The sequence below is a fragment of the Pseudoalteromonas sp. CNAT2-18.1 genome (genome assembly GCF_022347865.1).
Lineage (GTDB): Bacteria > Pseudomonadota > Gammaproteobacteria > Enterobacterales > Alteromonadaceae > Pseudoalteromonas > Pseudoalteromonas ruthenica.
In genome coordinates, this window is sequence record NZ_JAKRFR010000006.1 from 1 (window position 1) to 230,686 (window position 230,686).

At 47.3% G+C, this 230,686-nt stretch carries 195 protein-coding genes, 16 tRNA genes, 1 rRNA gene, 1 other RNA gene and 1 CRISPR repeat array (1 of these 214 cut by a window edge); of the genes, 60 read left to right on the forward strand and 153 right to left on the reverse strand.

Going from position 1 to position 230,686, the window contains the following annotated elements; all coding sequences use genetic code 11:
* Nucleotides 1–91 (reverse strand): 16S ribosomal RNA (locus tag MHM94_RS13695); the annotation flags it as partial.
* 664 nt (nt 92–755) lie between these two features.
* On the opposite strand from MHM94_RS13695, the gene MHM94_RS13700 reads away from it, so the two are divergent.
* Nucleotides 756–2,168, forward strand: a complete 1,413-nt coding sequence (locus MHM94_RS13700; protein WP_045978058.1) for a sodium:alanine symporter family protein — start codon at nt 756–758, stop codon at nt 2,166–2,168.
* A 45-nt stretch (nt 2,169–2,213) separates the two neighbouring features.
* Here the strand turns inward: MHM94_RS13700 and MHM94_RS13705 are convergent, their stop codons facing one another.
* From MHM94_RS13705 to MHM94_RS13760, 12 genes are all read right to left on the reverse strand, one after another.
* Nucleotides 2,214–2,522 carry a hypothetical protein gene (locus MHM94_RS13705; RefSeq protein ID WP_235419632.1) on the reverse strand — a complete coding sequence of 103 codons (309 nt, stop codon included), beginning with the start codon at nt 2,520–2,522 and terminating at the stop codon, nt 2,214–2,216.
* A 300-nt stretch (nt 2,523–2,822) separates the two neighbouring features.
* Nucleotides 2,823–2,896: transfer RNA gene (locus MHM94_RS13710), tRNA-Cys, on the reverse strand.
* 33 nt (nt 2,897–2,929) lie between these two features.
* A tRNA-Gly gene (locus MHM94_RS13715) sits at nt 2,930–3,005 on the reverse strand.
* A gap of 55 nt (nt 3,006–3,060) precedes the next feature.
* A tRNA-Leu gene (locus MHM94_RS13720) sits at nt 3,061–3,147 on the reverse strand.
* A 38-nt stretch (nt 3,148–3,185) separates the two neighbouring features.
* Nucleotides 3,186–3,261: transfer RNA gene (locus MHM94_RS13725), tRNA-Gly, on the reverse strand.
* A 55-nt stretch (nt 3,262–3,316) separates the two neighbouring features.
* A tRNA-Leu gene (locus MHM94_RS13730) sits at nt 3,317–3,403 on the reverse strand.
* Between the two features lie 35 nt (nt 3,404–3,438).
* A tRNA-Cys gene (locus tag MHM94_RS13735) sits at nt 3,439–3,512 on the reverse strand.
* Nucleotides 3,513–3,521: 9 nt separating this feature from the next.
* Nucleotides 3,522–3,597: transfer RNA gene (locus tag MHM94_RS13740), tRNA-Gly, on the reverse strand.
* A gap of 161 nt (nt 3,598–3,758) precedes the next feature.
* Nucleotides 3,759–4,310, reverse strand: coding sequence for a CDP-diacylglycerol--glycerol-3-phosphate 3-phosphatidyltransferase (pgsA, locus tag MHM94_RS13745; protein ID WP_022944538.1), 552 nt, complete (start codon nt 4,308–4,310; stop codon nt 3,759–3,761).
* Nucleotides 4,311–4,361: 51 nt separating this feature from the next.
* Entirely contained in the window at nt 4,362–6,182 is a 1,821-nt protein-coding gene (uvrC, locus tag MHM94_RS13750) for an excinuclease ABC subunit UvrC (RefSeq protein WP_235419633.1), read from the reverse strand.
* Nucleotides 6,183–6,190: 8 nt separating this feature from the next.
* Nucleotides 6,191–6,841 carry a UvrY/SirA/GacA family response regulator transcription factor gene (uvrY, locus tag MHM94_RS13755; RefSeq protein WP_022944540.1) on the reverse strand — a complete coding sequence of 217 codons (651 nt, stop codon included), beginning with the start codon at nt 6,839–6,841 and terminating at the stop codon, nt 6,191–6,193.
* Between the two features lie 77 nt (nt 6,842–6,918).
* Complete coding sequence (locus MHM94_RS13760; protein WP_022944541.1) at nt 6,919–8,070, reverse strand: dicarboxylate/amino acid:cation symporter; 1,152 nt, start codon at nt 8,068–8,070, stop codon at nt 6,919–6,921.
* Nucleotides 8,071–8,278: 208 nt separating this feature from the next.
* Between MHM94_RS13760 and MHM94_RS13765 the strand changes: the two genes are divergently transcribed.
* The 3 genes from MHM94_RS13765 to MHM94_RS13775 all read left to right on the forward strand — a co-directional run bounded on the left by MHM94_RS13765 (nt 8,279) and on the right by MHM94_RS13775 (nt 12,291).
* Nucleotides 8,279–10,639, forward strand: coding sequence for a DUF5916 domain-containing protein (locus MHM94_RS13765; RefSeq protein WP_235419634.1), 2,361 nt, complete (start codon nt 8,279–8,281; stop codon nt 10,637–10,639).
* Nucleotides 10,640–10,771: 132 nt separating this feature from the next.
* On the forward strand, nt 10,772–11,740 hold the full coding sequence (gene cysK / locus MHM94_RS13770) for a cysteine synthase A (RefSeq protein ID WP_235419635.1): 969 nt from the start codon (nt 10,772–10,774) through the stop codon (nt 11,738–11,740).
* Nucleotides 11,741–11,856: 116 nt separating this feature from the next.
* A complete protein-coding gene (locus MHM94_RS13775; RefSeq protein ID WP_022944544.1) occupies nt 11,857–12,291 on the forward strand; it encodes a hypothetical protein in 435 nt (144 codons plus the stop codon).
* Nucleotides 12,292–12,329: 38 nt separating this feature from the next.
* On the opposite strand, the gene MHM94_RS13780 is transcribed toward MHM94_RS13775, so the two are convergent.
* Nucleotides 12,330–14,603 (reverse strand): acyl-CoA dehydrogenase, encoded by a 2,274-nt coding sequence (locus MHM94_RS13780; protein ID WP_235419795.1) that lies wholly within the window; start codon nt 14,601–14,603, stop codon nt 12,330–12,332.
* Between the two features lie 189 nt (nt 14,604–14,792).
* Here MHM94_RS13780 and MHM94_RS13785 point away from each other — a divergent pair, with 189 nt between their 5' ends.
* A complete protein-coding gene (locus MHM94_RS13785) occupies nt 14,793–16,652 on the forward strand; it encodes a M2 family metallopeptidase (RefSeq protein ID WP_235419636.1) in 1,860 nt (619 codons plus the stop codon).
* A gap of 69 nt (nt 16,653–16,721) precedes the next feature.
* Here the strand turns inward: MHM94_RS13785 and MHM94_RS13790 are convergent, their stop codons facing one another.
* The 10 genes from MHM94_RS13790 to MHM94_RS13835 form a co-directional block, all read right to left on the reverse strand.
* Nucleotides 16,722–17,513: a putative porin gene (locus tag MHM94_RS13790; protein ID WP_022945090.1), complete on the reverse strand. Its 792-nt coding sequence runs from the start codon at nt 17,511–17,513 to the stop codon at nt 16,722–16,724.
* Nucleotides 17,514–17,643: 130 nt separating this feature from the next.
* Entirely contained in the window at nt 17,644–18,018 is a 375-nt protein-coding gene (locus MHM94_RS13795) for a PH domain-containing protein (protein ID WP_022945089.1), read from the reverse strand.
* 2 nt (nt 18,019–18,020) lie between these two features.
* On the reverse strand, nt 18,021–18,932 hold the full coding sequence (locus MHM94_RS13800; protein WP_235419637.1) for an ABC transporter ATP-binding protein: 912 nt from the start codon (nt 18,930–18,932) through the stop codon (nt 18,021–18,023).
* On the reverse strand, nt 18,929–19,738 hold the full coding sequence (locus tag MHM94_RS13805; protein ID WP_022945087.1) for an ABC transporter permease: 810 nt from the start codon (nt 19,736–19,738) through the stop codon (nt 18,929–18,931). Before MHM94_RS13805 ends, MHM94_RS13800 begins: the two co-directional genes overlap by 4 nt.
* 90 nt (nt 19,739–19,828) lie before the next feature.
* The gene (locus MHM94_RS13810) at nt 19,829–21,007 is read right to left on the reverse strand and encodes a cystathionine beta-lyase (protein WP_235419638.1); all 1,179 of its coding nucleotides are present in this window, start codon (nt 21,005–21,007) and stop codon (nt 19,829–19,831) included.
* Nucleotides 21,004–21,924 (reverse strand): NAD(+) diphosphatase, encoded by a 921-nt coding sequence (gene nudC, locus MHM94_RS13815; protein ID WP_151172919.1) that lies wholly within the window; start codon nt 21,922–21,924, stop codon nt 21,004–21,006. Before nudC ends, MHM94_RS13810 begins: the two co-directional genes overlap by 4 nt.
* Before the next feature lie 199 nt (nt 21,925–22,123).
* The gene (gene nagB, locus MHM94_RS13820) at nt 22,124–22,918 is read right to left on the reverse strand and encodes a glucosamine-6-phosphate deaminase (protein ID WP_045978068.1); all 795 of its coding nucleotides are present in this window, start codon (nt 22,916–22,918) and stop codon (nt 22,124–22,126) included.
* Nucleotides 22,919–23,133: 215 nt separating this feature from the next.
* A complete protein-coding gene (locus MHM94_RS13825; protein ID WP_235419639.1) occupies nt 23,134–24,270 on the reverse strand; it encodes a DUF5009 domain-containing protein in 1,137 nt (378 codons plus the stop codon).
* A 93-nt stretch (nt 24,271–24,363) separates the two neighbouring features.
* Nucleotides 24,364–25,494 carry an N-acetylglucosamine-6-phosphate deacetylase gene (nagA, locus tag MHM94_RS13830; RefSeq protein WP_235419640.1) on the reverse strand — a complete coding sequence of 377 codons (1,131 nt, stop codon included), beginning with the start codon at nt 25,492–25,494 and terminating at the stop codon, nt 24,364–24,366.
* Nucleotides 25,491–26,408, reverse strand: a complete 918-nt coding sequence (locus MHM94_RS13835) for a BadF/BadG/BcrA/BcrD ATPase family protein (RefSeq protein WP_045978071.1) — start codon at nt 26,406–26,408, stop codon at nt 25,491–25,493. Before MHM94_RS13835 ends, nagA begins: the two co-directional genes overlap by 4 nt.
* Before the next feature lie 403 nt (nt 26,409–26,811).
* Between MHM94_RS13835 and MHM94_RS13840 the strand changes: the two genes are divergently transcribed.
* Together MHM94_RS13840 and MHM94_RS13845 are read left to right on the forward strand one after the other, a co-directional pair.
* Complete coding sequence (locus tag MHM94_RS13840) at nt 26,812–27,441, forward strand: hypothetical protein (protein ID WP_022945886.1); 630 nt, start codon at nt 26,812–26,814, stop codon at nt 27,439–27,441.
* Nucleotides 27,434–28,189 (forward strand): DUF3307 domain-containing protein, encoded by a 756-nt coding sequence (locus tag MHM94_RS13845; protein WP_045978073.1) that lies wholly within the window; start codon nt 27,434–27,436, stop codon nt 28,187–28,189. Before MHM94_RS13840 ends, MHM94_RS13845 begins: the two co-directional genes overlap by 8 nt.
* 31 nt (nt 28,190–28,220) lie before the next feature.
* On the opposite strand, the gene MHM94_RS13850 is transcribed toward MHM94_RS13845, so the two are convergent.
* The 3 genes from MHM94_RS13850 to metE all read right to left on the reverse strand — a co-directional run bounded on the left by MHM94_RS13850 (nt 28,221) and on the right by metE (nt 32,716).
* The gene (locus MHM94_RS13850; protein ID WP_045978074.1) at nt 28,221–29,060 is read right to left on the reverse strand and encodes a 2OG-Fe(II) oxygenase family protein; all 840 of its coding nucleotides are present in this window, start codon (nt 29,058–29,060) and stop codon (nt 28,221–28,223) included.
* 215 nt (nt 29,061–29,275) lie between these two features.
* Nucleotides 29,276–30,319, reverse strand: a complete 1,044-nt coding sequence (gene pyrC / locus MHM94_RS13855) for a dihydroorotase (protein ID WP_235419641.1) — start codon at nt 30,317–30,319, stop codon at nt 29,276–29,278.
* A gap of 126 nt (nt 30,320–30,445) precedes the next feature.
* A complete protein-coding gene (gene metE, locus MHM94_RS13860) occupies nt 30,446–32,716 on the reverse strand; it encodes a 5-methyltetrahydropteroyltriglutamate--homocysteine S-methyltransferase (RefSeq protein ID WP_235419642.1) in 2,271 nt (756 codons plus the stop codon).
* Nucleotides 32,717–33,015: 299 nt separating this feature from the next.
* Here metE and MHM94_RS13865 point away from each other — a divergent pair, with 299 nt between their 5' ends.
* The 4 genes from MHM94_RS13865 (at nt 33,016) to MHM94_RS13880 (ending at nt 36,085) form a co-directional block, all read left to right on the forward strand.
* A complete protein-coding gene (locus MHM94_RS13865) occupies nt 33,016–33,906 on the forward strand; it encodes a LysR family transcriptional regulator (RefSeq protein WP_045978077.1) in 891 nt (296 codons plus the stop codon).
* A gap of 261 nt (nt 33,907–34,167) precedes the next feature.
* Nucleotides 34,168–34,746 (forward strand): DUF2589 domain-containing protein, encoded by a 579-nt coding sequence (locus tag MHM94_RS13870; protein ID WP_022945880.1) that lies wholly within the window; start codon nt 34,168–34,170, stop codon nt 34,744–34,746.
* A 74-nt stretch (nt 34,747–34,820) separates the two neighbouring features.
* A complete protein-coding gene (locus tag MHM94_RS13875; protein ID WP_235419643.1) occupies nt 34,821–35,516 on the forward strand; it encodes a hypothetical protein in 696 nt (231 codons plus the stop codon).
* Nucleotides 35,517–35,521: 5 nt separating this feature from the next.
* On the forward strand, nt 35,522–36,085 hold the full coding sequence (locus MHM94_RS13880; RefSeq protein ID WP_053911569.1) for a hypothetical protein: 564 nt from the start codon (nt 35,522–35,524) through the stop codon (nt 36,083–36,085).
* Between the two features lie 6 nt (nt 36,086–36,091).
* Here MHM94_RS13880 and MHM94_RS13885 read toward each other — a convergent pair whose 3' ends face one another.
* Nucleotides 36,092–36,844 (reverse strand): Nif3-like dinuclear metal center hexameric protein, encoded by a 753-nt coding sequence (locus MHM94_RS13885; RefSeq protein WP_235419644.1) that lies wholly within the window; start codon nt 36,842–36,844, stop codon nt 36,092–36,094.
* 164 nt (nt 36,845–37,008) lie between these two features.
* On the opposite strand from MHM94_RS13885, the gene MHM94_RS13890 reads away from it, so the two are divergent.
* Nucleotides 37,009–37,398 (forward strand): hypothetical protein, encoded by a 390-nt coding sequence (locus tag MHM94_RS13890; protein WP_022945876.1) that lies wholly within the window; start codon nt 37,009–37,011, stop codon nt 37,396–37,398.
* Between the two features lie 50 nt (nt 37,399–37,448).
* On the opposite strand, the gene MHM94_RS13895 is transcribed toward MHM94_RS13890, so the two are convergent.
* Nucleotides 37,449–38,006, reverse strand: coding sequence for a DUF1287 domain-containing protein (locus tag MHM94_RS13895; RefSeq protein ID WP_235419796.1), 558 nt, complete (start codon nt 38,004–38,006; stop codon nt 37,449–37,451).
* 250 nt (nt 38,007–38,256) lie between these two features.
* On the opposite strand from MHM94_RS13895, the gene MHM94_RS13900 reads away from it, so the two are divergent.
* Together MHM94_RS13900 and MHM94_RS13905 are read left to right on the forward strand one after the other, a co-directional pair.
* Nucleotides 38,257–38,700 (forward strand): host attachment family protein, encoded by a 444-nt coding sequence (locus tag MHM94_RS13900; protein WP_152440550.1) that lies wholly within the window; start codon nt 38,257–38,259, stop codon nt 38,698–38,700.
* A 42-nt stretch (nt 38,701–38,742) separates the two neighbouring features.
* A complete protein-coding gene (locus MHM94_RS13905) occupies nt 38,743–39,012 on the forward strand; it encodes an acylphosphatase (RefSeq protein ID WP_022945873.1) in 270 nt (89 codons plus the stop codon).
* On the opposite strand, the gene MHM94_RS13910 is transcribed toward MHM94_RS13905, so the two are convergent.
* Complete coding sequence (locus tag MHM94_RS13910) at nt 39,009–39,383, reverse strand: septal ring lytic transglycosylase RlpA family protein (protein WP_235419645.1); 375 nt, start codon at nt 39,381–39,383, stop codon at nt 39,009–39,011. The two genes, MHM94_RS13905 and MHM94_RS13910, sit on opposite strands and share 4 nt — an antisense overlap.
* A gap of 285 nt (nt 39,384–39,668) precedes the next feature.
* On the opposite strand from MHM94_RS13910, the gene MHM94_RS13915 reads away from it, so the two are divergent.
* Complete coding sequence (locus MHM94_RS13915; protein ID WP_022945871.1) at nt 39,669–40,382, forward strand: hypothetical protein; 714 nt, start codon at nt 39,669–39,671, stop codon at nt 40,380–40,382.
* A gap of 208 nt (nt 40,383–40,590) precedes the next feature.
* Here the strand turns inward: MHM94_RS13915 and MHM94_RS13920 are convergent, their stop codons facing one another.
* The 4 genes from MHM94_RS13920 to MHM94_RS13935 form a co-directional block, all read right to left on the reverse strand.
* Complete coding sequence (locus MHM94_RS13920) at nt 40,591–41,160, reverse strand: hypothetical protein (RefSeq protein WP_235419646.1); 570 nt, start codon at nt 41,158–41,160, stop codon at nt 40,591–40,593.
* Nucleotides 41,161–41,324: 164 nt separating this feature from the next.
* The gene (locus MHM94_RS13925) at nt 41,325–44,498 is read right to left on the reverse strand and encodes an amidohydrolase family protein (RefSeq protein ID WP_235419647.1); all 3,174 of its coding nucleotides are present in this window, start codon (nt 44,496–44,498) and stop codon (nt 41,325–41,327) included.
* Between the two features lie 248 nt (nt 44,499–44,746).
* Nucleotides 44,747–45,250 carry an outer membrane beta-barrel protein gene (locus tag MHM94_RS13930; protein ID WP_045978085.1) on the reverse strand — a complete coding sequence of 168 codons (504 nt, stop codon included), beginning with the start codon at nt 45,248–45,250 and terminating at the stop codon, nt 44,747–44,749.
* A 306-nt stretch (nt 45,251–45,556) separates the two neighbouring features.
* On the reverse strand, nt 45,557–46,387 hold the full coding sequence (locus MHM94_RS13935) for a M90 family metallopeptidase (protein WP_235419648.1): 831 nt from the start codon (nt 46,385–46,387) through the stop codon (nt 45,557–45,559).
* Between the two features lie 92 nt (nt 46,388–46,479).
* On the opposite strand from MHM94_RS13935, the gene MHM94_RS13940 reads away from it, so the two are divergent.
* Nucleotides 46,480–48,837 carry a helicase-related protein gene (locus tag MHM94_RS13940; protein WP_235419649.1) on the forward strand — a complete coding sequence of 786 codons (2,358 nt, stop codon included), beginning with the start codon at nt 46,480–46,482 and terminating at the stop codon, nt 48,835–48,837.
* Here the strand turns inward: MHM94_RS13940 and MHM94_RS13945 are convergent.
* The 6 genes from MHM94_RS13945 to MHM94_RS13970 all read right to left on the reverse strand — a co-directional run bounded on the left by MHM94_RS13945 (nt 48,834) and on the right by MHM94_RS13970 (nt 59,041).
* The gene (locus MHM94_RS13945; RefSeq protein WP_235419650.1) at nt 48,834–51,734 is read right to left on the reverse strand and encodes a ligand-binding sensor domain-containing diguanylate cyclase; all 2,901 of its coding nucleotides are present in this window, start codon (nt 51,732–51,734) and stop codon (nt 48,834–48,836) included. The two genes, MHM94_RS13940 and MHM94_RS13945, sit on opposite strands and share 4 nt — an antisense overlap.
* Nucleotides 51,735–51,940: 206 nt before the next feature.
* The gene (locus MHM94_RS13950) at nt 51,941–53,146 is read right to left on the reverse strand and encodes a M23 family metallopeptidase (RefSeq protein WP_052698092.1); all 1,206 of its coding nucleotides are present in this window, start codon (nt 53,144–53,146) and stop codon (nt 51,941–51,943) included.
* A 103-nt stretch (nt 53,147–53,249) separates the two neighbouring features.
* On the reverse strand, nt 53,250–53,903 hold the full coding sequence (locus MHM94_RS13955) for a CatA-like O-acetyltransferase (protein WP_235419651.1): 654 nt from the start codon (nt 53,901–53,903) through the stop codon (nt 53,250–53,252).
* An 86-nt stretch (nt 53,904–53,989) separates the two neighbouring features.
* Nucleotides 53,990–55,030: a Glu/Leu/Phe/Val dehydrogenase gene (locus tag MHM94_RS13960; protein ID WP_045978088.1), complete on the reverse strand. Its 1,041-nt coding sequence runs from the start codon at nt 55,028–55,030 to the stop codon at nt 53,990–53,992.
* 365 nt (nt 55,031–55,395) lie between these two features.
* Nucleotides 55,396–57,459 (reverse strand): S9 family peptidase, encoded by a 2,064-nt coding sequence (locus MHM94_RS13965; RefSeq protein ID WP_235419652.1) that lies wholly within the window; start codon nt 57,457–57,459, stop codon nt 55,396–55,398.
* A 55-nt stretch (nt 57,460–57,514) separates the two neighbouring features.
* Nucleotides 57,515–59,041 (reverse strand): fumarate hydratase, encoded by a 1,527-nt coding sequence (locus tag MHM94_RS13970; RefSeq protein WP_022945861.1) that lies wholly within the window; start codon nt 59,039–59,041, stop codon nt 57,515–57,517.
* A 154-nt stretch (nt 59,042–59,195) separates the two neighbouring features.
* Here MHM94_RS13970 and pabB point away from each other — a divergent pair, with 154 nt between their 5' ends.
* From pabB to MHM94_RS13985, 3 genes are all read left to right on the forward strand, one after another.
* Nucleotides 59,196–60,545 carry an aminodeoxychorismate synthase component I gene (pabB, locus tag MHM94_RS13975; RefSeq protein ID WP_235419653.1) on the forward strand — a complete coding sequence of 450 codons (1,350 nt, stop codon included), beginning with the start codon at nt 59,196–59,198 and terminating at the stop codon, nt 60,543–60,545.
* Nucleotides 60,542–61,135, forward strand: coding sequence for a CoA pyrophosphatase (locus MHM94_RS13980; RefSeq protein WP_052698093.1), 594 nt, complete (start codon nt 60,542–60,544; stop codon nt 61,133–61,135). The genes pabB and MHM94_RS13980 overlap by 4 nt, the downstream gene beginning before the upstream one ends.
* Nucleotides 61,136–61,216: 81 nt before the next feature.
* Nucleotides 61,217–62,593 (forward strand): L-serine ammonia-lyase, encoded by a 1,377-nt coding sequence (locus MHM94_RS13985; protein ID WP_022944049.1) that lies wholly within the window; start codon nt 61,217–61,219, stop codon nt 62,591–62,593.
* Nucleotides 62,594–62,648: 55 nt separating this feature from the next.
* Here the strand turns inward: MHM94_RS13985 and cysB are convergent, their stop codons facing one another.
* Nucleotides 62,649–63,626 carry an HTH-type transcriptional regulator CysB gene (gene cysB, locus MHM94_RS13990; RefSeq protein WP_022944048.1) on the reverse strand — a complete coding sequence of 326 codons (978 nt, stop codon included), beginning with the start codon at nt 63,624–63,626 and terminating at the stop codon, nt 62,649–62,651.
* Between the two features lie 331 nt (nt 63,627–63,957).
* Here cysB and MHM94_RS13995 point away from each other — a divergent pair, with 331 nt between their 5' ends.
* On the forward strand, nt 63,958–64,722 hold the full coding sequence (locus MHM94_RS13995) for a hypothetical protein (RefSeq protein ID WP_022944047.1): 765 nt from the start codon (nt 63,958–63,960) through the stop codon (nt 64,720–64,722).
* Between the two features lie 356 nt (nt 64,723–65,078).
* Here MHM94_RS13995 and MHM94_RS14000 read toward each other — a convergent pair whose 3' ends face one another.
* Nucleotides 65,079–66,371 (reverse strand): NCS2 family permease, encoded by a 1,293-nt coding sequence (locus MHM94_RS14000; protein ID WP_138548919.1) that lies wholly within the window; start codon nt 66,369–66,371, stop codon nt 65,079–65,081.
* Nucleotides 66,372–66,628: 257 nt separating this feature from the next.
* Here MHM94_RS14000 and MHM94_RS14005 point away from each other — a divergent pair, with 257 nt between their 5' ends.
* Entirely contained in the window at nt 66,629–67,078 is a 450-nt protein-coding gene (locus MHM94_RS14005; protein ID WP_026110985.1) for a SulA-like leucine-rich domain-containing protein, read from the forward strand.
* Between the two features lie 125 nt (nt 67,079–67,203).
* Nucleotides 67,204–67,572 carry a YchJ family metal-binding protein gene (locus MHM94_RS14010; protein WP_235419654.1) on the forward strand — a complete coding sequence of 123 codons (369 nt, stop codon included), beginning with the start codon at nt 67,204–67,206 and terminating at the stop codon, nt 67,570–67,572.
* A gap of 128 nt (nt 67,573–67,700) precedes the next feature.
* On the opposite strand, the gene MHM94_RS14015 is transcribed toward MHM94_RS14010, so the two are convergent.
* Complete coding sequence (locus MHM94_RS14015) at nt 67,701–68,210, reverse strand: VC2046/SO_2500 family protein (RefSeq protein WP_235419655.1); 510 nt, start codon at nt 68,208–68,210, stop codon at nt 67,701–67,703.
* A 112-nt stretch (nt 68,211–68,322) separates the two neighbouring features.
* On the opposite strand from MHM94_RS14015, the gene MHM94_RS14020 reads away from it, so the two are divergent.
* Nucleotides 68,323–68,407: transfer RNA gene (locus tag MHM94_RS14020), tRNA-Tyr, on the forward strand.
* Nucleotides 68,408–68,431: 24 nt separating this feature from the next.
* A tRNA-Tyr gene (locus tag MHM94_RS14025) sits at nt 68,432–68,516 on the forward strand.
* A gap of 5 nt (nt 68,517–68,521) precedes the next feature.
* On the opposite strand, the gene MHM94_RS14030 is transcribed toward MHM94_RS14025, so the two are convergent.
* The gene (locus MHM94_RS14030) at nt 68,522–69,199 is read right to left on the reverse strand and encodes a YgjP-like metallopeptidase domain-containing protein (protein ID WP_235419656.1); all 678 of its coding nucleotides are present in this window, start codon (nt 69,197–69,199) and stop codon (nt 68,522–68,524) included.
* Between the two features lie 286 nt (nt 69,200–69,485).
* Between MHM94_RS14030 and MHM94_RS14035 the strand changes: the two genes are divergently transcribed.
* Nucleotides 69,486–72,809, forward strand: coding sequence for an MHYT domain-containing protein (locus MHM94_RS14035; RefSeq protein WP_235419657.1), 3,324 nt, complete (start codon nt 69,486–69,488; stop codon nt 72,807–72,809).
* Nucleotides 72,802–73,788 (forward strand): HD domain-containing phosphohydrolase, encoded by a 987-nt coding sequence (locus MHM94_RS14040; protein WP_151172943.1) that lies wholly within the window; start codon nt 72,802–72,804, stop codon nt 73,786–73,788. The genes MHM94_RS14035 and MHM94_RS14040 overlap by 8 nt, the downstream gene beginning before the upstream one ends.
* Here MHM94_RS14040 and MHM94_RS14045 read toward each other — a convergent pair.
* Nucleotides 73,785–74,183, reverse strand: a complete 399-nt coding sequence (locus MHM94_RS14045) for a VOC family protein (protein ID WP_235419658.1) — start codon at nt 74,181–74,183, stop codon at nt 73,785–73,787. The genes MHM94_RS14040 and MHM94_RS14045 overlap by 4 nt on opposite strands.
* Nucleotides 74,176–74,859, reverse strand: coding sequence for an HD domain-containing protein (locus tag MHM94_RS14050; protein WP_053911592.1), 684 nt, complete (start codon nt 74,857–74,859; stop codon nt 74,176–74,178). Before MHM94_RS14050 ends, MHM94_RS14045 begins: the two co-directional genes overlap by 8 nt.
* Before the next feature lie 162 nt (nt 74,860–75,021).
* Between MHM94_RS14050 and MHM94_RS14055 the strand changes: the two genes are divergently transcribed.
* Nucleotides 75,022–76,212, forward strand: coding sequence for a class I SAM-dependent methyltransferase (locus tag MHM94_RS14055; protein WP_235419659.1), 1,191 nt, complete (start codon nt 75,022–75,024; stop codon nt 76,210–76,212).
* A gap of 9 nt (nt 76,213–76,221) precedes the next feature.
* Here MHM94_RS14055 and MHM94_RS14060 read toward each other — a convergent pair whose 3' ends face one another.
* The 24 genes from MHM94_RS14060 to pspA form a co-directional block, all read right to left on the reverse strand.
* Entirely contained in the window at nt 76,222–76,521 is a 300-nt protein-coding gene (locus tag MHM94_RS14060) for a PilZ domain-containing protein (protein WP_022944035.1), read from the reverse strand.
* A gap of 133 nt (nt 76,522–76,654) precedes the next feature.
* Entirely contained in the window at nt 76,655–77,026 is a 372-nt protein-coding gene (locus MHM94_RS14065; RefSeq protein WP_022944034.1) for a response regulator, read from the reverse strand.
* Between the two features lie 78 nt (nt 77,027–77,104).
* Nucleotides 77,105–81,007 carry an ATP-dependent RNA helicase HrpA gene (hrpA, locus tag MHM94_RS14070; protein WP_235419660.1) on the reverse strand — a complete coding sequence of 1,301 codons (3,903 nt, stop codon included), beginning with the start codon at nt 81,005–81,007 and terminating at the stop codon, nt 77,105–77,107.
* 132 nt (nt 81,008–81,139) lie between these two features.
* Nucleotides 81,140–81,568 carry a CBS domain-containing protein gene (locus MHM94_RS14075; RefSeq protein WP_235419661.1) on the reverse strand — a complete coding sequence of 143 codons (429 nt, stop codon included), beginning with the start codon at nt 81,566–81,568 and terminating at the stop codon, nt 81,140–81,142.
* Nucleotides 81,569–81,646: 78 nt separating this feature from the next.
* Complete coding sequence (locus MHM94_RS14080) at nt 81,647–82,675, reverse strand: isoaspartyl peptidase/L-asparaginase (protein ID WP_235419662.1); 1,029 nt, start codon at nt 82,673–82,675, stop codon at nt 81,647–81,649.
* Between the two features lie 142 nt (nt 82,676–82,817).
* On the reverse strand, nt 82,818–83,561 hold the full coding sequence (locus MHM94_RS14085; RefSeq protein WP_022944030.1) for a reprolysin-like metallopeptidase: 744 nt from the start codon (nt 83,559–83,561) through the stop codon (nt 82,818–82,820).
* Nucleotides 83,562–83,577: 16 nt separating this feature from the next.
* On the reverse strand, nt 83,578–84,294 hold the full coding sequence (locus MHM94_RS14090) for a hypothetical protein (protein WP_235419663.1): 717 nt from the start codon (nt 84,292–84,294) through the stop codon (nt 83,578–83,580).
* Nucleotides 84,295–84,706: 412 nt separating this feature from the next.
* On the reverse strand, nt 84,707–85,333 hold the full coding sequence (locus MHM94_RS14095; protein WP_235419664.1) for a LysE family translocator: 627 nt from the start codon (nt 85,331–85,333) through the stop codon (nt 84,707–84,709).
* A gap of 848 nt (nt 85,334–86,181) precedes the next feature.
* Nucleotides 86,182–88,557 carry an Ig-like domain-containing protein gene (locus tag MHM94_RS14100; protein ID WP_235419665.1) on the reverse strand — a complete coding sequence of 792 codons (2,376 nt, stop codon included), beginning with the start codon at nt 88,555–88,557 and terminating at the stop codon, nt 86,182–86,184.
* A 487-nt stretch (nt 88,558–89,044) separates the two neighbouring features.
* Nucleotides 89,045–89,120, reverse strand: a tRNA-Ala gene (locus MHM94_RS14105).
* A 120-nt stretch (nt 89,121–89,240) separates the two neighbouring features.
* Nucleotides 89,241–91,157, reverse strand: a complete 1,917-nt coding sequence (gene htpG / locus MHM94_RS14110; protein WP_138509132.1) for a molecular chaperone HtpG — start codon at nt 91,155–91,157, stop codon at nt 89,241–89,243.
* Nucleotides 91,158–91,303: 146 nt separating this feature from the next.
* The gene (gene recR, locus MHM94_RS14115; RefSeq protein WP_022944025.1) at nt 91,304–91,915 is read right to left on the reverse strand and encodes a recombination mediator RecR; all 612 of its coding nucleotides are present in this window, start codon (nt 91,913–91,915) and stop codon (nt 91,304–91,306) included.
* A gap of 137 nt (nt 91,916–92,052) precedes the next feature.
* Nucleotides 92,053–93,216, reverse strand: coding sequence for a hybrid sensor histidine kinase/response regulator (locus MHM94_RS14120; RefSeq protein ID WP_235419666.1), 1,164 nt, complete (start codon nt 93,214–93,216; stop codon nt 92,053–92,055).
* A gap of 126 nt (nt 93,217–93,342) precedes the next feature.
* Complete coding sequence (locus MHM94_RS14125) at nt 93,343–93,669, reverse strand: YbaB/EbfC family nucleoid-associated protein (RefSeq protein ID WP_022944023.1); 327 nt, start codon at nt 93,667–93,669, stop codon at nt 93,343–93,345.
* Nucleotides 93,670–93,727: 58 nt separating this feature from the next.
* Nucleotides 93,728–96,076, reverse strand: coding sequence for a DNA polymerase III subunit gamma/tau (gene dnaX / locus MHM94_RS14130; RefSeq protein WP_235419667.1), 2,349 nt, complete (start codon nt 96,074–96,076; stop codon nt 93,728–93,730).
* Between the two features lie 2 nt (nt 96,077–96,078).
* Entirely contained in the window at nt 96,079–96,624 is a 546-nt protein-coding gene (gene apt / locus MHM94_RS14135) for an adenine phosphoribosyltransferase (protein WP_045978110.1), read from the reverse strand.
* A gap of 117 nt (nt 96,625–96,741) precedes the next feature.
* The gene (locus MHM94_RS14140; RefSeq protein WP_022944020.1) at nt 96,742–97,086 is read right to left on the reverse strand and encodes a 4a-hydroxytetrahydrobiopterin dehydratase; all 345 of its coding nucleotides are present in this window, start codon (nt 97,084–97,086) and stop codon (nt 96,742–96,744) included.
* Between the two features lie 10 nt (nt 97,087–97,096).
* Complete coding sequence (gene phhA, locus MHM94_RS14145) at nt 97,097–97,894, reverse strand: phenylalanine 4-monooxygenase (RefSeq protein WP_026110982.1); 798 nt, start codon at nt 97,892–97,894, stop codon at nt 97,097–97,099.
* A 245-nt stretch (nt 97,895–98,139) separates the two neighbouring features.
* The gene (megL, locus tag MHM94_RS14150; RefSeq protein ID WP_130145492.1) at nt 98,140–99,324 is read right to left on the reverse strand and encodes a methionine gamma-lyase; all 1,185 of its coding nucleotides are present in this window, start codon (nt 99,322–99,324) and stop codon (nt 98,140–98,142) included.
* 102 nt (nt 99,325–99,426) lie between these two features.
* Complete coding sequence (locus tag MHM94_RS14155; protein ID WP_235419668.1) at nt 99,427–100,488, reverse strand: TIGR01620 family protein; 1,062 nt, start codon at nt 100,486–100,488, stop codon at nt 99,427–99,429.
* On the reverse strand, nt 100,485–101,876 hold the full coding sequence (locus tag MHM94_RS14160) for a YcjX family protein (protein ID WP_022944395.1): 1,392 nt from the start codon (nt 101,874–101,876) through the stop codon (nt 100,485–100,487). Before MHM94_RS14160 ends, MHM94_RS14155 begins: the two co-directional genes overlap by 4 nt.
* Before the next feature lie 85 nt (nt 101,877–101,961).
* The gene (gene pspC, locus MHM94_RS14165) at nt 101,962–102,360 is read right to left on the reverse strand and encodes an envelope stress response membrane protein PspC (protein WP_022944394.1); all 399 of its coding nucleotides are present in this window, start codon (nt 102,358–102,360) and stop codon (nt 101,962–101,964) included.
* Nucleotides 102,357–102,590 (reverse strand): envelope stress response membrane protein PspB, encoded by a 234-nt coding sequence (pspB, locus tag MHM94_RS14170; RefSeq protein WP_022944393.1) that lies wholly within the window; start codon nt 102,588–102,590, stop codon nt 102,357–102,359. Before pspB ends, pspC begins: the two co-directional genes overlap by 4 nt.
* 76 nt (nt 102,591–102,666) lie before the next feature.
* Complete coding sequence (gene pspA / locus MHM94_RS14175; protein ID WP_235419669.1) at nt 102,667–103,338, reverse strand: phage shock protein PspA; 672 nt, start codon at nt 103,336–103,338, stop codon at nt 102,667–102,669.
* 188 nt (nt 103,339–103,526) lie between these two features.
* On the opposite strand from pspA, the gene pspF reads away from it, so the two are divergent.
* The 6 genes from pspF to MHM94_RS14205 are packed head-to-tail and all read left to right on the forward strand — an operon-like array spanning nt 103,527 to nt 109,890.
* On the forward strand, nt 103,527–104,615 hold the full coding sequence (gene pspF, locus MHM94_RS14180; protein ID WP_235419670.1) for a phage shock protein operon transcriptional activator: 1,089 nt from the start codon (nt 103,527–103,529) through the stop codon (nt 104,613–104,615).
* A 30-nt stretch (nt 104,616–104,645) separates the two neighbouring features.
* The gene (locus MHM94_RS14185; protein ID WP_022944390.1) at nt 104,646–106,223 is read left to right on the forward strand and encodes an ABC transporter substrate-binding protein; all 1,578 of its coding nucleotides are present in this window, start codon (nt 104,646–104,648) and stop codon (nt 106,221–106,223) included.
* Nucleotides 106,220–107,254 (forward strand): ABC transporter permease, encoded by a 1,035-nt coding sequence (locus MHM94_RS14190; protein WP_235419671.1) that lies wholly within the window; start codon nt 106,220–106,222, stop codon nt 107,252–107,254. The genes MHM94_RS14185 and MHM94_RS14190 overlap by 4 nt, the downstream gene beginning before the upstream one ends.
* Nucleotides 107,241–108,134 (forward strand): ABC transporter permease subunit, encoded by an 894-nt coding sequence (locus MHM94_RS14195; protein WP_022944388.1) that lies wholly within the window; start codon nt 107,241–107,243, stop codon nt 108,132–108,134. The genes MHM94_RS14190 and MHM94_RS14195 overlap by 14 nt, the downstream gene beginning before the upstream one ends.
* Nucleotides 108,134–109,129, forward strand: a complete 996-nt coding sequence (locus MHM94_RS14200; RefSeq protein ID WP_235419672.1) for an oligopeptide/dipeptide ABC transporter ATP-binding protein — start codon at nt 108,134–108,136, stop codon at nt 109,127–109,129. Before MHM94_RS14195 ends, MHM94_RS14200 begins: the two co-directional genes overlap by 1 nt.
* Entirely contained in the window at nt 109,129–109,890 is a 762-nt protein-coding gene (locus MHM94_RS14205) for an ATP-binding cassette domain-containing protein (protein ID WP_022944386.1), read from the forward strand. The genes MHM94_RS14200 and MHM94_RS14205 overlap by 1 nt, the downstream gene beginning before the upstream one ends.
* A gap of 6 nt (nt 109,891–109,896) precedes the next feature.
* Here the strand turns inward: MHM94_RS14205 and MHM94_RS14210 are convergent, their stop codons facing one another.
* The 12 genes from MHM94_RS14210 to MHM94_RS14265 form a co-directional block, all read right to left on the reverse strand.
* Nucleotides 109,897–110,073: a hypothetical protein gene (locus MHM94_RS14210; protein WP_235419673.1), complete on the reverse strand. Its 177-nt coding sequence runs from the start codon at nt 110,071–110,073 to the stop codon at nt 109,897–109,899.
* A gap of 142 nt (nt 110,074–110,215) precedes the next feature.
* Complete coding sequence (ppiD, locus tag MHM94_RS14215; RefSeq protein ID WP_235419674.1) at nt 110,216–112,117, reverse strand: peptidylprolyl isomerase; 1,902 nt, start codon at nt 112,115–112,117, stop codon at nt 110,216–110,218.
* A gap of 163 nt (nt 112,118–112,280) precedes the next feature.
* Complete coding sequence (gene hupB / locus MHM94_RS14220) at nt 112,281–112,553, reverse strand: nucleoid-associated protein HU-beta (RefSeq protein WP_022944383.1); 273 nt, start codon at nt 112,551–112,553, stop codon at nt 112,281–112,283.
* Nucleotides 112,554–112,780: 227 nt separating this feature from the next.
* A complete protein-coding gene (lon, locus tag MHM94_RS14225; protein WP_138509141.1) occupies nt 112,781–115,141 on the reverse strand; it encodes an endopeptidase La in 2,361 nt (786 codons plus the stop codon).
* Nucleotides 115,142–115,269: 128 nt separating this feature from the next.
* On the reverse strand, nt 115,270–116,553 hold the full coding sequence (gene clpX / locus MHM94_RS14230) for an ATP-dependent protease ATP-binding subunit ClpX (protein WP_022944381.1): 1,284 nt from the start codon (nt 116,551–116,553) through the stop codon (nt 115,270–115,272).
* Between the two features lie 115 nt (nt 116,554–116,668).
* Complete coding sequence (gene clpP / locus MHM94_RS14235; protein WP_022944380.1) at nt 116,669–117,286, reverse strand: ATP-dependent Clp endopeptidase proteolytic subunit ClpP; 618 nt, start codon at nt 117,284–117,286, stop codon at nt 116,669–116,671.
* A 104-nt stretch (nt 117,287–117,390) separates the two neighbouring features.
* Entirely contained in the window at nt 117,391–118,695 is a 1,305-nt protein-coding gene (gene tig / locus MHM94_RS14240) for a trigger factor (RefSeq protein ID WP_022944379.1), read from the reverse strand.
* Nucleotides 118,696–119,711: 1,016 nt separating this feature from the next.
* Nucleotides 119,712–119,788, reverse strand: a tRNA-Pro gene (locus MHM94_RS14245).
* A 28-nt stretch (nt 119,789–119,816) separates the two neighbouring features.
* Nucleotides 119,817–119,893 (reverse strand) — tRNA-Pro (locus MHM94_RS14250).
* Between the two features lie 20 nt (nt 119,894–119,913).
* Nucleotides 119,914–119,989, reverse strand: a tRNA-His gene (locus MHM94_RS14255).
* A gap of 8 nt (nt 119,990–119,997) precedes the next feature.
* Nucleotides 119,998–120,074, reverse strand: a tRNA-Arg gene (locus tag MHM94_RS14260).
* Between the two features lie 50 nt (nt 120,075–120,124).
* A tRNA-Pro gene (locus MHM94_RS14265) sits at nt 120,125–120,201 on the reverse strand.
* A 357-nt stretch (nt 120,202–120,558) separates the two neighbouring features.
* Between MHM94_RS14265 and folD the strand changes: the two genes are divergently transcribed.
* Nucleotides 120,559–121,416 (forward strand): bifunctional methylenetetrahydrofolate dehydrogenase/methenyltetrahydrofolate cyclohydrolase FolD, encoded by an 858-nt coding sequence (gene folD, locus MHM94_RS14270; RefSeq protein ID WP_022945640.1) that lies wholly within the window; start codon nt 120,559–120,561, stop codon nt 121,414–121,416.
* Nucleotides 121,417–121,468: 52 nt separating this feature from the next.
* On the opposite strand, the gene MHM94_RS14275 is transcribed toward folD, so the two are convergent.
* A complete protein-coding gene (locus tag MHM94_RS14275; protein ID WP_235419675.1) occupies nt 121,469–122,380 on the reverse strand; it encodes an EamA family transporter in 912 nt (303 codons plus the stop codon).
* A gap of 195 nt (nt 122,381–122,575) precedes the next feature.
* Nucleotides 122,576–123,955, reverse strand: coding sequence for a cysteine--tRNA ligase (gene cysS, locus MHM94_RS14280; RefSeq protein WP_138549129.1), 1,380 nt, complete (start codon nt 123,953–123,955; stop codon nt 122,576–122,578).
* A 185-nt stretch (nt 123,956–124,140) separates the two neighbouring features.
* On the opposite strand from cysS, the gene ppiB reads away from it, so the two are divergent.
* The 3 genes from ppiB to MHM94_RS14295 all read left to right on the forward strand — a co-directional run bounded on the left by ppiB (nt 124,141) and on the right by MHM94_RS14295 (nt 126,301).
* On the forward strand, nt 124,141–124,632 hold the full coding sequence (gene ppiB / locus MHM94_RS14285) for a peptidylprolyl isomerase B (protein WP_045978120.1): 492 nt from the start codon (nt 124,141–124,143) through the stop codon (nt 124,630–124,632).
* Nucleotides 124,633–124,675: 43 nt separating this feature from the next.
* Nucleotides 124,676–125,428, forward strand: coding sequence for a UDP-2,3-diacylglucosamine diphosphatase (gene lpxH, locus MHM94_RS14290; RefSeq protein WP_130147218.1), 753 nt, complete (start codon nt 124,676–124,678; stop codon nt 125,426–125,428).
* Between the two features lie 72 nt (nt 125,429–125,500).
* Complete coding sequence (locus MHM94_RS14295) at nt 125,501–126,301, forward strand: transporter substrate-binding domain-containing protein (protein ID WP_130147220.1); 801 nt, start codon at nt 125,501–125,503, stop codon at nt 126,299–126,301.
* Here the strand turns inward: MHM94_RS14295 and MHM94_RS14300 are convergent.
* Complete coding sequence (locus MHM94_RS14300) at nt 126,274–127,044, reverse strand: tRNA isopentenyl-2-thiomethyl-A-37 hydroxylase MiaE (protein ID WP_130147222.1); 771 nt, start codon at nt 127,042–127,044, stop codon at nt 126,274–126,276. The genes MHM94_RS14295 and MHM94_RS14300 overlap by 28 nt on opposite strands.
* A 155-nt stretch (nt 127,045–127,199) precedes the next feature.
* On the opposite strand from MHM94_RS14300, the gene MHM94_RS14305 reads away from it, so the two are divergent.
* A complete protein-coding gene (locus MHM94_RS14305) occupies nt 127,200–127,799 on the forward strand; it encodes a Yip1 family protein (RefSeq protein ID WP_022945647.1) in 600 nt (199 codons plus the stop codon).
* Between the two features lie 60 nt (nt 127,800–127,859).
* Here the strand turns inward: MHM94_RS14305 and purF are convergent, their stop codons facing one another.
* The 10 genes from purF to fabB form a co-directional block, all read right to left on the reverse strand.
* A complete protein-coding gene (purF, locus tag MHM94_RS14310; RefSeq protein ID WP_235419676.1) occupies nt 127,860–129,389 on the reverse strand; it encodes an amidophosphoribosyltransferase in 1,530 nt (509 codons plus the stop codon).
* A gap of 17 nt (nt 129,390–129,406) precedes the next feature.
* Complete coding sequence (locus MHM94_RS14315; RefSeq protein WP_022945649.1) at nt 129,407–129,901, reverse strand: CvpA family protein; 495 nt, start codon at nt 129,899–129,901, stop codon at nt 129,407–129,409.
* A gap of 60 nt (nt 129,902–129,961) precedes the next feature.
* Complete coding sequence (locus tag MHM94_RS14320) at nt 129,962–130,585, reverse strand: SPOR domain-containing protein (RefSeq protein WP_130147224.1); 624 nt, start codon at nt 130,583–130,585, stop codon at nt 129,962–129,964.
* A gap of 2 nt (nt 130,586–130,587) precedes the next feature.
* Nucleotides 130,588–131,856 carry a bifunctional tetrahydrofolate synthase/dihydrofolate synthase gene (gene folC, locus MHM94_RS14325; protein WP_235419677.1) on the reverse strand — a complete coding sequence of 423 codons (1,269 nt, stop codon included), beginning with the start codon at nt 131,854–131,856 and terminating at the stop codon, nt 130,588–130,590.
* A 30-nt stretch (nt 131,857–131,886) separates the two neighbouring features.
* Nucleotides 131,887–132,762 carry an acetyl-CoA carboxylase, carboxyltransferase subunit beta gene (gene accD, locus MHM94_RS14330; protein ID WP_022945652.1) on the reverse strand — a complete coding sequence of 292 codons (876 nt, stop codon included), beginning with the start codon at nt 132,760–132,762 and terminating at the stop codon, nt 131,887–131,889.
* Nucleotides 132,763–132,914: 152 nt separating this feature from the next.
* Nucleotides 132,915–133,718: a tRNA pseudouridine(38-40) synthase TruA gene (gene truA, locus MHM94_RS14335; RefSeq protein ID WP_022945653.1), complete on the reverse strand. Its 804-nt coding sequence runs from the start codon at nt 133,716–133,718 to the stop codon at nt 132,915–132,917.
* Between the two features lie 178 nt (nt 133,719–133,896).
* Nucleotides 133,897–138,618 (reverse strand): FimV/HubP family polar landmark protein, encoded by a 4,722-nt coding sequence (locus tag MHM94_RS14340; RefSeq protein WP_235419678.1) that lies wholly within the window; start codon nt 138,616–138,618, stop codon nt 133,897–133,899.
* A gap of 244 nt (nt 138,619–138,862) precedes the next feature.
* Complete coding sequence (locus tag MHM94_RS14345) at nt 138,863–139,879, reverse strand: aspartate-semialdehyde dehydrogenase (RefSeq protein WP_053910370.1); 1,017 nt, start codon at nt 139,877–139,879, stop codon at nt 138,863–138,865.
* A 16-nt stretch (nt 139,880–139,895) separates the two neighbouring features.
* Entirely contained in the window at nt 139,896–141,011 is a 1,116-nt protein-coding gene (locus MHM94_RS14350; protein ID WP_045978127.1) for a 4-phosphoerythronate dehydrogenase, read from the reverse strand.
* Nucleotides 141,012–141,115: 104 nt separating this feature from the next.
* Nucleotides 141,116–142,330 carry a beta-ketoacyl-ACP synthase I gene (gene fabB / locus MHM94_RS14355; RefSeq protein WP_022945657.1) on the reverse strand — a complete coding sequence of 405 codons (1,215 nt, stop codon included), beginning with the start codon at nt 142,328–142,330 and terminating at the stop codon, nt 141,116–141,118.
* Between the two features lie 186 nt (nt 142,331–142,516).
* Here fabB and mnmC point away from each other — a divergent pair, with 186 nt between their 5' ends.
* Nucleotides 142,517–144,493, forward strand: coding sequence for a bifunctional tRNA (5-methylaminomethyl-2-thiouridine)(34)-methyltransferase MnmD/FAD-dependent 5-carboxymethylaminomethyl-2-thiouridine(34) oxidoreductase MnmC (mnmC, locus tag MHM94_RS14360; RefSeq protein ID WP_235419679.1), 1,977 nt, complete (start codon nt 142,517–142,519; stop codon nt 144,491–144,493).
* Nucleotides 144,494–144,556: 63 nt separating this feature from the next.
* Complete coding sequence (locus MHM94_RS14365) at nt 144,557–144,907, forward strand: hypothetical protein (protein ID WP_235419680.1); 351 nt, start codon at nt 144,557–144,559, stop codon at nt 144,905–144,907.
* A 16-nt stretch (nt 144,908–144,923) separates the two neighbouring features.
* Here the strand turns inward: MHM94_RS14365 and MHM94_RS14370 are convergent, their stop codons facing one another.
* A complete protein-coding gene (locus MHM94_RS14370) occupies nt 144,924–145,790 on the reverse strand; it encodes an OmpA family protein (RefSeq protein WP_045978129.1) in 867 nt (288 codons plus the stop codon).
* 180 nt (nt 145,791–145,970) lie between these two features.
* Between MHM94_RS14370 and rnt the strand changes: the two genes are divergently transcribed.
* The gene (gene rnt / locus MHM94_RS14375) at nt 145,971–146,651 is read left to right on the forward strand and encodes a ribonuclease T (RefSeq protein WP_026111206.1); all 681 of its coding nucleotides are present in this window, start codon (nt 145,971–145,973) and stop codon (nt 146,649–146,651) included.
* 13 nt (nt 146,652–146,664) lie between these two features.
* On the opposite strand, the gene MHM94_RS14380 is transcribed toward rnt, so the two are convergent.
* Nucleotides 146,665–148,290 (reverse strand): FapA family protein, encoded by a 1,626-nt coding sequence (locus tag MHM94_RS14380; RefSeq protein ID WP_235419681.1) that lies wholly within the window; start codon nt 148,288–148,290, stop codon nt 146,665–146,667.
* Nucleotides 148,291–148,546: 256 nt separating this feature from the next.
* Between MHM94_RS14380 and ssrA the strand changes: the two genes are divergently transcribed.
* Nucleotides 148,547–148,904: a transfer-messenger RNA gene (gene ssrA, locus MHM94_RS14385) on the forward strand.
* A gap of 266 nt (nt 148,905–149,170) precedes the next feature.
* Nucleotides 149,171–151,719: direct repeats of the CRISPR family, unit length 28 nt; unit sequence TTTCTAAGCTGCCTGTTCGGCAGTGAAG.
* Nucleotides 151,720–151,868: 149 nt separating this feature from the next.
* Here ssrA and cas6f read toward each other — a convergent pair.
* The 8 genes from cas6f to MHM94_RS14425 all read right to left on the reverse strand — a co-directional run bounded on the left by cas6f (nt 151,869) and on the right by MHM94_RS14425 (nt 162,789).
* Entirely contained in the window at nt 151,869–152,507 is a 639-nt protein-coding gene (gene cas6f, locus MHM94_RS14390) for a type I-F CRISPR-associated endoribonuclease Cas6/Csy4 (RefSeq protein WP_235419682.1), read from the reverse strand.
* A gap of 9 nt (nt 152,508–152,516) precedes the next feature.
* Complete coding sequence (gene csy3 / locus MHM94_RS14395) at nt 152,517–153,500, reverse strand: type I-F CRISPR-associated protein Csy3 (protein ID WP_235419683.1); 984 nt, start codon at nt 153,498–153,500, stop codon at nt 152,517–152,519.
* A gap of 18 nt (nt 153,501–153,518) precedes the next feature.
* On the reverse strand, nt 153,519–154,550 hold the full coding sequence (csy2, locus tag MHM94_RS14400; protein ID WP_235419684.1) for a type I-F CRISPR-associated protein Csy2: 1,032 nt from the start codon (nt 154,548–154,550) through the stop codon (nt 153,519–153,521).
* Nucleotide 154,551: 1 nt separating this feature from the next.
* Complete coding sequence (gene csy1, locus MHM94_RS14405) at nt 154,552–155,904, reverse strand: type I-F CRISPR-associated protein Csy1 (protein WP_235419685.1); 1,353 nt, start codon at nt 155,902–155,904, stop codon at nt 154,552–154,554.
* The gene (cas3f, locus tag MHM94_RS14410; protein ID WP_235419686.1) at nt 155,889–159,278 is read right to left on the reverse strand and encodes a type I-F CRISPR-associated helicase Cas3f; all 3,390 of its coding nucleotides are present in this window, start codon (nt 159,276–159,278) and stop codon (nt 155,889–155,891) included. Before cas3f ends, csy1 begins: the two co-directional genes overlap by 16 nt.
* Entirely contained in the window at nt 159,275–160,288 is a 1,014-nt protein-coding gene (gene cas1f, locus MHM94_RS14415) for a type I-F CRISPR-associated endonuclease Cas1f (protein ID WP_235419687.1), read from the reverse strand. Before cas1f ends, cas3f begins: the two co-directional genes overlap by 4 nt.
* A 327-nt stretch (nt 160,289–160,615) precedes the next feature.
* Entirely contained in the window at nt 160,616–161,797 is a 1,182-nt protein-coding gene (locus MHM94_RS14420; RefSeq protein ID WP_235419688.1) for a response regulator, read from the reverse strand.
* Between the two features lie 56 nt (nt 161,798–161,853).
* On the reverse strand, nt 161,854–162,789 hold the full coding sequence (locus MHM94_RS14425; RefSeq protein ID WP_235419689.1) for a general glycosylation pathway protein: 936 nt from the start codon (nt 162,787–162,789) through the stop codon (nt 161,854–161,856).
* A 249-nt stretch (nt 162,790–163,038) separates the two neighbouring features.
* On the opposite strand from MHM94_RS14425, the gene MHM94_RS14430 reads away from it, so the two are divergent.
* The 4 genes from MHM94_RS14430 to MHM94_RS14445 all read left to right on the forward strand — a co-directional run bounded on the left by MHM94_RS14430 (nt 163,039) and on the right by MHM94_RS14445 (nt 166,091).
* Complete coding sequence (locus tag MHM94_RS14430; RefSeq protein ID WP_235419690.1) at nt 163,039–163,464, forward strand: hypothetical protein; 426 nt, start codon at nt 163,039–163,041, stop codon at nt 163,462–163,464.
* Nucleotides 163,465–163,624: 160 nt separating this feature from the next.
* A complete protein-coding gene (locus tag MHM94_RS14435) occupies nt 163,625–164,158 on the forward strand; it encodes a porin family protein (RefSeq protein WP_151172974.1) in 534 nt (177 codons plus the stop codon).
* Between the two features lie 144 nt (nt 164,159–164,302).
* Nucleotides 164,303–164,815: an outer membrane beta-barrel protein gene (locus tag MHM94_RS14440; protein ID WP_045978143.1), complete on the forward strand. Its 513-nt coding sequence runs from the start codon at nt 164,303–164,305 to the stop codon at nt 164,813–164,815.
* 10 nt (nt 164,816–164,825) lie between these two features.
* Nucleotides 164,826–166,091: a hypothetical protein gene (locus MHM94_RS14445; protein ID WP_235419691.1), complete on the forward strand. Its 1,266-nt coding sequence runs from the start codon at nt 164,826–164,828 to the stop codon at nt 166,089–166,091.
* Between the two features lie 50 nt (nt 166,092–166,141).
* On the opposite strand, the gene MHM94_RS14450 is transcribed toward MHM94_RS14445, so the two are convergent.
* Genes MHM94_RS14450 through MHM94_RS14480 form a run of 7 tightly spaced genes read right to left on the reverse strand, consistent with a single transcriptional unit; the run spans nt 166,142 to nt 174,145 of the window.
* On the reverse strand, nt 166,142–166,864 hold the full coding sequence (locus MHM94_RS14450) for a Sir2 family NAD-dependent protein deacetylase (protein ID WP_235419692.1): 723 nt from the start codon (nt 166,862–166,864) through the stop codon (nt 166,142–166,144).
* A gap of 42 nt (nt 166,865–166,906) precedes the next feature.
* Nucleotides 166,907–168,220 carry an ATP-binding protein gene (locus MHM94_RS14455; RefSeq protein ID WP_235419693.1) on the reverse strand — a complete coding sequence of 438 codons (1,314 nt, stop codon included), beginning with the start codon at nt 168,218–168,220 and terminating at the stop codon, nt 166,907–166,909.
* Nucleotides 168,220–169,545, reverse strand: coding sequence for a sigma-54 dependent transcriptional regulator (locus tag MHM94_RS14460; RefSeq protein WP_152441464.1), 1,326 nt, complete (start codon nt 169,543–169,545; stop codon nt 168,220–168,222). Before MHM94_RS14460 ends, MHM94_RS14455 begins: the two co-directional genes overlap by 1 nt.
* Before the next feature lie 49 nt (nt 169,546–169,594).
* Nucleotides 169,595–170,800 (reverse strand): FtsX-like permease family protein, encoded by a 1,206-nt coding sequence (locus MHM94_RS14465; protein ID WP_138547855.1) that lies wholly within the window; start codon nt 170,798–170,800, stop codon nt 169,595–169,597.
* Between the two features lie 10 nt (nt 170,801–170,810).
* Nucleotides 170,811–172,124 carry an ABC transporter permease gene (locus MHM94_RS14470; protein WP_235419797.1) on the reverse strand — a complete coding sequence of 438 codons (1,314 nt, stop codon included), beginning with the start codon at nt 172,122–172,124 and terminating at the stop codon, nt 170,811–170,813.
* A gap of 2 nt (nt 172,125–172,126) precedes the next feature.
* Nucleotides 172,127–172,861 (reverse strand): ABC transporter ATP-binding protein, encoded by a 735-nt coding sequence (locus MHM94_RS14475; RefSeq protein WP_138547854.1) that lies wholly within the window; start codon nt 172,859–172,861, stop codon nt 172,127–172,129.
* A 24-nt stretch (nt 172,862–172,885) separates the two neighbouring features.
* On the reverse strand, nt 172,886–174,145 hold the full coding sequence (locus tag MHM94_RS14480) for an HlyD family efflux transporter periplasmic adaptor subunit (RefSeq protein WP_235419694.1): 1,260 nt from the start codon (nt 174,143–174,145) through the stop codon (nt 172,886–172,888).
* Between the two features lie 388 nt (nt 174,146–174,533).
* Here MHM94_RS14480 and MHM94_RS14485 point away from each other — a divergent pair, with 388 nt between their 5' ends.
* Nucleotides 174,534–175,724, forward strand: coding sequence for a porin (locus MHM94_RS14485; RefSeq protein WP_045978151.1), 1,191 nt, complete (start codon nt 174,534–174,536; stop codon nt 175,722–175,724).
* A gap of 10 nt (nt 175,725–175,734) precedes the next feature.
* On the forward strand, nt 175,735–176,142 hold the full coding sequence (locus MHM94_RS14490; protein ID WP_045978152.1) for a substrate-binding domain-containing protein: 408 nt from the start codon (nt 175,735–175,737) through the stop codon (nt 176,140–176,142).
* A 175-nt stretch (nt 176,143–176,317) separates the two neighbouring features.
* Here MHM94_RS14490 and MHM94_RS14495 read toward each other — a convergent pair whose 3' ends face one another.
* The 6 genes from MHM94_RS14495 to MHM94_RS14520 all read right to left on the reverse strand — a co-directional run bounded on the left by MHM94_RS14495 (nt 176,318) and on the right by MHM94_RS14520 (nt 181,720).
* Entirely contained in the window at nt 176,318–176,743 is a 426-nt protein-coding gene (locus MHM94_RS14495) for a hypothetical protein (protein WP_239348339.1), read from the reverse strand.
* Nucleotides 176,744–176,876: 133 nt separating this feature from the next.
* Entirely contained in the window at nt 176,877–177,242 is a 366-nt protein-coding gene (locus MHM94_RS14500; RefSeq protein WP_235419696.1) for a hypothetical protein, read from the reverse strand.
* Between the two features lie 127 nt (nt 177,243–177,369).
* A complete protein-coding gene (locus MHM94_RS14505) occupies nt 177,370–177,795 on the reverse strand; it encodes a DUF6680 family protein (protein ID WP_053910348.1) in 426 nt (141 codons plus the stop codon).
* Nucleotides 177,796–177,907: 112 nt separating this feature from the next.
* The gene (locus MHM94_RS14510; RefSeq protein ID WP_235419697.1) at nt 177,908–178,429 is read right to left on the reverse strand and encodes a hypothetical protein; all 522 of its coding nucleotides are present in this window, start codon (nt 178,427–178,429) and stop codon (nt 177,908–177,910) included.
* A gap of 479 nt (nt 178,430–178,908) precedes the next feature.
* Nucleotides 178,909–179,802: an alpha/beta hydrolase gene (locus MHM94_RS14515; RefSeq protein ID WP_235419698.1), complete on the reverse strand. Its 894-nt coding sequence runs from the start codon at nt 179,800–179,802 to the stop codon at nt 178,909–178,911.
* Nucleotides 179,803–180,094: 292 nt separating this feature from the next.
* Nucleotides 180,095–181,720: a HAMP domain-containing methyl-accepting chemotaxis protein gene (locus MHM94_RS14520; RefSeq protein ID WP_235419699.1), complete on the reverse strand. Its 1,626-nt coding sequence runs from the start codon at nt 181,718–181,720 to the stop codon at nt 180,095–180,097.
* A 226-nt stretch (nt 181,721–181,946) separates the two neighbouring features.
* Between MHM94_RS14520 and MHM94_RS14525 the strand changes: the two genes are divergently transcribed.
* Both MHM94_RS14525 and MHM94_RS14530 read left to right on the forward strand, forming a co-directional pair.
* A complete protein-coding gene (locus tag MHM94_RS14525) occupies nt 181,947–183,026 on the forward strand; it encodes a porin (RefSeq protein WP_022945684.1) in 1,080 nt (359 codons plus the stop codon).
* Between the two features lie 15 nt (nt 183,027–183,041).
* Nucleotides 183,042–183,446: a phosphate ABC transporter substrate-binding protein gene (locus MHM94_RS14530; RefSeq protein ID WP_022945685.1), complete on the forward strand. Its 405-nt coding sequence runs from the start codon at nt 183,042–183,044 to the stop codon at nt 183,444–183,446.
* A gap of 69 nt (nt 183,447–183,515) precedes the next feature.
* On the opposite strand, the gene MHM94_RS14535 is transcribed toward MHM94_RS14530, so the two are convergent.
* The 22 genes from MHM94_RS14535 to rlmE form a co-directional block, all read right to left on the reverse strand.
* Nucleotides 183,516–183,845 carry a Na+/H+ antiporter subunit G gene (locus MHM94_RS14535; RefSeq protein WP_022945686.1) on the reverse strand — a complete coding sequence of 110 codons (330 nt, stop codon included), beginning with the start codon at nt 183,843–183,845 and terminating at the stop codon, nt 183,516–183,518.
* 8 nt (nt 183,846–183,853) lie between these two features.
* Nucleotides 183,854–184,123 (reverse strand): K+/H+ antiporter subunit F, encoded by a 270-nt coding sequence (locus tag MHM94_RS14540; protein ID WP_022945687.1) that lies wholly within the window; start codon nt 184,121–184,123, stop codon nt 183,854–183,856.
* Nucleotides 184,117–184,653 (reverse strand): Na+/H+ antiporter subunit E, encoded by a 537-nt coding sequence (locus MHM94_RS14545; protein WP_022945688.1) that lies wholly within the window; start codon nt 184,651–184,653, stop codon nt 184,117–184,119. The genes MHM94_RS14540 and MHM94_RS14545 overlap by 7 nt, the downstream gene beginning before the upstream one ends.
* A complete protein-coding gene (locus MHM94_RS14550) occupies nt 184,654–186,180 on the reverse strand; it encodes a monovalent cation/H+ antiporter subunit D (protein ID WP_053910343.1) in 1,527 nt (508 codons plus the stop codon). It lies immediately after the preceding gene.
* The gene (locus tag MHM94_RS14555; protein WP_022945690.1) at nt 186,181–186,519 is read right to left on the reverse strand and encodes a Na+/H+ antiporter subunit C; all 339 of its coding nucleotides are present in this window, start codon (nt 186,517–186,519) and stop codon (nt 186,181–186,183) included.
* Nucleotides 186,519–189,311 carry a monovalent cation/H+ antiporter subunit A gene (locus MHM94_RS14560; RefSeq protein ID WP_235419700.1) on the reverse strand — a complete coding sequence of 931 codons (2,793 nt, stop codon included), beginning with the start codon at nt 189,309–189,311 and terminating at the stop codon, nt 186,519–186,521. The genes MHM94_RS14555 and MHM94_RS14560 overlap by 1 nt, the downstream gene beginning before the upstream one ends.
* Before the next feature lie 234 nt (nt 189,312–189,545).
* Nucleotides 189,546–190,748, reverse strand: coding sequence for a hypothetical protein (locus MHM94_RS14565; protein ID WP_235419701.1), 1,203 nt, complete (start codon nt 190,746–190,748; stop codon nt 189,546–189,548).
* A 1-nt stretch (nt 190,749) separates the two neighbouring features.
* Nucleotides 190,750–191,628 carry a lipoprotein NlpI gene (gene nlpI / locus MHM94_RS14570; RefSeq protein ID WP_235419702.1) on the reverse strand — a complete coding sequence of 293 codons (879 nt, stop codon included), beginning with the start codon at nt 191,626–191,628 and terminating at the stop codon, nt 190,750–190,752.
* 88 nt (nt 191,629–191,716) lie between these two features.
* Entirely contained in the window at nt 191,717–193,846 is a 2,130-nt protein-coding gene (pnp, locus tag MHM94_RS14575) for a polyribonucleotide nucleotidyltransferase (protein WP_022945694.1), read from the reverse strand.
* A gap of 264 nt (nt 193,847–194,110) precedes the next feature.
* Nucleotides 194,111–194,380, reverse strand: coding sequence for a 30S ribosomal protein S15 (rpsO, locus tag MHM94_RS14580; RefSeq protein WP_026111212.1), 270 nt, complete (start codon nt 194,378–194,380; stop codon nt 194,111–194,113).
* 128 nt (nt 194,381–194,508) lie between these two features.
* On the reverse strand, nt 194,509–195,444 hold the full coding sequence (gene truB, locus MHM94_RS14585; protein WP_235419703.1) for a tRNA pseudouridine(55) synthase TruB: 936 nt from the start codon (nt 195,442–195,444) through the stop codon (nt 194,509–194,511).
* 5 nt (nt 195,445–195,449) lie between these two features.
* Complete coding sequence (gene rbfA / locus MHM94_RS14590; RefSeq protein WP_022945696.1) at nt 195,450–195,839, reverse strand: 30S ribosome-binding factor RbfA; 390 nt, start codon at nt 195,837–195,839, stop codon at nt 195,450–195,452.
* Between the two features lie 78 nt (nt 195,840–195,917).
* On the reverse strand, nt 195,918–198,587 hold the full coding sequence (gene infB / locus MHM94_RS14595; RefSeq protein WP_235419704.1) for a translation initiation factor IF-2: 2,670 nt from the start codon (nt 198,585–198,587) through the stop codon (nt 195,918–195,920).
* 25 nt (nt 198,588–198,612) lie between these two features.
* A complete protein-coding gene (gene nusA, locus MHM94_RS14600; RefSeq protein WP_235419705.1) occupies nt 198,613–200,112 on the reverse strand; it encodes a transcription termination factor NusA in 1,500 nt (499 codons plus the stop codon).
* Between the two features lie 39 nt (nt 200,113–200,151).
* On the reverse strand, nt 200,152–200,607 hold the full coding sequence (gene rimP, locus MHM94_RS14605; protein WP_022945699.1) for a ribosome maturation factor RimP: 456 nt from the start codon (nt 200,605–200,607) through the stop codon (nt 200,152–200,154).
* Between the two features lie 442 nt (nt 200,608–201,049).
* Nucleotides 201,050–201,135, reverse strand: a tRNA-Leu gene (locus MHM94_RS14610).
* Nucleotides 201,136–201,143: 8 nt separating this feature from the next.
* Entirely contained in the window at nt 201,144–201,497 is a 354-nt protein-coding gene (secG, locus tag MHM94_RS14615; RefSeq protein WP_022945701.1) for a preprotein translocase subunit SecG, read from the reverse strand.
* Nucleotides 201,498–201,503: 6 nt separating this feature from the next.
* On the reverse strand, nt 201,504–202,247 hold the full coding sequence (gene tpiA, locus MHM94_RS14620; RefSeq protein ID WP_138547843.1) for a triose-phosphate isomerase: 744 nt from the start codon (nt 202,245–202,247) through the stop codon (nt 201,504–201,506).
* A gap of 80 nt (nt 202,248–202,327) precedes the next feature.
* Nucleotides 202,328–203,671 carry a phosphoglucosamine mutase gene (glmM, locus tag MHM94_RS14625; RefSeq protein ID WP_022945703.1) on the reverse strand — a complete coding sequence of 448 codons (1,344 nt, stop codon included), beginning with the start codon at nt 203,669–203,671 and terminating at the stop codon, nt 202,328–202,330.
* Between the two features lie 8 nt (nt 203,672–203,679).
* Nucleotides 203,680–204,528, reverse strand: coding sequence for a dihydropteroate synthase (gene folP / locus MHM94_RS14630; RefSeq protein WP_151172984.1), 849 nt, complete (start codon nt 204,526–204,528; stop codon nt 203,680–203,682).
* Between the two features lie 96 nt (nt 204,529–204,624).
* A complete protein-coding gene (gene ftsH / locus MHM94_RS14635) occupies nt 204,625–206,559 on the reverse strand; it encodes an ATP-dependent zinc metalloprotease FtsH (protein WP_022945705.1) in 1,935 nt (644 codons plus the stop codon).
* Nucleotides 206,560–206,623: 64 nt separating this feature from the next.
* Nucleotides 206,624–207,253 (reverse strand): 23S rRNA (uridine(2552)-2'-O)-methyltransferase RlmE, encoded by a 630-nt coding sequence (rlmE, locus tag MHM94_RS14640; RefSeq protein ID WP_022945706.1) that lies wholly within the window; start codon nt 207,251–207,253, stop codon nt 206,624–206,626.
* Between the two features lie 89 nt (nt 207,254–207,342).
* Between rlmE and yhbY the strand changes: the two genes are divergently transcribed.
* Nucleotides 207,343–207,639 carry a ribosome assembly RNA-binding protein YhbY gene (yhbY, locus tag MHM94_RS14645; protein ID WP_235419706.1) on the forward strand — a complete coding sequence of 99 codons (297 nt, stop codon included), beginning with the start codon at nt 207,343–207,345 and terminating at the stop codon, nt 207,637–207,639.
* 60 nt (nt 207,640–207,699) lie between these two features.
* Here the strand turns inward: yhbY and MHM94_RS14650 are convergent, their stop codons facing one another.
* Nucleotides 207,700–208,854, reverse strand: coding sequence for a serine hydrolase domain-containing protein (locus tag MHM94_RS14650; RefSeq protein WP_235419707.1), 1,155 nt, complete (start codon nt 208,852–208,854; stop codon nt 207,700–207,702).
* 111 nt (nt 208,855–208,965) lie between these two features.
* On the opposite strand from MHM94_RS14650, the gene MHM94_RS14655 reads away from it, so the two are divergent.
* The 6 genes from MHM94_RS14655 (at nt 208,966) to MHM94_RS14680 (ending at nt 214,693) form a co-directional block, all read left to right on the forward strand.
* Nucleotides 208,966–209,820 carry a hypothetical protein gene (locus tag MHM94_RS14655; protein ID WP_052698096.1) on the forward strand — a complete coding sequence of 285 codons (855 nt, stop codon included), beginning with the start codon at nt 208,966–208,968 and terminating at the stop codon, nt 209,818–209,820.
* A gap of 101 nt (nt 209,821–209,921) precedes the next feature.
* Nucleotides 209,922–210,752, forward strand: a complete 831-nt coding sequence (locus MHM94_RS14660; protein ID WP_235419708.1) for a MipA/OmpV family protein — start codon at nt 209,922–209,924, stop codon at nt 210,750–210,752.
* Nucleotides 210,742–211,137 carry a DUF3019 domain-containing protein gene (locus tag MHM94_RS14665; protein WP_045978164.1) on the forward strand — a complete coding sequence of 132 codons (396 nt, stop codon included), beginning with the start codon at nt 210,742–210,744 and terminating at the stop codon, nt 211,135–211,137. The genes MHM94_RS14660 and MHM94_RS14665 overlap by 11 nt, the downstream gene beginning before the upstream one ends.
* Nucleotides 211,138–211,845 (forward strand): response regulator transcription factor, encoded by a 708-nt coding sequence (locus tag MHM94_RS14670; protein WP_235419709.1) that lies wholly within the window; start codon nt 211,138–211,140, stop codon nt 211,843–211,845.
* 19 nt (nt 211,846–211,864) lie between these two features.
* On the forward strand, nt 211,865–213,133 hold the full coding sequence (locus MHM94_RS14675) for an ATP-binding protein (protein ID WP_235419710.1): 1,269 nt from the start codon (nt 211,865–211,867) through the stop codon (nt 213,131–213,133).
* 210 nt (nt 213,134–213,343) lie between these two features.
* Entirely contained in the window at nt 213,344–214,693 is a 1,350-nt protein-coding gene (locus MHM94_RS14680; protein WP_045978167.1) for a sodium-dependent transporter, read from the forward strand.
* Between the two features lie 26 nt (nt 214,694–214,719).
* Here the strand turns inward: MHM94_RS14680 and MHM94_RS14685 are convergent, their stop codons facing one another.
* From MHM94_RS14685 to MHM94_RS14695, 3 genes are all read right to left on the reverse strand, one after another.
* Nucleotides 214,720–215,694 (reverse strand): diguanylate cyclase, encoded by a 975-nt coding sequence (locus tag MHM94_RS14685; protein ID WP_197275948.1) that lies wholly within the window; start codon nt 215,692–215,694, stop codon nt 214,720–214,722.
* A 135-nt stretch (nt 215,695–215,829) separates the two neighbouring features.
* Nucleotides 215,830–216,273 (reverse strand): GNAT family N-acetyltransferase, encoded by a 444-nt coding sequence (locus MHM94_RS14690; RefSeq protein WP_151173720.1) that lies wholly within the window; start codon nt 216,271–216,273, stop codon nt 215,830–215,832.
* Nucleotides 216,274–216,340: 67 nt separating this feature from the next.
* Nucleotides 216,341–217,084 (reverse strand): sporulation protein, encoded by a 744-nt coding sequence (locus tag MHM94_RS14695; RefSeq protein ID WP_022945717.1) that lies wholly within the window; start codon nt 217,082–217,084, stop codon nt 216,341–216,343.
* A gap of 195 nt (nt 217,085–217,279) precedes the next feature.
* On the opposite strand from MHM94_RS14695, the gene MHM94_RS14700 reads away from it, so the two are divergent.
* Nucleotides 217,280–218,854, forward strand: a complete 1,575-nt coding sequence (locus MHM94_RS14700; protein ID WP_235419711.1) for a cation:proton antiporter family protein — start codon at nt 217,280–217,282, stop codon at nt 218,852–218,854.
* A 270-nt stretch (nt 218,855–219,124) separates the two neighbouring features.
* Entirely contained in the window at nt 219,125–219,391 is a 267-nt protein-coding gene (locus MHM94_RS14705) for a hypothetical protein (protein WP_022945719.1), read from the forward strand.
* A 74-nt stretch (nt 219,392–219,465) separates the two neighbouring features.
* On the opposite strand, the gene MHM94_RS14710 is transcribed toward MHM94_RS14705, so the two are convergent.
* From MHM94_RS14710 to MHM94_RS14735, 6 genes are all read right to left on the reverse strand, one after another.
* Nucleotides 219,466–220,446, reverse strand: coding sequence for a sterol desaturase family protein (locus MHM94_RS14710; protein ID WP_138508818.1), 981 nt, complete (start codon nt 220,444–220,446; stop codon nt 219,466–219,468).
* A 12-nt stretch (nt 220,447–220,458) separates the two neighbouring features.
* On the reverse strand, nt 220,459–222,663 hold the full coding sequence (locus MHM94_RS14715) for a TonB-dependent receptor (RefSeq protein WP_235419712.1): 2,205 nt from the start codon (nt 222,661–222,663) through the stop codon (nt 220,459–220,461).
* Between the two features lie 8 nt (nt 222,664–222,671).
* On the reverse strand, nt 222,672–223,952 hold the full coding sequence (locus tag MHM94_RS14720) for an imelysin family protein (protein WP_235419713.1): 1,281 nt from the start codon (nt 223,950–223,952) through the stop codon (nt 222,672–222,674).
* Nucleotides 223,953–224,078: 126 nt separating this feature from the next.
* Complete coding sequence (locus MHM94_RS14725) at nt 224,079–225,836, reverse strand: DUF4856 domain-containing protein (RefSeq protein ID WP_235419714.1); 1,758 nt, start codon at nt 225,834–225,836, stop codon at nt 224,079–224,081.
* A gap of 338 nt (nt 225,837–226,174) precedes the next feature.
* On the reverse strand, nt 226,175–226,789 hold the full coding sequence (locus tag MHM94_RS14730) for a hypothetical protein (protein WP_235419715.1): 615 nt from the start codon (nt 226,787–226,789) through the stop codon (nt 226,175–226,177).
* 16 nt (nt 226,790–226,805) lie between these two features.
* Nucleotides 226,806–227,036 carry a helix-turn-helix transcriptional regulator gene (locus MHM94_RS14735; RefSeq protein WP_045978285.1) on the reverse strand — a complete coding sequence of 77 codons (231 nt, stop codon included), beginning with the start codon at nt 227,034–227,036 and terminating at the stop codon, nt 226,806–226,808.
* 184 nt (nt 227,037–227,220) lie between these two features.
* On the opposite strand from MHM94_RS14735, the gene MHM94_RS14740 reads away from it, so the two are divergent.
* On the forward strand, nt 227,221–228,393 hold the full coding sequence (locus MHM94_RS14740; protein ID WP_235419716.1) for an acyltransferase family protein: 1,173 nt from the start codon (nt 227,221–227,223) through the stop codon (nt 228,391–228,393).
* Between the two features lie 66 nt (nt 228,394–228,459).
* Here MHM94_RS14740 and MHM94_RS14745 read toward each other — a convergent pair whose 3' ends face one another.
* The 3 genes in view from MHM94_RS14745 to MHM94_RS14755 are tightly spaced (at most 15 nt apart) and all read right to left on the reverse strand, a layout consistent with a single transcriptional unit that may run on beyond the window.
* Nucleotides 228,460–229,716 (reverse strand): ATP-binding protein, encoded by a 1,257-nt coding sequence (locus MHM94_RS14745; protein ID WP_045978174.1) that lies wholly within the window; start codon nt 229,714–229,716, stop codon nt 228,460–228,462.
* A 5-nt stretch (nt 229,717–229,721) separates the two neighbouring features.
* Nucleotides 229,722–230,414: a response regulator gene (locus MHM94_RS14750; RefSeq protein ID WP_152440477.1), complete on the reverse strand. Its 693-nt coding sequence runs from the start codon at nt 230,412–230,414 to the stop codon at nt 229,722–229,724.
* A 15-nt stretch (nt 230,415–230,429) separates the two neighbouring features.
* Nucleotides 230,430–230,686, reverse strand: partial view of a DUF3019 domain-containing protein gene (locus MHM94_RS14755; RefSeq protein ID WP_053910318.1) — the 3' portion only. The gene runs 124 nt beyond the window's last position; the window shows 257 of its 381 coding nt (coding positions 125–381); its start codon lies off the right edge, out of view; its stop codon occupies nt 230,430–230,432.

The window sequence follows — 230,686 nt, forward strand, 5'->3', positions numbered from 1 at the left end:
AGGTGCAAGCACCTCTTCGTTTCCGCTCGACTTGCATGTGTTAGGCCTGCCGCCAGCGTTCAATCTGAGCCATGATCAAACTCTTCAATTAAAAGTTTTTTATTCTCTACCTAATGAAAGGCGAAGATTCAGCTCAATGAATACTGATTTTGATATCTGTCGATATCGAATTGACTGTGCTGAATAAATTAAATTTATTCCGTTGGTCACTCAGCTCAATTGAGACTCTAAATTTGTTTGCGTCATTCAGTGAAACTGAAATCGGCTGTTAGAACTCAATCTGTACGAGTGCCCACACAGATGATTGCTTCATATTTTTAAAGAACGTTTTAGGCTTTCGCCTCGGAAGCTTTACTCCCGTTCAGGGCTGCGCATTCTACGCTTTCCTGATTTTGTGTCAACACTTAATTTTAAGTTTTTTAATTCGCTTTAAACTAAGTTTTATTTGACTGCCTAACACCGCGTTTAGCTCGTTATCCGTTGCTGTCTGCCGTGTCAGTGGGAGCGCATTATAGGGAGAAACAAAATCAACGCAACCCCTTTTTTAAATAAAACAGCAAAAAATATTACCTCAAGACACTCCCCACAACTTAACCACCACTTACCCACAAAACTCTGTGGATAACCCTGCTTTTCGAACATAAACTAACCGATTATGTGGCTCTTTTATCTATATACCCTAATTCACTAAAAATCTCGCGACCTATGTGCTAGATTGCCGCGCTATTCTCATACTAACTAAAGGTACACGTGTTATGACCGAAATCGCTAATACTATTAGCGGCCTTATTTGGGGGCATGTGCTGGTATATTTGCTAATCGCTGCTGGCCTATTCTTTACTGTGCGATTGGGCTTTATTCAATTTAGAGACTTTGGCCATACTTTTAAGGTTATGTTTAACAGCCGTCAAGGCGCGCAAGGTGGGATATCCTCATTCCAAGCATTTTGTACGTCACTTGCTGCACGCGTTGGCACCGGCAATATGGCCGGGGTGGGTGTTGCTCTGTATTTAGGTGGTCCCGGTGCGATATTTTGGATGTGGCTTATTGCTTTAATTGGTATGGCCACAAGTTTTGCCGAAAGCACATTAGCCCAAGCGTATAAAGTGAAGGATGAACACGGCAATTTTCGTGGTGGTCCGGCCTACTACATGGAAAAAGGCTTGGGTAAACGCTGGATGGGCGTTGCTTTTTCATTATGCTTAATTCTTGCGTTTGGTCTGGTGTTCAATGCCGTACAAGCAAACTCTATTGCGGCGGCTTTTAATGAGGCCTTTGCTATCCCCAATTACGTTGTCGGCATCGCCTTAGTTATCGGTTCTGGCTTTGTCATATTCGGTGGCTTAAAAACCATTGCTCGCTTTGCAGAATTGGTTGTGCCCTTTATGGCACTGGCTTATTTAGTGCTAGCACTATATGTGTGCGCGGTTAATCTTGAGCAGCTTCCTCAGGTTTTTATGGTCGTTATCAACCATGCGTTTGGTATTGAGCAAGCCGGAGCGGGTGCCATTGGCTATGGAGTCATGCAGGCGATGATCCAAGGCATAAAACGCGGCTTATTCTCTAACGAAGCTGGTATGGGTAGTGCGGCTAATGCAGCGGCAACAGCTACCCCCAACCCACCGCATCCTGCATCCCAAGGTTACGTACAAATGTTAGGGGTGTTTATCGATACTATAGTGATCTGCTCCGCCACCGCCGCGCTTATATTGCTCTCAGGGCAGCTGGCCCCAGGCTCTGGCTTGACTGGGATCGCTCTTACACAAAATGCTTTAGTTACACACGTTGGTGAATGGGGCGCTATTTTTGTAGCCGTTGCCATCTTATTTTTTGCCTTTACTTCCATTGTTGCAAATTACTCTTACGCAGAAACTAACCTGTTATTTTTAGAACATAATCACGAGAAAGGTATGCTGATTTTCCGCGCCTTGGTATTGGCTATGGTGATGTTTGGTTCTTTAGGTGAGATAAAGCTCGTATGGACCCTCGCCGATATCTCAATGGGAATGATGGCCATTATTAATGTCATTGCATTGTTTATGCTTTCGGGCGTCGTGATTTGGCTGAGTAAGGATTACCAACAACAACGAAAACAAGGTGTCGTACCCACCTTTGATAAAAACAAACACCCCAAGTTAGCACAAGAAGTCGACCCCGACTCTTGGTAAAAACGCTTGGTAACAAAAAAGGAGCTTCACGCTCCTTTTTTGTATTTAAGGCAGCTGTGCCCCTAGTTTTGCTAGTGCTATTTTTAGCTCAGCAACTATTTCGTCAGTGCTTTGCATAGAAAGCTCATTCAGCGAGCCGATCAGTGCACTGTTTTGCTCATAGCTGGTTGCTACTATTGCTAAGTTATTGGTATCAACGATGCGCGAAGTGATCTCAACTTGATGGAAAGCTTGAGAGCGATTGGCATGATTGCTAATCACTTCCCCCTCTATCACACCGTCCGCGTTCACCTTTTTAGCCAGTTCAAAAAGCACTTCTCGCGAGTGTTGCTCATATTGCTCTTTGCAAATCATGCTGTTTAAGCAGCATATCGACGTTGTAACTATGGATAACAGTGATCCCAGCGAGCGTGCTCAATTGCTAATCTACACGCTTGTTTACTGTGCGCTCGCTACTGTCTCCGCTAAATGGCGCAACGATCACAGTATGCCACTGCTGCTGCTCATAACGTGGGTTAAATTTAACTGCGGTGCACGAGCACAACAAGACAATACTAGGAAAAAGTAGGAATATCCGTTTCACTTGTATAACGGCCACGACATTAAACTGAATGCCAATATACAAAATAACTGTAAGTAAAAAGGGATTTATTATGGAGGCGGAACCCGGAGTCGAACCGAGGTAGACGGATTTGCAATCCGCTGCATAGCCACTCTGCCATTCCGCCGTAGAGATATGATTTTAGCATGTTATTAAGAATTGGAGCGAGTAACGAGGTTCGAACTCGTGACCTCAACCTTGGCAAGGTTGCGCTCTACCAGCTGAGCTATACTCGCAATTCTAAATATATAAGTGCCACCTTATACTCATTGCCGAAGCAATGCGAGAAAATGGTGCCCGGGGCCGGACTTGAACCGGCACGCTGTTACCAGCGAGGGATTTTAAATCCCTTGTGTCTACCAATTCCACCACCCGGGCGGATGGCTGACATGCTGTCATACACACGTTAAGTAGATTGGAGCGAGTAACGAGGTTCGAACTCGTGACCTCAACCTTGGCAAGGTTGCGCTCTACCAGCTGAGCTATACTCGCAATCCTAACTGTATAAGAGCTAACTTATACTCATTGCCGAAGCAATGTTAGCAAATGGTGCCCGGGGCCGGACTTGAACCGGCACGCTGTTACCAGCGAGGGATTTTAAATCCCTTGTGTCTACCAATTCCACCACCCGGGCTCGGGTTGCTATACGCGTGTGGAAACGTTGAGATATGGAGGCGGAACCCGGAGTCGAACCGAGGTAGACGGATTTGCAATCCGCTGCATGGCCACTCTGCCATTCCGCCATCAATGATTGGAGCGAGTAACGAGGTTCGAACTCGTGACCTCAACCTTGGCAAGGTTGCGCTCTACCAGCTGAGCTATACTCGCATCATTGAACACTGTTTATAACGTTTAGTTAAAGCAGTGCTGGGCTAGCGCCCTCTCAACACCGACGCATTCTACAGAGATTATTAAACGCGTCAATACAAAAAATATGGGTTTTGAATCGTTTGCTTAATTTTTATCTAAAACGGCGTGTTATTATACATTTAGCCTTCTTTAGCGAAGAAGCTATGGCGCGCAGCCATGAGATACTGCACCATAGAGCCAAAGGTCAGAATAGTCGCTATGTATAATAGAATATAACTCAAGGTCACCATCCAAGGCTGAAATTGCCAAATCAGGCCAATAATGGCGAGCATTTGCGCCGCTGTTTTCACCTTACCAAGTTGGGATACCGCTACCTCACCACGCTTACCCTGCTCCGCCATCCACTCTCTTAAAGCCGAGATCACTATTTCGCGGCCGATAATAATCAACGCCGGTACGGTCATCCACGCACTTTGATAGTGGCCAACTAACACCACCAGGGCTGCACTGACCATTACTTTATCGGCAACAGGGTCTAAAAACGCACCGAACGGCGTCGACTGATTTAAACGCCGAGCTAGATAGCCATCAAGGATATCGGTGATCGACGCTAGCCAAAATACAAATGCTGCTGCGAAAAACGCCCATTGACTTGGTAGATAGAAGATAAATAAAAAAATTGGGATTAAACACAACCTAAAGGCTGTTAGGGTATTGGGAATGTTCCACATAACTACTAGGCGTTCTTAGCGTTTTCTTTTCAGTAATATTCGCACGAAGGGCTATGCCTTGTCATGCAAATGGTTAAATATCTTTTCCGCCATCGCGGGACTGATCCCTGGCGCTTGGCTGAGCTGCTCAATTGTCGCGCTTTTCACGCCTTGCATACCACCGAGGTATTTTAGCAGAGCTTGGCGACGCTTTTGCCCTACGCCACCGATTTCCTCAAGCACTGATTGATTACGCTGCTTCTGGCGCTTGTTGCGGTGTCCAGCAATGGCAAAACGGTGTGACTCATCACGAATATGTTGAATAAGATGCAACGCCGGTGAATCACTGCCAAGAGATACGGTTTTTCGCCCGGCATCAATCAATAACGTTTCTAAACCTGGCTTTCGGCTAGTGCCTTTAGCGACGCCGACAAGCAAGGGCATTTTTGCAAACGACCAATCACTAAAAAACGCCACGGCTTGGTTCAATTGTCCCTTACCACCGTCAATAAAAATGACATCCGGGATCTTGCTCTCGTCAGTCAGCTTGCCATACCGTTTATTGAGCGCAAAGGCCATCGCGGCATAATCATCACCAGGGGTAATGCCGGTGACATTAAAACGCCTATATTCACTCTTATTGGGCCCTTGACGGTCAAACACCACGCATGATGCCACCGTGTTTTCACCCATGGTGTGGCTGATATCAAAACACTCCATACGAGCGATATCATCAAGGTGTAGCGCCTCTTTAAGTAGTGCGTAGCGCTTATTGATAGCATCTTGCGTGCTTTGCTGCACCTCTAAGCTAGAGTCGGCATTTTTGTTCGCTAACTGCAGATACTGAGCACGTTCACCACGATGCACTGTATTGAGCTTTACTTGTGCGCTTTTAAGCTCACTCATAGCATTGCTCAACGGTTGCTGCTCATCAATTGCAAAAGGCAGCACCAATTCTTTCGCGATACGTCCAGTCGCTCCTGGCGCACAATAATACTGGGCAATAAAAGACGTTAAAATTTCGTCATCGCTGGAGTCTTTTGGCACTTTGGGGTACAACGTTTTGCTGCCCATCACTTTGTGATCGCGCACCATGAGAATATGCACCGCAACCATGCCATTACGGCGACAATAACCAAGGGCATCTAGCTCAGCGTGCTTTCCGGACACTGACTGCTGCTCTTGTACTTTACGTAACAGCTGGATTTGGTCACGGTACTTGGCGGCTTTTTCAAAGGCGAGTTGCTCACTGGCGTGTTCCATTTTAGCCACCAATGAACTTATTACCTCATGGGATTTGCCACCGAGAAACTTACGTACGTAGTCTACTTGGGCGCTGTACTCTTCATCACTGACTTTGCCAACACAAGGCGCACTGCAGCGTTTAAGTTGGTACTGCAAACAAGGACGACTGCGTGCTTTGTAGTAGCTGTCTTCACATTGACGTACGGGAAACAACTTTTGCATCAAACGCAGACTTTCAGAAACGGCGCCAGCACTTGGAAAGGGACCAAAGTATTCACCTTTGATTTTACGCGCACCGCGATGGAAAGCTAATCTAGGGTGTTGATGCTTAGTCAATAAAATGTACGGATAGGACTTATCATCGCGAAGTAAAATATTGTAGCGAGGTTGATACTTCTTGATCAGATTATTTTCTAGTAGCAAGGCCTCGGTTTCAGTATTGGTCAGCGTTACATTGATATCATCAATATTACGCACCAATACTTGCGTTTTAGCATCGAGGCCCGTTTTACGAAAATAGCTTGAAAGGCGCTTTTTAAGGTTTTTCGCTTTACCTACGTATATCACTTGCTGCTCACTATCTAGCATGCGATATACGCCGGGTTCTTCAGAGACCGTTTTTAAAAACTGGTCGGCAGCAAAACTCATAGCCAGGATCAGTGGTCGCTATCAATATCTATCATTTTATGGCGAATGGCTAAGTGCGTGAGTTCCACGTCGCCGTTCACAGCCAGTTTTTCGAATATACGATAGCGATAGCTGTTGACCGTTTTTGAGCTCAGATTTAATCGGTCGGCGATGCTTTGCACCTTTTCGCCTCGCGTAATCATCAGCATAATTTGCAGTTCGCGATCTGAGAGAGTTTGAAATGGGTTTTCGTCGGTACGACCACTGAACTGCGCCAACGCAATTTGCTGAGCAATTTGTGGCGCAATATAGCGTTGACCGGAGTTCACTGCGCGAATCGCATTAACCACTTCTTCAGGGCCTGCCCCTTTGGTGAGGTAACCGTGAGCGCCAATTTGCATGACTTTACTAGGGAAAGGGTCTTCGCAATGAACAGTGAGCACAATCACTTTAACATCAGGACAGTAACGGCAGATCTTCTTCGTGGCCTCGAGACCGCCAATGCCCGGCATATTCATGTCCATTAGTACGATGTCTGGCTCATTTTGACGGCAGAACTGCACCGCCTCTTCACCAGTTTTTGCTTCACCGATAACCTTAAAACCGCGAACATCATCAAGGATGCGCTTTATCCCGGTACGCACCAGTTCATGGTCATCTACTAGCAGTACATTAATCAACAGGAAAACCCTCTTTATACACGTGTAGTTACAGCTGTTTTGTACAATAACTACACGTATTATTCTTACACCCTAAATCAAGCACTTGTTTTATCAGAAAAACGGTCAACCCACAATGCTATGATACCATCACCGGTCACATTACAGGCCGTGCCAAAGCTATCTTGAGCCAAATATAATGCGATCATTAATGCAATTGCTGCATCAGTGAACCCAAGCATACTGGTTAATAGCCCCAGTGCCGACATAACCGCACCGCCTGGTGCCCCAGGGGCTGCGATCATCACTATACCTAACATTAGTACAAATGGCAGCATTTCCGTCAAGCTTCCTATCGCCATTGTCGGTGATAGTGCCATCACCGCCATGGCACAGGTGACGATGGTAATGGTCGAGCCAGAGAGGTGGATGGTCGCACATAGCGGTACACTGAAATTAGCAATGTGTTCTTTTACGCCATTATCTTTACTGGCTTTGAGCGATACCGGGATGGTCGCGGCACTGGACATCGTACCAAGCGCGGTTAAATAAGCGGGCAGCATATTCTTTAATAACATCCAAGGTGAGCGCCCTAACAATAATCCAGTGCCAATGTACAGCACACTTAGCCATACCCAGTGCATAACCAGAGCGATGGCAAGGACAACGGCAAAAGTTTGTAACGTTGAGGCTACGGTGCCGGCAACGGTCATGTCAGCGAACACCCCGGCAATATAAAATGGTAACGCTGGGATGATGACTTTAGAGAGTAACCCGTCAATCACTTCTTTCCCTTGATCAACCACTTGTTGTAACTGTGTCAGCTGACGCTGACTGATACCTATGCCAAAGGCGAATGCCGCCACTAATGCACTCATCACCCCCATCAACGGCGGTATCTCTATATCAATAAAGCTACTCAGAGCCGATTCTTCACCGCCATGAAAATTGATTGAACCACTTATATAAGGGGCGGCCCAAGTCATAACAATGATTGCCAAGGTCCCTGCTACCACTGTCGAACCATAAGCAAACCCTACTGTGCGGCCAAGTAAATGATTCGCCCCTTTGGGCAGCCCAGCGATGCCTGAACAAATAAAAAATAAAATAATAAGTGGAATGGTAAAGCCTATCAGCTCGCCGATAAGCACTTTGGCAGTATACAAAGCCCGTGCTACAGCCTCCGGTGCAAAGGCGCCGATTAGCATTCCAAGGACAATGCCAGCAACCAATTTAAGTATTAGTTTCATGATGGTTTAGCAGTAATGAATAATGCCACCTGTTTTAACATTTTTTGCCATCAATGTATGGAAAAACCGCTGAGCATAAAGCTAAGTGTCTAATCATTGAGCACCTGTGCGGTTTTTCGCACTGAATCGCAACTGAACGAATATATTTTGTTTACACCCTGCTAACTTGTTACAACAGCGCCATCAATAATCATCACTTGGACATGTTGTGCTTTTGTCTCGTTTTCTCGCAGGTCGCCTTGCTGTTTTAGCCATGGCCGTTACTCCCTTTATTGTATTGGCTAAAACGGCACAGCCGGCACTCAATATCCCCTACCTCGCTGATGCAGCGACTATTGATGGTCGCTTGGATGAGCCGCAATGGCAACAGGCTAAGCGCATCAGTGTAAATAACATCACTTGGCCCTATGAAAATAAACCATCACCGGTGAGTACCACCGCGCTGATTTATGAAAATGACGATACCCTCTATTTAGGGTTTATCGCCGAGGACCCCCACCCAGAGGAAATTCGTGCCTTTTATCGCGATCGTGATAGCGCTTGGGATGATGACTTAGTAGGGATAAAACTGGACACCTATGGCAGTGCCAAGCTGGCCTATCAGTTTTTTGTCAATCCGCTTGGAGTTCAACAAGACTCTATCGAAAATGAGTTGAGTAAAACTGAAAACAGTGCCTGGGATGGCATTTGGGATAGCGCAGGCCATATCACCGCTCAAGGATACCAGGTGGAAATAGCCTTACCTATGCGTATGTTTAACTTCGATGACGCACCACGCAGCCAAGCCATGACCATGGAGTTAGTGCGCTTTTATCCACGAAATGAGCGCCTTCGCCTTTCAAGTATGCAATTGGACCATGGTAATCACTGCTGGATATGCCAAATGCCGCAAGTGAACGGTTTTGCTAATGCCGAACAAAGCAGTAATCTCACCGTTGTCCCCTCCTTGGTGCTTAACCAACAGCAACAACGCGACATCAATGGCGCGGTCCTAAAGCCTTGGCAAAAAGACGATAACATTGAGCCAAGCTTAGACCTGAAATGGGGGATCACCCCAGATTTAACGCTCAATGCCACTGTTAATCCCGACTTCTCACAAGTAGAGGCCGATGTTGCACAGCTCAACGTCAATGAAAGCTTTAGCTTATTCTTCCCAGAAAAGCGCAGCTTCTTTTTAGATAATGCCGACTATTTTGCTTCGAATTTAAACTTAATTTATACCCGAAATATCGCCGCGCCTGGCGCAGGAGCGAAACTAACCGGAAGCAAGAATGGCCACACCGTGGCCGCATTTATCAGTAACGATGAGCAAACCAATGTGCTTATACCGGGTAATTTAGGTTCTCGAGTTGTGAGTTTAGAGCAACATTCACAAGCCGGGGCGCTGCGCTATCGTTACGATATCAGTAGTGCGTTTTCCCTGGGTGCCAGTTCGACGTTCAGACGCAGTGACGATTACCACAACGAAATGCTGAGCATCGATAGTAAATATCGGTTTGACGACTTCACCACCTTGGTGGTGCAAGCTCTGGCATCGCAAAGTGACTATAGTGAGGACTTCATTGAGCAATTATGTGATGCCGATGAACCTTGCCAAGCGCCACCCGCACAACCTTGTGATAGCCGCTATGACTGCAGTTATTCGGAAGCTTTGCTACGTGTGAACGAGCAGCGCTATGATGGCTATGGGTATTATTTAAGCTTGGATAGAGACACCAAATACTACAGCCTGTTTGGTAATTATCATATGCGCAGCCGTGGACTGCGTGCGGATTTAGGCTTTCTTAGTGAAACTGACTTCAACAAGTTTACCACCGGTGGTGAATACCGTTGGTACGCCGAGCAAGACGCATGGTGGAATCGCGCCCGATGGTATGCAAATTGGGATATCACCCACAACCAAGCAGGCGAGTTAATAGAAAAAGAGGCGCAAAGCTTTGTTTCACTTGACGGCCCCTGGCAAAGTTATCTAGAGCTTGGCACCATTAGTCGAGAGCGGCGTGGGTTACGAGCCGATCCATCATCCCTAGCAATCGACGGTAATAGTGCGCGCTTCAACGAAAACGAAATAAACCTCTTTGCGTCCATCAAACCCAGCGCCGGTGTTGTTGCTGATATCGATGTGACGCAAGGTAATAAGGTTGATTTGGCCAATAACCGTTTGGGTGAGTTTGTGCGTATTCGCCCCACTGTGAATTACAATATCAATTCGCATCTAGCGCTGCGCTTGCGCCACACCTACGAGGATTTGCAACGTCGCTCAGGTGAGGACATCTTCAGCGCTAATTTAAGTGACTTGCGCTTAACCTATCAATTTAATTTACGTAGCTTTTTGCGTTTAACCATGATTTATACCGACATCGAGCGCGAGCCCAGTAGCTACGTTAAAGAAGTGGATGTGCGCTATCGAGCATTGAGCACCCAGCTACTCTACTCTTATAAACTCAATCCACAGTCTGTGGTGTTTGTAGGTTACTCAGACAGTGGCTACCAGGACGATGACTTATCACGGCTGGAAAAAGATAATCGTACACTGTTTGCAAAATTCAGTTACGCTTGGATTTTGTGATATAAGAAACTACATTTATATACCTCTTCGTTATAACTGATTGGCTATATCATATAGCCAATCTTTCCTTTAGTTTTCATAAACAGTGAGTAAAGTGAGGGTATACAGCGACAAACCCGTTAGGTATTGAATATGTCAAAGATTTACGAAGATAACTCCCTATCCATTGGTAACACCCCGTTAGTAAAACTTAACCGTGTTACCGGTGGTAATGTTTATGCCAAAGTAGAAGCTCGCAACCCAAGCTTCAGCGTCAAGTGCCGTATTGGTGCTTCAATGATTTGGGAAGCGGAAAAATCAGGACAACTGACTAAAGATAAAGAGCTTATCGAGCCAACATCAGGAAATACCGGAATTGCCCTCGCTTTCGTTGCGGCCTCTCGAGGTTACAAGTTGACGTTGACCATGCCCAACAGCATGAGTTTGGAGCGTCGTAAGCTACTCAAAGCGCTAGGTGCTAATTTAGTGCTCACCGAAGGCCCTAAAGGCATGAAAGGTGCGATTGAGAAAGCCAAAGAAATTCATGACAGCGATCCTGATAAATACATTCTGTTACAGCAGTTTGAAAACCCAGCTAACCCGAAAATTCACTTCGAGACAACGGGTCCAGAGATCTTTGATGCACTCGATGGTGAAGTCGACTTCTTCATTGCTGGTGTCGGCACTGGCGGTACTATCACCGGCGTAAGCCGCTATCTTAAGCAAGAGAAAGGCTTAAATGTGCAATCTATTGCTGTTGAGCCAACGGATTCTCCAGTGATCAGCCAAACAATGGCAGGTCAAGAGGTCAAGCCGGGCCCCCATAAGATTCAAGGTATTGGTGCTGGTTTTATTCCTGGTAACCTAGATTTAGAGTTGTTAGATGGGGTTGAACAAGTCAGTAATGATGACGCCATCGCTATGGCACATGAACTGATGAAAAACGAAGGGATCTTAGCTGGTATTTCATCTGGTGCTGCTGTGGTCGCTGCTAAGCGTCTTGCTGAAAAGCCAGAGAATGCTGATAAAAACTTCGTGGTTATTCTGCCAAGCTCTGCCGAGCGCTACCTTTCAAGTCCGTTGTTTGCTGGTGAGTTCAGTGATCAGGAACTTGAGCAGTAAAGCCAAGAGCCATTCTTTATTCTGAAAAAAAGGCGCTTTAGCGCCTTTTTCTTTACATATTTTCGATTGCCCCTCACACTTTATTCCAGTTTATAGCCTTTATTAAATACAGTGGAATGAAACGTACTTTACTTCTTGCTCTGATACTTTTATTGACTGCCTGCGGCCAAAACGACGATGATATTACAGGCGATCCTAACTCTCCGGGTTACGTGGCAACTCAGTACTTCTATGCGTTGTACAACCACGATAACCTTGAGCGCGCCACACAATATGCGACCCCAAAATTAGCGCGTATTATGCGCTCCTACGGTACGGCATCACAATTCACTCGTAACCTAGTTAATTTACAATATGATCAGGTCACCATTGAGTTAGACCGTACCGAGATGAGTGTTCGCCAACAATACGGTGACCGCGCTACTATCAATTTAGTATTCACCGGGCACTTTCATGGCAACCAAGTCGATGATATGCGCAGTGTGAAGATGATCCGTGAACGCGGTGATTGGCTGGTGAGTGAGATTGTCCCCGACCCTTACGGTCGTTAGTAAAAAAGGCCGCTTTTGCGGCCTTTTATTGTCTCTAATCACTCAAACTCTTGCGCGGCAAAGACATCCACAGCGATGACCTCTTGCCTTAGTGACTCAGCCGCAATCAGTTGCTCGCTCTGCTCAGCACTAAGCTTATTCTTAGCCCGTGCATCTTCAATTAGCTGCATCATCGTCAGCCCTTGAATCTCTCCTTTTTTACGCAACTTATGAACCTCACGATATCCTTGAGCTGCATGTTGTTGCGCTTCTAAAGCTTTATCCAGCACCGCTGTACCATTGCTGTCATCAACCACACATAAATGCGTGAGGCGCTCACGTACGACGCCACTGCGAGTCATATGCTGCGCAACTTGCTTAGCGACCTCATCTTTAGGCATTTTAAAATGATTGCCCAGTGGTAGTACCACGGCACGAACAGCCAACGACAGGGGCCAGCTTCCTAGGTTGTAGATAAATTCATCAAAGGCTTTGGCGCACAGGTAAAGGCTACGCTCAACACTGTATTGTACAAATGGCAAATCGGCGTGTTGATGGCCCTCATCTTGGTAGCGCTTAAGTACTGCAGAGGCGAGGTACAAGTGGCTGAGCACATCACCCAAACGAGCCGACAGCATTTCCCGGCGCTTTAAGTCGCCCCCGAAACGGAGCATGGCAATATCGGCACAAAATGCCAGTGCTCTGGAGAAGCGCCCTAGATAGCGGTAGTATTTGGCTGTCGCTCCACCGACGGGCGCCTTGGCAAAATAACTACCAGTGAGCGCATGCACAAACGACATAACGCCATTGCCAGCACTGTATAACATATGCTGGCAAAGCAGCGGATCAAACTCACGCACCCCTTTCTCTTCATCATCAAGCCCTGCAGCAACCATTTCATCAATCACATAGGGGTGGCAGCGGATCGCGCCTTGCCCAAAAATCATTAGGTTCCGGGTAAGAATATTGGCTCCTTCTACGGTGATCGATACCGGTGTGCCCATATAACAATGGGCGAGATAATTATTGGGGCCCATTTGAATGCCCTTGCCGGCGTGTATATCCAAGGCATCGTTGATCACTTGGCGGCCCATCTCGGTCATATGATACTTAGCGATGGCGGTGATCACCGAGGGGCTTAATTTTTGGTCTATCGCCGTTGCGGTCAAGACCCGCGTAGCTTCTAATTGATAGGTTAATCCGCCGATGCGAGCGAGGGCTTCTTGTATTCCCTCAAACTCGCCAATTGCGACACCAAATTGTTGCCTTAGCGCTGCGTAAGCGCCACTGGTGCGCGCACTCAAGTGCCCGGTTGCCGTGCTCAGCGCTGGCAATGAAATACCACGCCCTGCACTTAAACATTCCACTAGCATGCGCCAACCGTTGCCTGCTTGCACTTCACCACCGATAATCCACTCAAGTGGAATGAAGACATCTTTCCCTTCTGTGGTGCCATTTAAAAAGCCCATATTCATGGGTTTATGCCTGTCGCCAGTGCGTACTCCGGGGTGGTCGGTGGGGATCAATGCACAGGTAATACCGATATTTTTTGTTGTTCCTAATAATCCGTCGGGGTCGAACATTTTAAAGGCCAAGCCCAATACTGTCGCGCGCGGTGCCAAGGTGATATAGCGCTTTGACCAGTTTAGGCGTAAACCCAGCACTTCCTTACCGGCAAATTCGCCTTTGCATACAACCCCAGTATCTGGAATGGCACCGGCATCCGAACCTGCTTCTGGACCGGTTAAGGCAAAACATGGCAGTGCTTCGCCTTTGGCAAGCTTTGGTAACCACTGTTGTTGTTGTGACAAGGTGCCATAATGAAGCAGAAGCTCAGCGGGCCCTAAGCTATTGGGCACCATGACAGTCACCGCAGCACTTAGGCTTTTACTGGCAATTTTGGCAACAATAGTTGAGTTGGCCAATGCCGAGAAGTCATGGCCACCGTGCTCTTTGGGAATAATTAGGGCGAAAAACCCCTCATCCTTTAGGTACTGCCACACGGACTCTGGCATGTCCTGTTGTGCGGTAATGGTTTCATCATCAAGCATGGCGCACAGCTCAACGACTTGGTTATCAATAAACTCACGTTCTTCAGCACTTAACTGTGAGGTTGCATACTGGTGCAATTGGTGCCAATCGGGGTTGCCGCGAAAGAGCTCCCCATCCCACCAGATATCGCCCGCTTCCATGGCATCTCGCTCTGTCGCAGACAGCGGCGGTAATGCTTGTTTAAACCACTTGAAAACTGGTCGAGTAACAATGCTCATGCGAATATCTCGTACTGCGAAAATAACGATCACAGCTACGATGATTAATAAAACTAACCACATCATCTTGTGTTCCTTGATACCGTAAAGGGTGTTTTTCAGTATGGACGAACGGCAAATATTTACAATCCCTTCAATGTACTAGCCGAGTGCTCTGACTATCTATAATAATTTACCCCCTCTGCGTACGCTGCTATATTTAGCCGGCGTTAGCGATGCCCACCATCGCCGATAACAATTAGAGGAAAAATAATGACACGTCTTCCATTTAAACTGAGCCTGAGTGCGGTTTTAGTCTCGGTAACCTTAGGGTTAAGTGGCTGCAATGACACAACCACAACTAAGCCCACTGAGAGCGCTGCAGAAACAAAAATGAGCAGCAACAAACTCACAGCAACTGATGCCAAAGCGTTTTTAGCAAACACTGAACAGCAGTTAGCCAAGCTGTATGAGAAAAGTAGCCGTGCCGCGTGGATTTACGCCAATTTTATTACTCATGATACGGCACAGCTCGCAGCGGCCGCGAACCAAGAAGTGACCGAAACCATCGTACGTTTAGCCAATGAGGCTGCCCGTTTTGATGATCTGGAGTTAGACGCTGATAGCCGTCGCAAACTCGATAAACTGAAACTGGCACTGACGCTACCGGCACCACAAGATGCAGCAAAAACCGAAAAGCTGGCCAATATTGTCGCTGAGCTTGATGGTCTGTATGGCAAAGGCGAGTATTGTAAAGATGATGGCCAATGTCTAAGTCTCGGTGAGATGACCGCAACCATGGCATCGAGTCGCGACTACAATGAGTTATTAGATCTATGGCAAGGGTGGCGACAAATTTCTAAGCCTATGCGCCCTTTATACGAACAGCAAGTCACGTTAACGAATGAAGGCGCGCAAGAGCTTGGCTATGCCGATACAGGCGCAATGTGGCGCAGTAAGTACGACGTGCCTGCCGATGAATTTGCCACTGAACTTGACCGCCTATGGGGCCAAGTTAAGCCTTTATATGACTCCCTGCACTGTCATGTGCGCGCCAAGCTGGGTGAGCAGTATGGCGAAGATAAATTACCTGAAGATGGCACCATTCCAGCGCACTTACTCGGTAATATGTGGGCACAACAATGGGGTAATATCTACGACTTGGTTGCGCCTGAAAATGCCGATCCTGGCTATGATGTAACCGAACTACTAGCGCAGCATGACTATGATGAGCTAGAGATGGTGCGCGGTGCGGAAAAGTTTTTCACCTCCATGGGCTTTGCACCGCTACCTGATACTTTCTATGAGCGCTCTTTATTTACCAAACCTCAGGATCGCGATGTGCAATGTCATGCATCGGCGTGGAACCTCGATAGTAAAGATGATTTACGCATTAAGATGTGTATTCAGCGCACCGGCGAAGAGTTTGCCACCATTCACCATGAATTAGGGCACAACTTCTACCAACGTGCTTACAACCAGCAACCTCTGTACTATCAAGAAAGTGCCAACGATGGATTCCATGAAGCCATTGGCGATACGATTGCGCTGTCGGTCACTCCTGAGTATTTAAAAGAGATTGGCCTATTAGATGAAGTCCCTGATGAATCTAAAGACATTGGCTTACTCATGCGCATGGCACTAGATAAAGTGGCCTTTATCCCATTTGGTTTGTTAGTTGATCAGTGGCGTTGGCAGGTGTTTTCTGGAGAAATTACCCCTGAGCAGTACAACCAAGCTTGGTGGCAGTTGCGCAAGAAGTATCAAGGGATCAGCGCTCCCATCGCTCGTTCTGAGTCAGACTTTGATCCGGGGGCCAAGTACCACGTGCCTGGAAACACGCCTTATACTCGCTATTTCCTAGCCCATATTTTACAGTTCGACTTCCATCGTAGCCTGTGTGAGATTGCCGGCAATGACGCCGCCATTCACCGTTGCTCCATCTATAACTCAAAAGAAGCTGGGCAGCGACTTAACGAGATGTTAGAAATGGGCTCTTCGCAGCCATGGCAACAAGCGCTCGCAAAAGTAACAGGTAAAGAGCAAATGGATGCAACCGCTATTCTTGATTATTTTGCACCATTACAAGCTTACCTAGATGAGCAAAACATGGGTCGTCAATGTGGTTGGTAAGCGTTATTAACCATTAGCGACAAAAAAGCCCAGCATATGCTGGGCTTTTTTAATTAATTAGTTCAACGCTTAGAACTGTGCAGTTGCTTTTAGGAACCACTGATCATAGCTTGACTCATCCCAGTTGCTGCCGTAACCAGCAGATACTGCGAAGTTGGTGTCGATGAAGTATTTCGCACCAAAATTATAGAAGTCTTCATCGTCGAAATTAACGAATACTGACGTCATTTTGTTGAAGTAGTAGTTAGAACCTAGCTGCCAGTAGTTGTCCGCATCGTCACGGTTAATGTACTGTGCTTCAACAGTTAAGTAGTTACCTTGCTTAAGGTCTTTGAAGTACTTACCGTTAAGCTCACGGTGGTCGAACTCGTCATCAATACGCACTTCAAAACCGATGTAATCAGTGCTGTTTAAAGCGTGATCGTAACGGCCAGAGAAGAAGTAAGTTTCATCACCGTGCTCTGGGTCTACGCGCTCAGCTTTCAACAAGAAGTTGTCGCTAACTAGGTAACCAAGGCTTAGTGTGTATTGATCAGCACTGTCGAAGTCATCTGGGTCAACAACGCTGTAAGACGCGCCTACTAGGAATTGATCCGCGAAGTATTCACCGCCTACGTTGTAGCCAGTCGCATAATCATTGTCTGAGATACGACCAAAGATGTTTGACTCTTTGTTAATATACTCAAACTGATCAAGCGGGCCCAACACCTGCTTTGGTGCGAAGTAGTAAATCGAATCTACGGCAACATTGTCCTCACTTTCTACATTGAGGTATTCAAGGTTGCTGATTGATTGATAAGACTGTGCGAAGGCAGCACCGGAGAAAAGTACAGACGCGATGGCGACGGATAGTTTTTTCATAAATAGATTTCCCTATATCTAGTTTTTTAAAACAGCGCCACTCTAGCGCTGTTGAAATGAATTATAACTTAACTAAGCACTTGATTGTTTTAAATAAATGTTAGTTTTTGTTAGATATAGGTACAGTTTTTTACAAAACGTAGCGAGATAGGATCCGATACACTTCGTTAATGTTGTCACCCGCTTTAAAGTTCTTACACAACGGACTCGGATCAGAGCCTATCCAAATTTTTAGTTCAGCATCCATATCAAAGTGGCCAGCACTTTCCTTACTGAACTTAGTGATTTTACTAAATGGAATACTGAGCACCTCCATCTTCGACCCTGTTACACCTTGTTTGTCTACTAAGATCAGACGTTTGTTAGTGAACAAGAATAAGTCGCGGATCACTTTATACGCTTTTTCTAGGTTCTCACCTGGAGCAAGTATCTCTTCAAGTAAAGAGTCTAACTCCCCTTCATCTACTTCACTGGCATTGCCAATTAATCCACTAAGTAATCCCATTACTACGCTCCTGTTGCGAATAATTGATTTTCTAGGGTGTGACCGTTTATCAAGGCGCGATAACGCCACTGTTGTTTATGGCACAGCGTTAGCAAGGCGATATCCATTGCCTCACTGAGACCCTCGCTGCTGTAACCAATAACAAATTCATTACGCTGACTATTATCAACGCTCACTACGTGAGGAAGCGCCTGTAACGCCGCTGCAACATGATCGTTTTGCTCTCGTAGTTGCAGAGTTAGATACGCCAACTGCTCGGTTTGCGAGTCCAATTGATGGGTCGCCAAGCGCCCTTGCTGCAAGTATAAAACACGGTCGCAGAGCCGCTCCAGCTCCGATAAGTCGTGCGAGCTCAATACAAAGGTCGTCTCGGTACTGAGCGCACTGACCAACTCTCGAATAGCCCTGGCATTGGCGGGGTCTAAACCAGCCGTTGCTTCATCAAGCATCACCAACTTCGGCGAACCAAGCAGCGCTTGGGCGATACAAATGCGCTTTTTCATGCCATGAGAAAGCTCTTTAGCGCGACTGTCTGCGGTGTCTTTGAGATTGACCAGTTCCAACACCCGCTGTGTTTCTATTTTTGCTTGGCGCTGGCTAAAACCTTGCAGGCGTGCATATAAAGCCAATTGCTGGGCAACACTAAAGTTGGGGTCCAGTAGCGCGTCTTGTGGTAAGGCACTTAACTGACCGAACAACGCGGCGCTGCCGGGACGATGTCCCAATACCTTAATTTCGCCCTCACTGGGTTGCAAATAGCCGCAGATAAGGCTAAACAGCGTGGTTTTACCTGCGCCATTGGGGCCGACTAACGCAATGGGCTTTCCGGTTTGTAATTCAATATCAACATTATCGAGCGCTTTTTTGCTGCCGAAATAGTGGCTAACGCCGCGTGCTAAAATTAACTGGCTCATAGACTACTCCGCTGCAACTTATAAAAACTTAGCGCTAACAACAGGCCACTTTGCAACAATGGCCAAGCTATGTCGGTGACAGGGCTGGGCCGAACGGTGGCGATATTATCTAGCGGCTCACCGGGAATAAGGTAATCCAACCACATCGGCAGCCCTAACTGGCCTTGTAGAATAGCCAGTACCATTAACCCTATGGTGTACAATAAAATAACGTAAATAAGCGCCATACGTGATGAGCGCGCTATGGTATTCAATAACGTCATCAAGGCAATAAATGGCATCAGATTAACCAACAGGAGGAGTTCAAACTGCAGCGCGCGTGCCAAAGCCGGGACCAGTGCACTGGTATCGCGAAAGGCAATGAGGATCAGCGTGCCGATAATGCTAATCGCCAGCAACGCAGCGGCGCTTAAGCAGTGACCGAAATAGCGCCCTAATAGAATTTCAGCACGAGTAGCGCGTAAAGCGATGAACCGCAGCGTGCCGCGTTCTTTATCGCTAACAAATTGATCACTGGTTAAATAAATAATGAAAAGAGGAAAGGTGACTAAGGCAATCAGCCAATATACGGCCATTTCCGCATCAGGCCAGTGCAATAAACTCTGTAACCCGAGGTTGCCAAAAGCAGCAAGCATAAACTGTTCAAAGTTAGGGTCTGAAAGCACCGATACAGCTTGAGAAATACCGTAGCGATAAATCATCAACCACACTAAGGCAAAAGCAAGCAACGCCAACCACGCCTTTTTGGTAAGAAAGTGTCGCGCCAGTTCAAATTTAACCAGCTCGAAGATACGCCTTGGATCCATCCTGATATCCTGATTTGTAGTTATTTGTAGCTACTATAAATGAAAAAAGCGCTCAAAAGTATGAGCGCTTGTAAAAAGATGTGTCTGACGCTATTTATTGGCTAAAGCATTGGCGTACACATCAAGCCCTTGGCTGAGGTCGGCAATTAAGTCATCGACGTCTTCTAAACCGATATGCAAACGCACTACCGGGCCATACTGCCATGACGTTTCACTGCGCAAAGCCTTCATGCTCAGGTTGGTGGTAATTAGACTCTCAAAGCCACCCCAAGAGAAGCCCATTTTAAAATGGTGTAATGATTCAACCAAGGCATCAAGGGCCTGTTGTGTGCCCTCTTTCATTACAATGGAGAATAACCCATTACTGCCATCAAAATCGCGTTTGAAAAACACATGGCCAGGACAACTTTCCAGCGCAGGGTGACGAACATGATCCACTAATGGGTGCGACTGTAGCCACTTTGCTACTTGCAATGCACTGCGCTCATGTTGCTGTAACCTCACAGCCATGGTGCGTAGCCCTCGCAAAGCCAAATATGCATCGTCGGCACTGCAACATTGCCCCAAAAGGTATGACTGCTCGCGCAGCACCGGCCAATGCTGCTCATTGGCAACACTGACTCCCATCATCACATCACTGTGACCTACTATGTATTTGGTGGCCGCCTGAATACTAATATCAACACCATGCTCTAAGGGTCGAAAATGCATACCATTGCCGTAGGTGTTATCCAGCATGGTCATAATATTGTGAGCCTTAGCCTCGGCCACCATGGCGGGCACATCTTGGACCTCCATGGTGATTGAGCCGGGGGATTCCATAAATAGCACCTTGGTATTTTCCTGGAAAAGCGTACTAATATCGGCGCCAATTTGCGGGTCATAATAGGTGGTTGTCACCCCTAACCCTGCCAGCACTTTGTCGCAAAAATCCCGGGTAGGTTCATAGGCATTATCCATCATCAGAATGTGATCGCCGGCTTTGACAAAAGATAGCAGGCTATTACTGATGGCAGCAGCGCCCGACGGATAAAGGGCACAGCCGGCTCCGCCTTCTAGCTGAGCAATTGCTTGTTGTAGCGCAAAGTGTGTTGTGGTGCCGCGACGACCGTAAAATAATGCATGGTTTCCGCGATTTTTAGCTGCGTCTTTAAACTCAGCAACGGAATCAAAAACCACGGTAGAGGCGCGCTGTACCACAGGGTTAACAACCCCTTGAGTGAACTTTTTATCTCGCCCAGAGCTTATCAACTGTGTTTGTTTTTTCATTTGTTTTCCTCATTCTGTGCAACCCAAGTATCAATAAGATACCGTGAAATAGAATCGCAGCGGGGAAGTTTGTAGTCAGTGCCCGCATCTCCCCAGGTGCCAAAATGCTTTAGCTCGTCTCTAGAGAACCAACGTGCGTCGCTGAGCTCGTCTTGGTCAATAAAGATATCTGTTGAGCTTGCCTGTGCCATATAGCCTAACATCAGCGAGCTTGGAAAAGGCCATGGCTGTGAGGCAATATAGCGTGGCGATTGCACGGCTATTCCCGCCTCTTCCATCACTTCTCTGGCAACAGCAGCTTCGAGTGTTTCCCCTGGGTCGACAAATCCAGCTAAGGTGGAATAGACGCCCTCAGGCCAGCTTGCTTGACGACCTAATAAACAGCGTTCAATACCATCATTGAACTTATGATGCACCAACATAATAACGGCCGGATCGGTACGTGGAAAAGTAAGGTGACGACAGTCGCGGTTGATGCATTTTCGGGCATGACCGGCCTCCGCTTGAATATTTTCATTGCCGCAACGGCCACAAAAGCGGTGGGTCTTATGCCAATGGCACAGCCCTCGCGCAAGTACCAGTATTGCAGCAGCGCCAGGCTCAACTATCGAGCCATAACGGCGGATATCGACAAATTCACCTTCGGCATAAGCACAGTCGTTAGCCAATGTTTCACTCACATCAAGAGCAAAGTAATGCTGGCATTGATGCTCACCTAAATAAATCGCGTTATCGGGGGCGAAGTCTTTTACTTGCTCATAGCTCAAAAACAGTGGGGTTTGATTATCAATACTGAACAGATTTCGATCTGTATTTATTAATACATAACGCCCCAGCGGGCGTTTATTTAACAGCCAGTTAGGGTCTTTACGCTCGCTTGAGTGCCTATCCAATGGCAACTGGGTGTATTGCAGCATGGTTTTGCGGTAATTCAGGACAACATGGTTCTACATTATCACAGTTCAGTAAAATCACAGTAATGCGGGTGATAGTGACATCGCTTCTTTTATCGTTACATTACCCATCAAGGGGTTGTGCCTGTTCTCATTAATAAACGCCGCTAACACAGATACAAAAAAAAGCCCGAGCTGGGCTTTAATGGTATTTAGCGTGATGTTACTTAGCCGCTAGGCGCGCCAATAACTTCTGATTTTCGGCCTCTATATGCTTGTAGAAATCAACGTCGGCAAGCTCACTGGCTGCGGCTTCATCAATAACGATAACGGCATCGCGATGCATCTGCAGTGCCGAAGCTGGGCAAGAGGCAGTTAGCGGCCCTTCTACCGTGGCTTTGATGGCTGCCGCTTTATTTTCACCAGTTGCCAATAACACCACTTTTTTGGCATCAAGTATGGTACCAATGCCCATGGTAATGGATAAGTGCGGCTGATATTCATCCTCGCTGAAAAAGCGAGCATTATCATCGATCGTTGCCTTCGTTAGGGTCTTAACACGGGTTCGCGATGTTAAGCCTGACGAGGGTTCATTAAAGCCTATATGGCCATTGCGCCCTATTCCAAGTAACTGAATATCGATGCCACCGGCTGCGAGAATGCGCGCTTCATATTCCTGACATGCAGCAATAGGATCTTGAGCATCGCCCGGCGGTACATGGGTACGCTCTTTGGCAATATCAATGTGGTCGAACAACTGCTCATTCATAAAGAAGCGGTAGCTCTGCGGATGAGAGCCGTCTAAGCCTAAGTATTCATCTAGATTAAAGCTAGTGACTTGTGAAAAGCTGATATCACCCTGTTGATTTTTTTCGATCAAATTTTGATACAGCGCCACTGGCGTTGAGCCTGTCGCCAGGCCGAGCGTGGAAGCGGGTTGCTTTTTTAGCTGGGCTACAAATAGGTCAGCGCCGTAACGGGCCACCTCTGTAGCATCTTTAAGAATCACGATTTGCATGTTTAGCTCGTTGTTATAGTTGATAAAAATGGGACCTATGACCAAGCGTTCCGTGCAATCTGAACTTGGTCATAGGTCAGAACCTAATCGGGATACTGTAATTAGGTTTACACCATTATGACAACGCTGTCATTATTGGTTATAAAACCTAATTTGTAAAGTAAAAGTGAGCAAAAAATGTCACTTTTTTAGTTATTTATTAAACATCAACAGGGTTAAACACTGACAAAGATTTTACGTTTATACATCCAGTGTAAGACAAGCAGCTGTACTGTTAACAAGGCGACGACAGCAAATAGAGGTTGCCATGGCTCACTGACAGAGCGCACGACCCCACCAAACACACTATTGGCGATGTACCCCCAGTTCACTAAGCTTGAAGCGAGGTAAATAATAATTGAATTAGCGCCGATAATTACAAACGGATAAGCGGCTTTACGTTGGCCAAGAATATCAACCACGCCATAGAACACCGCCAATAAAATTGCACTCCAGCCGACAGTAACGAGTACAAACGAGCTGGTCCACAATTCTTTATTCACTGGAAAGACACTGTCCCATCCCCAACCTAGCGCTAAGCTGACTAACCCCGCAGCAAGCAGCTGCGCCGCTACTCGCCATTGGCCTTGAGTGGCACCGCGAGCAATTAATTGCCCGGCAAAGACACCTAAAATAGCGTTGGCGGCTGCAGGAATATTTGACAGTAAGCCTTCTGGGTCAAGAGGCCGGTTTTGGTAGGTAATACCAGGTAATAGGTGTTGATCAACCCAGGCATTCCAACTTCCCTCAGGGCTCAGCGGCGAGCCGTGGCCGCCGGGTACCGGCAACACCGTCAACCAGAGCCAGTAGCCTAACAAAATTACGACAGCGACAATCGCTTGAGTGCGCAACGAGGTATGCCATACCAGCATCGCCGCGATAAACCAGGCTATAGCTATACGCCCAAGTACACTGGCATAGCGAATTTCGTCTAATGCCATTGGCATTCCTGTGCCCCAGCCGTGATTATAGAGAACTCCTAAGGCACTAAGTAGTAACAGGCGTTTTACTGCTTTGTGATAAAAAGGTTTGCGTTCGGCCAGCGGCAGATGATCAATCCGCTTCGGGGAAAGCCCCATGGCCACACCAGAGAGAAAGATAAATAGCGGGAAAATAAGGTCGTAAAAGGTGAAACCGTGCCATTGCGAATGCACTGTATGCGCTTCAAACGCCTTCCACCCTTGCCAACCTGTTAATACGAACAATGCGGCAAAAATAGATTGCCCGCCTAAAATCCAAAACATGTCCATACCGCGCAGCGCATCTAACGAGGCTAAGCGTTGTTTTTTTTTGCCGGTATCAGGTGTTGTCATAGTTTCTCGCTGTTAGTTTCTGCGCACTGTTACATCACTGTATCCATGCGTACCTCTTCCATGACGGCCTGTTTTATAAGGGGTTCACTGTGCTTAGCGGCTAAGGCGTATGCCGCCTATGTAGGTGGCCTGCACATGTTGGTGCTCATCCAGCGCCACAAAATCAGCATCGAAACCATTTAGGAGACGACCTTTGCACTGTGCTAAGCCCAAGTATTGCGCCGGATAGAGCGATGCCATACGCAGACTCTCAGCTAAGCTGATATCCAATGTATTTACGGTGTTGCGCACAGCACTGGCCATATCCAACACACTGCCAGCTAATTCGCCCGTACTGGAATTCAACCGGTCGCCGGTGCGATAGACTTTACGGCCATCGAAAAAATCAAACTCTTCGGCATCGGTGCCCACTGGAGGCATTGCATCGGTAACAAGCATTATCTTGCCGCGCTGCTTGGTACGAATTGCCAACTTCGCCGAATCCGGGTGTAAGTGATGACCGTCGACAATTAACCCGCACCAACTACTGTCATGCCATAACGCCGCACCGACAACCCCAGGTTCACGTGAGGTAAAGGCAGACATAGCATTAAATAGGTGGGTGAAGCCATCAGCGCCGGCGTCTAGCGCTGACATCGTGGTTTCATAGTCGGCATTGGTGTGGCCCAAAGAGACCTTTACACCCATGGCAACTAAACGCTTAATATCCGCTGCGCTAACATTTTCTGGCGCCAAGGTAACCATTTTAATACCAAGGTCATCGCGCTCGTAAATCGCAAACTCTTCATCGCTAATGGGACGAATAAACTGCTCGCTGTGCGTGCCTTTTTTTGGCAAACTGAGGTGCGGTCCTTCAAAATGGACTCCTAAAATACCTGGAGTATTTTTTGCCACCGCTTCAGCCACTGCGTCAGCGGCACGACGCATAATCGCGATGTCGTCTGTGATTAAGGTCGGCATATTGGCCGTTGAGCCAAATTGACCATGTGCTCTCGCTATTTGCGCTAAGCAGTCAACACTTTGTTCAGCATTAAAAAATGCACCGCCACCACCGTTTACTTGTACATCAATAAAGCCGGGGACTACGAGCCCAGAAAGTGCGGTGACAGGGTCGCTGGTGGGTGCATCAATAAATTGCACTTTACCGTTAACACTTTGAAAATAAACATCGTTATGAAAACGCTGCCCGTCAAATAGGCGTTCAGCATGGAAACTTTGACTCATTTAATTGCGACCTTTTGTTCTTCTTCTAACAGCGCATTTTGGGCAAAATAAACAGCGCCCATCTCGGGTGGCTGACGAGGCACTTCAACACGTTTAGCTATATCAGGATCTAACCATTTTTGCATGGGTTCAGACAAGCCGCCAATCATAGATAAACGTGGAGGGTTAATTTCTAATAATCGTTTAGCCAAATTACTGATGTAGCGCGCACCGTCTTTGACTATGGTGAGCGCGACCATATCACCATCATGAGCCGCCTCTATGACCATACGCGCGAGTTTGGCGTAGCTGCTTGAGGGTTGACCCGCCATTTGCTCTGCAACTCCCATTGCTGAGCTGGCATTAAAATGCAATTTAAACATCTCACTCAGGCGAGTTTGCGGACCTAATCCATCCAAATCTAATAACACCGCCTTGAGTGCTTCAAGACCCAGCCATGCACCGCTGCCTTTGTCGCCTTGAGCAAATCCATGGCCGCCATAATTCACACTATGACCTTTAACACAGGCAAAGCCACAAGAGCCAGTACCAGTAATAATCACTGCCCCGTCACCGCCCTCATGTGCGCCGATACAGGCAGTATGCAGGTCGGTGGTCAAATACATTTTTTGAAATGGGTGTTCCCACTCACTGATTTTCTCAAATAGACTGGGTAGGTTAACCCCTGCCAAGCCTAAACCAGCCACTAATTGATGCACGCTCTCTAGGCGTAGGCCTGCATCACGCATCGCTTGCTGAGTAGACACCATAATCGACTCTAAAGTGCGTTCAAGACCATGTAATGGATTTGCAGGGCCGCCCAAACCGGTACCCAGTACTCCCCGTTGGGCGGAGTAAATGGTCGCCCGGCATTTGGTTCCCCCACCATCTATGCCTATAAATAATTGCTCTTGACTCGCACTCTTCGCCATCATTGTACGACCTCTAACCTTGTTAATGTATTCGCAAATACGCTTTATCGTTTTTGTAGCGCGTATGCTCTTCCTCAACCCATGTTGAAATTATGTTACACAATTAATGACAGCGTTGTCATTAATTTTTTTAAATTTTCCCTAATTAATTCTATTCACTAGGTTACTACTTTGTTTTTATTGGTCTTTTCTTAATTCTAGCAGGATAGCTAAGACATCAGCATATATGAATTCATTAGTTCCATCAATCGAGAATAATAGAATAAATAATTCCTGCCATCTGACTTACCGCTCGACTTGCGTGTGTTTCCTTGCATCAACGGGTTTATGTAACTATATTGAGTTACCTAAGTACATGTAACTTTAATTAGTTACTTAACAGAATGTAACCATTGAGAGTTCCTTTATGCCCCAAACACCTTCTTATTACACTGTGTTAAGCGGTGATCTCGTCGACTCTCGTAAGCTAAGCAGTGACGACTATGACAATGCATTATATAGCCTAGAGCAAGGGCTACGCGCTATCTGTGAACGCTTCGATGGCGACTTTAGCATTTATCGCGGTGATGCCTTCCAATGTATTCTTAGCCAAAGCCCCACCCCTTTGCTAGCCAGCATTATGCTGCGGTTGTTTTTACGTGCCCGAGCTCTGGACGCACGCATTAGTGAGGCATGGGGCCCGATAGATAACTACCGCAAAGACATAAAAACCGCCACCGGTCCAGCGCTACTCCTCTCGGGGACGGGCTTAGATAATATAAAAAATATGCGTCTACGTCTTAGTCTACACCAAATAGACATGAGCCCAAGTTTTGTATTGAATATTCGCTTTATAGATAACCTGATCAGTCACACCAGTGCCAAACAAGCACAAGCCTTGTATTTGTACCATTGGTTACGTAATAATGATCATGCAACCATAGCCAAAGAGCTTGAAACTTCAAGAGAAAACGCCACCAAGCTACTTAACGCTGGCAACTACCACCTCGTTGATGAATTTATAGCCGTAGCCGCAAAGGAACATGCTTATGGATGAGCAAATAGCACTTCTATTGGCGCTATTATTAGCGCACTTTATTGCCGATTTTTATTTGCAACCAATGCACTGGGTGCACAATCGCAACACTTACCACTATAAATCAAGCAAATTAGCACTGCATGTGTTGGTTCACGGCGTGCTATCGGCCACCGTGCTTATTGCGTGGGAGCACATTTACGGCTTGGGTGAGTGGCCGGGGGTGTTGCTGGCTACGTTGAGTATTATGCTCAGCCATTGGCTCATTGATGTAGGAAAGTCCTATACTCGAGGCGGTATTATACCCTTTGTGGTTGATCAGCTCGCACACATAATGGTGATCATTTCGCTGTGCCTGTGGCTCAGTGATGCAGATACCCTCACTCAATGGGCGAGTCAGGGGCTGAGTACACAATCATTATGGGTTACGCTGCTTGCCTATGCCTTGGTTTTAAACCCCTGCTCCGTGGCTATTCGCATGTTATTGGAGCGCTGGCAGCTACCTTGTAGCCATAATGAGCAACAGCTGCCACAGGCGGGTCATAGTATTGGCGTACTTGAGCGCGTGCTGATGCTCACCTTTGTACTGATTGATGAACTCGCTGGTGTCGGTTTTGTGTTAGCGGCTAAATCGGTGTTTCGCTTTGGCGATTTGACCAATAGCAAAGAAAAGCACCTAACCGAATACGTGATGCTGGGCACCTTATTAAGTGTCACCTTAACATTGGCCATCGGCCTCGCTACCCGCGCTTTGTTAAACACCCTATAACGAAAAAGCCCGCTAATGCGGGCTTTTTTCATTACTTTACACCAAGCTCTCGTAAACGCTCTTGTAAGTAGCTATCTGCTGTATAGCGCTCTGAAAGCACCACATCCGGGCGCGGATGCAAAAACAGTGGCAGTGAAATACGTGATTTCGTTGACGCTTTCCCCGTCGGGTTAATAACGCGGTGAATGGTCGACGGGAAGTAATCACCTGATGCTTCTTGCAGCATATCACCAATGTTGATGATCAGATTACCGAAGTCACTTGGCACATCTAACCAACCACCCTCTTTAGTTTGCACCTGTAAGCCAGGCTCGTTCGCTGCAGGTAAAACCGTTAATAGGTTAATATCGCCATGCGCCGCCGCGCGAATAGCACCCGGCTCTTCGTCACCGGTCATTGGCGGATAATGAAGTATACGCAGTAAGGTTTGCTCTGAGTCCTTGATCATGTCTTTAAGATCAATGGAAAAACGTTTTTGTACTTCTTCTGGTGCGTGCGCCTGCACCCAGCTTAGTAGCTCGCTAGCAAACTCATTAGCAAGTCGGTAATACTCACGAATTTGCTCTTCTAGTTGTGCCGGGACGCGACCTTTAGGGTAAACGTGGTAATACTCTTTAATGTCTTTAACATTAAAGCCTTTGGCTACTTCACTTACTTCCGGTGGAAAATATCCGTCTTGTGTAGTCTTATCATATAAAAACTCGTGCTTTTGCTCAGAGTTGAAAAAAGCCTGCCAATTTTCATAAATTGATTCCACTAAAGACTGCGGGATCGGATGGTTCGTCAATACCCCAAAGCCGGTATTGCGAAGAGACTCGACAAATTCAGCAGGAGCGTTGGGCGACTGATAGTCCACTGTAGGTAAGTGCATGGTAAATTTCACCTGTTCGTTGTAGCGCTAAGCACGAAAACATGCTTAATTTTAGCGCCAGAGCTTAGTCAAAGCCACCATAATTCATAAGGACAATTGTCCGCAGAGCCCTCTCAGCGAAGCGGCTATTGACGCAGATCAAAGTAACAGCGCAGCTGACATTGCTTGGCCGGGTAGCCAATAAAAAGCCCGGTATCAAACCGAGCTCTAAACTCTTAGTCCTTAACCTGCCAGTTAAGTGTTTCACCGGCGCAGATAGGGATCACTTTATCATCGGCAAGTGGGTAACTTTCGGGCACTTGCCAGGGTTCACGTACCAACGTAATAGTATCGCTGTTACGCGCAAGGCCGTAAAAGTCAGGACCAAAATGACTGGCAAAGCCTTCTAGTTTTTCCATCGCATCGGCTTGCTCAAACGCTTCTGCATATAGCTCTAATGAAGCATGGGCGGTATAGGCGCCGGCGCAGCCACAGGATGCTTCTTTTTTATCTTTTAAATGCGGTGCCGAATCGGTGCCCATAAAGAATTTCGCGCTGCCACTGGTAGCCGCTTCAATCAAGGCTTGTTGATGGGTATTACGCTTAAGAATCGGTAAACAATAGTAATGCGGGCGAATTCCACCAGCCAACATATGATTGCGGTTATATAGTAGATGGTGAGCCGTAATCGTAGCTGCCACATTGGTTGATGCTGAGCGTACAAACTCCACGGCATCGCGGGTGGTAATGTGCTCGAGCACCACTTTCAACTCAGGGAAATCAGAGACCACTTTTTTCAGTTTGGTTTCGATAAACACTTTTTCACGGTCAAAAATATCGATGCTGGAGTCGGTCACCTCACCATGAACCAAAAGCAGCATGCCGACTTCTTGCATTGCCTCAAGCACAGGATAGATGTTTTCAACATCCGTCACCCCTGAAGCCGAGTTAGTCGTCGCGCCAGCAGGATACAACTTAGCCGCGACAATTTTACCGCTGGCTTTCGCTTTGCGAATTTCTTCAGGCGTGGTGTTATCAGTGAGATAAAGTACCATTAATGGTTCAAATTGCGCGCTAGGACCTGCCGCCATGATCCGTTCACGATAGGCTAATGCCGTCTCGGTACAGGTCGCAGGTGGCACTAGGTTAGGCATAATAATCGCGCGGCCAATATAGCGGCTCGCATCACGCACGGTATCTTTTAGCTGTTCACCATCGCGTAGGTGAATGTGCCAATCGTCAGGACGAGTGAGGGTAATACGTTGCGGGGTACTTGTCATTGCTCTTATCCACTGAAAAATTTGTGTGATCTTAGGGGGGATACAAGGGAAAGTAAAGCAATCTGCGGGGTAATACCTAGGCTGAGCGGGGGGTGCCTGGGCCAACCCCGCTACAGTGAGCTTAATTTAGTTCAGCTCTTGTCGTAACTCCTTTGCGGCCTCTACCATGTTATAAAGCGCGGCTCGGGTTTCTTGCCATTGTCGCGTTTTCAAACCGCAATCAGGGTTAACCCATAATCGCTCAACAGGTATTTTCTGTGCAGCTTTGTGAATTAAGGTCTTTATCGACGCTACATCGGGCACATTAGGAGTGTGAATATCATACACACCCGGCCCTATTTCATTGGGGTAATCAAAGTGTTCAAAGGCATTCAGTAACTCCATATGAGAACGGGACGTTTCAATGGTGATGACATCGGCATCCATATCAGCAATAGCGCCAATAATGTCATTGAATTCGCTGTAACACATGTGGGTATGAATCTGAGTTTTATCCTCGGCACCGCTGGCAGCGACGCGAAATGCATAAGTCGCCCAATCCAAGTAATCTTGCCAATGACTTGTTTTTAACGGCATGCGCTCACGAAAAGCAGGCTCATCTATTTGAATAATGCCAATGCCCGCATTTTGCAAATCTACAACCTCGTCACGCAGCGCTACCGCGATTTGTTTGGCGATAGTGGGGTTGTCTAAGTCATCACGCACAAAAGACCAAGATAGAATCGTCACCGGCCCAGTTAACATGCCCTTCACCGGTTTTTGTGTAAGTGACTGCGCATAGCGGCTCCAATGCACAGTCATTGGTTGCGAACGGGCCACATCACCCCAAATGATCGGTGGCTTCACACAGCGCGAGCCGTAGCTTTGCACCCAGCCAAAGTGAGTAAAGGATACACCCTCGAGCAGTTCACCAAAATACTCGACCATATCGTTACGCTCAGCTTCGCCATGCACCAGCACGTCCAAGCCAAGCGCTTGTTGCTCTTCAATGACGTAGCGAATTTCAGCTTCCATTTGCGTGTGATACGCCTGGGAGTCTAAAGTACCATTTTTAAAATCCCGCCGCGCTTGGCGAATAGCTTGGGTCTGCGGAAAAGAGCCGATAGTGGTGGTCGGTAATAGTGGCAGTTGCAAGGCTTGGCGCTGGGTCTTCGCCCGCTTAGAAAACGCACTTTGTCGCTGTGCGTCTTGCGCACTGAGCGCCGCAACGCTTTGTTGCACCCTCTTGTTATTCACTCGCGTTGAGCTTTGCCTGGCCTTAACCGCAGCACTGTAGCGATCAATAGCAGTGGTGTCGCTGCTATGCAGTGCATGACGTAACAGTTGCAGCTCTTGACACTTTTGTGTTGCAAAAGCCAACCAGCTTTTTAGTTCACTGTCGAGCTGCTGCTCCTGCTCTAAATCTACCGGAGTGTGAAGCAATGAACATGAAGGGGCTATCCACAACATCTCGCCCCGCTGCTCAGCAATAGGATGTAATTGTGCATGCAACGAGGATAAATCCGCACGCCAAACGTTACGTCCATTAACAACCCCTAAGGACAACACTCGCTCATTGCCTACGGCCTTATCTAAAGCCTGTATATCCACCGTGCTCGCCAGCCAATCAAAATGTACTCCGTCGATGGCGTAATCTTGAATATCATCAAGATGATGGCTGACATCATCAAAGTAAGTGGCCAATAGCAGCTTCACCCCGTGGCCAGATAAACTCGTAAAACTGTCTTTCAAGGCTTGGCGATAAGCATCATCCAATTCTAGGGCGAGAATGGGCTCATCAATTTGCACCCACTGAACCTGTTGCGCCGCAAGTTTGTCTAATATCTGCTGATACACCTCAAGTAACTGAGGCAATAGCGCAAGTTTGTCAAAAGGTTCATCGGCGCATTTGGCTAAATATAAATAGGTCATCGGGCCGATAAGCACGGGCTTTGGTGTATGGCCTAGTTGCTGTGCTTCACTGACATGGGTAAATAACTCTGAATCAGTCAGCGAAAAGCGCTGCTCGGCGCTGAGCTCCGGCACAATATAATGATAGTTGGTATCGAACCATTTGGTCATTTCACTGGCGGCACAGGCACACCCTGAGGGCGCTCGCCCACGAGCAATACGAAATAAGGTATCGAGGGGGTTGCTATCTGCGCTGTGATGTCGCGCTGGCACGGCTCCGACCATCACCGTGGTAGCGAGCACATGGTCATACCATGCAAAATCACCAACGGGGAGCAACTCAACACCGGCCTGTGCTTGCAAAGCCCAATTTTGCTTGCGTATCTCAGCCCCTTTTGCTCGCAATGTGGACTGATCGATGGTGCCTGCCCAGTATGCCTCAAGGGCAAATTTAAGCGCCCGCTGCTTGCCGATTCGAGGGAAACCAAGATTATGTATTAATGCCATAACAAAACTCCATTTAGCTATATAGATGGCTAAACATTAGATTCCTCACCCTCACTGTGCAACCGCAGCTTTCTCAGCATTAATGTGAATTTTATTCATAGCTAAAAATTATAAGGAAATGCCAAATTAGATGACACCGCTGTCATTTTTATTGCTATAGTGGAATTTATCTATGGTTAGCTTTGCGTTTACATTTTATACATCAATTATAGACGTCTAGACTTTGAAATGTCTATTACGATGCAGTAAACTGTATTCACGTTGAGCACCGCTCACAATTTTTATGAGATTTACTAAAGATGATAGATATAAAACACCTCAAGACTATTTCCACCTTGAAAGAGACCGGCTCTTTAGTGAATACCGCACGTGAGCTGTTTTTAACTCAATCTGCACTTTCTCATCAAATCAAAGACTTAGAAAACAAACTCGACTGCCAATTGTTTGAGCGGAAAACCCATCCGGTGCGATTTACTCCACAAGGCATGCTGCTATTAGAACTTGCACATGATGTACTACCAAAAGTTGAAGCGGCGAAATGCCGCTTGAAAGAGAGCTTAAATCAGCCAATTTCGCAATTACGCTTGAGCGTCGAGTGCCACGCCTGTTTTCACTGGTTATTACCGACAATTAAAGAATTTAATAACTTTTGGCCCGACATTCACGTGGACTACGAACGTGGTTTTAGTTACGACGCTATCCCTGAGCTGCTTGAGGGCGATTTAGATCTGGTATTAACCTCGGATATACGTGACCCAGAGCGCCTAGAGTACGTGCATTTATTCGATTTTAAGCTCAAGCTGATCGTTGCCCCCGACCATGAGCTGGCTAATAAAGCTTATGTCACGGCGCTGGATTTAAAAGACGAAACCATCATCTCCTACCCTATTCCTCGCGAGCGCCAAGATATTTTCAAACACTTTATCCAAAATGCGCGTTTTGATGGCACCTTGAAAAGCGTGGATCAAGGCTTGCTTATTTTCCAATTAGTGAGCGCCGGCATGGGTGTTGCTGCGCTACCTGATTGGCTTGTTACCCCCTATGAAGCGCAAGGGTTAATAAAATCTATTCCCCTTGGTGCATTAGGTCTCAATCGCCCCATGTACTTGGCCATGAAAAAAGAAATGAAAGATAACCCTGTCTATCGCCACTTCTTGAATACCTGTAAACAAAATAACACGCGTAAATAGCAAAAGCTGGGGCTGATTGATCAATTGGCCCCATTGCACACAGACGCACTGCTCTGACCATTTCAACTGCTCCTTCACTTTAGTCCCTTAAAAAGAACAACTTAGAAATTAACAGGGACAAAGGTAAAAATAAAGTTAACAAACCAACTGTCACTCTTGCCTTTTATACACTATAAATCTTGTGTGTTTTTTATACACACCTATCTCGAGTAGGCAGTGTAACTCGAGCCTCAACCGCGCCGTAAAAAAAGGAGAATTTGTATGGCTATTGGCGACGAACTATCGAGTATTGATTTTAAATCTATGATTGGCGGCCCCCTTGATGCTGTGGTACGCGCTCAAGCGCAATCGGCTCAGACCTCGGTAGATTTTATAAAATCTGTCGGCTTTGACGCTGACAGCAATGAACCCACCATGATCACCTTCAGTTATATGAAGGCCGTAGAAACCCGAGATGGAGATGGTAATGTGACCGGCACAGAGCCGAAGAAATTCGACCTTACCGTACCCATCTTAACCATGTTACCTATTCCATTTATTCGCGTTGAAGAGACCACTATTGCTTTTAACGCAAAGATAAACTCAGTGCAGGAGTCCAGTACTTCCTCCTCTCATGAGCTCAATAGTAAGCTCTCGGTGAAAGCAGGCTGGGGGCCAGTATCAGCTAAACTCAGCGCCAGCTACTCGTACAAGAAGTCGAGCTCAAGCTCATCGAAAATTGAGCGTACCTACAGCCTGTCTGTTAATGTTCGTGCCGTTCAAGACGAGCTTCCAGCGGGAACGGAGAAACTGTTAGGCATTTTAGAAAACTCCATCACTGAAGTGGAATCGGCGGCATAACGCCACATTAACTAACTTATGGGGCAAAGCCTTAGGCTGCGCCCCCTTATCCAACTCACCAAGAGGGAAACGCCATGAGTGAATTAAGTGAGGTGCTAGGATCGCTGATGATAAGCTTAGTGCACGCACGCCGCCTTGCAGACGAAGAAACAGCTGCCGTAGCCGAATATTACAAAGATCACCCCTTACTTGAGGGCATGAGTCTACCCCGGGTGCGCGTCCCTGAGCTGACCATAGATATGCCACTGACCATTAATCAGCACATTCCGGCTAAAAATGCCGAATTAGACAGCCCCGCCAATGTTCACAAAGCCTTGATGAACCACTTTAACCAAGCACTCGATGACGAAGATATTCTCAGTCGTACGAAAAGCTTTCAACACAATTTCGACAGAGAAGCCCGTGCCGCATTGGATAAAGTAACAGAGCGCCAACGTAACGGAGATGTGCGGATCAGCAAAGAGAGTATGGTCAGAGCCGTTGACGAAGCCTTTCAAAAAGCCCTGAAAAAAAGCGGCTCCGATAAAGAAGTACCATTTGAGCGTCTCAGTGCGGTGAATAAGCAGGTGCGTCACAATGTCTCCGCTATCGCCTTAAAATCGCGTTCCACTCCGCCTGCGATAAAAACCAGCGTGGTCAGCTCCGAAGTAAAAGAAACCGCCACACCTCAGAACAGCATTCGTCTTAACATTACCATTCGTGAAGAAGGCTTAGAATGGGCCACAGGCCTTGAGAACGGCCAGACCAAGAACAAACTGATGCCGGAGTAACGGCCATGCAATCCGTTCTCAAAGAAACCATTATCACACAATTAATGTTGTTACCCGCACTCAGTGACAAATACCTGGCGCAGGAGTCCAGCTATGTTGTTGATGCTGCGCAATGGTTGAAAAACACGGAAGTCAAGCTAGCACCTTTGCGCAGCCCTTTAGTCAGTACACTGAGTTCATTACGCGGGCTGATTGAAGCCTGCGACGATGGCTATCAAGATCCATCCGTACAAAGCCATAGTCGCAGTAAACGTAAAGGCAAACGGGCTTTCGTTGCCGCCACCTTGAGTAAAGCAGAGCAGCAACTCAATGAGGAGCTGCAACGCATTGAGCAACACTTTAGTGAGGCCAACGATAAACTCGCGCAGCTGCTTGCCTTGGGGTTTGCTAAGCAGCCGCTGCCCATTCCCGAGACCTTAACAACTCACTATCTTGATAGTATCTGGCAAACATTAGGAGAGCACACAGACACCCAAACCATGTTTTTATATCTGCAGGCACGCTACAGCGCCACCGACCGCCGCTATCTCTTGCAGCAATTGTTGCACAACATGTTGGCGCAGCAATAACCGTGGCTATACTGGATTATCAATATCGATAAAGGTGACATCCAGATGATGCTCACGCGCTAAAAATTCACCTAGGGCTTTGGCGCCATAGCGCTCAGTGGCATGGTGCCCGGCTGCGAAGAAATCCACTCCTTGCTCTCGGGAGCTGTGAATAGTTTGCTCCGAAGCTTCTCCGGTTAAATACGCATCCAGCCCCAAACTCGCAGCCAAATCTATATAGCCTTGCCCGCCGCCGGTGCATAATCCAACAGTTTCAATTACCTCATCGCGTACCACTGAAGCCAGCGGCGTTCGGGATAAGGCCTTGGCAATTTTATCAGCAAAAGCCTGCCCAGACAGCGGCGTGCGCAAACGCCCCCACACCGGCACACTACTTGGGCCACTTTCCATGGGCCCTTGAATCTCAATATCCAACAACTGTGCTAGCTGCGCATTGTTGCCTAGCTGGGGATGGATATCCAAAGGCAAATGATACGCAAACAGATTGATACCGGCGCTGAGCAGCGCCTCAATACGGCGCTTTTTCATACCGGTAATAGCTTGTGATTCACCCTTCCAAAAATAGCCATGATGAACAATTAATGCATCAGCTTCGAGGGCCACGGCTTTATCAACCAGTGCCTGACTCGCAGTCACACCCGTGACCACCTTATTGATGTGCGCACGCCCTTCAACCTGCAGCCCATTGGGGCAAAAATCTTTGATTGGCTGTGCCATTAATGTTTGTTCAAGGATCTGTGCGAGCTCTTTACGGTGCATATTACCCCCTGTTAACCACAAATATTCCCAAATTGTCCCGTGAACACCGGTAAAAATAAAGAAAATTCGGTGTTTAGGCACAAAAAATTGAAAAACTCAGCGCAAATGGGTATAACTATAAACTTGTAATAAAATTAACCTGCGTTAACGACTAGGACCTTTTGATGAGTAAACTAGACAAAACAGAAGTGTTAGCTGCTTTTGAAGCTGCCTATGAAGCAGCCCATGGCAAAAAGCCAGAAATCACCACTAAGCCTGGCTGGTATAGCATTGACGGCGGAAAGAACATGCGCCTTGCCGATGTAGCTGCGCTAACTGAAGAACTCACTTCTGGTAAAACAGAAGAAGTCGCCAAAGCAGAGACCAAAGCACCGGCCAAAGCGAGCAAGAAAACAACGACTAAGAAAGCCGCTCCTAAGGCAAAACCAGCTGAGAAGAAAGCAGCATTCACTGTGGCTAAACCTAATGAAGAAGGTTACACCGCAGAAGAGCTTTGGATTAAGCAACTGGCAGAGAAAGATCACGACTGTCGCCTGCCTCGCGGCGTAGTGTAAGCTTTCAATAATAAAGAAAAGCCGCTTAAAAGCGGCTTTTTTTGTGCTCGTTATTCGCCTAGGCCGTCACCACCATAGCGATAATGACCGGTAATAGGATACTGAAAAAGAATATCTGTCACTTGCGGGCCAGCACCAATATTATGGATAATTAAAGGCTGTCCCAGCTCATTGCGTTGCTCGCTGACAATACCAATATGCGGCAAGTTTCCTGGTAGCATCCATGAAACAATATCACCGGGTTTATAATTGTTACCGTCATCACTCACTCTCAGACTCTCTCCGTGACGAGTAAGAAAAGCACGTAAATTTGGCACGCGACGATGGTCAATATTGCTGTCCGGGCGAGTTAACCCCCAAATTCTCTGGGATGGATAGGCATCAAAGTTACGCTCCATATCCTCATGCACCAACTGCTGCAGATCGATGCCTAAGGCACGATAACTGCGTATCACGACATCCGTACATACACCAATCCCAGCAGGTACATCCCCCCCTGGGTAATCAATAGCAATATAGCGACCATCATAGGTCACGTCCGCTTGAGTCCGCTCGTTAGCGGCACTAACTAATTGCTCACTGAAGCTTGGCTCTGCCGCAACCGGCATAGCTATGATGAGCGCGGCCCCAAAAAGCCAACCCCCTGTACCTCGTTTCCCTGTCATTGTCTCTCCTAAGTGTATGCCATGTATCGGCACCCACATCTCATTAAAGGGCTAAGTTATTCATAAATCAGTTTAAGTTGAACACAGCCGGAGAAAAACAACAATCTTTACTTCTTAGGGTTGAAAAACTCCCCATCCATTCCAAGCTCTATAGTAAGGGCCAAGTTTTTGGCTCGCAAAAAAGGAGATTGATATGATTGGTCGTTCTTATGTGGTGGTTGCCAACCACAGTGAAGCACAAATTTTTGCCTTACGTAATCATTCCACCGAGCTGGAGCTGCAAGCCCATTGGTCAAACCCCTTCGCACGCTCAGACGAGCAAGATATTTATACTGACCGTGCGGGCCGTCAAAGCGCCCCGGCAAAGCAAGTGCAAGGTGTCGATGCCATGAGTCGAAAAGATGCGGTTGATATAGAAGCGCAACGCTTTGCCGCAGATATTGCCAAGTGGCTTGACGACAAACGTAAAAACGACAAAGTGTATCGTATCGAACTGATTGCTGAGTCGGGCTTTTTAGGCAAGCTACGCGGTGAGCTCAATAAACACACCACCGAACTGATAGATAAAACCCTCGCTAAAGATGTGATTGGCGCTAATGAGGGACAAATTCTAGACTACCTTAAGAAAGTTCATTAATGATTCGTTAGGCGGCGTAGCCGCCTTTTTTGAGGAGAGATGATGACATACGCATTTCGAGCTTGGGTAAGTGGCAAAGTTCAGGGCGTGTATTTCCGTGCTAACACTGCCCGCCAAGCACAGGCTCTCAATATTGCTGGTTACGCCAAAAATCTTGATGATGGTCGCGTTGAAGTCCACGCAGAGGGGGATAAGGCAGCATTAACTTCCCTACTTACTTGGTTAGAGCAGGGCCCGCAAACAGCTCACGTTGAGCAGCTCAACCACAAGGAGGTTGATGTACAGGGTTATAGTGAGTTTACCACCGCTTAGGGCTCACTGAGCACTTCTACCTCTACGGCAATCACGCCGGCAGACAAATTGCTGATGTGCTTAAATGCGCGACGGCTCAAGTCTATGATGCGCCCTGAAACAAACGGGCCTCTGTCATTTATCCGTACTACAACTGAGCGCCCATTATTGATATTGGTGACTTTTACTTTGCTACCGAAAGGAAGGTTCCGGCGGGCTGCACTCAGAGCTGTTTGCTCAAAACGCTCGCCGCTAGCGGTAGTGCGCCCATGGTACTTATCATGATAATAAGACGCGAGACCCTGCTGCACAGCTCCTTTTTCAGCAGGCAAGTGATTGGCGCAGCCTGATAAAACAACTAATAACACCACGGCAATAACACTTCTGAACATACTGCTCTCTCCTTGCTACTAAACGCTCAGTGTAATAGTCAAAACGTGAACTAAGCATGTATCGCCAGCAAACTGAGCGCACTGGTGATACTCCTCAGGTACTGTTGTATGAAACTCGATACGCAATGACCCCGACTTACTTAGGCTGACGCAACGCAACGGTCAAATATAGAGACAAGTCCAACTTCATAAAACGAGAATAAAATAGCTAACAATTTAAATATCCACCCCCATAAACTCATGGTAATATTCATCGCGTTTTATATTTTTATAAGGATATATTTTATGGATATTATCGTGGGACAACTGGTGCAAAAGAAAAAAGCCCAGTTAACTAAGCTGGCTGAACGTGCCATAGGCCGTGAATTTAAAGACCAAGCCGCATTAGCGATACAGATGACTCAGTGCAGCGCTGCTGTTTATCGTCGTTTGCAACGCACCTACAAATCCACTATTACACCTAAAGATCAAAAGCGCGTAAAAGCCGGAGGCTTAAGTACGCAATCAGTGACCTTCTCCGCCAGTAATAATAGTCAGAAAGCTTTTAACACCTTATTACCAGCTATGCGCGGCGGCAGCTCGGCACCTGGCAACGCTCCAAAAACCTCCGACGATGTTGCCGTAGCGAGCCACCAACCGCAAGCCACTAACCTGCTCGCGTTATTACACCCTATTCTCAGTGACGACATTACCAAAGCAGGACACGGTGTTGAAAAAGCGGCGACTATTTTGGGTCTAGTGACCACCACCGCAGGCTTTGTTGTGCCAGGTGGAGGCGTTGCTTCATCCATCGTCACTTGGCTTGGCAGCGGTGCGACCTACTCTGCTTACTCGGTATCACGAATTCGCCCTGATGCCCCAGATCGCGCCTACTATCAACTAACCAACTACATTGCTTGTCTCGCCGCATGGAACAAAAAAGCCTGTGAGCTTATTGATATTGCCGACGCTAAAGGACAATGGACGTTCCGTGATATTGAAAGAGGCTTTGCATCATAACAGCCCCAAAAAATCTCAACTTCGACCCATTTATAATAGCTATTACTTGGGTTGTATTGTGGGTTAAATAATTAAAGGATCTAGTATTGTTAATTTAAAAACAAAATCTCATTTTAAATAAATAATACATGTATTTTGTTAGCAAAAGGATAACACCCAAGACCTATACTCTAGGCTGATGTTATCCTTTTCCCTTTATTATGACCGCTTACCTTTGTATCGGCTGCCACTGCATTACAGCATTGAAATCACTGCAATTGTGCACAGCGTCATCGGCATCGGCTATGAAAACTTGCTGCACCGCCGATACGTCATAGCGTAAATACTCAGAGCATTGTGCACTTTGGCCATTGCCCACAACCACTTGTACGCCGGGTTTAAGCTCACAGCGTACTAACTTATCTAGCGGCGACCATTGGTAGCAAATTTCATAGTTGGCGCGGTATTCGCTGACCGTGCCACTGGGTTTTGCCCAAGCCCACCAGCTCCCGAAGCGGCTATTTGGGTTAGTGCTGTTATACGCGCGATACAAAATCACTGTCGCAGGCTGTTTGCTTTCATACACCTGACCTTGGCAGAGCTTTCCTTGTTGTGGCTCACCCAGCGCCGATTGCAGCAGTTCGGGGTTGTCGACCGAGCGAAACTGGCCTTGCCACTGCGCTGGCAGTGCAGTGCTACCAACACACGCCTTGGTGAGTACATTAACATCATCTGAGCGGGGCTGTTGCGCGCAGCCACCAATGAGCAGCAAGATAGCTGTGATAGTGAAGCGTTTCATCTTGGCTTGTCCTTCCCTGTGGGTTCTGTTAGCAGTGTAGTTAATACAGAGACAACTCTCCAGTCACTTTGTAGCCCACAGCACTTAATGCTTATCTGCAGCGACGCGATACCCACAAAAAAGCCCGTCGATGACGGGCTCAAGTAGCATTGCTGCGACAGGGCTTATTCGAAGTGTAGCGGAGCGCGTGCCGGCTCGCCGACTTCGTTCATGGTTGCAGCATCAAACAAACGTCCATTGATCATGGTGTAACGTACCTTATCGCTTTGACGAATATCACTTAAGATGTCGCCATCAATGACGATGAGATCCGCTAACTTGCCTTCCTCTAGTGAGCCCAGGTTATTTTCTAGACCTAAGGTTTTCGCCGGATCTATGGTAGCTGTGCGGATCACCTCTAACGGGCTCATGCCGCCTTGTGCAAACATCCACATTTCCCAATGCGCCGCTAAGCCTTCACGTTGACCATGCGCGCCAACATTGACCAGCACCCCTTGGTCTTGCAACTGTGCTGCAACCCGCGCATTGTTAAAGTGATTGTAGTGGTGATCGGGCGCCTTGGTACGGCGCATCGCTCTCGGGAGCAACTGATTCTTTGGCACAAATTTACTTAACCGTGGATGATTCCACACATCGGTTTTATCGTACCAGTAATTCTCCCCCCAGATACCGCCATACGCCACGCCCAACGTGGGGGTGTAGGCAACATCACTTTGCGACCATAACTGGCGAATATCATCATAAATATTGGCAACCGGAATGGAGTGCTCAATCGTGGTATGGCCATCAACCACCATGGTCAGATTATGCTGCAACAGAGAACCCCCTTCAGGGACAACCATCATACCAAGCTCTCGACCAGCTGCAATCACTTGTTGGCGCTGATCGCGACGCGGTTGGTTGTACGACTTCACACTAAACGCACCGACTTTCTGCAGGCGCTGAAGGTGGAATTTCGCATCATCAAGGGAGTCAACATGGGAGGTATACCCCGGCATGTTTGCTCCGTATAGAATGGTCCCTGTGGAGAAAATACGTGGTGCAACGATTTTACCGGCCTTTTGCATCTCACTGGCAGCGAAAATTTCCGTGGTGTCGTTGCTGGGGTCGTGAATCGTGGTGACTCCCAGGGATAAACCGGCTAGGTTTTTCCAGTTTTGCTCAGGAATAATTTCGTCACTGCCTTGAGCGCCATGCGCGTGCGCATCGATGATCCCCGGCATAATGGTTTTACCACTGACATCAATCACTTCAGCATTTTGTGGAATCTCTACCTGGTCTTGACTGCCAACCGCTTTGATGTGCTTACCATCGGTCAAAACCACGCCATTATCAATGACTTTATCGCCCTGCATGGTGATCACTTTTGCTCCCACCAGCGCTATCATGCCCTGTGGCTCTGCCATGGTTTGTTTAAAACCAATATTATCGCCACTGTCTACTTTAAAGTCGGCGTTCTCATCGCTTTGAATATTAAAAATACCCGCCAGTGAGGCATGATAAAGCTCGGGCCCTAAACTCCAGTAAAGCCTATCACTTGCACCACTCCAACTGATATTTTCACCAGCACGCACAGATAACTGCTCTATTGGGAACTGGCTGTCTTTAGGGCCGATATTAATGGTTTTGCCACGTTCCACAAAAGGCGTCACGAACACTTTAAAACGCTCAGCAAACGCCAAATATTCCCCGTTTGGTGAAATACGAAACTCAGTGGCATGCTCAGATTCATACAGTTTGCGGATTTTTTTACTTTCCAGCTCAACCACACTCAAGGTCGGCTTTGGCCACGGGCTCATCACATAGATACGGTCATTGGCTTTGCCAAACTGTGGCTGATAGCCATGCTCAGTAATAAGCTCTGGCTGCTCATCACCATCGCTATCCACTGCGTAGATGCCTGCTTTCAACGACCACTGCGGGGCAAGTAAACTGCTTCCCGAAGATTTTCTAAATACCACGGTTTCTCCGTCGGGGCTGAACGCCGGCTCGACATATTTACCCGGCTGAGTGGTCAGCGTATCACCACGACCTGAGCGCGCCGAGACCACGCGAACACTGCCCTGTTTTTTGTCATCCCAGGTGACGTAGGCAATCTTTTTACCATCGCGAGAGAAGGTCGGGAAGAATTCAAAATGATCGTCTTGCCGTGTTAGGCGCTGCACTTTACCTGATTCAAGGTCGCGCTTGTAAATATGACCCATGGCTTCAAAAATGGCGGTTTCACCATCGGGTGATACCTGCACATTGCGCAGCATTTTTACGTCAAATTCTGAGGAGTCTAACTGTTGGGTTACACGCACCGCTTTTTGGATGGATTTATTGGTGTTTACTGCAAAAGCGATTTCTGAACTCTCGCCACTTTGCACGTCAAGCTTGTGGATTTTCCCCCCGGCCCAAAACACCAATGACTCGTTGTCAGGTGTCCAAGCCATGCTAGGATACACCCCGTGAATTGCCCAAGTCTCTTGCATATCACGCTCAAGCTTATCGTACAGCTTGGTTTCTTTACCCGACTCTAAATCATATAAATACAGGGTGCTTTGGAAATCATCACGCTTAATGTAGGCCAACGTTTTGCCATCGGGAGAAGGCGTGGGCCGGATTGCACCACCGGGACCACTTAAAATGGTCTCTATATCACCTGTTTCCCGGTCATAGCGCTTAATTTTGTAGATGCCCTGTACCGAGTCTTTGGAGTAGTGAAAGGTTTTACCTGGGGTGGCATCCTGTGAGAAATATACATAGCGGCCATCCGGTGAGAATGCGGGTTCGCCTAAGTCTTTCTGATCATTGGGGCGCTCTGTTAGCTGCACGCCCGAGCCACCGGCTTTGTGATACATCCATACTTCCCCGGCACCCAATGAACGGCTTGCAGTAAAGTGCTTACGGGCAACAATAAAGTCGCCATCGGGGCTCCATGCTGGGCTGTTAAGCAAGCGAAATGACTCCTTGGTCACCTGCGTTTGCTCCGAGCCATCGATGTTCATAATCCAGATATTGTCGCCGCCGCCTTGATCTGAGGTGAACGCAATATGTTTGCCATCTGGGCTAAAGCGAGGCTGCATTTGCCAGCCAATATCTGAGGTCAACTGTGTCGCCTCTCCACCGCTTATCGGCATGGTGTAAATATCACCAAGCAAATCAAATACTAAGGTCTGGCCGTCGGGGCTGACATCGACATTCATCCAGGTACCTTGAGTGACGTTGATATTGGCATCAACAAATTCACCCTGAGGCTTATCTACTTGCCATTGTTGTTTTTCTTCTTGCTCGGCGCTGACCGGTAAAGCCAGCGAAACCGCCAGTGCTAAAGCACTGTATAGTGGAGTCTTCATTTGTGGGTCTCTTATTCTATTTATTTATTATCATTACCTACTAAAACAAAAACCGTATAAAAGTGGAAGTAACATGGGTTTAATAAGCAAAAATGGGGGATGGAATAGCAAGTCTGCGAGTATCGCTGTTAAGTGAGCAAGATTGAAAGCTATGGCAATGTCGTTGACCAACTTGAGGCTAAAGTAAAAGGTAGCGAGCCAACAGCGCAGACCTTCCGATCTGTCGCTGTTAGCATGATTAGCGTGACTTAGAAGTCAAACTTCACAGCAAGGCTAACCACATCCACACCATCAAACTGTTCGTATGACAGCTCAGCTAGCATAGCGTTGCTGAAGTTATAACCAACTCCGCCACCTAAGCCAAATTCCCATTCGTCTTCAGAGGCAGACTCGCCGTAAGCCGATGCTTTAACCTCTAGGTTAGCGTATGAAGGAGCGCCGTAGATATACAGGCCGCTCTCAAGGTCATATTGACCACGAAGTGATAGAGCCGTAAAGCTCTCTACTTCAATTTTAGCTCCGTATAACTCGTCATCACCAACACCTGTACCCAAACGTAACTCAGGTACAAGGTAAAAGTTGTCACCTGTTTTAAATTTGTAGCCTAAAGAACCAACCAAAGCGTTAAGGCTGATGCTGTCACCACCTTCACTGTCAGAAAGATTTACATAGCCTACACCCGCTTGCCAATTAGCCTGAGAAGCGAATGACGTACCGGCTAAAACCAGTGCTAGCAGTGTTTTTTTCATCATGTTATTTCCCTTTATTTAATTATTAGCATTGCCGGGAGAGAACAAATCTTCAGCGTATACCCGCATCTTTAAACTGCTGGCATAACAGCTGTCGGGAGAGCGCAGAGTCAGTGCCATAGAAAGGCTAATCGCATCCCAACGACAAATTCCATCCCTAGAAGTAACCCAGTAGTGATAGCTAGTTAACTAACACCTTTGTCACTTCGATGCGGATGTTAACAAAAAACAACATTAGCTACCTAGAGTTAAGCTTGATCTTTTTTTCTTACCATTTAAGTAATAAGTTGCCTTGGAACGCTTACACTTTTAGTGTCTTTGCCAGTCACTGGGGTCGAATTGGTAATAATCTTTGAGGATATGAAATAGCTCAGCATCAAACTGCCGCATCGCCATGGGTTTTTCGATAAAGGTTTCGGTGGCCACAGCAAAAAACTCAGCCTCATTGGTGGCCCCGTAGCTGTGCATTACATGGGGCATATTGTAAGCAACATGGCTTTTTAACTTGGTAAAAGCGCGCGAGAACACCTCGCCCCAGCGTTGATACGCGGCCTTATTTGCTAGCTGCGGCGTACCATTGGTGCTGCCTGTTACCTGATCTAACTGGTGTGCAAATTCGTGAAACACCAAGTTATGGCCATCTTCCGGGAGGCGATTGCCCTCGAGCACATCGTGCCAGCTGAGCACCAAGGTGCCACCGGGCCACGACTCGCCCTCACGCACCACTTGATGATAGCTCACCAAACCGGCGACATCACGCTGGGTGACATTGGCGTAATAAGCACTCGGATAGAGCAAGATTTCTTTAACATTAGGGTACAAAGGCCAGGGTTTATTGAGCACCAACAGGCAGGCATCGGCGGCCACCACCAGTTTCATCGCCTCATTAACCTCTAAACCATCGCGACCAAGAAACCGTTTTTCGCCCAAGAACCAACAGATATGACGCTCAAGCTTGGCTCTATCGGCATCGGTCATGGCGTTATAAATGGGCATAGCCCGCTGCAAAAAAGTCTGCTGCTCCTGGCTGAGCCCGGCATCATGGTATTGTCGCTGCCAGCGCTTGAGGCGGACATGGTCCCATTGCCAATACGCTACCACAAACACAATTAAAAAAATCAACAGTATCAGGTTTAACATCGGGTAATTCCTTGGCGATATTACATGTTAATATGACCGCTGGCGCTCATTTTCAATTCCTCTACAAGCTTAAACAACATTATTTGTATCCTATGACATTACCAATCGAGGCAATAAAAGATCAGTTTTTATCAATACTTAGGCAGCAAAATGTAATTGTTCATGCGCCAACCGGCAGCGGTAAGTCCACCAACTTACCGCTATGGGCAAGCACACAAGGGCGTGTTTTGGTTGTGCAACCACGGCGTATCGCTGCCACCTCGTTGGCGAACTATTTGGCTGAGCAATGCCAGCAAAAACCAGGACAACGCATCGGCTACGCGATTCGCTTTGAGGCTAAAATGGCGGCCCAAACCCAGGTTGTGTTTGCCACCCCCGGGGTCGCACTCAGGTGGTTTTTCGAGCAACAGCTCGCTGATTTTGACGTGGTCATGCTGGATGAGTTTCACGAGCGCCGCTGGGATACCGATTTACTGTTGGCGCTGTTGAAACACCATGGCGAGCACCGCCTGATACTCACCTCCGCGACCTTAGATGACCGTGCTTTAAGCGCTTATCTCACCACCAAAGCGCTCACAAGCCATGGCCGTACCTACCCTATCAGCAGCTACACCTTCGCCAGCGACGCCAGAGCGATGCCCAGCTCCCAAGATTTAGCGGCGCGTGTGCGCCAAGCCTGTGTCTATGCGCTGGATAACAGTGGCGCTGATATTTTGGTGTTTTTACCTGGTCGCGCCGAGATAGCTGCGTGCGTCAGCGCCTGTCAGGACTTACCCGCTGAATGTATTTCACTACACGGTTCCAGCCCGTTACAAGAGCAACAGCGCGCGCTGCGCCAAGGGCCACAGCGACGCATTATTTTTGCCACTAACGTGGCCGAAACCTCGCTCACCGTGCCTGGGGTCGAATGTGTTATCGATTCCGGGCTTGAGCGCCGCACGCATCTTCGCAAAGGGAAAACCGTACTCGGCCTTGACGCCATAGCCCAAGACTCCATGCGCCAACGTATGGGCCGCTGTGGACGCATCGCGCCTGGGCTGTATATTCGCTTATTTGGTGAGCATGCTCCCTTGCTCAGCACCACGCCGGTAGAGGTCGAACGTGAAGCATTAGACGAACTCGTGCTAGCCAGTGCTTGCGCCGGTATTGCCGTGGATGATTTACCGCTGCTAACCGCGCCGCCGGGCTCGTCTTTGCAACGAGCGATGACAAAATTACAACGCTTAGGGGCCGTAACCGCAGACGGCTTGGCCACGGCGTTGGGTAAAACCATTTACCCACTTCCTGTGGATGCTGATTTAGGTATGCTGATCCACAATATGCCCAGCAATGTATTGCGCCAAGCAATGATTGACTTGGCCGCCGCCATCGCCACCCCAGCAGCGCTATTTTCGCCACCAAGCAGCAGTGAGCGTGAACAACTGCAAGCGCAACTCGGTGAGCAGTATGCCCTGTGCGACCTGGCGCTGCATATCGCCGTGGTCCGTGGCGGCGCTGCACAGCACATACTCACTATCAATAGCGAGGCGCTTAGCGAAGCGCGCACCTATGCCAACTATTTACGCCATGCCTATCAATTACCAGAGCTTGATAAAGCAGTGCGATACCAACATGCCATCCTAGTCGAGGCCATCGCCGAGCTAAACCCACACTGTGTCTATGTAAAACGCGATAATCGCCGTGGCAGCTTTGCCAATGGCGAAGATGAAGTGCGTCCCGCAAAAAGCTCTCTGCTTCAACACAACAGCAATGCGGCGCTGGTACTGGCAACATTTTCCTTAGCCGGGCGCGGTAAAAAGCACGCCGACACCTTAGCGACTATGTGTGCGCCAATGCAATTATCCCAGGTGCGCCAAGCTGTCCCTTACGACACCACCTTAGGCCAGTGTTATTGGTATGTTGACGAGCAGTGCCCGGAGGGAGAAATTCGTGCTGATATTATCCACAGCTATGCGGGAGTCGAGTTAGGGTCAAGCCATCAGCGCGTCGATGGCCAACATCTAAGCGCCAGCGTGGTTGCGCTTATGCGTGACAACCAGTTATTCGCCGGCAGCTATGAGCGGATATCGCAGGCTATTGCTCAGCATAATTTGTATCAGGCTTACCATCTAAAACCAGCCATTGATATGGATGCCGACACCTTTATCGCTGAGCGTTTACATTCTCTGGGTGTACAAAGCCAAGAAGACCTACAGTTAATAGAGGCCGAGGATCTGCACTATCAGGGCATTGACCCCTGGCATGCGAAAGACTTTAATGAGCGCTTTCCCTTGCAAGTCACACTCCCGAGTATGGTACTCAACATCGAATATCACTTTCGCGCTAAGCGGTTAATCGCCCATTACCACAGCGGCGAGCGCAGAGACCCACCCAAGCGCTGGGAGTTACCGGCGTGGAGTGGCCTTAAAATTCAATATAAAAAAGCCAGTAAGCTTGTGGATATCCGCTAGGGCATTGGCTTTTGGTACACCACAACTTGGTTTCTGCCGCTCTGCTTCGCTTGATATAGGGCGTTATCCGCTTGGGCGAGCATTCGGTCATAGTCCTGTGCGCCTTGACTGTCGGCAACGCCGATACTCACGGTAATATGCACACCATCGGCAAGCGCCGAGTAATCATGGCCAGATATCAATACCCGGATACGCTCGGCGCAGACTTGCGCCTCATGTACACTGAACCCAGGCAGTAGCAATGTGAACTCCTCCCCACCCCAGCGAGCAAACATCGCCTCTTGCGGCGCACAATGATGAATGAGGTTGGCCACTTCGGTGATCACTTTATCACCGACCATGTGCGAGTATTTATCATTGATGTTTTTGAAGTGATCAATATCAATGATCGCTAAGCTTAGAGGTTGTTGTTGCTGTTTAGCTTGCTCAAAATGCGCTATCAACCATTTGTCAAAGGCACGACGATTCGCCACCCCGGTGAGTTGATCATGCGTCGCTTGATGTTCAAAGGCTTTAGCCTGCTCCGCTAGGCTGCGAGTTTGCGCCTGCACCCTTAACTTTAACTGAGCTTCGCTGCGCTTAAGGTGTAAAAAGCGCAAACGATATAGGGTAAATAATGCCAGTGCTAACACCACAATCATTGCGACTTTAAAGCTGAGTGTTTGCCAAAACTTAGGGGTAATGGTGAAATGAAAGCTTGCCGCAGATGCGGGCCATTCGCTATAAGGATAACGCGCCCGCACATGAAACTCGTAATTACCGGGCGGTAAATTAGTGTATTCGGTCAGTGTGAGGTTACCGCGATTTATCCAGTTATCATCAAAGCCTTTGAGCTTAGTTTGATACTCAATGCGCTCCGGCATAATAAAGCCTAAACCAGCATAGGCAATAGATAAACGGTCTGTTTCTGAAGGCACCGTTAACGACGTTTTATCAAGGTTAGGTAGGAAGCCTTGTTCATCGTCAAAGCCAATACTCTCGATGCTCACCGGCAGTGAGACACTGGCCATACGAACCAACTTCGCTGGGTCGACCACCGCTGCACCGCGCGCTGTCGCAATCCAAACGCTGTCATCATGGTGGCGCACTGCTGGGTATTGGGAGCCGCCGTTGGCTTGTGAGCTAAGCATGCCATCACCTTCATCAAATAAGGTGAATTCTAATTGTGCATCCTCACTATCAAGGGAAGCCATCACATGAGTTTGACTTATGCGGATCACACCCCGGTTACTGGAAAGCCACAAGTGATCATACTTATCGTTTACAACGGCAAACAGCTTATCAACCGGTAACCCTTGCTCTCGACCGAGCTTGCGCAGACGATGACTTTGATAATCATAATGAAGCAGCCCGCGATCGGTGGCCATCCACAGTGCGTCATCCTGAACTAAAAACCCAAATGCGTAGTCGGCATCGAAATGCTCGCGCAACGGCAAGGTGGTAAACTGTCCTTGGTGATAAAAAGCAACACCGACCCCGGTGCCTATCCACAGTCGCTGTTGTTTATCTTGCGCTAGCGCCATAATAAAGTTACCGGGCAGACCTTGTTTATCGGTCAAGGTTGTTACTTCTTCGGCGTTTTTTATACGCACAAGGCCACCCGCAGTGCCAATCCATAACGTGCCGTCAGCTTGCTCGTGAAGGGCCCTTACTTCGTTGCTCGGCAGACCCGTATCCCGGTTAATCACTGTTGTCAAACGTTGGCCGTCAAAATACATCAACCCGCTGGTATAGGTACCGACATACACACCACCACGTTGGCTACTCGTGAGTGAAAGTACAGAAATGGGCGCATCCAAGGGAGATGAAATTTGCTCCACCTGTCCTTGGGTGTAGCGGTTTAAACCGTTACTGGTACCAATGTAGAGCGCTCCATCAGTGTGCGAGAGCACACTACGCACATAATCTCCTGAGAGCCCGCGTGCGGTATTGACGGTGGTAAAGGGTGCTTGCCGCAAGCGAAAAAGTCCCCCATTGGTGCCAATCCAAATACTGTGTTCATTATCTTCAAGCAGCGATAAAATGCGATTGCTTGGTAGGCCAACATTGGCATCCAACTTTTCCAGCCCATACTCGCTGAAGCGAAATACCCCTTGATTGATGGTGCCAAGCCAAATGTCACCACGAAAATCAACCAAAATACTCGACACAGAATCGTCTGCAAGAGCGTTATGTAGCAACGTAAATTCATTATTCACATAACGCCATACACCCTGCTCGGTGCCAACCAATAACGCCCCATCACGGTCTTCAGCCAACGAATAAATGGCGCCGGTAATAGCGCTGTTATCGCCCTCAACACCATGCATGGCTCCGTCTTCATAGTAATAAAGGCCGTTATTTGTTGCTGCCCAAATTCGCCCTTCTTGTTGCTCGAAGACTTGATAGGCACTGACATTAGGCAGCAAATTTTGCTCGTCGCCCTGTTGCGTTCTGCGCACCAAACCGCCATCTTCTAGCGCCAGCCATAAGGCGCCATCACCACTGCGCACGGCAAAATTCACCATCGTTTGTGCCGGTTTAAGTGCTTGCCAACGCTCGCGCTCGACCACGCTGATCCCACCCCGAGAGCCAGCTACATAGAGCTGCTGAGTCGCTTTATCAACATTGAGGCTGCGGATCCCTGAATCGGGCAACCCGGTGAGAACGCCGCGAGTAAAAAGCTTAAAGGTACGGCCATTAAAACGGGCAACACCTTCCCATGTACCTACCCAGATATAACCATCGGGAGTTTGAGCTAGGGCATTGACACTGTTGTGAGGCAAACCATCACGGGTATCCCAGGTTTCGGCAAAGTAGTGACTTAGGGGAACATTACTAGGAATGTTTTTGGGGACTTGATTGGCGAAACTGCTTAGGCTTAACAGTGAAATAGCTAAATAAAGGATGATTTTCACAGCAGCGCGCCTACGTCTTTTTTATTATTAAGTTTTATTCTACTTCAAACACATAAAATAACAATTAGCTTGAGCCAAATCGCTTACAACTAATAACAATAGGCACTATAACGCCCATCAATAAGAACTTAACCTTTTGAATTAAAATATAAACTTCTAGTGAATATACTGTAGATAGCGCCGTAGATCGGCGCTATCCGTTCGCACTAGCGATACAAGCGCTGCCACGCACAGGTTTTATAACCGTTACGCTCAAAGTAAAAGTTGTAGCAATTATCGTCATAGTTGTAATTACCGACATCAATACGATAACCACTAATATAGCGATTTTGTAAGCTCACATATTGGCCATTATACAGCAGTGAAAAATGCACATGCGGTCCCGTTGACTGACCACCCTGACACAGCGCAGTACTTTGATTGTTAGCATAGCGCCCTATCCAACTCCCTGCGGAAATATAATCACCGGAGTTAAATTGCAACGCATCCATATGGTAGTAGTTGGTCGCATAGCCACTTGGATGAGTGATGCGAATATTACATTGCGAATAACGTGTAACAGTGCCCTCATGGGCCGCTTGCACCCAAGGTGTATTGCTGCCCCATCCTCCAGAGCCATTATTAAAGTCTAACGAGGAGTACGGATACCCTGAGCCGGTGTTAGAGTGTGCACCACCACTGAACCATGCATAGCCACTTGGCCACGGAAGATTCATACTAAAAGCTACCTGAGCTTGAGGCTGCGCACTGAGCGCTTGGCGCTGTGGGGCTGATACCTGCTTTTGCGTCAGTTGTATTGATGGTTTCCCGGTCACAACCTCATAGGCACTCATCAATGCGGTGATCTTCTTACCCTTACGCGGGCGGCGCGGACCCACTGGCTTTTGCCGCATAATAAACATATCGACCAGCGCAAAACTGGCGACATCTTGATTAAATTGCTGGCTGCTTTGTGCGAAGCGTTTATAGGCATAAAAGGTATGGCTGAGCCGGTTAGTGACATCGCGAAGCTGTGCTTCAAATCCGACTTCATCACTCAAATCAGCGAAAGGCCTCTGCATTGCTTCAGCAGTGGGGTTAGTGACTAGTTGGCTTTGCTGCTCCATTAATGCTAATAACAGCTCTGGGTTGATACTGGCGTAGCCAGCGAAATGCAGTATCGCTTCTTGCTTTGCTTGTAATTCGCTATTGAGCCCAGCGAAGAAATTAGTCCAATCCCGCGCTGCCAGGGCGTTATTAAAAACAAACTGTTCATCGGCAATAAGCGCTTCGCTGTGTAAATCAATCAGCGCCATATCTTGCTTGGCTACAATACGCTCGGGTAACTGAGCATGCTCTGCATGCACCGAAAAGCTCAATAGTGTTGTTGCACCGGCGCAGGCTATGCCGGTGAGTATGGTGTTCAATTTCATCTTTGTTCCCTCTATCGTTATCGTGTCCCGTATGTGGGAATACTCACTATAGATCTATAAAGGGAACAAATGTAAATTTAATGTTTAAATATTTACATTTAAATCACAAATAATCCGAAGGATTATGCATCATTTCCTGCAATACTTGAATATATTTTGCACTATGCAGACCATCCATCAGTGCATGATGCACATCCAGGGCTAAAGGCATACTACCTGAAACTTTATCATATTGCCCCAACACCACTTTAGGAATACCGTGAGTAGCACCCAAACAAGTAGCGTGAGAAAAACTACTAAATTGTAACCACGGCAATACCGATACATGCAGCACATCGGCGCGCCCTTCGGTGTGCGCGAAAGCCTCACTAAACAAAGGCTCAGACGCAGCACGGGCTTTTTCTTCGCGCATATGCTGGGCGTAAGTTGTATAACATGGCGTGTCATCGAGATAACTAAAACGAAAGCTGTCATCCTCGGCCAGTTGCACCACACTCATCGTCACTTGCTGATAATGCACGGGCTGATCATCAACAATACGTAGCCCCATTGGCCAATATTGCTGCGCGCTTTTGTGCACCAAATAAATGTAAGCACTAAAAAAGGACAAAGCCTGCGCTTGGCAGTATGCAAATAACAGCCGTGCGTCTAGGCGCACACACACATTGAAGTAGGGTTGCTGAAAATCTTTGAAAAAGGCAAAGTGCTGTGCACGCGGCCACTGCTGGAGGTCCACTTGCGTGGCGGGATAAGGCATTATCTACTCGACAACAAAAAAGGCATGCCCGAAAGCATGCCTTAATCTGATATTAGGAGCAATAAAATGCGCCTAAACGCTGAGTACTAAAGACCCTGAGCGATGATCTCTTCTGCCAGTTTATCAGCGATAACATGCGTTGATACCTGCTCTTTTTCCGAGCGTTGGAAAATCTCCAGCAAAGTATCAAAGATGCCTTCAACGTGCTTAGTCGCATCGTCAGCATTATAGCCTTGTGGCTTGGTTTCGTAATAGACGTTGATGATGCCGCCGGCGTTAATAACGTAGTCTGGCGCATAGAGCATGCCTTTTTCACGAATGATCTCACCATGACGAGGCTCCGCTAACTGGTTGTTAGCACAACCGGCAATAATCGTAGCCTTAATACGCGGAATGGTGTTGTCATTAATGGTCGCTCCTAGCGCACAAGGTGCGTATACATCCACATCCAGGTCATAAATGTCGTCAATACCCACAGCTGTGGCATTGAAGTCATTGACTACACGCGCTACCGACTGCTCGTTAATATCGGTCACAAATAGCTCTGCACCAGCGTTATGCAAATGTTTACATAGGTCGTAGGCCACAGCGCCTAGGCCCTGTACCGCCACTTTCACACCTTCAAGGTTTTGATGACCGTGCTTGTGTTGAAAAGCCGCTTTAATACCTAAGAAAGTACCTAAAGCAGTAAACGGCGATGGATTACCACTTTTACCTTCCAAGCCCATTACATAGTTTGTTTCTTGGTGCATCATCATGACATCACCGGTGGTGATGTTGACATCTTCAGCAGAATAGTAGCTTCCGCCTAAACGCTCTAGTTGCTTACCAAAAGCACGAAATAGTGCTTCTGATTTAATGCTTTTTGCATCGCCGATGATCACAGATTTACCGCCACCGAAAGGCAAACGCGCCACAGCGTTCTTGTAAGTCATGCCTTTGGAAAGACGTAGTACGTCGGTAACGGCTTCTTCATCACTGGCATAGTTCCACAACCGGCAACCGCCCACAGCCGGGCCTAGGTTAGTGTTGTGTACGGCAATAATTGCCTTTAGGCCTGATTCTTTATCACTACAAAAAACCACTTGCTCGTGGTTATCGAAATCAACTTGATTAAAAACAGCCACTGTTATTCTCCGAACTTGTTACCCTACTTGGGTGCGCTGAAATTGCCGCAGACTCTATCACTAAGTGCTGTGCCTTACCACTATATAAGATGATAAAACCACGCATTTCCTTTGTGGTTGAATTTCTATTCACACATACAACAGTAAGTGAATATTTAATTCAAAATATGGTTAAATTAACGAACTTTAAACTATAACCAATCACCCTATGTACCACCTTTATCCACGCCCATCTGACGTTTACGTTAACGGCAACACCTATGTAAATATTTTAATACGCTGGGCGGGAATGTCGAGTTTCAAGGAGGACGGGCGCTGCCAGTCTAATCGCTGGCGACGCCCTTAACTGGTCAGAGCAGAACTTATTATTGTTCGCTCTGTGGCTGGGTGTACTTTGCCATCCACGCAAATACTTGCTGATACCAGTGAATTAAATTATCAGGGTTATGGATCCAATGATTTTCCTCAGGGTAGACCACCAGCCGCGAGTCGATGCCCTTGCGTTGCAAGGTGGTAAACGCCCCTAAACTTTGCGCATATGGTACGCGGTAGTCTTTAAGGCCTTGAGTCACTAACATCGGTGTTTGCCAATTGGCGACGAAGTTAGCCGGGTTGTACTTACTGTAATCCCCGTCTTTCGCCCAAAACGGGCCGCCCATTTCATGCTCAGCGAACCACAACTCTTCGGTGCTTTGGTGGAAGCTTGGCATATCAAACAAGCCGGCATGATTAACCAGACAGTTAAAGCCTTTAGGCCAATTTCCGGCAATCCAGTTCATCATATAACCGCCGTAGGAGGCACCGAGGGCACAGCCGTTGTTAATGTCTAACCAGGCATAATTATCGCCCACGTAATCGAGACCTTTTTGTAGGTCTTGCAGCGGCTTACCTCCCCAATCGCGGGAAATAGAGTTGGTAAACGCTTGGCCATAGCCCACCGAGCCGTGAAAATCGATCATCACTACGCCATAGCCTTGCGCCGCCCAAAGCTGAGCATTCCAACGACTGTGGAACATATTGCCGAACGAGCCTTGCGGCCCCCCATGGACTAAAAATGCCAGTGGATAGCGCTTGTTGGCATCGAACTGGGCCGGCTTAACAAGATAACCGTATACTTGTTCATCGTTAGCACCGCTGAAGCTAAATTGCTCTACGTCACCTAAAGTCACATCAGCCATTTTTTCTTTATTGACATCACTTAACTGCATTAAGCCGCTGCCATCGCGATTAATACGATAGAGCTCTTTCGGTGAATTCAGAGCATGGCGAGAAAACACGATTTGCTCGCCTACGACCTGCACGTCACCGACATAGCCATCGCTGAACACGCTACGGATATCGCCAAACCCGGTGCTGATTTCAAATAAGCTGGTCTGGCCTAAATCTTTGGCGGTGGCATAAATGGCGCGGCCATTGGCACCGAATTGGAAGCTGCTCACACTGCGATCCCACTGTGGTGCCAGTGCTTTGTTCTCACCAGTGCGCAAATCTAGCAACTGCAAAGTGAACTTGTCTGATTCAAAGCCAGGTTTTGTCGTCGCTTTATAGGCAAGGTAACGGCCGTCAGCGGAGAACTGCGGCGCTGCATCCCAAGCTTTGTTTGCTTCGGTGAGGTTGCGAATAGAGCCGCCTTCGATAGCCACTTCAAATAAATCGAAGTTTGTGCTCCAAGCATTATCCGGGGCTTTAACCTTAGCGCTGAAAACCACCTTGGTGCCATCAGGGCTAATTGCTACTTCTTCCATGCCGGAAAAAGGCTTCGCAGGAACATCAGTTTGCCACTGTGGGGTGATGTCTTTAACGTCGGTGATCACTTTGTCAGCAAGTTTAGCACTAAATAGATGACGTACTTTATCGTCATTCCAGTGATCCCAATGCCGCACCATTAAACTGTCATAGACTTGGCCGTTATGGGCCGGTGGATTGGCATCGCGCTCGATAGTGCACGCTAAGGTATCACAATCGGGATACACATCTAAGCTCAGTACCACGGATTGGTTGTCAGAACTTAAGGTGTAACCCTCGATATCCACGGGTAAGTCGGTAACGGGGCGCGCTTCTCCGCCGCTAAGGCGCAGCCGCCACAGCTGATTGGAGCCCGAGCGGGATGATAAAAAGTAGATAGCTTGGCCATCGCTAGAAAAGCGTACCGCTGTTTCACTGCTGCTGTCATAGGTTAACCGTGTCGCTTTCGCTAAATTGGCCGAGCCAGTATAACTGCTACTCATTGCTGATAAGGGCTGCAGATATAAATCGCTGCCCTCGGGCGTTTTTACACCGTAAACGAGCTGCCTTCCATCACTGGATACCGCCACACTGTGCACTTTATTGAGCTGAGTTAGTTTTTCAACGCTGAGTACTTCAGCCTGGGCGCTCAGCGCTGAGCCGCCAAGCAACATCACACTGAGGATAGAATTTATTGTTGTCATTGTTTCACTCCATAAAAAAGAGCGCCAAGGCGCCCTTCTTAACCGAACCGATGCATTACTTCAACGCACCATCCAATTCTTCAATTTTTGCTTTCCAAATTGCTGGACCTTGGGTGTGAGCATTTGCTCCTTCGCTGTCCACGGCCACAGTGACCGGCATATCTTCCACTTCAAATTCGTAGATAGCTTCCATACCTAAGTCCTCAAACGCCACCACGCGGGCCTTTTTAATCGCTTTGGCGACCAGGTAAGCGGCGCCGCCAACAGCCATTAAGTATACCGCCTTGTTGTCTTTTATTGAGGCAACTGTAGCTGGACCGCGTTCAGCCTTACCAATCATGCCAATAAGGCCGGTTTTCTCTAGCATCACGTCGGTGAATTTATCCATACGGGTCGAGGTAGTGGGTCCTGCGGGGCCGACTACTTCATCGCCCACCGCATCCACAGGGCCCACGTAGTAAATAAATTTATTGGTAAAGTCAACACCCTCAGGCAAGCCTTCACCGCTTTCAATCATTCCTTGCAAACGCTTGTGGGCCGCATCACGACCGGTCAGAATTTTACCGCTAAGCAGCACGGTTTCACCCATCTTCCAGTCTTGGATATCATCCTTGTTAAGGGTATCAAGATTAACGCGACGGGTGTCTTCGCCCACTTCCCAGGTCACTTCTGGCCAGTCTTCTAGTTTCGGCGGCTGTAAATCGGCGGGACCCGAGCCATCAAGAGTAAAGTGCACATGACGAGTTGCCGCGCAGTTGGGGATCATCACCACAGGCTTTGACGCCGCATGAGTGGGCGCGGTTTTCACCTTTACGTCTACGACGGTGGTTAAACCACCAAGCCCCTGGGCACCAATACCGAGCTTGTTAGCACGCTCAAAAATCTCCAAGCGCATTTTCTCTTCGGTCGTTTCAGCCCCTCGTTCGATCAGCTCATGAATATCCACAGGGTCCATCAACGACTCTTTGGCCAATACCGCTGCTTTTTCCGCAGTGCCGCCAATACCAATGCCTAACATACCCGGTGGACACCAACCAGCGCCCATTGTTGGTAAGGTTTTTTCTACCCACTCGGCAACATCATCGGAAGGGTTCAACATCACCATCTTGGTTTTGTTCTCAGAGCCGCCGCCTTTGGCCGCAATCATCACTTCCACTTCATTGCCTGGCACCATATCAATGTGCACCACGGACGGGGTGTTATCTTTGGTATTTTTTCGACTGCCAGCAGGGTCGGCAACTATCGATGCACGTAACGGGTTATCTGGATTGGTGTAGGCACGACGAGTTCCCTCATCCACCATTTGCTGCACCGTCATGTCGGTTTGATCCCACCGCACATCCATACCAACTTTAACAAAACAAGTAACAATGCCGGTATCTTGGCACAGTGGGCGTTTGCCCTCGGCAGACATACGAGAATTAATAAGGATCTGCGCAATGGCGTCTTTGGCCGCCTTGCTTTGCTCTTTGTTATAGGCTTTTTCTAAAGCTTGAACAAAGTCTAGCGGGTGATAAAAAGAAATATACTGCAGCGCATCGGCAATGCTGTCGATAAAATCTTGCTGGCGAATAGTGCTCATGATTAATCCTTCCTACTGGGTCACACCTTCAGTTAATACATAAGTCGGTGCGACGACTCGGTGACGTGTGCACGGTTAGACCGCGTCTTCTGATAAAGTGTAACTTATGATAACCTCCCTGCCCGTTTCGGGCTAGTTCTTCGAGTTGAAGATAATGACAAATTCGCAATTACATTGCCGTAAATTGGCGCTTTCATCCTCGCCGTGTGAGGTGTTTGCCCAATTACATCATCTCCAAGGAGCGGTTTTTCTTGACTCTGCTAGTGCAGCGCACGTCAATAGCCGCTTCGATATCTTAGTGATTGAGCCTGAAGCGACGCTCAGCGTCGAGCACAACAAGGTATACCTAGATGGCCTTGAGCTGCATCAGGACGTGTTCGCCTATATGCAGCAACGTCTAGCTGGCCTGTGCACGCAATCCCCGGCGCATGACCTGCCTTTTAGTGGCGGCTGGCTTGGCTACTTTGGCTATGATTTAGGACGCACCCTAGAGCGCCTACCCAGCTTAGCGGCGGACGACATTGCCTTGGCGCAGATGCAACTGGGCCTTTATCTTGATGCTTTAATTTACGATAAAGCGGCCAGCCAATGGTATTATATTGCCCAGCCAACGGTGGATGTCGAAGCCCGTTTACAGCGTTACCTGCAGCCACCCGCCGCCGCAAACGCAGGTAAATTTGCCTTAACCAGTGACTGGGCCTCCAATATGAGCCAAGCGCAATATGCCGATAAATTTGCAAAGATTCAGGACTACTTGCGCAGCGGCGACTGCTATCAGATCAACCTGGCACAGCGCTTCAGTGCCACATATCAGGGCTGTGAATGGCAAGCCTATCGCCGTTTACGCAGCCATAACAGCGCCCCCTTTTCTGCTTTTATGCGCTTGCCGCAAGGCTGCATTTTATCTATTTCGCCAGAGCGCTTTATCGAAGTGCACCACAATCAGGTCGAAAGCAAACCGATTAAAGGCACACTGCCGCGCAGCAGTGACCCTAAAAAAGATGAAGCCTTGGCAGCGCAGTTGGCGAGCTCCCCCAAAGACCGCGCCGAGAACGTCATGATTGTCGATTTACTGCGTAATGACCTCGGCAAGGTTGCGAAACCGGGCTCGGTGCATGTGCCCTCACTTTTTGCCATAGAGAGCTTCCCCGCTGTCCATCATTTAGTCAGTACCGTGCAGTCGCAATTGGCTGAGGGTAAAACGGCGCTCGACCAACTGAAGGCCGCATTCCCGGGCGGCTCTATCACCGGTGCCCCGAAAATCCGGGCGATGGAAATCATTGAAGAGCTCGAACCACATCGGCGCAGTGCCTATTGTGGTTCAATTGGCTACATTAGCGCCTGCGGTGATATGGACACCAGTATCACCATTCGTACCTTAGTGGCCAAAGACAACACCCTACATTGCTGGGCCGGTGGTGGCATTGTTGCCGACTCAGATGTTGCCTCTGAGTACCAAGAGACTTACGATAAGGTAAATAAAATCTTACCGGTATTGACGTGATAAAATCACCCCATGCGGCGCTCTCATGCGCTCAGGTTATTGCGCGGTTTAATCTCAGTGCCGCGCCCTCCAGCTTTGTTCCAACCCACCCAAAGCGCCGTAGCGCTGTGGTTATGCTGCTCTCAGAGTCTGAGCACGGAGCACAAGTGTTGCTGTGTAAACGCGGCGCCCACCTGCGCCATCATCCCAGCCAACTATGCTTTCCAGGGGGAAAGCAAGAGCGCGAAGATAAGACGCTTGCTCACACCGCCCTTAGAGAGCTACACGAGGAGCTAAATATAGACAGCAAAGATGTCACCATCATCGGCCGTCTCGATGAGGTGAGCACCCTCAATGATATGAGTATTACGCCGTATCTAGCACAGCTGCGCGCCGGTGCCCGTTGGCAAATTGATCAAAATGAGGTCGAAGCCGCATTTTTTGTGCCTCTGGCTGAACTATTGGCAACCCAAAACTGGCAGTCTCTGCGGGTCGAGCGGCAACAAAAAAACCTCCACTTTCGCGTTTTTAAAACCCCTTATGGTCTGCTGTGGGGAGCAACCGAGCGAATTATTGAGCGCTTTACGAAGCGCCTTGGTCCGATCAGCTAAAATTAGTGTACAGAGGATTACATCCCTGGTGTTTAACGTTATGATGGGCGCCCGTTCAAAGGCAATGTGAGTATAGATTTTATGATCAGTGCATTCGATATGTTTAGCATTGGCATTGGGCCGTCGTCGTCCCATACCGTAGGCCCAATGCGCGCATCTCGGTTGTTTGTGCAAACCCTGCAAGAGCAAGGCACACTTGAGGATGTTACCGAGGTAAAAGTAGAGCTGTTTGGTTCCTTGGGTCAAACCGGTGTTGGCCATGGCTCAGGTAAAGCTGTTATTTTAGGGCTGGCCGGGTACGACCCAGAGACGGTCGATGCCGACGCCGTGCCCGATATTTTGGCTAAAATCGAGCAAGAGCAGGTTATTTATCTCAATAAAACCCACCAGGCTAAGTTTCCAAAGCAAGGGGCGATTGTATTTCATCGCCGCAAGACCTTGCCCAAGCACTCTAATGCCATGGAGATTATTGCCTTTAAGGGTGATGAGCGCATTGCCTCGCAAGTGTACTACTCTATTGGTGGCGGCTTTATCGTCAGCGACGAGGACTTTGATAAGGAAAAGCAGGCTGCGCTGGATATCCGTGAGCAAAACCCTGCCCCCTACCCGTTCGATAACGCACAGCAACTGCTAGAGCTTTGTAAGGAATCCGGCCTGAGCGTCTCAAGCCTAATGATGGCCAATGAGAAGACCTTGCGCGACGAAGCTGATATCAAAGATGAGTTATTTCATATTTGGCAGGTGATGAAAGCCTGTACTGAACGCGGTATGCGCACCGAAGGCATTCTTCCCGGTGGCCTAAAAGTTCGCCGTCGCGCACCCAGCTTATATTTAAAGTTAAATGTTGAGAACAATAACGACCCACTGAGAGCAATGGATTGGGTTGACCTATTCGCTCTTGCCGTGAACGAAGAAAACGCCGCTGGGGGTCGAGTAGTCACTGCCCCCACCAACGGCGCCGCAGGTATCCTGCCGGCAGTACTCATGTATTACCATACCTTTATCAAAGAGGTGGATCGCGATATCGCCACGCGCTACCTGCTGACCGCAGCAGCAATTGGCATCTTGTATAAAAAGAATGCTTCTATCTCCGGGGCCGAAGTGGGTTGTCAGGGCGAAGTGGGCGTGGCCTGTTCGATGGCTGCGGGCGCCTTAACGGAAATCATGGGCGGTAACGTAGTGCATGTAGAAAATGCCGCTGAAATCGGCATGGAGCATAACCTCGGTCTCACCTGCGATCCTGTGGGCGGCCTTGTGCAAGTGCCTTGCATAGAGCGCAACGCCATGGGTGCGATTAAAGCCATTAATGCCTCACGCCTAGCCATGCGCGGCAGCGGTGAGCAAAAGGTCTCCTTGGATAAAGTGATTAAAACCATGTGGGACACCGGCAATGATATGAAAACCAAATACAAAGAAACCGCTCGAGGCGGTCTGGCGGTAAACATCATTGAGTGTTAATCGCACAAAAGAAAGGCGCCAACAGGCGCCTTTTTCATATCATGACACTGATCACTTAGCGCACTGGCAACTCAATGCTTTCAAACATCGCATCGACGTCATCTTGATTACGTAATAAGCAGGCTTTTTCAACCCGATCTTTGGTCAAGTGCGGCGCGAAACGCTCAATGAAGTCATACATGTAGCCACGCAAAAACGTTCCTTTACGGAAGCCGATTTTGGTCGTGCTTGCCTCAAATAAGTGGCTGGCATCAATGCACACTAAATCTTTATCGGTGATTTCATCAACAGCCATCGAGGCGACCACCCCGACGCCCAAACCTAAACGTACATAGGTTTTTATAACGTCCGCATCAGTGGCGGTGAAGACTATATGGGGCTCTAACCCCTGAGCATTGAACGCTTTGTCTAGTTCTGAGCGACCCGTAAAGCCAAACACATAAGTGATCAGCGGAAACTCAGCAACATCAGCAATACTAAGGTTATCGGCTTTTTGCGCCAGCGGGTGAGTTTTCGCCACCACAATACTGCGATTCCAGTGATAGCAAGGCAACATCACTAAGTCGGAATACAAGTGTAAGGCTTCTGTTGCAATAGCAAAATCAGCATCTCCACGTGCCGCTGCATCAGAGATTTGCTGCGGCGTACCTTGATGCATATGCAATGAAACCGCCGGGTACTTTTTCATAAAGCCTTGAATGACTTCCGGCAAAGCATAACGCGCTTGAGTGTGGGTGGTGGCAATATTAAGTTTACCTTGGTCTGGCAAGGTATGCTCATTGGCTACAGCCTTAATTCCCTCGACTTTGGAGAGAATCTCACGAGCAATATTGATAATGTCTTTACCGGCACTGGTTACGTGCGTCAGGTGCTTGCCACTGCGTCCAAAAATTTGCACCCCTAATTCGTCTTCCAACATACGTACTTGTTTGGAGATACCGGGCTGCGAAGTATAAAGACTCTCCGCTGTGGCGGATACATTGAGGTTGTGATTAAGCACCTCAACAATATACTTTAGCTGCTGTAGTTTCATGGTCGTTGTTACTTTCTATTATTATTTTACTTGCGATTGCACCAGGCGTTATACGCAGTGGCCTAGACCCTAATCTTCCTGGTGAATGGGAAGGCAAATCAACACCTTGAGCCCATCTTCTTATACATTTTAGCTATTGCGATTAGCTAGGCTAGCACATTTAATTATGTCTCGGTACTGTTGATTTATGTTCAAGGCTGCGATGTTCTCCTATACTCTTATTTTATTTAATGTTATTTCATGAATTTAACGTGTATTACTACCCCAACCTAGGTTCTTTCGGTTAAGATGGGTGGTAATTGGGCAACTCAATGAGTAAGAGAATCGGGGTATGATAGTCTCTATCATTATTATGTTAATTGTCGCGCTTATCGTTATTGCGGTTTGGGTAAGTGCAGTGCAACAGCATAAAGAAAAGCAAGAAGCTCAGCGCCGCCAAGAGCTCGCAAAGCAGAAAAAAATAATAGAAGAGACGGAAGAAGTGCTGGTCAACAGTGTCAATATCCCGTTATCTAATAATGTGATGATGATTCTTTATCGTCGAATTCACGATGCGCTTGCCGCCATGGTTGAGTTGTCACCCTCCTCGAAAGAGCTTAAATCTCGGCTTAATGATGCAAAAACTCGCTTAACCAGTGGCGTTGATGAGAGCGCCAATATGGGCGAGAACTTTGTTCTTCCCGATCATGACAAACAGCTTATTTCATTGATACAGGGAATAAAGAAGCTGCGTACCATCATGCGCTCTGAACACAGCAAGGGCAAAATCGATACCCCTGTGTTTATGCAAGAGGACAAAACCTTTGAGCGCCTGCAATTAAAGATAAATATTGAAAGCCAAATTAAGCGCGGCGTGGCTGCAAGAAACGCCAATATGGTTGGCTCGGCACGGCAGTATTTCGAAAAGGCGTATGCCACGATTACCGCCCTGAATTACAGCGACGACTATGTCACGAATAAGAAAAATCAGCTTGAGGATTATCTCAACGAGATCAGCTCTGAGTTGAAAGCCTCTAACGCCTCCGCCCGTAAAAAACGTGAAGAGGAAGAAAAAGACGATTTGGATGTGTTATTCGCGCCAAAGAAAAAGTGGTAACAGCGTAAATCAAGCTATAACAGATAGGCCGATATCAAACATCGCCTATCTGCTGCCTGTACCGGGCCATGCAGGGTAAATACCTTACGTAAAATCTGCCCACTACCTTCAATCATTGAGCCATACATACCATCCAGCTGTGTGTGCGAACACCCAAACCAAACTCTCCATAATGCTGCGCCGGTACGCAGGGCTAGCCATGATCTGAGTGTGCTGAAGTACAACTACGAAGTGCGACGTCAAGGAGCGACAATTGACAATAGAGGCTGGTTTTTTGAAGCTCGTTGGCTCATACAAAAAATAAAGGCACAGCGTCATAGCTGTGCCTTTTTAGCTGTTATATATGACCTTGCTTACTAAGATAAAAACATGAACTTAAGCAAAAATAGTACTGTTAGAATCCACACACTCAAGCTAATCTCCGCCCCCTTATTACACACTAATTTCACCGCCGTATAGGCGATAAAGCCAAGGGCAATGCCGTGGGCAATGGAAAAAGTTAACGGCGTCATCAACAGCACCACGGCAACTGGAATCGCATCTGTCATATCATCCCAATCAACCAGCTTAAGGTTTTGCAGCATGAGCACCGAGACATACAAAATCGCACCCGCTGTTGCATAAGCTGGAACCATGGCTGCCAAAGGAGCAAAAAACATCATCAGTAGGAAGCAACAGCCCACCACCACAGCTGTTAAGCCTGTACGCCCACCCACTGACACACCGGATACCGACTCGATGTAGGAAGTAGTCGTAGAGGTGCCAAGCATAGAGCCTGCAATTGTCGCCGTACTATCGGCACTCAGTGCTCGACCCAAACGTGGCATACGCCCTTGCTCATCGGCTAAGCCAGCTTTTTGCGTTACCGCCACTAAGGTGCCTGAGGTGTCGAACAAATCCACAAACAAGAATGCGAAAATGACACTGAGCATGGACAACTCTAGCGCCGAGGCAAAATCTAATTGCATAAAGGTAGGAGCGATGGACGGTGGCGCTGAGATCACCCCTTGATATTCAACCAGCCCCAGAGATAACGCAATGCCTGTTACCAACATGATACTGATCAATACGCCGCTTTTGATATCACGATACAACAGCGCCGCTATTACGAAAAAGCTCAGGATAGCGAGCAAAGGCCCACTGCTGGTAATATCACCCATCTGTACGAGCGTGGCTGGACTGGCAACAACAATACCCGCGTTTTTCAGTGCAATAAGCGCCAGAAAAGCGCCAATCCCCGTGGCGATAGCGCGCTTAAGTACCAGTGGAATGGCATTGATTATCCACTCTCTGACCTTAAATAGGCTCAACGCTAAAAAGATACACCCCGACATAAATACCGCCGCTAAAGCCGCCTGCCAGGTGTAACCCATGCCTAATACTACGCCGTAGGTAAAAAATGCATTCAAGCCCATGCCTGGCGCTAATGCCAACGGATAATTCGCCCAAAAACCCATAATGAAGCAACCGATAGCAGCAGCAATACAGGTCGCTACAAATGCTGCCCCTTGGTCCATTCCCGCCTCTGCTAGCATTGCTGGGTTGACAAACACGATGTACACCATGGTGATAAAGGTCGTGAGTCCTGCGATAACCTCGCGTTTAACGGAGCTTCCATGCGATTTTATTTTGAACAGTCTTTCGAACATAGGAGTAAACAGTGATACGTAAAATAGAAGCGGCGGATACTAGCATAAATGCGGACAAATGACCGCATGTTTACACAGCAATGTTGGCACTGAAATAAAGCTTTAGCTTCTTCGGTATCGCTAAGCGTTTAAAGCAACGAACAAGACGTTTAAAAAAGAAACAAAAAAAACTTGCACTGAATAACTGTATAAACTACTGTATACATACACTGTATAAAACACTGTATATGGTTCACAAAATCCACAGCGAGGCAATTATGTTACATACAGCAAGTGTTCGTCATGTTAAAAGCTATCAGCAAGATAACCCTAATGTGATTAATATCGTAAAAACTGAGGATGAGATCTCTGCAACATTTGAGATGCTTAAAATCGTTCATCGTTACAATCAAAATAATGGCTGGACGCTATTAGTCGCCCCTGACAATGTACCTAGCCGCCACCTATTGGACGCGTGCTCTATCGACACGAATAAATTGCTGGTAATTCGGGCTAAACATGTTGTTGATATGGAATACATGCTTAATTGTGCGCTGCAAAATGGCCGTTTTGCGGCGGTGATCACCTGGACGGATATTTTAAAACAGCAACAACTCGAAGCCTTACAACTTAATACCCACCAAGCTAAAGCACAGCTTTACTGTTTCACTACCGAGCATAACGCCAGCGAACAAACAACTGTGCCCTCGCAGTTACAAGTCTGCTAATATAGTGGCGTGATTCCTTGTAGTTAGAAAATGCGATGTGCCATTGTGGATTGCCGCAGCCTTTTGCTGATTGCTGCGGCCGGTTTGTAAGTAGAGCTATTGATGCCCCCGACGCCCAGAGCCTGATGCGCTCTCGTTATAGTGCATTTTGTGAACAAGCTATTGATTACTTATGTTTTACCTGCTCAGAGAAAGCCCTAGAACAAAACCCCAGAGAGGAAGTGGCTGAATTTGCCCAAGCTGCGCATTTTGTACGCTTACACATAATGGATTATGAGCCTGGCGATGCTTTGGCCTATGTTGAATTTAAGGCTTTTTACATCATTGCCGATACCCTTCACTGTATTCATGAACGCTCACAGTTCATTCAACAGCACCACCAGTGGAAATACGACAGCGGGCAGTTGTTTGAAGCCGCTGATGTAAAGCTTAAACGCAACGATCCCTGCCCATGCTTAAGTGGCAATAAATTCAAAAAGTGCTGTATGCCTTGATGTGATGCCGCCGCCCGGTGACAGCTTTAGGTATTCGCTTAATTAGTACAAGAACCCCTTGGCTCGCACCTGCTATTGCATCCTGATTAGCGCGCTCTGACTGGCCAAACGCTATTATACGCAGGCCACTACGCGTGTGCTAAAGACGAGGACTTATTTATATCCACAAGTTGATCGTAAAAGGCTGCACTATCCATTTGCGGCTCGTTCAGTGGCTCATATTGGCGATGATGTTTTGCCTGTACGCTCGGATCGCAATTATCAATTATAGGTAGTGGAACATAAGTTTTGTCGTCTCGCACTGCCAAAGGCTCGGGGGTTAGACACTCTTTTAAGCGCAGAGTTGTCATTGAGCTTTGCGCCAATAATGCCCTGTCATGCTGAGCTCTATCTATGTGGTAATCCGGTAATGCCGTTGGTTTAGAAGGCGCAGCGCCCAACTGCAATCGCAACTGCTGCTCATCCACTTGGTGAGATTCTAGTTCCGATTTGGGAAGGTGAAACTGGGCAAAATCGAGTGCATCTGCTGATAATGATGCTAACAGCCAAGCAAAGTCTCCACGACGGGCCTCATGGACACTGCGACATAATTGCGAGTCCATTTGTAGTTCGTTACGAATGACGGGCTTAACTTGCATAAACTTTATTCAACCTGAATTACTTCTAAGCAGTTATCGGCCTTTTTTCAGCTTTCTTTAGTTTTTTTCTTTACTTGGACTCTGAGTTTGCTATTATCGCCGCCGTTGTTTAGGAGGGGTTCCCGAGCGGCCAAAGGGATCAGACTGTAAATCTGACGGCATTGCCTTCGCTGGTTCGAATCCAGCTCCCTCCACCACTTAACAACACACATCATTCTATTGGAGGGGTTCCCGAGCGGCCAAAGGGATCAGACTGTAAATCTGACGGCATTGCCTTCGCTGGTTCGAATCCAGCTCCCTCCACCACTTTTCTATCGTACAAAATCCAACAGATGTGCATTCTCTTTAAGCCATAATCGCGCTTGGTCGGTATGCTCGTAGTAGCCATTAACCAGTGCCCAAAATTGATGGCTGTGATCCATATGTACACGGTGCGCCAGCTCGTGAACAATGACATAGTCAATAACCCAATGCGGAGCTCCTGCCAACAAGGTATTAAAACATAACTCACCGCGCGAATCGCAACTGCCCCAACGACGCTTGTACACTTTAACACTAATGCCGTTAGCGGCGATATTCATCACCTTTTGCCACCGCATTATGCGGGCCGATAAGTGATCAGATAATTCATCGTGCATCAGTGCCAATAGCTGTTGATTAAAATAGCGCTGGCGATGCTTCACTCGCTTACTGATTACGATGTTTATCGATTGGTTATCTGTCTGCTCAAGTGGGCTCTCGCTTACCTCTATTGCACGTAATTCACCGAAAAACATAATGCGACGATGTAGCCAAGGGTTATACCTTGCCGCTTCAATATCAGATTGCTTATGTAATTGTTTGTTTATCCACGCCTGTTTGCTCTCAACGAAGTCTGCAATGAAATCACGACATGCCTCATAAGGCGCTTTCACACTCACTTGCTGATTTTTGACCACCAAAGCGAGCGTTCGTCGACGGCTGTAGTGCACATCATATTGCCTACTCATATTAAACCTTTGTTGTAATTACTTGAACTAAAAGGGTTTGCCAAACAATGTGCTAACATTAAGTACACCCTTTGCACCGCTACTAATATGATACCGTAATTACGCCCTTGGGTAAGCTTGCAGCGCACTCATAAATAACTAAACTCAGCCGACGCTGCGCTGATAGAACAATCAGTGTCATTGTAAGATACAGGGCGCTTTCAATTTTGTGCGCGACACGTGGTTTTTCACTGTGCTAGGCTGTGATTGCCACTTGGCATCCGTTGTTGGAGTATCGAAGTACTTTATGCTTTCTCAATTTTTTATCACCGACCCTGCTCCCGAATTGCTGGTTAATGGCAGCTATGATTGGGCCTTAGTGTTACTTTCGGTCACTGTTGCTATTTTTGCATCTTTCTTTGCGCTGCAATTAAGGGAATTTGCTCAACAACAACGCCACACCCCATTTTATCGCATGGCACTGCCAGCAAGTGCCGCCGCTTTTGCCGCTGGCGTGTGGAGCATGCACTTTATCGGAATGCTGGCATTTAGCCTATGCGTCAGCGTCGACTATGATTTCACAGTGACGGTGGTATCATTCATCCCTGTCTTTTTAGCCACTGCCTTAGGGTTCCATTTACTCAGTACGAACAATCCATCTCGAGCCAAGCTTGCGCTCAGTGCCCTGCTGTTGGGCGCCGGCATAGGGATTATGCATTACACGGGCATGGCCGCGATGCGCCTAGGGCCGATGCTAGGCTATGACCCACTTTGGTTTGTTGTCTCTGTATTAGTGGCGGTTATTCTCGCATGGCTCGGCCTGGCCGCTCATTTATATTTACAACCCACAGGGCGCAGCACTTTAGGGCAAACCGGTTATCGTATTCTCAGCGCCATTGTTATGGGCTGCGCAGTCTCTGGCATGCATTATACCGGGATGCAAGCGGCACGATTTGTGGCCCAATCCCCGGTGTACAGTGAGCTCACCGATAATAGCCATGTAACCGATCTCGCTCTGAGTATCGCTATTGTAAGCCTCTTGCTCAGTGGTCTCATTGCTTTATTGCACAGTGTGATGCGCTATCGCTTGGCCCTTCAGCAACAACTTATCACTCAATCACGCCTTGAAGCGGTCCTCAATACCGCCGTCGATGGCATTATTACCATTAGCGCGAAAGGCCAAGTACTGAGCTTCAACGCCGGAGCCGAACGTATACTCGGGTATCATCGCGATGAAGTGATTGGCGAAAACGTAAAAATGCTGATGCCACAAGAAATCGCTAACCAACATGATAATTACTTAAGTGCCTACCAAAGTACCGGCATTAAAAACATTATTGGTTCCGGACGTGAGGTCAACGCCGAACATAAAAATGGCGCGCTGATCCCCATTCGTTTGGGGGTTGGTGAAGTCGCTATTCCCGGACAAAAGCGCATGTTTGTAGGTTTTATTACTGACTTGAGCGCACAAAAGGCGATGCAAAATCAGCTTGCCCAACAAGAGCGTCATTATCGCACTTTGTTAACTAATATGCCCGGCGTGGCTTTTCGCTGCCGTTTAGATAAGCATTGGAGCATGCTCTACATTAGCCCCATCGTGAAACAATTAACCGGCTATGATGACCAGCAGTTTATCGACGGCAGTGTTAACTTTGACATGCTTATCTCTGCGCAGCATAGCGACTATGTGCGCGAGCAAATATACAGCGCACTTGCACAAGGAAAAAAACACTACTCTTTTGAATACCAAATACAGTGTCGCGATGGCAGCCGTAAATGGGTGATTGATAAGGGAACATTTGAGCATACCGAAGGAGAAGAGCTTTTCATTGCAGGCGTATTGGTCGATATCAGTGAGCGCCAACAAATGGAGCAAGCGCTTGTAAAAGCGAAAGAGAAAGCCGAAGCTGCGGCGGAGACAAAGCAAGCCTTTTTAGCCAATATGAGTCATGAAATACGCACGCCCATGAACTCCATCATTGGCTTCTCTGAAGTGCTGCTAGATAGCCCATTGAATAAACAACAGCGTCAGCAACTCACCAACGTATTGCAATCTGCACGTTCTTTATTGCATTTACTCAATGATATTTTAGACTCGGCCAAGCTTGAGCAAGGTAAAGTGAGTATTGAGTCAGTGCCCTTTAATTTGCTGGCTCTCGTCGACTCTGTGGTCTCCAGCTTCTATCACAGCGCTGAACATAAACAGCTCTCGGTCGCCCTGAATATGGATAGTAACCTCGGTGAGCACTATCGCGGCGATCCGCAGCGCTTACGTCAAGTATTAGTCAACTTAATCGGCAACGCAGTAAAATTTACCGAGCAAGGCAGTGTCACCATCAATGTTCGCGGCGATAATCAAGGTGTCTATTTTGAGGTGGTTGATACTGGCATTGGTATCGCCCCCGAGCGGGTGAGTGCTATTTTCAACCCCTTCGAGCAAGCAGACGACAGTACCACGCGGCGTTTTGGCGGCACCGGTCTAGGCACTACCATTAGCCGCCAGCTCGTACAACTTATGGGCGGGGATATAGGCGTCACCAGCACCTTGGGCCAAGGCAGTACATTTTTCTTTACCCTGCCCCTAAAACAGGTGGCGGGCGAGCACGTTAATGAGCAGAGCTCATTGACCCCACTTAGCGAAATGCCTAAATTGCGAATACTGGTGGCTGATGATGTACCGCAAAACCGCGAGCTACTGCAACTACGCCTAACTAAACTCGGTCATCAAGTAGAGGCAGCTGATGACGGCGAGCAAGCAGTGCAACTGGCCACAAGTAATAATTATGACATTGTGTTGATGGATATTCATATGCCCAAGTGTGATGGTCTCCAAGCAACCCGACAATTGCGTCAATATGAGCAGCACAACGAGGTTGCTACAACGCCCGTTATTGCTTTAACGGCCAGTGTCATGGGCAGTGACCGTGAAGCGGCTAAAGCCGCTGGAATGGACGGCTTTGCCAGCAAACCTGTGGTGCTGAGCGATTTACTAACGGAAATAGCCCGCGTTCTCGATATCGATTTGGCTGCACATGTATTCGCACAAACTAACGCCACTGCCCACGACAGCCAACAGCTGGTCAATGAAGCCCAAGGAGCGGAGCTGTGGGGTTCAAAAGCGCATTACCTCAAGGAACTAAAGCACTTCTATAGGCAGCGCAATGAGCAGCTGCGAACACTGAGTAAGTATAATCAGCTCAGCGCCGAACAGCTTGTTGACGTGCATACATTAAAAGGATTAGCCGGTAATCTAGCCCTGCCCAAATTAGCCGATACATTAAAGTCGATTGAACGACAAAAGCAGGTTCAAGACCCTCATCGGTTTGCCTTATTCAGCTGTATTGATGAGCTCTATCAATATCTGCAAAACCACACTGACACGCCTAGCAAAGCCGTGAGTAATCACCATAGCGATGAGGACTTTAAGCAATTATTGCGGGAGGTTGCGCAGTTATGCGATAACTTTGAATATGATAGTGAACACAGTGAACAACTTATTGCGGCAACGCCACAACAATGGCATAAACAAGTAATGGATATCGCAAATCTCATTAACGAATTCGAATTTGCGGCGGCTAAGGCCGCTATTGAGCAATTACTTGAGCAACTGCAGAGTGTGCAACATGATTGAGACACAAAAGCCGACTCTCCTAGCTGTAGATGATGAGCCGACGAACCTTAAGGTTTTAAATCAAGTATTAGGAAACGACTATCGCCTTATATTTGCAAAATCAGGGCCTCAAGCTTTGGAATTAGCTCATAGCAAGCAACCCGCGCTCATTTTACTTGATGTTATGATGCCAGATATGTCTGGCTTTGAAGTATGTGAACTGTTAAAGCAACGGCCAAGTACGCAGGCTATTCCGGTTATTTTTGTGACCGCCATGCAAGACGAAGTAGATGAAACGCAAGGCTTTGCCAAAGGCGCGGTTGATTACATTACTAAGCCAATCAGCCCAGCAATCGTCAAAGCGCGGGTTAAAAATCATTTGTCTTTAGTGCAAGCTGACTTACTCAAAGCCGCGCAACTTGAATTGATCCAAAGGCTGAGTCATGCAGCCGAGTACAAAGACAATGAAACCGGACAACACATAATTCGTATGAGTCGTTATTGCCACATCATCGCGCGCGCTTATGGCTTTAATGAGGCCCATGCCGAGTCGTTGCTGCTTGCGGCGCCAATGCATGACATTGGCAAAATCGGTATCCCCGATAATATCCTTCTTAAACCCGGGCGCTTGGATCAAGACGAATACCGGCAAATGCAAACTCATGCCAGCATTGGTGCGGATATCTTGGCAGGTTCAAGCTCTGCATTAATCCAACTTGCCCATCGACTTGCTCTTGAGCACCATGAGCGCTTTGATGGCAACGGCTACCCAAATGGCTTACAAGGCGAAGAGATCTCCATAGAGGGCCGTATATGTGCCATTGCCGATGTATTCGATGCACTAACTTCGAAGCGGCCATACAAAGAACCTTGGCCAATCGACAAAGCCGTGCAGTTACTTCAAGAAGAGAAAGGCAAGCACTTTGACCCCGAACTGGTGGATATTTTTATGGCTTGTTTGGACGATATTCTTGCTGTTAAAGCACAGTATCCAAGCTAGAGCAGCTCAGCAACGGCCTCATATTCATAACAGGTAATTTCATGGACATTGCCGCTGGGATCACGAAAGTACAATGACCAAGATACCTGATGATCGGCTCGCGTGACCTTGATATCGCAATCGTGCAGGTGCTGTTGCCAGTGCACAAAGGCTAACGCATCGCAACGAAACGCGATGCCGTTGCTTTTTTTATCACCAACGAATAAAGCCAAGCAAATCGACTTTGCCTGATCTTGCAGCATAAGCGGTCCATCGTGTTGCTCTTCAAACCAAAAAGCCAGCTCGGGGACGATATCAAAACCCATTACTTGACGATAAAACGCCAATGCAACCTCAATATCATGCACTTGTATATGGCAATGGTGTACGCCACGCAATAACGGTGGGTTACTCATAGGCAATACCTATCTCTTCGCCGAGTTGGCGTAAGAAATCGTGCATGTACTGCGTGCGCTTATGTGCTTCATATCGAGCACTGGCCGTGTTCATGCTCTGACCTATGTGCAATAACTTCACAAAAAAGTGATCAAGGGTGTATTTACTGTCATCAGCTTGGCGGTTCTTACAAAACGGATCCTGGGGGTGATATAAGCCACGACAAATCGCCCCGCCTACTTTCATGCAGCGACTCACTCCCACTGCGCCAAGGGCATCCATACGGTCGGCATCTTGTACTATTTGCGCCTCTAAAGTGGTGGGTGTGACATTGGCACTAAAGCTATGGGCGACAATAGCATGGTGAATAGCATCGAAATAGCGACTGTCATAATGGATACTGTGCAAAAAGCTTAACGCCTTGTCGGCTGCCATGGTCGATGCCTTCGCTCTGTCCGGATGGTTTTTCGCCACCGCAACACAATCGTGCAGCCACGCCGCAGGCAGCACCACTTCAATCTTGGCATGCTCCTGTTCACACAAAGTTTTCGCCACCTGCACAACGCGTTCAATATGCGTAATGTCATGAGCTGAGTCGGCGCTACCGCAACTGAGAATAAAATCGCGACATTGTTGTTCGATTTCTTGCATAGTATTCATTATTAAGAGTTTATGTGATGACAATAAATCACTCATCGGCTATTGGCAAAATTAATTTGAGAAAGCGCCTTAAGATGCCTAGAATAGCGCCTCTCAAACCAACGACCTAGCGTGTCAACATGCCTTGCGGTGGGTATTCAACTGCCTCAGTGCACAGCAGCTTCAACATACTCACTCTAGGAATTATTAGGAGGCTCAATGGCCGGTGCGATTTATCTTCAAGCAGGACGCGAAAAATCACTGAAACGTAAACACCCGTGGATCTTTTCAAAAGCAATTAAGAAAACCAAAGGCAACCTCGGCCTAGGTGACACGGTCACCGTTTACGACAGTCAGGGAACATACTTGGCTACGGCCGCTTATAGCCCACAGTCACAAATTCGCGCTCGGGTATGGAGCTTTGACGAGAAAGAATCTATCGACCAGGCGTTCTTCTACCGCCGTTTAGCTCGGGCCCTTGATGCCCGCCAGCACACTATTGACGAAGGCCAGTTAACCGGTTTCCGCCTATGTGCCGGTGAATCTGACGGCCTTCCTGGAGTAACAATAGATAAATTTGATAACTACTTAGTCTGTCAGTTGTTAAGTGCCGGTGCAGAGCGTCACAAAGGTGAGATAGTCGCCGCGTTAATGGAACTGTTCCCTTCTTGTCATGTTTACGAACGCTCAGATGTCGAGGTGCGTAAAAAAGAAGGATTAGCGCCAACAACCGGCGTGCTATCTGGTACGGCGCCAGAGCACCCGGTGTTGATAAAAGAAAATGGCCTCACCTGCGAGGTAGATATTCTGCAAGGCCATAAAACCGGCTTTTATCTCGACCAACGAGACAGCCGCGCCGCCCTAGAGCGCTTCTCCAAAGACAAGGAAGTATTAAATTGCTTTTGTTACACCGGCACGTTTGGTTTATATGCCTTGCGCGGTGGCTGCTCTAAGGTGATCAATGTCGATGTATCACAGCAAGCCCTCGATATTGCCAAACGCAATGTACAGCACAATGACTTAGACTTAGGACGCGCTGAGTTTGTCAAACAAGACGTATTTAAGCTACTTCGTGAATACCGCAGCGAAGGACGCACCTTTGATACCATCGTCATGGATCCACCCAAGTTTGCCGACTCTAAGGCGCAGCTCAACGGCGCATGCCGAGGCTATAAGGATATCAATATGTTGGCGATGCAGCTGCTTAAGCCAGGCGGCACTTTACTGACATTTTCGTGTTCAGGACTCATGGAGCAAAACTTATTTCAAAAAGTGGTCGCCGATGCTGCCCTAGACGCCAATAGAGAACTACTCATTGTCGAGCGCTTAAATCAGGCCGCCGATCACCCTATCGGAGGCGCTTACCCTGAAGGCTTTTACCTCAAGGGGCTGATCTGCAAAGTGTATTAACGCTTTATCTTAATTAATATCGAGCATTTCCACGCCAATGCAGTACTGTCCCTGGTCGTCTTGCGTACAACGCACGACCTGGGTCAGCGCTTTAAGTGGCGGCACCGACCCATCGGGTGAGTTGATATCCACTTTTACCGTGGCGCCCGGGTCGATGGGTTCATCAACCAGTAACTGCATACCAGTGGCGCTCAAGTCGCGGCAGGTTGCCGTTAACTGCAAATATTTATCATTGTGTGATACCTCAAGCTTTGCTTGAGCATTCACCATCATACGCATAAAGCCGCGCTTATCGTCATCATAAAGCATTGTTGTTCTCCTTTTGTGCTTTACAGCAGCCGATCGCAGGCCTATCACTACCTACGCATGCCGCAGTTGGGGTCGCACCACAAAGCCCATCTAAACGGGCGAAACATGTGTTGCTATAGGCAGCATACTCGGATTAAATAAGGGTTTGCAAGCTATCCAATAACTCATTGAAAGATAGGGGTTTTACGAAGTAGGCATCGCAGCCAGCGGCGTACCCTTGTTGCTTGGCATGGGGGGATTCGAGTCCGGAGATCATCAACACCGGAATATCTTGCGTTTCTGGGGTGTTTTTTAACATACGACAGGTGTCGAAGCCATCAAGCCCCGGCATACACACATCGAGCATGATGGCGTCCGGGTGCTGATTGATGGCCTCGTTCAGGCACTGCTTGCCCGAATCAACATACTGCAATTGGTACTGTTGACCAAGTGCTTGAGCATACAGTGTAAAATTAAAATATTCGTCATCGACTACTAATAGCTTAGCTTTGCCGTGATTATTCAACTTATTCCCTATCCTTGTCGGCGAGCACCTGAATCACTCTAATAATATAAAGTTACCTCAGCTTAGCGCGAATGCAAGTTAACTCTCGGCGAGATAGTCATTAATTGCGTTCAACACCCGTTTTGCAGAAACCGGATAAGGGGTTCCCAGCGTTTGTGCAAACAACGATACGCGCAGCTCTTGCTGCATCCAAAACAGCGCTTGCAAGGCCGGCGGCTGGGGCTCGCCTTTGGGGTGTTTGGCCAAGCATTTTTGGTACGCCTGCGCTACTTTATCCAGCTCAAGGGTACACAAGCGGTCGCGGTTAGGGTCCACCGGTAGTTTTTCCAAACGTTTATCTATGGCTTTCATATAACGGCATAAATCGGCCATTTTATGCGCCCCATGATGGCTAACGAAGCCTTTAAAGACGAGGCTTTCCAATTGGCTTTTAATATCACCGTGAGCGGTGATCATGGTTAAGTCCACTTTGCCACGCATACGCTTATGGATACCGTGGGCCAAACTCAACACCTGCTCCACTTGCAAAGCGATCGCCACCACAGTGTCGCCCAGTTCGCCGCGAATAAACTCTTTGGCTTTATTAAACGCTTCGGCGTCTCGGATTTCCCCGCATTGCTCCAGAAGCTTATCAACCCCAGCGGCGATACAATCATCAATCAGCAATTGCACTTTACCAAAGGGGTTAAAATACAAACCTAGTTTGGCTTTATTCGGTAAATTCTGCTGCAAATACTTAATTGGCGAAGGAATATTCAAAAGCACCATGCGTCGCAGACCCATCTGATGCGCTGCAGATGCTTTGCTTGGTGAATCGAATAGCTCAATCGCCGTGCTGTCTTTTTTGTCGACCAAGGCAACAAAGGCTTTGACCTCGTATTGGCCTTGTTTTTTCACATAGGACTGGGGTAAAGAGTCAAATTGCCATTCCACTAAGCCTTCGCGCTCAATGCCCTTATCCGCGACCTGCGATAGGGTATTACTCACTTTATCCGCAAGTTGTGCTTTTAAGGCCTCTAAGTCATAACCACGGGCCACTAACTTACCCTTATCATCACGCACTTCAAACGCCATGCGCAGGTGCTCATCCAAGGCGCTAGTATCAAAGTCCTCAGCGTCCACTTTGGCTCCGGTCATGCGAAATAGGCGCAGCGCCAGCGCCTCACGCAACGACCCTTGCAGTGGCTCTACAGAGCTGAGTACCGCGTCCGCGTAATTCGGTGCCGGCACAAAGTTGCGACGTTGGGTTTTCGGTAATGATTTGATAAGAGCGCACACCAACTCATGGCGCAGCGCCGGAATATGCCAATCAAAACCTTCGCCGCTGACTTGGTTGAGCAGCGCCAAGGGTATTTGCACCGCCACCCCATCGACGTCTTGCCCGGGTTCAAAGTTATATTGCAACGGCAGCACTAGGTTGCCTTGCATCCACACATCCGGGTAGTTATCCGCCGTGATCTCAGTGGCCCCGTGCTGCATCAGGTCTTCTTTGCGCATGAACAAAAAGCGTTTGTTGTGACGCTTTTGTTCTTTGTACCACTTCAAGAAGCTAACACGATTACATATATCACTAGGGATGTGTTGGTCATAGAAATCAAACAGCGCTTGCTCATCCACTAAAATATCGCGTCGGCGTGCCTTGTTTTCTAAATCTTGAACTTCTTCGATAAGCTCACGGTTAACTTGCAAAAACGCTTCACTGGCGCCGAGCTCTTGCTCGACCAAGGCCGTGCGAATAAATATTTCTCGGCTAAGGGCCGGGTCAATTTTATCGTACTGACTGCGCTTACGCGCCACGATAGTGAGGCCATACAGAGTTTGTTGTTCAAAGGCGATCACTGCGCCGGCTTTTTTCTGCCAGTGCGGTTCACTGTAACTGCGTTTCACCAAGTGCTGTGCTAGGGGCGCCAGCCAACTGACGTCAATTTTGGCATTGATGCGAGCATATAACTTGGAGGTTTCCACCAGCTCGGCAGACATCACCCACTTGGGGCGCTTTTTAAACAGGTTGGAGCCTGGAAAAATATGAAACTGACTATTGCGTGCGCCCTGATAAAACGCATTCTTTTCGTCTTTTTGGCCAATATGGCTGAGTAACCCGCTCAACAGCGCCTGATGTATCGCCTCATGTTCAGGCTCGTTGTTACTGTCCTTTAGGCCCATTTCGTTACAAATTGTCGTGACTTGATAAACAATATCTTGCCACTCACGAATACGCATATATGCCAGAAACTCTTTTTGGCACAACCTGCGGAATTGATTATTGGTGAGCGCTTGCTGTTGCTGCTCCAAATAATGCCACAAATTCAAGAACGCGATGAAATCAGAATGCTCATCATCGAAGCGCGCATGCAGCTCATCGGCCTTGGCTTTTTTCTCCTGCGGACGCTCTCTGGGGTCTTGAATGGCTAACGCCGCTGCAATCACTATCACTTCACGCATCGCCCCCATGGAGACACTGCTAAGCACCATCTTCGCTAACCGAGGGTCCAGCGGCAAACGCGCTAGGTCGCGCCCCAACTTAGTGAGCTTGGTCCGCCCTTTATGTTTGCTCGCTTGCACTGCTTCGAGCTCTTCAAGCAGGCGCACACCATCGTTGATGTTGCGGCTATCCGGCGGCTGTACAAAAGGGAATTGGCTAATATCACCAAGCCCCAAACCCAGCATTTGCAAAATGACCGACGCCAAGTTAGTACGTAGAATTTCTGGGTCAGTAAATTCTGGACGACCAAGAAAGTCTTCTTCGCTGTATAAACGTATACACACCCCCGCTTCAACCCGGCCACACCGCCCCTTACGTTGATTGGCACTGGCTTGCGACACCGCCTCAATAGGTAGGCGCTGGACTTTAGTGCGGTAACTATAGCGGCTAATACGCGCCGTACCCGGGTCTATGACATAGCGGATCCCAGGCACCGTAAGTGAGGTTTCGGCCACATTCGTGGCGAGCACAATACGGCGTTTATTACCGGGGTGGAATATGCGATTTTGTTCGGCATTGGATAATCGCGCATACAAAGGCAGCACTTCGGTATGCTTTAAGTTGCGCTTGCTCAAGGCATCGGCGGTATCCCGAATTTCGCGCTCACCATTCATGAAAATCAAAATATCGCCAGGGCCTTCGCTGTAGAGCTCATCTACAGCATCAAAAATACCCTGCAGTTGATCATTCTCATCTTGGTTGTCGTCACTGCCTTGTATCTCGGTTAAGGGCCGATAACGTACTTCAACGGGATATGTACGCCCGGAGACTTCAATGATTGGGGCGTCATTGAAGTGGCGAGAGAAACGCTCTGGGTCGATGGTCGCTGAGGTGATAATTACTTTAAGATCCGGGCGCTTGGGTAGCAGGTTCTTTAAATAACCAAGGATAAAGTCGATGTTTAAACTGCGCTCGTGCGCCTCATCGATAATAATAGTGTCGTATTGATTTAAGTAGCGGTCGTTTTGTATCTCTGCAAGTAAGATACCGTCGGTCATCAGCTTAATGTAGCTGCGTTCACTGACCTGGTCGCTAAAGCGTATTTTGAAACCGACGGTTTCGCCGATTTGGCTATGAAGTTCTTCGGCAATACGCGCTGCTACACTGCGAGCGGCTAATCGACGTGGTTGAGTGTGGCCAATCAAGCCCTCAACGCCACGGCCTAACTCTAGGCAAATCTTCGGCAGCTGAGTCGTCTTACCCGAACCGGTTTCACCGGCGACAATCACCACTTGGTGCTTCGCTATTGCCGCTTTTATGTCTTCACGTTTATCGCTAACCGGCAGGGCCGCTGGGAATTGCGGCTTTGGCAGTTGTTTAAGGCGTTGTGCGCGCTGGCTGATGCTGTGCTCTATCGCTTGCTCAATTTTGGCCAGTACGCTTTGTTGCTTCTCGGAGTCGGAAATCTTATCAGCGCCTTGCAGGCGCCTTTTTAATACAAACTGATCCTTTTTCAAACACTCGGAGAGTTTACCATACAACGGCTTGCTTGCTGACACTCAGGCCCCTAATTAACGACTTAAAAATGGTCGCTAAGCTTAGCAAACTATGAGCGCCAAGTGTACCGGGTATTAAGCTCTGAATGCCGATGGCTGGGCCTTTTTGGCTATTAGTCAGAGCCTACAGCAACACTAAACAAATCGATGTCCGGACGTATAATTACAATGCAGATGCTTATCCAATGCCAGTAGGATGTGCGCGCGGGTGATAATCCCGAGTAACTTACCCTGTCCATCACATACCGGGTACATTTTCGGCTTATCAACTTTCATATTTTCGGCGAGTGTCATCACACTCTCCTCTGGCGTCACGCACAGTGGCTCTTTGGTCATGACATCACCAACAACTGTATGTGCTTCATTTTGGTAAGTGGATGTCAACATATGTTGTAAGCAATCCTGCTCCGACACAAAACCGATGATGGTCCCGAGATCGTCGACAACAGGTCCTCCGGTTTGGCCGCTTTGTAATAGCCTCTCCACAGCCGTTTCAATCGGCATAGTGGCTTTGAATTTTACTGGTCTATGGTTGTAATAATCAGCGACTTTGATTGATTGCATAGGCACCCCCAAATAAGTAAACGCCAACATAGCTAACTATAGTTGGCGTTTACAAAATTGCTTATATCTTTGAAGGATTTATTCGTCTTTAAAAATCGCTACATAGGTATCACTGGTTGATGACTTGCTAGCGCGATACATACCTTTGGTATTAAACGGCATGCTGATGTTCCCTTTGCCATCAACAATGATGACTCCCCCGGTGCCACCAGCGTCAAACATAGGTCCAAAAATAACTTCTTTACCCGCCTGCGCTATGCTTTTTTGCTGATATTGCACACGTGCGCAAATGTCGCTCGCCACTTGATAACGGATGAAAAACTCACCGTGGCCGGTTGCTGAAACCGCACAAGACTCATTGTCGGCGAATGTACCCGCGCCGATGATCGGTGAATCACCAATACGACCAAAGCGCTTCGCCGTCATGCCTCCTGTTGATGTACCCGCTGCCATATTACCGTGTTTATCCAAAGCTACGGCGCCAACGGTACCCATTTTATAGGATGTTGGTAACGCTTGATGACGAGCTTGGTAGTCTTGACTAGCAGGCTTGGCTTTATCTAATTTTTGTTTTGCCTTGAGCAAGGCTTCATAACGATGCTCTGTATCAAAGTAACTGTTATCAACCTTCTCCACCCCCTGCTGCTGAGCAAATTCTTCAGCCCCTGCACCGCTGAGCAGCACATGAACAGAGTCCGTCATTACTAAGCGTGCCAAGTTAATAGGGTTTTTAATGTGCTTTACTCCAGCTACGGCACCAGCTTGGCGCGTACGTCCATCCATGATCGAGGCATCGAGCTCATGAGTGCCTTCATAGGTGTAAACGGCCCCCTTGCCGGCATTAAAATAAGGAGAATCTTCCAGTACATTGATCGCCGCATTGACTGCATCTAGGCTTTCACCTCCTTGCGCTAATACTTGGTAGCCGGCTTCAACCGCCTGCTTGAGTTTGTCGCGATAGGCTTTTTCTTGCTCCGCAGTGAAGCGGGCTTTTTCGATGGTGCCAGCACCACCATGGATAGCAATGGCAAAGGGTTCATCGTCAGCCATAGCAGGTTGCGCTGCTAAAGCACTCAGTGCTGCGAATGTATAAAGTATAGACTTCATGAGGCTCTCCGTTTATGGCCTAGGGCTTTTGTTATTATTCGCCAAATACTATGGGCGCTTGGATAACGATTGGCAACCTGATGCGATTAACGGCAGTGATAAAAAAGAGCACCACAGTGGTGCTCCTCATTCAGGGGGAATACTATTTAAAGTTGGCGATACTGTTTTTTGTTGCTTCCACGGTTTTCCAGGCATACGCTTGCCCAGTTATACCGTAAGGCAGACCGTTTACACTCCAGTTTGGATTGGCAAAGTAATCATATTGCGTGGCACTGCCAAATACATGTGGGTAGGCCATAATGCTGGCAAATTGATTATCAACGCCGTGACCCATGCCATCGACATACACACCGCCACTGGTATCGCCTTGTTTGCGTGAATGGGCCAAGCCTTGATTATGTCCTAGTTCATGAACAAAGGTGGTTGCTCCACAGTCCACTGCGGTAATGCTATACATGTTGTTTGAAGTAGAGGCATATAAGTTACCAGAAGCACTGCTGCCTTGGCCTACCCAAGCAATACCGCAGGTAATATAACCATTCGAGCCTGCCCCTTTACCTAGCACAGCCATCATATCGGCTCCCCAGCTATTACGCAGGTTTTGAACACTCGAAGCATTGGTCACTGAGTTTAACCAACTGCTTGAGGGGCTGATACTGTAATTACCTAGGTTTTGCTGGCCAGCAACACGAAGCTGTAGATCAATACCGTTTTGACTGTAAACCTGATTCGCAAAAGCAATCAACTGATTGATCTTTGTATTAATATTACCTGTAGCCGCTGCTGCTTCATCAGTATACAAAATACCAATATCAATCGTCGCTGCTTGCGCCATTGACGCACCCATAGCACTTGCAATAAGCGCTGATTTTACGAGTTTTTTCATTATTGTTCCCTTATTTTTAGTTAGTGGGGGTGGTTGTAAATTGAGGATTGAAATTTTCCGGGTTGGCGTCAGCTTGGTGACTACTTGCATGCACCTCTTGCTCTTGGTGCTGGCGATAAAGATCGCGTTTTGCCGCTATCCATCCATGCTCGTTTTTTGATTCAAAAACATAATTGCCACTGGGTGCCGTCAGCTGACCATAGACGGCGTCTTTTCCAACAGTTAATACCGTGGTATGAAAACGCCCCCCTGCCCCTGTTACCGCACCAAACACACTCCTATCGCCATTTTCAGCGACACTGACGTTATTTACTTCAGCAACAAAGCTCTCTTGAGTTTGCGGTATCATCAGTTCAAAAGTGTCACCGGCTTCAAGAGCACGCAACGCGCTCAGGTCAAATTCCACATAGGCTTCATTGCGTAAGTCTGTTGGGATCACACCCGCCTCTTGCAGCTTTGCTTGCGCGGTTTTCGATACCTTATTGACCGAGGCAACACCAAAGTCAGTAGGCTGATGCTTATCGTGCTTCGCTGGTGTCTTTAACAAAGGTTGGGGACTGCTTTTCGGTTCAGTGACCGCTTGTTTGTGTATTGATATTTGTGCAACAGGAGGTTGCTGCTCGGTTGTTTCGATTGTTGCGTTATGATGAGTGCTTGGGCCTTGCTGCCCAAGATAAATCCAAAGAAGTGCACCTGCACTCACGCTGATAAGCGCTAAAAATATCCACCGCATGATACGTTCCGTTATTAGTTATTTTGGAACGCAGAATAATCATACAAATATAAATTTTCAATTAACAAATGTTCAATACTTAAGCATTAAGTATTGAGATTTACAAATAAGCCCATGCTATACAATGGGTTATGACATTTACATAAGTTTACATTTTAATAACAAATATACCCATTTATGGTACTTATGCGTACTCATAAACTCCTTTTGCTAACGCCAAGGGGGAAGTGAATAAAGGTTCATCAGTTAGGTTCGATTAACAGAATTCAATCAAGTCTGACAGTCGCATTTGTGCCACTAGAGAGTGGTGGTAATGCCGCATTAGGGTGTGAGCAACACTTACCTACACTCTAAGAGAAGTAAAAACGACAAGCATTGCGAATTATTCTTAAATACTAAGTGAGTAGTTGGATTATCGCTGCTTCATAAAAGCCACCGCTAACCCTGACGAGACAAATGTTATGCCTGCGCCAATATTGAGCCCTGACACAAGTTTAGGTTTATTTCTGAACCACCCGGACAACTGAGACGAGAACCCCCCCATTAAGCTGAAGCCTACTGCTGTTAATACCGCAAACCAGACCCCATAGCCTAACATTTGAATTGTCACTGACCCTAAGTTTGGATTCACAAACTGAGGTATGAAAGCAAGAACAAACATGCCGGGCTTTGGATTGAGCGCTGCTGATAGAAAACCCGTTGACAAAATAACTTTCAAAGACTGCCTTTTCACGGGCTCTAATGAGAACAGATTCCTCGAACGAAGAACCTTTATACCCAACCAAATTAAATATGCAGCACCAAGAAGTTTCACGACGTAAAATGCTACTTCCGAGGTTTGAATTAGAAGCGTTAGTCCGAAAGTTGCGGCGACAACATGAAATAAGATACCCGCTCCAGAAGACAGCCCTGACACTACCGCCGCCAACCTCCCCTGACTTAAGCCTCGACCAATCGCGAGCAAGTTATCAGGGCCTGGCGAGATGACGAGCAATAAACATGCAAATGTATAAGTAACAAACACTTCTAAAGTGAACATAAAACCTCCTTGTTGTATGAATATGAGTGCTGACGCAGGCATAATGGCCGGATTAAGCTTGGCCAAAATAGCGAAGAATGAGTGACCGCCGAGCTAAAAGCGTCTATCCATCGATGCACTAGTTAGGGTTGCTACGACACTTGATAGTTCAATGATTTTAATTTTTGGGTTGTGTCATAAACAACTTTAATTTTGGCCGACTTATCAGCTCGAATTGTAACCAAGACAGATTCACAAGATTGCTTAACCAAATTAGTGTTTTGAGCGAAGTGAACTCTTAGAGAGTTTTGAGTCGCCAATAGTGACTTGGTTATCGTTTGAGATAACAGTAATTATTAATAATTATTGAACCACGAACATAGATTGGAGGCAATGTGTCGCTGTGAAGTAATCACGACGGGCTCAGTAAAGAAGGCGCAGCTCACCGAAAAGAGAGTAACCCACGAATACCACCAAGGCGACGCTTCGCCATGATAACTGACGACACTACTTGCTTCATTCGATGTGTTAACTCAATTTATTGAGCGGCAACTGAAGGTTAAAGGTTTAGACAGAGATCGGTGTACTCTGCTTGACATGTGGGATCATACCAACGCTGAGCTAACAGCCAGAATTGAATAAGCTAAAATCAAGCGAAGCGACGAGCTTATTTAATTTCGCTCTAATTTAGCACCTTGCAATGCGTTTACACTCTACTTTCGAAACACTTGCGCCTGTACCAGCGAGCTAAACTTTTATTTATAAAAACACCCATTCAAAGTCAAACTAAGACAAACCACCCCAACATACAAATTGGGGTGGATAAGTTGAATGGGTGTCCACGTTAAATTGCTATCATCACCCTAGGATTATTTTTGTCTTGGGCTCCATTCTAGTTCTGGTAGCTCGACATAGGTTCTCCAATCTTTTCCGTCTTTGGAGTGCCAGATATACTCATCTTGTCGACCACTGTATATCCACAGCCTATCAGAGAACTTAGCACCTGTTAAATAGGTATTAAACCTAGATATAATAGGGCTTGCTTCGACCGTCCAGTCTATTCCATTATCAGATGAATAGACGGCGCTATTATTAGCGGTATAAGCTTGTCCGTTAATCATCCAAAGTTTGCCGTTAAAATTGAACACTTTACTAGTATTAGCATATTCATTTGGAATATTGGGGGCTGCATTCCTCAAACTCCAATTAACTCCATCTTCTGATGACCAAATTTCGTTAGCCGCCTTTGCTTGGTTACTTTCAATTACCAGGCCACCGTACATCCACATGATGTCATCGTGGACAAATAATGTAGGCTTACGTCTAGGCTTGTATGCTGCCGAGCTATTTTGCACAGTCCAATTGAATCCATCTTCGGTCGAGTAGATTGTGCTATTTTCACTACCGTAGGCGTCTCCATATAGCCATAGCTTACCTTGAAAGACGATTGCAGATGCTACCTTTCCTATATAAAACCCTGGATTAGGTTGGATTAATGTCCAATTAACTCCATCATCAGAGCGCCACACATCTGACTGTTCTACCGCAGCTCCACCTGTTCCCCTTCCTTTTTGACCACCTACTAAATAAAGCTGCTCATTAAATTCAATTAATTCAAAGTATGCACGCCCCCCGAATGGCGCATTTGCAACCTCAAGTTGCCAGTTTATTCCGTCTGTAGAAGACCAAATGCCGGTTTGCCAAATAGTATCGTCGCCTTCGTAGTATTCACCCCCTATCAACCACAACTTACCTTTAAAGGATACCATTTGAGCGCCAAACCCAAGTTTAAAAGGAGGTAAGGAAGGTGTTACATGGACGGTATTAGAAATATAGTCTTCGTGGGCAATTTTAATATAGGCACTTTGGTGTTCTAGCGTGTCTACAGAACGCTGAATATTTATAAAGCTATCTTGAAGTGGCAGTGCATCTTGTGCGGATATAATATTCATCTGCGAATTATCACATGCAGTGTAATTGGCTATATCACAGTTGGCGTCGGTACTTCTGTATAGCTCCAGTTGCTGACTTTGTTTACTCCATGTTAGCTCTGCATTTGTTAAGCTGATGGCAATATTGAGTTCATCTAATATATAACTGATATCAACATCATAGGAAGCTGTTGATTCACTGTACACAGCATCTGAAGCTTTTGTTGCGGTTATAGTTGCAACCCCATCTGTGAGTAGTGTTAATTCTCCTGTATTTGAATTGACATCGACCACTGATGTATCACTGGATTGATAAGTTATAGTACCTGAGCCTGTACCTCCTGATAAAGGATTGCTCTGTATCGGGGTATCAATTAACAAATCTAAAGAGTTAGACTGGAATGATAAAGGCTCCTGCTCTCTTTTTGTTACATTAACTGTGAACTGAGCTGTTTGAGGTTCATAAAAAGTGTCACCCGATTTAGTCAGGTTAATGGTAGCAGAACCTGCTTCCACAGGTGTCAATAAACCCGTTTCGGTGTTAATGAGCACAACTTCAGCATTGGATGTCGAATAGGTAACCTCTCCTTCTCCACTCCCGCCTGTATAGTGATTAGTTTTAGTTTCATCTATATAGATGTAAAGTGAGTCTTGCTCAAAAACAATGTCGTCTTGATTTCTTCTATTTATTGTCAATGAATAAGACGCTTCTGCTGAATTATATATTTCATCTGCGGATTTGGTAGCTTTTATGATTGTTGTTCCATTACCTGTAAAAGTTACGTCTCCAGATGTAAGGTCAATAGTCGCAACGTCTGGGTTGCTCGAACTATAGGTTATTGAGCCTGTGCCACTTCCACCATTGAGCGGGTTTGTAAAGTTTAAATCGTCCACAAACTTTGTGACATAACTTGCATCAAAAATTAATGCTTCTTGCTCACGCTTTTTAACTTCAACTGAATAACTGGCAGATGCTGACTTGTACTGAGAATCACCACTTTTGGATACACTAATGGTTGCACTTCCTGCTCCAATACCTTTTATTTGCCCGGTTTGAGGGTTCACTACTTCTACTATTGATGAGTCTGACGATGAGAACGTTATTGCTCCCGTGCCTGAGCCTCCTGATATCTTATTAACTGGTGGGATCTCGTCTATCAATATTTGGATTGAATTTTCAGCAAATGAGATAGCGGTTTGTGGTACTGGGCTGTTACCTTCGCTGCTATTACTGTCGCCAGAATCACTTCCGCCGCCACACGCTGTTAATAGCATTAGCAGAGCAAAGTAACAAAATGAGCGTAATTGACTCATGATATGTTCCTTCATGATATGTTCCATTAAAAAATGGGGGGTATATAAACACATAAAATCCATACAATCAACACTTATACAGTGCAAGTTCAGGTAGGTTTTCACCTAAGCACTTCGACAGGCCATAGGAACAATTTGAACCTTGCCGCAGCTGTTGCACAGAGTAAATTAGGGTGGGTGACTTCGTTACCAGAAAAATACTCAGTAGGTAATTTATTTATTCTTTCCATAATGTGGTTGTTTAAAGCAAACCAAACTGATTGTTATGAAATCTTTGTAGATGGCAAGCTTTGAAAGGAACGTATTAGCTGGAGCTACATTCTTGCTGGCATTAGGATAGCACTACCAAGGCTAGCTAGAGAACGTCTATTTTTCGCTCATAGCTGCCAGTCAGATAAAGTCTAAACCTGTTCATCTAAACTGTAAGGTCAGATATTCGCAACTAAAAATAAAGAGGATCAATGTATTGGTAAGTAAAAGAAGTGATTGGTGGAGCTAGGCGGGATCGAACCGCCGACCTCTTGCATGCCATGCAAGCGCTCTCCCAGCTGAGCTATAGCCCCAAAACACGACGTTATTCTATGTTCTTTTAACTCGCTTGAAAACCCCTAACCTCCGGTTTTTTATAAATTTATCAATAAAAAAACCCGAGCTATTGCTCGGGCCTTTCGGTTGGGAACTGTTTACTTGTTTAAATCAAGCATGAGCTTATTCAGTCGACTAACAAAGCCAGCTGGGTCTTTTAAGCTGCCGCGCTCAGCCAATAGTGCTTGGTCAAGCAATACTTCTGACCACTGCTTGAACTTATCTTCGTCTTGCTCATCATTTAAATGTTTCACAAGTTGGTGCTCGGGGTTAAGCTCGAACACTGGCTTGGTTTCCGGCGCTTGCTGCCCAACTGATTCCATCAACTTGATCATTTGCGAGCTCATGTCGTTCTCATCGGCAACAACACAGGCTGGCGAGTCAGTTAAGCGGTGTGTAAAGCGTACTTCTTTAACTTTATCGCTAAGCACCTCTTTGATGCGCTCTAAAAGTCCTGCAACTTCCTTCTCCGACTCTTCTTGCGCTTTTTTACTTTCTTCGTCGTCCAAGTCACCTAAGTCAAGATCGCCACGAGTAATCGACTGGAACTGCTTTTCCTGGAATTCAGTAAGGTGGCTCATCATCCACTCGTCAACACGATCGCTCAGCAGTAAGACTTCGATGCCTTTTTTACGGAAAATCTCCAAATGCGGTGAGTTTTTCGCTGCTTCAAAGCTATCAGCCACAACGTAGTAAATCTTGTCTTGGCCTTCATCCATGCGCTCAATGTATTGCTCTAATGATACATTCTGAGTTGCTTCATCGCTGTGTGTTGAGGCAAAGCGCAGCAGCTTGGCAATGGCTTCTTTATTAGCCATATCTTCAGCTGGGCCTTCTTTAATCACCCCACCAAACTCATTCCAGAAAGTCTGGTACTGCTCAGGCTTGTTTTTGCCCATGCGGTCAAGCATTTTTAATACCCGCGAGGTACAGCCTTTACGGATCGCCTGGGTCACTTTGTTGTCTTGTAAAATTTCACGAGACACGTTCAATGGTAAATCATTGGAATCAAGCAAACCTTTTACAAAGCGTAAGTAGCCAGGCATAAACTGCTCTGCGTCATCCATGATAAAGACGCGTTGCACATACAGTTTTAAGCCGTTTTGGCGGTCGCGATTATACAAATCAAACGGTGCACGCTTAGGAATATAAAGCAGGCTAGTGTATTCAGTTTTACCTTCTACTTTATTGTGCGCCCATGTCAGTGGCTCTTCCCAATCGTGGCCTACATGCTTGTAGAATTCTTGATATTCTTCATCACTGATTTCAGATTTATCACGTGTCCATAAGGCTTCAGCTTTGTTAATAGCTTCCCACTCACCGGGCTTGGCTTCAATTTTCTCACCGTCAGGGCCTTCAGATTCAGGCACTGGCTCGCGATACATTTCCACCGGAATCGAAATATGGTCTGAGTATTTAGTCACGATACCGCGTAGACGGAAGTCATCAAGGAACTCTGTTTCATCATCGCGCAGATGTAAAATAATCTCAGTGCCTCGACTCGGCTTGTCAATATTCGCTAGTGTGTACTCACCCTCGCCTTTTGACTGCCATTCAACAGCCTGGCTTTCGCCGGCCTTACGCGTGCGCACAGTCACTTCGTCGGCAACAATAAAGGCCGAGTAAAAACCCACACCGAATTGACCAATAAGTTGCGAGTCTTTAGCTTTATCTCCGGTAAGGTTTTGGAAAAACTCAGCAGTACCCGATTTGGCAATCGTGCCCAATGCACTCACCACTTCATCGCGGTTCATGCCTATGCCGTTATCGCTGATGGTGACCGTTTTTTTATCTTTATCGGCGCTAATACGCACTTTTAAGTCGGCATCGCCTTCATACAAACTGTCATTTTCTAACGCCAAGAAACGCAGCTTGTCTGCCGCATCTGACGCATTAGAAACCAACTCACGTAGGAAAATCTCTTTGTTGGAATACAAAGAGTGGATCATTAAGTTAAGCAGTTGCTTTACTTCGGTTTGAAAGCCGAGCGTTTCTTTTTCTGATGTTGCTGTCATTTCTCTCTCCGTTAGCAAACAATCCCAGCATGTCTGGGAAGCAGATATGCTCTGTATATGGGGTATTGCATCTCGGATTCAAGAGCGTACGCATAAAAAAAACGCCTAACGGCGCTTTTTTGTAAGTAAACAGACTTCTCTAAAAGTCAGCTTTCATATTGCACTTGTTTACGACCGTTGAAGGCATGGGATAATGTCATACCATCGACTAAGTCAAGCTCGCCTCCAACGGGCACGCCATGGGCGATGCGCGACGCACCGACATTGTACTGTTTACACAACTGGGCAATATAATGAGCCGTGGTTTCGCCTTCAACTGTCGGGTTGGTCGCTAATATCACTTCATTGATGCTGCCCTGGGCAAGCTTTTGCTCTAACACGTCTAGGCCAATTTCATTCGGGCCAATACCATCGAGTGGCGAAAGATGACCCATTAATACGAAGTATAAGCCTTGATAGTGCCCTGTTTGTTCCACCGCCAAGACGTCACTGGGTGATTCCACAATACATAACAAGCCCGAATCTTGGCGCTTTATATTGCTACATAACTCGCAGATGTCTTGCTCAGTAAAGGTACGACAGCTTTGGCAGTGACCAATGTCTTGCATCGCTTGGTTTAAGGCTTGCCCTAATTGTGCCCCCCCTTCTCGGTCTCGCTCTAATAAATGAAAAGCGATGCGCTGCGCTGATTTCGGGCCGATGCCTGGTAGGCAGCGTAAAGCGTCAACAAGTTGCGTTAATTTTGGAGATAATTGCATAACGGATCCCAAGTACCACAGAGGTCATGAATACACCAGTGGCCTAGCCACAAGCGTTGGCAAGAGCACAAGGCAGACATTGACCTTAGCGCTAAAACCCCAGTATAAAGCGCTTCAGCACTTGGGCTCAAGGGCTTTTAGTAGCGCGCTCCTGCTTGCAAGCGATTAGGTGAACCAGATTGGCTCTGTAGCGGCACTTGTATACTAAAACGCACACCACGCGGGCGCAGCGCCTGTACTTCAATAGAGCCATTAAGCAGCAGGGTAATGCCTTGGGCAATACGGGTTCCCCCAAGCCCTAATGCTCCATTAGCTCGTGCTGTGGTGTAAAAGGGTGACAATATTTGCGCCGCTTGCTCGGCTGATAATTCCGCTGCGTTATCTTCATAGATAAGTTGCGCATATTGACCCCTTTGCTCTAGCTTGAGCACAACGTCTAAATTGTCACCCGGCTCTAACTGAGCATGTTTGCAGCTATTGGCCATCAGCTCCAACAGGACCCGCTGTATGGTATTGCTGCCGTGATCCATATGCAGCTGTCCTTGCACATTAAACGAAAGCCGGAAGGGGTAACTTTGGTAAGTGAAGGGCTCGAATAACATTAATGCCATATCATGAATATTAATCGCTTCACCGTCTGGGGTGCTGTAGTCATTAAACATAGTTTGAAACTCACCCACCATTTCACTGGTTTTCAGCAAATTGCGCACCAGCAAGGTGTTGGCATGGTCGATTTTCTGCAAGCCAGAGTTTAACGCTTTGGCGGTTAGGGATTTTTTATTCAGTGCTTGATGCAGTGTTTGACTCTGCATCTCTAGCGACCCACTCGCTGTTAGACAATTTCCGAGTGGCGTATTGAGTTCATGTGCCAGCCCTGAGGTCATCAAAAGAATATCTTTGAGCGTGCTTATCTGTTGTTGTCGATGCGTTGCCTCTATCAGCATAAGGTAGGTACTGACCCGTTGTTGTACTTCCGTTTTATTAAAGGGCTTAACAATGTAGTCGACGCCACCGGCGGCAAAGGCATCATCAATATGTTGGCGATCAGAGTATGAGCTAATAAAAATGATAGGCACATGGGCGCTGTACTCATCCTGCTTAAGCTGCCGGCAGAGCTCTAACCCATTCATACCGGGCATTTCTATGTCCATCAGAATAAGTGCCGGTAAATGGCGATGAATTTCAACCAACGCGTGCTCAGCAGATGTAGCGTGAGTTAGTGAGTGGTGCTTTTCTTCCAATATGGCTTTAATAATACGAAAATCAAATTCCTGATCTTCGACCACCAATATATCATTCATGACAGCGGCTCCCTCTTCCTTTGTAGTTGAGTGTAGCAGTCCTCAAGAGCCTCTGTGTTTGCTATCTTAAAGAAATAAAAAACCCCGCTATAAAGCGGGGCTAAACACATAAATCTAGATACAGATTTAGAACGGCATTTTCATGCCTGGGGGTAAGTTCATCCCACCGGTTACTTCAGACATACGTTTTTGACTTTCGTCTGCTACGCGACGTACAGCGTCATTGCACGCGGCTGCAAGCAAGTCTTCAATCATGTCTTTGTCATCTTCCATTAGGCTTTCATCGATTTCCACGCGGCGTACATTGTGGCTACCTAACATGGTCACTTTAACTAAGCCCGCACCGGCTTCACCGGTCACTTCTAAATTGGCAATTTCTTCTTGGGCCTTTTGCATGCGCTCTTGCATTTGCTGCGCTTGCTTCATCATATTGCCCATTCCGCCTTTAAACATAGTGCTCTCTCTCGTTAAAAATCGCTCTGCTGGCAAAGATAAGGCCAACAGCCGTAAATTACAATGCTTGAACCGAGTTTTCGTCCAAGATTGCTGAAAATTGCGTCATCAGCTGCTGCACGTGTTCATCTGCTTTCACTGCAGCAACCGCCTGTTGATAGCGCTGGCCATCAATGCTTTGCTGAATTAAAAACGGCGTTTGTTGCAATTCATCGACAAATTCAATCTGCACGTTCAATGGTTCTTTAAAGTGCTCAGCTAACCCTTGTTGTAGGCGCTCACGTAACGCGCTGCTATCTAGATGACGCTGGCTTTGCTCTACATGCAACGTCAGCTCTGTGCCTTGTTTTTGATAACGACTATGCAAAGCAAACTGCCTAATACGCCCACCGAGACCCATAGACTCAATAATATGTGCCCAGTCATCCTGTTGGTGCGCAAATTTGACATCACTTACACTGCTTTCAAAGCCTTCAGGTGCGGCGATAGCGACTTGCTCTTGCGACTCTTTTCGCGGTGAGGGCGGCGCCTCTAGTTGCTCCACCAGCTCAGGGGCCAATTTTTGCGGATCAGGCTGATGTTTATCCATTAACCGCTGCGCTGGCGATTGTTGCCGCTGCGCTTTGGTTTTTACTGGTGGAACGGCATTAGCCGTTTCTTGGCTCGCAGTGCTTACGGCGGTGGCCCGTTTAGTTCGGGCCTCGGCCTTTTTTGCATTATCATCCTCTTGCACAGGCCTGCTCGCTGTTCCCAATTTGCGGTTTTTTAAGATACGCGCAATGGCAGACTGCGCCTCATCTTGCAGTTGGTCTAACTGCTGCGCTGGTGAAGCGGGTGCGGGGCCTTGCTCAGCACCTGCATTGGCGGCTAGTTCTGCGCCCTGCTCGCTGGTCATTGCTGTTTGCGCATTCTCTGTGTGGGGTTGATAACCTTGTTCATGCGCCTGCTGCATCACTTGTTCAAACTGCTGCGCGGCCATCGCTTCATGATGCTGTTCATCTTGAGAGTCAGCTTCATATTGGGAATTTGCTGCGTTTGCACCCTGATTATCGCCACCATTTGCAACGGATTGCGCTGGCGCAGGTTCGGTGCCCATGGCGGGTTCTGCGCGTTGCGGTTCAGAGGCAGAAGTACTTTGTTGCGCCGCCGCGCGTGGCTCCTGAGGCTGAGGCTGAGGCTGAGGCTGAGGCTGAGGCTGAGGCTGAGCAGTATTTTCTAACCCAGCCTTGTTACGTGCTAGCATTGCCCGCAGGTTCGCCGTTTTTTCTTCATTATCACCACGAGGCGGCGTCTGTTGAGCCGTCGATGTGGTCGAAGTGCCATACTGTGGTTCAAAAGCGAGCAGGCGTAGCATTAACATCTCAAAACCCACTTGCGCAGAGCTGGCCCACTGTAGGTCCCGCTTACCCGCTAACAACAATTGATAAATCAAGTGGATATGTTGCGTATCAGCAGTGTTTGCTACCTCAGTAATATAATCACTGTCACGGTCGTGTAGTAGCGCTGCACTGGGCACCAGCTGAGTCAATTGCACACTGTGTGTAAGATTCAAAAGGTCATCAAGTACGGCAATATAATTCGGGTTGTGTTGTGCTAAATTGCGAATTTGCTGGATCAGCTCATCGCCATCGCCGAGCAATACCGCACTGAGCAATTGCTGGGCATAGCGCACATCCATCAGCCCGAGCATGTCTTTAATCGGCCCCTCGTGCAACTGCCCATTGGTTTGCGCAATGGCCTGATCGGTTAAACTCAGTGCATCTCGCATACTGCCATCGGCAGCCTTAGCCAACACCGCTAAGGCTGGCTGTTCAAAATCGAGTTGCTCTTGGCTGAGCACATGCGCTAACTGAGTACTGATTTGTTGCACCGACAGCGCACTTAAATTGAACTGTAAACAACGAGATAAAATGGTTACAGGCAATTTTTGCGGATCGGTAGTCGCTAGCAGAAACTTAACGTGCTCAGGTGGCTCTTCCAATGTTTTTAACAGCGCATTAAAGCTGTGCTTGGAAAGCATGTGCACTTCATCAATGAGGTAAACCTTGAACTGCCCGCGAGTCGGGGCATATTGCACGTTATCTAGAATCTCTCGGGTGTCTTCAACCTTGGTCCGCGATGCCGCATCGATCTCAATAAGGTCAATGTATTTACCGGCTTCAATATCTAGACAAGTACTACACTGACCACATGGCTGTGCCGAGATACCCTGCTCACAGTTCAGGCTTTTGGCAAAAATACGGGCTATAGTGGTCTTGCCCACACCGCGAGTGCCGGTGAACAAGTAAGCGTGGTGCAAACGCTGCTCGTTTAAGGCATTAACCAATGCTTGTTTGACATGGTCTTGACCCACGAGTTGATGAAAGGTTTGCGGTCGCCACTTACGGGCAAGAACCTGATAGCTCATGTTTAATCGCCTTCAAATTCAACTAATTTGAACACATCGATACCTTGCTCACGCACTCGCTGTTCACCACCTAGAGCGGGTAGAGAAACCACAAATGCTGCGTCGCTGGCGTGGCCGCCTAATTTGGCCACCAGCTTGGCGGTCGCTTCTATGGTGCCGCCCGTAGCGAGTAAGTCGTCAACGAGCAGTACTTTATCGCCGGGTTCGATGGCATCTTTGTGCAATTCAAGAATATCTTCACCATATTCTAACTGGTAGCTTTGTGCAATGACCTCACGCGGCAGTTTGCCCGGCTTACGCACAGGAATAAAAGGAATGCCTAGGACATAAGCCAAAGGGGCACCAAAGATAAAGCCGCGAGACTCTGTGCCAATGATTTTGGTAAAGCCTTGGTCTTTATACTTGCTCACCATGCTATCAATGGTCAATTTTAAGGCCTTTGGATCGGCCAGCAAGGTGGTCACATCGCGAAATTGGATGCCTGGCTTAGGGTAATCCGGCACTGTGGCAATAGATTGCTTGATGTATTGAAGATCAGCAGCACTCATAGTTATTTCATTTTTTGTTCTGACAAGCGCTGCATTATAGCAAGTTGTGCTCAACAATGAAGCCGCCAATAAAAAAGGCCACCTTGTGTGGTGACCTTTTAAGCAAAGCTCAATTGCTTAAAGCGATGCGAACACTTTGTCGGTTTTAGCCGCGCAGATAAAGTCGTTCTTATGCAAGCCTTTAATTGAGTGAGACCACCAAGTCACTGTCACTTTACCCCACTCGGTTAAAAGACCTGGGTGATGCCCTTCTTCTTCTGCCATATCACCTACCGCATTGGTGAAGGCTAACGCTTGTTTAAAGTTTTTAAACTTAAAAACGCGCTCTAATTGCATGATACCGTCACGAACTTCAGGCACCCAATCTGGGATATCTTTAATTAACTCGGCCAACTCTTCATCTGATACTTTGGGCGCATCGGCACGACACGCTTCACATTTTTGTGCGCTTAATTCAGACATTGCTAATTCCTTAACTTGCTTTTTTCTCTTTAGGGGGAAACTTAGGTTCAAACAAACCAAGCTCTTTGGCCTTGGCTACCATCGACATTAAATCCATTTGCGAGATTTCAAATAAATCATGGATAGAGTTAATGGTGTAGTACACGGGCTGCATGATATCAATGCGATAAGGGGTACGCAGCACATCCAACACATTTATTGGGTTGATTTCGGGCTCATCGGTGTACACGTAATTGGTCTCGCCTGGGCTTGATAAAATACCACCGCCATATATACGAAGACCGTCTTTAGTTTGCATCAAGCCAAACTCAACGGTAAACCAGTATAAACGCGCTAAGTAGACCCGGTCTTTTTTGTCTGCTGCATAGCCTAGCTGACCGTACTTGTGAGTAAATTCAGCGAAGTCCGGGTTAGTGAGCATAGCGCAATGGCCAAAGATCTCGTGGAAAATATCCGGCTCTTGTAAGTAATCGAATTCCTCGCGAGTGCGGATAAACGTGGCGACAGGAAATTGTTTGTTCGCTAATAAACGAAAAAACTCGTCAAAATCAATCAACGCAGGGACAGGCGCTACCTGCCAACCCGTTTCGCGCTCGAGTACTTCATTGAGCTCGCTAAGCTGCGGAATACGATCGGTGGGCAAGTTAATTTTTTTCAGGCCTTCGATATACTCATCGCAAGCGCGCCCTTCAATGCACGCCAACTGGCGCTCGACCAACTCGGCCCAGGTTTGGTTTTCTTCATCGCTCCAATGAATAACGCCATTCTCATCCGGCGTTCGAGAAACGTATTTACTTGATTTAGCCATAACTACCTTACCTTGTCCCATTTGCTTTTGTTTGCACTGCAAACGCACGACGCAAATGACTCTGTGTGTGTTAACCAGATACTAAGGAAAAGTACATCTGTTTGTAATACTTGATGCTGTTATACGTTCTGCGCAAACCGTTTGAAACGTAAACTTAAATATACACTAATACACCTTAAAAATTACACCCCTGCTTTCAGTGGGCTGAAAAGCAAAAGGGTGTAAAGTATTAATTACTAAAATTATTAAAGCTTTGCTAACCCTTGGCTTAGATCTGCAATTATCTCATTAACATCTTCTAAACCTATAGAAATGCGGACCAAGCCATCGCTAATTCCTGCGGCACGACGCTGTTCCGGTTCATAAGTAGAGTGAGTCATTGAAGCCGGGTGCTGAATAAGGGTTTCCGTATCACCTAAACTGACCGCCAATGTGCACAACTGCAAGCTATTAATAAACTGCTCTGTTTGTGCTAAAGACGCTTTAAGCTCAAAAGCAATCACGCCGCCGGCATCTTGCATTTGCGAGCCCATAAGCCGATGTCCTGGATCGTTTTTGAGCCCTGGGAAATAAACGCGTTCAACACTTTGATGCTGATGTAGAAATTCCGCCACCTGATGAGCACTTTGACAATGGGCCTGCATACGCACCGCTAAGGTTTTCATGCCTCGTAATATTAACCAGGCATCAAATGGGCTCATGGTGGCACCAATATCTTTGAGTACCGTCGATTTAATACACTGAATATGCTCATTACTGCCACACACCAGACCTGCGACGACATCACCATGACCATTGAGGTACTTCGTCGCGCTGTGCACGATCAAATCTGCACCAAAGTGCGCGGGTTTTTGCAAAATAGGCGTCAAAAAGGTGTTATCAACAACGCTGATCAACTGGTGACTTTTTGCTACATCGCACAACTGTTGTAAGTCGTAAACATCAATGTTTGGATTGGCAGGTGTCTCTACAAATAACATTTTAGTATTCGGGCGCAGCGCTTGCTTAACAGCCTGTATATCGTTGCAATCAACAAAAGTGACTTCGACGCCAAAGCGAGTAAGTAAGTGGCTAAACAGTGCATAAGTGCAGCCATAGACTGTTGTTGATGCTATCAGGTGATCGCCTGCGCTAAGAAAGCTCATGACTGCTGCTGAAACCGCCCCCATACCAGTGGCGCAGGCCGCCGCATCTTCGGTCTGTTCAAGCGCTGCCAGCTTCTGCTCTAGCTCGCGCACTGTGGGGTTGCCGAGACGCGAATAAATATACCCGGCCTCTTCGCCGGCAAAGCGGGCTGCACCTTGCGCTGCGTCGTCAAACACAAAGGTTGAGGTTTGGTATAAGGGGGCCGCTAAAGCGCGATGGGGATCGCGACGCTCACCCTGGGGATGGATACATTGCGTTTTGTCTGAAGGTTGAATATTTTTCATAATGCCACCGTTTTTCTTTCTAACATAGTGGCAGTTCTGGCTATAAAACAAGCAAGCTAGCCGCTTGGATGGCTAGCTTGCTGTATCATCTCGGTGTTTTCGTCAATCTTTGTTGACGTTCTCGGTCGTCTGCTCGTTTTCACGCTTATCTAAGCGCGTCAATCGGGCAGCTAAGCGTTTTGCTGTCGCTCGCAATAAAGATGGCTTGGCTTCCAGCTTCGGTAATGGCCGACACAGCTCCATCGCCTTATAGCCAATGCGTGCAGTCAACACTCCGGCGCTGAGGCCTTGGGCAGCACGAGTTGATAATACACTCAATAACTTAGTGCCAAACGCCGTGGCGGCGAGATCGGCAAGCAACTCGGTCGAACCGACAAAGAGCATTTGCTTAACCAAGCTGCGGTAAAGCCGAACACGACTCATGTAGCCCAGTGCCAAGCCATAATTATCCGCAAGGGTATCGACCAGTTTCAGTCCGCGCCACAACACCGCAAGCATATCCACCACTGCTAATGGGCTGACACTGACTAGCACCGCTGATTCAACGGCGTAGCGATTGATAATCTGCTTAGCCTGTTCATCTTGGCGCACCAGCAAGGTGTCGCGATACAACTCCATCACTTCGCGGTCACTTAAGTGCTCGGCAATTTGCCCTTTAAATTGTGCAAAGTCCGCATGGTTTTGAATACGGTTAACGCTCTCTAGCCAAGGCAGCGCTTGGCCGATTTGTTCACTCGCCAACAACCGTTGAGCTTGTTGTTGATGATGGCGATTAACTTTGAGGCGCTTCAAATTGACCAGCTCACGCCATAGCAATCGGCCAATTAACAACACTGCTAGCCCTATAACACTGCTATATAACGCGCCAAGCCATACAGAGGCTTGAAAGCTCGCAACAATACTCAGCACGGTTTCAACGATAATGAGGGTTAACAACAGCCAAGCAAACAGCCTTTTCAATAGCGAGCGTTTACCACGCTGGCACCCCAATTCCTCATCCAGTGTTGATTCCAGCTCGCTTCCCTGCGCCAAGTCGAAATCATCCTCCTCTTGCGGCCCGTCATTACGAGCAACCACTTTAGCGGGCTCTAACTGAGATGCAGATTGCTGCTGCGACTGGCCCTCAAAACGCCGCGCTCCGGCTAAATTAACTGGCTCACTCATGTCAGCTTATCCCCCAATAAAAATTCCAGCGCATGATCCATACGCATATGTCGCAAGCGTCCGTCGCTGTGCGGCCAAGGGGCAAAATCGATATAGTCAAATCCCTGCTGTGGCCATTGCTGTGCAGTCAAACGGTGTCGCGGTGGCTGCGGTGGCAAATAGGTGAGCCACTGCGACTCATGCAGCGGTTTACCATAGACGCAATGCAAACTTTGCCCTTTTTCCACCACTTGCTTGCCCTGTGTTGCGCACACAGCGGCCATCGCCATGGTGTCCACTTCAACCCCAGAAAAGGTCAAGCTATTGGCTTTTTCTTTAACAATATCGTGCAACAGTAGCGCCAAGTCTTGATGGTAATTAGCTCCAACTTGGTCTGCTTTATTGGCGATAAACAGCAGCTTATCAATGTTGGGACTGAACAGTCGGCGCAGCACATTGCTCTTACCGTAATCAAAAAAAGACAGCAACTCGGTGATTGCCTCGGCTTGCTCATCGAATATGTCCGGACCCAGCTTTAGCGCTCGCAATAAGTCCACAAGCACCACTTGACGGTCAAAATGGCAAAAATAGTCTTTATAAAAAGGCTTAACGACTTGTGCTTTATAGGCTTCAAAGCGTGCCTCAAGCTGCTGATATTGAGTATGCTGCTCACCCTGCTTAGGCGCATGGCAAGGGAAAAAAGATAAAAGCGGCGCGCCCTCTAACTCCCCGGGGATCAACATCCGCCCCGGTTGCAAGTTAGCGGCGTGGGCATGAGCCTTAATATTCACTAAGGCTTGTTTGTATAACTCACTGAGCTCTTTTAAGCGTACTTCATCGACCTCTGCATTGGCGTCAAACTCATGCAGTGCAGTCATAAAGTCCTGTGCATGCTCTGATCTCGCGGCCTTGTTGAGCATCGTTAACTGACGTTCACACCAAGTGGGATAATCCATGTTCAACATGGGTAAATCCATTAGCCACTCACCTGGGTAATCAATAAGATCAATGGTTAGTGTAGCGCTATCACCAAATTGTGCCCGTAACCCCTGCTTGGGGCGGTAGCGCATGGCGAGGCGCAAAGTATTAATTCGTTGCGTTGACTCTGGCCAGGCCGGCGGTTGCTGATTCAACGCCGCCATCGCTTGACGATATGCGAAAGTCGGGATATTCAGCGCTTTTTGTGGCACCGGTTGTGTGGCTATGTGGCGCCCCTCGCGAACAACACGAAAAAAAGGCATGTTTTGTTCGCTCGCTTGCTCTGATAGCTGGTGCACTAAAGCTGTGATAAAGGCTGTTTTTCCACTGCCTGACAATCCTGTAACCGCCAGGGTGATATGGCTATCTAAGGTACGCTTTAAAGTCTTTTTGGCTCTGTCTTTGAGCTTATCAAGGCGTGAGTACGACAAATTAACTCCTTGTTTAAATACCCTTACATACAAACGCAGGCAACCAGCTAATAATGACTAGCTGGTTGCAATGCGCCTGAGGGCTTTATAGCTTATTAATTTCTCTGTCTACCGTGAAGGTCGGCGAAGTGACATGAGTCTCCATATGCTGAATACGGTTGTCTAACTCACCTAAATACTCCTTCAATTCTTTAAGAGCCTTACGCGGAGGCTCACCCTTTTGCCACACTTTGGCTTTCACCTCACCGACATGGGCGCTCTTACTACTGGGCGCTGTTTGCTCTGCGGCTGGCTTTTTCTCTAATATAAGCCAAGCGGCAATGTAGGCGACGATAAATAAGGGTCCCCCGGCCAACAACACGGCGGAGATGAAAATAATGCGTACCAACCACAACTCAAAATTAAAGTAGTCGCTGACCCCTGCACATACGCCGCCTAGCTTGCCGCGTTCGGGGTTGCGATATAATTCGCGTTTGCCACTCATACCTTACTCCTCCACTGCGGGGACTCCTGGTCGAGCAAGGTCTCTAAGGTATTGATGCGCTCTGCCATTTTCTCTGCTTTATTAGCCAGCTCAACCAGTTGACGGTGCTCGTGTTCACTTAACCCTTGGCTTACCTGTTTTTTACTGCGGTAATGTAATATCAGCCACAACGGCGCCACAAAAATCAAAAATATGACAATCGGTGGTAATAACATATCAAAATCAAACATAATCCTCTCCTGCCTTGTTGTTATGGTGCGCCATCGTGTGGCTAGGGCCGCGTACGACCCTTCACCTTATACATTATTATTCTGCTTTATCGGTTTTGCCCATTTTTGCTTTCAAGGCTGAGAGTTCATCGTCAATTTTCTCGTCCTTTTCTAGCTGCTCGATTTCATCAGACAGCGACTTCTGACCTAACTCATAGGATTCTACCTGAGCCTCGAGGCCATCAATTTTTGTCTCGTAACGCTCGAACTTATCCAGTGCATCTTGCACCTTGTCACCATCAAGTGTCTTTTTCACATCTAGACGCGATTGCACTGAACGCTGACGAAGAACAATGGCTTTTTGGCGCGCTTTAGCGTCGCTGAGCTTCTCTTGCAAGGTGCTGATCTCTTGTTGCAACTTGTTGATGTGCTCGTCTACATGTTCAAGCTCACGCTCAAGTGAGTCTTTCGCTTCGGTACACTTGCTCTTTTCTAGTAGTGCAGCGCGTGCTAAATCGTCGCGGTCTTTAGATAAGGCTAGCTCAGCCTTCTCTTGCCACTGCTCGGTTTGCTTGTTCAATGTTTCTAAACGGCGGCTGAGCTCTTTTTTCTCTGCGAGTGTTTTCGCCGATGTCGAGCGCACCTCCACAAGTGTGTCTTCCATCTCTTGGATGATTAAACGCACCATCTTTTCTGGGTCTTCTGCTTTATCTAAAATAGCATTGATATTCGAGTTTACGATATCTGCAAAACGTGAAAAAATTCCCATAATCTTTACCTCGGATGTTGAAGTCTTTGTTGACTACTCTACGTATTATCAAGTTGCTTGCCAACTTTAAAACTACACAAAAAACTTAATTTATTCATTAAGTTACTTTATATTCACCAAATCACTTTCTTATCTTTAAATAATGAAATACACTAAGCTTTAGCAAAAATAACTAAGAGTTAGTGTAAATGAGCCAGTTCCGCAAAAAAGACGATTTACTGGGCCAATCCGATAGCTTTTTAGAGGTGCTCGATCAGGTCTCCCAATTGGCCCCCCTTGATAAGCCGGTGCTAGTCATTGGTGAGCGCGGTACCGGTAAAGAGCTTATCGCTGCACGGTTACATTATCTATCTGGGCGTTGGGATCAAACCTATGTCAGTCTTAACTGCGCTGCACTCAATGAGAATTTGCTTGAAAGTGAGCTTTTCGGTCATGAAAGTGGCGCCTTTACTGGTGCCAGTAAACGTCATGAAGGACGTTTTGAGCGCGCCAACGGCGGCACATTATTTTTAGACGAACTCGCAAATACCCCCGCAGCGGTCCAAGAAAAGCTGCTTCGGGTAATTGAATATGGCGAGTTTGAGCGCGTTGGAGGTCGGGCACCAATAAAAGTTGATACACGACTTATTTGCGCCACCAATGAAGACTTACCCAGCCTTGCCGATGCCGGCGAGTTTCGACACGACTTGCTGGACCGTCTCGCCTTTGACGTAATTACGCTCCCTCCGCTGCGTGAGCGCCAAGAAGATATTTTGCTGCTAGCCGAGCATTTCGCCATTAACATGGCACGTAACCTGGGGTGGGAGTTATTCAGTGGTTTCACTACCCGAGCCAAGGCGGCTCTGCTGGATTATGACTGGCCGGGGAATGTCCGTGAGCTGAAAAATGTGATAGAGCGCAGCTTGTATCGCCATGGCAATGAAAGCCTCGCTGTGCATACGATTAATTTGGACCCCTTTGCCAGCCCCTATCGGCCTAAGACATTGAGCACTCGCAAACCTGCGATGGCCGTCAATGAGCAGCCACTACTCAGTGACTCAGAGCAGCCTCAAGTGGTACCCGCAGAGCCGGCGAAAAACAACCAACGAATGAACTTCCCGTGCGATTTAAAACAACTCTCCAGCGACTACGAAACAGAACTGTTGCGCCAAGCGCTGGAATTTAGCCAATTTAATCAAAAGAAAACTGCACAATTGCTTGGTTTAACGTATCATCAGCTAAGAGGATATTTGAAAAAATACAACTTACTTGATTCGCAGCAAAAACAAGAGGCTTAGCCTGTGTACACACGGTTGTTAGGCATTGCCATGGTGCTCTTAATGGGGTGCCAAGACGAAGACACGCAGTATGCACCTATGGAAGGCATGGTTTATTGTGCTGAGGCCAACCCTGTCTCTTTTAATCCGCAAGTAACGACCACCGGTTCAACTATCGATCTGATCGCTAAACAGTTGTACAACCGCTTACTACGTATTGATCCTATCACTGGTGAATTTATCCCCGAGTTGGCGACCAGTTGGGAAATTAGCGATGATGGCACGGAAGTGACGTTTAACCTGCGCGAAGATGTAAAATTTCATACCACCCGTTACTTTACACCCAGCCGTAATTTTAACGCCGATGATGTGGTATTCACCTTTAGTCGCTTATTCGACGTATACAACCCCTATCACTTCGTTGGTGAAGCCAGCTACCCATATTTTCAGAGTGTCGGTCTTGATCAGCTTATTCGCAACATTCGCAAAGACTCACCATACCAAGTTACATTTGAGTTGTTTAACCCCGAAAGTAGCTTTTTAGCGAATCTGGCTACAGACTTCGCGGTGATCACCTCGCAAGAGTATGCAATGACTTTGATGGCCAACGAGCAGATGGATTTGTTTGACCAGCTACCTGTGGGCACCGGCCCGTTTGTTTATCGTGAATACCAACGCGACAGACTGATCCGCTACTATTCACACCCCGAGTACTGGGAACACCAAGTAAACCTCGATCAGTTGGTATTTGATATTACTCCTAATGGCACGACACGCATTGCCAAGCTTTTAACCAAAGAATGCGATGTCACCCCACACCCAAGTGCGACCCAATCAAGCGTTCTGCGCCAACGCGACGATATTGAGTTGGAACAACAAGATAACCTTAACGTGGGCTATTGGGCCTTTAATACTGAACGCGTGCCTTTTAATAATCCACAAGTACGCCGGGCATTAGCCCATGCCATTAATGTCGACAAAATTATGCAGGCGGTCTATTACGGCCAAGGCGTGAAAGCGGCTTCAATGTTACCGCCCATTAGTTGGGCTTATCAGCAGCAATCTAATTTGCCCCAATACGACCCAGAAAAGGCTCGAGAGATGCTCAGTGCCGCTGGTTATGAAAATGGCTTTGATATGACCATTTGGGCCATGCCGGTAAGCCGTATTTATAACCCCAATGCGCGCAAAATGGCAGAGCTGATGCAAAGTGACCTGCGTGCAATTGGTGTTAACGTGCGTATTGTCGAGTATGAATGGAATACCTTTTTACAGCGCGTAGGCGAGCATCGCCATGATAGTGTGTTGTTGGGATGGGCCGCTGACACCCCGGACCCAGACAATTTCTTTAGCCCACTACTGAGCTGCGCCGCCACTTACAGCGGTAAGAACCCGGCCAACTGGTGTAATCCCGAATTTGATATGCTCCTGACGCAGGCGTTAGACACCACAGAGCAAGCGCAGCGACAACAGTTTTACCACCAGGCGCAACAGATGATAGCGAAACAGCTACCCCTATTTCCGCTGGCTCATGGTAAGCGCTCGCAAGCTCGTGACAGCCAAGTAAAAGGGATCAGCCTCAGCCCCTTTGGTGGCATATCCTTAGCCCACGCGAGTAAAAAGCCATGATGTTAGAGTTCGCCTTACGCCGGGTTTCGTTGCTGATTTTTATGCTTTTTACGCTGAGTGTGTTTACCTTCTCATTGGGCTACCTGTTCCCCGGTGACCCGCTAACGAACTTTAGTGGTATTGAAACTGCAGGCTTTTCGCAAACAGCGCAATTACAGCAGCAATACCATATGGATGATGGCTATGTAACGCAGTATTTTGCGTTTTTAGGACGCATTATGCAGGGCGACTGGGGGTTATCTTTTGCTTCCGGCGATGGTGTTTTTGGCCATGTGTTAGATTTAGCTCCTGCGACCTTTGAACTCGCAATTTATGCGCTGTTTGTGTCCGTGTTGGCGGGAGTTCCGGCGGGAGTCATCGCCGCCCTATCACACGGGCGTTGGGGTGATAAGCTCATTAGTGGTTTTACATTAGTCGGTTACTCTGTGCCTATTTTTTGGTTAGCACTGCTGCTTATTATGGTATTTTGCTTACAACTGGGGCTATTCCCTATGTCTGGGCGTATCAGTTTGCTTTACGAGATCCCCGCATACAGTAATTTTATTTTGCTAGATATTATGGTTGCGGGCTTTCCCTATGGCGGCCTCGCTTTTGCCGATGCGCTGCATCATCTGGCATTGCCAACACTGGTGCTGGCGACCTACCCAACCACGGTTTTAATCCGCTTTACCCGCGACTCAATGCTCAACGTGCTTGACCAAAACTATATTAAAACGGCCCGGGCGAAGGGGTTGAGCCGCCGCCAACTTATTTTTCACCATGCGCTTCGCAATGCGTTGTTGCCGGTGATAAAACAAATCGGCCTGCAATTTAGTGCGTTGATCACGTTAGCCATGATCACTGAAGTTATTTTTTCATGGCCTGGCATTGGTCGCTGGTTAATAGACAGTATTTACCAACGTGACTTCCCAGCAATTCAAGGTGGCTTATTGGCAATCTCGGTATTCATTATTTTCGCCACCATTATCACCGAGTTGCTCTACACCCTGCTCGACCCGATTTCACGGAATCAAGCGCATGGCAAAGTTTAAATTATTTACCGAACAGTCTAACGTGTCGCCGCTGTCGCGGTTATGGCGCAAGTTTAAATCTAACCATGTGTCTTTGGTTGGTTTATGGCTCTTTATTGCGCTGGCGGTACTTGCTACCACCGCGCCGTTACTGGCGCCATACGGCATTAACGAGCAACATGCGGATGCGCTATTAATTCCTCCCTCATGGCATGAGGATGGCGATGTACGCTTTATTTTAGGTACCGACGATTTAGGCCGTGATGTGCTTTCACGCCTTATGAATGGTGCGACCTATACCTTCGGCTTATCAATTATTGCAGCTCTGATGACCACCTTGGTGGGCGTATTGGTTGGCACCTTCGCCGGTATGAGCCATGGCCTGCGTGCGAGCTTCCTAAATCACCTGTTAGACATCACCTTATCTATCCCTTCGTTACTACTGGCGATTATCATCATTGCTATACTCGGACCGGGTTTGATGAACACCGTGTGGGCGATTATCTTTGCGCTGTTGCCACAGTTTATCCACTCAGTGCGTAACTTGGTGGTCGAAGAGCTTAATAAAGATTACATCAGCGCATTTCGCCTTGATGGAGCCAGCCGCTGGCAAATCTTAGTGCGGGGCATCTTCCCCAATATTTACGAACGTATTGTGGTTATTTTTACTATGGCGCTGTCATTAGCCATTTTGGACATTGCTGCCTTAGGCTTTTTGAAGCTTGGCGCGCAACCTCCGACAGCTGAGTGGGGAGCTATATTGGCGGAAAACCTAGGCCTAATTTACCTCGCACCATGGACCGTTGCCTTACCGGGGATCCTTTTGTTTTTAGCGGTACTGTCCACCAATCTTGTTGGTGACGGTTTGCGTAATGTACTCAAAGAGCGGCGGGCGGACTGATGCAATTGCTCGATATTCGAAATCTGACCATAGAATTGACGACCTCTGATTCGGTGATTCGTGTGGTAGATAAAGTAAACTTCAGCCTAAAAGAAGGCGAAGTACACGCCTTAATTGGCGAGTCGGGGTCTGGCAAAAGCCTCATTGCCAAGGCCTTAGTGGGTGCGTTAAATAAACGCTGGCGGGTCACTGCCGACCGCATGCACTGGCGCGGCGTTGACTTGATGCGGCTCTCTGATGAAAAGCGACGTAAGTTAGTAAGCCAAGACTTAGCGATGATTTATCAGGAGCCGAGTCGTTGCCTCGATCCCACAGCGAAGATCAGTGACCAAATTGAAGAAAGTATTCCGGCGCGCAACTACACCGGTAATTTATGGCAACGACGCAGAGCTAAACGCCAGCGTGTCAGGGCACTGTTGCACAAGGTGGGCATCAAAGAGCACTCCAAGGTCTTGACTAGTTACCCACATGAGTTGTCAGAAGGCGTGTGCCAAAAGGTGATGATCGCGATGGCCATCGCCCGCTCCCCTAAGCTACTAATTGCCGACGAACCGACCACAGCATTGGAGAGCACCACACGAGCGCAAGTATTTCGACTACTGAAAAGTTTAAATCAACTTAAAAATATGTCGATTCTGATGATCTCTCATGAACTCGAAGAATTGACTGACTGGACGCATGGTATGCATGTGTTGTATTGCGGGCAAATGGTGGAGGCTGGACCGACCAAAAAAGTGTTTGCTCAACCGCGTCACCCTTACACTAAAGCGCTGTTACAGAGCTTGCCCGACTATGATGTTGCACTTGGCCATAAAGAGCCGCTGTTCGCCCTCAAAGGCACCATTCCCACCTTGCAGCATCTACCTATAGGGTGTCGGCTTGGGCCACGCTGTCCTAACGCACAGAAAGCCTGTGTCGTTACTCCTAAGTTAGACAAAGAGCAAGGTCATAGTTATGCCTGTCACTTCCCTTTACATAAACAGGAGCACAGTTGATGCAACCCTTATTGAAAGTACAAGGTTTGGGCAAGCAACTGGCTGTGAGGGCGGGCTTACTGAGCCATAAGAAGGTCAGTTTACTCAAAGATATCTCATTTTGTATTGGTCGCGGCGAAACGTTGGCGGTTATTGGCGAGACGGGTGCAGGAAAAAGTACACTCGCAAAGGTGTTGGCCGGCGCCGATGAGGCCAGTAGCGGCCAGATCATTTTAGAAAGTGATTTAGTGCATGACGGGACTAGTCGCCATGGCGACTGTCGCCACATCCGGTTGATTTTCCAAGACCCAACCACGTCACTCAATCCTGCGCTCACTATCGGCGAGATTTTAGATGACTGTTTGCGCTTAAACACCGAGCTTAGCAGCGAACAAAGACTGGAAAAAATAAAGCAAACATTAGCGAAGGTGGGGCTGCTTGTTGAGCACCGCTTATACTACCCACATATGTTCTCTGGCGGGCAATTGCAGCGCGTCGCACTGGCACGCGCACTGATCCTGGACCCTAAAGTCTTAGTATTGGATGAGGCGCTTTCCTCCCTTGACCCCTCAGTGCGTGCACAGACGGTAAACTTACTGCTAGAGTTACAACGGGAGACAGGGCTAAGTTACGTGTTGATCACCCATCATTTGAGTTTGGTAAAACACATGAGTGATCAGGTGTTAGTGCTGGATCACGGGGAAGTGGTGGAGTATGGGAAAACCGGTGAAATTTTCGGTAATCCCCAATCCAAAACCTGCCAGCGTTTACTGACTTGTTAATGGCTATCAGGCGTGTGATTTGCGCTTTTTACTCACCGGGAAAAGGCGCAGCCAAAAAGCCGCTTCAAACATAAAGCCAAGCACCACAAAAGCGAAAAGCCCGGTGCTATTCCCAGCGCTATATGACGCTATCGCTGCAACAATAAGCGCCATAGCAATTAAAAATCGATATACACCTTTCATACTTCCTCACACTCCTTATTGGGGTTAGTTTCACTGTACTACATTGCTAAGTGTAATTCATGTTCCAACGTTAGTTTTATTATTAGGCGCTGCGCAGAAACAAAAAAGGCGCCGAATAGGCGCCTTTTGCATTCATGTTACTTTATTCTGATTGCCCCTGCTGGCGCATGCGAACCACTTCAGCCTGAGCCTCAAGCGCTTCAATAAAGCTTTGATAGTTTTTGTTTGCCATTTGCATGGTGAGGTTTTGCTTCACTTGCGCATTAACTTCAGTTTCACTCGGAGTGTTAACTGACTTCAACGCAACTAGGGCTATATTGCCATTGTTAAGCTCAACCATATCCACGACAGGCTCATCTTGTGGGTGTGCCAGCTTAAATACCTGCTCTACCAGAGCGGGTGCCACACTGAAGCTGCGACGATTAAGGGCGTCCTCGCTTTGCATTTCAACACCTGCTTGCTGAGCAATGGCGTTAAGGCTGGTGCCGCTTTGTAATTGTACAAACAGCTCTTCACCTTGCTCTTTCGCTTTGGCGGTCGCCTTTTCAGCTATCAGCGTTTGTTTAATTTGTTCGCTCACCTCAGCCAAAGGCTTAGTTGCCGCAGGTTTATGATCAGCGATACGTACCACAATCACGTGCTCATTACCTAAATCCAAAACTTCTGAGTTAACTCTATCTTCCAGTAGCTCTGGCGAGAAGATGGCTGCTTGCACGTTAGCCTCATTCAACGGGGCACTTAGCTGTCCACGGGCTAACCAAGGTGTGGTTTGTACTTGCGCTCCTACCGCAGCAGCAGCGTCTTCTAATGTATCAGCCACCTCAAATGAAAGCTCTGCCAACTCTGTTTGCTGCTCATAGAATAGGTCAGCTTTTTCAACTTTAGCCAGCTCAGTGCGGATGTCTTCTTTTACCTCGGCAAGAGGCTTGGTTTCACCAGGCTGTAGGTCGGTGAGCTTAATAATGTGATAACCGAACTCAGACTCAACAACTTGTGAAAGTTCGCCCACGTTTTGCAAAGCAAACGCTGCTTTTTCAAAATCAGGATCCAGCATATCTCGCTCAATCCAATCTAGATCACCGCCCATTTCCGCGCTGACGATATCGTCTGATTCATTACTAGCCAGCTCGGCGAAATCAGCGCCGTTGTTAAGCTGTGTGAGTAGGTCATTGGCTTTTTGTTCAGCACTGTCCTGATCATCGCCATATTCAACCAAAATATGGGCAACACGGCGCTTTTCAGGCTCTGAATAGTAGGCTTTGTTTTGCTGATAGTAGTCGTTGATTTGCTCGTCTGTGATTGGCTCGGCCAACTCTAAATCATCGGCACTTAGCTCAACATAAGACACTTTCACCTGCTCTGGCGAAAGGAACTGCGCTTGATTTAGGTCGTAGTATTCTTGAACCTCTTCGTCGCTCACTTCTACTTGGGCTTTGTAAGCGTTGTTATCGAGCACTACATAATCAATAGCACGCTGTTGCTGTTGCAGACCCACGGCTTGGCTTAACTCATTACTTAGCGTGAAATCTGTGCCAGCAAGTGCCGAAACAAGTTGTGAACGCGTCATTTCTTCACGCAGGTACTCACGGAAGCCATCTGCTTGATAACCCATTTGGCGGATCACTTGCAGGTAACGGTCATTACTGAACTGACCACCAAACTGGAAAGCTGGGAGTTCTAGAATCGTTTGTTTAACTTGTTCATCGCTAACGCGAAGCCCCATTTCTGCCGCTAACTGTGTTTGTAGTTCTTGCTGTACTAAGCGGTCAGTGACGGATTGACGCACTTGCGCCATATAGCTTGGATCGTTAGCAAGTTGTGCGAAGTATTCGCCAAACTGCTGCTCTAAGCGGGCACGCTCGTTTTCATAGGCACGAGCAAATTCGCGCTGAGTGATCTTAACTCCATTTACCTCAGCCACGGATTGTTCGGTTGATTGGCCTAAATAGCCACCGATCCCTGCTAAAGCAAAAGATAAAATCACCAGCCCTAGAATAATTTTGGCCGCTAAGCCTTGCGAGCCTTCTCTGATTTTTTCTAGCATTTATTTTATCTCTATTTTATTTAACCGCTAAACAACGAACTCAGACTCTATTGTCCCTCAATTTCGAGGCGGTGGGTATAAAAAAAGCGTATCTTAACAGATACGCTTTTTCACTTGAAGCAATCTAGCACAGTTGCGCTAATTGCAGCTCAAGTTTCGCAAATTAGTTAACTGCGTCTTTAAGCGCTTTACCTGCTTTAAACGAAGGAATGTTTGCAGCAGCAATTTGAATTTCTTCACCAGTTTGCGGGTTACGGCCAGTGCGCGCTGCGCGCTCACGTACAGAAAAAGTACCGAAACCAACTAGGGCAACGGAATCGCCGTCTTTAAGTGCAGTTGATACTGACTCAATGAATGAATCCAACGCACGACCTGCAGCCGCTTTAGAAATGTCAGCATCAGCTGCGATTTGATCGATTAATTGAGACTTATTCACAATATCATCCCCTTACATTGTTATTATCCAGAGCGACTAACCTTGTGCGGTTTTACACAAAACGGCCTCATCACTTTGCTATGTAATTTAGAAAAACAAAGGTCGTTTTTCTAACACCTAGATCTGCTTGAAACCTAGGCCGGACAAGGCCTAGGCTCAAAATCTAGTGCTTAACTTATCACACAGGTGTGATTTGAAAAGCCCTTTGCGGCAATTTTTTGTGATTTTTACTCACTTTTTGCACGATCTGTTGAAAAACGCTCCACAGGCTGCGCCAATGCGTGATCTAACACCTCGTCAATCCACTGAACAGGGTGAATTTCAAGGCCTTCACGAACGTTTTCTGGTATCTCTTTTAGGTCCCGCTCATTCTTTTTGGGAATGACCACTGTTTTAATACCGCCACGGTGTGCCGCTAACAGTTTTTCTTTAAGACCACCGATAGGCAATACTTCACCGCGTAAGGTGATTTCACCGGTCATCGCCACATCGGAGCGCACAGGGTTACCCGTTAAGCTTGAGACTAAAGCAGTCACCATGGCGATGCCCGCGCTGGGACCGTCTTTTGGTGTGGCGCCTTCAGGCACGTGCACATGAATATCACGCTTTTCGTGGAAGTCATCGTTAATACGCAATTTTTCAGTGCGATCGCGTACCACGGTCATCGCGGCTTGAATCGACTCTTTCATGACGTCGCCCAATGAACCGGTGTAGCTTAACTTACCTTTACCTGGTACCGCAGACGATTCAATAGTCAGTAGGTCTCCCCCCACTTCAGTCCACGCCAGACCAGTGACCTGACCGATGCGGTCATCACCTTCCACTTTACCGTAATCGTAACGTTGCACACCTAGGTATTCTTCTAGGTTTTCATCATTGATGGTAATGTGTTTAAGACCTTTATCGAGCAAAATATTTTTCACCGCTTTACGACATAACTTGGAAATCTCGCGTTCTAAGTTACGAACCCCGGCTTCACGGGTGTAATAACGGATAATGCCAATAATGGCGCTGTCTTCGATGGTCACTTCTTTTTCTTTCAAGCCATTGCGCTTAATTTGCTTGGGGATTAAGTGCTGCTTGGAGATATTGAGTTTCTCGTCTTCGGTGTAGCCGGATAAACGGATCACTTCCATACGGTCCAACAATGGGCCTGGTATGTTGAAGCTGTTAGAAGTGGCAACAAACATCACATCGGATAGATCATAGTCAACTTCTAGATAGTGATCAGCAAAGGTGCTGTTTTGCTCTGGGTCCAGCACCTCCAGTAAAGCAGATGCAGGATCGCCACGCATATCCGATGACATCTTGTCGATTTCATCCAATAAGAACAGCGGGTTACGAACCCCTACTTTGGTCATATTCTGGATTAACTTACCCGGCATAGAGCCGATGTAAGTGCGGCGGTGACCGCGAATTTCGGCTTCATCACGTACGCCGCCCAGTGCCATACGCACGTACTTGCGACCCGTCGCTCGAGCAATGCTTTGCCCTAGTGACGTTTTGCCCACGCCTGGTGGGCCTACAAGACATAAAATGGGGCCTTTAAGCTTGTTGGTACGGTGCTGCACCGCCAAATATTCAATGATGCGGTCTTTTACTTTTTCGAGACCATAGTGGTCGGCATCAAGAATCTTTTGTGCCCCTGCTAGGTCTTTTTTCACTTTTGATTTTTTCTTCCACGGCACATTAACCATGGTATCTATATAAGAGCGCACCACCGTTGCTTCGGCCGACATCGGCGACATCATTTTCAGTTTTTTCAGCTCCGCCATCGCCTTTTCTTCGGCTTCGGCTGGCATCCCCGACTCTGTTATCTTCTTTTGTAAACCTTCAAACTCGTCAGGCACATCATCCAATTCACCTAACTCTTTTTGAATGGCTTTCATTTGCTCGTTGAGATAGTACTCGCGCTGTGACTTTTCCATTTGCTTTTTAACGCGGGCACGAATTTTTTTCTCTACTTGCAGGAGGTCTATTTCGCCCTCCATCATTGCCATAAGGTATTCAAGGCGCTCGGTGACGTCACTGATTTCCAGCACTTTCTGCTTTTCGGGCACCTTGATAGGCATATGCGCAGCCATGGTATCGGCTAAGCGTGCGGGCTCATCAATCCCCGACACCGAGGTAAGTACTTCTGGTGGAATTTTTTTGTTGAGCTTAACGTAACCTTCAAATTGGCTTATCGCACTGCGGATGAAAATATCCTGCTCTCGCTCATCAATATCAGTCGAAGGAATATACTCAACTTCGGCTGCGAAGTACTCTTCTTCTTGCGTATAATGGGTAATAGCGGCGCGTTGCGTGCCCTCAACCAGCACCTTGACAGTGCCATCGGGTAGCTTGAGTAGCTGCAGCACACTCGCGACTGTCCCTACGGTATATATTTCATCCGTTTGTGGGTCATCGACAGAAGCGTCTTTTTGTGCCACTAAGAAAATTTGTTTGTCTTTATCCATCGCTGCTTCAAGGCAGCGAATCGACTTTTCCCGACCGACGAACAAAGGGATCACCATGTGGGGATACACCACCACATCCCTTAGCGCCAATACTGGAATGTCTACGCGATCCGTTCTTTCAAGCGTCATGCTAACTCTCTTCGGACTTCTTAAAATTTAAAGATTACCCAAGTATATGGGGATAAAGGGGGGAAAGTTCAAACAAATTTATAAAAAAAGGAGCTTAGTGCTCCTTTTTTAATTAAACTGCTTGTTTTTTACTCTGACGCGGCCTTGTCTTGGCTGCTGTTTTCGTAAATCAAGATAGGGTCTGACTCACCCTTAATCACTGTCTCGTCTATTACCACCTTGCAGACTCCTTCCATCGAAGGCAGCTCATACATGGTTTCCAACAATACGCCTTCAACAATCGAGCGTAAGCCACGAGCACCGGTTTTACGTTCCATCGCTTTGTGAGCAATCGCACGTAAAGCATCTTCTCGGAATTCAAGCTCAACATCTTCCATTTGGAATAAGGAAGAGAATTGCTTAGTCAATGCGTTTTTAGGTTCGTTCAAAATCTGAATCAGTGCATCCTCGTCCAATTCAGTAAGCGTTGCAACCACAGGCAAACGACCAATGAACTCTGGAATAAGACCGTATTTAACTAGATCTTCTGGTTCCACGTCTTTAAACGTTTCACTGATGCTACGCTCACCATCGGCAGACTTAACGTGTGCGCCAAAACCAATACCGGTATTCTTAGCACTGCGTTGCTCGATAACCTTGTCTAATCCGGCGAAAGCACCGCCACAGATAAACAGGATCTTCGAGGTGTCTACTTGTAAAAACTCTTGCTGAGGATGCTTACGACCACCTTGTGGTGGCACCGAGGCAACAGTCCCTTCAATCAGTTTAAGCAGCGCCTGTTGCACCCCTTCCCCTGACACATCACGAGTGATGGATGGGTTATCTGATTTACGAGAAATTTTATCAATTTCATCAATGTAAACGATCCCGCGCTGAGCCTTCTCGACGTCGTAATCACACTTTTGCAGTAGTTTCTGAATGATATTCTCGACGTCTTCACCGACGTAACCCGCTTCGGTTAACGTTGTGGCATCCGCCATGGTGAATGGTACATCCAATAGGCGTGCCATCGTTTCTGCGAGTAAGGTTTTACCACTGCCCGTTGGACCAATCAGCAAAATATTACTTTTACCGAGTTCGATACCTTCGGTGGTACCCGCGTTGCGAAGACGTTTGTAGTGGTTGTATACCGCTACTGACAATACCTTTTTCGCGTGCTCTTGGCCGATCACATAGTCATCTAGGTGGCTGCGGATCTCTTTTGGAACGGGCAGCTTATCGGACGCGTTGGTTTTTGGCGCGATATCTTTAATTTCTTCCCTGATGATGTCGTTACACAGCTCGACACATTCATCACAAATATAAACAGATGGACCTGCAATTAGCTTGCGTACTTCGTGCTGCGATTTACCACAAAACGAGCAGTACAGCAGCTTGCTAGTCTTTTCGCCGTCTGTTGGTTTATCGGACATTCAGCTACCTCATTCTTTGCGCTACTATTTTTATTCATAGTAGCAAATGTACTTCTTAACAAATATACCAAACTTTACTTATCAATGCGCAGCTGTTTGGCAAATGCGCTCGCGCTTATTTATCGTTACGGCGATCAAAGACCGAATCGATCAGCCCGTACTCAACAGCCGCATCAGCAGTCATGAAGTTATCACGGTCAGTATCACGAGCGATAACATCGAGCGGCTGGCCGGTGTGCTCAGCTAGCAAGCGGTTTAGTTTGTCTTTGATATATAAAATTTCTTTGGCGTGAATCTCAATATCAGACGCCTGGCCCTGGAACCCACCTAATGGTTGGTGAATCATCACACGTGAGTTAGGCAGACAGTGACGCTTACCTTTGGCACCACCAGATAATAAAAACGCGCCCATGCTTGCGGCTTGACCGACGCACAAGGTGCTTACATCTGGCTTGATAAAGTTCATGGTGTCGTAAATAGACATACCAGCGCTTACAGAGCCGCCTGGTGAATTAATATAAAGGTGAATGTCTTTGTCTGGGTTTTCTGATTCAAGGAACAATAGCTGAGCCACAATCAAGTTGGCCATTTGGTCTTCTACTGGGCCAGTTAAGAAAATGATTCGCTCTTTTAGAAGGCGCGAGTAAATATCGAAAGAGCGCTCACCTTTAGCAGTTTGCTCAACTACCATTGGCACTAACGCGTTTAGGGGATCTGTCATACCATTATTCATTATTACTTGATTCCTTAGTGACCGACACAAACTAAAATGGCTCGGTGCTTTGTAAACAAAGCATACGAGCCATTTAAACGTTGCTTTTAGCTTAAGTCAACGACTTATTGAGCTGCCTGCGGGTTCATGATGTCGTCAAACGCAGTTTCAACATCAGTTACTTTCGCGTTGGCTAGTAAAGCATCAATTGCTTGCTCTTCCATCGCTACGTTACGCATTTGCTGCATAAGCTGATCATTTGATTTGTAGTATTCAACTACTTCACTTGGGTCTTCGTATGCAGACGCCATGGTGTTGATAAGCTCTTCTACTTTTGCGTCATCGGCTTCGATTTCGTTCGCTTTGATTACTTCACCAAGCAGTAGGCCGGTTTTAACACGCTTAATTGCTTGCTCTTGGAATAGTTCAGCAGGAAGCTCAGGCATGTTGTTAGCATCGCCACCAAAACGCTGTGCCGCTTGCTTGCGAAGCGCATCGATTTCTTGCTCAACAAGTGCTTTTGGAACGTCCACTTCGTTTTGCTCAAGTAGGCCTTCAATCGCCTGTTCTTTAACCTTGGCTTTAACCGCTTGGTCAAGCTCACGGCTCATGTTTTTCTTCACTTCTTCTTTAAGTGCGTCAACACCGCCTTCGGTAATACCGAACAGCTTAGCAAACTCGTCGTTTAGCTCTGGAAGCTCTTGAACTTCAACTTTCTTCACAGTAATAGTGAACTGCGCCGCTTTACCTTTAAGGTTCTCAGCGTGGTACTCTTCAGGGAAAGTTACGTCAGCAACAACTTCTTCACCGGCTTTCTTGCCAACGATGTTGTCTTCAAAACCTGGGATCATACGACCCTGGCCAAGCTCTAGTGGGAAGTCTTCAGCTTTACCACCTTCAAACTCTTCGCCATCAATAGTGCCAACGAAGTCGATTGTTACACGGTCATTTTCACCGGCTTTGTCATCAGACTCTTTCCAAGAAGCGTGCTGCTTACGAAGTGTCTCTAGCATGTTTTCTAGATCTTCGTCTTTTACTTCAACAGCTGGCTTTTCTACTGCGATTTTGTCTAAACCTTGAAGCTCAACTTCAGGGTAAACTTCGAAAGTCGCTTCGAATTCTAGGTCTTTACCTGTCTCAAGCGTTTTTGGTGCAAATGAAGGTGCACCCGCTGGGTTAATTTTCTCAGAAACGATCGCTTCAATGTAGTTGCGCTGCATTAATTCGCCAGCAACTTCTTGAAGTACAGCAGTGCCGTAACGCTTTTTAATGATAGAAACTGGTACTTTGCCCGGACGGAAACCGTCGATACGTTGAGTTTTAGACAGTTGTTGTAGGCGTTTTTTTACTTCGGTCTCAACGTTCTCTGAAGGAACAGTGATAGTCAGACGGCGCTCAAGGCCTTGAGTCGTCTCAACAGAAACTTGCATGATTTACCTCAATCTTCAAATGTGGCGACTTTGCGCCTTCCTTACATACATGGCGATCAATTAGTTGCTACACCACATTAAGTGCACATTATGCACCTCGGCGATAGCCAGCGATCCCTATGCTTGCACTGCCCTATGGGCACTTACGTTAAACAATAGACGCGGCATTATAACCTAATATTTATAAGAGTCGAGAGCGAGCACCAATAAATTGGGCGTATGGCGCATTGCTGATTACTTTTACAGCAATAAATTGAGGGGATTTGCTAACAATGAATTCTAAGCAACAGCTACGTTGGACTCGCGTCAAAAAAGTAATTACCGCTTGGCGTTAAAGTATCGCTAATGGGGCTGTGTTCAACATGCCACTCTATGAATCTGTACAAAAAGCTGCCTTTAAAAATAAGGTCGGCTAAGAATCTTGGATTAACTGATGTCGGCGAGTAAGAGCGTAGCGATAAACGCAGCAATGCTTTTCATATCTAGCGCAAAACGTTGATGACTGATAAGAGAAAGATGGTGCGGTGTATGTTAGAGAGTTTGAACCTGCGACTGCATGAGGTTATACCCAAACCAAGATGTGTATTTCTGAATATATTTAGAAGTGCTCGGCGATGCAGGATTTGAACCTGCGACTGCATGTGTTCATACCCAAACCAAGATGTGTGTTTCTGAATTTATTTAGAAGTGCTCGGCGATGCAGGATTTGAACCTGCGACTGTATGCAGTTATACCCAAACCAAGATGTGTATTTCTGAATATATTTAGAAGTGGTCGGCGATGCAGGATTTGAACCTGCGACTGCATGTGTTCATACCCAAACCAAGATGTGTATTTCTGAATTTATTAGAAATGGTCGGCGATGCAGGATTTGAACCTGCGACTGAATGGGCTGTACCCAAACCAAGATGCGTATTTCTGAATTTATTTAGAAGTGGTCGGCGATGCAGGATTTAAACCTGCGACTGAATGGGCTGTACCCAAACCAAGATGTGTTTTTCTGAATTTATTAGAAATGGTCGGCGATGCAGGATTTGAACCTGCGACCCCTTGGACCCAAACCAAGTGCGCTACCAAACTGCGCTAATCGCCGATACTGATATGTGTTCTAAATATGAAAATGGTCGGCGATGCAGGATTTGAACCTGCGACCCCTTGGACCCAAACCAAGTGCGCTACCAAACTGCGCTAATCGCCGATAAACATATTGTAGAAAAATGGGGCGACTGATGGGACTTGAACCCACGACAACCGGAATCACAATCCAGGGCTCTACCAACTGAGCTACAGCCGCCACTATAATGGCGCACCCGGAAGGATTCGAACCTTCGACCGACGGCTTAGAAGGCCGTTGCTCTATCCGACTGAGCTACGGGCGCGGTGCAACGAATACTTCTTCGTGCGAACCAAGTGACACTTTCTAAGAAAGTGGTCGGCGATGCAGGATTTGAACCTGCGACCCCTTGGACCCAAACCAAGTGCGCTACCAAACTGCGCTAATCGCCGATACTTGATGCATCATTGAGGACTCTTTACTGACCCCTCGCTGACAACGGGGTGCATAATAGTGATTTGCCCTGACAAGGTCAAACATTTTTTTTCCTTGAACTGCGCGTTTGCTCATTTTTAGGACATAGTGCTGTTGTTTTAGCAATTTTGGTTGATTTTTTATCACCTTAGACCATAAAAGCATGCTAAGCATCCCCCTTTACCTTGGCGGCAAGACGCTTTTCTGCGAAAATATCCGCCAGTTGGTGACGGGAGACCCCAAAATGCCCTCACTAATAATAAAAGTATTTCGTTCACATGTGTTGCTCATGCATAAAAGCAAAAAGCACACTAACCCCAAGGTATAGGTTACCCATGACGGCAAACATCATTGATGGTAAAGCAATTGCGAAGCAAGTGCGTTCGCAAGTGGCTACACGTGTTGCTGCTAGGAAAGAGCAAGGTCTTCGTGCTCCTGGTTTAGCGGTGGTACTAGTTGGGCAAGACCCAGCTAGCCAAGTTTATGTAGGTTCTAAGCGCAAAGCATGCGACGAAGTCGGCTTTGTTTCCAAATCTTACGATCTCCCAGGTGATACCACCGAAGCGCAATTGTTGGCGCTGGTTGACGAGCTCAATGCCGACAAAGAAGTTGATGGTATTTTAGTACAACTTCCTCTACCTGAAGGTCTGAACGCAGAGAAAGTACTAGAGCGCATTACCCCTCATAAAGATGTCGATGGCTTTCACCCTTATAACATTGGCCGCTTAGCACAACGTATGCCGGCATTGCGCCCATGTACACCAAAGGGGATCATTACCTTATTAGATTCCACTGGGGTTCGTTATAAAGGCATGCATGCCGTGGTCGTTGGCGCGTCGAATATTGTTGGCCGCCCCATGTCATTGGAGCTGCTGCTCGCTGGCTGTACCACTACCGTTTGTCACAAGTTCACCCAGGACCTTGAGCAACACGTTCGTCGTGCCGATTTACTTGTTGTGGCAGTAGGCAAACCTGAGTTTATTCCTGGTGAATGGGTGAAAGACGGCGCTTTAGTGATTGATGTTGGCATCAACCGTCTTGATAATGGCTCTTTGGTTGGCGATATTGCCTATGAGGCTGCGAGTCAACGTGCCAGTTACATCACGCCCGTGCCCGGCGGTGTTGGCCCAATGACGGTGGCGAGCCTAATAGAAAATACCCTTGAGGCCTGTGAGAACTATCACAGCGACTGACAGCCAGTGTCAATATGAAAGAAAAGCCAGCTTAATGCTGGCTTTTTTGTGCTTATTTCCCTTGCCTTGGTTGGGCTGCCACCACCGGTCTGAGCCGCTGTTTTGCTAAGTTAACACCCTGTGGCAGTACCGAGAACATGATCATCAACGCCATCAAGGCATATTGCCAACCTTGGTAATGTTCAGCGAGCAAAATTACCGCTGTTACTATGCCTGCTATTGGGTTGGCAATGGTGCCAAAGGTAAATTCCACCACCGTCATACGCCCTAAGAGCCAAACGTACAAGGTGTAAGCAAGTGCTGTATTAGGAACGATAAGCCAGAACAAAGCGATCCATTGCTTTGCCGTCATAGGCTCACTAAGCGGTATATACGCATCGGGGGTAAATATGCTGGCTTGCACTGCGGCGGCTATGAGCAGCGCAGTGCCGCCAATAATTAACTGCCAGGTGAGCACGGTCCACCAATGAATATGCATACTCACGGTTTGCACTAGCGAGCTACCAATGACAATACACAACAACGCCCCAGCTAAAGCAGCAAGCCCTAGGAGGCTCAATTCGACATGCTGAGGGTCAAACAATAACCAAGCGATGGTAACAATGGCCACAGCACATAGCGATTGCACGGCAGTTGGGCGCTGACCTTTAACAACCCAAGTATAAATCATCGCCACCACCGGCACCGAGACCATGCCTACACCGGCAATGGCTGCTGGCAAATTCACCGCCATAACAAAAATAAAAGCAAAAAACAGAGCAATATTGACCAAAGCGAGCACTGTTAGCCCCCGCCATTGCCGACCTTTAGGGAGCGACGGCTTTATCAACCAAAGCAGTACCCCTGCAGGCAAGGCGCGTAAAGCACCGAGAAGAATTGGCGGCCAATCTGGGGTGGCGTACTTAGTGACCGCATAAGTGGTGCCCCATAAAAATGCGGGGATCATTGCCAGTAGAATATTCATCAACGCTCCATAGTTATATTCAGCGCGAACAGGGTAAAACCTCAACTAAGATTGAGGTCAATGGAAAAATCACCACTTAAAGGCAACGTTCAAAAAACAAAGAACTGAGTGTGCAGCCAACCATGGTGAGAGAAAAAGAGTGACGTAAAAACGAAAACGCCGCGCCTAAGCGCGGCGTTTAATTAACATAAACGCTTAGGCCTTACGCCATGTAGTTTTACCAGCGGAGTCCTCGAGTACCACTCCCATGGCCGTAAGCGCATCACGAGCGGCGTCTGCCTCAGCCCAATCTTTATCAGCACGAGCCTGATTACGTTTGGCGATCAACGCTTCAATTTTTTGCGTTTCATCATCGTCTTGCTCACCTTGTAAAAAGGCAGCAGGGTCTTGCTGGGCAATACCTAACACTTCAGCCAGCTTAATTAAGATATAGGCATGCTCACCTGCACCTTGCTCATCTTGGCCTTTTAGGCGGTTTACTTCCTTCGCCAACTCAAACAGCACAGGCAAGGCTTCAGGGGTATTGAAGTCGTCATTCATGGCTTGCTCAAAACGCGCTACCAACGGATGACCGTCCAGTTCAACAGCAACAGGCTGAACATCACGTAGAGCGGTATATAAGCGCTCCAACGATGAGCGCGCCTGCTCGAGATTCTCTTGCGAGTAGTTCAACTGACTCCGGTAGTGGCCGTTTATAAGGAAATAGCGTACGGTTTCGCGGTCGTAGGCTTTGAGTACTTCGCGTACGGTAAAGAAGTTGCCTAATGACTTAGACATTTTTTCTTTGTTGACCTGAACCATGCCGGTATGGATCCAAGTTTTAACGTAGCGACCATTATTGGCGCAGCATGACTGAGCGATTTCATTCTCATGGTGTGGAAACTGCAAATCAGAGCCACCGCCGTGAATATCAAAATACTCACCTAGGTGTTTTGAACTCATAGCTGAGCATTCAATATGCCACCCTGGACGCCCCTCACCCCAAGGTGAAGACCAACTAGGCTCACCCGCTTTAGCCTTTTTCCACAACACAAAATCTAAGGGGTCGTCTTTACCTGCTGCGACATCAACACGCGCGCCCGCTTGTAACATCTCTAAGTCTTGCTGCGACAGCTTGCCGTACTCTTTAAAGGTGGATACATCAAATAAGACATCGCCACTATCGGCAACATAGGCATGCTCTTTGTCGATAAGCCGCTCGATCATCGCAATGATGTCATCCATGTGCCCGGTAACGGTAGGCTCTATATCGGCATCAAGAATATTTAAGGCACGAAAGTCTTCGTGCATCGCGGCGGTCATCCGCTCTGTTAAGGCGTTAATAGGCTCATTGTTGTCATTAGCACGGGTAATGATTTTATCATCAACATCGGTGATATTACGCACATAAGTGACATCGTAACCGAGATAGCGGAGGTAACGATTCATCACATCGAAGGAAACATAGGTGCGCGCATGACCAACATGGCAATAGTCATAGATAGTGATGCCACACACATACATGTCTACTTTATTCTCGTTCAGTGGAGTAAAGCGTTCTTTTTGACGTGAAAGTGTGTTGTATATCTGCAACATTGCAATATGATCCTATCGTTATATTAATGGCGCTATCTTACCACTGCCCCGACTATCTCGCCACACGCAAGACCTCTGAAAATAACAAAAATAAAGCCTTTAGGGCAGTGTCATTGCTTGGTGCATTGTCTGATCCGCTACCCTACTATAAAATAGGCCCCTAATTATTAAATCAGAGACTCATCATGGTTGTACTAGATACCAACTTTGGCACGATTAAAATCGCGCTGTTTGCTGACAAAGCCCCTGTAACGGTTGAAAACTTTTTGAACTACGCCAAATCTGGATTTTATGACGGCACTATTTTCCACCGTGTCATCGACGGTTTTATGGTTCAAGGCGGCGGTTTTGCTCCGGGCATGGAACAGAAAAAAGTGCAGTCACCGATCAAAAACGAAGCCAATAACGGGTTGAGCAACAAAAAAGGCACGCTGGCCATGGCTCGCACCCCAGATCCACACTCAGCGACGGCACAATTCTTCATTAATGTGAATGACAATGACTTCCTTAACTTCAGCAGTGAAACTCCACAAGGCTGGGGTTATTGCGTGTTTGCCGAAGTCGTTGAAGGCATGGATGTAGTGGAGAAAATTAAAGACGTTGCAACTGGCAGCGCCGGCTTCCACCAAGACGTCCCCCTGGAAGATGTAATCATCAACAAAGTCATTGTTGAATAACTTATAGGCGCGCCTCGCGCGCCACCTTACTATCTGGACGCCTATGTCACGCACCTTGTTTATTGCCGACCTCCACCTCAGTAGCAACCAACCAGAGATCACAGATGCTTTTTTCGACTTCCTTGATAAAGAAGTAGATCAGCAAGTAGATGCCTTATACATATTAGGGGATTTCTTCGAGGTTTGGGTGGGCGACGATGCCAGTGACGCATTCAGTGATGATATTGCCGCTCGGCTTAAACAACTCGCAGACCAAGGTATTGCCATTTACTTTACCCATGGCAATCGCGACTTTCTACTTGGTCAACGTTATGCGCAAAAAGCTGGCATGACACTGCTTGCAGAGCAAACGGTGATAGACCTATATGGGACACCGGTGTTGCTATTGCATGGCGATGAAATGTGCACACAAGATCTTGAATATCAGCGCTTTCGGCGCAAAAGCCGAGGTTGGTGGTGGCCGCGATTGATGCTCGCGATGCCGCTTTGGTATCGCCGTCGTGTGGCGAAAAAGGCCCGTGCGAAAAGTAAACAAAGCCAACAGCACAAGGCCATCGAAATTCTTGATGTGGAGCGCTCAGCAGTACTTGATACCTTTTCGAAACATCAAGTAAGGATCATGATCCACGGCCACACTCACCGCCCAGCAGTGCATCATTACAGTCAAGAGCAAACCCGTATCGTCCTCGGTGATTGGTACGAGCAAAGCTCTTTTCTAGTGGTTGATAAACAGCATATGCGGCTGCACTATGGCGACCATGCTGATACGCTTACACAGTGGCAACAGGCTGACTAACTCGCGCTCGCTGAGTTTCAAACTATACTTGCTCTAATGAACGATTGCCCAATGTTGCGATAGGAGCAAAGTATGGTCTTGCGTGCACTTTTAAGCGCACTCGTGTTTATACTCAGTCAGCACACACATGCATTGGAGCGTTTAGAGCTCGCCACCGAACCTTTCCCACCTTATTTTTCCAGTACTTTGTATCAACATGGCTGGATGGCCCATTTAGTCAGTGAAGCTTTCCGAAGCCAAAATATAGTTGTGCGTATTCATTTTACGCAGTGGTCTCGGGCCTTACGAGGGACAAAGAAAGGGAAATATTCGGCCGTATTAGGCGCATATAAAACCACGGCGCGGCAGCAAGACTTTGTTTTTAGCGCCGCACTGGCAAAAGCCCATAGTGGATTTTTCCGCCATGCAAAGAGCAATCGTGATTTTACTGGCGACTTAGCGTTAGTCGCACAAGACCCGATTGCCGTTGGTCGCGACTATGGTGAAGAGCAACTGCTCATAAACTATGGCGGCATCGACTACGTTGAGTTGCCCAATCTGAGCAAAGCCTTGCAATTACTCGAACGCCGACGAATTAGCTGGGTGCTCGGTCCGCAAGAAGTGGGTGAACATATTATTCGTGAATTAGCACTCTCTGAGCATTTGATGTTTGATTCACCGGCGTTGAGCGAAAACACCTTACATTTAGCCTTCGCCCGCCAACACCCTCTTAGCCATTATCACCTAAAGGCGTTTCGCAGCGGCATGCAAAGTCTACTCAAACAAGGTCGGGTGGCGGATATATTGGCACAGCACCCTTTGCCGCCACCGCAGCAACAAGCAGTACTAAGTTTACTTAAACAGCACTATCTTGATACTGGCGCACCAGAGTGAAATTTAAAATCTGGGTCTGGAGATGAAATAAGTTCCGCCTCTACTTCACCAAAAAAAGCGATGCGGGCACTGATATCTTCACCTGCTATTTGCTCGCCAAGGCTCAAGTAATCTTGATAATGGCGCGCTTCTGAGCGCAATAAGGAGATGTAGAATTCTCCCAGTTGCTTATCAACATGGGGGGCCAACATAGCAAAGCGCTCGCATGAGCGTGCTTCGATATAAGCGCCGCAAATCAATTTATCGATCAGCGCCTGCGGCTCGTAGGTGCGCACATGTCGCAACAAGCCCTTGGCGTAGCGGCTGGAGGTAATTTTATCGTATTCAATACCACAGGCTTGCATAATCTCTAACACTTGATAAAAGTGGTGCAATTCTTCTTTAATGAGTAACACCATTTTATCGATCAGCTCTTGGCCATAAGGGGTGTCTGACTTGGGCATCATCGATTTGTTTAAGCGGTTATAGTCAGCCAGCTCTCGCCAATCCCCCACCTGGCGGTAGGTAAAATCTTCGTATGGTTTGAGCCAAGCCAACAGCGCTTCTGCACTTTGCTCATCCACCGCATAACGACGAATTAAGTACATGGCGCTTTGTGCCGCTTTCAACTCACAAATAAGGTGATCGGTCAAAATTACCGTTAAGTTCTCTGGCTTTTTTGCTTGCTGCAGCCATGCATCCGGTGTCTGACATTGTAAAAATGCGTTGATCGGTTCTAAGAGTTGTTGGTACTTCGCTAACATAGAATTGTAATACTAACCGCTAATGCCGACCATTTTACCATACTGATTTTACCATGGGGCTTTCTTGACAAATTCTTTGCTCTGAACGATACCTTAATTAAGGCTGGTGAAAAATAATACAGCCATAACAACCAGTTTATTTAAGGGGCACACCTATGATTTTGAACCATCTTTGGGGCTTATACGCCCACCCAGTGGAAGAGTGGCAAACGATTGATAATCGCCACGAAAGTTTACTTTACAGCTTATCGCATATTCTCCTCATCGCCTGTATTCCCAGTGCAATGGGCTACTACTCCGGCGTACACTTAGGCTGGCATGTCGGCACGGGCGATGCCGTATTTCTTACTCACAACAGCGCCATGCTGATAGCTGTGGCTATGTATGTTGCTCTGATTGTCGGGGTTTTTGCACTTGCATACCTGGCCCACTGGATGGCAAAAACCTTTGGCGCCGAGCCAACTTTTACGCAGACCTTAGAGCTTGCGGCGTATACCTCTACTCCCGTGTTTATGGCCGCGTTTGCAGCCTTCTACCCTACTTTATGGTTTATCGTGTCTGTGGGCATTGTCGCGGTTGGCTACTCGGTGTATTTACTCTACACAGGTGTTCCTATCTTGATGCATATTCCTCATGAACGAGGCTTTATTTACGCCAGCTCTGTAGTGACATGTGGTTTGGTGTTACTCGTTATTATTCTTGCCGCTACCGCAATTTTGTGGACTAACGGGATTGTCTCGCCGGTCTTCAGTTAGCAGTGTGAGGGCAATAAAAAAGGAGCCTTTGGCTCCTTTTTTATTGCTCTTTAACCACAGTTAGTCATCTTGCGAATCGCTATCTTGGTTGTGTAATTCCAAGCTCGATGACATGGCTTGCTCTCGCACTGATTTGGCAGCATCGTTACGCAACTCATCAATACGATTTAGGTAGTCCTGATTGATGTCGCCCGTAACATAATTGCCATCAAAAACAGAGGTCTCAAAACGACTAATTTCTGGATTTTCCTGAGACACTGCAGCCACCAAGTCGTCCAACGATTGATAAATCAGGCCATCTGCGCCGATGCTGGCATTGATATCTTCTACTTCACGTCCATGGGCAATTAGCTCTGCCGCTGAAGGCATATCGATACCATAGACGTTAGGGAAGCGCACCTCGGGTGCTGCTGAAGCAAAATAAACGTTCTTAGCGCCGGCTTCTCGGGCCATCTCTACAATTTGCGCTGAGGTGGTGCCACGGACAATAGAGTCATCAACCAGCAATACATTTTTACCTTTGAACTCACGATCTATCGCGTTAAGTTTGCGGCGCACTGACTTCTTACGCAGCTCTTGCCCAGGCATGATAAAGGTCCGGCCGATATAGCGGTTTTTAACAAAGCCTTGGCGATAAGGTAAATCCAATACCGAAGCAATTTCTAGGGCGATATCACAGGATGTTTCAGGGATGGGGATCACCACATCAATGTCTTTGTCAGCCCATTCACGGTTAATTTTTTCGCCTAGTTTGGTGCCCATATTAACGCGAGTAGCGTACACCGACATATTGTCGATGGTGGAATCCGGTCGCGCAAAATAAACGAACTCAAACAAACAAGGGTTTTGTACCGACTTATCTGCACACAGTTGCGAATACAGTTGTCCATCCTCGGTTACGTAAATGGCCTCACCTGGTGCCACATCACGAATCACCTCAAAGCCGTCAGTATCCAGTGCCACGCTCTCTGAAGAGAACATGTACTCGGTGCCTTTTTCGGTTTCACGTTTTCCGAAAATCAGCGGACGAATGCCATGGGGGTCACGAAAAGCAACGATGCCATGACCGATAATCATCGCCATGGTGGCATACCCACCCACTACTTTTGAGTTAACCTCAGAAACCGCAGCGAAGATATCTTCTGGTGCCAAGTGCAGCTTGTCAGATTTGCTGAATTCATGCGCAAGAATATTCAAGAGAATTTCTGAATCAGAGGTCGTGTTAACGTGACGTCGCGCTTCGGTAAATAGCTGTTCTTTTAGCTGCTCGGCATTAGTCAGGTTGCCGTTGTGCGCCATGGCGATGCCAAAAGGCGAGTTAACATAAAAGGGCTGTGCCTCTGCAGAGCTTGACGTACCTGCGGTAGGGTAACGTACATGGCCGATGCCAATATTTCCCTGCAGACGTTTCATATGTCTAGTATGGAACACATCCTTAACTAGACCATTGGCTTTACGCAGACTAAAGGTATTATTGTCTATGGTAATAATACCGGCCGCGTCTTGGCCTCGGTGTTGCAAAACAGTCAAGCCGTCATACAGCGCCTGATTGACGGGCGATGTTCCGACTATACCAACGATACCACACATTAAAATTTCCTCGCCGATTAACGGTTAGCTGAATTTAAAAAGCTTGAATTGTGTTCGAGATAGTCAAAAAACCACTCAATCACAAAGCCAAATTCAGGGATTAGTCGAGATGCGCTCCACCAGTCGGTGTTTGGGGCTCCGGTAAAGGCATCCAGGAAGAAGAGTATGGCGCTCACGACTAACACGCCACGTAAAGCACCAAACACGATTCCAAATACGCGATCGGTGCCCGACAACCCAGTGCGCTGCACTAGTTCGCCTAAAATATAGTTTAGCAATCCGCCTAAAAGCAACGTAGAGAAAAATAATATGGCTATCGCTGCTGCATTTCTTAAAAGGGGTTCTGAAATATTGGTAAGGTAGGAAGCTAAATAGGGGTAAAATAAACTGGAGACAAAAAACGCGGCGGCCCATACGGCTAACGACATTGACTCTTTAACAAAGCCACGCACTAAACCAATTATGGTGGACAGTGCAATAATGCCGGCAATGGCGTAATCAACCCAGATCATAATAACCACTAGTCGTTTATTTGGGGCGCATTCTAACGGAGCGAGGCACTAAATACCAGATCATTTTGTCACTTGGAATTGAGTGATACGCCCTTTTAAGTTAGTGAGCTTTTGCAACTGGGGGAGTTGCTTTTCCAAGGTTGCCTTATCCAATTCAGGCCCCACTAACACTTTCGTCAATTCGCCATTTGGGGTCTTCACCGGGCGGGTAAATACATTAAAACCGGCATCTTTAAGCTTTTTGCTCAAGGCATCCACGCTACCTTGGCGAGAGAAGGCCCCCAACTGCACCACGTAGGCCATTTCTTTTAACGCACTCTGTTGTGGGCGGGTCAATGGCTCATCTTTGGTTAAGGTGTTAACCGTGACCGTATCATTGCGCTCGGTAACCTGCTGCGCACTTTGTTCATCAGCCCCGCTTTGAGTATCACCACGCTGTTGCAACTTATCGTCATCGGCTGCCAGTTCTTCGCTTTTGGCATCATCAGGCAGTGGTGCGCTATCGGCTTTTTCCGATAACGCTTCTTGCAGATCAATAGACTTAAACTCAGGGCGCTCTGGGATGGCTTTAAACCCTTCTTTGTAGCGCACTTTATCGCCATCAAGGATATTGGGAATAAAAACGACCGCAGCGACGACGACAATAATGGTTCCCACTAAGCGGTTTATAAACCCTGAGTTCACTGTTACGCCCTCTCGTTATCAAAAAAGGTGATTGCTTGTGCTACAGTGTAAAACGATCCGAATATAATCAAAAGGCTTTGCGCACAAAGTTGTGGTAAAACAGCGCGCATTGCGTCACTGACCTGCTCATATGTTCCTTCAACCTTGACAGACTGTGTCATTTTGGCTGTTAATTGCTGTGCACTCAACCCGCGCGGATTATCTAATCCAGCTACGTGCCAATGAGTAACCACCGGTGCCATCGCGGTAATCACGTCGGCATGCTCTTTATCACCCAGCATGCCGATAATGGCATGTATTGTCTTACCCTGTGCCTGAAGGCTCTGTAAACGTGTGGCTAAATAACGGGCTGATTCTCGGTTATGGGCCACATCAGTATAGACCAAGGGCTCCTTACTCAGTTGTTGAAAGCGCCCTTTTACCTGAAGTTGTTTCAAACAATCAGCTATGTCTGTTACCGCCGGTAATAAATCTAGTTTTGCTAACACACTCAATGCGGTAGCGGCATTTTGCGCCGGAATAGCGGGTTTAGCAAAGGTCAGCGACAGCTTGCCCATCTGCCAATTGAAGGTTGCTTCATCTTCGGTAAAAATAAAGTCGCGCTTAGACAGGCACAAATCGGCATTAATTTGCTCGCCATAATCCATCACAGTGTGGGGGATATCTAAGTCACCCACCACTGCGGGTACATTGCTACGAAAAACCCCCGCCTTATCATAACCAACCAGTTCACGGGTATCACCGAGGTACTCTTTATGATCGAGATCGACGGTAGTGATCACGCTCGCGACTGGATTAACTATATTGGTGGCGTCGTAACGTCCCCCAAGCCCTACTTCCAAGAGCACATAATCCACCGCTTCGCGTTTAAAAATTGCCAGCGCTGCCAAGGTGCCATATTCAAAATAGGTAAGTGGCACATCGCCTCGTCCTTGCTCGAGACTGTTAAAGGCATCAACATGGTATTGATCGTCAAGCTCGGCGCCATTGATGCGGACCCGCTCGTTATAGCGAATAAGATGAGGAGAGGCATAGGTGCCCACGGAATATCCTTGGCTCAGTAATAGCTTTTCCAAGCATTGTGCGGTGGTGCCTTTACCATTGGTGCCGGCAATTAAAATTACTTTGCTAGGGGTATGAACAAGGCCCATCTTATCGGCAACGTTCTGCACGCGCTCAAGGCCCATTTCGATGTTAGCAGGATGGATTTGCTCTAAATAACAAAGCCAATCATCAAGGCTTGACGATTGGCTCGGTATGGAATCTGACATAGGTTGTAAGTTTCTAGGTTACCGAGAAATTTACGCTACTCTATGCTCTTGTTCGGTAGAAGGCAAGTTCATTAGCTTAGCCAATAAACGCGCCACAGTGTCGCGCATTTCGCGGCGATCAACGATCATGTCGATAGCACCATGCTCTAATAAGAACTCACTGCGCTGGAAGCCCTCTGGGAGAGTTTCACGTACTGTTTGTTCAATAACTCGTGGGCCGGCAAATCCAATCAGTGCTTTGGGCTCAGCAATATTCACATCACCTAGCATAGCTAAAGAAGCCGATACACCCCCCATTGTTGGGTCAGTCAGTACGGAAATAAAAGGCAGCCCTTTTTCACTCATTTTTGCTAACGCGGCACTGGTTTTAGCCATTTGCATCAACGACATCAATGCTTCTTGCATGCGTGCACCGCCTGATGCAGAAAAGCACACCAACGGCATATTATGCTCTAAGCACACATTGACGGCTTCAACGAAGCGGGCGCCAACAACAGAGCCCATTGAGCCACCCATGTAGGCAAACTCAAACGATACCGCCGCAACAGGAATGCCTTTAAGTTGCCCTTTCATAGCGACTAAGGCGTCTTTCTCGCCACTGCTTTTGTTCGCAGCGCTGATACGGTCTGAATATTTTTTTGAGTCTTTAAACTTCAGTACATCTTTTGGCTCATGCTGCTCACCGAGCTCGGCGCGCCCAGCGTCATCGAGAAATAGCTCTAAACGTTTACGGGCGCTGATACGCATGTGGTGATCACATTTCGGGCATACGTTCATGGCTTTTTCTAATTCTGCTTTGTACAGAATCGAATCGCACGACGTACACTTAGCCCACACCCCTTCTGGAATTTCTTTCTTGCCAGAAGATTTTGTGGTTTTTGGTAAGATTTTTTCTAACCAGCTCATTGGCAACTCTCTTAATGCTTGTCAGGACCGGGGCGGATTGAGCACCCCAAAATTAGCCGATAAATTAGCACAATTAAAACATGAAATTAGTTGCTTAGATATAAAAAACTGGTCGGCGTAGTCCATTTACACCTACCATTCACCCCTTTTTATTAGCTCTTTGGAGGCTCGTTATCGGGTAAAAAAAGCGGTCCCAGTGGCGTGCTGGGAATTTGCCACTGCTCGGGATAGTCCACGTCCACCAAATATAAACCATTAGGCTTAGCGGTTGCACTGGCTTGGGTGCGGTCTTTAATAGCCAATAAATGCTGCATCCATTGCGGCTCTTGCTCACCAACCCCAATGTCCATCAAGCACCCGGTAATATTACGCACCATATGATGTAAAAAGGCATTGGCCTTGATATCAACAACGATGTAATCACCGATGCGCTCAACAAATAGATGGTGGATATTACGAAATGGCGTGTTGGACTGGCAATGCACCGCCCGAAACGAGGTGAAATCTTGCTCGCCGAGCATATACGCACAGGCCGCTTGCATGCGTGTTTCATCCAGCGGGTGATGATAATGAGTCACCCCAGAGCGCAAAATCCCTGGCCGATAGGGGTGATTATAAATCACATAACGATAACGTCGTGCGGTGGCACTAAAACGGGCATGAAAATCATCAGCGGTTGGCATTGCATAGCGCACGGCGATGTCATCAGGCAACTGCGAGTTCATACCTAGGGTAAAAGCGCCCATATCACGCTCAGCATGGGTATCAAAGTGCACAACCTGACCGGTGGCATGAACGCCGGCGTCGGTACGCCCTGCACAAGTAATATCCACAGGATGATTACAAATACGGGACAACGCAGTTTCAATTTCCGCTTGGATACTGCTGACATGAGATTGACGCTGCCAGCCACTGTAGCGGGCACCATTGTATTCGATTCCTAAAGCGACGCGCATTGATACTCTTAGCTCAATAAAATTTTCGGCATTTTAAACGCTCTGCGGGCAAATAGCTAATGCTGAGGGTAATGAGGCTCCCGAAGGGAGCAAGCTTGCCCATAGACAAGCAGTTAATACAAAAAATGCGCAGACACTTTGCCTGCGCATTTATCATCTCGCGGCTGAGCTTAACACGCTAGCGTTTCAGACGTTCCTGCAAGGCTTGCGCCTCTTTATGGAGCGACTGCGGGCCATTATCAAGCACGTCTTGTAGCGCTTCGAGGGCTGAATCAACATCATCAATTTCGATATAAGCCCTCGCTAAATCCAATTTAGCGCTGAAACCGCCGTCTTCACTATCAACATCGGTCTTTTGCGAGTCGTCGAGCATGTCATCAAACTCACCCAAGCCCACATCCATATCGACTTCATCATAGGGTTCGTTATCAGGCTCTGAGTCATCACTCTGCTCGAGCAGGTCATCAATATCAAGATAGTCCGGCTCTGCTGCGCCACTGTCGTCTTCGTTCGCGTCTGCGACCGCGTCTGCGACCGCGTCATCATCCGCGTCAAAGTCACTATCGGCGAGCAAACTCTGCAGATCAAGGTCGTTATCTTGCGGTTCACCGATCACATCTTCATCTGGCTCAGCAAGTTCGTTGAGCAGAGCATCAAAATCGGTCTGCGTTAAGTCAGCAAGGAAATCCTCATCGAGCTGACTGTCGTCGAGTTGTTCGTCACCATCGATATCGTCATCTAGAGAGTCATCCATCAGTGCGCTTAACTCATCGTCAAGGTCACCATCCAAATCACTGGAGAGATCGAGCTCTTCATCTCCCTCTTGAGCCATCGCTTCGCTGAGTTGCTGCTCAGCTTCACTACTAAATGGCTCATCGAGTTCAAGCTCGGGATAGTCATCTAGCTGCTGGCTAGGATGTTCAACATCCCCCATTTGTGGCTCTTGAGAGCTAACAGGCTCAACGTCCGATGCATCTTCATCTTCAAGCAGCGGATCGTCGCCTAAGTCAAGTTCGAGATCCGGCTCATCAAAATCAGCAAAGTCTGCTTCAAGTAGCTCTTGGTCGGCACTTTCGTCAATTAAATCTTCATCACTTGCATCCGGTTGCGCTTGCTCTTCTATTTCAAGCTCTGGTGCATCAGCAAGTAAGTCATCACCATCGAGGTCATCACCCTCTTCTAATACGAGTTCTGGCTCCGGTTCAGCGTCTCCCTCTTCATCAGCCGCTTGCTCATCGCGAGGTGCGTCATCAAGGAGATCGTCGCCGTCTAAGTCGTCATCTTCTTCCAGCGCGAGTTCTGGCTCCGGTTCAGCGTCACCCTCTTCATCTGCCGCTTGCTCGTCGCCAGGAGCATCATCAAGGAGATCGTCGCCGTCTAAATCGTCATCTTCTTCCAGCGCGAGCTCTGGCTCCGGTTCAACGTCACCCTCTTCATCAAGAGTCTGCTCATCGCGAGGTGCATCATCAAGGAGATCGTCGCCGTCTAAGTCGTCATCTTCTTCCAGCGCGAGCTCTGGCTCCGGTTCAATGTCCCCCTCTTCATCAAGAGTCTGCTCATCGCCAGCGGATTCACCAAGAAGATCGTCGCCGTCTAAGTCATCATCTTCTTCCAGCGCGAGCTCTGGGTCCGGTTCAACGTCACCTTCTTTATCAGGAGTCTGCTCATCGTCAGCGGCTTCACCAAGAAGATCGTCGCCGTCTAAGTCATCACCTTCTTCCAGCGCAAGCTCTGGCTCCGGCTCAACGTCACCCTCTTCATCTGCCGCTTGCTCGTCGCCAGGAGCATCATCAAGGAGATCGTCGCCCTCTAATTCGTCATCTTGTTCCAGCGCGAGCTCTGGCTCCGGTTCAATGTCCCCCTCTTCATCAATAGTCTGCTCATCGCCAGAGACATCTTCGAGGAGATCGTCGCCGTCTAAGTCGTCATCTTCTTCCAATGCGAGTTCTAGTTCCGACTCAACGTCACCCTCATCACCTGCCGCTTGCTCATCGCTAGGGGCGTCATCAAGGAGATCGTCACCATCTAATTCGTCATCTTCTTCCAATGCGAGTTCTGGCTCCGGCTCAGCGTCACCCTCGTCATCGAGAGTCTGCTCATCGCCAGGGATACCTTCAAGAAGGTCATCGCCGTCTAAGTCGTCATCTTCTTCCAATGCGAGTTCTGGCTCCGGTTCAACGTCACCCTCTTCATCAGCTGCTTGCTCATCGCCAGGAGCGTCATCAAGGAGATCGTCGCCGTCTAAATCGTCATCCTCTTCCAATGCGAGCTCTGGCTCCGGCTCAACGTCACCATCGAGATCATCTTCTACAGCGTCTTGCTCGTCCGCAGCGTTTTCATCCATCAGCTCATCGATATCAACATCGCTCTCATCAGCATCAGCCGCTGACTCTTCTACCGCTTCATCGAGCAGGCTATCAACATCAAGGTCCTCTTCTTCAGCGCCTTGCTCGTCTGCGGCGTTTTCATCCATCAGTTCATCGATATCAACATCGCTTTCATCGGCATCGGCCGCTGACTCTTCTGCCGCTTCATCAAGCAGACTATCAACATCAAGGTCATCTTCTTCAGCGCCTTGCTCGTCTGCGGCGTTTTCATCCATCAGCTCATCAATATCAACATCGCTTTCATCGGCATCTGCTGCTGGTGCTTCTGTCGCTTCATCGAGCAGGCTATCAACATCAAGCTCATCTTCTTCAGCGCTTTGCTCGTCTGCGCCGTTTTCATCCATCAGCTCATCGATGTCGACATCGCTTTCATCCGCCTCAGCCGCTGGCGCTTCTGCCGGTTCATCAAGCAGGCTATCAACATCAAGCTCATCTTCTTCAGCGCCTTGCTCGTCTGCGCCGTTTTCATCAATCAGCTCATCGATGTCGATATCGCTTTCATCGGCATCTGCTGCTGGCGCTTCTGCCGCTTCATCGAGTAGGCTATCAACATCAAGGTCATCTTCTTCAGCGCTTTGCTCGTCTGCGGCGTTTTCATCAATCAGCTCATCGATATCGACATCGCTTTCATCGGCATCTGCTGCTGCCGCTTCATCGAGTAGGCTATCAACATCAAGGTCATCTTCTTCAGCGCTTTGCTCGTCTGCGCCGTTTTCATCAATCAGCTCATCGATGTCGACATCGCTTTCATCGGCATCTGCTGCTGGCGCTTCTGCCGCTTCATCGAGTAGGCTATCAACATCAAGGTCATCTTCTTCAGCGCCTTGCTCGTCTGCGCCGTTTTCATCAATTAGCTCATCGATATCGACATCGCTTTCATCGGCATCTGCTGCTGGCGCTGCTGCCGCTTCATCGAGTAGGCTATCAACATCAAGGTCATCTTCTTCAGCGCTTTGCTCGTCTGCGGCGTTTTCCTCTAGTAAGTCATCGACATCGAAATCGTCATCCGCCGGCTCGGACTGCGTTTCATCAACAAGCTCATCAATATCGAAGGTGTCATCCCCTGACTCGGCATCTGTCTGCTCGAGCTGTTCGTCAGCCAACTCTTCAGACAATGCGGCCATCGCCTCATCGCTATCATCGCTCGCTTCTTCACCGTTAGCGTTTGCCTGTGACTCGTCTTCGCTATCATCGGTGGCAAATAAGTCGTCAATATCTTCATCGCTAAGAATATCGCTATCTGGTTCATTTTCTTCTGGCACATCAACACTGATGTCATCGCCAGGGGCATCAAAATTTTGCTGTAATACCGCTTCTTCTTGGCTCACTTCAGTATCAGACTCATCGTCAAATACCACGTCATCATCAAGTAAGCCGTCTAACTCGTCTTGGTCTAACAGTGAGTCGATATCGTCAGCCCCATCACCGCCTTCATCTAAAATATCGTCGCTTTGATCAAGGAAGTCGTCATCGTCTAACTGAATGCCCGGCTCATCTAACGCATCATCGGGGTCATCGAGCGGTAAATCATCAAGGCTGTCGTCTAAACTGTCGTCATCCGCACCTAAATCTAGGTCATCGATACCGGCCTCAGGTTGAGTTTGCATTTGCGGCGTCGGTGTTTGTGGTAGGAATTCATCGTCGTCGCTTGGCTCAGGCTCTTTTGCTGACTGGCGTTTCTTTAAAATGAAAATAATTAACCCGAGCACGGCTAATGCTGGAATAGTCATCATCAAAACTAATTTCAGCCACGTTGGGATGCCTTCGAGCGCACTTTGTTCTTGCTGCGCTTGCTGTAACTTCTGCTGCGCCATGGCCTCACGTTCAGCCAGTATTTGTTGCAGCTGGCGCTGCAACTCTGCGTCCTTTTCGTCAAGCTGATCTTTGACTGTGGCAAGTTGTTCGCTGATCTTCTCAAGTTGCGATTTCAGCTGACGATTCTCAGTCAATATCGCCTCTACATCGGTCACAGACGACTTGAACTGCTCTTGTAGCTCCACCAAACGCTCGCCTTGTAAACGCTTAAGCTGCTCTAATTCGCTTTTCAGTTCCGTTTTGGCTTTTTCGACATCTTCTTGACGCGCCGACGTGGTTTTTTTCGCGACCAAATCGATTTCATTACTATTGAGCGTGCCGTTTTTAATTTTTTCCCACAAACGGTCATCTTGCTCAGACTTTTGTCGTGCCTGAGCCGGGTCAATAGTACGAATTTCATTTAACGAGGGAATACGCAAATATGCGCCATCGCGCATGTGGTTAAGGTTTTTGTCTAAAAATGAGTCGGGGTTTTTCTCGTAAAGGGCAACCATTACTTGATACATGGTCACTGAGTTGTCGGGACGCACCTTGGCAGCGATTCGCCACAAGGTGTCAGTTGGTTTAATGGGTCCGATAGAGCGGCCTTGAGCACCATAGTCGACCCCTTTAGGACCACGAATTTCAGTGCTTTGCGCACTCGTGCCAGCCGCTACTAGGGTCGCGACAACAAAAACCAGTGTAACTAAACCGCGCATGCTTTTCCTTTACTCATTTTTTTGTGCTTTATGGAAGGTTATCGGCCGCAAAAGCCATCTCCCGAGTCATTGTTTTTCTTGTGTTTATCAGCAAGCTTTATTCCACTTTCAAACTATAAACCAGATATAGGGGAATATCCACGCCGGAAAGGGAATTTCACTTTACTCCGAAACAATTGATAACTAAGAAAAAAGCGGCAATTTGCCGCTTTTTTACTGTACTTACTCGCCGTTGGCCTTCATTTTACAAATATTCGGCAATGAGCGCCTCAGCAATCTGTACGCTATTGGTCGCCGCACCTTTGCGGGTGTTATCGCTGACGATCCACAAATTTAAACCGTGTGGATGAGAAATATCTTGCCGCACGCGGCCAACATAGACGCTGTCATTGCCGCTTGCATCAGTCACCGGCGTCGGAAAATCATGGTCATCATTGATAAGCTCAACGCCAGGGGCTTGCTCGAGCAGCTGTTTAACGTGCTCAACATCCACTGGCATACGTGTTTCTAGGTGTACCGCTTCAGCATGACCGTAAAATACCGGCACGCGCACCGCTGTTGGGTTCACTAATACGCTGTCATCACCAAGAATTTTTTGCGTCTCCCACACCATTTTCATTTCTTCGCGGGTGTAGCCATTGTCCTCAAACTTATCAATTTGCGGAATGACGTTAAAAGCCATTTGCTTGCTAAAGACTTCATTTTCCATGGGCCGGCCATTCATTAAGTGCGCCGTTTGCTTAGCCAGCTCTTCCACCGCCTCTTTACCTGCCCCCGACACCGCTTGGTAGGTTGAGACGTTAATACGATCAATGCCATAGGCGTCATAGATAGGCTTCAGTGCCACCATCATCTGAATAGTGGAGCAGTTCGGATTGGCAATGATATTACGATTGCGAAAATCTGCTAGCGCTGAGCTATTCACCTCAGGCACAACCAGTGGCACATCAAACTCATAGCGAAACTCTGAGGTATTATCGATGACGATACAACCAGCCTCGGCGGCAATGGGAGCATATTTTTGTGACACGCTGCCACCAGCCGAGAACAGACCAATATGGGCATCAGCGAAGTCGAATTGCTCGACATCCAACACCTCAATGCTCTGGCCATTAAACTCAATTTCCTCACCGGCAGAGCGACTGCTGGCCAATGGATAAAGGTTATCGACCGGAAAGTTACGCTCCGCGAGCGTTTCGATAATTTGGCGACCTACGAGCCCTGTGGCTCCTAATACCGCGACGTTAAACTTTTGCGACATGCTATTTCCTCAGGCATTAAATACTGAACCCCAGTGCAGCCAGCGCACTGAGGTGAGGGTTATCACCGCGCAGCCGCAAAGTGCTGAGCTCACGGCGAACCGGATAATTCTTTCTTAGGCTATCAAAGCCCTCTGTCGCGAGTGCTTGACGCATAATGGCATCATCGCGACGAACGTCATAAATAAGGTGCACAAGCGAGCCAAGCTCCTGCAATGTCCAACTAGGGCTTAATGTGAGTTCATTTAAACTCGGCGTCGGCAGCAGCTCACTGAGGGTGGCTTCAGCGCGAATCCCCAAGTGCTGACACAACGCTTGATACAACATAAAGGTGCCTCGACCTTTACCTTCGAGGGTATGACCGCCAATATGCACCGTAGCTAAATCCACATAATTCATCAGCTCAGTAAGAATATGCGGCTCATTTTCCCACACATCTAGTACCAGATGCAGGTCATTGTCACTTTGCTGACGCGCAAGCAATGCAGCGTTATCAATCACATCACCGCGACTGGCATTAATGATCACCTTGTTGCTGGCTAAAGCCGCAATGCGCTCGGCATTGAGTAAGTGCCGCGTTTGATGACTGCCTTCTTTTACCAAGGGCACATGGAAGCTAATGATGTCTGCTTGCGCTAGCGCCTGCTCTAGTTCGTACCATTGGCCGCTGTCACCTCGCGCGGCACGCGGCGGGTCAACCAGCAAGGTTTGCACACCGATGGCGGCGAGCTTATCGGCTAAGCATTGGCCAATATTGCCGACACCGACAATAGCTACTTTCTTGGTGAATAGCGAAAACTGTTGTTGCTGCGCTAACACCAGCATGGCACTTAGCACGTATTCTGCCACCGCAATGGCATTGCAACCTGGGGCATTGGTGAAAGGAATACCACGGTTTTGCAAATACCCTTGGTCGATATGATCGATACCAATGGTCGCCGTGCCAACGAAAGAGAGTTGCGTGTTGCTATCTAGCAGCTGCTCGTTCACCTGGGTCACCGAGCGCGTTAGCAGTACATCGGCATGCTGCGCTTGTGCCGCTGTGAGTGTGCGCCCATCGAAGCGCTCGACATCGCCCAGCGGTGAAAACAATGCATCCACCAAAGGCATATTTTGATCAGCTAATATCTTCATGGCAGTTATCCCAGCCCAGTTTGGAGCGCCATTCTAATCGCCCTTGGCACACAAAGCAAAAAGCCACGCATCTGCGTGGCTTTATGATTAACAAAGCAGCAAAATTAGCCTTTGTATTTACTCATCACCAATGTGGCGTTGGTACCGCCAAAGCCGAAGCTATTCGACATCACGGTATTAAGCTCCACATCGCGGCGCTCAGTGGCTATATCCAAACCTTTTGCTTGCTCGTCCAGCTCATCAATGTTGATAGATGGCGCTACAAAGTTATTCTCTAGCATGAGCAAAGAGTAAATCGCTTCATGAACACCGGCTGCGCCGAGCGCGTGACCCGTCATTGCTTTAGTGGCGCTAATAGCCGGTGACTGCTCACCAAATAGCTCTTGAATTGCACCGAGCTCTTTGACATCACCTACTGGCGTTGAGGTGCCGTGGGTATTGAGATAGTCGACAGGACCCTGCAGGTTTTGCATCGCTTGTTTCATACAGCGAACGGCGCCCTCGCCCGATGGTGCCACCATATCGAAGCCATCAGAAGTTGCACCATAACCGGTAATTTCGGCGTAGATATGCGCGCCACGGGCCAATGCATGCTCTAGCTCTTCAACCACGACGATACCGCCGCCACCAGAGATGACAAAGCCATCTCGGTTAGCATCATAAGTACGAGACGCCTTTTCTGGCGCATCGTTATACTTGGTCGACAAGGCGCCCATAGCATCAAATTCCATCGCAAGGGTCCAGTGCAGCTCTTCACCGCCACCGGCGAAAATAACATCTTGCTTGCCTAGTTGAATCTGCTCTACCGCATGGCCAATACAATGCGCCGAGGTGGCACAGGCCGAACTGATAGAGTAATTCACACCTTTAATTTTAAACGGCGTGGCCAAACACGCCGAGGTGGTGCTAGCCATGGTGCGTGGAACCATGTATGGGCCTACCCGCTTAACTCCTTTCTCGCGAAGAATATCGGCGGCTTCCACCTGATACTTCGATGAGCCACCACCAGAGCCAACAACCAATCCGGTGCGCTCATTAGACACTTGCTCGTCGGTGAGTTTAGCGTCAGCAATGGCCTGAGCCATTGAGATATAAGAATAGGCTGCTGCATCACCCATAAAGCGGTGGGCTTTGCGGTCAACGTGATCTTTAACATTAATATCAATGTGGCCAGAGACCTGGCTACGCAAATTGTATTCTGCAAATTCAGGGTTAAAGGCAATACCACTTTTACCCGTTTTTAGAGATTCCAGTACTTCTTCTTTGTTATTACCGATGCTAGAAACAACACCGATACCCGTAATGACGGCTCTTCTCATGAGAATTTACCTTAGCTTAGATCTAAATTGCGTATAGTTTACGCGGAAACTGATTCCGAAGTGGTCATTCCAGCGTACATATGTACACTGAAATTTTCAAGCGCCCGAGATGATCTTTTAGTGACAATATACGCACCGCTGTAAAGTCGCTAAAATAGTGGGCAAAGACTTACTCAAAGAGCTAAAATGATTACCCACGCTAAAATCCATTTTAATGACTGTGGCACTCCCGTCGCCGATGATTTTGACGATGTTTACTTCTCTAATGAAGACGGCCTGGCAGAATCTGATTATGTATTTTATCAGCATAACCACATCAGTGAGCGACTATGCAGTCATCCGCGCGAGCAATTTGTCATTGCCGAAACAGGGTTTGGTACGGGTTTAAACTTTTTGAATGCATGGCAACGCTTTGCCACCCAAACAGAGAAAAAAGCCACCCGGCTGCATTTTATCTCCTTTGAAAAATTCCCTATCCAGCGTCAGGATTTAGCCCGGGCTCTAGCAGCCTGGCCGCAACTGAGCCATTACAGTGAGCAACTGGTGGCACAGTACCCCGAGGCTTTGCCTGGCTGCCATCGCCTGCACTTTGGCGAAGTTACCTTGGATTTATGGATTGGCGATGTGCTTGATAGCATCGAGCAGATGAACTTCAATCGGCATGGTCTCGTCGATGCGTGGTTTTTAGATGGCTTTGCCCCGAGTAAAAATCCTGATATGTGGCAGCAGTCTTTGTTCGATGCTATGGCACATCTTGGTCGCGAAGCCGCCACCTTTGCCACCTTCACCGCTGCAGGCTTTGTACGCCGAGGGCTGCAGCAAGCCGGGTTCAAGGTGAATAAAGTGAAAGGCTATGGCCGCAAGCGCGAGATGATAGTGGGTGAGCTTGAACATACCACCGCGACCACCAATGTTCCGGCGCCATTTGTTCGCCATACCCGCCCCTTAGATAAGGTTGCCATTGTTGGTGGTGGCATTGCTGCGGCGACATTGGCTCATCGGTTAACGGCACGCAATATTCCTTGCACCCTCTTTTGCGCTGACGACGAACTGGCTCAAGGTGCGTCACACAACAAACAAGGCGCAGTGTATCCGCACTTGCAAGCAGATGTATCGCCCTCCAGTGAGCTCTTCGCGCACAGCTTTTTATATGCCAAGCGCTTGTACGAGCAACTGGCAAACGATGTTGATTTTGCCCACCAATGGTGTGGCGTGCTGCTACAAGGCGTTAAAGAGGAAGGAAAAAAACGCCATGCCAACTTGCTCAGTAAGAACAATTGGCCGCAGTGGTTGATACAGGGTGTAGATGCGAAGCAAGCCAGCGATATTGCCGGCATTGATACTCCCTATGGTGGTTTATTCATCCCTGATGCGGGCTGGGTTAGCCCAGTAGGGCTGGTGCAGGCACTAGTCACTCAAGCCAAGCAGCAGGCGCAGCTCGACATTCACTTTGCCACTCAGGTTACGGCTGTTAATCGCGTGGGTGAGCGGTGGCAGTTGCTGTGCAAAAACCAGGGCTATGACGACTTTAGCGATGTGTTTATTTGTATGGGGGAGCACTCCACTGAGCTGTTGCCAAAGAACGAGTTGGCGCTACAAAGTGTGCGCGGTCAAGTGTCACACCTGAGCGCCAGCGATAACTCGCGCAAGCTCAACACTGTGCTTTGCCACAAAGGGTATTTTACACCGGCTTACGATGGCAGCCATTGTATGGGCGCAACCTTTGAAAAAGACACCCAAGCGCGAGATATTCGCGATGCTGATGATCGCACTAATTGGCAACAATTTGCCGGGTTTTATGGTGATTGCGACTGGACTCAAGAGTTGCAGGATATTAACGGTGCCAAAGCCGCTATTCGCGCGACCCTCGCCGATCATTTGCCTATTATTGGGCAATATGCGCAACAAGACGATTATATAGCGGCCTTCCCTTTGCTACCTAAAGGACAGTGGCAAGGCCAGCAACCACTGCGTCATCAAAACCCTGGTTTACACTTGTTTACTGGCTTAGGGGCACGAGGCTTATGCACGGCTCCCCTGTGCGCCGAGAGCTTAGTTGCCAGCCTATGTGACGAGCCGTTACCGATTTCAAATCGTGTCGATCAGGCCCTGCACCCTGCCCGTTTCATTATTCGCGACCTAAAGCGCGGACAAATAAAGTGATTTTTGGTTAAATATAGGTTAAATTTTATAATATAAAGATGTGTTTATAATCGGAGTGAAACCATGAATAACGCTTTTCGCCGACTAGCTACCACCCTTGCAGGAAGTGTTTTGGTAGCGGCGAGCAACCTAGCCTATGCGGACTTGTCTTTGCTACCTTTGCCAGAAGATTTTACCACCCGCATGACCGTGGAAAAGAAATACCCCATGGTGCTTGATGGTTTCACTCAACTCAGTGACAACGAAGTCACTGATTTTTATCAGAGTAAGCTGGGTGAGCCGTTGAATATTACCAGTGATATTGGCCGCTTTACCTTGTTTTATGATGTAAACGGCCATCCGGTACGCATTAGTGTGTATCAACGTGATGAGTGGACAGAAATCAGTGCCATGGTCAGCGCCGCTAACGAATAAGCTACGCTGATGAGCCTTATGGCTTAGCTATTTGAATCACTACGCGACGGTTTTTGCCGCGACCAATCACCGTCTCGTTTGGAGCCACATGGCGCTTCTCGCCAAACCCCGTAGTCACCAACTTACCTTCATCTACACCTAACTCTTTAATATACTCGGCAATCGCCGCCGCACGGCGTTTAGAAAGTTCGAGGTTATTCCAACGTCCACCATAGCTATCGGTATAGGCCGAGATCATCACCGACTCTATTTCTTTGTCATGCTTGAGGTACTCACCTATCTGTGCGAGGCGCTTTTTCGATGATTTGGTCAACTCGCTGGAGTTTTTCTTGTAGTTCATCACCGTAAACGCGATATCTTCAAAACTAAAAGGCAATAATCCGTCACGACATTGTAAAAACGCCCAATACGCTTGCTTAAAATTAACCGACGATAAGCCCACCGAAACCTGATCACGGGCGTTACGCCAGTCTTGGTAGTAAAAAGTGGGATGATTGCCCTTTTCTAGCTCTGAGAGCATCTCCCAGGCCGTGCTGTCACCGAGCTCGCCATCGAATTGCCGCAGTAGCTCCATTGACGCTAACGCTTTCGCATGGGTGCCTGGGCGCCAGCTTGGCGGCACCGCTTCCAATGCAGCTAGGTCATAATTATTGGGGCGAACAACCATGTCCAAATTAAAGTTTAAGGCTTTATTTTTGCTGGCATGAGCGCGGAATATGGCTTCGCCATAATAGGGAACTTCATGATTAAGTTGGCACTGTAAACGCGAGTTTTCTACCAAGGTCCAATGCGAGGACTGTGCTGAAGCCTCATAGCTGCGCATCGCCGCCTGCGCCTGAGCGCTTAACAACACACTCAATGCAATTAATGAAAACCTAATCATGATGTGAACATACCTCGTCGAACCATTGACGCTTTTACCGTGTACGAAACGCAATGCAATACTTGTACCACAGAAAACGAACTTGATGGCACTATGGCGTGATTAATTTTACCTTAGCCCCTGTTGGCATGGCGCAGTTTTTGCCATAATAGCCGGCCTTTATTGGCTTTGGGCAGTATTATGGCAGACACAGAACCAACACGCTTTGCACAGCGCTTTCGCGGCTTCTTCCCTGTAGTTATCGACGTGGAAACCGCTGGCTTTAATAAAAATACCGACGCATTGCTTGAAATTGCTGTCACCACATTAAAAATGGATGAGCAAGGCTACTTGCACTTAGACCAAACGCAACACTTTCATGTTGACCCTTTTGAAGGGGCAAACATCGAGCAATCGGCTATTGAGTTTAATGGTATCGACCCTTTCTCACCTTTGCGTGGCGCGGTGGATGAAAGCGAAGCAATGAAAAGTATCTGTAAATTTGTACGCAAAGCGCAAAAAGACGCCGGCTGCCAACGCTCCGTGGTGGTTGCCCATAATGCCGCCTTTGATCATGGCTTTTTAAATGCGGCTATTGAGCGCTGTAAAATTAAACGCACGCCATTTCACCCTTTTGTAAGCTTTGACACCACGTCGCTGGCCGGATTAGCGTTGGGACAAACGGTACTGGCAAAAGCGTGTCGCACTGCGGGAATTGAGTTTGATAATGCCCAAGCGCACAGCGCCTTGTATGATACAGAGCGTACCGCTGAGCTGTTCTGCTTTATCGTTAACAAATGGCAAAGCTTGGGAGGCTGGCCGCTCGCTAGTACCGAGACTAGCGAAGAGCCTACACCGCCGGCAAATACCGAAGGCGTCTAAGGCCGCATGTGCCTTAAAGTGGAAATTGTTGAGTGATTTTGCCTTCACTCAATAGCGCCGAATGTGGCGGATAGATACGCGATATCTGCGTTGTATCATGGGCAATTTTCAGCTCCACTCCAGGGTGCATTAAGTCATTTACCCGCACACGGCTCGTGCCCAACAACATATTAATGCGCTGTTGCACGAGTCGCTTTTTCTTCTCTAACCCTTGCTTGATGGCCACCCACTGAGCTTCATGCTTATCCAAATGTGCGCACTGACGTTTGCGTTTGTCATTATCCGCCTCTTTTAAGGCCTTTTTACGAAGCACCTGTAAGGCAGCAAACTTCTCGTTAATGCGTTTTTGCTGTTCAGCTAAGGTTTTACGCTTTTGTTTTAGTTCATAGTAATACTGACCCAGATACACTTTAGTGCGTGTACCCGATGGCGCACCTAACTCGCCAGTTTCTATGCGCAAAGCATTGCTGACAAAGCCACCAATCAACTTGCCTCGGGGGGTTTTGCCCCGGCCAACACGAATTAAGCGCCGAGCGCTTAGCTCACAGTGCAGTGCTTGGCGGTCGATAAAGATATCTTGCTGCGATTGAATATCACTGTATTGAGCATAGCCAATAGAGACACTGCGTTTAGCTTGAATACGGCAACTACAGGGTTCAGACTCGTCTCGTTTGCGTCCGATCACGCCCTTAACGACGGTGATCTCATTGTCGCTTTGTAGCGTTGCCGATTCGACAAAGCCCAAGACGGTGATATCACCAGTGGCGACAATTTGCATCGCATCTTTTACATCGCCGCTGACAATCACACTGCCCTCGAAGCGAATATGCCCCGTTGTTGCATCAACAAAGTCGTAGCACAGCACGTCGTCCACTCGCACACCCCGAGCAAGTGCAACCGGCACCCCGACAGCGTCGGCCACCAAGAGGTTCTCATTGTCACTATCTAGACGCGTGCCTTCCATGACCTCAAGCGGAAACTGTCGACCAGGTTTAGGCGCAAGTTGCTCACCAAATAAATTGTATCCAGGTTCCCCTGCCGTTGCTGGCACTCTTTGCATTAACGGGCTACCCGGCTTCACAGTAATAATATCGCCAAGGTCGCGCATATCCACCTTGCCATTTTCAGCTTCTTTCGGACATAAAACGCGATCTTGAGCAGTGGCGCATAGACGAATAAAACGTGCATCTTCACCACTTTTGGCTTTACGCCCAACAGCAACAATTGCCGTGGCACGCCCCCCTGGTGGCAGCTCAAACTGCTTTGCTAGCAATAACTCAAGAGCTTTACGACTAATACCTTTTTTAATTCCAGCTTCACGAAGTTGGCGCACAGCGTTGTCTAAATCTAAAATTTCACCACCACGAGCGCAGATAAGCTCGCCCTCTGCCATCATCAGTAGTTCATCGATGTTAACATTAAGACGAGCATTAACTGCCCGCGCTACAACACGTGACTGACTAGACTTAGACGGATTAAATAATGCCGCGATATTGGCATCAAGGATTTCGCAGTCGGCATAAGGCGATTGCGCCAGTAATTCCATAAGCTGAGTAGCGCTGGCAGGTACTGAGCCATTCATGGGGTGATCAATTAAGCTCACCTCGCCACTGAGCTTATCAAAGGCAAATAGGGACACGTTATTTTACTTCCAAGAAGCGCCCAGCAAGTGGACACGATTTTATTATTAGTGTTTTTGCATCGAGCGCTATTTGACCATACTCATACTTAATTGTTAAGTAATTGTTCATACTCTTTTCGCAGTTGTTATAGCAAATGTGTTGTTTTTGCACAGGGAATAGGCAAACACGCCTGATTTATAAGAAATTCAGTTGCTTTCGCTTGTAGTAGGGTCTTGCTCTCAGTTATACTTGTGGATACTGAAACGTATTTCAGGGGCTGATTAGGATTCGACGGGATTCAAGACGCCTGAGGTGCATGTCGAGGTGCGGTTGGCCTCGTAAAAAAGCCGCATTTTAAAGTAATCGCAAACGACGATAACTACGCTCTAGCGGCATAATAGCCCGCTAGCACTTCTCCGGTGTATGTCTGTGGACCCGGTTCTGAAGTGTCACCCTACACAGACTCGCTACGGAAACCCTGGCCGGGGTTGAAGGGTTAAAACTAAGCGGCCTCGCCTTTGTTTATCGTGTGCGTCCGAGACTCAAGGGTTAACCAAAAGACGACACTAAACATGTAGGACCGATGGTCGAGGTTTTCCGGACGGGGGTTCAAATCCCCCCAGCTCCACCACTTCACTGTTCGATTAAGTTCGAAAACGTTTAAAACCCCGCTGAGAATCAACACTTAGCGGGTTTTTTAATGCCTGTAATGTACGCCCACGTTTTTTGAAATTCAGTTGTTTATGTACTGCTTCATGTACTAAGTTAGTACATAGTGTTCGTTCTCGTAGTACGTCGCTGCACCAAAGCCTTAAGTTTAAAGGTCTTCAGGGAATAGAGATATGGCAAAAACGGTTAAACCACTTAACGACACACAACTCAAAAACATCAAGCCCACTGATAAGGTGCCTATTCAGCAGTAAAGATTAGAGACAATCACGGCTCACAAATTATAAATTTCTAAGCTACCTGTTCGGCAGTGAAGGCCCGTTGTTATCGTACATCAGAAATTTAAACTTTCTAAGCTGCCTGTTCGGCAGTGAAGATTTCTAGCGCATACGTCCTCGGTGATTTACATTTCTAAGCTGCCTGTTCGGCAGTGAAGATTCTTTTTAATAAGCGATTCCGATAATTTAGCTTTCTAAGCTGCCTGTTCGGCAGTGAAGACTATTACGGTGAAATGGCCTCATTCACACAATTTCTAAGCTGCCTGTTCGGCAGTGAAGTAGAGACGATATAAGGGGGCCATTTTTCTTTGTTTCTAAGCTGCCTGTTCGGCAGTGAAGATATTGAATTCCATGAGAATACAGGCTCTACATTTCTAAGCTGCCTGTTCGGCAGTGAAGGCTTAAATGTCGTTAGCTGGTTTGTTCAAATGTTTCTAAGCTGCCTGTTCGGCAGTGAAGGAATGCATACATGCAGTGGATTCGTGTTTCAATTTCTAAGCTGCCTGTTCGGCAGTGAAGCATTACTGTAAATTTCACAGCTTATTTAACTATTTCTAAGCTGCCTGTTCGGCAGTGAAGTAGCTTCTCTGCTGAGCTTTCGCTTTCATCTATTTCTAAGCTGCCTGTTCGGCAGTGAAGAAATAGAGTCGCCTACCCTCCCACCTCCATGTTTTCTAAGCTGCCTGTTCGGCAGTGAAGGCCATCTAAGGGCACACCTTTTTTATTGACTCTTTCTAAGCTGCCTGTTCGGCAGTGAAGCGATTGAATTGCCGCTTACTTATGACATTGATTTTCTAAGCTGCCTGTTCGGCAGTGAAGAAAAAATTAAGTATGCCTTCGATTGTTGAGTTTTTCTAAGCTGCCTGTTCGGCAGTGAAGAATAGCCACTGCGCTCCTGTGAACATGCGTGTTTTCTAAGCTGCCTGTTCGGCAGTGAAGACGGCAATCTGCTGAGTGCTTCGAGCTTTTCGTTTCTAAGCTGCCTGTTCGGCAGTGAAGGTCGGTGTTCATAGCGTTTGCTACCTCACATTTTTCTAAGCTGCCTGTTCGGCAGTGAAGGCTGATAAGCTCACATCGCCATTGGCGTTGATTTTCTAAGCTGCCTGTTCGGCAGTGAAGTCAACGATGCAGCCTACACTTGAGGCGCTAGCTTTCTAAGCTGCCTGTTCGGCAGTGAAGTACCGACTTAACGGATGACTACCCTGAAAGCTTTTCTAAGCTGCCTGTTCGGCAGTGAAGAATCAGCTGTCGATTATGAAATCTTTTTCGACTTTCTAAGCTGCCTGTTCGGCAGTGAAGGCCATAACTCATATGTGCCACGTACCTTTGTTTTTCTAAGCTGCCTGTTCGGCAGTGAAGAAGGTTGGATTGGGAGCTATGTCTTAACAACATTTCTAAGCTGCCTGTTCGGCAGTGAAGTCACACGGCCATGCAGTATGAAAAGGCAGGAATTTCTAAGCTGCCTGTTCGGCAGTGAAGCTGTGAAGTTGGTTCCGAAACGTAATTGATTCTTTCTAAGCTGCCTGTTCGGCAGTGAAGAATTAGATAAAATCGAAGTGGCAGACCGCCTATTTCTAAGCTGCCTGTTCGGCAGTGAAGGACCAATCACGGCTTAAAGAATCCTGTTTAGGTTTCTAAGCTGCCTGTTCGGCAGTGAAGAACATGCACGCAACGAACACCGACTTTGCTCGTTTCTAAGCTGCCTGTTCGGCAGTGAAGTATTTGAAGTTCTCAAAATCTCTGACACATCATTTCTAAGCTGCCTGTTCGGCAGTGAAGAATGCTGAACTGCACGAAGTAATTATTCAATTTTTCTAAGCTGCCTGTTCGGCAGTGAAGAACAGGGTCGCCGCCGCTGTTGCCGTGACTTATTTCTAAGCTGCCTGTTCGGCAGTGAAGAACATGCACGCAACGAACACCGACTTTGCTCGTTTCTAAGCTGCCTGTTCGGCAGTGAAGTATTTGAAGTTCTCAAAATCTCTGACACATCATTTCTAAGCTGCCTGTTCGGCAGTGAAGAATGCTGAACTGCACGAAGTAATTATTCAATTTTTCTAAGCTGCCTGTTCGGCAGTGAAGAACAGGGTCGCCGCCGCTGTTGCCGTGACTTATTTCTAAGCTGCCTGTTCGGCAGTGAAGTCATCTCTGGTGAAACAGAATTTTTAGTGTTATTTCTAAGCTGCCTGTTCGGCAGTGAAGAACGCCGAACTGCAAAACGTCATTTTCAATTTTTTCTAAGCTGCCTGTTCGGCAGTGAAGCTTGAAAGAACCGAGATGAAGCAGGACGAGCTTTTCTAAGCTGCCTGTTCGGCAGTGAAGATTGGCACTTGCTCTTATGGATGAAACCAGAGTTTCTAAGCTGCCTGTTCGGCAGTGAAGATTCGCCAAAACCGACAGCCACGCTGATGACATTTCTAAGCTGCCTGTTCGGCAGTGAAGGGCGATATACCCAACTGCCGAACCCTTGGCTGTTTCTAAGCTGCCTGTTCGGCAGTGAAGTATAGAGTAAACGGAAAAAAGTAAGTTGCAACAAGCTATTAAGATAAAAAACCAATTTTTACCTTATTTTTATAGCATGTTGCAACACACTGTATTTTATGCAAATTTTTAAAGAGCAAAAATAAAGGGGAAAAGTCCCCTTTTATTTGTTAAAACTGAGGCACGCACCCATTCACATTTTCCTCATTTGACTTTGAACTCAATCCGTAACAGTCAAATGTACCGTTTGACTTACCAGTAAACTCTTGCAACTTGATAAACAAAGGATATTTACTATTAATGTCTGGTGAACGTTGCTTTGTTTGTTGACTGTGCAAATAAACAAAAGGTAAGTCACATTTTGAAGAAGGTTTAGTTCTTTCTAACTCTGCTAAGCATTCAACTAAAGGCTTACCACTTTTAGCTGACCACCGTTCAGCCTTTTCTTGCATCTCACGCTCAATGCGTTCAGGTGATTTAACATGCTGACGAGTAAAACTCACCCATGTTACGTCTTCTGGTACTGGTTTTATGGCTTTTATATGACAATAGTCTTCAAGACGAGTTAACCATTTATTAATGGATAACGTTTCTAAGTGTGTCTGCTCTTTTGCAAACAATCGCAGCTTATTGCCGAGCGGAAAGCCTTTTTGACCATAATTAGGAAAGCCAACAGCGACCCCAGATTGGTTAGGTGCGACCTTGTTTTCTACAAGTGCAATATGCACTTGCTGAAACACATTTTGCCATATAAATCCGAGCGGTATTTCAGCCTCTGGCAGCAAGGTGATTTCTTGGTAGTAGTTCATCGCGACTCCTTATTCCCCAAACACACCACCACGGATCAGCATGGCCATTACATAGTGTTGTTGTTCCATTGAGGGCGCTTTGCCTTTCAGTAACCAAGCATCTAATAAGTTGTAAAAGTCGGTTTTTTCTTTTGGCTGGCGATATGCCGCACCACGGTTGGTTACCGAACCATAAGGTTCAACCGCAATCGCACCTATTTCATCGGCTTGTGGGTGCCAAGTATCAATGGTACGTAGGGCATTACCAATTTTTTGTGAGTGCATCGCTGCTTGCCCATCAAGTTGATACAAAAACTTACTCTTATCCCCTTTGCCACCACCCATGACTAACTCTTGTGATGGGAACACCGCTTGACCTTGGCCTAATTGGCTGTAAGCCTCAACTTTGATAAACGCATGTTGCTCAATCAAGCCTTGTTGAATCATTTGTGTCAACTCATTGAGCTGCTCGTTGTCATCAAATGCTTTTAAGCTGAACTCATAGCTATCGAAACTAAATTGTTTTTCGCCAACGCTAACAACCACTTTAACTTGCTCTGCACCAACACGATTGCGCCATAAAAAGCGCCCATTTGCGATGTTATGAGCATAACGCTTGGCTAGCTCTTTGAACTCAGTCTCTATTTGATACTGCTTCACAATCTCGCCCAGCGCAGCTTGATAAGTAGGGTCGTTACAGGTCGAGGGTACATGTAAGTCACCCAATACTCTTAAAGTAAATACCAGCTTGAGCGCATCACAATCATGAGGTAAAGCGGCTACATCTACAGTTTGCAAGTTCGCCTTCGAAACTTCAGCGTCTAGTTTCGCTGGGTCATTCGCCGTTGCAGCTTTTAATCTGTTTGAAATAGTGCCTCTAACCGCCTTTTCACCAACTAAGATCGGTTGCCAGGTATCCGCGCCCAAATTACCTGCAAACATTAGTGCGTCTGAAGGAATGAGCTTTGCTTCAAAAGCCAATACTGATGGGGTTTTTAGTTTTACGTCTGCCATAATTAAATCTCCATATTCTTAATAATTATCAGGGTTAAATGCTGCTTCGCTGTCGATGAAGTCAGGCTCAATAATGGGTTGTTTCAATTCGTTTGTGGTCGCAATGTACCACGGATGATTATCGGTATAGCGCCAAAGAGCTGTTTCGATGTGATGAAGGCGATGCACACTTTGCCACTCCCCCACACTGTAAGCAGTTTCTGCAAAGGTCACTGGCACCGTGTTGTCTCGTACATTGGCAACCTCACCGGCTTCATACAAAGGTGAAATTGCACAAAAACCTGTGGCAATCGGAACTAAATAGCCTGCATTCGGCTTGGGTACGTATTCCCAATTGGCTTTGACTATTGCCTGCTCTGCCTCAACAGTATCTTCTGTTTGTTGATGTTCACTTGGGTTTGCACGATAAGTTAATGTTGCAAAATCACACCAAGCATCAAATAAACACACATCGTCTTGCTCGGCTTTTCGCTGTTCAAAGTGCGCTGCAAGGTATTCGTGGCGATCCATAAGTACAAAGCCCGGCATTAAACGGCGCAATGCATAAGCTTGTTGCTCTTCGGTATTTAACAGTTCACACGCTTCAAACCCGAGTATTTGGCCACCAGCCAGTCTTAACATTGGGATCAATCGCTTTAAATGCGCTTTAAGATCGGTTTCTGTCAGGGTATCAGCTACTATCAGCCCTTTTACTTCAACTAATAAAGATATTTGCATATTCATGCGGCCTTCTTCATTAATTGAGGCTGTTTTTAAATTACCTTTCTTGTCATATAGATCAGCATTGGATTTTACTTTTTTACAAAGTGGGTTACGGGTTAATGCAAACACATAATCGCCCCACCCTTTAGGTTGGCGGGCATGCACCTGATTTTTATGGCTGATAACCACCACGCCACCTAAATTAACATTTAAGCTTGCTGGTAATTTTCTTGAAAGTGCATGCGCAAATCCTAAGAAGTTGGTAATTGCAGGAAAACCATAGGTAAGCCCTGCAATGGCATTGGCGTTTTGCACATTAAGCTTTTTAATTAATATATATTGGCTCATATCACTGGTCTCCCACTTTTGGCGTGTGCCATTCAAACGCTTTAAGCTGTTGTAAACAGAGCTTTTTAAAATAGCTGTGCTCGTTGTCACCTAACAAGTAAACGTCTTTATTTTCTAGCTTTCTTAGTAGCCAAGTGGCGAAATCGTGAGCTACTTCTTCTTGCCATTCGCGTTTTTCTCGTTCGGCTTGAAACGAGGCATTATCATTAAAAACATCAAGCCATAAGCAATGTGCTTTTTTCATTTTGACGTCTGTTGATGTTGCCCAGCCTGTTAACTCAGTTTGGTTTTGCAATAACGCGGCACGCTCAAATAAAGTATCTAAGATGGGTTGTGTGTACCAAAAATCGCGCTTGTAACGGGTTTTGAAATTACGGTCACTGTCTTTTAAGTTTGCTAAAAACGCCTTAAATTCTTTGACATTTTGTGCAGTTAGATAACTAAATTCACGATTAAAAAAGCTCGCTTGCTTTGAAGGTGCTTTAACTTGCCCTTGATAGCTTGGCGGCGCACAATTGAGCAAAAAGCTCTGTCCAAAACGCTCGCTATTTAACTGCGAAATATTTTGTGGTTTAGAGCCACCAAAATTCTGTACCGCAGTTTTGACAAAACTCACTGAATTTTGCGGGTGAACATGCCCTTTTTTTCGCGCCTCTTTTATCGCTTTTGCTTCTTCACCAAAACGCGTTTGAGTTACTGTGTTATGGAGTCTATGCGCCAGTGCTGATGATGTGAGTGGTATTAATAGATGATAGGCTTGATCTTCACTACTGTCTTGCGCCACTGGGTAATAAAGCTGTTTGGTTAAGGTATGCCCTGCGAGCTTGGCATCTCCTAAAGCTTCTTTAAAACCAGCTTGCCACTGACTTAACAACTGGTCATCATCCGTAAAAACGTTGAGCGCATTTACATTACCTGCTTGAAGTTGCGTTACTAAACTTACACTTGCTACTTCAATTTTTAGCAATTTAGCCACATCTAACGCTGCTGCATTACCAACGGCATCAATAGCCTTTTCTTTTAAACTAGCGGTCGTCACATAGCTGCCGTTCATTTCATGCTGGGTAACTAGCATACTGCTGGCTTTTGCATCACTGTGAGTAAATTTTGCGGCATGGGTTGCCACGCTAATTTGCTTGGCGCGTTTTGCTGCATCGGTTAACCAAACATCCGGTTTAAACGCAGCTTCTATTGGTGCAGCTTGTTCTGCATAATCGGCCTTGGCCTGTGCTATGGCAACAGGATCGTCGCTTTTTTCGAGCACTTTATTTAAGGCTTTTAAAAGTGGCTCGAGCTTAGTTTGCTTGCGCTGCTCGATATAATCGGCAATGGCATCGCTCAAGGTGCTGTCCATTCGTCTTCCTTCGTTGTTATATTCTGATAAATTCCCAGTTGGGGGTGCCAACTCCAAGTAATGGATTGCTCATTCTGCTCGGCACGTAAACTGACTTCGCCTAATTGTTCACTGGCTTTTTGTAAGGATAAATTAAGTGCGTCGGCGTAATATTGATAAACGCCTATAACACTGTGTGAAAACCACCAATGGCAACCAGCTGCCAAAGCTGTATCATATTGCAAAAAACGTGTTTGTTTGCTGACGTAACAATAAGGTTTTCTGCTGGTATCGAGTTGGCTCCAGCAAAGTATTTCTTCTTCAACACGTAAAATAAATGCTTCTTGTGGTTGCGACTTTCTAAACTCGGTTTGGCGAATAAATTCGGCGTTCCAATTCGCATCATACGATTTGCTTGATCGCCACCATAGATTGGCTTCTTTGTAGTTACGGTATAGTGGCAACTTGTACTTTTCGCCCATTGTTTTTTCTAACGTAAAACGCAGGGCACGATGCTCTTGTACTAAAAAGCTCGTTGTTTTATTCGCTTTTGTTTCGTTACTTTGGGGATCGAACATAAAGTCGCTCCCCTTAAATTCGGGCTCGACTATTCGAGATATCGCAGAAATATTGTCAAGTTCAGTACTGAGCAAGTTTTTAAGGTTATGATCGCCAAGTGGTAATGCTTTGCTTTCAAAACCGGGTTTACAATACGCCGAATTTTCCCCGTTAAGAGCTCGAATATTCTGCTCTAACACATACAAATTACTGTCGCTTGGCGTTTGCTGGCGATGGCGCTGAATACGACCTGCTAGTTGAATTAATGAGCGCATCGAGCTTGGCTCTGCAATCGCCCAGTCGTAATCATGATCACGACCGACTTCAACAACCGATGTACCTACCACCACAAATATCAAGTTATTTGCCTTACTGATTTTTAACGCTTGCTTGATTTCTGGCTGTTGCCAAAGGGCGTTTTCATCATGCCTTGATAATATATTATCGAGGCGGGTTTCTTTATAAGAGCGCAGCGCCAACGGGTATTGAGAGTGATATACACAGTAAAACACTTCATGATCTGGCATCGCCGGTGTGGCAAACAGTGCCTTTGCTGTCGCGACCATGGGATTAATATTCGCCATTCGCACCACACCAAGCGAGACCTGTTTACCACACGGGCTTTGACTGTGATGCTTTGCATGAAGTTTAAAAATGTTAGTGTAAATAGTGCTTGCAACTTGCTGATAAACGGTGTCAGTTTTATCAAACTCGATTGGCGCTATTTGGCCTTTTCTCAATACCTGCTGTTGTTTTTGTAGTTTTGTAATTCGCTTTTTAATATAGGTATTGTGCTGTTCTAGATAATTCTCGTTATTACTAATTTCTTTAGTGACACTCGAAAACTCATCGATCCATGCACACACTACAGTGCTATTTTGATTATCTCCAAACTGGGCTTGATTAAATTGTTCTCTACCACTTTGATACGCGTCAAATAGCGTTTTAATCAGCGCCGGTGGCAACGTGGCCGACGACAGTAATACGCGAGAGCCCAGCATACCAGCCCAGTTCACCAAACGGCACAATGCAGGTAAATCTTCTAACCCAAAATCATCGGGTTCGTCGAGTACCAAATCTGAAGTGAGCAAGCGCAACATAGGTGCTATTTGCTTACCTCCACGTTTACTTTCGGTGGCTGGCATTAAATGGTCGATGGTACTGACAACCACTGGGGCACTGACTAACTGTTCTAACTTAGGACTGCTACTTAACCAGTGTTTTAATCGCCCGTCGTAGATTTGGCCTTGGTAACTGACGAATAAATCAGCTAATAAATCTTCGGCAGATTCACTACCAGAGCCCATACTTTCTTGTTCTTTGCTTACCTGGTGCAGCGTTTTCACTGCCTGCGAGCCAACCAGTACACCTAATTCATCGTCACCTAACTTTAAAAGCGATTTGTATGCATCACCTGTTTGCAGCGTAAGCGTTCTTAACCCAAGTGCGACTGAAAATCGGCAGCCTTCTCTTTCATCTGACAGAGCGTACATAATACGGGCGTTTGCAATGGTTTTACCGCAGCCTGTTGATGCCATGTTCACTCCAAAAAAACCTTGTTTCTCGGTTGTTTTGGCAATTGTTTTAATTTCGCTAAACGCTTTGTCTTGCCAGCGGTACTTGGCCTGTGCAGCACTTTTCGTAAACAGCCTATGTTGCGTAATCGCAGGCAAGGTAAATTTAAGCGCAGGTAGGTTTTGAATAAAACGCTGGGCATTTGCAGCAACACCAATGTTGTGTTCATCAAGTTGCTGTTTGGCTTGTGCTTTATTTAAATTTGCAGTTTTATCTGTATTGGCAATAGGTTGATAATTTGGGTCGCGCCAAGCTGATTTGCACTTTTCAAAGGGCAATGATGAATAATAGTGATCAGCCAACATGAGGCTCATTCGCGCAATATGCGCAACGAAAGTTTGCCCAAGCCAATCCATATTCATTGCACCGATAGCAGGGTTCTTTAAGGCTCTTGTTGCAAGCTTTTTCGCTTTGATTTGCCAAGTTTGACTTACTAAAGGTGTACCAAATTCAAACTGCCAGTTTTGGGTAATAGCATCTTCACCATAGGCGCTTAGATCTAACGCATTGGCAGAGTTCCAATGACTTGCACCACAAGTATTTAACCATTGTTCCATTTGATCAATTTTTGCCACTTTGGTGTGATCTAATGGCAGCCTGTGATGCGATACCACTAACCAAGCGACGAGCTTTGCAAGTGGCGATAAATGCTCAAACACGCGCTGTTGTTTTTCATTATCTTTGCACATATTAGTGAGCATGAATTGCTCTAATTCACTCGCTTTACTAGGAGTGAGCATTGCAAGCTCAGTTAGCCAAACTTCATCCGCTTTATGTTTTACTAGTGCTTCAAATAACCTTAGCGATACCCATTCGTGACGATAAGGCTCACCTTTTTGCTTGGTTTTGCCCGCCAGTTTGGCCTGAAATAAGGTATTAGCTTTGCCAAAATCGTGGAATAACCCAGCAAGACTTGTTGCTAGTAAAATGATTTCATTCAACTGCCAACCTTGTTCCCATTCTTTGTGTTCAAGATTGAGCGAAGTTCTGTTAACCGGCACTACACCTTCCAAATTAAACTTATTCTTGTTGCCAATCACCCATAAAAATTGGCTGCGGGCGCGGCTTCTAATCCAATGGCAGCTCACAGCGGTACTGCGGCTGGCGGTTTTGCGCAGCATCTTTTTAACGGTATCGAGTCCGTCTTGGGTGATCACGGTTTGCCATGTATTATCGCCAATTCGATTGGCAAAGGCGTCGAGTACTCGCCGTGTTTTTTTGAGGGCGTTTTTTTCGCATTGAGAGACAAAGGTAACCATCATAATTGGTCACCCGCTGGGTTGTTTCCTATCGCATCAATTTGCTCTTCTGTTAAGTTTTGCAGTGCCACTTTCTTAACTTGCTCAAACATATAATCAAGCGCTTTGTGATCGGTAAAAGCTTGCAAAATTTGCTGGCGAAATTCTTGCTCCGTGGCATTTTCTTTGGCGCAGATAAATGCCCAAGGCAGCACCAGTGCATCTTTAATCAAATCGGCTATATCAAACACCAATGCACCGCGCCTAGTTTTGCCGTGCATGACGGCAAAGCCATGAGGAATACCAAGCACCCAAAGTGTGCAAGCGGCCAACCCATAAGCTAAGTAATTTCCGTGGTTTAAAAAGTCGTTGGCTTTGCCTATATCGAGTGTGCGGCTTGATTGGTGTTGACGTTTGAACCCTTCGTTTTGCGTTGCATCAGCGGCATATTTGTAAAGCACCTTGGTGAGCTGAGCTTCCGTTAGCAACAGTTCCTGCGAATTGATGGCTTTTTCAGTTCGGGTAAAAAAAGAGTTGAGCGCGTTTTGAATGGCGTTATCGTCAAAGTCAAAGCCCTCTGTTTTTAAGTCTCGGTCTTTTTGCCAAACGTGTTTTAGAAAGTCGATACGTGCATGCTGAAATGTTTTTGCCGCTGCCAAACGTTTGTCGTCATCAAACCAAAAGCCCATCCAGCCTTGTAAGTATTCTGTAGGGCGGTATTCGTTTTGTGGAGTAAACCATTCAATTTCATTGCCCATGTAAAGCGGCGTGCCCCCACCTCCACAAAAGCCGACCAGCACGCCAGCTTGCGCCAGCATACGCATTGCGGCTTGGGTGATAGATGTGCCATTGCCTAACAACAACACGGTTGTGTTGGCTATGGGAATGTTGAAGTAAAGGTTTTCTTTGGTGGCTTCAGTTAAATACAGCACACGACCATCTTTTTGCATTACTCGACAATATTCGAGGTAATACAAGTTGGCACGTTTTGAGTGTAAGATTGCTTTTAAATCTGAGGGGGCTAAGTCATCCATGAAAGGCCTTTTTAAAAGGGTTTAGTAGAAAATATTAATGCATTGCACTAAGTTAGGGTACTAGCCATCATTCGTCAAAATGTGGTGGAGGATGTTTGACTAGATTCTGTGAAAGTTTTTTAGAAATTTATTCTTCTTAGATTTTTATCATACTAGGTAACTAATATTAATAGAAAAATCTAATAGTCTTGTATGAAAAGTTGCTTTTAGTAGAAGTAGGGTTACTTCAAGCACACTATCGTGGATATGTTTTAACATTTTTGCGATCCACCGCTAAAACATCGACATTCAAGGGAATAGCAGGCTGTGTGTTTATTAGAAAAGCGCTCATTCTTTTAGCGCTAGACGGCGCTGCAGCTGAGTAAGCGCTGAATCTAAGCTTTTCATGGTCAAAGGTTTTTCCAGCAGTACCTCAAAACCCGCGTCTTTTGCGCGCTGCTTGGTTACACTGCACAGCTGCTTGACCATTAATATCAAGGGCGTTTGCTGATTAGTGCCTTGGTTATGCTGAATTTGATATGCGATGTTTATACCATCGGAGTCATCGAGGTTAATGTCCAGCACGATTAAATCAAATGCGTGTTGTTGTAATAATTTCAGTGCCTCGCGGCCATTAAGTACTTCGACCACCTGACACTGATAATGCGCTAAGCAGCGGGCGCTTAATTGCAACGACACTTCATCATGATCCACCAGTAAAACATTATTGACTTGCGCATCTTTGACGCAGGGCTGCACCGGCTCGTTTGAAGCTTTCGACGTATCAGCAGTGCCACCGCTTTGCTGACTGCTGCTGCGCAAGCACTGCTCCAGAAGATCTAAAGCTTGCTGCTGTAAATGTAGCAGCATAGGTCGTAACTCATTGGAGCATAGCCGCGAAAGCAGTGCCTTTACCTCTTTAACATCAACCTGTTCACCGTCATCACCCAAGTGCTGGGACTGGTCCATAATGTGCGCTTGTAATTCATTTATAGAGTGAGTAAATGCCTCTTTCAACGCTTTTTTATGTCGCAGCCCTTCAAGCATTTGCTGCTCTACCTTAGCGCTCAGGTGAAGCTGCTGAAAATGGGCCTTTTTAGCTTGCTTCGACGCTGCCATCACACCTAGTTGGCGCATTAAGGTGGTTGCAACTAATATCGGCCGATGTACCTCGTAGAGCGGGCGCACCACCACGTAGTCATCAATAGCGTCGATGGCAAACGCATGATAAGCGTCCGCTTCGTCTTTACGAGCAATAAGGTAGGCAACCTTAAAGGTGGGCGGCGTGCGCTGCATTGGCTCTAAATGGGTGTAATAAAACTGCAGCGCGTCGGCAAAATGCTCAAAAGACATAAACACAACTACAGCGGGAGATTGGCTCACAGCAATCAGTAGTTGCTGCTTATCACTGGTAACCAAAATATGGTCAAAGTGTCTGCTAAGCACATCAATCGCATGCTGGTCGATGTCTTTATCTGGGGTGTAAAGAATCACCGTGTAGTGCTGATGATTCTTTAAGTTGTCATACATAGCTCACCACTCCCAAGGCCCGCGTAAACGTTGCCACAAGTATAGTAGAGACGCCCTCAACTGCCTTTTTTAGCTCGCTGAGCTTGTATTAACAGCAGCTCTGCCTTAGCACCTAGATAAACGTACACGCCTAGCCCTATCAGCAACCCCATCACACTCAGCATCATCAGCAGCGCGGCGGTGGTGTACTCTGTCTGCCCCAAAGAAGCCTTGAACATGGTCAATAACGCTTCAATGGAGATGGCAATAAGGATGGTGGAAATAAATCGCGTAATTGTTCGTCGCGTAGAACTGTGACGGAAGATATCTTTGTGCATTAAAATTTCTTCCTCGAGGATGGTTTTACCTAAGTCAAATACTGATAACGCTAAGGTAATAAAGATAATAATGCCAAAAGGCTGCAGCGGATCGCTATCACCATTTAGGCTAAGCAGTAAGTGCCAAATTTCCATGCTAACGGTGTACATAAGCACTAATACCAGCGTAAATAAGCTCATAACAATGACACTGTAGCCGGCTTTAAATACGCCACTAAAACGGCTTCGAGAACGGTCCCCCATCACATACTCCACCAGCTGAGCGAGGTGAATATCAACCACTACATAGTCTTTGCTATCGCTACCTTGTTGGCAAGGGGCCATCACCGACACACATAGGTTGCCGGTGGCTAAAGAGATGTAAGGTTCGCTGAGTGTAAATTGACCCTGCTGCTGCGCCGTAAAGTAAGGCCGAGAGGCTCGGCTACACCCCTGCCCGTGCAGGGTATTCCCTTTGTTATCGATATTGGCACTCAGTTGCACCGCGTTGCTATCAAGTAAATAACACAGCTCAGCAAAATGGTAATGTTGGCATAGCTTTGCAAAAGCAAGGTGTGGCTGGTTTTGCCACTGCGGGTGGGCTTGCAAAGACTGAATAAGTGCATCGAGTAAGGGTGTGATGACGCTATGATGCTCTTGATAGCGTTCAATCACGCTCAGGTAACTAATGCCCATGTCGGTGCTCCTCAACCCCTTGCTTGGCAAAGACCGCCGCAGAATTAGTGCCAACTCTATTTTTCTTTTCGTGTTCAGTACCTTAAATTTTTATTCGCATAATCTGGTGCAGTCATTGCGCCATCAGTGCACAGCGCTGCTTCGAAATGGTGCACGGTCACAACTGCTCAGATAAAAGTAGCAAATTCATGCTCTATTTATATTTTTACCGCTATACTGAGCCCAGGTTTTGTCAAAGAGGAAGACACAATGAAGCAATTATTAGCTGTTATTACCGTTCTAGCCAGTGCCTTGGTACTGAGTGCTTGTGAAGATGCTAATGAAGCAAAAGAGCAAGCGAAAGACAGTGCGGCCGAAGCAAAAGAAGAGATCAGCCAAGCATGGGACTCTGCTGTTGCAGATGCTAAAGATCTTAGCGCGCAATTGCACGATGAGTCTTTCGGTGAGCAACTTGATGAGCTTGTTAACGAAACACAAGCACTTGTTGCCGTAGCCAGTGAAGAAGGAAAAACACATTTAGATAATTTAGTTGCCGATTCTAAAGATCTAGCCCAGCAAGCTTGGGAAGAGTCAAAAGAAGGTGCCGGTGAATTATCAGAAGAAACAAAAGAAAAGATTGAAGAGCTGAAAGAAAAAATTCGCGCTAAACGCGAAGAGTTAGAAGCGAATCAATAACAGCCACAGTTCAACATTGTGATGCACCAAAACCCAGCCTAGCGCTGGGTTTTTTATTGTTTGCTGTGTTAGCGCCATAGAGTACATCCATTTACTTCGCTAAATCATTAAGTTAGGATTTTGCATACAATTTTTTGCTCACTACAACAGGGATAATGTTATGAATAAGCTCCTGTGTGCCTTGCTTGGTGCTACCTGCCTGAATGCCCATGCCGACAATCGTCCTTTTGAACACCCAATGGACTTTTATCTTGGTAGCGATTATCAATTAATGGATTTAAAGACTGTCGGCACGCCCGGACAAGCAGATTTTAGCCACGTTAATTTACGCGGTGGTGTATTTATCTTTGAACAAATTGCGTTGGAGGCACAGCTGGGTGTCTACGACAATGATGACATGGTTGAGGGTACCACTTATGAGTTAAGCGCTAACCGCGCATTGTTTGTGCGTTTACTCACCCCTCGCCATCGTGGTTTTGCCTTTGATTTAGGATTAGGCTATGCCCACACCGAAGTAGATTTAACTAATCAAGCACTTAACCAAAGTATCTCTGACGATGGCTTTGCCTATTCTGCACGCATTGACTACGCCGTGAACCCTAACTGGCATGTTGCGCTTGATTACACATCACGTGATTTAGGTAACGAAGTTGAGCTCGACAGCTACGGTTTAGGCGTGAGTTATCATTTTTAACCCCTTGTATAAAGGGCCCACTATCTTGCCATGGGCGCTGCGTTCCTAGCATAGCCTGTTGGCGAAATTTAGGTTACATCTTGTTACCCACTTTAGATACAATTTTGATACACTGCTGTGGATCATCTCGAGAAGGAAGACACAATGAAAAAGCAACTGCTGTGCTTAGGCTTGGCGCTCGCGTGCAATTACGCTCACGCCAATGAATATTATATCGGTGCAGATTATCTGCAACTAAGCACCGATTTTGATGGCAATAGCGCCTCCCCCACGGTGAACAATATTAAGCTAGGTGCTGAACTTTACAATGGTATTTTCCTTGAGCTTCAAGGCGGAGTGAGTAGCAGCGACGACGATCTTCTAGGTGTCACCACGGACATCGACCAAAATTACAGCGCATTTTTTCGCTTTCGCTCACCGAATTACGATGGTTTTAGCGTCGATTTAGCCTTAGGTTATGCGCGTACCGAAGTGCTCTTCAGTGGCAAGCCCAGTGTCTATGATGGCTTAGAAGAATTCTCAGGCTTTGCTTGGGGAGGCAGAGTAAATTATGACCTTCCCTATAATTTTCGTATTAATGCCGATTACCAACAGCGTTATAACAAAGACGATATCCTCATTGACGCGTGGGGCGTTGGTCTGAGTTATGTTTTTTAAGGATAAAGCAATGAATAAAACTCTATTGGCAAGCAGCCTGCTTTTAAGTTTAGGCATGCTCAGTGGCTGCAGTGACAATGACAATGCCAGCAGCATTAACACCGCATTCGAGAAAGAGCGCCAAAGACAATCTGGTGAACTTATTGAAAGCATTTCCATTACTGGCGGTGGCATTCGTATTGAACCTGGTGATGAGCTGCAACTCAAGGTCACTGGGGTGGACTCAAAAGGCGACTCTCGCGACATAACCAAAGAGGTGACATGGCAATCCTCACACCCTGATTTTGCGAGCATTAATGACCAGGGTAAAATCACCGCTAAAGCTCAAAGTGACACTGAACAAGGCCTAGTCACCTTCACTGCGACAACCATCAATGACGTTAGTGAAAGCATCGAAGTATCTATTAAAGACATTCAAGTAGCGAGCCTGACCTTGAGCGCAAACAGTGCCCGTGCTTATGCCTGTCAACCAAACACAATTACCACCGCCGTCACCTATGATGATGGGTATCAAGGCACCGTGGATAACAACAAGCTGACCTGGGAAGTGGCAGGCAGCGCCACGGCTTACATCAATGATTTTGGTGTTTTATATACCTCAGATAGCAGTGGTGATGACCTTCAAGTGCGCGCCTCCTACGCACAAGCAAACAGTAACCAGCTCAGTTTCACAACCGCGCCAACACAAATCACCAGCATTCGTTTTGTCGATAGCGACGAGCAGAGCTATGAGTCTTTAGACCTTGATTTAGGTGAGCGCGAAACCTTGCAAGTGCGTGGCACACTTAACGAGCAAAGTGTTGATGTTACGCCAGGTGTGAACTGGGCTGAAAATAACAACGCTATCGCCTATATCGAAACAAACCCAAGATTCAGTGGCGCCGTATTGGCAACAGAAAAAGGGGATGGGTTGGTGTATGCGAGCTGCTCAGACTCTGTACAAGACTCCATCAGCCTGTCAGTCACTTCTGCGCAAGAAGGTGAGTTATCTGCTATTTTTATAAACGACAATAGCGAAACTATCAGCTTAAATGCAGGTGAAAGCACCGAAATACGTGTGTATGCGGATTACACTGGTTTTAGCGACAACATTAACGTCACCGATGCCAGTACGTGGATTATCAATAACAACTTGGTCACCGCTACCTTAAATAAGCGCGCAAGTGACGAAGTGTATTTGAATGTCACTGCAAAGCCGGATGTCAGCGGTGATGCGCTCATGACATTCGGGTTTCTCGAACAAGAACAAAGCGTTATTTTTGAAATTAGCAACTAACTCCTAGTCGTTAACTAAAGGCGCCCAGTTGGGCGCTTTTTTATTACCTGCTAACCCATACGTTGCACATATTCCAACGCCGTCATGCGGTGATAAGTCACCTGTGCATGTGCTACTTGCACTGGTTCAGGGTCAACAACCTCAACATCAATGCCTCTGCTTCGGGCAATCTCTAATGCCATTTGCGTAATATTGACGCTGAACGAGGTACCAATAAACACGATTTTATCCGCTGATAGCATGCGTTGCTGAGCCTCGGTAATACCATATAGGTCGGTGTAATACTCATCAAAGAGCAGTACCAAAGGTTTGTAAGAGTGGTATAGCTGGGGCTTTTCACCGTCAATGGCAAAGGCCGTCAGCAACGAAGCATGGAGGTTCCCCTCATCAATGCTCTCCCAAGGCGCTGGGTGTGTCGTCACCGCCTCTCCTTGGTTATGAAATTCGGTCATTAAATCTAAGCGCCCGTGAATAGCGATATAATTGTTGTTCCCCGCCTTGGCATCTAAGCCATCAATATTTTGAGTGATCAGATTTTTATCGCTGAGCCAGTGATGCACATCATTCGGGCCATGATGGCGGTACGTAGCAAAACGATGATAATACCAGGCTAAAAACTCCTTGGGATTATGTTGGTACATGGCCCGAGTTGCCATTTCCATAGGCGTGTAGTGTGCGCTGCCGATGCTCCAGAACCCATCCTCACCACGAAAGGTGGGAATACCGCTAGCGGCGCTAACCCCGGCACCGGTGATGTATAAAGTGTTACTCATGCTGATTTTACATTCGCTTTTGTTTTTGCCTGGCACAACCGACTAAGCAAGGGGCAGGTGCACACGAACTACTAAGCCACCGTGGTGGCGATTGTGTAAACTGATGTCACCATGATGCGCCTCGCAAATTTCACGACACAGCGCTAAGCCTAGCCCTGACCCCGAACTTTTAGTGGAGTAAAAGGGCACCAACGCACTGGCCATCACGGCTTCTGACATGCCTTTACCGCGATCGCGAACCAGTATTTCCTGCTGCGCCTCGCTACAATTCACCTCAACACTGATATCTGCCTCTGGAGAGCCTGATTCATGGGCATTTTTGAGCAGGTTAATAAGCAATTGCTCAAGCTGAGTATCATCGCCATAGCCCTGCTCTGGCAATTCCCCTAGCAGTGTAAAAGCCCATTGCTGCGTAAGCCCTTGCATCATATTGTGCCAGCTGAAATGTTTCATCTGCGGTTGTGGTAATTTAGCGAACCGCCCATACCCTTGAACAAACTCACTGAGTTTACCGATTCGCTCGTCAATCGTTGTAAATACCCGCGCTAAACGGGTGTCTTCAATGCCTTGTGCCAACAACTGCCCAGAGTGCAACATGGATGATACCGGCGCGAGGGAGTTATTGAGTTCGTGGCTAATTACTCGGATCACCTTTTTCCACACTTGCACTTCTTGGCGTGAGATCTCCCGTGTCATGGGCTTGAGTATATACAAGGTATGAGCTTGATTGTTGAGCAAGAAGTGTCCGGTGGCTAAGTGCCATGTTTGTCGCTGCTCATGTTGCTGTTCAACACTAAATAAGCCCTCTTTCCCTGCCTGCAAAGCTTGCGCTAACCCGTTTGGCATGCGCGCAAACAATACCGATAATTGCTCACCCTCAACGCGTAAATCGGCAAACAATAAGCTCCTAGCGCTGTGGTTACTGTACACCACCTGCTGTTTGTCATTCACTAATAACAGCGCTTGCGGCGAGCTATGCAGAACCTTATCGAGCATCAATTCTCGTTGGTATATCCATTGCCGCTCTTGATGTAATTTGCTCGCGGTTTCATTGTAAAGCCGACACAAATCGCCCAGCTCATCATTTTTGTTATAAGCCAAAGAGGTGGAAAAATCCCCATCCTTAAAGTTCAACAACCCCGACTCTATAGCCTGGAGCCCTTTCACTCTGGGTGTGACCACATAATGTATAAACATGGCTTGCAGCGCGCCAAGCACGACGGCTAAGAGCAACGCCTGCAACACCGATAACAACCCTAGCAATACCCCAGCTACAACCGGCGCACAAACAAACAAGCTCAGCCATGAGCTCAGCTGCCAGGTAAGGCGACTGGTGGGTGAAGTTAACAGGGCCATTAGTATTCAATACCAAATTTCTGCATACGCCGATACAACGCTTGTCGCGATAAACCAAAATCCCGTGCCACTTTGGCCACCACGCCTTGATGTAGACGCATAGAGTGCTCAATGTCCTGCTTCGAGGGCTCATGTTTTTGCATCTGTGCTTGCTCAGCACTTTGCAAAGCAAAATCATCTGCCTGTAATTCACCTTGCGGCTTAAGCACTGCTATACGCTTACAGGCGTTTTCCAACTCGCGTACGTTTCCTGGCCAACTATGATGACGCAGCGCCTGCTCGGCATGAGGACTCAGCTCTCGTCCTGGCAAAAAGTGCGCAATTAAAGCTGGGATATCATCTTGGCGTTGGCACAAAGGTGGCACCGCTAATTCAATGACATTGAGACGATAATATAAGTCTTCGCGAAAACGCCCTTGCTGAATATCACTGCGCAGGTCTGCATTGGTCGCGGAGATCACCCGCACCGAGACCTTACGGGTTTGCGTGGAGCCAACGCGTTCAAATTCACCACTTTGCAGCACACGCAACAATTTCATTTGCCCATCGAGTGATAGGTTACCTATTTCATCAAGGAACAAGGTGCCCCCATCTGCGGCTTCAAAGCGTCCTATGCGTGTGGTTTTGGCTCCGGTAAATGCGCCGGCTTCAGCGCCAAATAATTCCGCTTCAATTAAGTCGCTAGGCAGCGCCCCGGCATTCACTTTAATAAAGGGCTGTGCTTTGAGTACAGAGTTCCGGTGCACAATCTCAGCAATGCCTTCTTTACCACTGCCATTCGCTCCCGTGATAAGCACAGGCACATCAGCATGGGCCACCTGCAACGCCATATCCACAACCCGCTGCATTGCAGCACTGGCAAATACCAACCCGGCTAAATCAGCGCCAGCATGAGCTTGGCTGCGCTCTTGGGCTTGGCGTTTAAAGGTTGCATTCTCACTGGCGGCTTCGCCCAGCGCGACAAGGTTTTCGATGGTCGTTAACAGCTTTTGGTCATCCCAAGGCTTACCAATGTAGTCGGCTGCGCCGGCTTTGACTAATTCCACTGCGGTACTGAGCTCGGTCCAAGCGGTGATCAAGACCACCGGAAGGTGTGGGTTGATTTCTCGCAACTGATAAAACAGCGCTCTGCCCTCCTCACCTGAGGTGGTGTCGGCACTGAAGTTCATATCCTGTAAAACTAAAGCAATGCGTTGATAGCGAACGATATGCAGCGCCTCGGTGGGCGTTTCACAGACCACGGGATGATAACCATGAATCTCCAGTAGCAGCGACAATGCTTCCAACACTGCGGTGTTATCGTCAACGATGAGTATCTTTTTCATATTATCCATAATGTGGCGGCGCACCTATCGGCGCCGCTTGTTATTGTAATTATATAGACCGCGTAGCGATGCTGGGTTCGATATTGGCGGCCCGCTGAGCCGGCGCCCAAGCGGCAATCAAACTCATTATGAGCATAAAAGTGGCACTCGCCAAGACAAAAGTCCACGATAGACTGGGCAGAGAAAAGACCGTCATAAGCTGCTGCCCTAATAACATGGCCAGACCCGCTCCAAGAACAATACCGACACTGGCAACCAATGCATTCTCGACCAAGAAGTAACGAACAATGGCCGAGCGTCTTGCACCTAAGGCGCGACGCGTACCGATTTGTTTAGTGCGTTTGGAGATATTAAACAGCGTTAAGCCAAAAATACCTAGCGCAGTAACCAGTACTAAGACCACAATTAACACGATCAGCATACGCATGACCAGCCTATCACGTGCCATGTAAGCGGCTTTGCTTTCATCTAATCCCTCAATACGATAGATCACGCGCTGAGATTCGTTGTTAAGTAACAGCTCTTCGATTTGTGCCATTACCTGTGCACGCTTGTGGGGCTGGGTGCGGACTATGAACTCAGCTCGCGAGTCGGCATAATTAAACGGGAAGAAAATCACATTGGCCGGGCGACTATCATCAAGCCACGGGCCTTTAATGGTATCGATAACACCGATTATTTTCAGTGCGCCTTGCCCTTGATAAACGGTTTTCCCAAGCGCTGACTCATCAGGAAACATCTCCTCGGCCAAATCTTTGGTGACAATGGCTGTGGTTGGCAAATTGTCGCGATTATCACTGTGCACGACTTCATCAGCACGGAAGTTACGCCCAGCAATCAAGGTGGCACCTAGGGTATTAAGGGCGCTGTCGCTGGTAAGCTGATACGCTGCACGCACACCACGGCCCATCTCTGGCGGTGGCGAAGTGTGCATACTGCTCGAGTCACCACTGCCGGACAGTGGCACCCAGTTAGTCATCGCCACATCAACCACACCATCAACAGAGCGGATCGCCTGTTCATCCAAGGCGTATTGCTGAACCAGGTTGATATCAGGGTCAAAGTTATTCACTCGAAAACTAAAAATAGCCGACTCGTCATAGCCAGTAGGTTGATTCAAATAGGCGAGACGGTCGCTTATCATAAACGCCGCGTTACTGACGATAGCCAAGGTGATGGCTACCTGTACCAGTAGTAACACAGCACCAATTTTTGAGCGCAGTAATGCGTTTATCATGGGTTTTAATTCTGACATGCTCTAGCTCCTACTGCGTTTTCAGATAATAAGCGGGGTTGGTTCGACACACCTGCCAGGCCGGTAACAAGCCAGCGACGACACACGCGATAATGGCAATGACTGGCGCACTGATAAGCATGAACCCATCCATGGTAGCCAAGTCACTGTAGGCGCTGTAACTTTCTCGCACGCCCCAGAGGCTCAACTGTGCCAGACAAATACCGAGCACACCGCCTAAGCTGCCAAGCAAGGCAACCTCGACCAAATGCTGCATAAATACTTGTGTTTTGCTCGCTCCCAAGGCTCGGCGCACACCCACTTCGGGTGCCCTACGCATAAACTTAGCGAGCAGTAGACCGAGGATATTCGCCAAGCAAACAGCCAAGAACATAAAGCTTAATAACACTAAAATTTTATTGTCTTCGCTGACGACCTTGTTGTACGTCATCCACTGATTCACATCACGCAAAGAAAACTTCGGATGCTCTCGCGTGAACCGCCCCAGTTGCTTTTGCTGGTCGATATAATTGCGCAAATAATCGCTGTATTGCTGCTTTTGCTCATCATTATCGAGCTCGACCCAATATTGCAGCCAATAAATCTCCGAATTCAATTTATCTTGATAGCTTTTGATCTCTTCGCGTTTCCAACCGTTGGAGTTCCCCCATGAGGGCAATTCCAGCTCACGAATTAAAGAGAACGGCACAAAAATGCGTTCTGGCTTGCGAAACGCGCCATTATTCAAATCGTAAAATTTGATATGACGGGTGACTGGCGCAACAACTCCCACCACTTCAAACACATGATTGTCGAGGTATAAGGTTTTTCCCACTGGACTTTGCTGGCCGTAAAGTTCTTCGCTCAAGCTACGTTCAATGACCACCTGTTTCATTGCGTCTTTGTCCGCCTGCTCGCGCCATGCTCCACCATGCACAAACTGGGCGTTAAACATGCTGAAGAAGTCGCGACTCGTCGCTCTTGCCCCCATCAGTTGTGGCTTGGTACGCGCATCTCCAAGATGTACGGCAAAACCTGTGCGCAACATTGGCGCTTGCGCTTTCGCTGCACGGTCTTGGTATAGATTTTCTGCATCTGGGAAAGACAGTTGATAAGGCAAATCATCGCTGGTCCACCAGCCGTCGCCATCGTCCATAGACTGCAATTGCACGGCAAACAGTTGCTTGCTTTTTGCCGGAATAGGGTCGGCGCTCATCATGTGATACACCGATAAAGTCGTCATCGTTACACCGATGCCAATGGCGATAGCCAACACCATCAAGGTGCTTACCATGGGGGTACGCTTGAGCGAGCGCCAACTTAAATCAATATAGTGCCAAAACATCATTAGCCCCCTACAGCCTGTTGAGCAATATCGCCGGCACTGCTTGCGCTACTAGGTCGGCCTTGATACAGACTAAAATCAGCAAGTTGGCCATCGACGACCTGAATATTGCGCGGCGCTCGGCGTGCCAACTCCGGATCATGAGTAACCATAACAATGGTCGCCCCTTCACGGTTAATATCTTCAAGAATTTCCATGACCTGACGCGCCATTAAACTATCTAGGTTTCCGGTTGGTTCATCGGCGAGTAGAAAGCGCGGTTCGCCGGCCAACGCCCGAGCGATCGCGACACGCTGCTGCTGCCCCCCAGAGAGCTGTTGGGGTAGATGTTTAGCGCGAGCACCGAGGCCTACCAGCTCAAGACACCGCTCTATGCGCTTTTTACGTTCTGCGGCTTTAATACCGCGATATCGCAATGGCACTTCCACATTTTCATACAAGTTCAAATCTGGGATAAGGTTAAATCCTTGGAAAATAAAGCCAATTTTTTGGTTTCGTAAATCAGCTCGTTGATTGTCGTTCAAACCACCCACATCCACACCGTCGAGCTGATACTGACCGCTAGAGAACGGCTCTAACATCCCGGCGATGTTTAAAAACGTGGTTTTACCGCTGCCGCTCGGCCCAGTGACAGCGATAAATTCACCCTGCTCAACATTAAGGTTGAAATCCCGTAGGGCGTGGGTTTGCACCATATCCGTTTGATATACCTTGTTGATATTATTCATTTTAATCATTTTTATATCCTTTTATAAAAGCGCTTAACGTAGCAATACACGTTGCGCTTGGTTAAATACATCATAACTGGACACCACGAGTTCATCGCCTTGCTGTGCCCCTGCGGTGAGCTCGACCGCCGCCATACTGCTCGCTCCTGTTTGAATTTGAATTCGTTCAGCCACGTCGCCATTGACGCGATAGGCCACAAAGCCGCCTTGATTTATAAATGCCCCACGACGCACCATCAATACATCTTCACGGTTTTCTAGGAGAATGCGTGCCGATATCCGTTGGTTTTGACGAATGCGCAAGCCCTCACGCTGGGTAAAACGCACTCGGGCGCTCACTTGGCGATCTTTCACTTCAGGAGAGATAGACACCAGCTCCCCCATCAGCTGCTCAGAGCCAATACTGAGTTCGACCTCAAGGCCTAAGCCAAGCTCATTGGCATAGCTTTCAGGTACCTGTAATTCGGCCTCAAAAGCGCTTAAATCAACCAACGTCATCAGTGCCTGGCTCGGAGCCACAGCTGCTTGCTGTTGGACAAAGTGGTTACCCACCACCCCGCTGACCGGCGCAACAATCGCTAATTCGCGCACTTTACGACTGATGTCATCAACAACAAGCTGCTGCCTGGTGACATCGCTGTGTGCTGACTTTAATTCGAATGCTAAGGTGTCTTCGCCAATTTGTACTTCTTGCTGAGCATGTTTATAGGCCAATTTGGCACGCGCTAATTCATCTTGTGCCTGTTCCATATCAATTTGGCTGATAAGATTGTCTTTAATAGAGATAAGCGCTCGACGATGCTCACGTTTAGCCGCATCTAAAGTCACTTTGGCCATATCCAGCGTGCGCATAAGTGCGAGTTTATCGCGGCGCACCTGTAATTCTTTGCGCGAAAGCTCATCTTCTAAACGCTGAAGCTCAGACTGCTGTTGTTTTAAGTTGTTGGCCAGCTCGGGGCTTTTAACTCGCGCCACGACCTGCCCCACGGCAATGGTATCGCCGGGGTTGACCAGCAGTTCCACATAGCCCTGCGTTGGGCTATATACTTGCGGGGCATTGGCCGCGACGATAAACCCTGTGGTAGCGATATCGCGAACCAGGTTGCCCCGCTCGACGGTGGCAATTTTGACACTCTCTCGGGCAATGGAATGGCTGGTATTAGACTGGGGACTAGCAAAGGTATAGAGCGCTGCGGCGATGACTAATACGCTGATAAGACCAATCAATAAGGGTTTGTATGAGCGCTGGCGCTCTTTCACAACAGTGTCCTGTACTTGGGTATCGCGGATCATGACTGCGCCTCCCCGACCAACAGACAGTTACTGTGTAACCAGGTGCTGATAAGTGCCGCCGCAAGCACCAATAATGGAGAGGTAAAAAAAACAAATAAAGTTAATAGCATAACAACTTCCCTTAGTACGTATGAGTACAGGGTTACGAAAACCATGCCAACTTAGAAATAAAGCTTAAATCATTGTTTTGTATGCACTTTTAATATAACTCTTGAGAATCTAAGGTGTCCGCGGACAATGAAAGTGTCCGCTGCGGACACTTTCTTCACTTCATTAGCAATACGCTTGCCTGAACTACTGCTTAAGTATCAGTCACCTACCTTGTTAACTAGGTATTTTATTCTATGCTCAAAAGGCACCCTTAATCGGTAACAGTAAGGAAATCAACATGAAGAAAACGTTACTAGGGCTGTCTATTGCAGCCGCACTGGTTAGCTTGCCCAGCTTTGCTGAGGTAAGAATAAATGGTTTCGCCTCTATTGTCGGTGGTCAAACTCTGGATGATGACGATACGCTCTATGGATATGATAACGACTTTAATATGGAGCAAGAGAGCAAGTTCGCCTTGCAGGTGTCGGCCGATTTGCAAGAGCGCCTAAGCGCCACCGCACAGGTTATTGCGCGTGGAGAGAACGACTTTGATGCTGAGTTTGAATGGGCCTACCTCACCTACGAGATATCTGACAATTCACAGCTCAGCGCCGGGAAAATGCGCATTCCTTTTTATCGCTATTCAGACTTTTTAGATGTGGGTTACGCCTATCGTTGGGTGCGCCCGCCAAAATCAGTGTATAACCTCAACTTTTCCACTTATGAAGGGTTAAGCTATTTATATAACAGCAATATTGGCGAATGGGATAGCAGCATCCAGCTGATGTATGGCTCGGTGAATGAAGATATAGCAGCAGTTACCGAGAGCGATAATGTCGAAATCAATGATGCATTTGGCTTCAATTGGACACTATCAAAAGACTGGTTTACTGCCCGAGCGGCATACATTCTCAGCGAGGTTTCAATTGATGTAAGTAACAGTGCACAGTTAAGTGCATTGTTTAGTGGCCTTTCAGGCTATGGACTCAATGAGCAACGCCAAGACTTAGCTGTTGAAGAGGATGACTCTTACTTCGCCGGCATTGGTTTTGGTATTGATTACAATAACTTCTTATTTGACGCTGAATATACCCAGTATGAAATTGAGGATAGCTTCTTAGCAAAACAGAGTCAGTACTATGCCTCGGTGGGTTATCGTATCGATGACTGGACAGTGCATTTTACCTATGAAAACAACGACGACGAAAATGACAGTTCCGAGTTGAACACGATACCCGCACAGATCCAAACACCTAACGGCCCTATCAATGTGTCGACTAACCCGAGTGACCCAAATGCGCCGTTGCTGCGAGATGTAACTAACTTTGCCTTACTCTCTCAGCGGGCAGAATCCAATACCTACACTATAGGCGCACGCTATAATTTCCATCCATCGGCGGCATTTAAAATTGATGTGAGTCGATTCGAAGACGATATTACCAATACCGAAGTAGATCTTGTATCTATGGGTGTAGACTTAGTGTTCTAAGGGGAAAAACATGTTAAAAAAAGTAGCAGCAGTTTCGCTTTTAGTATTCGCGCAAGGGGTGTGGGCTGATATTGCCGTAGTCGTTCATCCCAGTAATGGTGCAAGTCTAGATCAAAATGCGATCAAGAAGCTTTATCTCGGTAAATCTAAGTCTTTCCCTGATGGCAATAGTGCCACGGCGGTGAATCAAGATGGCACACCCGCCTTTGATGAGTTTAACGATAAGGTGGTAGGCAAATCGAGTTCACAACTTAACGCCTACTGGTCTAAGCTGGTGTTCACAGGTAAAGGAACACCACCGGACAAGTTAGCGAACGATCAAGCGGTGATTGATTTTGTGGCAGCCAACCCAGGGGCAATAGGGTACGTTAGTGCCGCAAGTGCCAGTGACAAGGTGAAGGTGGTCGCCACCTTCTAAATTAAATAAACCTAAACCGAGCCTGCCAGATTGGATAAGTGGAACCTAGTCCAATCTGGCAGTGTTTTAAGTGTCTATGGCAAGTGCTAAGGCATAAGCAATAGAATAAAACTATGTAGGGTGAGCTCATCCCACTACTTTTTATTTCCGGTGAATTGCTTCCCACGTGCAAGCACTAATAATGCCTGCAATGTGATTTTGGCAAATTTTTAACAGTATCAATAGAGTAAACAAACTTTAATAAATAAGCTTCATCATCTTGTAAAGGCGAATAACAAGTCGTTTTAATTTCCCCCGTGCTGTCACCATATATAACTTCGTATGGATAACTGCTAACACATACACTTTCTAGTTCACCCAAACCTGCATTGCCCTCAAAAATATCCTGTTGAGCTAAACGAAAAAGTTGCAATTTTTCACTTGTAGTAAGCGATAAAACAACTTCTATACTGTCTTGGCCTTCCAAACACAATAAACGTTTAAAGACTCCACTACGAGTATCGTAAGAGTCTGTTCCTATTCTAAACGATGAAAACTCAGCATCATTGGCTATAGAAGCTGAACTCAACAAAGAAATTATCAAAATTAGGAATATTCTCACGGCCACCCTGCTCCTAAATCACAAAGCTAGCGGATATTGAACTAGTGGCATCATCGCGAAGCACGGTTGCATTACTGCACCTGCGACCGAAGTGAGTGGGATAAACTCTTTATTATTTGAACTTGCCGCAACATCAACCTTTGTCATGCCCCAAATCCATATAAGCAATTAGGTAACCGTATTGTTTATCGGTGAGCTGCCCTTTTTTGTACATTGACTTCGCTAGGTCAAAACTCCAGTTTTGACCTGTCGGTGGTGCGGGAATAGATAGGTTTAGATTTAGCAGATTCGTATTGACGACTGTATTTCCAAGTTGAACAGCCTGTTTGGCACAGTAACTTAGAATGTACTCTACTGCGTATTTGTCTACACTGGGTTGCCACGTGTATTCAGTTTCACACCCGTACTTCGTTTCGCCTTCCGGGGTGACATATTCCAACCTGCCTGTCGTGCAACCAATGAGCAAAAAAATAGCAAGTGCAGAAATTAAAAACTTCATTTTAATTCAAATATCCCTGTTAAAGTAACATCCAAATAAAAGGCACAAACATGGCGGCTATAATCGAAACGAAGTGACACTGCCGCCATGTTTTTCCCAGCGAGCCCGCGAGCGACTTAATTTTTTGTTATACGCCTTGCTTGGCAGATACAGGATTGCCGTTACCGTTAAAAGTTCTTAAGAAGAAGTCATCATTGATATCTTTCGAATGAGTAATGCCAGAATTTTTGCATACCGTTTTCAAAAGAGTAAGTAGCTTATCATCAACAACTTTATCAGAGCGTTGGCCACGTGGAACTTGGAGAATTTCCCAAAAGTTCGTCATTGCTGTCATCACCTCAGGGCAATCAGCATAGACAACAAATATTTCATTCATAGCAATGTTGAACTCATTAGAGGCAAGATTAAACCTTCCTCCAATTAGCTTCTTTGCAGTCTCAATTCGAAGTTTTCTTTTCTCAAGACGCTCATAGAACTTAAAAGAAATAAGTACGCCGAATAAGCCTGAAAGAAGTGATGCAAAGATTGTTACAAAAATAGCTTCCGATGTCATAGATTTTCCTTTGGTGTATAACGCCGCATTAAGGTGTGAGCGACGCTTGGCTATACTTGAGCGAAGCGAAACTGCCAAGCGTTGCGAATCACTCTTAAATGCTTTGTTATGCTTAGTTGTACTTCGACATATAGCGGTCTGAGTAGCGACGCCATAATATGTGTAAGTTATCAAACTCAAATGTGTCGTTAGGTTTTAGAATATCTAAACTCCCTAACTTCTCTCGGTCATATGCAGTTGATTCGATGTTTTTACCATGTTGATCAAACTGAGATGACTTTTTAGGGATAGGATACCTACCATCCCACACAACAAACGCACTAAGAACCGTTAAGATTTTATTGTCTTCTTTACTTAAACTAAATCCTGCTATTTTCGCAATTTCCGCTAGATCATGTGAGTTCTTCAAACGATAATTTTCAATACCTTGTGCGACACAGTGAGCCTTAAAGAGAACTTCGAAAGACATACCCATTAACATCAAATATGTTGAATGACTCGTTATTCTCGCTTGGCTGTTGTTTTCCATTGCATCCCAAAGGATTTTAGCTGAAGCCCAAAGGTCACATGCTTTATTGTGCCAATATCTTGATATTGTTGACTTTCTCTCATATGCACTAGGTAACGTGCTCATTCAACTGCTCCTACCTGATAACTAAGCATAACAACTTATTAGCGAGACCTTGCAAGGTAAAAGACCAAGCGCCTTTAGACACGCGAGTATAAAAAAAAATTATCGTAAATCACACAGTAAAGTAAATAGTGTCGCAGAGCAAAAGGAATGCAATGCGTTATTGACTGCGACACAGTAGGAGTCGATAACAAGTTTTGGGAGGGTTCTTTTAACTGAGGAAATGCCCTTACCAGCATTTAAAAGGCACTCCAAGACTCGCTAGCAAGTGAATATCTGCTTTTCGCTCGGTCAATGTTAAGTTCAATGACTTTTGGCTGCTGTCAAAAGCGACCATTCATTTCGTGGGCCCCAAAAGTCGGCCAAGCGCCATTAGAGATTAGTAATGCTCTGCGCCGCGCTGCAACTTGCTGTCGCATTTGAGCCGTTAATTAGCCATGAGCTTTGGGTTTTTCCAACTTCGCCGAAACTCAAATAGCGGGTTAATTGGAGGCATATTTTTGCTCTATCCAATGTATTGCAATAGCGAGAGGCTCTGCTTTGTTCGTATTGTGCCCAAGCGATGGAAATAAGACATAGTCAAAAGGCTTGCCTTGAGCTTTTAGTTCATTCAATTGCTCCACACACATTTTGACTGGGACCTGTATATCCTGCTCCCCAAAGAGCCAAAGCCCTGGTATTGATAGAGAGTCTAGATAAACTTTCGGATCCGTTGCATTGAACTCATATTTATCAGGGTCGTTTAGGGTATGTTCACGGGCCTCTTTATAGCTCTGTGTTTGCCAAAAATCTTCTCTTCCATTTGTGTAGAACTGGAACCTCAGTTGCTCCAAAGTCGTGATAGTTGGGCTACTAAAGAGAACCATAAACTCTACCGATTGATTATTGAGTGCGGCAATTGGAATAATCCAGCCAGCTTGGCTGGCACCTAGCAGGCCAATGGATAAACTATTGTCATATTCACGAACCACATCTACCGCAGCACTGGCATCTTTGGCAAGCAACGTTAAATTATCAACACTGATATTATTAGTTCCAACTTGAGGCCCCACGTAAACCCCACCAGACTCACCCACCCCACGCTTGTCATAGGTCAAAACCAACAAGTTATGCTTGGCCAATGACTCAGCTAGCTTTGACATACGTGGAACAGGGTCTGAGCCGTGTACTAGAACGACCGCTGCTTGTGGGTTTTTAGGAATAAATATGCTCCCTGATAGTGGCACCCCTTCGCTGGCAAAAACGATCTCTTCAACAGTGATAAGGTCACGCGAGTGCTCGCTTTCTTCGCCAAGAGCATGGCTTAGATTTCTGCTGTTTGTTGCACAACCTGACGCAAAAATGAGTAAAACTACAAGATATCCAACGTTTTTCACTTTTTATCCTTAATGGAATTGAATCAATCTTTACAGAGCAAACTTGGTGCCAAATAAAAGTGATTTAATTTCAGATGGTTAAAAACTCTGCTCTCAGCTGGATTAGTCTAAATGATCGCTAATTGGATATTTTAACCATTTATTGACTATCCTCATGGATTACTCAATGCTGGAAAGTTCACCCGTTTTGAGTGTTTCTTTTCGCTGTGAGACTAGAAATGCGGGACGACACCTCAGTAAAGACCTAAAAAAGGGCGCCATTTAGTAGCGCCCTTACTCACCCTTTATTCACTTATTCCACTTTAAATTTGGCAGTGGCGTCCAATAGGTTGTCAGATAGATAGTGTAGGTTTTTAGCGACATCGCGCACTTCACTGAGCGCTTGCATCGTATCTTCAAAAGAGCGGTGCATTGAGGTGACATTATCAACGACCATAGTGGCCACTGAGGTTTGTTCCTCGGTGGCGGCGGCAATTTGCCCGTTCATGGTGTTAATAGATAAAATCTGTTCGGAGATTTGCTCAATCGATTGCCCTGTTTGCTCGGCGGCTTGAGCATTGTTACTGGCCATATCTCGCGCTGAGGTCATTGCTTTAACAGCATCATTGGCTGCTTCAGTTAACACAGTAAGCAATTCGCGAATTTCATTGGTGGATTTGGCGGTGCGTGAGGCTAGCTCTCGAACCTCATCGGCGACCACCGCAAAGCCTCGACCTTGCTCGCCAGCACGGGCGGCCTCGATTGCTGCATTCAATGCCAATAAGTTAGTTTGCTCTGCAATTGAGGTAATCACATTGAGAATCTGGGTCACATTCTGGGTATCATCCGCCAACTTATTAATAGTGCCTGCGGCGCGATTGATTTCCTCACTCAAGGTTTGTGATTCACTCACGGATACGCGGATTTGGTCTTTGCTTTGTGCCACCTCTTGCTCGGCAAGTTGCGCTGCGTCGGATGCTTGCGAAGCAGAATGAGAAATATCGCCCACACTCTGGCGCATCTCTTCCATCGACTGGCGGACAATTTCTGCATCACTGGTTTGCTGGTTGGTCGCAGACTCTGCTTTTTCCATGCCTTGCACCAAGCGTGTGGAATTCTCCATCAGCGGTTCAACCACATTCATCACTTCAACCACCGCTTTTTTTAGCAGAGCAATAAATTCATTGAAGTTGATGGAGACTTGGCCAATTTCATCATGAGAACGCACATTGAGCGTGGTCGACAACGACCCCTGCCCCTGTGCCAACAAATGCAAATTTTGCGCGGCATCTTTTGCCGAGTTACCTATACCTCGGGCGATCACCACCGCAAGTAGCACCACAAAAATCACAGAAACCACGGCGACAATTAACATGGTTGTCATTGCTGTGCCTGAGCGGCTTTCAGTTTCGTTTATCAGCTGTAAAAAGCGCGCATTGGCACGCTCTTCGGCGTTGTTAAAGTCAGTCGTTAGGGAATTGAAAATATCGGTTTTCTGCTTTGCGTTTTGTTGAATTTTACTAAAGTCCGCCGTGCCATCGATCATCCCCTTGGCGATGCTAGCGGCAATGTTTTTATAATCTTGTAGCCGCTTAGAGGTGTTCGCAGGCATAAAACCGCTTTGGATGTTATTTAGCTTTTCTAAATTATCCGTGATGGTTTGATAGACTTCTTCGGCTTTATCCAGCAACTCTGCATCACCAAAAGTAACTGCCTGGGTATAAAGCTCATCAACGCTGTTCAGCGCAGTGGCGTTTTCTGCGGTGATGTTGAGCAAGTTGTAGGTGGAAGTCTCAAGCTCATTGAGTGACTGCTGATTTGAGCTCATGGCAGAATAGTTGACTAACACAATCACCACAAAAGCCACCACCGCAACGCAAGTAATCGCGTGGATTTTTTTAGTAATGCTTAGGTTTGCGAACGAGAAACCCGTATTCATAGTGTACACCTCAGAAAGTAATGCTTATTAGGTATCGGCCAGCTACCTCTAAGTGTTAACCAAATTTAAGAAAATTCTAACTTTTTTTGCTTTTTCTCTCATTTTTATTGGTTCATGCAAAAAACGTCATGGCCGTGGTTGCCTGCTGAATATACAACAAAAAATTTACAAACCTTATATTTGTCTATACTCAAGGAGCACTAAGCACACAACTTAGGAAACAGGTATGAAACTCAAACTATCGTTAATTGCAGTGGCGTTGTCGTTCAGCTCGCAAAGTTTTGCGGATGTCAACGTATCGGGCTTTGTCAGCATAAATGCTGGTAAAGTACTCAGTGGTGATGGTGTTCCACAATATGGTGTAGAGCCGACTTTTTTAGCCGACTACCCCATTGTTAGTGCTTACACCGATGAAATATCTTTCGAACCCGAGTCGCTATTCGGCCTTCAAGTGAGTGCCGACTTGATGGATGGTCTTAGCGCAACAGGGCAAATAGTGGCTCGCGGTGCTAATGATTTTGATGCTGAGTTCGAGTGGGCCTACTTATCCTATGAGCTCAATGAGAATTGGACTTTGCAAGGGGGTAAGAAGCGCCTACCGCTATTCTACTACTCGGATTTCTATGATGTTGGCTATGCCTATGTATGGATGCGGCCTCCTGCCGATAATTACACCTGGCAAATATTCAATTACAACGGCCTTAACTTGCTATACAACGGCTATGTTGGCGACTGGTCCATCAGCGGTAATATTTATGGCGGCCGTGAAGACGACGAAAGTAACAAGCTACTCAGCGAGTTTTTTTTCCAAGAGCCAACCAGAGAAATATGGAAAGATATCATTGGCGGTGTAATTCAAGCGAGTAACGACTGGTTTGAAATACGGGCTACACACATGCGCTATACCAATGAGCGTTATCGCAGTGGCAATATCGTTGTTTGGGAAGATGGGGATACCGAACGCGACGGTAAGTTCTATGGTCTCGCCTTGAACCTCGACTTTGGCGACGCCTTTGTATTAACAGAGCTTAACCGCCTCGATCTCGATGGCAACCTCGATACCTACATGGTCAGCGCGGGCTATCGCTTTGATGGCATCACACCCTATGTGAGTTACTCCGAGTTTGATCAAGAAGGCGATGGCGATACCGAGCAGCACAACACCACATCGGTGGGTGTAAGGTGGGACTTCCACCCGTCCGCTGCATTTAAAGTGCAATTCGATAAAGTTGAAGATGATTCTTTTGACTTAGCAGTTGCGGGTGACAGTGAGTCGATCACCATCGGTGTTGACGCGGTATTCTAAATGAGGAGCACAATTATGTATAAGATCGCATTTTTGTTCACGCTATTGAGCTCATCAGTCGCTCTGGCTGATGTGGCCGTTATCGTTCACCCCAGTAATGGCAGTGATATCAATAAAGACACGGTGGAGCGCATCTTTATTGGCAAAGAGAAATCGTTCTCCAATGGCAATAAAGCAATTCCCATTAGCCAAGCCAGCGGAGCCACTGCCGATGAATTTAACCAAAAAGCACTGAATAAGTCCTCAGGACAACTCAAGGCTTACTGGTCAAAACTCGTGTTTACAGGAAAGGGCACACCGCCTAAAGAGGTGGATAACGATGCTGAAGTGATTCAGTTAGTCAGCTCAAACCCCGATACCATCGGCTTTGTTGATGCTGGCAGCGTCACAGATGCTGTTAAAGTGGTCACCACTTTCTAACGGATATTCTAAGCGGTAGATATAACAACGGGGCGTTTTTCGCCCCGTTTTCATTTCGAATATTGTTACTTAGTCGTCTTCTATTTTATCCAACCCTTTGGTATCTTCTCGCGCTTTTAAATCGTGGTGAATAGCCGATTTGATAAGCATATAACCTGTGATGGGAGCGGTGATCAGCAAAAATATAGAAATAAGAATCTCTTTGATGTTTACTTCACCGTTGGTAACACTAAAGTAAACATTGGCGGCAATAAGTAGCGATGCCATCCCTAAGGTGGTGGCCTTCGTTGGGCCATGTAAACGCATAAAGAAATCCGGCATTTTTACCAGACCAATAGAACCAATTAAAATAAACGCGCCGCCTGCAAGTAAGAACGCGGCAATTATCCACTCAAACATACCCTCTCCTACTCAATGATATCGCCACGTAGTAAATATTTACATACTGCGACAGTGCTGACAAAACCAAGCATGGCAATAAGCAGCGCAGCTTCAAAGTAAATCTGTGTTTGCATACCGATACCATACAAAATAATCAACGCGATGGTATTAATGTACATGGTATCGAGTGCCAAGATACGATCAGGGATAGAAGGGCCGACAATTAAGCGCCACAAATTGAGCACCAGTGACACGCCAATCATCGCAAATACGATAAGTAAAACATGTTCTAACATTGAAAAATCTCCTTCAACGGCGCTTCGTAACGGCTTTTAATGGAGTTAATCAGCTCCTGTTCGTCTCCCATATCAAGCACATGGATCAGCAAGAAGCGTTGTTCAGGCTCTTGTCCTTGTGGCAGAGACTCTGGAATCGGATACACCTCAGCGCTGACCGTGCCGGGAGTTAACGACACAGTGCTCGCAAGCATGGTGATAGGTAAATCATGTTTCAAATCTAACGGTACTTTAATAAACCCAGGACGCAAACGTTTGCTTGGCCCCAGTATTTTTATCGCTACTTCAACATTCGCAGTGATAATGTCCCACAGCACGATAAGCAGCTGTTTAAATGCCAAGCCGGGGCGCAATATTAACGGCTGAGGCTTGCGAAATGGCGCTATAGACAGCGGAATAACAATAGCCAGTACCGCCCCTAAAATTAAATGGCCCGGCGATACGCTGTTGTTAAGCAACAGCCAAACCGCAAACAATAATATGGTGCGAAACGGGGTGGGTAACCACTTATATTTTGCTTGTAAACGCATTTATTGCCCCTTAGCCAACGCAAAAACAGTATCAACCGCGACTTGAGTATTATGCAGTGTCGCTGCTGCATGCTGGCTCACTTCGGTCAGTGGTGCAGCGAACACTGTCATTAATACTGGCACTGCAAGCATCAATAGCACCGCGAAGCTTCGGCGTTTGCCAGCGTATACGGCATCTTCAAATTGTTCATCTTGCTGTGGGTTGTCATGCCAAAATAGGCTCGTTCCAGCTCGCGACAAAGCCACAAGGGTTGCCAAACTGACAATCAGGTATATGGGCCAGAACACCCAGGCAACGTTGCTTTCCCAAGCCGCATCCAGTAACCATAATTTAGCGATAAAGCCAGAAAGTGGTGGCAAACCGGCCAAGGCAATGGCGCACAGCACAAAGCAGATACCGAGTAGCTTAGGCTCGGCAACACTGCGGCTATTCACCAGCCTATCTTGCACTTTACCACGCTGTAAGCCAATCAAGTCCGCGACTAAGAACATTGCCGCACAGCCTACTGTTGAGTGCAGTAAGTAATAGATTGCCACAGCCGTGGCCTGCTCATTATTCAGAGCCACCATAGCCACTAAGGTGCCCACCGAAACAATGACTAAATTTGCCGTTAGCCGACGTAAATCTTCCGAAGCTAAAACACCAACAGCCCCAACCACTAAGGTGACCAGTGCCAGAGGCCATAACCAAGTGGTGGCCATACCGCTGAGCTCGCCGGCATTATCACCGAAGATCATAGTAAACACGCGCATCATGGCGTAAATACCAACCTTGGTCATAACCGCAAATTGCGCTGCTACCGCAGGCATTGCACGGCTATAAGTTGCCGCTAACCACAAATGTAATGGCAATAAGGCGGCCTTTAAAGCGAAGACGATAAGCAGCAACAAACCACCTATTTTAGCCAAGTAAATATCATCGCCCTGTAGCTGAGCTACTTTAGTGGCTAAGTCCGCCATATTCAGCGTACCGAGTACCCCATAAAGAATCCCTAAGGCAATGAGGAAGATACTCGAGCCCACTAAGTTAAGCACCACGTAGTGAAGCGCGGCTTTGGTGGTCTGTTTATCCGTTTTATGCATTAGCAATGCATAGGAAGCAATCAGTAGCACTTCAAAAAAGACGAACAGGTTAAATAAATCCCCGGTTAAGAAGGCACCATTCACACCCATAAGCAAGAAGTGTGTAAGGGGATGATAGAAGCTGCCTTTTTTGTCATCACCGCGACTGGCGTAAATGGTGGTAACCAAGGTTAGGAAGCTTGTTAGAATAGTCAGTAGCACCGCCAACGGATCGGCGTATAAAACGATACCAAAGGGTGGCTGCCAAGTACCAATAGCATACACAATCGGTCCGCCTTGCAGCAGTTGCTGCAATAACACCGTGCTCGCTATTAACGTAAGCAGTGCCATAAACATCGCTGTCCAGCGGCGAATAATGAGGTTTTTACCACAAGGCGGGAGCAGTAAAATGATCCCCGCAAGTAAAGGCAGTAGGATAGGTAAAGTGATCAAATGCTGCATCAACTATGACCCCTTTTTCGAGCGTGGTTGACCATCCACGTGGTCATTACCTAAATCCGCGCGGCCACGAATAGCCAAGATCACCACAAACGCGGTCATCGCAAAACCAATCACTATGGCGGTCAATACTAACGCTTGGGGAAGCGGATCGGCATACCCTGCAGACTGACCCAACACCGGCGCCTTATTGATTTGTAAACGCCCTGAGGAGAACAAAAATAGGTTCACCGCGTAAGAGAGCATGGTAAGCCCGAGCACCACTGGGAAAGTGCGCGCTCGTAAAATAAGATACACTCCGCAGGCCACTAATAGACCTACACAGCTTGCATATAAGAGTTCCATTAGAGGTTGACCTTTTCTTTCGGTGTTTCTGCTGTCAATTTACCTAGGCTTGCCAAAATCATCAACGTGGCACCTACCACAGTGAGATAGACCCCTAAGTCGAAAATCATTGCGCTGGCAAGCTCTGTTTTGCCCACCAACGGAATATCAAAATAATCAAACCAGCTGGTTAAGAAGTTACGCCCAAACAGCCAGCTTCCCATGCCTGTCAGTGTGGCAATGGCTAACCCTGAGGCTATCACCTTGCGGTAATTGATATCCATGCGCGCACGTATCCAGTTCGAACCATTGGCCATGTACTGCAAGATAAAGGCGATAGATGTGACCAAGCCAGCGATGAAGCCACCACCCGGTAAGTTGTGACCACGCAAGAAAATATACACGGACACCATAATGGCCAGCGGCAGCAAACTTTGCGAGATACTCGCCAGCAACAGCGGGTGACGTTCGCGAGCCCAAGGACGCCCTTCACTGTCTGATGCTGGCATAAACAGTGGCAGATTAAGTAATAACTTGTAGATACCCAGCGCTGCGATACCCAGTACAGTAATTTCACCAAGAGTATCAAAGCCTCGGAAGTCTACGAGAATAACGTTTACAACGTTGGTACCGCCGCCACCGGTTTTGGCATTGGCAACAAAGAATTGCGAGATGCTCTCATGGGGGCGTGTGAGCACCGCATAACAAATACTACCGATAACGATACCAATGGCACTACTGATCCCTAAATCTCGCAAGATTCGAATTGAGCTTGATTCCTTTGGCGTACGTTGCGGTAAGAAAAACAGTGCCAACATCAATAGCATCACCGTGACTACTTCCACAGTAAGCTGAGTGAGCGCCAAGTCAGGCGCAGAGAAACGACTGAAGGCCACTGATGTCATCAACCCCACCACCGAAATCATGATGAGGGCCACCATGCGCGAGCGATGCCATACCAAGGTGGCAAGCGCGCCAATCATGAGCAAGGCCGCGCCAATGGCATTATGAGCATCAATATCGCTCAGACCTTTAGACCCAGCCAGCGTATGCATTTCAAATAATGGCAGACCGGCAAGAACCAGTGCCGAGAGCAATAAAATAAAGATATAGCGCTGCAAAGAGCCATTCTCTATACGCAGAACTTGCTCACGTGACCACGTCATCACCTGTTGGATACCGGCGTCGAATGCCCTTTTTGCATTAACACTGGGTAGCGAAGCTTGGAACTGGAATAAATATTTGCGTTGAGAATAGATAAACAAACCACCGGCTACTGCCACCGCACTCATAAATAGCGGTAGGTTAAAACCGTGCCAAATAGCCAGTTTGTAATCCGGTGCATCACCGGCTAAAACTGCATTGGAAGCGACCGATAAAATAGGGTCCACCACAAAGGCTGGGAACAAACCGACGAGCACACACATCGCAACCAACACTTCAATGGGCACACGCATATAACGCGGCGCTTCGTGAGGATCCTTAGGTAGGTCTTTGGGCTCACCATTGAAAAATACATCGTGAATAAAACGCGCCGAATAAGCCACTGACAACGCCCCGGCTACCGTCGCCAACACTGGAATTAACCATGACATAGACCCCAACATTTGCTGGTGTAAGGTCTCAGCAAAGAACATCTCTTTTGATAAGAAGCCATTCAAAAGCGGCACACCAGCCATGGACGCCGCCGCCACCATCGCTAAGGTCGCAGTATAGGGCATATAGCGCCACATACCGTTTAGTTTACGCATATCTCGGGTGCCGGTTTCATGATCGATAATCCCGGTGGCCATAAACAGTGATGCTTTAAAAATAGCGTGATTAATAATGTGGAAAATCGCCGCAACTGTTGCCAGCTGCGTATCCAGGCCCAGGAGCAAGGTAATAAGACCCAAATGACTGATGGTCGAGTATGCCAACAAGCCCTTTAAGTCATGTTTGAATAAAGCAATGTAAGCACCGACTAACAAGGTTGTCAGGCCGGTTACGCCAACAATAATGAACCATAGCTCGGTGCCTGCCAGTGCGGGATAAAAGCGGGCTAACAGGAAAATTCCGGCTTTAACCATCGTTGCCGAATGTAAGTAGGCGCTGACTGGCGTAGGTGCAGCCATCGCGTGCGGCAACCAAAAGTGAAAGGGAAACTGCGCAGATTTGGTAAACGCCCCTAGCAACACCAACACCAAAATAACCGGATACCAAGACGATGACTTGATCACCTCGGCACTTTGTAGAATAACGTCAAGCTCGTAGCTGCCCACTAACTGGCCAATGAGCACTAAGCCCGCCAACAGGGCCAAACCGCCAGCGCCGGTAATAGCCAATGCCATACGTGCGCCTTTACGTGCTTCAGGTTTATGGGACCAGTAGCTGATCAATAAAAATGAGCTAATACTGGTGAGCTCCCAGAAGAACCACATTTGAATAATATTATTCGCCGTGACGATACCTAGCATGGCTGTCATAAACAGCATTAAGTAGGCATAAAGCTTAGGCATGGAGTCATTCTCACTAAGGTAATAGCGAGCATAAAGAATAACCAGCAAACCGATACACAGGATCAGCAAGCAAAATAGCAGGGCTAACCCGTCCAGACGGAAAGACAAGTTCACGCCTAATTCAGGTATCCAGGGTAGGCTGGAATAGAGGGTTTCACCCGCCAACACATCGGGGGCTAAACTCAGTACTAGGGCTAAGCCTAAAATGGGCATTATTGCGGTGATAATCGCACTTTGATTGCGCGATAATTTACCAGTAAAACTCGCAAGTAAACTGCCTATAAGGGATAACAGGGGTATCCACAGCAAAGTCATAGTTTGTGAACCTTTATTATGGTCGCTGAACCTTCAAACAACCTTCTTATAATCAACTCCAGCATCGGGTATGCTTCCGTGTGCTAAGTTCCTCAACTAGGGTTAGTATAGCGCCAATTAAACATTAATAATTAGTCAGTTATACTGTTGTGCTCACTCTTTGTCTAGCCTAGATGCGGCTATTCGCCTAAAACTTGGGCTGAGATTAACACCTCACTAACCTTGCTTACAAATCTAGTTGTTAGCTTGGTTAATAGTTGTACGGCCTTCACCTGCTCCATGTGTGGCAAGTGGGTGGCGTTGTAGCCAGATTGGTAGCGCACTTAGGCGATGAAAGTAATCTTGATAGCGCAGTAATTCATCGCTGTGTTGGCGCAATTGTTTTACCCAAAGGCGACGATACAAAGGCGATAAGCCAACCTCTGAGTGTTGCATAATGCTGATTTGCTCAGTGGGTTTATAGCCACGCCCATTGTTGCAAAAATCGCTTTTATACCAACCAGAAGGCCTTGTATCATCGACATAAAGGTTAGCATAGATTTGCCCTTTGTCTGTGCATGCGTGTTGTTGTGCTTTAGGCCCCGGATATTCGTCCGTGAACCCGGCAAAGTGCATGAGTTCGTGTAAAAACACATGATAAGGTGCCTCTGTGCTTAATTGCATGACTCCTGCTTGGACATTGGCGCGCCCCTGCTTGGTCATCATAACAATGAAATCAAACCCCGGGGGCAGTCGTGATGGCTGCTCTGCCAAGGACTGCCAATTGCAGCGCGCATACTCCCCCCTACTCGACGTGCAAGCAAGCTGACTACCCATATAAACAGGCTTAGATAAACACATCAGTCCCGGTTGTGGCTCTGCTTTTGCAAGGTATCGTTCACGCAATTGTTTTAACCTCTCGATGCCTTGCGCGTGATCTGCCAATAATAAAATATTGTAATCACATTGGCGTGCCTCAATTGCTCCTAAGCGCACTTCAAAATCATGATGCTGCGCATAGTCAGTGGTAATTCGACTTGGCGACACACCTTGGTGCATCAGTAGAGGTTGAGCAACCTCATCACTGAGCGCACGATGTTGTGAGATGGTCGTGAGCGAGTGCCATTGCTCATTAAGAAGTAGCTGCTTGGTAAGTTGCTGCCACTGCACAGCTTGGGTGTCGTTTTGACGTGATAACGCTGCCTGCCAATACGGCGTGGCATCCTCTATACGGTGGTCATTGAGTAGCTTGACGGCTAGGGCCAGTTGCGCTGGCGCCACACTCTGCCCTGCCAACACTCGCAGCTGTGCCTGATTAAGTGATTGATAGTCGATACTGTGTGGCTGATAGCGATGCCAATAACCAAGGTAACTGGCAGAGTTTGCCGCTAGATGGGAAGCTAAATGAGGGGAGAAACTGCTGCTGGCACAAAGTAGTAATGCCAGCAGTATAATCACACTAGTGCGCACCCTCGCCTGCCATTAAGCTCAGCTCCAAACGGGCGTACTTATATTCAACAAACTCGTACACATTAGTCGATAACGCCAATTTAAAGTAGTCACTGGCCAAGGCCGTATTGCCTTCAGCTTGGTGACGCTTGGCGATATAGAAATACGCCTCACACAATCGCTCAGCATACTCCTGGTGCGATTCAACGCCCTCGCTCAAGGTGTTTAACAAAGCCTTTTCATCAATATCGCCATTGTAATAAGCGACCAACTGATAGGCCCAATTCTGTGGGTCTAACGCCTGCGCCATCTTAGCTAAATTGGCTTTTGCTTGTTGAGCGTCGTTCGCACTTTGCGCTAAATAAAGCCACAGCACACGGTAGGGATCGTCTGGTGCAAAATCTAAAAAGGCTTGTAAGTCGTCACTGGCCAGTTTAGGGCGCTCCCCATAATAAAGGGCGATGCCTCGGTTTAAGTATGCATATTCATGCTCAGCGTTAAGCTCCAACACCGAGTCGAACATTTCGTAAGCTTTGCCGTATTGCTGCATTAGGGTGTGATGAATGCCTAAAAAGTTATAGACCTCGGCTAAATCAGGCTTAAGTTTTACCGCGCGGTTAAAGTCAATGCGCGCCAAGGTACTAAGCCCTAAGCTATCAAACAGTACGCCTCGGTCATAATAAAGCTGCGCTTGTTGCTCATTAGGAAGTTCAGCTTGCTCAATGAGCTCGGTATAACGAGCTATGGCAATTTCGCTGCGAAAATCACTGGGCAGAGGCGCTGTAAATGGCACTGCAACTAAATACTGAGGCTCTTGGGAAGTGGATTGGCAACCAGCCAACACAGCGGCTAGTGCGCCTGCAATAATGAGCGAAATGGGTCTTCTCAACGTCCTGCACCTATATTCAACGGCTATAGATTTTCATTAAACCACAAAAAAGGGGGCTAAACAGCCCCCTTTTACATCAGATTAATGCTTATTCAGCGCTTTTTGACTCTTCTGCGTTTGCAGCTGGTTTTTCTTGCGCTTCTTTGATACTCAAGCGAACGCGGCCTTGGCGGTCTACTTCTAGTACCTTAACTTTAACTTCTTGACCAACGCTAAGGTGATCAGTCACGTTATTCACACGCTCTTCGCTGATTTGTGAAATGTGTACTAAACCATCTTTGCCTGGCAATACATTAACAAACGCACCGAAGTCTACGATACGAACTACTTTACCTTCGTAGATTGTACCTACCTCAAGTTCTGCAGTTAACTGCTCTACGCGAGCGATTGCAGCGCGTGCGCTTTCGCCATCGGTGGCAGCGATCTTAACCGTACCGTCATCATCGATTTCGATAGTAGTGCCAGTTTCTTCAGTTAACGCACGGATTGTCGCACCGCCTTTACCAATTACGTCAGCAATTTTCTTCGGTGGAATGTTCACCGTGTAAATGCGTGGTGCGTAATCTGAAAGCTCAGCCGCTGGTGAAGAGATGGCTTCATCCATCACGCCAAGAATATGCAAACGGGCAGCTTGTGCTTGGTTAAGCGCAATTTGCATAATTTCTTTAGTGATACCTTCAATCTTGATATCCATTTGCAGCGCAGTGATACCTTCAGAAGTACCGGCTACTTTAAAGTCCATGTCGCCTAAGTGGTCTTCGTCACCTAAGATGTCAGAAAGAACAACAAAGTTGTCGCCTTCTTTAACAAGACCCATAGCAATACCCGCTACAGATGCCTTAGTTGGTACACCGGCATTCATCAGCGCCAGCGAAGTACCACATACCGAGGCCATTGAAGATGAACCGTTCGATTCAGTGATTTCTGATACCACACGGATTGAGTAAGGGAATTCTTCAAGCGTAGGAAGAACAGCCGCAATACCACGCTTAGCAAGGTTACCATGACCAATTTCACGACGCTTAGGTGAGCCTACAAAGCCTGTTTCGCCAACACAGAATGGAGGGAAGTTGTAGTGCAACATGAAGCGGTTAGTTGAGGTACCCGTAATGGCATCAATCATCTGTGCGTCACGTTCTGTACCCAGCGTTGCGGTAACAAGTGCCTGAGTTTCACCACGGGTGAAGATAGCACTACCGTGCGTACGTGCAAGCACACCGGTTTTAACATCTAGGGCACGGATCATCTCAGGAGTACGGCCATCAATACGTTTTTCACCGGCAATGATGCGCCCACGTACGATTTTCTTCTCAAGTGAACCGAATACACCCGATACTTCTTGCTCATCTAAGCTTTCGTCTTCACCCAGCTCAGCGCTTAGCTTCTCGATTACTTGTGCTTTCGCTGCGCTTAGCGCATCTTTACGCGCTACCTTGTCAGTGATGTGATACGCTTCACCGATTTTCGCTTCCGCGATGGCAGCCACTTTTTCCGCTAGCGACTCGTCTTTCGCTGGTGCGGTCCAATCCCATACAGGCTTGCCTGCTTCGCTAGCAAATTCGTTAATTGCAGTAATAATGGCTTGTGACTGCTCATGACCGTAAACAACGGCGCCTAGCATCACGTCTTCTGGCAATGTTTCAGCTTCCGACTCAACCATCAGAACCGCGTTGTCAGTACCAGCAACAACAAGATCTAGCTTACTTTCGTTTAGCTCAGTAAGTGTTGGGTTAAGGACATATTGACCGTCGATAAAGCCTACACGAGACGCACCGATTGGACCATTGAATGGAATACCCGAAAGCGCAAGCGCCGCTGAAGTACCAATCAGCGCTACGATATCTGGTTGAATTTCAGGGTCTACTGAAACAACGGTTGCGATAACTTGCACTTCGTTTACGAAGCCATCAGGGAACAGTGGACGGATTGGACGGTCAATCAAGCGCGCGATCAGTGTCTCGCCGTCTGATGGACGACCTTCACGCTTCAAGAAACCACCAGGGATACGACCCGCTGCGTACATTTTTTCAATGTAGTTAACAGTCAGAGGAAAGAAGTCTTGACCTGGGTTTGCTTCACGCTTACCAACCACAGTCACGAGTACCGAGGTATCGCCAATGCTAGCAAGTACGGCACCGTCTGCTTGACGTGCAATCGCACCCGTTTCTAGCGTTACAGTGTGTTCACCGTATTGAAATTCTTTAATAATTGGTTGCACTTAATTATTTCCTTTAAGTTGCATTTAGCCCTACTTAATCGTACTAAGCAGACTAAAGTTTGGTTTTCTCAAGCACCTTACCAATTACAGTAAATAACCACACTCACGCTGGAATGCCTTTATTTACTACAATTGGCAATATGGTGCCATCTTAGCCGACGGCCATACATTGCCCTACCGACTTAGACAGGGCCTAGTATACTCGCCAAAAGCACACAAAAAAAGGGGCTAGATAGCCCCTTTTTGTAAACTGATTTCAAAGAATTAGCGACGTAGGCCAAGTTCTTGAATTAGTGCAGTGTAACGCTCGATGCTTTTACCTTTTAGGTAGTTAAGCAAGTTACGGCGTTGGCTTACTTTGCGAAGCAGACCACGACGTGAGTGGTTGTCTTGCTTGTGGTTAGCAAAGTGACCTTGAAGCTTGTTGATATCGTGAGTTAGCAAAGCTACTTGTACTTCAGGTGAACCTGTGTCGCCTTCAGCGCGTGCGAATTTTGCGATGATATCTGCTTTTTCTTGGTTGCTTAGTGACATAAATAACTCCAAAAAATGAGTGTTTTAATACGGTAAGAGCCGATCACTAATCCAGCCCCACCAAATGAGCGCGCTATTTTAACAATTTACGCGAGAACTACAAGCGCTTTATAGGGTGCGCCACTTTCCTAGCTGGTAATTGCCACAGCACGTTTGGCCTTTAAGTGGCCGTGTTGGTTACGCTCACCAACGCCTAGAAAGCGTGTTTTGCAGCGCACCGCACATACCGGCGCAACCTGCTCGCCGACAACCACAGTTTGCCCGTGGGCAAAGGCAGTGGCTTGTTGTTCGTCAAGCTCAATGCTTGGTAAATCTTGCACCGCAGTATCCATCGGCAACAGCAAGGGGTCGAGTACCTCTGCTGGGGCGATGTCTTTGGCTTTGGCCTCATCGAGTAGCTGCTGCAACGTCTCTAACGTCACCATTTTTTCTGCCGGATAGTGACCTACTTTAGAACGGTGAAGCATAATCACATGGGCACCACATCCCAGCAGCTCACCTAAGTCATCAACAATCGTACGTATATAAGTGCCTTTGGATACGTGCGCGGTCATTTGTATCTCGTTGCGCTCGCTGTCGAACTCATCTAAGGTCAAACTGTAGACATGAATACGGCGGCATTTACGCGGTACTTCAATGCCTTCACGGGCATATTTATACAGTGGTTGGCCTTGGTATTTCAGTGCCGAGTACATCGACGGATACTGATCCGACTCCCCAATAAAGCTGGCAACCTGTTCACGTAAATCCGCTTCACAGACATCCACTGATCGGGTTTGCACAATTTCACCATCGGCGTCAGAGGTGGTCGTGCGCTCGCCTAGTTTAGCCCGAACCACATAGGTTTTGTCAGTGTCGAGTAAAAACTGTGAAAACTTGGTCGCTTCACCGAAGCACACCGGTAACATCCCCGTAGCAAGAGGGTCTAACGCGCCGGTGTGGCCCGCCTTTTGCGCAAAGAAAATACCTTTCGCTTGTTGTAACGCACGGTTACTGGAGATCCCTTGCGGCTTATTAACCAATAGTACGCCATCGACCGGGCGGCCTTTTGTCCGTCTGGCCATCGCGCTTACTCTTCTTCGTCGCTGTTGTTGCGCTTATCCTGATCTTCACGCATTACGGTGTCGACCAAGTTAGAAATACGCATCCCCTCGAGCAGCGAGTTATCAATCACGAAACGCAATTCAGGGATAATGCGAGCACGAATACGCTTGCCTAATAAGGAGCGAATGTAGCCGCTGGCATCATTCAAAATACGCATGCTTTGTTTTGCTTTGGTGTCGTCATCTTGGTTAAAGACGGTGACAAAAATTTTGGCGTAGGACAAATCACGGGATACTTCCACCGCAGACACGGTCACCATGCCTAAACGCGGGTCTTTCACTTCGCGCTGGATGATCACCGCGATTTCTTTTTGGATTTGCTGCGCTACGCGCTCTGTGCGAGAAAATTCTCTCATTTCCACCACTTCTATTGATTACACAATGCACAAATGGGGGCACAAGGCCCCCATACTTTTTATGACTAACTGTGAGGTTTACAGCGAGCGTTGTACTTCAACGACTTCGAATACCTCAATTTGGTCACCGACCTTAACGTCATTATAGTTCTTAACGCCGATACCACATTCCATACCGTTACGAACTTCTTGAACGTCATCTCTGAATCGACGTAGCGACTCAAGCTCACCTTCATAGATAACGACGTTATCACGAAGAACGCGAATTGGGTTAGAACGTTTAACCACACCTTCGGTTACCATACACCCAGCGACAGAGCCAATCTTCGGTGCCTTAAATACATCACGTACTTCGGCAAGGCCAATGATTTCCTGTTTGAATTCAGGCTGTAGCATACCGGTCATGGCTTGCTTCACTTCCTCAATCAGGTCATAGATAACGCTGTAGTAACGCAGGTCAATGCTTTCGCTTTCAATCACTTTACGTGCAGAAGCGTCAGCACGAACGTTAAAGCCAACGACAATCGCATTTGATGCGGCGGCAAGTGATGCATCAGTCTCGGTGATACCACCAACACCGCTACCCACGATTTTCACTTTAACTTCTTCAGTAGAAAGCTTAGTCAGTGAATCGGCAATAGCTTCGATAGAACCTTGAACGTCGGCCTTAAGGACAATGTTCACTTCGCTCACGTCACCTTCAGACATATTGCTAAACATGTTTTCCAGTTTCGCTTTTTGCTGACGAGCAAGCTTCACTTCGCGGAATTTGCCTTGACGATAAAGCGCTACTTCACGCGCTTTACGCTCATCGCGTACCACAGTGGCTTCGTCACCAGCTGCAGGCACACCAGAGAGACCTAAAATCTCGACTGGAATTGACGGGCCCGCTTCTTTGATTTCTTTACCATTCTCATCGCGCATTGCACGAACACGGCCATATTCAAGACCACAAAGAACGATATCGCCTTGCTTAAGCATACCTTCTTGAACAAGGACAGTTGCCACTGGACCACGGCCTTTATCTAGACGTGATTCAATCACCACACCCGAGGCCATGCCTTCAGGAATAGCGGTTAGTTCAAGGATTTCTGACTGCATCAAGACAGCTTCAAGAAGCTCATCAACACCTTCACCCGTTTTCGCTGAGATATGAACGAACTGCGTTTCTCCGCCCCATTCTTCTGGGATAACATCTAACGCTGCCAGTTCATTCTTAACGCGATCTGGGTCCGCGCCTTCTTTATCGATTTTGTTCACCGCAACAATCAACGGTACTTCTGCTGCTTTAGCGTGCTGTACTGCTTCTTTGGTTTGCGGCATTACACCATCGTCGGCAGCAACAACAAGGATAACGATATCCGTTGCTTTTGCACCCCGTGCACGCATTGAAGTAAAGGCCGCGTGCCCTGGTGTATCTAAGAAGGTGATCATGCCGTTGTCGGTGTCAACGTGGTAAGCGCCAATGTGCTGGGTAATACCGCCAGCCTCACCCGATGCCACTTTGGCTTTACGGATGTAGTCAAGCGTCGAGGTTTTACCGTGGTCAACGTGACCCATTACAGTTACAACCGGTGCACGCGATTCAGCCTGACCGCCTTCAGAGCGATCGCTCAATACGCGCTCTTCAAGCTCGTTTTCTTTGGTGATCACTACTTTGTGACCCATTTCTTCGGCCACCAGTTGTGCTGTTTCCTGATCGATAACTTGGTTAATGGTTACCATGTCACCCATCTTCATCATGGTTTTCACCACTTCAGCGCCTTTCACCGCCATACGTGATGCTAACTCAGCAACGGTGATGGTTTCACCAATGCGTACTTCAGCTTTTTTATCCGCTACCGGCTTTTTAAAGCCATGCTGTAAAGACGTAGGCGCTTTCAGCTTACCTTTCTTGCCTTTAAGCTTAACTGGAGCCTCGGTTTTACCCTTTGGCTTTTTCTTTTTACGACGTGCACTTTTCTCTTCGCGCGCGTCTGATTCGTCCTCTGCTTCACGGGCATAGGTCGAGGTTGTGAGGTGATGGTCCGCTGTTTCCTCGCGGCGCTTACGTTCCTCTTCTTCTTTCTTCCAACGCGCTTCGTTTTCTTCCGCTAGACGGCGGGCTTCTTCGGCTTGACGTTTCGCTTCTTCTTCGGCTTTCTTCAATGCTGCCTCTTCTGCTTCTTTCTGTAAGCGCTCAGCTTCTTCACGTTCTTTCTGAGTTTGCTCCTCGTCCTTTGCAGAATCATGACTGTCTTTGCGCTGTGCTTCAGCTTTACGCTTCGCTTCTTCTTTAGCCTTACGCTCTGCTTCTTGTTTCGCTTTGCGTTCAGCCTCTTCTTTTGCTTTGCGTTCGGCTTCTTCTTTGGCCTTACGCTCTGCTTCTTCTTTGGCCTGTGCCTCGGCCTCTTTACGCGCTTGCTCCTCTGCTTCTAAACGAGCTTGCTCCTGCTGCTCCTCTAGCGCGCTCTTTTTCACGTAGGTGCGCTTTTTGCGCACTTCTACTTGTACGGCTTTCGCCTTACCCGTTGAACCTGTCACGCTGAGCGTACTTTTCTTCTTACGCTGCAGGGTCATGCGCTCGGGGCCAGTTGAACCCGCACCGCCGTGTTGCTTCGACAAGTGATCGAGTAGTTGTGCTTTTTCTGACTCAGAGACATGGTCGTCAGCGCCTTTTTTAATACCGGCACTGTCTAATTGCTGGAGCAATTTATCAACAGTTGTACCAATGTCCTCGGCCAGTTTTGCTACACTTACTTCTGCCATATTCTTTGTTACCTCCGTTAATAAATTACTCGTCACCGAACCAGCAAACGTTACGCGCGGCCATAATCAGGTCGCCCGCTTCCTGCTCGGAAAGCTCGGTAATTTCAACTAGTTCATCAATGCCTTGCTCAGCTAAATCTTCTAAAGTAATCACCCCTTTACTTGCCATGACAAAGGCAAGGTGGCGATCAAGTCCTTCAAGATTCAATAAGTCTTCAGCTGGCTCTGCACCTTCTAGCGATTCTTCGTCTTTCAACGCTTTCGTTGTTAATGCATCTTTAGCGCGGTTACGTAGCTCTTCAACAGTCTCTTCATCAAGACCATCAATTTCTAGGAACTCGCTAGTAGGCACATAGGCCACTTCTTCAAGCGTTGAGAAGCCCTCGCCAATTAATAATTCAGCGAAGTCGTCATCAATATCCAACCCTTCAGTGAATAGGTTGATAAGTTTGTCTGATTCTTCACGGTTTTTAGATTCCATATCTTCAACCGTCATCACGTTCAGTTCCCAACCTGTAAGTTGGCTCGCTAAACGTACGTTTTGTCCGTTACGACCAATGGCCTGTGCTAGGTTATCGGCCTCAACAGCAATATCCATTGAGCGCGAATCTTCGTCCATAACAATGGATGCGACCTCAGCAGGCGCCATCGCATTAATAACGAATTGCGCTGGGTTATCATCGTATAACACGATGTCAACGCGCTCGCCGCCAAGCTCTGTAGAGACAGCTTGCACACGCGCACCTCGCATACCCACGCAGGCACCCACAGGGTCAATGCGCTTATCATTCGATTTTACTGCGATTTTGGCACGTGAACCTGGGTCACGCGCTGCAGAGCGTAGCTCAATCATTTCTTCGCCAATCTCTGGCACCTCAATGCGGAATAGTTCCATCAGCATCTCAGGTTTAGAGCGAGTGACGAACAATTGCGCGCCGCGCGCTTCGGGGCGCACTGCATAGAGTAAACCACGAACGCGGTCACCTGGGCGGAAGTTTTCGCGCGGTAACATATCTTCACGATAAATGACGGCTTCAGCATTGTTGCCTAAATCAAGCACGATGGCGTCGCGGCTGGCTTTTTTCACCACACCAGTGACTAATTCACCTTCTTGATCCTTATACGCTTCAACCACTAATGCGCGTTCTGCTTCACGCACTTTTTGGACGATAACTTGCTTCGCCATTTGCGTGGTAATACGGTCAAACTTAATAGATTCAATCTGTTCTTCAACAAAATCACCAAGCTGGATTTCAGGCTCTTCTACCTGCGCCGCTTCGAGGGTGATCTCGCGGTATGGGTGTTCTAGGCTGCCATCTTCTAGCGCATCAGCCACCTGCCAACGACGGAACGTATCGTATTCACCGGTTTTGCGGTCGATAGATACACGCACATCGATATCACCGTCATGTTTTTTCTTTGTTGCGGTCGCTAGTGCGAACTCTAATGCTTCAAAAATTTTCTCTTTGGGGACCGCTTTTTCATTGGAAACGGCTTCCGCCACCAATAGGATTTCTTTTGCCATAGGTATTGCCTCGCTTGCCCTATTCCTTTCGCACTGAAATTAAAATTTGGCGATGATATTGGCACGCTCAACGTTGCTGATCATCAACATAAACTCTTGATTATCAACGTTGATAGTGACCATATCACCATTAACTGCTACTAAGTCGCCCTTAAAATTACGGCGACCATCTTGTGGAAGCTTGGTACGCAAGCGTACTTCTTCACCCACTGCTTGTTGGTAATGTTCTGGTTTGAACAGTGGACGATCAACGCCTGGCGATGACACTTCCAAGTCGTATTCGTTGGTAATGGGGTCTTCTACATCGAGAATCGCGCTCACCTGTCGACTTACATCTGCACAATTATCCACAGTAATGCCATCTGGATGGTCGATATACACACGTAATGTGGAATGGCGACCCGCTTGAATAAATTCAAGCCCCAGTAGCTCGAAGTCTAAGGCTTCAACTGCCGGTGTTAACATGTCAGTTAATGTTTGCTCGAGCTTTGTCACGAAACTCCTCCATAGAAACAAAAAAAGGGCTTAAGCCCCATTTTTCAAGTACAGATACAACAACGCCCCGAACCAAGCGGGGCGTCACACCGGAGATATTCGTAGTACGAAGATCTCCTGATCTTCTGAGCGGCCTAGGGCCAAGCTTGGCTGCGGGCTATATCTGCACGATAAAAACCGCTGCAACGTTTAGCAAAGTTGCCTTGGCTAAACGCAAAACGCGCATTACTAAGAATGCGCGAACATCAAATAAAACAAAGCCAACGTAAAGAGAACCTTGTTTGAAAATCTGCTGCATGAGAGATACGGCTGCATCACCTCATTCGTGGCGACTATTATAGAGGTAAGGTTTATATTTAGCAACCACCTAGCATGACTAAAGGCCAGTATTAACAAGGCCTTTACAATAAAAAAGCCAAGCATCTGCTTGGCTTTTTTAATTTGGTGCCGTGGGCGGGACTTGAACCCGCACGAGCATAGCTCACCACCCCCTCAAGATGGCGTGTCTACCAATTCCACCACCACGGCTTAATTTTTTAGTTTGGCACGTCTGGATTCGTGCTCTTAGGCTCTTCTACTGGTACATCGGATGCATCTTCAGTCACCGTCTGTGCAGCAGGTGCTGATTCTAGGTTTTCCCACTCGTCGGTCTTTTTAATTTGACCCGCAGTTAGGTTACCCAGCACGATGCTTAGCACAAAGAAGATAGTTGCTAATACTGTGGTTGTCTTAGTCATAAAGTTACCAGCACCTGACGAACCAAAAACGGTTGCCGATGCACCTGCACCAAATGAAGACCCCATATCAGCGCCTTTACCTTGTTGAATTAGCACGAAACCAACCAGTGCAATTGCAACAATCAAATAAATTACTAATAGAATTTCGTACATTTAATATTATCCTTTTGCACTTTCACAGATGCTGAAAAAAGCGCCTGTTTTTAGACTTGCACCGCCGATAAGGCCGCCGTCTATATCTTGTTGTGCAAATAATTCTTCACTATTCTTTTCGTTTACGCTGCCGCCATACAATATGCGTAAGCCTTGTGATAGACCCTGATCTTGCTGGGCAATTTTATCACGAATAAACTGGTGTATGTCTTGAGCTTGCTGCGGCGATGCAGTTTTACCTGTGCCTATAGCCCAAACCGGCTCGTATGCTATCACAGATTGTGATAATGCAGCCACACCTAATTTTTGGATTACCGCCTCAATTTGAGCACTAATCACTGATTCTGTTTCACCCTGTTCACGTTGCTGCTCGGTCTCTCCGACACACAGCACAGGGATAAGGCCCTGCTGTTGCGCCATAGCAAATTTATTTGCTACGTCTTCGTCAGACTCACCAAAAACATGGCGACGCTCAGAGTGCCCAACTAAGGTGTAAGTGACACCTAGCTGCTTAGCCAGCGCCGCTTGGGTCTCCCCAGTGTAAGCGCCCGCTTCATATTCAGACACAGTCTGCACACCCGTTTGCAAACCTAATTTTACAGCTTCTGCTGCTAACAAGGCGGGAACAAACAGTGCCACATCGACTTCTTGGCCATTAATATCTTCTAAAACATTAGCCATTTCATTGAGCAATGTTTGAGAACCATTTAACTTCCAATTACCAGCCACTAAAGGCTTACGTGATGCCATGTTTTACTCCATGTCTGAAAGCGGACGAGATAGTACCCCGAGTCATTTCAACTTACAAGTAGTTATTTATGCAAACTTGTTTAACTGCTCACACTTTCAACAACTTGCGCTATTTTACTACTCAAATCCAGTACTTGTTTTTCATGCTCGGCTTCAACCATCACACGAACCACCGGCTCGGTACCCGATTTACGTAGTAGCACCCGCCCTTTACCGGCGAGCTCCTGTTCAACCTCGGCGACAACCTGTTGCACAGTGGGTGCTTGTGTTGGGTCACTACCAGGGGCATAGCGCACGTTAATCATATTCATCGGGTATTTAACAAATCCTTGCCCTAAATCGCGCAATGTTTTGTTCGTCGTGACCATAGCGGCAAGTACTTGCAAGCTGGAAATAATACCGTCGCCAGTGCTGATTAAATCCAAGTTCAGCACATGCCCTGAACTTTCACCGCCGATTTTCCACCCTTTTTGCTTTAATAGTTCCATCACGTAACGGTCACCCACTTTCGAGCGAGCAAAGTCTATTCCTTTCTCTTTAAGGGCATTTTCAAGACCCATGTTGGACATCACCGTGCCTACCACGCCACCACCAAGCTCTCCTTGATGGTGCAGCGCGCTGGCAATGATGTAAACGATATCATCGCCATCAAACACTTGCCCTTTGTGGTCGACCATCATCACCCGATCGCCGTCACCGTCATAAGCAATCCCTACATCAGCCTGCTCTTCAAGCACTTTGCGTTTCAGTGCGGATACATCGGTGGCGCCACACTCAGCATTTATGTTCAAGCCATTAGGCTGACAGGCATAAGGGATCACCTCTGCACCCAGCTCTTGCATAACGGCAGGCGCAATGTGATAGGTTGCGCCATTGGCACAATCGAGGACAATTTTAAGCCCTTCCAAAGAATGCCCTTGCGGGAACTGACCTTTACAGAATTCAATATAGCGGCCATCTGCACTTACCAGACGTCGCGCTTTACCCAGCTTTTCAGAAGGCACACAGGTCATATCACTGTCGAGCATGGCTTCTATTTCAAGTTCAATATCGTCGGCTAATTTAAGGCCATCGCTGGAAAAAAACTTAATACCGTTATCGTGATAAGGGTTGTGTGAAGCACTTATCACAATGCCCGCTTCCGCTCTAAAGGTTTGCGTTAAATAAGCAACCGCTGGCGTTGGCATTGGACCGAGTAAGACGACATCAATGCCCGCTGCGATAAGCCCGGCCTCTAAAGAGGTCTCAAGTAAGTAACCGGAAATGCGGGTGTCTTTCCCGATAATAACCTTCCTTGTTCCTGTTTTAGAAAGAACTTTACCAGCCGCCCAACCTAGCTTAAGAGCAAATTCTGGCGTTATCGGGTATTCACCAACCTGACCTCGCACGCCATCGGTGCCAAAATATTTACGTGTTGTACTCATGTTTTCTCCTAATCTTGTACTTGCAAAGGGGCCTGGGTGGCTTGGAAAACCTTTACAATATCCGTTGTTTCTTGCACATCATGCACGCGCACAATGCGCGCGCCCTTTTGCATACAGATTAATGCGCCAGCCAAGCTTGCGCTGAGACGCTGATCTGCATCTCGATTTAATAATTTTCCGAACATTGATTTGCGCGATAGACCAGTGAGTACTGGGTATCCTAGTCGCTGTAGTTGCTCAAGCTCACTCAACAATTGATAGTTATGTTGCAGTGATTTACCAAAGCCAAAGCCGGGGTCGATAATAATGTTCGTTTTACTTATCCCAGCTTCGATACATTGTCGCGCTCGCTCTTGTAAAAACGTACCCACCTCTTTGGTGACATCAATGTAATCAGGAGCATTTTGCATAGAGCGTGGTTGCCCGCGCATGTGCATAATGCACACAGGAACCTGAGCGCTGGCTGCTGCGCTAAGTGCCCCAGGTTCTTGCAGCGCGCGCACATCGTTGATGATATCTGCACCGGCCTGAACCGCCGCTGTCATCACGCCGGCCTTACTGGTATCAATGGAGATGACGCAATCACTGCGCTCGCGAATGGCGTTGATTACGGGGACCACCCGCTGCAACTCTTCTTGTTCAGCGACATCGTCTGCGCCTGGGCGTGTTGACTCGCCGCCCACATCAATAATAGTGGCACCTTGTTCTAACATCGTTAGGGCACGGTTGACAGCGTTGTCTAGGGTATTGTGTTGGCCGCCATCGGAGAAGGAGTCCGGCGTGACATTTAAAATCCCCATGACTTGGGGAGTACTGAGATCCAAATAACGATCTCGAGGAAGTGTTAACCTTGTCATTACTTACTCTGTCTATGAAGGTCTTCCAAGTACCGGTTAATCAATGGCTAACTTGGGGAAAGGAAAAGCCCCAAACTGTGTTGGGGCTATTGGTTTTTACTCTTTGTCGTCAGAGTTCGGCTTATCGACGTTATTATCGTCTTGCGCCGTTGCTTCATCGGCCAGCTCACCTTGCGATTTAGCTTTGGCATCTGCTGGAGGCTTCTGATCATGGGCATCACGTGGTGGACGCACCTCGCGACGCTCCATCAAATCATCGATTTGCAACGCATCAATGGTCTCATACTTCATCAATGCGTCTTTCATGGCATGCAGGATATCAATGTTATCACGCAAGATTTGCTCTGCACGTTCGTAGTTTCTATCTGAGATATCACGTACTTCTGAATCAATCAGTTTGGCTGTGTCATCAGACATGCTGGCACTGCGTGATGAGCCTCGGCCCATAAACACTTCGCCTTCTTCTTCAGCGTACAGTAGCGGGCCCATTTTCGCGCTTAAGCCCCACTGCGTCACCATCTTACGAGCAATTTCAGTGGCCCGCTCAATGTCGTTACTCGCACCCGTTGTCACTTTCTCATCGCCATAAATAATGGCTTCAGCAATACGGCCGCCGTACAAGCTAGAAATCATTGATTCCAAGTGCTCTTTCGAGTGGCTCACTCGGTCCTGCTCTGGCAAGTACATGGTGACACCCAAGGCACGACCACGTGGAATGATTGACACTTTGTACACTGGGTCGTGCTCTGGCACGATACGCCCGACAATAGCGTGACCGGCTTCGTGATACGCGGTCATCTCTTTTTCTTCCTCAGACATCACCATCGATTTGCGCTCTGCGCCCATCATGATTTTATCTTTGGCGGCATCAAATTCAGCCATGCTCACAACACGCTTGTTACCACGAGCAGCGAATAGTGCGGCTTCGTTCACAAGGTTAGCTAAGTCAGCACCAGAGAAACCAGGCGTTCCTCGAGCAATCACCGAAGCTTCAACATTATCGGCCAATGGCACTTTTCGCATATGCACTTTTAGGATCTGCTCACGACCGCGAATATCTGGTAAACCAACGACCACCTGACGGTCGAAGCGACCTGGGCGAAGTAATGCAGGGTCCAGTACATCCGGACGGTTGGTTGCAGCAATAACGATAATACCTTCGTTACCTTCGAAACCATCCATCTCTACCAGCATTTGGTTCAAGGTTTGCTCACGTTCGTCGTGACCACCACCCATACCAGCACCCCGTTGGCGACCTACGGCATCAATCTCATCAATAAAGATGATGCAAGGAGCAGCTTTTTTCGCTTGCTCAAACATGTCGCGCACCCGGGATGCACCCACGCCCACGAACATCTCAACAAAGTCAGAACCGGAAATTGTAAAAAACGGCACTTTCGCTTCACCAGCAACAGCTTTAGCGAGCAAGGTTTTACCTGTACCAGGAGGGCCTACCATGAGTACGCCCTTAGGAATACTGCCGCCCAACTTTTGGAACTTGGATGGGTCGCGCAAGAAATCCACTAGCTCGGTAACGTCCTCTTTGGCTTCATCGCAACCAGCAACATCAGCGAAGGTGGTCTTCACCTGGTCTTCGCTCATTAAACGAGCCTTACTTTTGCCAAAGGACATCGCGCCTTTGCCGCCACCACCTTGCATTTGTCGCATGAAGAATATCCATACGCCAATAAGCAGTAACATTGGGAACCAGGAAATGAAAATGCTTGCCAGTAATGACTGCTCTTCAGGTTGAACACCTTTTACGTTGACATCATTTTTGAGTAAGTCATTGATAAGGTCTTCGTCATACATAGGCATGGTTGTTTGAAAACGCTCACCACTGGTTTTAACTCCAGTGATTGCGCCTGTTCCACGGTCTATCACGACTTCGCGCAACGAACCGCTGCGTACATCCTTGACGAATTGTGTGTAACTCGTTTGCCTGTCTAAATTGTCGGAGCCGTTAAAGCTTTGAAAAACCGACATCAAAACAACGGCAATAACCAGCCATAGTATTAAATTCTTTGCCATATCACTCAAGGTGTTAACCTCTTGTATCCAAATTAATTAAATTCAACTTTTCCCGACAACTGTACTACAGTTTGTAGCCCGTAGCTACTACATATACCTCACGGGAACGTGGGCGCGACGCATCGGGTTTACGTATTTTTACAGTGCGAAAGCTGTCACGAACGTCTTTTACAAACTGATCAAAGCCCTCGCCTTGGAACACTTTAACCGCAAAGGCGCCGTTTTTCTTTAGCACTTGGTGGCACATATCCAGTGCCAACTCTACCAGATACATGCTTCCCGCTTGGTCGGTACTCATATTACCGCTCATATTCGGGGCCATATCCGAGAACACCACATCGACGTTCTGCCCATCTATACGCTCGAGCAACGCATTTAGCACAGCCTCTTCGCGAAAATCGCCTTGTAAAAAGTCGACCCCAGCCAAAGAGTCCATAGGCAGGATATCACAGGCGATAACCTGACCATTGTCGCCAACCTTCTGCGCCAAGTACTGTGACCAACTCCCTGGGGCCGCGCCTAAATCGACGACCGCCATGCCGGGTTTAAGTAATTTGTCTTTGTTTTGGATTTCATCAAGTTTGAAAACCGCGCGCGACCGCCACCCTTGCTTTTGCGCTTCATGCACATAATGGTCGTCGAAATGCTCTTTCAACCATCGCTGGGAGCTCGCCGAGTGCTTCTTATTCGCCATAAATTAACACGCAACTAAAATAGTAATATCTGCTAGATGGCGTTAGAATACCGATAATTCAAGCTCGAATCAGCAAAATTTGAAAATCTATGAAACTATCGAATAAACAGAAGCAATACCTAAAAAGCCTCGCACACCCACTTAAGCCTGTGGTTTTGTTGGGTGCTAACGGCCTGACCGAAGGGGTGATTGCCGAAATCGACAGTGCTTTGGACATCCATGAGCTCATTAAGGTTAAAGTGCCAACCAGTGATAGAGAAACTAAAGCACTTATTTTTGATGCCATCATCCGTGAAACGGGTGCTTACAAAGTGCAAAGCATTGGTCATATTTTAACTATTTATCGCCAAAGCGAAGAGCGTAAAATTCAGCTACCTCGCGGGTAGTCACGAACGCTTATAAAAAGGTCGGCTCATGCCGACCTTTTTTTGTTTCAACGCCCACTTTTATGCCGGTTGTGACATCGCCAGCAACTGATCAAGAAATTGCGTGGTCAACTCGTTAATTAAACCTGTTTCGGCATTCAGCAGCAGACTAAAACCCACATTTAAACGGGGGATCACCACAATATCGGTGCGATAGCCCTGCACCCAACCGCTGTGATAAAAGATGGTCTCATCATCATAATCATAGATACGCCAACCTAGGCCATAATGTGCCTCATTTACATGTTTTCGCCACACGCGACGATAGCGCTCCTTTTTGGTCACCGTGTAAGGACGCACTTGTGCCTGTAACGCCTCAGGCGGCAGCACACTGGGGTACATGCCAAGCTGTGCTTTGAGCCACTGCACCATGTCTGCGGCGCTGGCATTGACGCCTGCCGCTGGGGAGACCTTGTAGTAATTTTTCTTTAACCGCGCCGTATGCCAACGTTTTCGCCCGCGCACATGGGGGTAGGCAAAGTTTTCATCCCGCACCATCCCCTCATAACCAATACTGGCATGGCGCATACGTAACGGTTTAAATATAAACTCTTGCATCCATGTTTCGTACTCTAAGCCGCTGGCATTACGAATCACATCACCGACCATAGCAAACATCACATTTTGATATCCGTAGCACTGCCCTGGTGTGCATAATGGCTCAACTTTCAATAACTTTGAGACGATATCCGGATAGTCCATGCCTGACTCAATGAGGTTATCATAGGCGTTAGGCACTAACCCGCTGGAGTGACTTAATAGATGAGCGACTTTTAAATTGTCCCTATAAACGGTATCATTTAACGCGGGTAAATATTTTTGCACCGGTGCATCTAGATTGAGCACACCTTGCGCCGCCAGCTTAGCAGCTAACGAACCGGTAAATGTTTTTGAGACCGAGGCAAGTCGAAAACGGGTATTTACGTCCACTTGTCGGCCTTTTCTTATTTTTGTTTTACCAAATCCTAAGGCGATGGAAGGAAAGTCAGGGTGAACAATAGAAAGCGCGGCCCCGGGCACTTTTTTTTGCTCCAGTTGACGTTCTAAGCTCGCCACATAATTATCAACAAACCGGTGCCATTGTTTAGCATCGGTTGCCTCGGTGAACGGTGGCTGTTGTTCAGCATAAGAAAATGCACTAAACGCAGCAACAAAGAGAATAACTAAGAACTTCATTTTCATTATTATAGTTATGGCAATGCTGAATCATAATCGCAGAATAATATCATGAAGTTTACAGTAAACTCACGTACAATGCTGCGGTTCAACTTGCTGGGATATGAGTGAATGAGTGTAATTGAGAGTTATGGCACTATGAACAAGCATTTATTAGTAACTGCCTTTAGCGCGTCAGTGCTATTGGCCAGTGGTTGCACCACTATGGAAACGACCTTGGCACCGGTCCCTGAAAAAGTACGGATGCCAATTAAACCAAGCCTAAGTGAGCGCACCTACATACTCGAGTATCAATACGCGCACCAAGCGCCGCGTGTGAAATCAGTGCAATTGCCCGCACACCCTATTACACGAGGCCAAAGTGTGGTCATCGAAAGTGAGCAGGTGGCATTAACTGAGCGCCTGCGCAATCGCCTAGTGGCTATTTTAAATGATAAGCAACTAACGGTGATCAGTGACCGCAAGCAAGCCGATTATGTATTAAGCATAAACCAGCTAGATATCAGTGAAACCGAAAGTATCGAATATCAACTTGCTAACGCCACTGTGTTTGGCGAAAGTGATTTGGCGCAGCAGTTTACCACCAAACAGTGCAGCAATATTCTCGGCTCTGTGAGCATGAAGCTTTCCCATCAAAGCTCTCAAGATGTTGTATGGTTTGCTAAATCGTCAATAGACACCGCCAGTTTCCAACGTAACCCTCTGCGCTACAAGCTGGTAATGTCTGATCACATAGAAAACCTTGAGCAAGTGCAACAGTTTGTAAATACTCACAATGCACCCGATGCGATGCAAAAACGAGGGGCTCAGCCAGCACCGCAAGCACCTCAATACATAGTACGCACTAAAAGTTCAGGCTTAAGTAAAATAGCAGGAGCCTGTGAGCAAGCTGAAGTCAGTGCTTTAGTCCCTGATTTACATTACTATTTAAGTGGTATTTTGCTAGAGAAGATCAACGTAAACTAGTCCCCTTTGGTCACGCATGGCGGCTTGCTGCCATGCTACATTTTCTTACAGACTTGGCCGCTGGAGATCGGTACACTGGAAAATAAAAAACCATTACCACTATGCGCGCCTTAATCTCCCTCATTATTTTACTTGTTAGTTTTGCTGTCTCTGCGAGTAACCGCTATTACTCAGATAATCGTCTTGAACCACAACAGGGTTTCAACTGGGACTGGAGCGTAGGTCTGGGCTACTACGTCGAGGACTCGTACCTTGTCGGTTTGGACTCTTACGATGATGGCCTTGAACCCAATATTAACTTAGTGCTCAGCTACGATAAGTTTTACCTCGACGTCGACAATAGCCAACTCAGTGGTGGCATGGTCATTGGCTATTCACTCATCGATAAATATGACTGGGGCTTGGATATTCTTGGCACCAATGTGCAATCCGGTTTTGATGAAACAGGCTTAAAGTTATACGACCGAGATGTGATAGATGCCCTCGCGGGTATCGACCGACGTCACTATGATTTTGATATGGGTATTAGGCTATCGCGGCGCTTTGAGAGCAGCCAATTATCTTTTGAGTTACTTCATGATGTCACTGATACCCACAACGACTGGGTATTTACCACGTTTCTATCGAGCATTCAGCAATATCGCAACTGGGAATTTCGAGGTGGTCTAGGATTTAATGTGTATGGTCGTGAGTTTAGCGATTATTACTTTGGTATCGATGAGCATGAAAGCACCGAAACTCGACCGTATTATAAGCCAGATATCGCATACGCGGTAATGCTAGAGCTCCATGCTGAGCACCCACTATCACAGAATTGGGTATTCCTTGCAGGCTGGTTATCAACCTATTTCTCGGGTGAGATCAGTGACAGCCCTATCATTTCTCAATCTTATCAGCATAAAGCCAAGGTAGGCGTGCGTTATGTGTTTTAGATTAGCCCTCGCCCTCATCGGCACAACCGTGTTCCCGAGTGCGTCCTTAGCACAGCAAACAACGCCGCCAACGCACGCTTTATTGGCAACGCCCAATACCTGTGTAGCACTGCGTCAGGGCCGCACCTGTTATTCTGATATCGAGTTGCAATGGCAAGTGGCCAATGACGCAGCTTACTGCATCCGTGAACAAACTAAGCAGCAACCTCTGCATTGCTGGCAAGGACAACGTCAAGGCTATATTATCGTCGATTTTGCCAGCCCTAAAGCCGTGCGCTTCGAACTCTTTCCAAGAGCATCAGGCGAGACCATTGCTGACACCGAAGTGCGAGTGCAGTGGGTTTACACCAATGGACAGAAAAAACGTCGCTGGAGATTATTTTAGATGCAGCAATCACCCCATATTCTTGTTGTTGAAGACGACCTTTCTCTGAGCGAGTGGATGCAAGACTTCCTAAGCCAAAATGGCTATCAGGTCGGCTGCTGTGGTAACGGCAAGGAAGTAGAAGGCTATGTACAAAGTCATCATCCTGATTTGGTGTTACTCGATGTCATGCTACCAGGAATGGATGGCATAAGTGTCTGTACACGCTTACGGCAATTTTATCAGCAACCCATTATTATGTTGACTGCGCGCGATGATGAATTAGATGAAGTCATCGGCCTTGAAGTGGGTGCTAGCGACTATATCGCCAAGCCGGTACGCCCTCGAGTTCTGCTCGCTCGCATTAAAGCAGCGTTACGCCCAGGCAGCGACGAGCAACCGCCCAAAAAAGAACGCGAGAGCATTCAAGTGGGCGGTCTGAGAATCGATACTGAAGCGCGACGGGTCAGTTTTAACAATAACGAGGTGGCACTGTCGAATGCCGAATTTGCCTTGCTCTGTTACCTTGCCCAGCATGCCGGTGAAGTGGTAGACAGAGATTCCGTGTTTCGTGCCGTTAAGGGACGAGAATACGATGGCCTTGACCGCAGTATTGATGTAGTGGTCTCGGCGCTGCGCAAACACTTTAATGACAATGGCAACAAGCCGCAGCGCATTAAAACCATATGGGGCAAAGGGTACTTGTTAGTGAAGGATGCGTGGAGTTAGCTCCTAATCGTGCGTTTATATGAAAAAACTGTACTTATCTTTGTTGTGCACAGCGTTAATTTCTGTGGTGTTGCTAAGCTGGCTTATCGACAGCTTCGCTAGTGGCCCAACGCAACAGGATGACTTCACACAACAACGGCAAGTGCTTGCAGGAATGGTCTCTTACCTTAGTGAGTACGAGGCGAAAAATCAGCAACATGGATTGGATGCGCTAAACCAACACTTCAAACTCGATATCGGTCTTGAGAATAACGCTACGTTAGCCCTTCCCCCTTCTTTAATCACCCAGCTGTATAGTAATTCCGGACTAGTACTTGCCGATAACCAGGGCCTTTATTTAGTGCGCGCTGCCGACAGCTTGCATGGGAAGCACCTCACCATGCGCCTACCCAAACCCAAAGCGGCGGATCATGACTTGCTACTCACGGTGTTATTCTACACTGGGGTCAGTTTGTGTATGTGGCTCCCTCTTATCCCCCTCACCCGTCGTATTAGTGTGCTCTCTAATGTAACCCAGCAGTTTGCTGACGGTCATTTAGAAAAACGTATTAGCGCCAGCCGCTGGAGCTATACCACACAATTAGAGCGACGCTTTAATGCCATGGCGGAGCAAATTAATGCGTTACTGGATGAGAATAAACTGATGGCGTCGAGCCTCTCTCATGACATTCGTACACCCATTGCCTGCCTGCGCTTTGGCTTGGATGCGGCAATTGAAAGTGACGACCAGGGCGCGCAACAGCGCTACCTCCAGCGTATGGAAAAAGATTTAGACACCATGGAGTCGATGCTAAACAGCTACCTGAGCTACGCGGCTCTGCAACAGCAAACTCAACAATTAACCTATAGCCAAACAAGCGCGTCGCTCTACTTGCACGATATTTGCGAGCAATTACAAGCGCAAGCGAAGGCCAATGGGCAACATATTGAGGTACGCTGCTCAAGTGCATTAAAAATAAACGCCGACCTGCACTGGCTAGCGCGAGCATTGATTAATATTTTGGGTAATGCTCTTCGCTATGCACGCCAATCAGTAACCGTCTGTGCAGATATTGACGGTCACTTTCTAGCGATTACGATTGAAGATGATGGCCCCGGGATCCCTCAGGCAGAACGTGCGGCAATATTAAAACCTTTCTATCAAAGTGCTAAACACCGCTCTGCGCAGGGTTATGGATTAGGCTTGGCCATATGTCAAAAAGTCATGGTCTGGCATCACGGCTACTTAGCAGTGAGTGAATCAAGTTCTTTAGGCGGGGCAAAATTCACCCTTAAATTACCTCTGTAACCTTCAATTTACATTCCCTACACTGAATCACACTTGGTCGCAAATAAGCTCAAACAGCGAGATTACGGCCCTTTATGATAGGCGACCTTTTTTCTATGTACAGCGCGCTTTACCCTGCTATACGGGCAATAAATGCCCCCGTGAGCTTTTTATTTCATGGAAATTACAGTAGATTGGGAGCGCCGTTCACCTACAGAGAAATATAATAATATGAGTGCGTCGCGTGGGGAGTTTAGCTCCCGTTTTGGTTTTATAATGGCCGCTGCTGGCTCAGCGGTCGGACTCGGTAATATTTGGGGCTTCCCCACCCAAACAGCCTCCAATGGCGGGGCTGCTTTTGTATTGGCTTATTTAGTATTGGCGTTTTGCTTAGCCTATCCCGCACTGATGGCGGAATTGGTCGTTGGTCGCTATGGTCAGGCCAATGCGGTGGCATCGCTAAAGAAGGTGTCGAACCATCGCTGGCAACATCCCTTAGCCTTTATTGTTGGCTTTGGCGGCATCATTTGTGCGGGATTAATTTTAAGCTTTTACGCCATAGTGGCGGGTTGGATGATCAGCTTCACTGCTGAGCCGGTAGCGCAACTAGCCGGGCAGAACGAGGCTGCTAATTGGCTGACTAGCCAGTCACTGTCACGCAACTTACTCTTTGCAGGCGGCTTTATTCTCCTGACCGTGATGATCATTAGTAAGGGCGTTGAAAATGGCATTGAAAAGTGGTCGAAACGATTGATGCCAGCGTTACTGGCAATTTTATTCGCTCTGATCGCCTACGTAATGAGCCAAGACGGCGCTACACAAGGATTAAAGAACTACTTGCTGCCTGACTTTTCTGCGCTATTTGAACCGGCGCTGCTGGTCAGTGCTTTAGGCCAAGCATTCTTCTCGCTGTCGTTGGGCACCAGTGTGATGATCATTTATGGCTCGTATATCTCTAAAAGCGAAAACCTCGTTACCCTAGGTGCATCGGTTACCTTAATTGACGTGTTTATAGCCTTTGTTGCTGGCCTTTTGATAATCCCAGCGATGTACGTAGCACAAGCCCAAGGTGTTGAAATATTTGATGCCTCTGGCAAATTACTTTCTGAAGACACGCTGGTCTTTCAAGTGTTACCGGCACTTTTTGACTCCATGGGAAGTGCGGGGCTGTATGTAGGTTTTGCCTTTTTCGCCTTGATGAGTATAGCCGCGCTAACCTCGTCTATTTCCATGCTTGAAGCACCTGTGTCTTATACCGTTGAGAAGTTTGGCCTTAACCGCCGCCCAGCAACCTGGGTGATCGGCGTACTGATTTGTTTAGTGAGCTTCACTATCATTTTCAACTTTGAGCAACTGTTTGGCTTCGTGATTGCGCTAACAACGCGCTTCGGACAACCCCTACTTGGACTTATGTGTTGTGTTTTTGTGGGATGGATTTGGCATCGAGCGTCACTGCTCAAAGAAATTCAGTCTGGTTGCCCTGAGGCTGCGAATAGCTGGTTCTGGAAAATCTGGCCTTGGTATATCAAGTTCGTTTGCCCCATTTGTATTTCCTTGGTATTTATCAACTCGCTGCGCTAACAGCCTAGCTAGTCAGCCGCATTGAGTTACTGCGGCTGACTCCCCTGCTCAACAGTACATATCGCTTTATTTCGTCCTTGTGCTTTTGCTTGGTATAGGTTTTCATCTGCTTGTTTAATCATGCTGCGCCAGTCCTCAGGTGCAAATCCACAAGTGATCCCGCCAACAGAGACGCTAATACGGTGATAGTCCGAGTGTTTATGAGGTAAGGCTAACGCCCTGACACCGGCGAGCACCCGCTCTGCGATAAGTTGTGCTCCGCTTGCATCGGTATGCGGCAAAATAACCGCGAACTCCTCCCCTCCTAAGCGGGTTACAAAGTCTGTCGAGCGCATTAAGCTACGCGTGAGTACTTCAGCGATCTGTACCAACGCCGCATCCCCGGCGAGGTGGCCGTAGCTGTCGTTGTACTTTTTGAACCAGTCCACATCAATCAGCAAGGCCGATATTTCCGGTGTTTCATGGCGACTGGATAATTGCAGCATGGTGGACTCAAGGTAGCGGCGATTAAACACTTTTGTGAGTGAATCAACCATGGCCGCTTCTTTGTATTCATCGAGCATTTTCTTGTATTTTAAATGGTGCATTACTCGCTTGTACAAGGTCGTTAAGCTGTAGGGCTTACGCACAAAGTCACTGCACCCAGCATCCCAAAAATCAACTTCGCGCTGGGCATGCTCCTCACTGCTGACCATTAATACCGGAATATCATCAAAACGGCTGTGCTCTCGAATTCGCTGACATAAAACAATACCGTCCATGCCTTGCAAACTAAATTCGGTGATCACGATATGCGGGGCTATGTCCATGATAAGCCGCAGCGCAGCTTCACCATCACGGCAGCGCTTAACATTGAAATGAGGGGATAACACCTCCCGCAGTAAATCAAAGTCGGCATCATTGTCTTCGACTATTAAGACAGTGCTATCGTCGATAGCTTCTCTTAGGTGTTCTTCGACCTCTTCAGTATCCGGTTCCATCGGGGTGTTTGTTGCACTCAAATCGCCCTCCATTGAGTCACTGGCGTTGTAATGCCCAGCCGGTGGCTTGTCATCTGCTAGTTACTTTTATTCCCTAAAGGTAGGTGATATGAGCCATTAAGCAACTTTAGCGGGGGTAACCTAAAAGTGGCGGGGTTAGCGCTTATGCAAATACATATCCTGATGCTCAATGCCGTCTTCCAGATAAGGCGACCCACGCGTAACAAACCCCAATTGCTGATAAAAGCCAAGTAAATAGGTCTGCGCACTTAACATTACCGGACGTTCACTAAAAAACTGCTCACACACGCCTAAAGCATGCTGCATTAAGCGCTGGGCTACCCCTTGTCCTCGTGCATGCGGCAGCACGAGCACGCGTCCGATAGCGACACTTTCTGACTTGTCGATACAACGCGCATAAGCACACAATTGATTGTTCTGATACCCTAAAATATGTTTGCTATTGGCATCAATATCGCCATCGTCCAGTTCTGGATAGGGGCAGTTCTGCTCGACGACAAAAACATCAACACGAGCACGCATCAAAGTGAATAATTCGGTGGTTGTCAGCTCATCAAAGCCTTTACATAGCCAGTGTATCGTCATACTTATATCCCATTAAAAAAGCCCAGCGGTGCTGGGCTTAACGCTTTGTTGTTCTGCTAACTTAGTGTATTAAGCGCTCTAATTGGTCGCAGATCTGTGATAAATTCACATGATCGTGTTCTATGGTCAAATCAATGTACCCGTCGGAGCGAAACGCGCGATCTAGCTCAATTAAAACATGCGTTTTATGTGCTTCGGGGACAAACGATAGCTCGACCTCTTGAATGCCAAACATGCCGCCGCTTTGCGGTCGATACTCAAGTTCTTGATAGCATCCCGAGGTAGAATGGAAGCTCGGTGCGCGCAAATAGCCTTTTTCAACATCGGCTTTCATTAACCTAAAGCCCAGCCTATCCATTGCCTGCATACAGGCTTTAACAGCTTCGTTAGGGTAAATATGCAACGGATCGCGATCGCTGGCGTCAATGGCCAAATCGATATTTAAACCTGTTTGAATCCATACATGGGTTTGGTTGTAACCGGCGATAAATTCGGTGATCGGAGTTTCAGAATGCAATCGTGCTTCAAACGGAATACGTTTTTCTTCACCAGGTTGTAAGGTCAGCTTCTCGCCCACACGCCACTTTTCAATAATATGATTCGTAAAGTAATCGCCATCATCTGACTCTACTTTTACGCGGGTCATCAAGGCCAATTCCAAACCAGAAATATCTTGTTCTACATCACCCCCTTTTATAATGATTTCGGCATGAAACTTTTGCCCGGGGTGTAAATGCTCAGTTTGTAGTACCGTATCGACTTTCGCGGCACCAATTCCTACAGAGGCCAGGATTTTTTTAAACATCACTTCTCCTGTTAATGAATCCTTTATTGCATCTTAACCACAATTGCGCACCCTTGTCAGTGAAAACTTATGCAAACCATAAAAAAACTTCAATCACGGTTAAAGCGAGAGGAAATGGGCCCTGGCATACATAGTATTTTCAATAACTTCTACAATTAGTTACACTGATTACACCTGCACTAAGATAACACTTTTATGGAACTGATCTTTTTTGCCGTTGCCTTTGTTTGTGGTTTTGCCGCCTATCAAGTAAAACTTCCCCCCATGGTCGGCTTTTTGGTAGCCGGATTTGTCTTACATATGGCTGGCTATAAAACCACTGCATTATTGGATCAAATCGCCGCGTTGGGGATCACCCTATTGTTGTTTAGCATAGGCTTGAAGCTCAAAGTATCGAGCCTGATGAAAGTTCAGGTGTGGCTCCCCGCCAGTGCCCACATTATTATTAGTACCGCATTGTTTTGTGGCTTTTTGCTACTGCTCGGGGTGTTCGCCCTGCCCCTCTTTATCGACCTGAACTGGCAAACCGCATTATTGCTTGGCTTTGCGTTTAGTTTCTCCAGTACCGTTTTTGCCGTTAAAGTGCTTGAAGATCGCGGTGAGATGTCGAGCCTCCATGGTAAAATATCCATCGGCATCCTGGTCATGCAAGACATCTTCGCGGTGCTATTCTTAGTAGCCAGTACTGGCAAACTACCCAATTACTGGGCGATAGCCCTGGTGGTGGTGTTGCCACTGATGCGCCCAGTCATGTTTTGGATATTAAACCGCTCCAAGCACGGCGAACTACTGCCCTTGTTTGGCTTCTTTTTCGCACTTGTCGCCGGTTATCAAGCTTTTGAATTTGCAGGCATCAAAGGCGATTTAGGGGCCTTGATCTTAGGAATGATGTTTGCCAGCCACAAAAAAGCGGGGGAACTCGCTAAGTCATTACTGAGCTTTAAAGATATACTCCTGGTTGGTTTTTTCTTAACCATAGGTCTTAATGCCGAGCTCACCGCCAGTGCGTTGGTTGCAGCTATCTCGGTGGTTTCTGTGCTGGTCTTTAAAGTCGCGCTTTATTATGTGCTGACTAATGCTGTGCGCCTACGTGCGCGTACTTCCCTATTGAGTGCTTTTACGCTTGCCAACTACAGTGAGTTTGGTCTTATTGTCTGTGCGCTAGCCGCAAGCAGTGGTTGGCTGTCGTCACAATGGCTAGCCGTGGTGGCCACGGCGGTCGCCATAACCTTCGTGATTGCTTCACCGTTAAATGCCAGAGCCAATGATATCTATGTAAAAATAGAGCGTTGGCTACTGCCTTTTGAAAGTGACTCGCGACTGCCAGAAGAGCTACCTGTGAATCTACATAATACCCGCATCGCTATTTTTGGCATGGGCCGCATAGGCACCGGTGCCTATGAGACTATAGCCCAGAGCTTCCCACAAGCGGTGGCGGGGATCGATATTAAACCCGAAGTGGTGGCTCGTCATGTCAAGCGCGGGCGTCGAGTGGTCACTGCCGATGCCACCGATCCTGATTTTTGGCAACGATTGAACCATGCGAAGGTGGAAATGGTGATGTTAGCCATGCCCAAGCACAATCAAAATATCTTCGCCTTAGAACAGTTACAAGCTTCGGGGTATGAGGGGCAAGTTACCGCCATTGCAAATTACCCAGATCAGCAAAAAGAGCTCGAGGAATTGGGCGTAAACTCTACTTACAACTTCTACCTTGAGGCCGGTAGTGGTTTCGCTGAGCACGTCAAAGAGAAAATTTCACTTTCTTAAATAATCCCGCTTTTAGGTAAGTGATAACGCGTTTTATTTAGTTATCACTTACTTATCAATTTTGTACCTTGTCACCAAGCTTGGAACGTTCCGAATACAGGTGTGGCGCTATTTACAAAGCTTTACACGGTTGTTGGTAATAACCGTAAAAAAAGGAGTAAACTAGGTCTATACAGTGATGTAAGTCACTATTTTTAACACAGAATTTAGCAAAGGCAACCAGATTACATTCGTTAATATGCAATTGCCGATGTGTGTAGGAGGTTGATTATGACCATCGACAATAAGCAAGCAACGCACAGCAAACTTGATAAGCAGCAAATGCGTGAATTGCAGTCGCAGCTCGACGATATCCAAGACTCAGGTGTGACTCCGGAATTTTTACGTTACGTACTATTCCAAAAAATGCTCGATGTCTATCAAGTGCCAAAAGATCATGCCCTGCGCGGTGACAGCACCCCAGAGCGCTTAGACGACCCGGCCTTGATCAATCATCTACATCAGTTAGGTTTTGCCAAGCGCAGCGCCTACCACTAACTACTTTCTGAGGGCCTACTCCCTCATTTAATAGGCTGGCAATGCCCGTCGCCAGCCTATTCCTCTCTCCCGCTTTAAGCCACTGGTTTTTTCATCGCACCCGCTTTGCGCTTAGGTTTTAGGCTTGCGAAAGAATCGCGCACCGGCTTGGTGTAAATAGCCCAGATAGAATCATGCCCGGCATCGTATTGACCGACCCCGATACTGATCTTGCCCACTTCATCGGCGCGGATGAGGGTGCCGAATAATCGGTCCCATATGGCTAAGGCAGACCCTAGGTTAGTGTCGAAATGCTGCGGATTGTCGCTGTGATGAATCTGATGTTGCGCAGGACTAATCAACCATTTCTCAACATGGCGCCCCCAACTCAGCCACACATGCGAATGCCGCAAGTTTGAACCCATGGCATTAAAAGCGAACACAAAAATATTAGCACCGAGAATATCCACCATGGATAACTTAGTCCCGAATAGGTAATAGCATACACCGACCACCATCCCTTGTGAGAGCGCCATACGGCAGGCATAAAGGTAACTCTCTAGCGGGTGAGAGCGATAAATGGTGAAAGGGGTCAGCACTTTAGCAGAATGGTGTACCTTGTGGTAATGCCACAAAAAAGGCACCTTGTGTAGTGCGTAATGCAGTAAAAACCGTGAAAAGTCATCGGCTAAAAACAGCAATACGGTAAAAATGATGACTACGCTGGTTTCACTCAACGGCATCGGCGCTCGCAAACCAAACGCGCCCTCTAATAACTCCGTTGTGGCCAGCGCCACTGGCACCATGGTCAAAATAATAGGCGTAAACAACAGCGCCTTAAGCACACGGTTGTAAATCCATAACTGATAGTCTTGGCGGGCACTGGGTGCCCACCAGATTTTTTTTGCAAACACATAGCGAAAAAAGCCACGTGTTGATTTCTTGCTCTTACGCAAGCCATAAGCAAGCGCAGCTAAGATAAGGGCCATGATGCTGTAACCAATAAAAATACGCTTATTGGCGTCAAACAGATAATCCGGCGTTTGCGCAATGCTTTGCCAAATAGTCTCTAGCATGGCCCGACCCTCTTAGAACTGGTATTTATAACCAAGCGACAGCGTCCGTGGTTTACCCGGTCGCGCCCCATAAGGGCGACGGCTGACGATGTTGTCTTGGTCAAACAGGTTATCTACCTTGGCATACACGCGGCCATATTGGCCAAGCTCATAATGAGCCGCGATATCAACCACCGTCGTTGCCGGCACTTCTTGACCCGCTAAGGCGACATCAAAGCCCTCGTAACCGACGCCCGCCGTTTCTGGCATATCGCTGACATACTTAATGAGCATATCAACCGCCCAATTTTTATGTGCCAACCCGATACTGAGCGTCGCTTGGTGCGTTGGCAAATAAGGCAGCCTATCGCCAGGGCGAATGTAACCCCACTGCACAAATTCAGAGAACAACGCTTGTTTAAACTCGCTTTGCGTATAGGTATAAGTCAAACTCATAGGAATATCGAGTTGCAGATTTAACGGATAGGTTTGAGCTATTTGCGACTCTACCCCCCACACATCCACCTCGCCACCGCTGAATTCTTGATCAAGCTGACCTTGGCTGCCGCAATTTGACTGGCCACAGCTTTCAATTAGATTAGCGTAATCATTGAAGAAGCCGACCATTTCAAATTGGGTGATGCCGTCGTTATAACGACCACCAAATTCATAGTTCACGCTTTTTTCAAACTCGTCTTCGCCATCACGCACTGGCGCCGACGGGCTAGCAGGAACAAAGCCTTGGTGAACACCAAACAGCAAGCCGCTGTTATCATCTAACTGATAAAAGCCGCTGATCCCTGGCAACCACACACGGGTGGTTTTTTGTTGCCAATCATCAGCAAAACCCGACTTCTCATTTTGATAGTTCATGTCCATCAACTCGCCGCGCACGCCAACACCTAAGGTTAGCTTATCGATGGTCACCTGATCTTCTATATACACCGACCAGGCATCGGTGCTTTCTGTGTTCTCGGTGGTGAACCGGCGGGTCTCGGCGATGGCAGTATTAATGCCATCAACCATGACATAGGTGTCTTCATAGTGATTACGCTCAATCTCATCTTGGTGGAAACGAACCCCAAACGAGACTGTGTGCTGCAAGCCAAACAGCGGTACTTGCCAATCACCATCGAGCTGAATGCCTTGTGAGTAGTACTCACGGTCATTGGTGCCCATATTTAAAAAGTAATTGGTTTCACCGGTGAGCACAGAATCGCGCTGGCCACTTAACACCTGATATTGACCAGCAAACTGCTCAGGGTTTGCCAAAATATCAGACAAGCTAGCATTGCTGTTAGACAGGCTATTTAGCTTTAACCAGGCGCGCTCATAATCGTTACGGTAAACCCGCGTTGTTAGGTTTACATCTTCAGCGCTTAGCTGATAGGTAAACATCACTTGCGTATGCTTAGTATCCATTTGTGCCGGCTGAGATGCGGCATAACGGCGATAAGGGTTGGCCTTGTAGTCGGCGTCGGTCAGGCCCAAATAGGTCTCATCGGAGAGTTCATCGGCGTAAGAAAGCTTGATCTCAAAACGCTGGTCGAAACGCTGGCCATCCAGCTGATAATCCACTTTGACCAGTAAATCGTCTTTATCGAAGCCGGTATCACCGCCGCCATCGAGCTCTTTAAAGCCATCACTTTGTAAGTGCACCCCTTCGACTAAAAAGCCAAGGTTGCCTTGGCGGTCGCCATAATAAGCATGGGCTTTTTTGTAGCCATCTCCACCGGCAGATAAATCGACGCCACCAATACGATAATCTGGCACCTGGCGGCTAACCATATTCAGTGTTCCGGCCACGGTTTGTGGGCCGTATTTTATCGCCGCAGGCCCTTTAAAGACCTCCACCGCCGTCATCCGCGTGGTTAACGGGAAGTAGTAAGCGGCAGGCGCAGAATAAGGAGCCGGACCAATCAACACCCCGTCTTCTAAAATGGTGATCTTCTTACTACGCTCTGGCGTCACTCCACGAAAGCCGATATTCGGGCGCAAGCCGTAGCCGTCTTCTTCGCGTATGTTGACTCCGGGTACCTGTGATAGCACGCGGTGAATATCGTCAAATTCAAACTCTTCGAGCTGCGCTTCACCTATTAAGGTGGCCGAGCCTGCTTCGGTGCGCAGTTTGTCGTGGTGGCTAATAATCTGTATATGCTCGAGCTCATTATCCGCAGCAAAAGCATTCAATCCAAATGCCGCAATACTCACGGCTAAGGCAAGTTTACTGTGTTTCATCATGATCCTTAATCGTTATCACCCGCCGAAGTGGTCGGCAACTCAAGTGCCAGCTCATTGATAAAGTCGTTCTTCAACTCATCGGTAATGGCTTTAACTTGGGTGTGCACTTCACGTACCTGCTCTTCGTTATCAAGTAATGCAGTGGCTAAGTCACTTTCAATTGCCGCAATCGCCGCTTTAGTGTCACTGATCCCTTGCAGCATACGCTCCTTAGTGGCGCTTGCTTGCTCATCATCAAGGTAATCGTCGAAACCCACTAACGCGGGCTCGCCCTGACGTTGACCCACGACTAAGGCTTCAAAGGCGAGCAAGTTGGCCTTGATATTCGCCAATGAGCTTTTAGCATCGAGGCTCTCTACATCCTGTGGGCACGCAGACGTACCACAGGAGTTAGGTAAAATGCCTATGGGCTCTGCCAACTTTTTATCTTTGACCACTTCGGTTAAATAAAACATTGCATCGGAGATGTGATTCAGGGCGCTATGGGCAGATTCAAACTGCGACCCGCTTTGTCCCGCTGATTTGAGCTCGGCGGCAAAGCCATTGTCGCCCTGCCATTTTTCCAACAGTTCAGCACTGGAGTTGCGCACATCCATTGCTGCGGTGACAGCATACTCACAGCGCGCCACTTTACGCGCCAGCACCGTGCGGCTATTCCAATCCGCTAAAGCATCATTAGCAACGCTACAATGGTGATCATACTGCTCATTAAAAAGCACATGTTGCAACGCAAAGAGGCCCCGCCGTGTGGCAGTACGGGCACTGATATCGTATGGTCGCTCAGGGTCATTATTAATGACGCCGTCTTGGTGGTACACCACATCTTGGTCAATGCCACAGCGGCTAATAGCAGGCCACGAATAAATACGGTTACGCAGCTCGCCGTTGTTGGTCAAAAGCGGTCCCATTTGCATCATCTCTACCTGCTGCCAAGCGCCCATGGCATCTAACCATGCATCTTGGGCTTCAAGCATGGCCGTTTGCGCCTGCTCCGAGCTGGTTTGGACACTGGCTTTCTCCAGCTCACAATAACTGGCAATCGCACTTTGCTGCGCTTGTGCTTGCTGATGAAATAAAGTAAACGCCGGGGTGATCACGTTATCAACTAAGCTTGCCACCAGCGCCGCTTCATCAAAGCTGGTCGGCTCGGTCGGTGAGGTTGGCTCACCGCTGCCACTGTCATTAAAACCGGCGCCTTGCGAGCTTGAGGTGCTCTCACCACAGCCGCCCAGAGCGAATGCCACAGCAAGAGCCAGAGCGCCCTGCTTGAGGATTGCTTTTTTCATTCTACCTTCCCACTTGCTAGGTTTCCCACTAGGGGATTTAAACGACAAAAAGGCTAGCATTAAGCCGAGGCCTAAAAGCTAACCTTTTATGATCTTTATGCTGGCCTTAGGCCATGCAACTGAGCCTTACCAGTTGGCAACATTCTCAGCGTTGAAACCGTATACTTGTTGCATCAAGTCACGAGCTGTTTCTAGGTCAGCCTTATATGCGGCAATAGCATCGGCGTCGCCTGTTACTGGTGCGTCACCAAACAGCGCATGTAACTCGGCAAACTTACCGGCATTGGCATCGTCATGAAAAGGAGAGAATGGGCTGAACTGGAAATTCAACGCAAAGCCTTTCATCTCACCAAAGTGCTTAGCTAAATCGGCAAAGTTGTCTGCGCTGTAGTCACCATCGCTAATTTCATCTAGATCAGCCATCGTATCGTTGATGTAGTGCACAACCGTAGCGGCAACCGCCTTTTCCCAATTGGCAACAGCGATATCACGGTGCGCCAATAACTCATCCATTTGCGCGTCGCTAAGCTCGCTGCCGACATTATCGTTGATGATTTTACGCCCGGCTATAAAGGCGTTCATCGCTGCTGCGGTGAAATCCGTGGTCACTGTCGCGCCACGGTCACGCTTAGCGGCGTTCGTTGAGTTACCCCAGTTATACTCCGCAGCTAGGTCAATCTGACCATTGCTGTCGTAATCGTTGTAACCATTAGCAAAACCATCACGGCCGCCCTTACCGGCGATTTCATCGTCGCTGTACTCTAGGTAGTTGCGCGCTGCACCGAAATAACCAAACCCTTCATCAAACTGGTGCTCAAGCGTGGTGTATAAAGCACCGTCTTTTTGCGCCACGATGTTATCGGTGGTCAGACCTTCATCAAGGTAGTCATCGGTGCCTTGAGAGAACATCAATGCGCCTAGGGTGTGCTTTTGAATAAGCTGATTGAGGTCAAGACCAGTTTCAGTAATGTACAACTTCGTGATTTGATTGCCCGCTGGGTCAACCAACAGCTCGCCTGCATTGTATTTATCAATGTTTGCCGCTAGCAGGTCGAAATAATGAAACACTAACCCTTCAGGTGTTTCGGTCTCGGCACCAAATTCGCTCCATCCCACAAAGCTACCGGCTGCAAGCCAGTCTTTATGCATTTTCGCTGCGTCTGCACCAGCGACTTTGCCGCTAAGCTCTTTACCTGATGAAGAGATTTGAGCAAAAGAGTTTTGCTCTGTCTCAATGCCATCAGCGAAGTTAAGGCTGCCGTCTTTGATGGCTTCATAGTCTCCCCACAGTGCCATCAACTGCGCTTTTACTGCATCGCCGGTCAAGCTGTTAGTGGTTACAAAGTCACCAGTGAGTTGGCCAATGTAGTTTTTGATTTCTGCGCTTAGGGCATGGCGAGCGATCTGTCCGGTGTAGCTCACCGAAGAACCGCTTCCTAGTTTAGAATCGAACTCATAAAGGTTAACACCTGCTTCAGGGGCCACATCAGCAACCGTTACGGTTAATTCTTTTGCAAAGCTTAAACCACCCGCATCGGTCACTGTGACGCTTACGCTAACCTCAGTTTGCTGCTCGTAGTTCAGAGCAATACCATCTTTAAGCTTGAGGGTATTACCGTCAACAATTTCAAAACGCGCTTCATCAGCGCTCAGCGTATAGGTAAAACCAGAATCAGCGTCATCAGTGGCACTCAACGCGCCTACTTCAGCGCCCACCAAATCGTCATTTACCGACGTGCTAGACAAGCTGATGTCGGTAGGAGCTGTATTTGTTGGTTGTTCTGGGGTGGTGTTATCTGATGAATCTGATGAACCACCGCAGCCAGTTAAACCTAGGGTGGCAGCTAGCACGGCACTAGCAACTAAAGATTTACGCAATGTCATGTTGTTATCCCACTAAAGATGTGAATCATTCTCATTTTAATTGCTGTCATTATAGGGATACTCAAATAACAATCAATGGTATTTATAAGTTTTTTTAAAATCACAAATTAAAATAAATTAAACAGGTACGTAAGAAACCCGCTGAGGGCTCACACTGTTCACATCACCGATGTGAGCATACTTAATTAAGACGCGAATAAGCGCTGCGCGCACGAGCAATCGTATATAAAGGATAACAACCGGACGACAATTACGATGGGCTGGCTAAAGACATTAGCCGAAATGCTAGCTCAGCGCCAAAGGCGCCAAGCCATGGTATGTATGTCAGTGATGTGCTATTACACCACCTCCAGCGTGTCTGGTTTTTTACTGAAAAATAGCGTTAGCACAATAAGTGCCATTGGGAATAGCAGCAAGTTCACGTAGGCAAACACCATCGTCAGCTGCAAAGTAGCAATGATGAGTAGCATGATTGCGAAGACTTTTAGCAACACTTGATCACGAGCTGTCTCAACCAGCAAGATAAGCGCCAAGGCAATAGCGAAAACGCTGTACAGTAACAAGCAACCACCGGCAATAAATAGGGCAACAACCGCACTATTTGAAAACGTATCAGGCTGCATCTCCTGGCCTGTTATCGCAAAGAACAGATCAAAGAGTATGGTGGCGTGAAATATAGCGACAATACACGCCAAGATGATGAGCATTGTCCGCGCCAAGCGCAAACTCAAATGATTTTTTAATACTCTCGCCAGGGTCCAATAAATATAGATCTCAAGAGCACCAATCACCATAAACAAGGCATCGGACCAAGACAGACTATAAAGGTCTTGTTGAAATGCGGTGTCAAAGCCATCAAACGCGTGGCCATATAGGTTACTCCAATATAGTGGAAATAGAATCGCTAGCAATACCGTAGCGATAGCCGGGATAACGAGATCACGGTTTAACATATCTGCTCCTGAGATTTTATTTATCATTATCTAAGTAATCAGCATCACGCTCGTAGACCAAAATATCACCAGGCTGACAGTGCAATACATCACAGATCGCAGCCAAGGTGCTAAAGCGAATCGCCTTTACTTTGCCATTTTTGAGTAAAGATAAGTTGGTCATCGAAATGCCTATTCTTTGCGACAATTCCGTGAGTGACATCTTTTTCTTTGCTAACTCAACATCAAGGTTTATGCGTATTTTCATACTGATTAAATTACGACCAAAAACAATGTTTATCAAAATATATTTTATGATAAACATAAAATAACTAGGTTTGGGCTGATTGATAAAGGTTCATTTGTCAATGGCAGAAGCGTGGTTCAGCAGTGGTCATACACACCCACTCAGTGTTAGCATTAAAGGAACAGGGAAGTGTTAGGAATGTCGAATGCAGCAGCGTTTTCATTATATTGATAATTTACGGGGCTTAGCGTTATTACTTGGCGTCGTGTTCCACGCCGCCTTGGCCTATGGCCCTTATTTTCACAATATGTGGTTGAGTGTCGACACCAACAAACATGTACTGTTTGATTATCTCGCCATCTGGACACACCTATTTCGCATGCCACTGTTTTTTGTTATCGCTGGGTTCTGTGCCGCTATTTTAGTGACTAAACGCGGTAACGGTCATTTTATTCGCAACCGCTCCAAGCGTGTGCTGCTACCCTTTGTTATTTTTTTACCACTGACGCTGCTGGTGCTATTTCAATTAATGGTATGGGGAGTAGAGTTCAGTGACTATCCCCCGCCGTTAGTAAATCTGCTGATGGCCGTGAAAGAGCCGCAGATCAACACTATGCATCTATGGTTTTTATGGTACTTGATGCAATTCTGTGCACTGTTTTGGTTGCTGAATAAAAATCAGCGGTTAATAAGCAAGTTGCTTGAGGTGGTTGTTAAGCCGGTATTTATAGTGGTTGCGTTACCCGTTGTAATAAGTGCTGGGATGGCTCACTTAGTCGTGCCCTTCCCTGCACCCCACACCTTACAGCCGCAACTTTGGGCTTATTGCACCTATGGGCTTTTGTTTATGCTAGGTGCAAGTTTATACCATCACCACACTACCGTATTAGCTGCGCTGCGTTATTTTAAGCCGCTCGTGCTCGTTGCCTGTTTAACCGTGGGCGCGTATTTTTACCTATTACCTGAAGCACCGAGCCTTGAACAAGTAAGGATTGCCGTAAATACCGGTGAAACTCGCGTAGCGCATATCAACCTGTTGTTAGTTGCAGTACAAACCCTCGCCATATTAAGCTGCACCGCTGTGGCATATTTAGCGGGCTATCGCTGGCTGAACCAATACAATGAGTATAGCCGCTACATCTCCGACGCTTCCTATTGGATTTACCTTATGCACATTCCAGTATTAATGTGCGTGCAAATACCACTCAGCAATACCCTACTTCCAGCCTTAGCCAAGTTTACTATTTCACTTAGTACCACGTTGTTGATAGGTTTTATCAGCTACCATTTCGGCGTGAGATATACCGTGCTGGGGATGTTGTTAAATGGCACCAAAGCAACGCCTATGCAAAGCAAGGCGATGGATTCACCGCGCTAGGGGGTATCTGCCGTCGTTCTTGTTGTGATAGTACCGCAAGGCGAGTAAGGCAAGGTCTGTATTTGGCTAGTCTAAGCCAAGGGTTTTGCCTTTGATAAACGGTAATGTGATGGTAAAGCGTGCCCCACCCAGTGGACTGTCGTCGACACTGATCTCGCCTTGGTGCCAGTGAACAATTTTGCCACATATAGCCAAACCAAGGCCGTAGCCCCCAGTGCGTTTATCACGGCTTTTATCCAAGCGAATGAATGGTTTAAAGATATCTGCTCGTTTACTATCAGGGATCCCCTCGCCATCATCTTCGACACTGATGATACATTGCTCCTCGCTGGCTTGGAGGCGCACTTCTATACGACTGTGGGCATGTTTAATGGCATTGCCTAAAATATTTTGAAATGCACGGCTGATAAAGTGTGGATCGCAACGATACAAATTAGGCTGCTCATAAATTACTGAGATTGCAATTGCGCTGTCAAAATTGAGCTTGTCTACCAGTGATTCCATCAGCTCATTCAAATCCACTAAATGAGATTCTAAACTCGGACTTTGCGCGTCCAAGCGCGCATAATGCAGCATTTCACTGACTAAATTTTCCAGCTCGGTAACATCACCGGTCATCGACTGCACATACTTGCGCTGTTTTTCATCGGCGCCCTGCTCAACCATTGCCAAGGCAAATTTAAGACGCGCTAGAGGGGTGCGAAACTCATGGGACACGGAGGATGTCAGTTCACGTTGTGCGTCTAGCAAGCTGTGAATACGTCGCTGCATCACTTGCAGCGCATCGGTAATGGGCAATAGAAACGAGCGGCCAATGTCACTGACCTGAAACTCGCGGCGGCCATCTACTTCGGCACAGGCTTCGCTGAGCTTATTAAAATCCCGCCACAACATGAAGCTCCACAGCCCCACCGGCGCACCAACAACCAAGAGCACTAACAGATACGGCCAAAAGAAGCCTTCTTTTTCAGGCTTTTCCAAGCGTACGGGGCCCACTTGTAGAAGCTGTAAGTCGCCTACAGGGACATACCAAATAAGATGCTCATTGGCGTCATACACATGCACAGCTTCTTTGTTATCGATCCGAGTTTGTAGCTCAACAGGCAAGGCAATGGCACCACTGTCGATGGTGCGCATAGGGTAGTGACTTTGGATATATTGACGCCCTAATGGGCTTTGTGCCAGCGCTTTGAAGTTATGGCCTAACTCCAACGCTAACGGAGTCGATTGTTCATCAACGGGCCACAGGCGCTCGATTACGCCGGTCACCAACACTAAGGATACAATGATATATAGATAAAGGCTGACGAACAGTTTGCCCAAATTAGTTATTCACTCCACGCATCGCTTACAAACAGGTAACCCTGACCCCATACTGTTTTTATTCTATAGGGTTTATCACTATTATCACCTAGTTTTTTGCGTAATCGTGAAATTCGTACATCAACAGTTCTATCTAAACCATCGTACTGACGGCCAATCATTTGTTCGTGTACATATTCGCGGCTCAGTACATCACCAGCATTGCTTGCCAGTAACCACAATAGCTCGAACTCGTGAGAGGTCAGCGATACTTCCTGCCCTTTCAACGTCACAATGCGGCTATTTTTATCAATTTTCAGCTCGCCAAAGGTGACAGTTTGCACGCTTTTATCTTGCTCTTGGGTGCGTCTTAACAGTGCGGTAATACGCGCCAGCAGCACCCGAGGCTCAGCAGGTTTTATCACATAGTCATCTGCACCTAGCTCAAGACCGATGACCTGGTCAAAATCTTCGCCTTTGGCAGTCAACATTAAAATGGGTAGCGCGTACTTATCACGTACTTCGCGGCACACAGTGAAGCCATCCTTGCCTGGCAGCATGACATCTAAAATCATTAAATCCACTTTGTGTTTACTAAGGTAGTCCATCACCTCGTCACCGCGAGACAGCACTGCGACATGTAAATTATTCTGTTGCAGATAGTCTCGGGTTAGCTCTTGTAGAGCCAAATCGTCCTCAACTAAGAGTATGTTCGCCATGTACCAACTCCTGAATTAAAAAAAACTCCACACCGAACGTAAGCGCCGACGCGAGCTTTGCATCGTTTGCAGTTCCAGTTGGGTATCTACGACTAATTCGCCGGTTTGTGCATGGGTAAGGGAGTATATGGCCGGTAACTGAACCTTGGCTTTATACTGCCACTGCCCTTGCCGTTGGTCTTGCCAGCATTGCAAGGTTCGCTCGTTCTCGCGCAAGCACACCGGCATCGCTTGCGGTAGTTGCCAGCGGATATGCATGGCCGTTTCGCACG

Coding starts and splice junctions, on each gene's coding strand:
- MHM94_RS13700 (WP_045978058.1), top strand. CDS start 756: ATGACCGAAATCGCTAATACTATTAGCGGCCTTATTTGGGGGCATGTG.
- MHM94_RS13705 (WP_235419632.1), bottom strand. CDS start 2,522: ATGATTTGCAAAGAGCAATATGAGCAACACTCGCGAGAAGTGCTTTTT.
- pgsA (WP_022944538.1), bottom strand. CDS start 4,310: ATGTGGAACATTCCCAATACCCTAACAGCCTTTAGGTTGTGTTTAATC.
- uvrC (WP_235419633.1), bottom strand. CDS start 6,182: ATGAGTTTTGCTGCCGACCAGTTTTTAAAAACGGTCTCTGAAGAACCC.
- MHM94_RS13760 (WP_022944541.1), bottom strand. CDS start 8,070: ATGAAACTAATACTTAAATTGGTTGCTGGCATTGTCCTTGGAATGCTA.
- cysK (WP_235419635.1), top strand. CDS start 10,772: ATGTCAAAGATTTACGAAGATAACTCCCTATCCATTGGTAACACCCCG.
- MHM94_RS13775 (WP_022944544.1), top strand. CDS start 11,857: ATGAAACGTACTTTACTTCTTGCTCTGATACTTTTATTGACTGCCTGC.
- MHM94_RS13780 (WP_235419795.1), bottom strand. CDS start 14,603: ATGTGGTTAGTTTTATTAATCATCGTAGCTGTGATCGTTATTTTCGCA.
- MHM94_RS13785 (WP_235419636.1), top strand. CDS start 14,793: ATGACACGTCTTCCATTTAAACTGAGCCTGAGTGCGGTTTTAGTCTCG.
- MHM94_RS13790 (WP_022945090.1), bottom strand. CDS start 17,513: ATGAAAAAACTATCCGTCGCCATCGCGTCTGTACTTTTCTCCGGTGCT.
- MHM94_RS13795 (WP_022945089.1), bottom strand. CDS start 18,018: ATGGGATTACTTAGTGGATTAATTGGCAATGCCAGTGAAGTAGATGAA.
- MHM94_RS13800 (WP_235419637.1), bottom strand. CDS start 18,932: ATGAGCCAGTTAATTTTAGCACGCGGCGTTAGCCACTATTTCGGCAGC.
- MHM94_RS13805 (WP_022945087.1), bottom strand. CDS start 19,738: ATGGATCCAAGGCGTATCTTCGAGCTGGTTAAATTTGAACTGGCGCGA.
- MHM94_RS13810 (WP_235419638.1), bottom strand. CDS start 21,007: ATGAAAAAACAAACACAGTTGATAAGCTCTGGGCGAGATAAAAAGTTC.
- nudC (WP_151172919.1), bottom strand. CDS start 21,924: ATGCTGCAATACACCCAGTTGCCATTGGATAGGCACTCAAGCGAGCGT.
- nagB (WP_045978068.1), bottom strand. CDS start 22,918: ATGCAAATCGTGATTCTTAAAGATGCTACAGAGGTGGCCCGTTACGGC.
- MHM94_RS13825 (WP_235419639.1), bottom strand. CDS start 24,270: ATGACAACACCTGATACCGGCAAAAAAAAACAACGCTTAGCCTCGTTA.
- nagA (WP_235419640.1), bottom strand. CDS start 25,494: ATGAGTCAAAGTTTCCATGCTGAACGCCTATTTGACGGGCAGCGTTTT.
- MHM94_RS13835 (WP_045978071.1), bottom strand. CDS start 26,408: ATGATGGCGAAGAGTGCGAGTCAAGAGCAATTATTTATAGGCATAGAT.
- MHM94_RS13840 (WP_022945886.1), top strand. CDS start 26,812: ATGCCCCAAACACCTTCTTATTACACTGTGTTAAGCGGTGATCTCGTC.
- MHM94_RS13845 (WP_045978073.1), top strand. CDS start 27,434: ATGGATGAGCAAATAGCACTTCTATTGGCGCTATTATTAGCGCACTTT.
- MHM94_RS13850 (WP_045978074.1), bottom strand. CDS start 29,060: ATGCACTTACCTACAGTGGACTATCAGTCGCCCAACGCTCCTGCTGAA.
- pyrC (WP_235419641.1), bottom strand. CDS start 30,319: ATGACAAGTACCCCGCAACGTATTACCCTCACTCGTCCTGACGATTGG.
- metE (WP_235419642.1), bottom strand. CDS start 32,716: ATGGCATTAATACATAATCTTGGTTTCCCTCGAATCGGCAAGCAGCGG.
- MHM94_RS13865 (WP_045978077.1), top strand. CDS start 33,016: ATGATAGATATAAAACACCTCAAGACTATTTCCACCTTGAAAGAGACC.
- MHM94_RS13870 (WP_022945880.1), top strand. CDS start 34,168: ATGGCTATTGGCGACGAACTATCGAGTATTGATTTTAAATCTATGATT.
- MHM94_RS13875 (WP_235419643.1), top strand. CDS start 34,821: ATGAGTGAATTAAGTGAGGTGCTAGGATCGCTGATGATAAGCTTAGTG.
- MHM94_RS13880 (WP_053911569.1), top strand. CDS start 35,522: ATGCAATCCGTTCTCAAAGAAACCATTATCACACAATTAATGTTGTTA.
- MHM94_RS13885 (WP_235419644.1), bottom strand. CDS start 36,844: ATGCACCGTAAAGAGCTCGCACAGATCCTTGAACAAACATTAATGGCA.
- MHM94_RS13890 (WP_022945876.1), top strand. CDS start 37,009: ATGAGTAAACTAGACAAAACAGAAGTGTTAGCTGCTTTTGAAGCTGCC.
- MHM94_RS13895 (WP_235419796.1), bottom strand. CDS start 38,006: ATGCCGGTTGCGGCAGAGCCAAGCTTCAGTGAGCAATTAGTTAGTGCC.
- MHM94_RS13900 (WP_152440550.1), top strand. CDS start 38,257: ATGATTGGTCGTTCTTATGTGGTGGTTGCCAACCACAGTGAAGCACAA.
- MHM94_RS13905 (WP_022945873.1), top strand. CDS start 38,743: ATGACATACGCATTTCGAGCTTGGGTAAGTGGCAAAGTTCAGGGCGTG.
- MHM94_RS13910 (WP_235419645.1), bottom strand. CDS start 39,383: ATGTTCAGAAGTGTTATTGCCGTGGTGTTATTAGTTGTTTTATCAGGC.
- MHM94_RS13915 (WP_022945871.1), top strand. CDS start 39,669: ATGGATATTATCGTGGGACAACTGGTGCAAAAGAAAAAAGCCCAGTTA.
- MHM94_RS13920 (WP_235419646.1), bottom strand. CDS start 41,160: ATGAAACGCTTCACTATCACAGCTATCTTGCTGCTCATTGGTGGCTGC.
- MHM94_RS13925 (WP_235419647.1), bottom strand. CDS start 44,498: ATGAAGACTCCACTATACAGTGCTTTAGCACTGGCGGTTTCGCTGGCT.
- MHM94_RS13930 (WP_045978085.1), bottom strand. CDS start 45,250: ATGATGAAAAAAACACTGCTAGCACTGGTTTTAGCCGGTACGTCATTC.
- MHM94_RS13935 (WP_235419648.1), bottom strand. CDS start 46,387: ATGTTAAACCTGATACTGTTGATTTTTTTAATTGTGTTTGTGGTAGCG.
- MHM94_RS13940 (WP_235419649.1), top strand. CDS start 46,480: ATGACATTACCAATCGAGGCAATAAAAGATCAGTTTTTATCAATACTT.
- MHM94_RS13950 (WP_052698092.1), bottom strand. CDS start 53,146: ATGAAATTGAACACCATACTCACCGGCATAGCCTGCGCCGGTGCAACA.
- MHM94_RS13955 (WP_235419651.1), bottom strand. CDS start 53,903: ATGCCTTATCCCGCCACGCAAGTGGACCTCCAGCAGTGGCCGCGTGCA.
- MHM94_RS13965 (WP_235419652.1), bottom strand. CDS start 57,459: ATGACAACAATAAATTCTATCCTCAGTGTGATGTTGCTTGGCGGCTCA.
- MHM94_RS13970 (WP_022945861.1), bottom strand. CDS start 59,041: ATGAGCACTATTCGCCAGCAAGATTTTATCGACAGCATTGCCGATGCG.
- pabB (WP_235419653.1), top strand. CDS start 59,196: ATGACAAATTCGCAATTACATTGCCGTAAATTGGCGCTTTCATCCTCG.
- MHM94_RS13985 (WP_022944049.1), top strand. CDS start 61,217: ATGATCAGTGCATTCGATATGTTTAGCATTGGCATTGGGCCGTCGTCG.
- cysB (WP_022944048.1), bottom strand. CDS start 63,626: ATGAAACTACAGCAGCTAAAGTATATTGTTGAGGTGCTTAATCACAAC.
- MHM94_RS13995 (WP_022944047.1), top strand. CDS start 63,958: ATGATAGTCTCTATCATTATTATGTTAATTGTCGCGCTTATCGTTATT.
- MHM94_RS14000 (WP_138548919.1), bottom strand. CDS start 66,371: ATGTTCGAAAGACTGTTCAAAATAAAATCGCATGGAAGCTCCGTTAAA.
- MHM94_RS14005 (WP_026110985.1), top strand. CDS start 66,629: ATGTTACATACAGCAAGTGTTCGTCATGTTAAAAGCTATCAGCAAGAT.
- MHM94_RS14010 (WP_235419654.1), top strand. CDS start 67,204: ATGCGCTCTCGTTATAGTGCATTTTGTGAACAAGCTATTGATTACTTA.
- MHM94_RS14015 (WP_235419655.1), bottom strand. CDS start 68,210: ATGCAAGTTAAGCCCGTCATTCGTAACGAACTACAAATGGACTCGCAA.
- MHM94_RS14030 (WP_235419656.1), bottom strand. CDS start 69,199: ATGAGTAGGCAATATGATGTGCACTACAGCCGTCGACGAACGCTCGCT.
- MHM94_RS14035 (WP_235419657.1), top strand. CDS start 69,486: ATGCTTTCTCAATTTTTTATCACCGACCCTGCTCCCGAATTGCTGGTT.
- MHM94_RS14040 (WP_151172943.1), top strand. CDS start 72,802: ATGATTGAGACACAAAAGCCGACTCTCCTAGCTGTAGATGATGAGCCG.
- MHM94_RS14045 (WP_235419658.1), bottom strand. CDS start 74,183: ATGAGTAACCCACCGTTATTGCGTGGCGTACACCATTGCCATATACAA.
- MHM94_RS14050 (WP_053911592.1), bottom strand. CDS start 74,859: ATGAGTGATTTATTGTCATCACATAAACTCTTAATAATGAATACTATG.
- MHM94_RS14055 (WP_235419659.1), top strand. CDS start 75,022: ATGGCCGGTGCGATTTATCTTCAAGCAGGACGCGAAAAATCACTGAAA.
- MHM94_RS14060 (WP_022944035.1), bottom strand. CDS start 76,521: ATGCTTTATGATGACGATAAGCGCGGCTTTATGCGTATGATGGTGAAT.
- MHM94_RS14075 (WP_235419661.1), bottom strand. CDS start 81,568: ATGCAATCAATCAAAGTCGCTGATTATTACAACCATAGACCAGTAAAA.
- MHM94_RS14080 (WP_235419662.1), bottom strand. CDS start 82,675: ATGAAGTCTATACTTTATACATTCGCAGCACTGAGTGCTTTAGCAGCG.
- MHM94_RS14085 (WP_022944030.1), bottom strand. CDS start 83,561: ATGAAAAAACTCGTAAAATCAGCGCTTATTGCAAGTGCTATGGGTGCG.
- MHM94_RS14090 (WP_235419663.1), bottom strand. CDS start 84,294: ATGCGGTGGATATTTTTAGCGCTTATCAGCGTGAGTGCAGGTGCACTT.
- MHM94_RS14095 (WP_235419664.1), bottom strand. CDS start 85,333: ATGTTCACTTTAGAAGTGTTTGTTACTTATACATTTGCATGTTTATTG.
- MHM94_RS14100 (WP_235419665.1), bottom strand. CDS start 88,557: ATGAGTCAATTACGCTCATTTTGTTACTTTGCTCTGCTAATGCTATTA.
- htpG (WP_138509132.1), bottom strand. CDS start 91,157: ATGACAGCAACATCAGAAAAAGAAACGCTCGGCTTTCAAACCGAAGTA.
- recR (WP_022944025.1), bottom strand. CDS start 91,915: ATGCAATTATCTCCAAAATTAACGCAACTTGTTGACGCTTTACGCTGC.
- MHM94_RS14120 (WP_235419666.1), bottom strand. CDS start 93,216: ATGAATGATATATTGGTGGTCGAAGATCAGGAATTTGATTTTCGTATT.
- MHM94_RS14125 (WP_022944023.1), bottom strand. CDS start 93,669: ATGTTTAAAGGCGGAATGGGCAATATGATGAAGCAAGCGCAGCAAATG.
- dnaX (WP_235419667.1), bottom strand. CDS start 96,076: ATGAGCTATCAGGTTCTTGCCCGTAAGTGGCGACCGCAAACCTTTCAT.
- apt (WP_045978110.1), bottom strand. CDS start 96,624: ATGAGTGCTGCTGATCTTCAATACATCAAGCAATCTATTGCCACAGTG.
- MHM94_RS14140 (WP_022944020.1), bottom strand. CDS start 97,086: ATGTCTGAATTAAGCGCACAAAAATGTGAAGCGTGTCGTGCCGATGCG.
- phhA (WP_026110982.1), bottom strand. CDS start 97,894: ATGGCTAAATCAAGTAAATACGTTTCTCGAACGCCGGATGAGAATGGC.
- megL (WP_130145492.1), bottom strand. CDS start 99,324: ATGAAAAATATTCAACCTTCAGACAAAACGCAATGTATCCATCCCCAG.
- MHM94_RS14155 (WP_235419668.1), bottom strand. CDS start 100,488: ATGAGTGAGCCAGTTAATTTAGCCGGAGCGCGGCGTTTTGAGGGCCAG.
- pspC (WP_022944394.1), bottom strand. CDS start 102,360: ATGAGTGGCAAACGCGAATTATATCGCAACCCCGAACGCGGCAAGCTA.
- pspB (WP_022944393.1), bottom strand. CDS start 102,590: ATGTTTGATTTTGATATGTTATTACCACCGATTGTCATATTTTTGATT.
- pspA (WP_235419669.1), bottom strand. CDS start 103,338: ATGGGAATTTTTTCACGTTTTGCAGATATCGTAAACTCGAATATCAAT.
- pspF (WP_235419670.1), top strand. CDS start 103,527: ATGAGCCAGTTCCGCAAAAAAGACGATTTACTGGGCCAATCCGATAGC.
- MHM94_RS14185 (WP_022944390.1), top strand. CDS start 104,646: ATGGTGCTCTTAATGGGGTGCCAAGACGAAGACACGCAGTATGCACCT.
- MHM94_RS14190 (WP_235419671.1), top strand. CDS start 106,220: ATGATGTTAGAGTTCGCCTTACGCCGGGTTTCGTTGCTGATTTTTATG.
- MHM94_RS14195 (WP_022944388.1), top strand. CDS start 107,241: ATGGCAAAGTTTAAATTATTTACCGAACAGTCTAACGTGTCGCCGCTG.
- MHM94_RS14200 (WP_235419672.1), top strand. CDS start 108,134: ATGCAATTGCTCGATATTCGAAATCTGACCATAGAATTGACGACCTCT.
- MHM94_RS14205 (WP_022944386.1), top strand. CDS start 109,129: ATGCAACCCTTATTGAAAGTACAAGGTTTGGGCAAGCAACTGGCTGTG.
- MHM94_RS14210 (WP_235419673.1), bottom strand. CDS start 110,073: ATGAAAGGTGTATATCGATTTTTAATTGCTATGGCGCTTATTGTTGCA.
- ppiD (WP_235419674.1), bottom strand. CDS start 112,117: ATGCTAGAAAAAATCAGAGAAGGCTCGCAAGGCTTAGCGGCCAAAATT.
- lon (WP_138509141.1), bottom strand. CDS start 115,141: ATGACGCTTGAAAGAACGGATCGCGTAGACATTCCAGTATTGGCGCTA.
- clpX (WP_022944381.1), bottom strand. CDS start 116,553: ATGTCCGATAAACCAACAGACGGCGAAAAGACTAGCAAGCTGCTGTAC.
- clpP (WP_022944380.1), bottom strand. CDS start 117,286: ATGAATAATGGTATGACAGATCCCCTAAACGCGTTAGTGCCAATGGTA.
- tig (WP_022944379.1), bottom strand. CDS start 118,695: ATGCAAGTTTCTGTTGAGACGACTCAAGGCCTTGAGCGCCGTCTGACT.
- folD (WP_022945640.1), top strand. CDS start 120,559: ATGACGGCAAACATCATTGATGGTAAAGCAATTGCGAAGCAAGTGCGT.
- MHM94_RS14275 (WP_235419675.1), bottom strand. CDS start 122,380: ATGAATATTCTACTGGCAATGATCCCCGCATTTTTATGGGGCACCACT.
- cysS (WP_138549129.1), bottom strand. CDS start 123,955: ATGTTGCAGATATACAACACACTTTCACGTCAAAAAGAACGCTTTACT.
- ppiB (WP_045978120.1), top strand. CDS start 124,141: ATGGTTGTACTAGATACCAACTTTGGCACGATTAAAATCGCGCTGTTT.
- lpxH (WP_130147218.1), top strand. CDS start 124,676: ATGTCACGCACCTTGTTTATTGCCGACCTCCACCTCAGTAGCAACCAA.
- MHM94_RS14295 (WP_130147220.1), top strand. CDS start 125,501: ATGGTCTTGCGTGCACTTTTAAGCGCACTCGTGTTTATACTCAGTCAG.
- MHM94_RS14300 (WP_130147222.1), bottom strand. CDS start 127,044: ATGTTAGCGAAGTACCAACAACTCTTAGAACCGATCAACGCATTTTTA.
- MHM94_RS14305 (WP_022945647.1), top strand. CDS start 127,200: ATGATTTTGAACCATCTTTGGGGCTTATACGCCCACCCAGTGGAAGAG.
- purF (WP_235419676.1), bottom strand. CDS start 129,389: ATGTGTGGTATCGTTGGTATAGTCGGAACATCGCCCGTCAATCAGGCG.
- MHM94_RS14315 (WP_022945649.1), bottom strand. CDS start 129,901: ATGATCTGGGTTGATTACGCCATTGCCGGCATTATTGCACTGTCCACC.
- folC (WP_235419677.1), bottom strand. CDS start 131,856: ATGTCAGATTCCATACCGAGCCAATCGTCAAGCCTTGATGATTGGCTT.
- accD (WP_022945652.1), bottom strand. CDS start 132,762: ATGAGCTGGTTAGAAAAAATCTTACCAAAAACCACAAAATCTTCTGGC.
- truA (WP_022945653.1), bottom strand. CDS start 133,718: ATGCGCGTCGCTTTAGGAATCGAATACAATGGTGCCCGCTACAGTGGC.
- MHM94_RS14340 (WP_235419678.1), bottom strand. CDS start 138,618: ATGCGCGGTTTAGTTACACTGGTTTTTGTTGTCGCGACCCTAGTAGCG.
- MHM94_RS14345 (WP_053910370.1), bottom strand. CDS start 139,879: ATGTCGCAAAAGTTTAACGTCGCGGTATTAGGAGCCACAGGGCTCGTA.
- MHM94_RS14350 (WP_045978127.1), bottom strand. CDS start 141,011: ATGAAGATATTAGCTGATCAAAATATGCCTTTGGTGGATGCATTGTTT.
- fabB (WP_022945657.1), bottom strand. CDS start 142,330: ATGAGAAGAGCCGTCATTACGGGTATCGGTGTTGTTTCTAGCATCGGT.
- mnmC (WP_235419679.1), top strand. CDS start 142,517: ATGATTACCCACGCTAAAATCCATTTTAATGACTGTGGCACTCCCGTC.
- MHM94_RS14365 (WP_235419680.1), top strand. CDS start 144,557: ATGAATAACGCTTTTCGCCGACTAGCTACCACCCTTGCAGGAAGTGTT.
- MHM94_RS14370 (WP_045978129.1), bottom strand. CDS start 145,790: ATGATTAGGTTTTCATTAATTGCATTGAGTGTGTTGTTAAGCGCTCAG.
- rnt (WP_026111206.1), top strand. CDS start 145,971: ATGGCAGACACAGAACCAACACGCTTTGCACAGCGCTTTCGCGGCTTC.
- cas6f (WP_235419682.1), bottom strand. CDS start 152,507: ATGAACTACTACCAAGAAATCACCTTGCTGCCAGAGGCTGAAATACCG.
- csy3 (WP_235419683.1), bottom strand. CDS start 153,500: ATGGCAGACGTAAAACTAAAAACCCCATCAGTATTGGCTTTTGAAGCA.
- csy2 (WP_235419684.1), bottom strand. CDS start 154,550: ATGAGCCAATATATATTAATTAAAAAGCTTAATGTGCAAAACGCCAAT.
- csy1 (WP_235419685.1), bottom strand. CDS start 155,904: ATGGACAGCACCTTGAGCGATGCCATTGCCGATTATATCGAGCAGCGC.
- cas3f (WP_235419686.1), bottom strand. CDS start 159,278: ATGATGGTTACCTTTGTCTCTCAATGCGAAAAAAACGCCCTCAAAAAA.
- cas1f (WP_235419687.1), bottom strand. CDS start 160,288: ATGGATGACTTAGCCCCCTCAGATTTAAAAGCAATCTTACACTCAAAA.
- MHM94_RS14420 (WP_235419688.1), bottom strand. CDS start 161,797: ATGTATGACAACTTAAAGAATCATCAGCACTACACGGTGATTCTTTAC.
- MHM94_RS14425 (WP_235419689.1), bottom strand. CDS start 162,789: ATGGGCATTAGTTACCTGAGCGTGATTGAACGCTATCAAGAGCATCAT.
- MHM94_RS14430 (WP_235419690.1), top strand. CDS start 163,039: ATGAAGCAATTATTAGCTGTTATTACCGTTCTAGCCAGTGCCTTGGTA.
- MHM94_RS14435 (WP_151172974.1), top strand. CDS start 163,625: ATGAATAAGCTCCTGTGTGCCTTGCTTGGTGCTACCTGCCTGAATGCC.
- MHM94_RS14440 (WP_045978143.1), top strand. CDS start 164,303: ATGAAAAAGCAACTGCTGTGCTTAGGCTTGGCGCTCGCGTGCAATTAC.
- MHM94_RS14445 (WP_235419691.1), top strand. CDS start 164,826: ATGAATAAAACTCTATTGGCAAGCAGCCTGCTTTTAAGTTTAGGCATG.
- MHM94_RS14450 (WP_235419692.1), bottom strand. CDS start 166,864: ATGAGTAACACTTTATACATCACCGGTGCCGGGGTTAGCGCCGCTAGC.
- MHM94_RS14455 (WP_235419693.1), bottom strand. CDS start 168,220: ATGGCCCTGTTAACTTCACCCACCAGTCGCCTTACCTGGCAGCTGAGC.
- MHM94_RS14460 (WP_152441464.1), bottom strand. CDS start 169,545: ATGAAAAAGATACTCATCGTTGACGATAACACCGCAGTGTTGGAAGCA.
- MHM94_RS14465 (WP_138547855.1), bottom strand. CDS start 170,800: ATGTCAGAATTAAAACCCATGATAAACGCATTACTGCGCTCAAAAATT.
- MHM94_RS14470 (WP_235419797.1), bottom strand. CDS start 172,124: ATGTTTTGGCACTATATTGATTTAAGTTGGCGCTCGCTCAAGCGTACC.
- MHM94_RS14475 (WP_138547854.1), bottom strand. CDS start 172,861: ATGATTAAAATGAATAATATCAACAAGGTATATCAAACGGATATGGTG.
- MHM94_RS14480 (WP_235419694.1), bottom strand. CDS start 174,145: ATGATCCGCGATACCCAAGTACAGGACACTGTTGTGAAAGAGCGCCAG.
- MHM94_RS14485 (WP_045978151.1), top strand. CDS start 174,534: ATGAAGAAAACGTTACTAGGGCTGTCTATTGCAGCCGCACTGGTTAGC.
- MHM94_RS14490 (WP_045978152.1), top strand. CDS start 175,735: ATGTTAAAAAAAGTAGCAGCAGTTTCGCTTTTAGTATTCGCGCAAGGG.
- MHM94_RS14500 (WP_235419696.1), bottom strand. CDS start 177,242: ATGAAGTTTTTAATTTCTGCACTTGCTATTTTTTTGCTCATTGGTTGC.
- MHM94_RS14505 (WP_053910348.1), bottom strand. CDS start 177,795: ATGACATCGGAAGCTATTTTTGTAACAATCTTTGCATCACTTCTTTCA.
- MHM94_RS14510 (WP_235419697.1), bottom strand. CDS start 178,429: ATGAGCACGTTACCTAGTGCATATGAGAGAAAGTCAACAATATCAAGA.
- MHM94_RS14520 (WP_235419699.1), bottom strand. CDS start 181,720: ATGAATACGGGTTTCTCGTTCGCAAACCTAAGCATTACTAAAAAAATC.
- MHM94_RS14525 (WP_022945684.1), top strand. CDS start 181,947: ATGAAACTCAAACTATCGTTAATTGCAGTGGCGTTGTCGTTCAGCTCG.
- MHM94_RS14530 (WP_022945685.1), top strand. CDS start 183,042: ATGTATAAGATCGCATTTTTGTTCACGCTATTGAGCTCATCAGTCGCT.
- MHM94_RS14535 (WP_022945686.1), bottom strand. CDS start 183,845: ATGTTTGAGTGGATAATTGCCGCGTTCTTACTTGCAGGCGGCGCGTTT.
- MHM94_RS14540 (WP_022945687.1), bottom strand. CDS start 184,123: ATGTTAGAACATGTTTTACTTATCGTATTTGCGATGATTGGCGTGTCA.
- MHM94_RS14545 (WP_022945688.1), bottom strand. CDS start 184,653: ATGCGTTTACAAGCAAAATATAAGTGGTTACCCACCCCGTTTCGCACC.
- MHM94_RS14555 (WP_022945690.1), bottom strand. CDS start 186,519: ATGGAACTCTTATATGCAAGCTGTGTAGGTCTATTAGTGGCCTGCGGA.
- MHM94_RS14560 (WP_235419700.1), bottom strand. CDS start 189,311: ATGACTTTGCTGTGGATACCCCTGTTATCCCTTATAGGCAGTTTACTT.
- rpsO (WP_026111212.1), bottom strand. CDS start 194,380: ATGTCACTAAGCAACCAAGAAAAAGCAGATATCATCGCAAAATTCGCA.
- truB (WP_235419703.1), bottom strand. CDS start 195,444: ATGGCCAGACGGACAAAAGGCCGCCCGGTCGATGGCGTACTATTGGTT.
- rbfA (WP_022945696.1), bottom strand. CDS start 195,839: ATGAGAGAATTTTCTCGCACAGAGCGCGTAGCGCAGCAAATCCAAAAA.
- infB (WP_235419704.1), bottom strand. CDS start 198,587: ATGGCAGAAGTAAGTGTAGCAAAACTGGCCGAGGACATTGGTACAACT.
- nusA (WP_235419705.1), bottom strand. CDS start 200,112: ATGGCAAAAGAAATCCTATTGGTGGCGGAAGCCGTTTCCAATGAAAAA.
- secG (WP_022945701.1), bottom strand. CDS start 201,497: ATGTACGAAATTCTATTAGTAATTTATTTGATTGTTGCAATTGCACTG.
- tpiA (WP_138547843.1), bottom strand. CDS start 202,247: ATGGCATCACGTAAGCCTTTAGTGGCTGGTAATTGGAAGTTAAATGGT.
- glmM (WP_022945703.1), bottom strand. CDS start 203,671: ATGAGTACAACACGTAAATATTTTGGCACCGATGGCGTGCGAGGTCAG.
- folP (WP_151172984.1), bottom strand. CDS start 204,528: ATGACAAGGTTAACACTTCCTCGAGATCGTTATTTGGATCTCAGTACT.
- ftsH (WP_022945705.1), bottom strand. CDS start 206,559: ATGGCAAAGAATTTAATACTATGGCTGGTTATTGCCGTTGTTTTGATG.
- rlmE (WP_022945706.1), bottom strand. CDS start 207,253: ATGGCGAATAAGAAGCACTCGGCGAGCTCCCAGCGATGGTTGAAAGAG.
- yhbY (WP_235419706.1), top strand. CDS start 207,343: ATGAAACTATCGAATAAACAGAAGCAATACCTAAAAAGCCTCGCACAC.
- MHM94_RS14650 (WP_235419707.1), bottom strand. CDS start 208,854: ATGAAGTTCTTAGTTATTCTCTTTGTTGCTGCGTTTAGTGCATTTTCT.
- MHM94_RS14655 (WP_052698096.1), top strand. CDS start 208,966: ATGAGTGTAATTGAGAGTTATGGCACTATGAACAAGCATTTATTAGTA.
- MHM94_RS14660 (WP_235419708.1), top strand. CDS start 209,922: ATGCGCGCCTTAATCTCCCTCATTATTTTACTTGTTAGTTTTGCTGTC.
- MHM94_RS14665 (WP_045978164.1), top strand. CDS start 210,742: ATGTGTTTTAGATTAGCCCTCGCCCTCATCGGCACAACCGTGTTCCCG.
- MHM94_RS14670 (WP_235419709.1), top strand. CDS start 211,138: ATGCAGCAATCACCCCATATTCTTGTTGTTGAAGACGACCTTTCTCTG.
- MHM94_RS14675 (WP_235419710.1), top strand. CDS start 211,865: ATGAAAAAACTGTACTTATCTTTGTTGTGCACAGCGTTAATTTCTGTG.
- MHM94_RS14680 (WP_045978167.1), top strand. CDS start 213,344: ATGAGTGCGTCGCGTGGGGAGTTTAGCTCCCGTTTTGGTTTTATAATG.
- MHM94_RS14695 (WP_022945717.1), bottom strand. CDS start 217,084: ATGTTTAAAAAAATCCTGGCCTCTGTAGGAATTGGTGCCGCGAAAGTC.
- MHM94_RS14700 (WP_235419711.1), top strand. CDS start 217,280: ATGGAACTGATCTTTTTTGCCGTTGCCTTTGTTTGTGGTTTTGCCGCC.
- MHM94_RS14705 (WP_022945719.1), top strand. CDS start 219,125: ATGACCATCGACAATAAGCAAGCAACGCACAGCAAACTTGATAAGCAG.
- MHM94_RS14710 (WP_138508818.1), bottom strand. CDS start 220,446: ATGCTAGAGACTATTTGGCAAAGCATTGCGCAAACGCCGGATTATCTG.
- MHM94_RS14715 (WP_235419712.1), bottom strand. CDS start 222,663: ATGAAACACAGTAAACTTGCCTTAGCCGTGAGTATTGCGGCATTTGGA.
- MHM94_RS14720 (WP_235419713.1), bottom strand. CDS start 223,952: ATGAAAAAAGCAATCCTCAAGCAGGGCGCTCTGGCTCTTGCTGTGGCA.
- MHM94_RS14725 (WP_235419714.1), bottom strand. CDS start 225,836: ATGACATTGCGTAAATCTTTAGTTGCTAGTGCCGTGCTAGCTGCCACC.
- MHM94_RS14730 (WP_235419715.1), bottom strand. CDS start 226,789: ATGTTAAACCGTGATCTCGTTATCCCGGCTATCGCTACGGTATTGCTA.
- MHM94_RS14735 (WP_045978285.1), bottom strand. CDS start 227,036: ATGAAAATACGCATAAACCTTGATGTTGAGTTAGCAAAGAAAAAGATG.
- MHM94_RS14740 (WP_235419716.1), top strand. CDS start 227,221: ATGCAGCAGCGTTTTCATTATATTGATAATTTACGGGGCTTAGCGTTA.
- MHM94_RS14750 (WP_152440477.1), bottom strand. CDS start 230,414: ATGGCGAACATACTCTTAGTTGAGGACGATTTGGCTCTACAAGAGCTA.